Source organism: Streptomyces sp. ACA25 (assembly GCF_028200735.1).
Taxonomy (GTDB): domain Bacteria; phylum Actinomycetota; class Actinomycetes; order Streptomycetales; family Streptomycetaceae; genus Streptomyces.
In genome coordinates this window covers 113531-341010 of sequence record NZ_JAQKPV010000003.1, presented here as the reverse complement: position 1 = coordinate 341010, position 227480 = coordinate 113531, and the positions used below count along the sequence as shown (strand labels likewise).

Annotated in this window: 207 protein-coding genes, 2 tRNA genes, 4 pseudogenes and 1 riboswitch (2 of these 214 running past the window's edge); of the genes and pseudogenes, 135 read left to right on the top strand and 78 right to left on the bottom strand. The window is 71.5% G+C overall.

Features of this window, described 5'->3' with window-relative positions; genetic code table 11:
* From rplO to truA, 12 genes are all read left to right on the top strand, one after another.
* Nucleotides 1–379, top strand: partial view of a 50S ribosomal protein L15 gene (gene rplO, locus PJ985_RS07720; protein WP_271682827.1) — the 3' portion only. The gene continues 77 nt to the left of window position 1, outside the view; only the last 379 of its 456 coding nucleotides appear in the window; its start codon lies off the left edge, out of view; the stop codon is at nt 377–379.
* 213 nt (nt 380–592) lie between these two features.
* Nucleotides 593–1903, top strand: coding sequence for a preprotein translocase subunit SecY (secY, locus tag PJ985_RS07715; RefSeq protein WP_271682826.1), 1311 nt, complete (start codon nt 593–595; stop codon nt 1901–1903).
* Nucleotides 1903–2559: an adenylate kinase gene (locus PJ985_RS07710; protein ID WP_271682825.1), complete on the top strand. Its 657-nt coding sequence runs from the start codon at nt 1903–1905 to the stop codon at nt 2557–2559. Before secY ends, PJ985_RS07710 begins: the two co-directional genes overlap by 1 nt.
* Before the next feature lie 97 nt (nt 2560–2656).
* Nucleotides 2657–3502 (top strand): type I methionyl aminopeptidase, encoded by an 846-nt coding sequence (map, locus tag PJ985_RS07705; RefSeq protein ID WP_271682824.1) that lies wholly within the window; start codon nt 2657–2659, stop codon nt 3500–3502.
* A 207-nt stretch (nt 3503–3709) separates the two neighbouring features.
* Nucleotides 3710–3931, top strand: a complete 222-nt coding sequence (gene infA, locus PJ985_RS07700; protein ID WP_003948620.1) for a translation initiation factor IF-1 — start codon at nt 3710–3712, stop codon at nt 3929–3931.
* 26 nt (nt 3932–3957) lie between these two features.
* Nucleotides 3958–4071, top strand: a complete 114-nt coding sequence (gene rpmJ / locus PJ985_RS07695; protein WP_003956441.1) for a 50S ribosomal protein L36 — start codon at nt 3958–3960, stop codon at nt 4069–4071.
* A 189-nt stretch (nt 4072–4260) separates the two neighbouring features.
* Nucleotides 4261–4641, top strand: coding sequence for a 30S ribosomal protein S13 (rpsM, locus tag PJ985_RS07690; protein WP_271682823.1), 381 nt, complete (start codon nt 4261–4263; stop codon nt 4639–4641).
* A 65-nt stretch (nt 4642–4706) separates the two neighbouring features.
* Complete coding sequence (gene rpsK / locus PJ985_RS07685) at nt 4707–5111, top strand: 30S ribosomal protein S11 (RefSeq protein WP_271682822.1); 405 nt, start codon at nt 4707–4709, stop codon at nt 5109–5111.
* 27 nt (nt 5112–5138) lie between these two features.
* Nucleotides 5139–5765, top strand: coding sequence for a 30S ribosomal protein S4 (rpsD, locus tag PJ985_RS07680; RefSeq protein WP_271682821.1), 627 nt, complete (start codon nt 5139–5141; stop codon nt 5763–5765).
* A 116-nt stretch (nt 5766–5881) separates the two neighbouring features.
* Nucleotides 5882–6904 carry a DNA-directed RNA polymerase subunit alpha gene (locus PJ985_RS07675; protein ID WP_271682820.1) on the top strand — a complete coding sequence of 341 codons (1023 nt, stop codon included), beginning with the start codon at nt 5882–5884 and terminating at the stop codon, nt 6902–6904.
* Nucleotides 6905–7041: 137 nt separating this feature from the next.
* Nucleotides 7042–7611 (top strand): 50S ribosomal protein L17, encoded by a 570-nt coding sequence (rplQ, locus tag PJ985_RS07670; protein ID WP_271682819.1) that lies wholly within the window; start codon nt 7042–7044, stop codon nt 7609–7611.
* A 94-nt stretch (nt 7612–7705) separates the two neighbouring features.
* On the top strand, nt 7706–8599 hold the full coding sequence (gene truA, locus PJ985_RS07665) for a tRNA pseudouridine(38-40) synthase TruA (RefSeq protein ID WP_443033435.1): 894 nt from the start codon (nt 7706–7708) through the stop codon (nt 8597–8599).
* A 69-nt stretch (nt 8600–8668) separates the two neighbouring features.
* On the opposite strand, the gene PJ985_RS07660 is transcribed toward truA, so the two are convergent.
* Together PJ985_RS07660 and PJ985_RS07655 are read right to left on the bottom strand one after the other, a co-directional pair.
* Entirely contained in the window at nt 8669–9553 is an 885-nt protein-coding gene (locus PJ985_RS07660; RefSeq protein WP_271682818.1) for a hypothetical protein, read from the bottom strand.
* 145 nt (nt 9554–9698) lie between these two features.
* Nucleotides 9699–10433 (bottom strand): response regulator, encoded by a 735-nt coding sequence (locus tag PJ985_RS07655; protein WP_271682817.1) that lies wholly within the window; start codon nt 10431–10433, stop codon nt 9699–9701.
* 271 nt (nt 10434–10704) lie between these two features.
* Here PJ985_RS07655 and PJ985_RS07650 point away from each other — a divergent pair, with 271 nt between their 5' ends.
* The 8 genes from PJ985_RS07650 to PJ985_RS07615 all read left to right on the top strand — a co-directional run bounded on the left by PJ985_RS07650 (nt 10705) and on the right by PJ985_RS07615 (nt 20469).
* The gene (locus PJ985_RS07650; protein ID WP_271682816.1) at nt 10705–12141 is read left to right on the top strand and encodes an aspartate aminotransferase family protein; all 1437 of its coding nucleotides are present in this window, start codon (nt 10705–10707) and stop codon (nt 12139–12141) included.
* A complete protein-coding gene (locus PJ985_RS07645; RefSeq protein WP_271682815.1) occupies nt 12135–13187 on the top strand; it encodes an NAD-dependent epimerase/dehydratase family protein in 1053 nt (350 codons plus the stop codon). Before PJ985_RS07650 ends, PJ985_RS07645 begins: the two co-directional genes overlap by 7 nt.
* A 49-nt stretch (nt 13188–13236) precedes the next feature.
* The gene (locus PJ985_RS07640) at nt 13237–14217 is read left to right on the top strand and encodes a UbiA prenyltransferase family protein (protein WP_271682814.1); all 981 of its coding nucleotides are present in this window, start codon (nt 13237–13239) and stop codon (nt 14215–14217) included.
* Nucleotides 14214–15311, top strand: coding sequence for an endonuclease/exonuclease/phosphatase family protein (locus PJ985_RS07635; RefSeq protein ID WP_271682813.1), 1098 nt, complete (start codon nt 14214–14216; stop codon nt 15309–15311). Before PJ985_RS07640 ends, PJ985_RS07635 begins: the two co-directional genes overlap by 4 nt.
* Before the next feature lie 26 nt (nt 15312–15337).
* Nucleotides 15338–16489, top strand: a complete 1152-nt coding sequence (locus PJ985_RS07630) for a glycosyltransferase family 4 protein (protein ID WP_271682812.1) — start codon at nt 15338–15340, stop codon at nt 16487–16489.
* On the top strand, nt 16486–17799 hold the full coding sequence (locus PJ985_RS07625; protein WP_271682811.1) for a glycosyltransferase family 4 protein: 1314 nt from the start codon (nt 16486–16488) through the stop codon (nt 17797–17799). Before PJ985_RS07630 ends, PJ985_RS07625 begins: the two co-directional genes overlap by 4 nt.
* Nucleotides 17796–18785, top strand: a complete 990-nt coding sequence (locus tag PJ985_RS07620; RefSeq protein ID WP_271682810.1) for a lysylphosphatidylglycerol synthase domain-containing protein — start codon at nt 17796–17798, stop codon at nt 18783–18785. Before PJ985_RS07625 ends, PJ985_RS07620 begins: the two co-directional genes overlap by 4 nt.
* Before the next feature lie 64 nt (nt 18786–18849).
* Nucleotides 18850–20469, top strand: coding sequence for an ABC-F family ATP-binding cassette domain-containing protein (locus PJ985_RS07615; protein ID WP_271682809.1), 1620 nt, complete (start codon nt 18850–18852; stop codon nt 20467–20469).
* Nucleotides 20470–20499: 30 nt separating this feature from the next.
* On the opposite strand, the gene PJ985_RS07610 is transcribed toward PJ985_RS07615, so the two are convergent.
* Entirely contained in the window at nt 20500–21468 is a 969-nt protein-coding gene (locus tag PJ985_RS07610) for an Acg family FMN-binding oxidoreductase (protein ID WP_271682808.1), read from the bottom strand.
* 296 nt (nt 21469–21764) lie between these two features.
* Here PJ985_RS07610 and rplM point away from each other — a divergent pair, with 296 nt between their 5' ends.
* The 3 genes from rplM to glmM all read left to right on the top strand — a co-directional run bounded on the left by rplM (nt 21765) and on the right by glmM (nt 24327).
* Nucleotides 21765–22208: a 50S ribosomal protein L13 gene (rplM, locus tag PJ985_RS07605; protein ID WP_271682807.1), complete on the top strand. Its 444-nt coding sequence runs from the start codon at nt 21765–21767 to the stop codon at nt 22206–22208.
* A gap of 39 nt (nt 22209–22247) precedes the next feature.
* Nucleotides 22248–22760: a 30S ribosomal protein S9 gene (rpsI, locus tag PJ985_RS07600; RefSeq protein WP_443033437.1), complete on the top strand. Its 513-nt coding sequence runs from the start codon at nt 22248–22250 to the stop codon at nt 22758–22760.
* 163 nt (nt 22761–22923) lie between these two features.
* Nucleotides 22924–24327 (top strand): phosphoglucosamine mutase, encoded by a 1404-nt coding sequence (glmM, locus tag PJ985_RS07595; RefSeq protein WP_271682805.1) that lies wholly within the window; start codon nt 22924–22926, stop codon nt 24325–24327.
* A gap of 51 nt (nt 24328–24378) precedes the next feature.
* Here glmM and coaA read toward each other — a convergent pair whose 3' ends face one another.
* A complete protein-coding gene (gene coaA, locus PJ985_RS07590) occupies nt 24379–25380 on the bottom strand; it encodes a type I pantothenate kinase (protein WP_443033434.1) in 1002 nt (333 codons plus the stop codon).
* 84 nt (nt 25381–25464) lie between these two features.
* Here coaA and PJ985_RS07585 point away from each other — a divergent pair.
* The 5 genes and pseudogenes from PJ985_RS07585 to tsaE form a co-directional block, all read left to right on the top strand.
* A pseudogene (locus PJ985_RS07585) lies at nt 25465–26124 on the top strand (glucosamine--fructose-6-phosphate aminotransferase); the annotation flags it as partial.
* A gap of 59 nt (nt 26125–26183) precedes the next feature.
* Nucleotides 26184–26552: a holo-ACP synthase gene (locus PJ985_RS07580; RefSeq protein ID WP_271682803.1), complete on the top strand. Its 369-nt coding sequence runs from the start codon at nt 26184–26186 to the stop codon at nt 26550–26552.
* 60 nt (nt 26553–26612) lie between these two features.
* Complete coding sequence (locus PJ985_RS07575; RefSeq protein ID WP_271682802.1) at nt 26613–28022, top strand: NAD(P)H-hydrate epimerase; 1410 nt, start codon at nt 26613–26615, stop codon at nt 28020–28022.
* 60 nt (nt 28023–28082) lie between these two features.
* Complete coding sequence (gene alr, locus PJ985_RS07570; RefSeq protein ID WP_271682801.1) at nt 28083–29411, top strand: alanine racemase; 1329 nt, start codon at nt 28083–28085, stop codon at nt 29409–29411.
* A gap of 47 nt (nt 29412–29458) precedes the next feature.
* The gene (gene tsaE, locus PJ985_RS07565; protein ID WP_271682800.1) at nt 29459–30004 is read left to right on the top strand and encodes a tRNA (adenosine(37)-N6)-threonylcarbamoyltransferase complex ATPase subunit type 1 TsaE; all 546 of its coding nucleotides are present in this window, start codon (nt 29459–29461) and stop codon (nt 30002–30004) included.
* 51 nt (nt 30005–30055) lie between these two features.
* Here the strand turns inward: tsaE and PJ985_RS07560 are convergent, their stop codons facing one another.
* Nucleotides 30056–30673 carry a hypothetical protein gene (locus PJ985_RS07560; RefSeq protein WP_271682799.1) on the bottom strand — a complete coding sequence of 206 codons (618 nt, stop codon included), beginning with the start codon at nt 30671–30673 and terminating at the stop codon, nt 30056–30058.
* Between the two features lie 131 nt (nt 30674–30804).
* Between PJ985_RS07560 and tsaB the strand changes: the two genes are divergently transcribed.
* Genes tsaB through PJ985_RS07540 form a run of 4 tightly spaced genes read left to right on the top strand, consistent with a single transcriptional unit; the run spans nt 30805 to nt 33431 of the window.
* Complete coding sequence (gene tsaB / locus PJ985_RS07555) at nt 30805–31464, top strand: tRNA (adenosine(37)-N6)-threonylcarbamoyltransferase complex dimerization subunit type 1 TsaB (protein WP_271682798.1); 660 nt, start codon at nt 30805–30807, stop codon at nt 31462–31464.
* A gap of 20 nt (nt 31465–31484) precedes the next feature.
* The gene (gene rimI / locus PJ985_RS07550) at nt 31485–32036 is read left to right on the top strand and encodes a ribosomal protein S18-alanine N-acetyltransferase (RefSeq protein WP_271682896.1); all 552 of its coding nucleotides are present in this window, start codon (nt 31485–31487) and stop codon (nt 32034–32036) included.
* Nucleotides 32029–33186: a tRNA (adenosine(37)-N6)-threonylcarbamoyltransferase complex transferase subunit TsaD gene (gene tsaD / locus PJ985_RS07545; protein WP_271682797.1), complete on the top strand. Its 1158-nt coding sequence runs from the start codon at nt 32029–32031 to the stop codon at nt 33184–33186. Before rimI ends, tsaD begins: the two co-directional genes overlap by 8 nt.
* Entirely contained in the window at nt 33183–33431 is a 249-nt protein-coding gene (locus tag PJ985_RS07540; protein WP_271682796.1) for a hypothetical protein, read from the top strand. The genes tsaD and PJ985_RS07540 overlap by 4 nt, the downstream gene beginning before the upstream one ends.
* On the opposite strand, the gene PJ985_RS07535 is transcribed toward PJ985_RS07540, so the two are convergent.
* Entirely contained in the window at nt 33432–34634 is a 1203-nt protein-coding gene (locus PJ985_RS07535) for a class I SAM-dependent methyltransferase (RefSeq protein WP_271682795.1), read from the bottom strand.
* A 187-nt stretch (nt 34635–34821) separates the two neighbouring features.
* Between PJ985_RS07535 and PJ985_RS07530 the strand changes: the two genes are divergently transcribed.
* The 3 genes from PJ985_RS07530 (at nt 34822) to groL (ending at nt 38025) form a co-directional block, all read left to right on the top strand.
* Complete coding sequence (locus PJ985_RS07530; protein ID WP_271682794.1) at nt 34822–35787, top strand: polysaccharide deacetylase family protein; 966 nt, start codon at nt 34822–34824, stop codon at nt 35785–35787.
* 205 nt (nt 35788–35992) lie between these two features.
* Complete coding sequence (groES, locus tag PJ985_RS07525) at nt 35993–36301, top strand: co-chaperone GroES (protein WP_271682895.1); 309 nt, start codon at nt 35993–35995, stop codon at nt 36299–36301.
* Nucleotides 36302–36402: 101 nt separating this feature from the next.
* Nucleotides 36403–38025, top strand: a complete 1623-nt coding sequence (gene groL / locus PJ985_RS07520; RefSeq protein ID WP_271682793.1) for a chaperonin GroEL — start codon at nt 36403–36405, stop codon at nt 38023–38025.
* Between the two features lie 81 nt (nt 38026–38106).
* Here groL and PJ985_RS07515 read toward each other — a convergent pair whose 3' ends face one another.
* From PJ985_RS07515 to PJ985_RS07505, 3 genes are all read right to left on the bottom strand, one after another.
* Nucleotides 38107–38811, bottom strand: a complete 705-nt coding sequence (locus PJ985_RS07515; RefSeq protein ID WP_271682792.1) for an ester cyclase — start codon at nt 38809–38811, stop codon at nt 38107–38109.
* A gap of 84 nt (nt 38812–38895) precedes the next feature.
* Nucleotides 38896–39681 carry an SDR family NAD(P)-dependent oxidoreductase gene (locus tag PJ985_RS07510; RefSeq protein WP_271682791.1) on the bottom strand — a complete coding sequence of 262 codons (786 nt, stop codon included), beginning with the start codon at nt 39679–39681 and terminating at the stop codon, nt 38896–38898.
* 90 nt (nt 39682–39771) lie between these two features.
* A complete protein-coding gene (locus tag PJ985_RS07505) occupies nt 39772–40125 on the bottom strand; it encodes a WhiB family transcriptional regulator (RefSeq protein WP_271682790.1) in 354 nt (117 codons plus the stop codon).
* Between the two features lie 440 nt (nt 40126–40565).
* Between PJ985_RS07505 and PJ985_RS07500 the strand changes: the two genes are divergently transcribed.
* The 4 genes from PJ985_RS07500 (at nt 40566) to PJ985_RS07485 (ending at nt 45013) form a co-directional block, all read left to right on the top strand.
* Nucleotides 40566–41177: a response regulator transcription factor gene (locus PJ985_RS07500; RefSeq protein ID WP_019431595.1), complete on the top strand. Its 612-nt coding sequence runs from the start codon at nt 40566–40568 to the stop codon at nt 41175–41177.
* A gap of 310 nt (nt 41178–41487) precedes the next feature.
* A complete protein-coding gene (shbA, locus tag PJ985_RS07495; RefSeq protein WP_271682789.1) occupies nt 41488–42063 on the top strand; it encodes an RNA polymerase sigma factor ShbA in 576 nt (191 codons plus the stop codon).
* Between the two features lie 154 nt (nt 42064–42217).
* A complete protein-coding gene (gene guaB / locus PJ985_RS07490; RefSeq protein ID WP_271682788.1) occupies nt 42218–43720 on the top strand; it encodes an IMP dehydrogenase in 1503 nt (500 codons plus the stop codon).
* Nucleotides 43721–43903: 183 nt separating this feature from the next.
* Nucleotides 43904–45013, top strand: coding sequence for a GuaB3 family IMP dehydrogenase-related protein (locus PJ985_RS07485; RefSeq protein ID WP_271682787.1), 1110 nt, complete (start codon nt 43904–43906; stop codon nt 45011–45013).
* Between the two features lie 127 nt (nt 45014–45140).
* Here the strand turns inward: PJ985_RS07485 and PJ985_RS07480 are convergent, their stop codons facing one another.
* Nucleotides 45141–45569 (bottom strand): Asp23/Gls24 family envelope stress response protein, encoded by a 429-nt coding sequence (locus PJ985_RS07480; protein WP_271682786.1) that lies wholly within the window; start codon nt 45567–45569, stop codon nt 45141–45143.
* Between the two features lie 179 nt (nt 45570–45748).
* Nucleotides 45749–47011, bottom strand: a complete 1263-nt coding sequence (locus tag PJ985_RS07475; protein WP_271682785.1) for a nucleotide sugar dehydrogenase — start codon at nt 47009–47011, stop codon at nt 45749–45751.
* 170 nt (nt 47012–47181) lie between these two features.
* On the opposite strand from PJ985_RS07475, the gene PJ985_RS07470 reads away from it, so the two are divergent.
* The 6 genes from PJ985_RS07470 to PJ985_RS07445 all read left to right on the top strand — a co-directional run bounded on the left by PJ985_RS07470 (nt 47182) and on the right by PJ985_RS07445 (nt 59187).
* A complete protein-coding gene (locus PJ985_RS07470) occupies nt 47182–48906 on the top strand; it encodes a glycerol-3-phosphate dehydrogenase/oxidase (RefSeq protein WP_271682784.1) in 1725 nt (574 codons plus the stop codon).
* A 133-nt stretch (nt 48907–49039) separates the two neighbouring features.
* On the top strand, nt 49040–51010 hold the full coding sequence (locus PJ985_RS07465; RefSeq protein WP_271682783.1) for a protein kinase domain-containing protein: 1971 nt from the start codon (nt 49040–49042) through the stop codon (nt 51008–51010).
* 124 nt (nt 51011–51134) lie between these two features.
* Nucleotides 51135–53771: a protein kinase gene (locus tag PJ985_RS07460; protein ID WP_271682782.1), complete on the top strand. Its 2637-nt coding sequence runs from the start codon at nt 51135–51137 to the stop codon at nt 53769–53771.
* Between the two features lie 74 nt (nt 53772–53845).
* Nucleotides 53846–55567, top strand: a complete 1722-nt coding sequence (locus PJ985_RS07455; RefSeq protein ID WP_271682781.1) for a serine/threonine-protein kinase — start codon at nt 53846–53848, stop codon at nt 55565–55567.
* 136 nt (nt 55568–55703) lie between these two features.
* A complete protein-coding gene (locus PJ985_RS07450; protein WP_271682780.1) occupies nt 55704–57278 on the top strand; it encodes a succinic semialdehyde dehydrogenase in 1575 nt (524 codons plus the stop codon).
* Between the two features lie 37 nt (nt 57279–57315).
* A complete protein-coding gene (locus PJ985_RS07445) occupies nt 57316–59187 on the top strand; it encodes a GMC oxidoreductase (RefSeq protein WP_271682779.1) in 1872 nt (623 codons plus the stop codon).
* A gap of 136 nt (nt 59188–59323) precedes the next feature.
* Here the strand turns inward: PJ985_RS07445 and PJ985_RS07440 are convergent, their stop codons facing one another.
* Nucleotides 59324–60358, bottom strand: a complete 1035-nt coding sequence (locus PJ985_RS07440) for an LPXTG cell wall anchor domain-containing protein (RefSeq protein WP_271682778.1) — start codon at nt 60356–60358, stop codon at nt 59324–59326.
* A 614-nt stretch (nt 60359–60972) separates the two neighbouring features.
* Nucleotides 60973–61287 carry a chorismate mutase gene (locus PJ985_RS07435; protein WP_271682777.1) on the bottom strand — a complete coding sequence of 105 codons (315 nt, stop codon included), beginning with the start codon at nt 61285–61287 and terminating at the stop codon, nt 60973–60975.
* A 289-nt stretch (nt 61288–61576) separates the two neighbouring features.
* Between PJ985_RS07435 and guaA the strand changes: the two genes are divergently transcribed.
* Entirely contained in the window at nt 61577–63172 is a 1596-nt protein-coding gene (gene guaA / locus PJ985_RS07430) for a glutamine-hydrolyzing GMP synthase (protein ID WP_271682776.1), read from the top strand.
* 104 nt (nt 63173–63276) lie between these two features.
* Here the strand turns inward: guaA and PJ985_RS07425 are convergent, their stop codons facing one another.
* The 3 genes from PJ985_RS07425 to PJ985_RS07415 all read right to left on the bottom strand — a co-directional run bounded on the left by PJ985_RS07425 (nt 63277) and on the right by PJ985_RS07415 (nt 65761).
* Nucleotides 63277–63660: a potassium channel family protein gene (locus PJ985_RS07425; RefSeq protein WP_271682775.1), complete on the bottom strand. Its 384-nt coding sequence runs from the start codon at nt 63658–63660 to the stop codon at nt 63277–63279.
* Nucleotides 63661–63776: 116 nt separating this feature from the next.
* Entirely contained in the window at nt 63777–64487 is a 711-nt protein-coding gene (locus tag PJ985_RS07420) for a LuxR C-terminal-related transcriptional regulator (protein WP_271682774.1), read from the bottom strand.
* On the bottom strand, nt 64484–65761 hold the full coding sequence (locus PJ985_RS07415; RefSeq protein WP_271682773.1) for an ATP-binding protein: 1278 nt from the start codon (nt 65759–65761) through the stop codon (nt 64484–64486). Before PJ985_RS07415 ends, PJ985_RS07420 begins: the two co-directional genes overlap by 4 nt.
* A 123-nt stretch (nt 65762–65884) precedes the next feature.
* Here PJ985_RS07415 and PJ985_RS07410 point away from each other — a divergent pair, with 123 nt between their 5' ends.
* Together PJ985_RS07410 and PJ985_RS07405 are read left to right on the top strand one after the other, a co-directional pair.
* On the top strand, nt 65885–67426 hold the full coding sequence (locus PJ985_RS07410) for a PspC domain-containing protein (RefSeq protein ID WP_271682772.1): 1542 nt from the start codon (nt 65885–65887) through the stop codon (nt 67424–67426).
* The gene (locus PJ985_RS07405; RefSeq protein ID WP_271682771.1) at nt 67423–67680 is read left to right on the top strand and encodes a hypothetical protein; all 258 of its coding nucleotides are present in this window, start codon (nt 67423–67425) and stop codon (nt 67678–67680) included. Before PJ985_RS07410 ends, PJ985_RS07405 begins: the two co-directional genes overlap by 4 nt.
* Before the next feature lie 4 nt (nt 67681–67684).
* Here PJ985_RS07405 and PJ985_RS07400 read toward each other — a convergent pair whose 3' ends face one another.
* The 3 genes from PJ985_RS07400 to PJ985_RS07390 form a co-directional block, all read right to left on the bottom strand.
* On the bottom strand, nt 67685–68242 hold the full coding sequence (locus tag PJ985_RS07400; protein ID WP_271682770.1) for a DoxX family protein: 558 nt from the start codon (nt 68240–68242) through the stop codon (nt 67685–67687).
* 104 nt (nt 68243–68346) lie between these two features.
* Nucleotides 68347–69624: a hypothetical protein gene (locus PJ985_RS07395; protein WP_271682769.1), complete on the bottom strand. Its 1278-nt coding sequence runs from the start codon at nt 69622–69624 to the stop codon at nt 68347–68349.
* Nucleotides 69625–69733: 109 nt separating this feature from the next.
* Entirely contained in the window at nt 69734–70477 is a 744-nt protein-coding gene (locus PJ985_RS07390) for a DsbA family protein (protein ID WP_271682768.1), read from the bottom strand.
* Between the two features lie 185 nt (nt 70478–70662).
* Between PJ985_RS07390 and PJ985_RS07385 the strand changes: the two genes are divergently transcribed.
* Complete coding sequence (locus PJ985_RS07385) at nt 70663–71013, top strand: hypothetical protein (RefSeq protein WP_271682767.1); 351 nt, start codon at nt 70663–70665, stop codon at nt 71011–71013.
* Nucleotides 71014–71109: 96 nt separating this feature from the next.
* On the opposite strand, the gene PJ985_RS07380 is transcribed toward PJ985_RS07385, so the two are convergent.
* The 3 genes from PJ985_RS07380 to PJ985_RS07370 form a co-directional block, all read right to left on the bottom strand.
* On the bottom strand, nt 71110–72384 hold the full coding sequence (locus tag PJ985_RS07380) for a C40 family peptidase (RefSeq protein WP_271682766.1): 1275 nt from the start codon (nt 72382–72384) through the stop codon (nt 71110–71112).
* A gap of 7 nt (nt 72385–72391) precedes the next feature.
* Nucleotides 72392–72545, bottom strand: a riboswitch (cyclic di-AMP (ydaO/yuaA leader).
* 110 nt (nt 72546–72655) lie between these two features.
* Nucleotides 72656–73318 (bottom strand): DUF1707 SHOCT-like domain-containing protein, encoded by a 663-nt coding sequence (locus tag PJ985_RS07375; RefSeq protein ID WP_271682765.1) that lies wholly within the window; start codon nt 73316–73318, stop codon nt 72656–72658.
* 117 nt (nt 73319–73435) lie between these two features.
* A complete protein-coding gene (locus tag PJ985_RS07370) occupies nt 73436–74062 on the bottom strand; it encodes a TetR/AcrR family transcriptional regulator (RefSeq protein WP_271682764.1) in 627 nt (208 codons plus the stop codon).
* A 144-nt stretch (nt 74063–74206) separates the two neighbouring features.
* On the opposite strand from PJ985_RS07370, the gene PJ985_RS07365 reads away from it, so the two are divergent.
* The 3 genes from PJ985_RS07365 (at nt 74207) to PJ985_RS07355 (ending at nt 78722) form a co-directional block, all read left to right on the top strand.
* Nucleotides 74207–75040, top strand: coding sequence for an alpha/beta fold hydrolase (locus PJ985_RS07365; RefSeq protein WP_271682763.1), 834 nt, complete (start codon nt 74207–74209; stop codon nt 75038–75040).
* Between the two features lie 91 nt (nt 75041–75131).
* Nucleotides 75132–77699, top strand: coding sequence for a DNA helicase PcrA (gene pcrA / locus PJ985_RS07360; RefSeq protein WP_271682762.1), 2568 nt, complete (start codon nt 75132–75134; stop codon nt 77697–77699).
* Between the two features lie 186 nt (nt 77700–77885).
* Entirely contained in the window at nt 77886–78722 is an 837-nt protein-coding gene (locus tag PJ985_RS07355) for a hypothetical protein (protein ID WP_271682761.1), read from the top strand.
* A gap of 88 nt (nt 78723–78810) precedes the next feature.
* On the opposite strand, the gene PJ985_RS07350 is transcribed toward PJ985_RS07355, so the two are convergent.
* Complete coding sequence (locus tag PJ985_RS07350; RefSeq protein WP_271682760.1) at nt 78811–80343, bottom strand: M23 family metallopeptidase; 1533 nt, start codon at nt 80341–80343, stop codon at nt 78811–78813.
* A gap of 351 nt (nt 80344–80694) precedes the next feature.
* Between PJ985_RS07350 and PJ985_RS07345 the strand changes: the two genes are divergently transcribed.
* The 3 genes from PJ985_RS07345 (at nt 80695) to sucD (ending at nt 83515) form a co-directional block, all read left to right on the top strand.
* Nucleotides 80695–81099 carry a cobalamin B12-binding domain-containing protein gene (locus PJ985_RS07345; RefSeq protein WP_271682759.1) on the top strand — a complete coding sequence of 135 codons (405 nt, stop codon included), beginning with the start codon at nt 80695–80697 and terminating at the stop codon, nt 81097–81099.
* A gap of 301 nt (nt 81100–81400) precedes the next feature.
* The gene (gene sucC / locus PJ985_RS07340; RefSeq protein ID WP_271682758.1) at nt 81401–82579 is read left to right on the top strand and encodes an ADP-forming succinate--CoA ligase subunit beta; all 1179 of its coding nucleotides are present in this window, start codon (nt 81401–81403) and stop codon (nt 82577–82579) included.
* 51 nt (nt 82580–82630) lie between these two features.
* The gene (gene sucD, locus PJ985_RS07335; RefSeq protein ID WP_271682757.1) at nt 82631–83515 is read left to right on the top strand and encodes a succinate--CoA ligase subunit alpha; all 885 of its coding nucleotides are present in this window, start codon (nt 82631–82633) and stop codon (nt 83513–83515) included.
* A 75-nt stretch (nt 83516–83590) separates the two neighbouring features.
* Here sucD and PJ985_RS07330 read toward each other — a convergent pair whose 3' ends face one another.
* Complete coding sequence (locus PJ985_RS07330) at nt 83591–84463, bottom strand: RNA polymerase subunit sigma-24 (RefSeq protein ID WP_271682756.1); 873 nt, start codon at nt 84461–84463, stop codon at nt 83591–83593.
* A 360-nt stretch (nt 84464–84823) separates the two neighbouring features.
* Between PJ985_RS07330 and PJ985_RS07325 the strand changes: the two genes are divergently transcribed.
* Nucleotides 84824–86596, top strand: a complete 1773-nt coding sequence (locus PJ985_RS07325) for a cell division protein PerM (RefSeq protein WP_271682755.1) — start codon at nt 84824–84826, stop codon at nt 86594–86596.
* On the opposite strand, the gene PJ985_RS07320 is transcribed toward PJ985_RS07325, so the two are convergent.
* The gene (locus PJ985_RS07320; RefSeq protein WP_271682754.1) at nt 86566–87282 is read right to left on the bottom strand and encodes a hypothetical protein; all 717 of its coding nucleotides are present in this window, start codon (nt 87280–87282) and stop codon (nt 86566–86568) included. The genes PJ985_RS07325 and PJ985_RS07320 overlap by 31 nt on opposite strands.
* A gap of 194 nt (nt 87283–87476) precedes the next feature.
* Here PJ985_RS07320 and purN point away from each other — a divergent pair, with 194 nt between their 5' ends.
* The 3 genes from purN (at nt 87477) to PJ985_RS07305 (ending at nt 91264) form a co-directional block, all read left to right on the top strand.
* Complete coding sequence (gene purN, locus PJ985_RS07315; protein WP_271682753.1) at nt 87477–88115, top strand: phosphoribosylglycinamide formyltransferase; 639 nt, start codon at nt 87477–87479, stop codon at nt 88113–88115.
* Nucleotides 88112–89674, top strand: coding sequence for a bifunctional phosphoribosylaminoimidazolecarboxamide formyltransferase/IMP cyclohydrolase (gene purH / locus PJ985_RS07310; protein ID WP_271682752.1), 1563 nt, complete (start codon nt 88112–88114; stop codon nt 89672–89674). Before purN ends, purH begins: the two co-directional genes overlap by 4 nt.
* Nucleotides 89675–89845: 171 nt before the next feature.
* Complete coding sequence (locus PJ985_RS07305) at nt 89846–91264, top strand: ATP-binding protein (protein ID WP_271682751.1); 1419 nt, start codon at nt 89846–89848, stop codon at nt 91262–91264.
* 26 nt (nt 91265–91290) lie between these two features.
* On the opposite strand, the gene PJ985_RS07300 is transcribed toward PJ985_RS07305, so the two are convergent.
* Together PJ985_RS07300 and PJ985_RS07295 are read right to left on the bottom strand one after the other, a co-directional pair.
* Entirely contained in the window at nt 91291–91776 is a 486-nt protein-coding gene (locus tag PJ985_RS07300; protein WP_271682750.1) for a hypothetical protein, read from the bottom strand.
* A gap of 193 nt (nt 91777–91969) precedes the next feature.
* Nucleotides 91970–92515 carry a GIY-YIG nuclease family protein gene (locus tag PJ985_RS07295; RefSeq protein ID WP_443033433.1) on the bottom strand — a complete coding sequence of 182 codons (546 nt, stop codon included), beginning with the start codon at nt 92513–92515 and terminating at the stop codon, nt 91970–91972.
* Nucleotides 92516–92610: 95 nt separating this feature from the next.
* Here PJ985_RS07295 and PJ985_RS07290 point away from each other — a divergent pair, with 95 nt between their 5' ends.
* Nucleotides 92611–93093 carry an SAM-dependent methyltransferase gene (locus PJ985_RS07290; protein WP_271682748.1) on the top strand — a complete coding sequence of 161 codons (483 nt, stop codon included), beginning with the start codon at nt 92611–92613 and terminating at the stop codon, nt 93091–93093.
* A gap of 220 nt (nt 93094–93313) precedes the next feature.
* Here PJ985_RS07290 and PJ985_RS07285 read toward each other — a convergent pair whose 3' ends face one another.
* Nucleotides 93314–93736, bottom strand: coding sequence for a VOC family protein (locus tag PJ985_RS07285; RefSeq protein ID WP_271682747.1), 423 nt, complete (start codon nt 93734–93736; stop codon nt 93314–93316).
* Nucleotides 93737–93894: 158 nt separating this feature from the next.
* Here PJ985_RS07285 and PJ985_RS07280 point away from each other — a divergent pair, with 158 nt between their 5' ends.
* The 3 genes from PJ985_RS07280 to PJ985_RS07270 all read left to right on the top strand — a co-directional run bounded on the left by PJ985_RS07280 (nt 93895) and on the right by PJ985_RS07270 (nt 95772).
* Nucleotides 93895–94887 (top strand): helix-turn-helix transcriptional regulator, encoded by a 993-nt coding sequence (locus PJ985_RS07280; protein WP_271682746.1) that lies wholly within the window; start codon nt 93895–93897, stop codon nt 94885–94887.
* A 158-nt stretch (nt 94888–95045) separates the two neighbouring features.
* The gene (locus tag PJ985_RS07275) at nt 95046–95315 is read left to right on the top strand and encodes a type II toxin-antitoxin system Phd/YefM family antitoxin (RefSeq protein ID WP_271682745.1); all 270 of its coding nucleotides are present in this window, start codon (nt 95046–95048) and stop codon (nt 95313–95315) included.
* A 58-nt stretch (nt 95316–95373) separates the two neighbouring features.
* Nucleotides 95374–95772, top strand: a complete 399-nt coding sequence (locus PJ985_RS07270) for a type II toxin-antitoxin system VapC family toxin (protein ID WP_271682744.1) — start codon at nt 95374–95376, stop codon at nt 95770–95772.
* 665 nt (nt 95773–96437) lie between these two features.
* Here PJ985_RS07270 and PJ985_RS07265 read toward each other — a convergent pair.
* From PJ985_RS07265 to PJ985_RS07250, 4 genes are all read right to left on the bottom strand, one after another.
* Nucleotides 96438–97634, bottom strand: a complete 1197-nt coding sequence (locus tag PJ985_RS07265; RefSeq protein WP_271682743.1) for a PP_RS20740 family protein — start codon at nt 97632–97634, stop codon at nt 96438–96440.
* Nucleotides 97627–99588: an ATP-binding protein gene (locus tag PJ985_RS07260; RefSeq protein ID WP_271682742.1), complete on the bottom strand. Its 1962-nt coding sequence runs from the start codon at nt 99586–99588 to the stop codon at nt 97627–97629. The genes PJ985_RS07265 and PJ985_RS07260 overlap by 8 nt, the downstream gene beginning before the upstream one ends.
* Before the next feature lie 219 nt (nt 99589–99807).
* On the bottom strand, nt 99808–100872 hold the full coding sequence (locus tag PJ985_RS07255) for an HNH endonuclease (RefSeq protein WP_271682741.1): 1065 nt from the start codon (nt 100870–100872) through the stop codon (nt 99808–99810).
* 288 nt (nt 100873–101160) lie between these two features.
* Complete coding sequence (locus PJ985_RS07250) at nt 101161–101700, bottom strand: hypothetical protein (RefSeq protein ID WP_271682740.1); 540 nt, start codon at nt 101698–101700, stop codon at nt 101161–101163.
* A gap of 139 nt (nt 101701–101839) precedes the next feature.
* On the opposite strand from PJ985_RS07250, the gene PJ985_RS07245 reads away from it, so the two are divergent.
* The gene (locus tag PJ985_RS07245) at nt 101840–102841 is read left to right on the top strand and encodes an IS481 family transposase (protein WP_271682739.1); all 1002 of its coding nucleotides are present in this window, start codon (nt 101840–101842) and stop codon (nt 102839–102841) included.
* A gap of 655 nt (nt 102842–103496) precedes the next feature.
* Here the strand turns inward: PJ985_RS07245 and PJ985_RS07240 are convergent.
* Genes PJ985_RS07240 through PJ985_RS07230 form a run of 3 tightly spaced genes read right to left on the bottom strand, consistent with a single transcriptional unit; the run spans nt 103497 to nt 104716 of the window.
* A complete protein-coding gene (locus PJ985_RS07240) occupies nt 103497–103832 on the bottom strand; it encodes a hypothetical protein (protein WP_271682738.1) in 336 nt (111 codons plus the stop codon).
* Between the two features lie 20 nt (nt 103833–103852).
* A complete protein-coding gene (locus PJ985_RS07235) occupies nt 103853–104263 on the bottom strand; it encodes an ATP-binding protein (protein WP_271682737.1) in 411 nt (136 codons plus the stop codon).
* A 45-nt stretch (nt 104264–104308) separates the two neighbouring features.
* Nucleotides 104309–104716 carry an NUDIX hydrolase gene (locus PJ985_RS07230; RefSeq protein ID WP_271682894.1) on the bottom strand — a complete coding sequence of 136 codons (408 nt, stop codon included), beginning with the start codon at nt 104714–104716 and terminating at the stop codon, nt 104309–104311.
* Between the two features lie 112 nt (nt 104717–104828).
* Here PJ985_RS07230 and PJ985_RS07225 point away from each other — a divergent pair, with 112 nt between their 5' ends.
* The 9 genes from PJ985_RS07225 to PJ985_RS07185 all read left to right on the top strand — a co-directional run bounded on the left by PJ985_RS07225 (nt 104829) and on the right by PJ985_RS07185 (nt 111477).
* On the top strand, nt 104829–105617 hold the full coding sequence (locus PJ985_RS07225) for a GntR family transcriptional regulator (RefSeq protein WP_271682736.1): 789 nt from the start codon (nt 104829–104831) through the stop codon (nt 105615–105617).
* A 181-nt stretch (nt 105618–105798) separates the two neighbouring features.
* Entirely contained in the window at nt 105799–106149 is a 351-nt protein-coding gene (locus PJ985_RS07220) for an SCO3933 family regulatory protein (RefSeq protein WP_271682735.1), read from the top strand.
* 3 nt (nt 106150–106152) lie between these two features.
* Nucleotides 106153–107511, top strand: coding sequence for an FtsK/SpoIIIE domain-containing protein (locus PJ985_RS07215; protein WP_271682734.1), 1359 nt, complete (start codon nt 106153–106155; stop codon nt 107509–107511).
* A 46-nt stretch (nt 107512–107557) separates the two neighbouring features.
* The gene (locus PJ985_RS07210; protein ID WP_271682733.1) at nt 107558–108205 is read left to right on the top strand and encodes a DUF2637 domain-containing protein; all 648 of its coding nucleotides are present in this window, start codon (nt 107558–107560) and stop codon (nt 108203–108205) included.
* Between the two features lie 17 nt (nt 108206–108222).
* Nucleotides 108223–108414 carry a mobile element transfer protein gene (locus tag PJ985_RS07205; protein ID WP_271682732.1) on the top strand — a complete coding sequence of 64 codons (192 nt, stop codon included), beginning with the start codon at nt 108223–108225 and terminating at the stop codon, nt 108412–108414.
* Nucleotides 108415–108435: 21 nt separating this feature from the next.
* Complete coding sequence (locus PJ985_RS07200; RefSeq protein ID WP_271682731.1) at nt 108436–108630, top strand: hypothetical protein; 195 nt, start codon at nt 108436–108438, stop codon at nt 108628–108630.
* Between the two features lie 134 nt (nt 108631–108764).
* Nucleotides 108765–110111, top strand: coding sequence for a replication initiator (locus PJ985_RS07195; protein ID WP_333909840.1), 1347 nt, complete (start codon nt 108765–108767; stop codon nt 110109–110111).
* Nucleotides 110108–110320 carry a helix-turn-helix domain-containing protein gene (locus PJ985_RS07190; protein WP_271682729.1) on the top strand — a complete coding sequence of 71 codons (213 nt, stop codon included), beginning with the start codon at nt 110108–110110 and terminating at the stop codon, nt 110318–110320. The genes PJ985_RS07195 and PJ985_RS07190 overlap by 4 nt, the downstream gene beginning before the upstream one ends.
* Nucleotides 110320–111477 carry a tyrosine-type recombinase/integrase gene (locus PJ985_RS07185; RefSeq protein ID WP_271682728.1) on the top strand — a complete coding sequence of 386 codons (1158 nt, stop codon included), beginning with the start codon at nt 110320–110322 and terminating at the stop codon, nt 111475–111477. Before PJ985_RS07190 ends, PJ985_RS07185 begins: the two co-directional genes overlap by 1 nt.
* Before the next feature lie 81 nt (nt 111478–111558).
* On the opposite strand, the gene PJ985_RS07180 is transcribed toward PJ985_RS07185, so the two are convergent.
* Nucleotides 111559–111631 (bottom strand) — tRNA-Arg (locus tag PJ985_RS07180).
* Between the two features lie 370 nt (nt 111632–112001).
* Here PJ985_RS07180 and PJ985_RS07175 point away from each other — a divergent pair.
* The 3 genes from PJ985_RS07175 (at nt 112002) to PJ985_RS07165 (ending at nt 114548) form a co-directional block, all read left to right on the top strand.
* Nucleotides 112002–112313 carry a DUF427 domain-containing protein gene (locus PJ985_RS07175; RefSeq protein WP_271682893.1) on the top strand — a complete coding sequence of 104 codons (312 nt, stop codon included), beginning with the start codon at nt 112002–112004 and terminating at the stop codon, nt 112311–112313.
* Between the two features lie 187 nt (nt 112314–112500).
* Nucleotides 112501–113385, top strand: a complete 885-nt coding sequence (locus tag PJ985_RS07170; RefSeq protein ID WP_271682727.1) for a universal stress protein — start codon at nt 112501–112503, stop codon at nt 113383–113385.
* An 83-nt stretch (nt 113386–113468) separates the two neighbouring features.
* Nucleotides 113469–114548 (top strand): zinc-dependent alcohol dehydrogenase family protein, encoded by a 1080-nt coding sequence (locus PJ985_RS07165; RefSeq protein WP_271682726.1) that lies wholly within the window; start codon nt 113469–113471, stop codon nt 114546–114548.
* Nucleotides 114549–114612: 64 nt separating this feature from the next.
* On the opposite strand, the gene PJ985_RS23320 is transcribed toward PJ985_RS07165, so the two are convergent.
* Nucleotides 114613–115785 carry a CBS domain-containing protein gene (locus PJ985_RS23320; RefSeq protein WP_333909839.1) on the bottom strand — a complete coding sequence of 391 codons (1173 nt, stop codon included), beginning with the start codon at nt 115783–115785 and terminating at the stop codon, nt 114613–114615.
* A gap of 352 nt (nt 115786–116137) precedes the next feature.
* On the opposite strand from PJ985_RS23320, the gene PJ985_RS07150 reads away from it, so the two are divergent.
* A complete protein-coding gene (locus tag PJ985_RS07150; RefSeq protein ID WP_271682725.1) occupies nt 116138–117232 on the top strand; it encodes a nitroreductase family protein in 1095 nt (364 codons plus the stop codon).
* On the opposite strand, the gene PJ985_RS07145 is transcribed toward PJ985_RS07150, so the two are convergent.
* The 4 genes from PJ985_RS07145 to PJ985_RS07130 all read right to left on the bottom strand — a co-directional run bounded on the left by PJ985_RS07145 (nt 117229) and on the right by PJ985_RS07130 (nt 124322).
* Complete coding sequence (locus PJ985_RS07145; RefSeq protein WP_271682724.1) at nt 117229–120099, bottom strand: cation-translocating P-type ATPase; 2871 nt, start codon at nt 120097–120099, stop codon at nt 117229–117231. The genes PJ985_RS07150 and PJ985_RS07145 overlap by 4 nt on opposite strands.
* Nucleotides 120100–120269: 170 nt before the next feature.
* Nucleotides 120270–121469, bottom strand: coding sequence for a M20 metallopeptidase family protein (locus tag PJ985_RS07140; RefSeq protein WP_271682723.1), 1200 nt, complete (start codon nt 121467–121469; stop codon nt 120270–120272).
* Nucleotides 121470–121506: 37 nt separating this feature from the next.
* The gene (locus PJ985_RS07135) at nt 121507–122946 is read right to left on the bottom strand and encodes an FtsW/RodA/SpoVE family cell cycle protein (protein ID WP_271682722.1); all 1440 of its coding nucleotides are present in this window, start codon (nt 122944–122946) and stop codon (nt 121507–121509) included.
* A gap of 113 nt (nt 122947–123059) precedes the next feature.
* Nucleotides 123060–124322, bottom strand: coding sequence for a M6 family metalloprotease domain-containing protein (locus PJ985_RS07130; protein WP_271682721.1), 1263 nt, complete (start codon nt 124320–124322; stop codon nt 123060–123062).
* Nucleotides 124323–124987: 665 nt separating this feature from the next.
* Between PJ985_RS07130 and PJ985_RS07125 the strand changes: the two genes are divergently transcribed.
* On the top strand, nt 124988–126013 hold the full coding sequence (locus PJ985_RS07125; RefSeq protein WP_271682720.1) for a sigma-70 family RNA polymerase sigma factor: 1026 nt from the start codon (nt 124988–124990) through the stop codon (nt 126011–126013).
* A gap of 81 nt (nt 126014–126094) precedes the next feature.
* On the opposite strand, the gene PJ985_RS07120 is transcribed toward PJ985_RS07125, so the two are convergent.
* Nucleotides 126095–127141 (bottom strand): P1 family peptidase, encoded by a 1047-nt coding sequence (locus PJ985_RS07120; protein ID WP_271682719.1) that lies wholly within the window; start codon nt 127139–127141, stop codon nt 126095–126097.
* A gap of 66 nt (nt 127142–127207) precedes the next feature.
* Here PJ985_RS07120 and PJ985_RS07115 point away from each other — a divergent pair.
* Together PJ985_RS07115 and PJ985_RS07110 are read left to right on the top strand one after the other, a co-directional pair.
* Nucleotides 127208–127636 (top strand): annotated as a pseudogene (locus PJ985_RS07115) (AMP-binding protein); the annotation flags it as partial.
* Nucleotides 127637–127699: 63 nt separating this feature from the next.
* Nucleotides 127700–127885: a hypothetical protein gene (locus PJ985_RS07110; RefSeq protein WP_271682891.1), complete on the top strand. Its 186-nt coding sequence runs from the start codon at nt 127700–127702 to the stop codon at nt 127883–127885.
* Nucleotides 127886–127954: 69 nt separating this feature from the next.
* Here the strand turns inward: PJ985_RS07110 and PJ985_RS07105 are convergent, their stop codons facing one another.
* From PJ985_RS07105 to PJ985_RS07085, 5 genes are all read right to left on the bottom strand, one after another.
* On the bottom strand, nt 127955–128488 hold the full coding sequence (locus PJ985_RS07105; protein ID WP_271682718.1) for an MscL family protein: 534 nt from the start codon (nt 128486–128488) through the stop codon (nt 127955–127957).
* A 57-nt stretch (nt 128489–128545) separates the two neighbouring features.
* The gene (locus PJ985_RS07100) at nt 128546–129127 is read right to left on the bottom strand and encodes an RcpC/CpaB family pilus assembly protein (protein ID WP_271682717.1); all 582 of its coding nucleotides are present in this window, start codon (nt 129125–129127) and stop codon (nt 128546–128548) included.
* Nucleotides 129128–129322: 195 nt separating this feature from the next.
* Complete coding sequence (locus PJ985_RS07095) at nt 129323–130177, bottom strand: S-methyl-5'-thioadenosine phosphorylase (protein ID WP_271682716.1); 855 nt, start codon at nt 130175–130177, stop codon at nt 129323–129325.
* Nucleotides 130174–130500 carry an FmdB family zinc ribbon protein gene (locus PJ985_RS07090; RefSeq protein WP_271682715.1) on the bottom strand — a complete coding sequence of 109 codons (327 nt, stop codon included), beginning with the start codon at nt 130498–130500 and terminating at the stop codon, nt 130174–130176. Before PJ985_RS07090 ends, PJ985_RS07095 begins: the two co-directional genes overlap by 4 nt.
* 139 nt (nt 130501–130639) lie before the next feature.
* Complete coding sequence (locus PJ985_RS07085) at nt 130640–132175, bottom strand: potassium/proton antiporter (RefSeq protein ID WP_271682890.1); 1536 nt, start codon at nt 132173–132175, stop codon at nt 130640–130642.
* Between the two features lie 217 nt (nt 132176–132392).
* Here PJ985_RS07085 and PJ985_RS07080 point away from each other — a divergent pair, with 217 nt between their 5' ends.
* Nucleotides 132393–135203, top strand: coding sequence for a penicillin acylase family protein (locus tag PJ985_RS07080; protein WP_271682714.1), 2811 nt, complete (start codon nt 132393–132395; stop codon nt 135201–135203).
* A gap of 110 nt (nt 135204–135313) precedes the next feature.
* On the opposite strand, the gene PJ985_RS07075 is transcribed toward PJ985_RS07080, so the two are convergent.
* On the bottom strand, nt 135314–135916 hold the full coding sequence (locus tag PJ985_RS07075) for a 5-formyltetrahydrofolate cyclo-ligase (RefSeq protein WP_443033432.1): 603 nt from the start codon (nt 135914–135916) through the stop codon (nt 135314–135316).
* A gap of 98 nt (nt 135917–136014) precedes the next feature.
* Here PJ985_RS07075 and galU point away from each other — a divergent pair, with 98 nt between their 5' ends.
* From galU to PJ985_RS07035, 8 genes are all read left to right on the top strand, one after another.
* Nucleotides 136015–136929 carry a UTP--glucose-1-phosphate uridylyltransferase GalU gene (gene galU / locus PJ985_RS07070; RefSeq protein WP_271682713.1) on the top strand — a complete coding sequence of 305 codons (915 nt, stop codon included), beginning with the start codon at nt 136015–136017 and terminating at the stop codon, nt 136927–136929.
* Entirely contained in the window at nt 136922–138208 is a 1287-nt protein-coding gene (gene glp / locus PJ985_RS07065; protein ID WP_271682712.1) for a molybdotransferase-like divisome protein Glp, read from the top strand. Before galU ends, glp begins: the two co-directional genes overlap by 8 nt.
* Before the next feature lie 113 nt (nt 138209–138321).
* Nucleotides 138322–138801 carry a cyclic pyranopterin monophosphate synthase MoaC gene (gene moaC, locus PJ985_RS07060; RefSeq protein WP_271682711.1) on the top strand — a complete coding sequence of 160 codons (480 nt, stop codon included), beginning with the start codon at nt 138322–138324 and terminating at the stop codon, nt 138799–138801.
* A complete protein-coding gene (locus PJ985_RS07055) occupies nt 138798–139409 on the top strand; it encodes a MogA/MoaB family molybdenum cofactor biosynthesis protein (protein ID WP_271682710.1) in 612 nt (203 codons plus the stop codon). Before moaC ends, PJ985_RS07055 begins: the two co-directional genes overlap by 4 nt.
* On the top strand, nt 139409–140047 hold the full coding sequence (locus tag PJ985_RS07050) for a GNAT family N-acetyltransferase (RefSeq protein ID WP_271682709.1): 639 nt from the start codon (nt 139409–139411) through the stop codon (nt 140045–140047). The genes PJ985_RS07055 and PJ985_RS07050 overlap by 1 nt, the downstream gene beginning before the upstream one ends.
* 124 nt (nt 140048–140171) lie before the next feature.
* Nucleotides 140172–141272: a divisome protein SepX/GlpR gene (gene sepX, locus PJ985_RS07045; RefSeq protein ID WP_271682708.1), complete on the top strand. Its 1101-nt coding sequence runs from the start codon at nt 140172–140174 to the stop codon at nt 141270–141272.
* A 74-nt stretch (nt 141273–141346) separates the two neighbouring features.
* Nucleotides 141347–141419: transfer RNA gene (locus tag PJ985_RS07040), tRNA-Ala, on the top strand.
* 295 nt (nt 141420–141714) lie between these two features.
* Nucleotides 141715–141852, top strand: coding sequence for a hypothetical protein (locus PJ985_RS07035; protein WP_271682707.1), 138 nt, complete (start codon nt 141715–141717; stop codon nt 141850–141852).
* Here the strand turns inward: PJ985_RS07035 and PJ985_RS07030 are convergent.
* Nucleotides 141827–142029: pseudogene (locus PJ985_RS07030) on the bottom strand (CopG family transcriptional regulator). The gene PJ985_RS07035 and the pseudogene PJ985_RS07030 overlap by 26 nt on opposite strands.
* A 176-nt stretch (nt 142030–142205) precedes the next feature.
* Between PJ985_RS07030 and PJ985_RS07025 the strand changes: the two are divergent.
* Nucleotides 142206–143342 (top strand): endo-1,4-beta-xylanase, encoded by a 1137-nt coding sequence (locus tag PJ985_RS07025; protein WP_271682706.1) that lies wholly within the window; start codon nt 142206–142208, stop codon nt 143340–143342.
* Nucleotides 143343–143597: 255 nt separating this feature from the next.
* Nucleotides 143598–144665, top strand: a complete 1068-nt coding sequence (locus tag PJ985_RS07020) for a protein kinase family protein (protein WP_271682705.1) — start codon at nt 143598–143600, stop codon at nt 144663–144665.
* 60 nt (nt 144666–144725) lie between these two features.
* Here the strand turns inward: PJ985_RS07020 and PJ985_RS07015 are convergent, their stop codons facing one another.
* Complete coding sequence (locus PJ985_RS07015; protein WP_271682704.1) at nt 144726–146165, bottom strand: aldehyde dehydrogenase family protein; 1440 nt, start codon at nt 146163–146165, stop codon at nt 144726–144728.
* A gap of 165 nt (nt 146166–146330) precedes the next feature.
* Here PJ985_RS07015 and betA point away from each other — a divergent pair, with 165 nt between their 5' ends.
* Nucleotides 146331–148010 carry a choline dehydrogenase gene (gene betA, locus PJ985_RS07010; protein ID WP_271682703.1) on the top strand — a complete coding sequence of 560 codons (1680 nt, stop codon included), beginning with the start codon at nt 146331–146333 and terminating at the stop codon, nt 148008–148010.
* On the top strand, nt 147994–150123 hold the full coding sequence (gene betT, locus PJ985_RS07005) for a choline BCCT transporter BetT (protein ID WP_271682702.1): 2130 nt from the start codon (nt 147994–147996) through the stop codon (nt 150121–150123). The genes betA and betT overlap by 17 nt, the downstream gene beginning before the upstream one ends.
* A gap of 97 nt (nt 150124–150220) precedes the next feature.
* Here betT and PJ985_RS07000 read toward each other — a convergent pair.
* From PJ985_RS07000 to PJ985_RS06990, 3 genes and pseudogenes are all read right to left on the bottom strand, one after another.
* Nucleotides 150221–150337, bottom strand: a pseudogene (locus PJ985_RS07000) (DUF433 domain-containing protein); the annotation flags it as partial.
* Nucleotides 150338–150439: 102 nt separating this feature from the next.
* On the bottom strand, nt 150440–150940 hold the full coding sequence (locus PJ985_RS06995; RefSeq protein ID WP_271682701.1) for a winged helix-turn-helix domain-containing protein: 501 nt from the start codon (nt 150938–150940) through the stop codon (nt 150440–150442).
* A 181-nt stretch (nt 150941–151121) separates the two neighbouring features.
* Nucleotides 151122–151595 carry a peptidoglycan-binding domain-containing protein gene (locus PJ985_RS06990; RefSeq protein ID WP_271682700.1) on the bottom strand — a complete coding sequence of 158 codons (474 nt, stop codon included), beginning with the start codon at nt 151593–151595 and terminating at the stop codon, nt 151122–151124.
* A gap of 581 nt (nt 151596–152176) precedes the next feature.
* On the opposite strand from PJ985_RS06990, the gene PJ985_RS06985 reads away from it, so the two are divergent.
* Both PJ985_RS06985 and PJ985_RS06980 read left to right on the top strand, forming a co-directional pair.
* Nucleotides 152177–153148, top strand: a complete 972-nt coding sequence (locus PJ985_RS06985) for an SDR family NAD(P)-dependent oxidoreductase (RefSeq protein ID WP_271682699.1) — start codon at nt 152177–152179, stop codon at nt 153146–153148.
* Between the two features lie 247 nt (nt 153149–153395).
* Nucleotides 153396–155105, top strand: a complete 1710-nt coding sequence (locus PJ985_RS06980) for a sensor histidine kinase (RefSeq protein WP_271682698.1) — start codon at nt 153396–153398, stop codon at nt 155103–155105.
* On the opposite strand, the gene PJ985_RS06975 is transcribed toward PJ985_RS06980, so the two are convergent.
* The 10 genes from PJ985_RS06975 to PJ985_RS06930 all read right to left on the bottom strand — a co-directional run bounded on the left by PJ985_RS06975 (nt 155106) and on the right by PJ985_RS06930 (nt 167315).
* The gene (locus PJ985_RS06975; RefSeq protein ID WP_271682697.1) at nt 155106–156146 is read right to left on the bottom strand and encodes an Acg family FMN-binding oxidoreductase; all 1041 of its coding nucleotides are present in this window, start codon (nt 156144–156146) and stop codon (nt 155106–155108) included. It abuts the gene before it with no gap.
* A 129-nt stretch (nt 156147–156275) separates the two neighbouring features.
* Nucleotides 156276–156980, bottom strand: a complete 705-nt coding sequence (locus PJ985_RS06970) for a response regulator (RefSeq protein WP_271682696.1) — start codon at nt 156978–156980, stop codon at nt 156276–156278.
* Nucleotides 156981–157147: 167 nt separating this feature from the next.
* Nucleotides 157148–157612 (bottom strand): Crp/Fnr family transcriptional regulator, encoded by a 465-nt coding sequence (locus PJ985_RS06965; protein ID WP_271682695.1) that lies wholly within the window; start codon nt 157610–157612, stop codon nt 157148–157150.
* A 168-nt stretch (nt 157613–157780) separates the two neighbouring features.
* Nucleotides 157781–158512, bottom strand: coding sequence for a CBS domain-containing protein (locus tag PJ985_RS06960; RefSeq protein WP_271682694.1), 732 nt, complete (start codon nt 158510–158512; stop codon nt 157781–157783).
* 49 nt (nt 158513–158561) lie between these two features.
* Nucleotides 158562–161258, bottom strand: a complete 2697-nt coding sequence (locus PJ985_RS06955) for a bifunctional acetate--CoA ligase family protein/GNAT family N-acetyltransferase (RefSeq protein ID WP_271682693.1) — start codon at nt 161256–161258, stop codon at nt 158562–158564.
* A gap of 355 nt (nt 161259–161613) precedes the next feature.
* Nucleotides 161614–162597: an ArsA family ATPase gene (locus tag PJ985_RS06950; protein ID WP_271682692.1), complete on the bottom strand. Its 984-nt coding sequence runs from the start codon at nt 162595–162597 to the stop codon at nt 161614–161616.
* Nucleotides 162588–162845 carry a cory-CC-star protein gene (locus tag PJ985_RS06945; protein ID WP_271682691.1) on the bottom strand — a complete coding sequence of 86 codons (258 nt, stop codon included), beginning with the start codon at nt 162843–162845 and terminating at the stop codon, nt 162588–162590. Before PJ985_RS06945 ends, PJ985_RS06950 begins: the two co-directional genes overlap by 10 nt.
* On the bottom strand, nt 162842–164545 hold the full coding sequence (locus PJ985_RS06940) for a carbon starvation CstA family protein (protein WP_271682690.1): 1704 nt from the start codon (nt 164543–164545) through the stop codon (nt 162842–162844). Before PJ985_RS06940 ends, PJ985_RS06945 begins: the two co-directional genes overlap by 4 nt.
* Before the next feature lie 533 nt (nt 164546–165078).
* Nucleotides 165079–165756 (bottom strand): RNA polymerase sigma factor, encoded by a 678-nt coding sequence (locus tag PJ985_RS06935; RefSeq protein WP_333909838.1) that lies wholly within the window; start codon nt 165754–165756, stop codon nt 165079–165081.
* The gene (locus PJ985_RS06930; protein WP_271682689.1) at nt 165753–167315 is read right to left on the bottom strand and encodes a sodium:solute symporter family protein; all 1563 of its coding nucleotides are present in this window, start codon (nt 167313–167315) and stop codon (nt 165753–165755) included. Before PJ985_RS06930 ends, PJ985_RS06935 begins: the two co-directional genes overlap by 4 nt.
* A gap of 119 nt (nt 167316–167434) precedes the next feature.
* Between PJ985_RS06930 and PJ985_RS06925 the strand changes: the two genes are divergently transcribed.
* A complete protein-coding gene (locus PJ985_RS06925) occupies nt 167435–167776 on the top strand; it encodes a DUF3311 domain-containing protein (RefSeq protein WP_333909837.1) in 342 nt (113 codons plus the stop codon).
* Between the two features lie 115 nt (nt 167777–167891).
* On the opposite strand, the gene PJ985_RS06920 is transcribed toward PJ985_RS06925, so the two are convergent.
* Nucleotides 167892–168179: a hypothetical protein gene (locus PJ985_RS06920; RefSeq protein WP_271682688.1), complete on the bottom strand. Its 288-nt coding sequence runs from the start codon at nt 168177–168179 to the stop codon at nt 167892–167894.
* A 558-nt stretch (nt 168180–168737) separates the two neighbouring features.
* Between PJ985_RS06920 and PJ985_RS06910 the strand changes: the two genes are divergently transcribed.
* The 4 genes from PJ985_RS06910 to ppdK all read left to right on the top strand — a co-directional run bounded on the left by PJ985_RS06910 (nt 168738) and on the right by ppdK (nt 174142).
* Nucleotides 168738–169358, top strand: a complete 621-nt coding sequence (locus PJ985_RS06910) for a hypothetical protein (RefSeq protein ID WP_271682687.1) — start codon at nt 168738–168740, stop codon at nt 169356–169358.
* 146 nt (nt 169359–169504) lie between these two features.
* Nucleotides 169505–170407 (top strand): universal stress protein, encoded by a 903-nt coding sequence (locus PJ985_RS06905; protein WP_271682686.1) that lies wholly within the window; start codon nt 169505–169507, stop codon nt 170405–170407.
* Between the two features lie 47 nt (nt 170408–170454).
* Nucleotides 170455–171465 carry an alcohol dehydrogenase AdhP gene (adhP, locus tag PJ985_RS06900; RefSeq protein WP_271682685.1) on the top strand — a complete coding sequence of 337 codons (1011 nt, stop codon included), beginning with the start codon at nt 170455–170457 and terminating at the stop codon, nt 171463–171465.
* 13 nt (nt 171466–171478) lie between these two features.
* On the top strand, nt 171479–174142 hold the full coding sequence (gene ppdK / locus PJ985_RS06895) for a pyruvate, phosphate dikinase (RefSeq protein WP_271682684.1): 2664 nt from the start codon (nt 171479–171481) through the stop codon (nt 174140–174142).
* A gap of 110 nt (nt 174143–174252) precedes the next feature.
* Here the strand turns inward: ppdK and PJ985_RS06890 are convergent, their stop codons facing one another.
* Complete coding sequence (locus PJ985_RS06890; RefSeq protein ID WP_271682683.1) at nt 174253–174486, bottom strand: hypothetical protein; 234 nt, start codon at nt 174484–174486, stop codon at nt 174253–174255.
* Nucleotides 174487–174796: 310 nt separating this feature from the next.
* Here PJ985_RS06890 and PJ985_RS06885 point away from each other — a divergent pair, with 310 nt between their 5' ends.
* From PJ985_RS06885 to PJ985_RS06870, 4 genes are all read left to right on the top strand, one after another.
* Nucleotides 174797–175066 carry a hypothetical protein gene (locus PJ985_RS06885; RefSeq protein ID WP_271682682.1) on the top strand — a complete coding sequence of 90 codons (270 nt, stop codon included), beginning with the start codon at nt 174797–174799 and terminating at the stop codon, nt 175064–175066.
* Nucleotides 175063–175734 (top strand): class I SAM-dependent methyltransferase, encoded by a 672-nt coding sequence (locus tag PJ985_RS06880; RefSeq protein ID WP_271682681.1) that lies wholly within the window; start codon nt 175063–175065, stop codon nt 175732–175734. The genes PJ985_RS06885 and PJ985_RS06880 overlap by 4 nt, the downstream gene beginning before the upstream one ends.
* A gap of 419 nt (nt 175735–176153) precedes the next feature.
* Nucleotides 176154–176573 carry a hypothetical protein gene (locus PJ985_RS06875; RefSeq protein WP_271682680.1) on the top strand — a complete coding sequence of 140 codons (420 nt, stop codon included), beginning with the start codon at nt 176154–176156 and terminating at the stop codon, nt 176571–176573.
* Nucleotides 176574–177028: 455 nt separating this feature from the next.
* Entirely contained in the window at nt 177029–178105 is a 1077-nt protein-coding gene (locus tag PJ985_RS06870; protein WP_271682679.1) for an LLM class flavin-dependent oxidoreductase, read from the top strand.
* 46 nt (nt 178106–178151) lie between these two features.
* Here PJ985_RS06870 and PJ985_RS06865 read toward each other — a convergent pair whose 3' ends face one another.
* Nucleotides 178152–178952, bottom strand: coding sequence for an exodeoxyribonuclease III (locus PJ985_RS06865; RefSeq protein ID WP_271682678.1), 801 nt, complete (start codon nt 178950–178952; stop codon nt 178152–178154).
* A gap of 110 nt (nt 178953–179062) precedes the next feature.
* On the opposite strand from PJ985_RS06865, the gene PJ985_RS06860 reads away from it, so the two are divergent.
* The gene (locus PJ985_RS06860) at nt 179063–179542 is read left to right on the top strand and encodes a GNAT family N-acetyltransferase (protein ID WP_271682677.1); all 480 of its coding nucleotides are present in this window, start codon (nt 179063–179065) and stop codon (nt 179540–179542) included.
* A 133-nt stretch (nt 179543–179675) separates the two neighbouring features.
* Here the strand turns inward: PJ985_RS06860 and PJ985_RS06855 are convergent, their stop codons facing one another.
* On the bottom strand, nt 179676–180440 hold the full coding sequence (locus PJ985_RS06855) for a MerR family transcriptional regulator (RefSeq protein ID WP_271682676.1): 765 nt from the start codon (nt 180438–180440) through the stop codon (nt 179676–179678).
* 99 nt (nt 180441–180539) lie between these two features.
* The gene (locus PJ985_RS06850; protein WP_271682675.1) at nt 180540–180926 is read right to left on the bottom strand and encodes a DUF302 domain-containing protein; all 387 of its coding nucleotides are present in this window, start codon (nt 180924–180926) and stop codon (nt 180540–180542) included.
* 177 nt (nt 180927–181103) lie between these two features.
* Between PJ985_RS06850 and PJ985_RS06845 the strand changes: the two genes are divergently transcribed.
* On the top strand, nt 181104–182480 hold the full coding sequence (locus PJ985_RS06845; protein WP_271682674.1) for an MBL fold metallo-hydrolase: 1377 nt from the start codon (nt 181104–181106) through the stop codon (nt 182478–182480).
* A gap of 77 nt (nt 182481–182557) precedes the next feature.
* Here PJ985_RS06845 and PJ985_RS06840 read toward each other — a convergent pair whose 3' ends face one another.
* Nucleotides 182558–182836 (bottom strand): metal-sensitive transcriptional regulator, encoded by a 279-nt coding sequence (locus PJ985_RS06840; RefSeq protein WP_271682673.1) that lies wholly within the window; start codon nt 182834–182836, stop codon nt 182558–182560.
* Nucleotides 182837–182968: 132 nt separating this feature from the next.
* On the opposite strand from PJ985_RS06840, the gene PJ985_RS06835 reads away from it, so the two are divergent.
* From PJ985_RS06835 to PJ985_RS06820, 4 genes are all read left to right on the top strand, one after another.
* On the top strand, nt 182969–183490 hold the full coding sequence (locus PJ985_RS06835; protein ID WP_271682886.1) for a rhodanese-like domain-containing protein: 522 nt from the start codon (nt 182969–182971) through the stop codon (nt 183488–183490).
* Nucleotides 183491–183732: 242 nt separating this feature from the next.
* A complete protein-coding gene (locus tag PJ985_RS06830) occupies nt 183733–185220 on the top strand; it encodes a flavin-containing monooxygenase (protein ID WP_271682672.1) in 1488 nt (495 codons plus the stop codon).
* A gap of 62 nt (nt 185221–185282) precedes the next feature.
* On the top strand, nt 185283–186254 hold the full coding sequence (locus tag PJ985_RS06825) for an alpha/beta fold hydrolase (protein ID WP_271682671.1): 972 nt from the start codon (nt 185283–185285) through the stop codon (nt 186252–186254).
* Nucleotides 186251–187153, top strand: a complete 903-nt coding sequence (locus PJ985_RS06820; RefSeq protein WP_271682670.1) for an SDR family oxidoreductase — start codon at nt 186251–186253, stop codon at nt 187151–187153. Before PJ985_RS06825 ends, PJ985_RS06820 begins: the two co-directional genes overlap by 4 nt.
* Before the next feature lie 60 nt (nt 187154–187213).
* Here PJ985_RS06820 and PJ985_RS06815 read toward each other — a convergent pair whose 3' ends face one another.
* Complete coding sequence (locus PJ985_RS06815; RefSeq protein ID WP_271682669.1) at nt 187214–190561, bottom strand: S41 family peptidase; 3348 nt, start codon at nt 190559–190561, stop codon at nt 187214–187216.
* Nucleotides 190562–190922: 361 nt separating this feature from the next.
* Between PJ985_RS06815 and PJ985_RS06810 the strand changes: the two genes are divergently transcribed.
* Entirely contained in the window at nt 190923–193172 is a 2250-nt protein-coding gene (locus tag PJ985_RS06810; protein WP_271682668.1) for an MMPL family transporter, read from the top strand.
* 85 nt (nt 193173–193257) lie between these two features.
* On the opposite strand, the gene PJ985_RS06805 is transcribed toward PJ985_RS06810, so the two are convergent.
* Entirely contained in the window at nt 193258–193662 is a 405-nt protein-coding gene (locus PJ985_RS06805) for a hypothetical protein (RefSeq protein WP_271682667.1), read from the bottom strand.
* Between the two features lie 254 nt (nt 193663–193916).
* On the opposite strand from PJ985_RS06805, the gene PJ985_RS06800 reads away from it, so the two are divergent.
* The 3 genes from PJ985_RS06800 (at nt 193917) to PJ985_RS06790 (ending at nt 196533) form a co-directional block, all read left to right on the top strand.
* Nucleotides 193917–194927 (top strand): energy-coupling factor ABC transporter permease, encoded by a 1011-nt coding sequence (locus tag PJ985_RS06800; RefSeq protein ID WP_271682666.1) that lies wholly within the window; start codon nt 193917–193919, stop codon nt 194925–194927.
* A gap of 1 nt (nt 194928) precedes the next feature.
* Nucleotides 194929–195699 carry a cobalt ECF transporter T component CbiQ gene (gene cbiQ, locus PJ985_RS06795; RefSeq protein WP_271682665.1) on the top strand — a complete coding sequence of 257 codons (771 nt, stop codon included), beginning with the start codon at nt 194929–194931 and terminating at the stop codon, nt 195697–195699.
* Nucleotides 195700–195783: 84 nt separating this feature from the next.
* Complete coding sequence (locus tag PJ985_RS06790; RefSeq protein ID WP_271682664.1) at nt 195784–196533, top strand: energy-coupling factor ABC transporter ATP-binding protein; 750 nt, start codon at nt 195784–195786, stop codon at nt 196531–196533.
* 54 nt (nt 196534–196587) lie between these two features.
* Here the strand turns inward: PJ985_RS06790 and PJ985_RS06785 are convergent, their stop codons facing one another.
* Both PJ985_RS06785 and PJ985_RS06780 read right to left on the bottom strand, forming a co-directional pair.
* Nucleotides 196588–198276 (bottom strand): penicillin-binding transpeptidase domain-containing protein, encoded by a 1689-nt coding sequence (locus PJ985_RS06785; protein WP_333909836.1) that lies wholly within the window; start codon nt 198274–198276, stop codon nt 196588–196590.
* A 164-nt stretch (nt 198277–198440) separates the two neighbouring features.
* Complete coding sequence (locus PJ985_RS06780; RefSeq protein WP_271682663.1) at nt 198441–199673, bottom strand: VanZ family protein; 1233 nt, start codon at nt 199671–199673, stop codon at nt 198441–198443.
* 428 nt (nt 199674–200101) lie between these two features.
* On the opposite strand from PJ985_RS06780, the gene PJ985_RS06775 reads away from it, so the two are divergent.
* Both PJ985_RS06775 and PJ985_RS06770 read left to right on the top strand, forming a co-directional pair.
* The gene (locus PJ985_RS06775) at nt 200102–200500 is read left to right on the top strand and encodes a peptidase inhibitor family I36 protein (RefSeq protein WP_271682662.1); all 399 of its coding nucleotides are present in this window, start codon (nt 200102–200104) and stop codon (nt 200498–200500) included.
* Nucleotides 200491–201393 (top strand): hypothetical protein, encoded by a 903-nt coding sequence (locus tag PJ985_RS06770; protein WP_271682661.1) that lies wholly within the window; start codon nt 200491–200493, stop codon nt 201391–201393. Before PJ985_RS06775 ends, PJ985_RS06770 begins: the two co-directional genes overlap by 10 nt.
* Nucleotides 201394–201581: 188 nt before the next feature.
* Here PJ985_RS06770 and PJ985_RS06765 read toward each other — a convergent pair whose 3' ends face one another.
* On the bottom strand, nt 201582–203303 hold the full coding sequence (locus PJ985_RS06765; protein ID WP_271682660.1) for a dolichyl-phosphate-mannose--protein mannosyltransferase: 1722 nt from the start codon (nt 203301–203303) through the stop codon (nt 201582–201584).
* Between the two features lie 40 nt (nt 203304–203343).
* Between PJ985_RS06765 and rsmI the strand changes: the two genes are divergently transcribed.
* The 12 genes from rsmI to PJ985_RS06705 all read left to right on the top strand — a co-directional run bounded on the left by rsmI (nt 203344) and on the right by PJ985_RS06705 (nt 216837).
* Complete coding sequence (gene rsmI, locus PJ985_RS06760) at nt 203344–204231, top strand: 16S rRNA (cytidine(1402)-2'-O)-methyltransferase (protein WP_271682659.1); 888 nt, start codon at nt 203344–203346, stop codon at nt 204229–204231.
* A gap of 113 nt (nt 204232–204344) precedes the next feature.
* On the top strand, nt 204345–204623 hold the full coding sequence (locus tag PJ985_RS06755; RefSeq protein ID WP_271682658.1) for a hypothetical protein: 279 nt from the start codon (nt 204345–204347) through the stop codon (nt 204621–204623).
* Nucleotides 204624–204665: 42 nt separating this feature from the next.
* Nucleotides 204666–205508, top strand: coding sequence for a TatD family hydrolase (locus PJ985_RS06750; RefSeq protein WP_271682657.1), 843 nt, complete (start codon nt 204666–204668; stop codon nt 205506–205508).
* 21 nt (nt 205509–205529) lie between these two features.
* Nucleotides 205530–206387, top strand: a complete 858-nt coding sequence (gene rsmA, locus PJ985_RS06745; RefSeq protein WP_271682656.1) for a 16S rRNA (adenine(1518)-N(6)/adenine(1519)-N(6))-dimethyltransferase RsmA — start codon at nt 205530–205532, stop codon at nt 206385–206387.
* Nucleotides 206388–206470: 83 nt separating this feature from the next.
* Entirely contained in the window at nt 206471–207412 is a 942-nt protein-coding gene (locus PJ985_RS06740) for a 4-(cytidine 5'-diphospho)-2-C-methyl-D-erythritol kinase (protein ID WP_271682655.1), read from the top strand.
* 213 nt (nt 207413–207625) lie between these two features.
* A complete protein-coding gene (locus tag PJ985_RS06735) occupies nt 207626–209476 on the top strand; it encodes an ABC-F family ATP-binding cassette domain-containing protein (protein ID WP_271682654.1) in 1851 nt (616 codons plus the stop codon).
* Between the two features lie 541 nt (nt 209477–210017).
* The gene (locus tag PJ985_RS06730) at nt 210018–211739 is read left to right on the top strand and encodes an outer membrane protein assembly factor BamB family protein (protein ID WP_271682653.1); all 1722 of its coding nucleotides are present in this window, start codon (nt 210018–210020) and stop codon (nt 211737–211739) included.
* Nucleotides 211740–211774: 35 nt separating this feature from the next.
* Nucleotides 211775–212461: a response regulator transcription factor gene (locus PJ985_RS06725; RefSeq protein ID WP_271682652.1), complete on the top strand. Its 687-nt coding sequence runs from the start codon at nt 211775–211777 to the stop codon at nt 212459–212461.
* 135 nt (nt 212462–212596) lie between these two features.
* Nucleotides 212597–213646 (top strand): galactose-1-phosphate uridylyltransferase, encoded by a 1050-nt coding sequence (gene galT, locus PJ985_RS06720; protein WP_271682651.1) that lies wholly within the window; start codon nt 212597–212599, stop codon nt 213644–213646.
* Complete coding sequence (gene galE, locus PJ985_RS06715; RefSeq protein ID WP_271682650.1) at nt 213643–214635, top strand: UDP-glucose 4-epimerase GalE; 993 nt, start codon at nt 213643–213645, stop codon at nt 214633–214635. The genes galT and galE overlap by 4 nt, the downstream gene beginning before the upstream one ends.
* The gene (gene galK, locus PJ985_RS06710) at nt 214632–215804 is read left to right on the top strand and encodes a galactokinase (RefSeq protein WP_271682649.1); all 1173 of its coding nucleotides are present in this window, start codon (nt 214632–214634) and stop codon (nt 215802–215804) included. Before galE ends, galK begins: the two co-directional genes overlap by 4 nt.
* 274 nt (nt 215805–216078) lie before the next feature.
* Nucleotides 216079–216837 (top strand): LuxR C-terminal-related transcriptional regulator, encoded by a 759-nt coding sequence (locus tag PJ985_RS06705; protein WP_271682648.1) that lies wholly within the window; start codon nt 216079–216081, stop codon nt 216835–216837.
* 161 nt (nt 216838–216998) lie between these two features.
* On the opposite strand, the gene PJ985_RS06700 is transcribed toward PJ985_RS06705, so the two are convergent.
* Nucleotides 216999–217499, bottom strand: a complete 501-nt coding sequence (locus PJ985_RS06700) for a MarR family winged helix-turn-helix transcriptional regulator (RefSeq protein ID WP_271682647.1) — start codon at nt 217497–217499, stop codon at nt 216999–217001.
* Nucleotides 217500–217586: 87 nt separating this feature from the next.
* Here PJ985_RS06700 and PJ985_RS06695 point away from each other — a divergent pair, with 87 nt between their 5' ends.
* The gene (locus PJ985_RS06695; RefSeq protein WP_271682646.1) at nt 217587–218429 is read left to right on the top strand and encodes a trans-aconitate 2-methyltransferase; all 843 of its coding nucleotides are present in this window, start codon (nt 217587–217589) and stop codon (nt 218427–218429) included.
* A gap of 51 nt (nt 218430–218480) precedes the next feature.
* On the opposite strand, the gene PJ985_RS06690 is transcribed toward PJ985_RS06695, so the two are convergent.
* A complete protein-coding gene (locus PJ985_RS06690) occupies nt 218481–219158 on the bottom strand; it encodes a TetR/AcrR family transcriptional regulator (RefSeq protein WP_271682884.1) in 678 nt (225 codons plus the stop codon).
* On the bottom strand, nt 219155–220168 hold the full coding sequence (locus PJ985_RS06685) for an acyl-CoA desaturase (protein WP_271682645.1): 1014 nt from the start codon (nt 220166–220168) through the stop codon (nt 219155–219157). Before PJ985_RS06685 ends, PJ985_RS06690 begins: the two co-directional genes overlap by 4 nt.
* A 309-nt stretch (nt 220169–220477) precedes the next feature.
* Here PJ985_RS06685 and ppc point away from each other — a divergent pair, with 309 nt between their 5' ends.
* The 3 genes from ppc (at nt 220478) to PJ985_RS06670 (ending at nt 225561) form a co-directional block, all read left to right on the top strand.
* Nucleotides 220478–223174, top strand: coding sequence for a phosphoenolpyruvate carboxylase (gene ppc, locus PJ985_RS06680; protein WP_271682883.1), 2697 nt, complete (start codon nt 220478–220480; stop codon nt 223172–223174).
* A 703-nt stretch (nt 223175–223877) separates the two neighbouring features.
* A complete protein-coding gene (locus tag PJ985_RS06675; RefSeq protein ID WP_271682644.1) occupies nt 223878–224525 on the top strand; it encodes a DUF4360 domain-containing protein in 648 nt (215 codons plus the stop codon).
* 352 nt (nt 224526–224877) lie between these two features.
* Complete coding sequence (locus PJ985_RS06670; RefSeq protein ID WP_271682643.1) at nt 224878–225561, top strand: DUF4360 domain-containing protein; 684 nt, start codon at nt 224878–224880, stop codon at nt 225559–225561.
* 295 nt (nt 225562–225856) lie between these two features.
* Here the strand turns inward: PJ985_RS06670 and PJ985_RS06665 are convergent, their stop codons facing one another.
* Entirely contained in the window at nt 225857–226174 is a 318-nt protein-coding gene (locus tag PJ985_RS06665; protein WP_271682642.1) for a hypothetical protein, read from the bottom strand.
* A 135-nt stretch (nt 226175–226309) separates the two neighbouring features.
* Between PJ985_RS06665 and PJ985_RS06660 the strand changes: the two genes are divergently transcribed.
* The 3 genes from PJ985_RS06660 to PJ985_RS06650 all read left to right on the top strand — a co-directional run.
* On the top strand, nt 226310–227161 hold the full coding sequence (locus tag PJ985_RS06660; protein ID WP_271682641.1) for a helix-turn-helix domain-containing protein: 852 nt from the start codon (nt 226310–226312) through the stop codon (nt 227159–227161).
* A 10-nt stretch (nt 227162–227171) separates the two neighbouring features.
* A complete protein-coding gene (locus PJ985_RS06655) occupies nt 227172–227360 on the top strand; it encodes a DUF397 domain-containing protein (protein WP_271682640.1) in 189 nt (62 codons plus the stop codon).
* Between the two features lie 67 nt (nt 227361–227427).
* Nucleotides 227428–227480, top strand: the 5' end (the start) of a protein-coding gene (locus tag PJ985_RS06650) for a DUF962 domain-containing protein (protein WP_271682639.1). The gene runs 313 nt beyond the window's last position; 53 of the gene's 366 nt are visible here — the first part of the coding sequence; it begins with the start codon at nt 227428–227430; the stop codon falls past the right edge of the window.

Genomic DNA, 227480 nt, shown 5'->3' with positions numbered 1-227480 from the left:
CCGAGGTGAGGGTTCCAAGGGTAAGACCGCGGGTCGCGGCACCAAGGGCACCAAGGCCCGGTACCAGGTTCCCGCAGGCTTCGAGGGTGGTCAGCTGCCGCTGCACATGCGGCTGCCCAAGCTCAAGGGCTTCAAGAACCCCGCCCACAAGCAGTTCCAGGTGGTGAACCTGGAGAAGCTGGCCGCGCTGTACCCGTCCGGGGGCGAGGTCACGGTGGCCGATCTGGTCGCCAAGGGCGCCGTGCGCAAGAACGAGCTCGTGAAGGTGCTCGGTTCCGGTGAGATCACCGTGGCGCTGCAGGTGACGGTCGACGCCGTCTCCGGCTCCGCCAAGGAGAAGATCACCGCGGCCGGCGGCACCGTCACCGAGCTCCTCTGAGCCGGAAAATGCGTTACTGACCGGGGATGTCTGTTTACAGGCGTCCCCGGTCAGTCGTTCCGGTGGAGCACTGTCGCCGGTAAGGTGGCGTGCGTTGTTGACTTCCGCGGCTGCTCGGCCGACCGATCCGGCCGCGGTTCTTGACTTGCTCCATATCCGTTGACCTCAAGACCGTCACCTCTCGCGTGCGACGCGGGGGGCGCAGGAGGAATCGTGCTCACCGCGTTCGCCCGAGCGTTCCAGACGCCCGACCTGCGCAAGAAGCTGCTGTTCACGCTCGGCATCGTGGTGCTGTTCCGGTTCGGGGCGCACGTCCCGACTCCGGGTGTGAGCTATCAGAACGTCCAGTACTGCATGGAACAGATCCAGGACCGCGACGCCGGTCTCTTCGGTCTGGTCGACATGTTCAGTGGCGGCGCCCTGATGCAGTTGACCATCTTCGCGCTCGGGATCATGCCGTACATCACGGCGAGCATCATTCTGCAGCTGCTGGTCGTGGTGATCCCACGGCTCGAGGCCCTCAAGAAGGAGGGGCAGTCGGGGCAGGCGAAGATCACCCAGTACACCCGCTACCTGACGGTCGCTCTGGCCGTGCTGCAGGCCACCGGTCTGGTCGCCACCGCTCGCAGTGGCACCCTCTTCCCCGGGTGCACCGAGCCGATCATCCCCGATGACTCGATCTTCCCCACCCTGGTCATGATCATCACGCTGACCTCGGCCACCGCGCTGATCATGTGGCTGGGTGAGCTGATCACCGACCGCGGTATCGGCAACGGTATGTCCATGCTGATGTTCGTCTCCATCGCCGCCGGCTTCCCGACCGCTCTGATGCGGATCCAGGAGCAGGGCGACATGGCCGGCGGCTGGATCGAGTTCGGCGTGGTCGTCGTCTGCGGTCTCGCCATGGTCGGTCTGGTCGTCTTCGTGGAGCTCGCCCAGCGCCGTATCCCCGTGCAGTACGCGAAGCGGATGATCGGACGCCGCTCGTACGGCGGGACCTCGACCTACATCCCGCTGAAGGTCAACCAGGCGGGTGTGATCCCGGTCATCTTCGCGTCCTCGCTGCTGTACATCCCCGCCCTGCTGGTGACGTTCAGCAACTCCGACAGCGCCTGGTCGGACTGGGTCCAGCGGAACTTCACGCAGATGGACAGCCCGACCTACATCGTCAGCTACTTCCTGCTGATCGTTTTCTTCGCCTTCTTCTATGTGGCCATCACGTTCAACCCCGAGGACGTGGCCGAAAACATGAAGAAGTATGGTGGCTTCATTCCGGGCATCCGGGCAGGTCGGCCCACGGTCGAGTACCTGAGCTACGTGCTGAACCGCATCACGTGGCCGGGATCGATCTATCTGGGTCTGATCGCCCTGGTTCCCACTGTCGCTCTGATCCTCTTCAACGCGCAGGGGGAGTTCCCCTTCGGCGGTACCTCGATCCTCATCATCGTGGGCGTCGGTCTGGAGACAGTTCGGCAGATTGAGAGCCAGCTCCACCAGCGAAACTACGAAGGGTTCCTCCGCTGATGCGTATCGTCCTCGTCGGACCGCCAGGTGCGGGCAAGGGAACACAAGCCGCACTGCTCGCCGAGAATCTGGGTATTCCGCACATCTCCACCGGAGATCTGTTCCGGGCCAACATCGGCCAGGGCACCGAGCTGGGCCGCAAAGCGCAGGAGTACATGCGCGACGGCCGCCTGGTACCGGACGAGATCACCATCGGGATGGCCGCGGACCGGATGGCGCAGCCGGACGCCGAGGACGGGTTTCTGCTGGACGGCTTCCCGCGCAACATCGGCCAGGCGGAGGCCCTGGACGTCATGCTGCGGGAGACGGCCCGGCAGCTGGACGTGGTGCTCGACCTGGAGGCCCCCGAGGACGAGGTGGTGAAGCGCATCGCCGGACGGCGGATGTGCCGGGCGGACAGCAGCCACATCTTCCACACGGAGTACAGCAAGCCGAAGAACCCCGGTCGGTGCGACCACTGCGGCGCGGAGCTGTACCAGCGGGAGGACGACCGCGAGGAGACGGTGCGCAAGCGCCTGGAGGTCTACCACCAGGAGACCGAGCCGATCATCGACTACTACCGCAAGCAGGACCTGGTGGCGTCGGTCCCGGCTCTCGGTGCGGTCCCCGAGGTCACCCAGCGCGCGCTGGCGGCGCTGCCGCGGCGTGGCGCCTGACGGAGGTCCGGCAGCGGAACAACGTACGGCCGTGGTGTCCGCCCGGGCACCACGGCCGTACGCTTGTCTGCGTCCCCGGTACAGAGAAGGAATCCTCATGGTCGAGATCAAGACCCCCGAGCAGATTGCCACCATGCGCGCGGCAGGTCTTGTCGTCGCGGAGATGCACCGTGCCTGCGCCGCCGCCGCGGTGCCCGGAGCCACGACCAAGGACCTCGACGAGGTTGCCGCGAAGGTGCTTTCCGACCACGGGGCGACGCCGAATTTCCTCGGGTACGGCGGCTTTCCCGGCAACATCTGCACCTCGGTGAACGACGTCGTGGTGCACGGCATCCCCGACCGGGAGACCGTGCTCCGCGAGGGCGATCTGCTCTCGGTGGACGCGGGGGCCATCATCGACGGCTGGCACGGGGACGCGGCGCTCACCATCCTGGTGGGGGAGCAGCACGCCCCGGAGTCCGTGGAGCTCAGCAAGGTGACGGAGGCCTCCCTCTGGGCCGGTATCGCCGCGATGCGCAAGGGCAACCGGCTGCTGGACATCTCCCGGGCGATCGAGGGGTACCTACGGCGGCAGCGCCGGCTCGACGGGGGAAAGTACGGCATCGTCGAGGACTACGGTGGTCACGGCATCGGCAGCGAGATGCACATGGACCCGCACCTGCTGAACTACGTGGACCGCCGGCGGCTGGTCGGCCGGCACAATCCGAAGCTGGTGCCGGGGATGTGCCTGGCGATCGAGCCGATGGTGTCCCTGGGCACCGCGAAGACCCACGTGCTGGACGACGAGTGGACCGTCAAGACCGATGACGGGTCCCTGGCGGCGCACTGGGAGCACTCGGTCGCGCTCACCGAGGACGGCCCGCTGGTGCTGACCGCGCCGGACGGTGGCCGGGCCAGGCTTGCCGAGCTGGGTGTCTCCGCGGCCCCCGACCCGTTGGCCTGAGGGCCCTGGGGGCCGCAGGGCCGGGTACCGGGGGCCGGGGGCGGGGAAGCGCTCGTGGGCCCCGGGGCGATTAGGGATCTCCACCGCGGGGCATGTATAGCGGATTCGTCTTTCCGGAGAGGGTGCCGTAGACTGGTGCGTCGGTCCTGGTGCACTCCTGTGTCAGGGCTGTCCAGGTAGCCGATTCGGAAGGTGAAGCGCTCAAGCATGGCCAAAAAACAAGGGGCCATCGAGATCGAGGGCACCGTCGTCGAGTCTCTCCCGAACGCGATGTTCAAGGTGGAGCTCCAGAACGGGCACCAGGTCCTCGCGCACATCAGTGGCAAGATGCGGATGCACTACATCCGTATCCTCCCCGACGACCGGGTCGTGGTGGAGCTCTCTCCCTACGACCTGACCCGTGGGCGGATCGTCTACCGGTACAAGTAGATCGAGACCCGGAGAACCTCAGTCTGATGAAGGTCAAGCCGAGCGTCAAGAAGATCTGCGACAAGTGCAAGGTGATCCGGCGTCACGGCCGGGTCATGGTCATTTGCGACAACCTGCGCCACAAGCAGCGCCAGGGCTGACCGCAGACCGCCACGCACTACCGCAGCCACTTCGCGCGACGTACACAAAGAAATATGCAGACACCCGACCCCTCGCCCTGCGCGGGGACGACACCCTCGGCCGGAGGCCGGGGACCCGGCTCGTAACACTGCGGAGTCTTACGGGAACGGTGCTGCAGAAGACCTCCGAATACCCACCAGGAGCCGTACATGGCACGCGTCGTAGGCGTTGATCTCCCGCGCGAAAAGCGCATCGAGATCGCCCTCACCTACGTCTTCGGCATCGGGCGTACCCTTGCCAAGGAGACCCTCAGTTCCACTGGGGTCCACCCCGACACCCGCGTCCGCGATCTCGCCGAGGAAGACCTCGTCAAGATCCGTGAGTACGTGGAGAACCACATCAAGACCGAGGGTGACCTCCGTCGCGAGGTGCAGGCCGACATCCGCCGCAAGGTGGAGATCGGCAGCTACGCCGGCATCCGCCACCGCCGGGGTCTCCCGGTCCGCGGCCAGCGCACCAAGACCAACGCCCGCACCCGCAAGGGACCGCGTCGCGCGATCGCCGGCAAGAAGAAGCCGGGCAAGAAGTAGTCCGCACCGGACGCTGACAAGCGGTCCGCGTTGCAGGACCGACCACCTCCACGGGAGTAACCCATATGCCTCCGAAGGGCCGTACGGCGGGCGCCAAGAAGGTGCGCCGCAAGGAAAAGAAGAACATTGCGCACGGGCATGCTCACATCAAGAGCACGTTCAACAACACCATCGTCTCGATCACTGACCCGACCGGCAATGTGATCTCTTGGGCCTCGGCCGGCCATGTCGGCTTCAAGGGGTCCCGCAAGTCCACCCCCTACGCCGCCCAGATGGCCGCCGAGAGTGCCGGCCGTCGTGCGCAGGAGCACGGCATGCGCAAGGTGGACGTCTTCGTGAAGGGTCCCGGCTCCGGCCGCGAGACCGCGATCCGCTCGCTCCAGGCCACCGGCCTGGAGGTCGGCTCGATCCAGGACGTCACGCCGACCCCGCACAACGGCTGCCGCCCGCCCAAGCGCCGCCGCGTCTGATTCAGCTGAAGTAGGAGACAAGAAATAATGGCGCGTTACACCGGGGCCGACTGCAAGCGATGCCGTCGGGAGAAGCAGAAGCTCTTCCTCAAGGGGAGCAAGTGCGAGAGCGCGAAGTGCCCGATCGAGATCCGTCCTTACCCCCCGGGTGAGCACGGTCGCGGGCGCACCAAGGACAGCGAGTACCTGCTGCAGAAGCGTGAGAAGCAGAAGTGTGCCCGCATCTACGGTGTCCTTGAGAAGCAGTTCCGTGGGTACTACAACGAGGCGAACCGGCAGCAGGGCAAGACCGGCGAGAACCTGCTGCGGATCCTCGAGTCCCGCCTGGACAACGTGGTCTACCGGGCCGGCTTCGCCAAGTCCCGCGACCACGCCCGTCAGCTCGTGCGGCACGGTCACATCACGGTGAACGGACGCAAGACCGACATCCCGTCGGCCCGCGTCTCACCCAGTGACATCATCGAGGTCCGCGAGTCCTCCCGTAACCTGACCCCCTTCCAGGTGGCTCAGGCGGAGGCCGGCGACAAGACGGTTCCGGCCTGGCTGGAGTCCGTGCCCACCAAGCTGCGGGTCCTTGTCCACTCGCTGCCCGAGCGCCAGGTGATCGACACCCAGGTGCAGGAGCAGCTGATCGTCGAGCTCTACTCGAAGTAGGCAGAGACCGACAGTACGGGCGGAATCTCGCGTTGCCGGGGATTCCGCCCGTATCCTTGAAACACGTTGTCTGGTTTGGCATCAAATAGCGGGTGCCGAAGACTGGAGTCACTCACATGCTGATCGCTCAGCGTCCCTCCCTGACCGAAGAGGTCGTCGACGAGTTCCGCTCCCGGTTCGTGATCGAGCCGCTGGAGCCGGGTTTCGGCTACACCCTCGGAAACTCCCTGCGGCGCACGCTGCTCTCCTCGATCCCCGGTGCGGCCGTGACCAGCATCCGGGTCGACGGAGTGCTGCACGAGTTCACCACCGTGCCGGGCGTCAAGGAGGACGTCACCGACCTCATCCTCAACATCAAGCAGCTGGTCGTCTCCTCGGAGCACGACGAGCCCGTCGTGATGTACCTGCGCAAGCAGGGCCCGGGCCTGGTCACCGCCGCTGACATCGCCCCGCCGGCCGGTGTCGAGGTGCACAACCCCGACCTGGTCCTGGCGTCCCTCAACGCCAAGGGCAAGCTGGAGATGGAGCTGACCGTCGAGCGCGGTCGCGGCTACGTCTCCGCCGTCCAGAACAAGGCCGCGGGCCAGGAGATCGGCCGGATCCCGGTCGACTCCATCTACAGCCCGGTACTGAAGGTCACCTACAAGGTCGAGGCGACCCGAGTCGAGCAGCGGACCGACTTCGACAAGCTGATCGTCGATGTCGAGACCAAGGAGTCGATGCGGCCGCGCGACTCCATGGCGTCCGCCGGCAAGACCCTGGTCGAGCTGTTCGGCCTGGCCCGTGAGCTCAACATCGACGCCGAGGGCATCGACATGGGCCCCTCGCCCACCGACGCCGCGCTCGCCGCCGACCTCGCGCTGCCGATCGAGGAGCTGGAGCTCACGGTCCGCTCCTACAACTGCCTCAAGCGTGAGGGCATCCACTCGGTGGGTGAACTCGTCGCCCGTTCCGAGGCCGATCTGCTCGACATCCGCAACTTCGGTGCGAAGTCGATCGACGAGGTCAAGGCCAAGCTGGCCGGCATGGGCCTGGCCCTGAAGGACAGCCCTCCCGGATTCGACCCGACCACCGCGGCGGACGCCTTCGGCGCGGACGACGAGGGCGACACCGGGTTCGTGGAGACCGAGCAGTACTGAGCACGGTCCCGCACACCGCACCGCACGTGTCCGGGGGCCCGCACACCGGGCCCCCGGATCTCCGGCGGGCAGCAGCCCGCCGGCATGCTGACATCGGTACCTGACACGGCCGGTGCAGAGAAGAGGAGAGACCCCCGATGCCCCAGCCCACGAAGGGCCGCCGTCTCGGCGGAGGCCCGGCGCACCAGCGACTCATGCTGGCGAACCTGGCCACCGCGCTGTTCGAGCACGGCCGCATCACCACCACCGAGGCCAAGGCCCGGCGCCTGCGCCCGGTGGCCGAGCGTCTGATCACCAAGGCCAAGAAGGGCGACCTGCACAACCGTCGCCAGGTCATGCAGACCATCCGCGACAAGAGTGTCGTGCACACCCTGTTCACGGAGATCGGTCCGCAGTTCGCGAACCGTCCCGGCGGGTACCTCCGCATCACCAAGATCGGCCCGCGTCGTGGCGACAACGCCCCGATGGCGGTCATCGAGCTGGTGGAGGCCCTCACCGTGCAGCAGGAGGCGGTCGGCGAGGCCGAGGCCGCCACGAAGCGCTCCGTCAAGGAGAGCGCCGCGCCGGCTCCGTCCGACGCGGTCGCCAACGCTGACGTGAGCAAGGACACCGCTCCCGCGGAGAAGGCCGAGAGCAAGGCCGATTCCGAGGGCAAGGCCGACGAGGCCGAGGGCACGACCGAGGACGAGGGCAAGAAGGACGCCTGACACGTGTCCCCGTGACGCGTGCCCCGAGTCCGCAACGCCGGGCCTGTTCCCCTGTGCGGGGAGCAGGCCCGGCGGCGTTCGAAAGGATCATCCGGTGACCACCGAGCCTCTCCAGGACACCACCCTGCCCGGGACCGCCCCCGCGGCGCCCCCTCCCGTCCGGGTGCGGCTGGACCTCTCCTACGACGGGTCCGGGTTCTCCGGCTGGGCAAAGCAGCGCGGCGGGCAGCGGACCGTCCAGCAGGAGCTGGAGGAGGCGCTGCGCATCGTGACCCGGTCCGGACAGCACGCCGAGCTGACCGTCGCGGGCCGCACCGACGCGGGAGTGCATGCCCGGGGACAGGTCGCGCACGTGGACCTGCCGGCCGAGGTGTGGGCGCAACAGCACGACAAGCTGCTGCGCCGGCTCGCCGGACGGCTGCCGCAGGACATCCGGGTGTGGCGGGCGGCCGAGGCGCCGCCGCATTTCGACGCCCGGTTCTCCGCGATCTGGCGCCGCTACGCGTACCGGGTCAGTGATCACCCCGGCGGTGTCGACCCGCTGCAGCGCGGGCACGTGCTGTGGCACAACTGGCCGCTGGACGTGGACGCGATGAACGCGGCAGCCGAGCGCCTGCTCGGCGAGCACGACTTCGCCGCCTTCTGCAAGAAGCGGGACGGCGCGACGACCATCCGCACCCTGCAGACCCTGCGCTGGGTGCGCCGCCGGGACGGTGTGCTGGAGGCCGAGGTGCAGGCCGACGCCTTCTGCCACAACATGGTGCGGGCGCTGGTCGGCGCACTGCTCTTCGTGGGGGACGGGCACCGCCCGCCCGCGTGGGCCGGCCAGGTGCTGGCCGCCCGGGTCCGGGACTCCGCGGTGCACGTGGTGCGCCCGCACGGCCTGACCCTGGAAGAGGTCGGCTACCCGGCGGACGAGCAGCTGGCCTCCAGGAACGCGGCGTCCCGCAACCGGCGCACACTGCCCGCCCCGGCCGGCTGCTGCTGAGCCGCGCCCGGCGGCCCCGGACACCGGGCACGGGGAGCCGTGCCCGGCCGGGAGATCCCCTGGCAGCGCTCAGTCGGTGCCGCGGCGTTCCTCCACCAGCGCGCTCGCCGAGGCGGATGCCTGGGCCTCGCCACGCTGCACGATGCGGGCGTAGGCGTGGTCGTTGCCGTCCCGGGCCGCCTGCTGGGCCGGAGTGCCGTCCCCGCTGTCCGGTGTGTTGTCGCTGTTCCCGGCGAGGGTGAAGTAGGCGTAGCGGCCGGCCTGGTTCGAGGTGGTCCGGCAGCCGCCGCGGTCGCAGAAGGCCGGAACACCCTCGCCGGTCAGGGGGCGGACGTGCGGGGTGGCGGCTGCCTTGGCCGCCGCCGCGTCCTCCACGGTGCCGAACTGGCCCACGCCGACGGTGACGGCCACCCCGTCCGCCACGTAGGTGGCGCGCAGGAAAGCGGCGCAGCCGTGCTCACCGAGAACCGCGGCCAGGTTCTCGGTCACCGCGAGAGAGCAGTCCTCGGCGGCATGCGTGGTGACTCTGGTGTACTCCCGGCCGTCCACGGTCATCGTGTCACCGGCGAAGAACTCCTCCGGGGTGAACGGGGCGGTGTCCTTGTCGGCGTCCGACACGAATTCGTGCGGCTTGGGCAGCGGCGGCAGGCTGGTCTCCGCGAACGTGGGCTCCGCCCCGGCGGCGTCCGTGGGCACGTCCGTCTCCGCGGGCGCCGAGACGGACGGCCCGCCGGCGGCGCCGTCGTCCCCGCCACCGCTCTGATGAACGATGGCGAGCGCGACCAGGGTCCCCACCGCGAGCGCGGCCACGGCCCCACCACCGATCACCAGGCGGCGCCGGCGGGCCCGCGTGCGGTCCGCCTCGGCGGCCAGCGCGCTCCAGTCCGGTGTCTGCGGCGAATCCCACTGCGAACCCCCGGAACCCCCCGGGAGTCCCCCCTGCCCGTAGCTCATGCGTCGCATCCTAATGCCGTGTCAGCCAGGGCCTGCCTCGGTGCGGGTACCCCCGACCGGCACGGCAGCGGTGCCGGCCCGCAGGAGCACGCCGTGGCAGCAGCTCAACCCTGCCTCCGCGATGAGCCCGGGGTCTCCTTCCGGGTCACTCCACGGCGGCGGGGTAATGCACCTCGTGAACGCGCTCCGGGATGCTGCGCGGTATGACGAGCCCGGTCTCGTAGGCGAAGACCACGGCTTGGGCACGGCTCTTCAGGGCGAGTTTGGTCATGGCGCGGTTGAGGTGGGATTTCACGGTGGTCTCGCTGATGACCAAGTGCTCGGCCATGTCCGCGTTGGAGAGCCCGCGGGCGGTGAGCTGGAGTATTTCGCGTTCGCGCGTGGTGAGGGCCTCGAGTTTGCCGGGGAGGCACGAGGTGAGGTCCGCCTGCGCGACGTAGTGGTCGACCAGGCGCTGGGAGACGCTCGGGGTGAAGTACATGTCTCCGTGAGCCACCGCCTGGATCGCCGCCGTGAGGCGTTCCGGGTCGCCGTTCTTGAGCAGGAAGCCGGAGGCACCGGCCCGCAGGGAGGCATGGACGTACCGGTCGAGGTCGAACCCGGTGAGGATCAGCACGCGAGGTAAGGGGGAGGTGTGGTGGGCCAGAATCCGTTCGGTGGCGGTGATGCCGTCCATGCCCGGCATGCGGATGTCCATCAGCACCACATCGGGGCGGAGGCGGGCTGCCCGGGCCACTCCCTCCTCGCCGAAGGACGCTTCACCGATGACGTGCATACCGGGGGTGGATTCGATCAGTGCTCTGACGCCGGCACGCACCAGGTGCTGATCGTCGACGACGAGCACCTTGATCGAACCGGGATCCGATGCGGCTGATGACACAACTGACGTGCTGGGGTGCATGAAGAGGCCCTTCCTCGGTGACAGTGCGCACACCAGGCCTCACGCCCCAAGGCCCGTCTCCCCTGCGCAGAGTAGCGCACCGGTGACCCCCTGAAATCGAACATTCGTAGGAGGTGGTGCCACTGCGGAAGTTGGAGTCACCGCCTCGGCGTCCACCGCACGCGGAGAAGAAGTGCCCACGCCCGCAGGATGCCGGGGGCATGTGCCGTACGTAGTGTCCTCGCCACGAGCAGTTGCATCGGAGGTGGCGATGGACGAGCACAGCCTGATCACCCTGGACCAGGCCGAGAAGCTGGAGGTCGGCGAGGTCCATGACCTGTACCGCCGGTACGTGAGCAGAAGTCAAGTACGGCTCATGACCTCGTTCGGGTTCGGCCACGAGCTCGCCGACCGGGCAGAGGGCGCGTACATCCACACCCGGGACGGCCGGAAGATCCTGGACTTCACCGGCGGCGTCGGGGTCCTCAATCACGGGCACAACCATCCGCGGATCCTGGCCGCCCGGCAGCGGTTCCAGGAGGCCGGCCGGATGGAGGTGCACAAGACCTTCTTCTCCCCCTACCTGGCGGCGCTCGGACACAACCTGGCACAGGTGCTTCCAGGGGACCTGCGCATGTCCTTCCTGCCCAACTCCGGGGCGGAGGCGGTGGAAGGGGCGGTGAAGCTCGCGCACAAGTACCACAGGGGCAGACGTACGCGGATTCTGCGTTCGGACATCGGGTTCCACGGCAAGCTGCTGGGCTCGGGAGGGCTCACCGGCGGCGCCCAGAGCCACTTCCCCTTCCCCACGATCCCGGGCATCTCCACGTTCACGTACGGGGATCTCGATTCCGTACGTGAGGCGGTCGACGCGGCCCGCCGCCCCGACGGGCGCTGCGACGTGTATGCCCTCCTCATCGAACCGTTCAGCGCCTCCACGATGAACCGGTGCTCCGAGGAGTTCCTGCGCGGGCTGAGAGAGCTGTGCTCCGCCGAGGACATCGTGCTGGTCTTCGACGAGATCTACACCGGGTGGGGCAAGACAGGCTCGATGTTCTCCTTCATGAGCCTCCCCGGCCTGATACCGGACATCGTGACCACCTCAAAGTCGTTCGGCGGGGGAAAGTCATCGATCTCCGCGTTCGTCGCCCGTGAGCGCGTGTTCGACAAGGCGTACGGCAACATGACCGACGCGCTGCTGCAGAGCACCAGCACCACCTACTACGGGTTCGGCGAGGAGACGGCCACCGCTCTCGAGGCGGTCGCGATAGCCGTGGAGGACGACTATCCGGGGCGGGCCCGGGCCATCGAGCGCGTCCTGCGCCCCGGCCTCGACCGGATCCGCAAGACCTACCCGGATCAGGTGGCCGAGGTGCGCGGGGCCGGAGCGCTCTTCGGCGTCTTCCTGACAGGTGGCCCAGCGGCCCTCGACGTCCTCGCCAAACTGCCCGGATCCGGCCCTGCCAAGGACCCCTTGCTACGGACGAAGGTGGTCACGGCGGCGGTCATCGACCGGCTGTACCGCAAGCACGGCATCTATGCCTACTACACACTCAACGGGCGCAGCCCTCTGGTCGTCAGCCCGCCGCTGGTCACCGAACTCGCCGACGTGGAACGGTTCCTCGAAGCCCTGGACGCCACCCTTGCCGAGGGGATGACACGGCTGCTGACCAGATTCGTCCGCGAGAGGGTGAGCTCGCTGTGGTGAACCACCCCCTTCCCCGCCGGGTGGCCGTGACCGGCGCGGCCGGCGTGCTGGGTTCCCATGTGGCCGGCCGGCTGCGGGCCGCCGGCTGCGAGGTGCAGGCGATGGACCTCCGCCCGGTGCAGGCCGGCCCCGGGCTGACTCCGTTCACGGGAGACATCCGGGACCTCCACGCCGTCACCGAGGCAGTGACCGGTGCGGAGGCACTGGTCCACTGCGCCTCCGCGCTCCCCAGCTACCCGGAGCAGCAGATCCGCTCGGTGGTGGTGGACGGCACCGCCACCGTACTGCGCGCCGCCCGGGCTGCCGGGGTATCCCGGGTCGTGCACATCTCGTCCACGGCCGTCTACGGGCTGCCGCGCGAGGTACCCACGCCTGAGGACCACCCCCATGAACCGGTCGACACCTACAGCGCGGCCAAGGCGGAAGCGGAGACAGTCGTCGCCTCCTGGCGGGACAGCGGCCTCTGCCTGCCCGTACTCCGGCCCAAGACCTTCCTCGGCCCCGGACGCCTGGGCCTGTTCGACATGCTGTTCCAGTGGGCTGAGGAAGGCCGCCACTTTCCCGTCATCGGCCGTGGCGACGTGCGCATCCAGATGCTCGCTCTGGACGACCTCGTCGACGCCGTGGCCACCGTGCTGCGGGCACCGGCTGAAGTGGCGAACGACACCTACAACATCGGCGCCGCCGAGTTCGGAACGTTGCGTGAGGATTTCCAGAGCGTGCTGGACGCCGCCGGGCACGGCAGGCGCATCGTCTCCGTCCCGGCCGGTCCTGCCGTAGCCGTGCTGCACGCCCTGCAACGGACGCGGCTGTCCCCGGTCTACGGGCGGCTCGTGTCCAAGCTGCGCAACCACTCGTACGTCTCCCTCGACAAGGCCCGCGAGCGGCTGGGATTCACCCCGAAGCTGTCCAACCAGGACGCGATTCTCCGGACGTACGCCTGGTGGCGTGCCCACCGCGGGGAGAGCACCGCCCGGGGCGCCGAGCGCACCAGCAACGAGCCCTGGAAGCAGGGCGCGCTCGGCATGGCCAAGGTCTTCTTCTGATGCGTGGGCATCCGAGATGCTGCCGCCCAGCCGAACGGAGCCGAACCGCATGACCGCGCTGGACCTCACGACGCCGACCACGTCCCCTTCCCGGGCACCCGCGCCCCCACTGCTGCGCCACACCCGCCCCCGTGACCTGATCGCCCTTTCCCGCCCCTACCAGTGGGCCAAGAACCTGCTGGTCGTCCCCGCTCCCCTGCTGCACTCAGCGGCCTGGACCGGCACCGGACTGACGAGTCTGGCGCACGCGCTGCTGGTCTTCACCGTCGCGTCCGTCCTGGTCTACGTCGGGAACGACATCGCCGACCGGCATCGTGACACGCACCATCCGGTGAAGCGGCACCGGCCCCTGGCCGCGGGACGGCTGCCGGTCGCCGCGGCCGTGGTGTACGGCGTCCTCCTGGCCGTCGTCCTGACCGTCTGTCTCGTACTCCTCGCCCCCGCTCTGGCCTGGCCCGTCGGCGCCTACCTCGCCCTCAACGCTGCCTACAGCTGCGGGGTGAAGAACGTGCCCGTGCTGGAAGTCTTCGTCGTCGCGGCCGGCTTCAACCTGCGGGTGCTGGCCGGCTACCTCGCGGTGGGGCTGGCCCCGCCGGGATGGCTCCTGGCGTGCGTGTTCCCGCTGTGCCTCCTCCTTGTTCTCGGGAAGAGACGCCGAGAGCTGGACCAGGCCGGCCCGCGGCACCGGTCGGCCCTGCGCGGATACACCGTCACCTTCCTGGACCAGGCGATCGTGCTGAGCGCCGGACTCGCGGCCGTCACCTTTCTCATCTTCCTCAGCCAGGACCTGGGACGTGACTTCCATCTGGCCGCCGTCTTCCTCATCCCCCTGGTCCTCCTGGGACTCTTCCGGTACCTGTGGGCCGTCACGGTCAAGGGAGGTGGAGCGGACCCCGTCAGGATGCTGCTCCGCGACCGGTTCCTGGCCATCGACGCTCTGCTCTGCGCGGTGGTACTGGCCTGGACGAAGATCGCGGCGGCCTCGTCCCTCCCGGGTTTGCTCCACTTCCTCCCCGGAGCCCGGTCATGACGGACCCGGGTTCCGGACCCCGCACGGAAGCAGCGCCATCCGCCGTTCCTCCTCCCACCGGGCGGTGGTGTCTCGGCACCCGGCTGCTGGTGGGCGCGACAGTGGGCTGGATCGCCTTCCTGACCGCCCACGTGCTGCTGAGCGGGAGATGGTGGCCATGGCTGGTCCCCGAGGCTCTGCCGCCGCTCACCCTGCTCCTCGTCCCGCTTCTTCTTCTGGCGCTGGTGCCGCTCGCCCGCCCGGTGCGCCGCCGGCTGGCTCCGGTCCTGGTCCTCGCCCTGCTGGCCGGCATCCCCCTGGCCGGCCTGACAGGCGGGGCGCTGCCGACCGGACAGGTGTCACCGGGGGACCTGAAGGTGTTCGTCTGGAACACCTACTACTGGGGCACGGACGACGACCCCGACGACTTCTACGCCTACCTGCGGTCGCAGCGGGCGGACGTGTACCTGCTCCAGGAGTACCTCCACTGGCAGGCCGACGGACCGGTCCGCATCGACGACACGGAGCGGCTGCGCCGCGAGTTCCCCGGCTACCGCCTCGTCGTCGAAGGGGAGCTGATCACCCTGACCCGGATGCCGGTCGTCGCCACCCACGCACGCCCCACCGGCGGGTCGGGCACGGACTGGTACACCCGGGGCAAGAAGGCGCAGCGTACCGACATCGCGTACGGCGGGCAGACCCTGTCGCTCTACAACGTGCACATGCAGGTGCCCTACCGGGCCGACCGCACCCCGTTCTCCGCGGACTTCCACCGCTTCATGCGTGACCAGCACGCCCTGCGGCGGGCCGAACTGGAAGCCCTGCGCGCGGACCTGGCGGCCAACCCCCATCCGGCACTCGTCGCAGGCGACTTCAACACACCGTGGGTGCACGGCGTGGTGCGGCTGGGCCCCGGCCTGCACCGCCAGGACCCGGACACCGGACTCGCGCCGCCGCTGACCTGGCCGGTGGCCAAGTACGGGCTGCCCCGCGTGTGGCGGCTGGACTGGGTGTTCACGACCGCCGACGTGTCGGTGACCTCCCACCGCCTGGTCGGCGCCGAGGGACTCTCCGACCACCTCGCCATGGAACTGCGTATCTCCGTCGAGCCCTAGCCCATCAGCCGAGAGGAACAGCAGCCTTGCGCACCACCGACACCGACACCTTTGACGTCACCGTTGTGCTGGACTACTACGCCCCCTACGTCAGCGGCCTCACCGAGGCCGCCCGCCTCACCGCTGAAGGCCTCGCCGCACGCGGCTGGAGAGTGGCCGTGGCATGCGCCAGGCATGACCCGGCACTGCCCGCCCGGGAGGAGATGAACGGCGTCCACGTCTTCCGCGCACCGGTGCTCGCCCGTGTCAGCCGCGGATTCCTCGCCCCGGCCCTGCCCTGGTTGGTCTCCCGGCTCGCCGCCAGATCCGCACTGCTGCACCTGCACCAGCCGATGCCGGAGGCGGCGTTCGTCGCCGCCCTGCGCTCCCGGGCGAAACTGGTGACGACCTATCACATCGACGCGTTCCTGCCCGACGGCGCGGTCAACCGGCTCGGCATGCGGCTGGCCGACCGGATCGCCCGCGCGGCTGTCCGCCGAGCCGACCTGGTCATCGTCAACAGCGAGGACCAGGCTCGCGGCTCCCGGATCTGGCCCAGCATCAGCCGGCGTCCCCTGCGGGCGATCTCCTCACCCTGCGTGGACCGCAACGGCGGCACCCCCGCCCTCAGGGAGGACCGAGGACTGCACGTGGGCTTCATGGGGCGGATCACGGAGGACAAGGGGATCGAGTACCTGATCCGGGCCTTCCGGCAGATCGAGGACCCCGCGGCCCGCTTGCTCATCGCCGGGGACCACCTTCAGGTCGCGGGCGGCAGCAACATGGCACAGCTCCGCACCGAGGCGGGCGACGACCGGCGCATCCGGTTCCTGGGACTGCTGCGCGGGGACGCCATCCGCGACTTCTACGCTTCCCTCGACGTGTTCGCGCTGCCCTCGATCTCCGAGTCGTTCGGCATCGTCCAGGTCGAGGCAATGATGACCGGTGTCCCCTCGGTGACCACCGATCTGCCCGGGTCCCGGATACCCGTCCAGATGACGGGTTTCGGCAGGCGCGTCCCCGCGAGGGACCCGCAGGCGCTGCGGAACGCCCTTCTCGAAGTGTCCCGGATGACGGACGAGGAACGCCGCGCAGGGCAGCGCAGGACGGTCGAGCTCTTCGGCGGTGACGCCTTCCTGAACGACCACGAGGAGGCATTCCGGGCCCTGATCGACCGCCGGGACGAGCTCGTCGCATGAGCAAAGCCCACCGCGGCGCGCCCCCGCCCCGCCACGTCGTCGTCATCTGCCACCAGTACCCGCCGTGGTCCCTCGGAGGGCTCGCCGAGTACGCCGAACGCTTCCTGCACCGCACCCGCCGCGAGCACCCGGACGTCCGCCTGACCCTGCACACCATGAACTGTCCCGGCGGGCTCCCGTCCCGGGAGCAGGCGGACGGACTGACCATCAGGCGGCCACGCATGCCGCGTTGGCTCACGTCGCGGATCGTGTCCCCCAGAAACCACCTCGCGCCCGCAGGGCGTGCCGCCTTTGCCCTTGCCCTGCTGCACTTCAATCTGGCCACTCTGTTCGCGCTGCTGCGCGTGCGCCGCCGGGGCCTCGTGGTCGCGGTCCACGACTGGCAGAGCGCCCCCGCGGGCATTGCCGCCGCCCTCCTGCGACTTCCGGTGATATACCACGTGCACAACACCGAGGCGACCATGACTCCCGAGCCGGACATGACGGATCCGTTCGGACTCATCAAGTTCAACCAGCGGCTGCTGAGCCGGCTGGCGACCCGCGTCGTCGTCCCCACCCCCGAAATGAAACAGCTGGTCGGCGCACACGGGTGGCAGACCCACCGGGTCAGCGTCATACCCCATGGGTGCGAGTCCCTCGCTCCCACCGACCGCACGGGCCCGGACGGCACCACGCAGGCGGCCCGCGCGGCGGCGAGAAAGGAACTCCTCGCCGGGTCCGGCCTCGGTCCCGACGCCCGGATCCTGGTCTTCGCCGGCCGGCTGAGCCCGGTGAAGGGCATCCACACGCTCCTGCGCGCCCTGCCGGAGATCGCCCGCCGGCACCCGCGGGTCCACCTGTTCGTCCTCGGTGTGGGACTGGCCGGAACGGACCAGGGCGCCGCCGTGGACCGGCTCGTCGCCGAACTCGGCCTTCAGCGCCGGACGCACCTCTACCACCGCTATCTGCCGCAGGAGGAACTCCACCAGCACTACCTGGCCGCCGACGTGGGTGTCTTCCCCTCGCTCTACGAGCCGTTCGGCCTTGTCTCGGTGGAGGCGATGTCCCTGGGCACACCCGTCGTGCTCGGCCCCGGCTTCTCCGGACTGATCGCCATGGACGGGACGGAGCAGGCCGCCCTGCGCACCGCCACCGACAGCCCGCGCGAACTCGCCGACGCGGTCTGCCGGCTCCTCGACGACCCGGCCGGTGCGGAGCTGCTGGCCGCCCGGGGGCGGGAGCACGCACGGCAGAACTTTCCCTGGTCGGCCGCCGTCAACGCCACCCTCTCCCTCTACGCGGACGTGCGGGCGCCGGGGGGGAGCGGATGAGCACCGGAGCGGCACGCAGCCGCTGGCGCACTCTGACGGGCTGGGTGCTGGCGGGTGTGATCCTCGCCGCGCTCATCTGGACCATGCGCGGGCAGGACTGGTCCGAGGCCCGCCCCATGGTGACCTCGCAGGCCCTGCCCTACGTGCTCGCCTCCTGCGCGGTCAACGTGCTGGCACTGTTCTTCGCCATGCTGTCGTGGCGCAGCATCATGGCAGACCTCGGTCACCTGCTGCCCCGCCGCACCGCGGCCCAGATCTATTTCGTCGGAATGAGCGCCAAGTACGTGCCCGGCGCCCTGTGGGTCGCGCTCACGCACGCGAAACTGGCCCGCGGCGCGGGCGTCAGCGGGCTGGTGACGGTCGCGGTGTCGCTGCTCAACATCCCGGTCGTGCTCCTGACGGGACTGGTCGTGGGAAGCCTCGCCGCGCCGATGCTCCTCGGCAACTGGAGCTGGCTCCTCCTCCTTCCCGCCGGGCTGCTCGCCCTGGTCCTCGCGAAACCTGACCTGACCGGCCGGGCGGCCTCCGCCGCCGCCCGCCTGCTGCGGCGGGAACTCACGTCGACCGGCTCCGGAACGCACACGCGGGCGGCCCTCGGATGGCAGCTTGCCTGCCGGCTCGTCTCGGGGCTTCATCTGTGGCTGCTCACCCTGGCGCTGGGAGCGCCCGCGGGGCCGGCCCTGCTGATCAGCGTGGGGGCCTTCGCCCTGGTCACCGCTGTCAGCGCGCTGATCGTGGTGCTGCCGGACGGCGTGCTGGTGCGGGAGCTGTTCCTGATCGGCGCGCTGTCCCAGGTGATGCCGCTGACCGCCGCGGGAGCGGTCGCCGTCGCGAGCCGGGCGGTCTGCCTCCTGACCGACCTGTCGCTCAGCGGGATCTTTGCGGTTGCCATGGCGCGCGGCCGGCTGCGCTCGGCAGGCGGGCCTGCGAACCGGCGCGGGCAGCCCGGGCTCCGGTCCGTCCGCCCGGCAGCGCGAGCGGACTGACGTTCCTTCCGGCCAGCTGGAAAACGGGGTTGGACCGAGGACCGGGAGCCGTCAGACTCCTGGCATGGGACATGTGGAGACCGCGCATCTGGAGTACTGCCTGCCGGACGGGCGGGTGCTGCTCGACGATGTCTCGTTCCGGGCGGGAGAGGGCTCCGTGGTGGCGCTGGTCGGCGCCAACGGAGCGGGCAAGAGCACCCTGCTGCGGATCATCGCCGGGGAGTTGCAGCCGGACGCCGGCAGCGTCACCGTGAGCGGTGGCCTGGGCGTGATGCCGCAGTTCGTGGGGAGTGTGCGGGACGAGAGCACCGTCCGTGACCTGTTGGTCTCGGTGGCGCCGCCGCGCCTGCGGGAGGCCGCCCGGGCGGTGGACGAGGCCGAGCACGCAGTGATGACGCGGGACGACGAGGCGGCTCAGCTGAGCTATGCGCAGGCGCTGGCGGACTGGGCGGAGGTCCGGGGGTACGAGGCCGAGACCGGGTGGGACATCTGCACGATGGCGGCGCTCGGCGTCCCGTACGAGCAGGCGCAGTGGCGTCAGGTGCGCACCCTGTCCGGCGGGGAGCAGAAAAGGGTGGTGCTGGAGGCGCTGCTGCGCGGCGGTGACGAGGTCCTGCTGCTGGACGAGCCCGACAACTATCTGGACGTGCCCGGGAAGCGGTGGCTGGAGGACCGGCTGCGGGAGACCGGTAAGACGGTGCTGTTCGTCTCCCACGACCGGGAGCTCCTGGCCCGCTCGGCAGAGCGGATCATCAGCGTCGAGCCGGGCCCGGCCGGCTCGGACGTCTGGGTGCACGGCGGCGGTTTCGGCACCTACCACGCGGCACGGCGTGAGCGGTTCGCCCGCTTCGAGGAGCTGCGGCGGCGCTGGGACGAGAAGCACGCCCAGCTGAAGCAGCTGGTGAACACGCTCAAGAACAAGGCCGCCTTCAACGACGGGCTGGCATCCCGCTACCAGGCGGCGCAGACCCGGCTGCGCAAGTTCGAGGAGGCCGGGCCGCCGCAGGAACCGCCGCGTGAGCAGAACATCACGATGCGGCTGCGCGGCGGCCGGACGGGAGTCCGGGCGGTGACCTGCGCAGGGCTGGAGCTGACCGGTCTGATGCGCCCGTTCGACCTGGAGGTCTACTTCGGCGAACGGGTGGCCGTGCTGGGCTCCAACGGTTCGGGGAAATCGCATTTTCTGCGGCTGCTGGCCGGCGGGGACGTCGCGCACGCGGGCACCTGGAAGCTGGGTGCCCGCGTGGTACCGGGACACTTCGCCCAGACACACGCCCATCCGGAGCTGGAGGACCGGACGCTGCTCGACATCCTGTGGACCGAACATGCCAGGAAGCGGGGTCCGGCGATCTCGGCGCTGCGCCGGTACGAGCTGGACCGCCAGGCCGAACAGTGCTTCGGCCGGCTGTCGGGCGGCCAGCAGGCCCGCTTCCAGATCCTGCTGCTGGAGCTGGCCGGCAGCACGGCGCTGCTCCTGGACGAGCCGACGGACAACCTCGACCTGGAGAGCGCCGAGGCGCTCCAGGCAGGTCTGGAGGCGTACGAGGGGACGGTGCTGGCCGTCACGCACGACCGCTGGTTCGCCCGTTCCTTCGACCGGTTCCTGGTATTCGGTGCGGACGGCCGGCTCCGGGAGACCCCGGACCCGGTCTGGGACGAGGCCCGGGTGGTGCGGGCCCGCTGAGGAGCCGGGCACTCCCTCCGGGCCGTGCGCTCACGGGTCCAGCACGTCGGCGAGCGGGCGGCGGGGCGAGCCGCTGACCTTGCCCCGGGGGTAGCCCGCGGACAGGAGGAGCTGGGGATGGCCGCCGTCCGGACCGGACACGGCGTCGCGCAGCCGGGCGCGCAGCGGGTCCCCCACCTGGCAGGGCTGGTTGGCGTACCCGGCGAGCACGCCCTCGGCGGCCAGCACCAGGAGCGCCCGCTGCAGTGCCTGGCCGGTGGCCAGCCACGCGGGGCGGGTGTCCGTGTCCGTGGTGATCACGAGCAGGGCGGGTGCCGCCCGCACCAGGGCGGCGTCGCACGCCCCGGTGCGGGCACCGAGGTCGAGGGAGCGGAACGCCGTGCGCAGAAGGGGCGCGAGTGCGGTCGGTACGGCAAGGCCGTCCCCGCTGCGGCGGGGACGCATCCAGAACGCCAGCTCCCGTCGCCAGGCCCGGGTGGCGAACTGGCGGCGGTCGCCCTCCTCCACCAGGGCGGCCACCCGCGCACGCTGCCCGTGGGGCACCGGCATCATCAGGGCCCCCTCCCGCTCCGCCGCCTCCCGGGCGGCCCGGAGCACGGCCTCGGGTACCGGGCGGGCGGCGAACGGGCGGCGGCAGGTGTGCCGGCGGGCGATGGCCTCGTACAGGTCCGGGTCCCCGGGAGCCGGCTCCCGGCGCTCGGTGAGTGTCACCCGGGCGAGGAGGGAGTCGTCGGCCGGATCGGGGAACGCCTCGACGAGGGCGTCGAGGCCGTGGCGGAGCGCCGCCACCCGGAGGTTCAGCAGGGCGGCTCCGGCGCTGATCACGCGCTCGCGTCCGGCCGGATCATTCACCGGCAGAGCCCGCGAGCGGTCGGTGTGCAGGGTGACGCCGCTGTCGGTCCGGCGGAAGATCCAGGGCTGGGTGTTGTGCGAGGACGGCGCGCGCACCGCCTGCCCGACGAGGACCGGTACCGGGTCGGGCCGTGAGTACAGGTTCATGGTGACCTCCGGGTGCCTGCCAACAGCCTCGCAGCCCCGGGCACGGCAGGCCACCGGACGGCCGCCGGGCCGGTGGTGCCGGGCCGTTTTGACCCGTCCGGGCAAGGGACGGTATTCTGCCTGGTCGGTATGCGTAATGGCTTGCTCGATCTCACGAGAGTGGCCTTACGCCGGTTCACCAGGATGATCGTCAGCGGCCTGCACCCGGTTGCGTCACCGGCGTGTGGCCATGTCTGACGTGATCGTCCGGGCGACCTTGTAAGGATCCACTCATCGAAGAAGCGAAGGCTACGACCGTGCGTACGTACAGCCCCAAGCCCGGCGACGTCCAGCGCCAGTGGCATGTCATCGACGCCCAGGACGTGGTCCTGGGCCGTCTGGCATCCCAGGCAGCCACCCTCCTCCGGGGCAAGCACAAGCCGGTGTACGCGCCGCACGTTGACATGGGTGACTTCGTCATCATCGTCAACGCCGCGAAGGTGCACCTCTCCGGCAACAAGCGGACCCAGAAGCTGGCCTACCGGCACTCCGGTTACCCCGGCGGCCTCCGGTCCGTCCGCTACGAAGAGCTCCTGGAGAAGAACCCCGAGAAGGCCGTCGAGAAGGCCGTCAAGGGCATGATCCCCAAGAACACCCTGGGCCGCCAGATGCTCTCGAAGCTCAAGGTCTACGCGGGTGCCGAGCACCCGCACGCGGCACAGCAGCCTGTGCCGTTCGAGATCACCCAGGTCGCGCAGTAGTCCCGGCCACCCCCCAAGACGAGAGAGAATCTGAGGAGAATCGTGGCCGAGAACAGCACTGAGATCCCCGACACCGAGATCCCCGAGGTCGAGGAATACACCACCGAGAGCGCTCCGGTGGAGGAGTACACCAGCGAGTCGCTGGCTTCCCAGTTCGGTGAGCCGCAGCCGGCCGCCGGCACCGGCCGCCGGAAGAACGCGATCGCCCGTGTCCGCATCGTGCCGGGCAGCGGCAAGTGGAAGGTCAACGGCCGCACCCTGGAGGGATACTTCCCCAACAAGGTGCACCAGCAGGAAGTCAACGAGCCCTTCAAGGTGCTCGAGCTCGACAACCGCTACGACGTCCTCGCCCGCATCACGGGCGGCGGCGTCTCCGGCCAGGCCGGAGCGCTGCGCCTCGGCGTGGCGCGGGCGCTGAACGACGCGGACGTGGACAACAACCGCGGCCCGCTGAAGAAGGCCGGCTTCCTCACCCGTGACTCCCGTGCGGTGGAGCGGAAGAAGGCCGGTCTGAAGAAGGCCCGTAAGGGCACGCAGTACAGCAAGCGCTGATCCGGCGCGGCGCGGTCACGGCCGCCGCTGTCTGCGCAACGCCCCGTCGGCACCTGTGTGCCGGCGGGGCGTTGCCCTTCAGCAGGACCTGAACAAGGCATGGTGGAACAGAGCGGGCAGGGTCAGGGAGCCGGGTGGCCCGCGGATATCTCGGAGGACATCAGTGGGACGACTCTTCGGTACGGACGGGGTACGCGGCGTCGCCAACGTGGATCTCACGGCGGAGCTCGCGCTCGGGCTGTCCTCCGCGGCGGCACGGGTGCTCGTCGATGCGGGGACCGGGGGCGGTGACGGACACCGCCCGGTTGCGGTGGTCGGGCGCGACCCGCGGGCTTCGGGCGAATTCCTGGAGGCGGCCGTGGTCGCCGGGCTCGCCGGCACGGGGGTCGACGTGCTGCGGGTGGGGGTGCTGCCCACCCCGGCCGTGGCGTACCTGACCGGTCACCTCGGCGCCGACTTCGGCGTGATGCTGTCGGCCAGCCACAATCCCATGCCGGACAACGGCATCAAGTTCTTCGCCCGGGGCGGCCACAAGCTCGCCGACGAGCTGGAGGACCGGATCGAGGCGGCGTACGAGGAGGCCGTCGAGGGCAAGCCGTGGAGCCGGCCGGTGGGCGGGGCTGTCGGCCGGGTCACCGAGTACGGCGAGGGTTTCGACAACTACGTCGCCCACCTCATCGGGGTGCTGCCCAACCGGCTCGACGGGCTGAAGGTCGTCGTCGACGGGGCGCACGGCGCCGCCGCCCGGGTCGCGCCGGAGGCGTTCGCCCGGGCCGGAGCCGAGGTCATCACCATCGGGGCGGAGCCCGACGGGCTGAACATCAACGACGGCTGCGGCTCCACCCACCTGGAGCCGCTGCGGGCCGCGGTGGCCCGGCACGGTGCCCACCTCGGCATCGCGGTGGACGGGGACGCGGACCGCTGCCTGGCCGCCGACGCGGACGGTGCGGAGGTGGATGGTGATCAGATCCTCGCCGTCCTCGCCGTGGCGATGCGGGAGGCCGGCACGCTCCGGCAGGACACCGTCGTCGCCACCGTGATGTCGAACCTCGGCTTCGCGCAGGCGATGGAGCGCGAAGGGCTGCGGCTGCGGCAGACCGCCGTGGGCGACCGTTACGTGCTCGAGGAGATGAAGCGCGGCGGATTCTCGCTGGGCGGGGAGCAGTCCGGCCACGTCATCGTGCTCGACCACGCCACCACCGGGGACGGCACCCTCACGGGCCTGATGCTGGCGGCCCGGGTCGCCGCCACCGGCCGCCCGCTCACCGAGCTGACCGGCGTGATGCGGCGCCTGCCGCAGGTCCTGATCAACGTGCGCGGGGTGGACCGCAGCCGGGTGGGGAGCTGCCCGGAACTGGCCGAGGCGGTGGCCGCGGCCGAGCGGACGCTGGGTGACACCGGCCGGGTGCTGCTGCGTCCTTCCGGGACCGAGCCGCTGGTCCGGGTGATGGTCGAGGCGGCCGACGCCGGCCAGGCGCAGGCGGTGGCCGCCGGACTGGCCGAGGTGGTGCGCACGGAGCTCGCCGTGGCTGCTGCGGCCGCTCCGCTGTCCGACGCTACCTGGTGAGGGCCGGCCGGACCCGCCGGCCGGCACCCGCGGCGGGCGGGGACCCACGGGTCACAGCTTGCGCAACGACAGCCGTTCCACGGCGTGGTCCGGGCCCTTCCGCAGCACGAGCGTCGCCCGGCCACGGGTCGGGGCGACGTTCTGCACCAGGTTGGGGCCGTTGATGGTCCGCCAGGTGTTCCGCGCATAGCGCATCGCTTCCTCCTCCGAGACCTCGGTGTACTTCCGGAAGTACGACCGGGAATTGAGGAACGCCGTGTCCCGCAGCTTCCGGAACCGCTCGAGGTACCAGGCCTCGATGTCGGAGGTCCGGGCGTCGACGTACACCGAGAAGTCGAAGTAGTCCGCGAGCGCGACCCGGGTACGGCCGTCGGTGCCCGGCAGCGCGGGCTGCAGCACGTTCAGCCCTTCGACGATCAGCACATCCGGGCGGCGCACCACCAGCCGCCGGTCCGGCACGATGTCGTAGCTGAGGTGCGAGTAGACGGGCGCGGTCACCTCCTCCTTCCCGGCCTTCACGTCGGCGACGAAGCGGGTCAGCGCCCTGCGGTCGTAGGACTCGGGGAAGCCCTTGCGGCCCATCAGACCGCGCCGCTCCAGCTCGGCGTTGGGCAGCAGGAAGCCGTCCGTGGTGACCAGCTCCACCCGCGGGTGTTCCGGCCACCGCGCCAGCAGAGCCTGGAGCAGCCGGGAGACGGTGGACTTGCCGACCGCCACGCTCCCCGCCACCCCGATGACGAACGGGGTGCCGTGCTGCGCGCCATGGCCGTTCCCCGCGGAGCCGAGGAAGGCGTTCAGCGCGTCGCGGAGCCCGTGCACCGCGCCGACGTACAGGTTCAGCAGCCGGGACAGCGGGAGGTAGACCTCCCGCACCTCGTCCAGGTCGATGACATCGCCGAGGCCCCGCAGCCGTTCCACCTCCTCGGCGGTCAGCGGCAGCGGAGTGCGCTCGCGCAGCGCGCTCCACTCCGCCCGGCTGAGGTCGACGTACGGGCCGGCGACGGTACGGGCAGGGCGGGGAGGGTGCTGCGTGGAGGCGGACACGGAGCTCATTCTCCGCCGGGCCGCCGCACCACGCGCTTCCGGCCCCCCGGGGGAACCTCCCGGAGGTCCCGGAGATGCCGCTAGTCTGCCCTCATGTGCGGCATCGTCGGTTACGTGGGGGCACAGTCGGCTCTCGATGTGGTCCTCGGCGGATTGCGGAAACTCGAACCTCCCTCCTACGACGCGGCCGGCGTCGCCGTCCTCGTGGACGGGGGCCTGGCATCCGCCCGGACGGCGGGCAGGCTCCCGGACCTGACCCGGCTGCTGGAGCGCAGCCCGCTGCCCAGCGGAAGCACCGGCATCGGTCACCTCCGGCGGGGCACCCGCGGCCCGGCCACCGAGAGCAGTGCCCACCCGCAGCTCGACAACGCCGGGCGGATCGCGGTGGTCCACAACGGCACCCTCGGCAACGGGGACCTGCTGCGCGCGGAGCTGGCGGACCGGGGCCACGAGCTGACCTCGGGCACCGACACCGAGGCCGTGGCCCACCTGCTCGCCGAAGCCGTGTCGGCCTGCGGCGACCCGGCGGAGGCGATGCGCCAGGTGTGCGGCCGGCTGGACGGGGCGTACGCGGTGGCGGCGGTGCACGCGGACGCCCCGGACACGCTGGTGGGGGCCAGGAACGGACTCCCGCTGCTGGCCGGGCTGGGCGACGGCGAGTGCCTGCTGGCCTCCGACCGTGCGGTCCTGGCCGACGGCCCCTGGGAGGTCGTCGAGCCCGCGGACACCGAGGTCCTCGTCCTGCGCCGGGAGAACGACGAGCTGAGCTGCGAGCTGCTCCCCGCCGACGCCGGCCTCCCGGGGGGCCGGCGGTGATCATCGGGGTGGGTATCGACGTGGCGGAGATCGACCGCTTCGCCCAGTCACTGGAGCGCACACCCCGGCTGGCGGACCGGCTCTTCGTGGCCGCCGAGCTGACGCTGCCGAGCGGGGAGCGGCGCGGCGTGGCCTCGCTCGCCGCCCGCTTCGCCGCGAAGGAGGCCCTGGCCAAGGCGCTGGGCGCGCCGACCGGGCTGCGCTGGACGGATGCCGAGGTGGTGTCGGCGGGCAACGGCCGCCCCTCGCTGCGGGTCCGGGGCACGGTCCTGGAACGGGCGCAGGAGCTGGGCGTCCGCACCTGGCATGTCTCGCTGAGCCACGACGCCGGCATCGCCTCGGCGGTCGTCATCGCCGAGAGCTGACCCCGGCCGGTTCCGCGGGTTGCGACGCGTCGCCCCCGGCTTTCCGGGGAGACTTGCCGCATGCGTACCGCCTATTCCGTGGAAAGCGTACGGCGCGCCGAGCAGGCGCTGATGGCACGGCTGCCGGAAGGGGCGCTGATGCAGCGGGCCGCGGCCGGGCTGGCCGCCGTCTGCGGGGAGATGCTGGGCCGGGTCTACGGGGCCCGGGTGGCGCTGCTGGTCGGCAGCGGGGACAACGGCGGGGACGCCCTGTACGCCGGGGCACGGCTGGCCCGGCGCGGGGCGGGCGTCACCGCCGTGCTGCTGTCTCCCGAGCGGGCGCACCCCGGCGGTCTGGCCGCCCTGCGGGCAGCCGGCGGACGGGTGGGCGGCCTGCCCGCCCGCGCCGACCTCGTGGTCGACGGGATCATCGGCATCGGCGGTACCGGCGCGCTGCGCCCGGCAGCCGCCGAGCTGGTGCGGGCGGTGGAGGAGAGCGGTGCACCGGTGGTCGCCGTGGACCTGCCCAGCGGCGTGGACGCCGACACCGGCGAGGTTCCCGGGCCGGCCGTGACCGCCGACGTGACAGTGACTTTCGGCGCCCACAAACCCGGGCTGCTCATCGATCCGGGCCGCAGCCGGGCCGGGGTGCTGCGCCTGATGGACATCGGCCTGGACCTCGGACCGGCGGGCACCCCGGCGGCGCTGGCGTATCAGCACGCCGATGTGGCCGCGCTGCTCCCGCGGCCCGGGGCGGTCAGTGACAAGTACCGCCGCGGCGTGGTGGGCATCGCCGCCGGCTCCCACCGTTACCCGGGGGCCGCCGTCCTGGTGGTGGCCGGGGCGCTGCGCGGCGGGGCCGGTGCCGTCCGGTACCTGGGGCCGAACGGGGACGCGGTGATCGGGCGGTTTCCGGAGACCCTGCTCGGCGCGGGCCGGGTGCAGGCGTGGGCGGTCGGTCCGGGCCTCGATGACGACGCCGGGGCCCGGGAGCGGATGGCCCGGGCGTTCGAGGCCGAGGTCCCGATGCTGGTCGATGCCGACGGGCTGCGGCTGCTCGCCGAGCTGCGGCCGGGCGGCCGTACCGCCCCGCTGCTGCTGACCCCGCACGCGGGCGAGGCGGCGGCCCTGCTGGGGACGGAGCGGGGCGTCGTCGAGGGCGCCCGGCTCGCGTCGGCGCGCGAACTCGCCCGGCGCTACGGCGCCACCGTGCTCCTGAAGGGGTCCACCACGGTGGTCGTCGACGCCGAGGGCCCGGCGCTGGTCAATCCGACCGGGACCGGCTGGCTGGCCACCGCGGGCAGCGGAGACGTGCTGTCCGGGCTGGCCGGCTCCCTGCTGGCGGCAGGGCTGCCGTCCCGGGAGGCGGCAGCCTGCGGGGCGTATCTGCACGGCCTCGCCGCCCGGCTGGCCCCGGTCCCGCCGAGCGCCTCGGAGGTGGCGGCGGCGCTGCCCGAGGCGTGGCACGAGGTGCTGCGCACCGGCGGGTGACCGCCCGGCCGGGCGGTCACCCGGTGCCGGTCGCCGCGCCGTCCTGAGACACTGGAGGTGATGAGCGCACCGCCCCCCCTCCCGCTTCCGCGCGTGCGCGCCGAGATCGACCTCGGCGCGGTACGGGCGAATGTCCGTGCGCTCCGGGAGCGGCTCACCGGTGGTGCGGCGCTGATGGCGGTGGTGAAGGCGGACGCCTACGGGCACGGTCTGCTGCCGTGCGCCCGGGCGGCCAGGCAGGGGGGCGCGAGCTGGCTGGGCACGGCCACCCCCCAGGAGGCCCTGGCGCTGCGGGCCGCCGGCGACACCGGGCGGCTGCTGTGCTGGCTGTGGACCCCGGGCGGCCCCTGGCGGGAGGCCGTCGAGGCGGACATCGACGTGACAGTGAGCGGGAGCTGGGCGCTGCGCGAGGTGACCGCCGCCGCCCGGGCCGCCGGACGCACCGCCCGGGTGCACCTCAAGGTCGACACCGGCCTGGGCCGCAACGGCTGCCAGCCCGCCGACTGGCCCGCTCTGGTCGCCGCCGCCCGGGCCGCCGAGGCCGAGGGGACGGTGCTGGTCACCGGCCTGTGGTCGCACTTCGCCTGTGCCGACGAACCCGGGCACCCCTCCATCGCCCTGCAGCTCAGCGCGTTCCAGGACGCCCTGACCGCGGCGGCCCGTGCCGGTCTGGCCCCGGAAGTGCGGCACCTGGCCAACTCGCCGGCCACCCTGACGCTCCCGGCCTCGCACTACGACCTGGTGCGCACCGGGGTGGCTGTCTACGGGCTGTCCCCCTCGCCCGAGGTCGGGACACCGGAGGACTTCGGGCTGCGGCCGGCGATGACCCTGCGCGCCGCTCTGGCGAACGTGCGGCAGGTGCCCGGTGGCCACGGGGTCTCCTACGGTCATCACTATCTGACGCCGGGCGTCACGACCCTGGCGCTGGTACCCGCCGGTTACGCCGACGGCATCCCCCGGCACGCCTCCGGCAGCGGGCCGGTGCTGGTCGGCGGCAAGCTGCGGACGATCGTCGGACGGGTCGCGATGGATCAGTTCGTGGTCGACCTGGGCGGGGACACCGCCGAACCCGGCGACGAGGTGCTGCTGTTCGGTCCCGGCGACCGTGGGGAGCCGACCGCCGAGGACTGGGCCCGCGCGGCGGGGACCATCGGGTACGAGATCGTCACCCGGATCGGCCCCCGGGTGGAGCGGGTCCACACCGATGTGGTGGGGCCCGGACAGGTCACGCCGGCCGGTCCGCCCGGCCCGGCCGGGGTGCCGGCGGCCCCCGAGTTCCTGGAGAGCGCCGAGTGCGGCGACCGCTGGACGGACGGGGCCGGTACGGGGCGGTACGGGGCGGACGAGCAGCCGGTCGACGAGCACTGGACGGACGAACGCTGGACGTAGGCGCCGTCCGCGCCCGCCGTCCGCCGGACGCAGTAGCATCCGGAACCATGAGTCAGCTGATTCCTGCCGAAACGGACACCGGCCCTGCGGCCGGCACCCGGATCACCGTCGCCACCCCCGAGGAGATGCGGGAGTTCGGCCGCCGACTGGCCGCGCTGCTGCTCCCCGGCGACCTGCTGCTGCTCACCGGTGAGCTGGGCGCGGGCAAGACCACGCTCACCCGCGGCATCGGGGAGGGCCTCGGAGTCCGAGGGGCGGTCACGTCCCCGACCTTCGTCATCGCCCGTGTCCATCCGCCGCTCGCTGCCGGGCGGCCGGCCCTGGTGCACGTGGACGCCTACCGGCTCGGCGGCGGGCTGGAGGAGATGGAGGACCTGGACCTCGACGTGTCGCTGCCGGACTCGGTGGTGGTCGTCGAGTGGGGCGACGACAAGGTCGAGCGGCTCTCGGAGGACCGGCTGCACCTGGTGCTGGAGCGGGCCCCGGGCGGCCCGCCGGACCCGGAGGCGGTGGCGGACGAGGATGTGCGGATCGTGACCGTGCGGGGGGTGGGCCGCCGCTGGGACGGCCTGCGGCTGCCGGTGCCGGAGTGAAGCCGCTCGCCGGCCGGGTCCGCCCCGGCGCCCGGCGGCGGGCGCCGGGCGTCAGGGGATGACGACGACCTTCACACCGATCGTGGCGAACGGCCACATGGTCTCCCCGTCCTCCGGGGCCTGGCGGATGCCGCCGGTGCCCTCGGTGTCCGGGTCGGGCAGCGAGCCGTCCAGCGCGCTGCTGAAGCCGACCACCGTCTCGCCCACGGTGGCGAACCGGACGACATGCTGGACCGGCACGCCGTCGGAGCCGGTGATCTCCGCGGAACGGGAGTCCACCAGGTACTCACCGGGCAGCGGATGTACCGAGCTGGGGTGCACGACGTGGGTGTGGACGACCTCGTCACCGGCCCCGTCCTCCGCGGTCTCCACCAGCCACACCCGCTGGGCCTCCAGCGAGTAGACGACGCGCTTGCCCTGCCCGGAGTCCGGGGGCAGAGCCTCGGGGTCCTCCGGTTCGTCCGGCTCTGCGCCGAGATCCGCCGCCTGCTCGTCTTCCGCGTCCGGCTGCGCCGTCGCGTCGTCCTCGGCGCCGGCGGAGGCGCCGGCGGCAGGGCGGTCGGGGGCGGCCGCGGCCTGGTAGGTGAAGAAGCCCACGACGGCCAGGGCCAGCGCGGTGAGCACGGCGACGAAGGCGCCGGAGGAGGAGCCTGAACTGCCACGTGCCACGGTGTGCTGCCGCCTTCCCGGGGTGCCGGATCCTCTGCCGCCGGCGATCTTCGCATCCGACGTTAGCAGGGCAGCGGTGCCCGGCGGACGTACGGCACCGGACGGTTCCCCCACGCCGTAGGCTTGGCGCCGTGCTACTGCTCGCTCTGGACACCGCCACTCCCGCCGTCACTGTGGCACTGCACGACGGGACGCGGGTTCTCGCCGTCTTCGACCAGGTGGACGCCCGCCGGCACGGAGAGCTTCTGCTGCCCGGCGTGGACCGGGTGCTCGCCGAGGCCGGACACACTCCGGCCGACCTGACGGCCGTGGCCGTGGGCACCGGCCCCGGCCCCTACACCGGGCTGCGGGTCGGGCTCGCGACCGCGGAGGCGTTCGGGGCGGCGCTGGACATCCCGGTGCACGGGGTGTGCACCCTGGACGCGATCGCCCGTGCCACCGGCCGCACCGAGCCGTTCGTGGTGGCGACCGACGCCCGCCGCAAGGAGGTCTACTGGGCCCGCTACGAGGACTGCCGGACCCGGGCCGGTGACCCCGCGGTCGACCGTCCCGACGAGATCGCGGCCCGGGTCGCCGGGGTGCCCGCAGTCGGTGCGGGTGCCCGGCTCTACGCCGAGACCTTCGACGGGCTGCTGCCCGACGCCCCGGAGCACGTCCAAGCGGCCTCGCTGGCCTCGCTCGCCGTCGAACAGCTCGCGGCCGGCCTGGTCCCCGGCCCGCCCCGGCCGCTGTACCTGCGCCGTCCGGATGCCCGGGTGCCGGCGAACTACAAGGTGGTCACCCCGCGGTGACCACGGTGGTGCTGCGCGGGATGCGCTGGTGGGACATCGAGCCGGTCCTGGCCCTGGAACGGCTGCTGTTCCCGGAGGACGCCTGGTCGGCCGGGATGTTCTGGTCCGAGCTGGCGCACGCCCGGGGGCCCGGCCGTACCCGGCACTTCGTGGTCGCCGAGCGGGCAGGCGCGGAGGCCGGGCGGGCAGACCCCACCGGTACCGACGGGCCGGCGGAGCCCGGCGGGAGCCCGCTCGCCGGATACGCCGGGCTGGCCGTCGCGGGGGACGCCGCCGATGTGCAGACCCTCGCGGTCGCCCCGGAGCACGAGGGCACCGGGCTCGGGACCCGGCTGCTCACCGAGCTGCTCTCCGCAGCCACCGGCTTCGGGAGCCGCGAGGTCTTCCTGGAGGTGCGGGTGGACAACGCGCGGGCGCAGCGGCTCTACACCCGCTTCGGTTTCGAGCCGGTGGGCGTCCGCCGCGGCTACTACCAGCCGGGCAACCACGACGCCCTGGTGATGCGCCGTGACCACACCCGCCCGGCGTCCGCCGGCCCGGCATCCGCACAGGAGACGGAGAATCATGGCTGACGAACCCCTCGTGCTGGGCATCGAGACGTCCTGCGACGAGACCGGCGTGGGCATTGTCCGCGGCCGCACGCTGCTCGCCGACGCCATCGCGTCCAGCGTGGACACCCATGCCCGGTACGGCGGTGTGGTTCCGGAGATCGCCAGCCGGGCGCACCTGGAGGCGATGGTCCCCACTCTCACCAGGGCGCTCCGGGAAGCCCGGGTGGCCCCCGGTGACCTCGACGGCATCGCGGTCACGGCCGGCCCCGGCCTGTCCGGGGCGCTGCTCGTCGGTGTCGCCGCCGCCAAGGCGTACGCCTACGCCCTGGGCAAGCCGCTGTACGGCGTCAACCACCTGGCCTCGCACATCTGCGTGGACCAGCTGGAGCACGGCCGGCTGCCGGAGCCGACGATGGCGCTGCTGGTCTCCGGCGGGCACTCCTCGTTGCTGCTCACCACGGACATCACCTCCGATGTGCGCCCGCTGGGGGCGACCATCGACGACGCGGCGGGGGAGGCGTTCGACAAGATCGCCCGCGTGCTGCAGCTGGGCTTTCCCGGCGGACCGGTCATCGACGCGTACGCGCGCGAGGGTGACCCGAACGCCATCCGTTTCCCGCGCGGCCTCACCGGGCCGCGGGACGCCCCCTACGACTTCTCCTTCTCCGGGCTGAAGACGGCGGTCGCCCGCTGGATCGAGGCCCGTCGGGCCGCGGGCGAGGAGGTCCCGGTCGCCGATGTGGCCGCTTCCTTCCAGGAGGCGGTCACCGATGTGCTGACCCGCAAGGCCGTCCGGGCCTGCCGGGACGAGGGCGTGGACCACCTGATGATCGGGGGCGGCGTGGCCGCCAACACCCGGCTCCGGGCGATGGCCCAGGAGCGCTGCGAGGCGGCCGGCATCACCCTGCGGGTGCCCCGGCCGAAGCTGTGCACCGACAACGGGGCGATGGTCGCGGCCCTGGGCGCGGAGATGGTGGCCCGGGGCCGGCCCGCCTCCGGGCTGGATCTGCCGGCCGACTCCTCGCTCCCGGTGACCCGGCCGCATGTGCCGGCCGGCCCGGAGCACGGGGGCCGGGAGCAGCCGGCGGGGTTCCGGACCGGCACCGCGCACGATCATGTGCATGAGCTGAGCCGCCGGAACCTGTACGGAGAGAAGGGCGGCACGCCGTGACGGTCGCACTGATGTGGGAGGCCCGCGCGGTGCCGGGGCAGGGTGCGCGGCTGCTGGACTGGGCCCGGAGCCTGCCGCTGGACCCCGAGCCGCCGCGCCGCGAGGCGTACACCGCGCCCGGTGACCGGGTGCTGGTCATCACCTGGTGGGACGCGGACTTCGGCGCGGAGCTGCCCGAGCTGCCCGATCCGGACCCCGCTCTGGTCGCCCGTCCGGTGCACCGCTGGCGGTTCACGCAGGTGTGATCAGCCGTCCGCCGGCGCCGGGTGCCCCAGCAGCATGGCCGGGCTGCCGGCGATGCGGGTGAGGAAGACCGTGGCCGAATTCGGCCCGCTGGGCCGGAGTTTGCGGCGCAGTTCCTCGGGGGTCATGGCGAAGCCGCGCTTCTTGATGGTGACGGTGCCGGTCTCCCGCTCCCTCAGGAGGGCGCGGAGCCGCTTCAGCCCGAAGGGCAGCGCGTCGGTGATCTCGTAGGCGGTGGCGTAGGGGGTGGACCGCAGCTCGTCCGCCGTCAGGTAGGCGATCGTCGGGTCGAGCAGCCGGGCGTCCAGCTGCTGCGCCACGTCGGCGACCAGGTGGGCCCGGATGACGGCGCCGTCCGGCTCGTACAGCCAGCGGCCGACGGGTCCGGCGGGCGGGTCGGGAAGTCCGGCTCCGGCGAGCGAGTGGCCGCCGGGCAGGAGGGTGGCGCGGCGCAGCCCGGCGGCGCCGGTGCCGAACCACAGGACCGCCTCCTTGACGTCCCCGGCGTCGGAGATCCATTCGGCCTCGGCCTCCTCCGGGATCGCCTCGTGGGGTATCCCGGGAGCGATCTTGACGGCGCCGTGCGACATTCGGTCGGCGACGTCGACGGCCCAGGACAGCGGCGGTGAGTAGGCCTCCGGGTCGAAGACGCGGCCCCGGCCGCCCCGGCGGGCGGGGTCGATGAACACCGCGTCGTGGCCGGAGAGGTCGGTGTCGCCGACCTCCGCACAGCGCACCTCGATGAGGTCGGCCAGGCCGAAGGCTGCGGCGTTGGCCTCGGCGACCGCACAGGTCAGCGGGGAGCGGTCGACCGCGAGGACGGCGATACCGGCTTCGGCGAGGGCGAGGGCGTCCCCGCCGATGCCGCAGCACAGGTCCGCGATCCGCCCGACGCCCAGCTTGGCGAAGCGGCGGGCGCGCCGGTCGGCCACCGAGCGGCGGGTGGCCTGCTCGACCCCGTCCGGCGTGAAGTACATCCGGGCGGCGCGGGAGCCGAACTTCGCCGCGGCCCGCTGCCGGAGCCGGGCCTGGCCGAGGGCGGCGGACACCAGCTCGGCCGGGTGGTCCCGGCGCAGCCGGGTGGCCAGCGTCAGCTCCTGGGCGGGATCGTGCTCCCGCAGTTCGGAGAGCAGCTGCCGGCCGGGCTCGGTCAGCAGGGTGCGGAAGGTCTCGACGGAGGAGTGCGATGCGGCCACCCGGGTCATTCTCCCAGCTTCCGCGGAACGGCGTGCCGGGCGGGCCGGGGGGAGGGTGGCACCATCCCACACCATGAAGATCATCAGACAAGTACGACAAGTAAGACAAGCGAGGTGTGAACGGCAGGGACGGCAGGGTTGGCGCAGGCCTGCCCGCCAGGAGGCGGGGGGAGGGCGCACCTCTCGGCGCCCCGTCGTGCTGACCGGCGTGGCCGCCCTGGCGCTGGCCGGCGCGACCGTGGTGGCCGGTCCTTCGGTGCTGACGGGGCAGGGCGGTTCCGAGGGTCCGGCCGGGACCGCGGACCGTCCCGGCTCCGGACGGGTGCCCGCCGCCGGCGCGGCTCCCCCGGGAGGGCCGGAGCCCGGCCCGGCTCCCGGCAGCCCGCCCCGCGCGCGGACCCTGTCGGCCGCGGCGGCGGTCGAGGCGTACGCCGACCGGCTGGAGCGGGCCGAGCTGCGCCGGGCCGCCGCGCTCTCGCGCTGGGGCGTGCGCCGGATGCCCCCGCCCCCGCCCCCACCCCCGAGGGAGAAGCCGGTGCTGACGACCGAGCCGGGCCACCTCCGGGGCGAAGGGCTGCCGCCGGTCATCAGCCGCGTCCCCACCGAGGACCGGGTGGTCTTCCTCACCATCGACGACGGGGCCGAGAAGGACCCCGACCTGCTGGCCATGACGCGGGAGCTGGGGATCCCCTACAGCAGCTTTCTCGCGGACTACGTCGTGCGCGACGACTACGACTACTTCCGGCGGATGCGCGACGACGGAGTGGCCCTGCACAACCACACCGTGCACCACCGCGAGATGACCAGGCTCGGCCACGCCGCACAGCGCGACGAGATCTGCGGCCAGCAGGACATCATGGAGCGGGAGTTCGGTGCGCGGCCCGAACTGTTCCGGCCGCCGTACGGGGCGTACGACCAGCACACGCTGCGCGCGGCAGCCGAGTGCGGGGTGCGGGCGGTGCCGCTCTGGGCGGCGGAGGCGTTCGCGGACCGCATGGAGTGGAGCCGCGCCGACCGGGTCCTGCATCCGGGGGACATCATCCTCACGCACTTCCGCGGCGAGGACCGGTGGGACGGAACGATGCCCGACATGGTGCGACTGGTGCTGGAGACCGCGGCGGCCCAGGGGTTCGCCCTCGCCCGGCTGGAGGACTACATCTGAGACACCGTGGTCCCGGGGCGCGTCGCCGGCACGGCTTTGCTGGCACTCTGGTTGACTGAGTGCTAACAGCGGCATAGTCTCTGTGTTGGCACTCTCCCTATGAGAGTGCCAACAGCGACAGGCGGATCCGGCTCCCGCGACGACGGATCCACCATGCCGCGCCCAGACAGTGAAACCCCGTGAGATCTCCGAAGGGGGAGGTCGCATCGTGACGACCGCCAGCAAGGTTGCCATCAAGCCGCTCGAGGACCGCATTGTGGTCCAGCCGCTCGACGCCGAGCAGACCACGGCCTCGGGCCTGGTCATTCCGGACACGGCCAAGGAGAAGCCCCAGGAGGGGACTGTCCTGGCTGTGGGCCCGGGCCGCTTCGAGGACGGCAAGCGTCTTCCGCTCGACGTCAAGGTCGGCGACGTCGTGCTCTACAGCAAGTACGGCGGCACCGAGGTGAAGTACAACAGCGAGGAGTACCTCGTTCTCTCGGCCCGCGACGTGCTCGCGATCATCGAGAAGTAAGTCACCACAGCTTTCTGATCCGCGCCCCGAACCCGTCTGCATCAGCTGGGGGCGGGGCGCGGTTCCATTGCGGTTAAGGAATACGAGGGACACGCAAAGCCATGGCGAAGATCCTGAAGTTCGACGAGGACGCCCGTCGCGCCCTTGAGCGCGGCGTCAACCAGCTTGCCGACGCCGTCAAGGTGACCATCGGCCCCAAGGGCCGCAACGTGGTCATCGACAAGAAGTTCGGTGCCCCGACCATCACCAACGACGGTGTCACCATCGCCCGTGAGGTCGAGGCCGAGGACCCGTACGAGAACCTGGGCACCCAGCTGGTGAAGGAGGTGGCCACCAAGACCAACGACATCGCCGGTGACGGCACCACCACGGCCACCGTCCTGGCCCAGGCCCTGGTCCGCGAAGGACTGCGCAACGTGGCCGCCGGCGCGTCCCCGTCCGCGCTGAAGAAGGGCATCGACGCAGCCGTCCAGGCCATCTCCGAGGACCTGCTCGCCAGCGCGCGGCCGATCGACTCCAAGGAGGACATCGCCGCTGTCGCCGGGCTGTCCGCCCAGGACAAGCAGGTCGGTGAGCTCATCGCGCAGGCGATGGACAAGGTCGGCAAGGACGGTGTGATCACCGTCGAGGAGTCCCAGACCTTCGGCCTGGAGCTGGACTTCACCGAGGGCATGGCCTTCGACAAGGGCTACCTGTCGCCTTACATGGTCACCGACCAGGAGCGCATGGAGGCCGTCCTCGACGACCCCTACATCCTGATCAACCAGGGCAAGATCTCCTCCATCTCGGACCTGCTGCCGCTGCTGGAGAAGATCATGCAGAGCGGTGGCTCCCGGCCGCTGCTGATCATCGCCGAGGACGTGGAGGGCGACGCCCTGTCCACCCTCGTCGTCAACAAGATCCGCGGCACCTTCCAGGCCGTGGCCGTCAAGGCCCCCGGATTCGGCGACCGCCGCAAGGCGATGCTGGGTGACATGGCCACCCTCACCGGTGCCACCGTCATCTCCGAGGAGGTCGGGCTCAAGCTGGAGCAGGCCGGTACGGACGTGCTCGGCAGCGCCCGCCGCGTCACCGTCACCAAGGACGACACCACGATCGTGGACGGCGCGGGCAACTCCGCGGACGTCACCGGCCGCGTCGCGCAGATCCGGGCCGAGATCGAGAACACCGACTCGGACTGGGACCGCGAGAAGCTGCAGGAGCGGCTCGCCAAGCTGGCCGGCGGCGTGTGCGTCATCCGCGTCGGTGCCGCCACCGAGGTGGAGCTGAAGGAGAAGAAGCACCGCCTGGAGGACGCCATCTCCGCGACCCGCGCCGCGGTCGAGGAGGGCATCGTGCCCGGTGGCGGTGCCTCGCTGGTGCACGCCGCGAAGGTGCTCGAGGGCGGCCTCGGCCGCGAGGGCGACGAGGCCACCGGCGTCGCCGTCGTGCGCCGCGCTGTCGTCGAGCCGCTGCGCTGGATCGCCGAGAACGCCGGCCAGGAGGGGTACGTCATCACCTCCAAGGTCGCCGAGCTGGCCAAGGGTGAGGGCTACAACGCCGCCACCGGCGAGTACGGCGACCTGATCGCGGCCGGCGTCATCGACCCGGTCAAGGTCACCCGCTCCGCCCTGGAGAACGCCGCCTCCATCGCCTCCCTGCTGCTCACCACCGAGACTCTGGTGGTCGAGAAGAAGGAAGAGGAGCCCGAGGGCGCCGGCCACGGGCACGGCCACAGCCACTGAGGCCGCCCGGACCCGCACGCGTCGCGCGACGGGCCCCCCGAGACTGCTCCGGCGGTCCCGGGGGGCCCGTCGCGTTCCGGGTCAGCGCCCCGGCAGCTCCACCACGCCGAGTTGCCGCAGCATGCCCAGCAGGTCCCAGTTCCACCAGCTCTCCGCGATCCTGCCCTCCTCGAAGCGGAAGGTGGTGTGCCCGGTCACTGTCAGTTCCCGGTCGGTGGGCTCGAGATCCTCGAAGGTGCCGGTGTGGCGGCCGTGGGAGGTCCACCGGGTCGTCACCAGGTCCCCCTCGGCGATCTGGCTCTCCACCGTGAACTCGGGCCGGAAGGCGTCCAGGTACCGTGCCGCGTCGGCGATGGCCTCCTGCAGTCCGAGGGTCTCCACCCCGTTCGCGGGGTCGTGCTCCTGGTAGCCGGCCGTGCACAGCTCTTCGGCGGCCTCGTACTCCCGTCTGTTCATCACGCGCGTGATGAAACGTTCCGCCATCGCCTTGTGCAGCTGTTCGTCCCGGACGACGTCCAGGTCCGTGAACGTCGGCGGCTCCTCGCACAGCTCGACCATCTCCTGGAAGATCCGGTCGGTCTCCGGGAGGGCGGAGTTCCGCATCGCCTCCTCGTAGGAGGGGAACTCCACGATCTCGACCACGTGCTGCGCGTCGGCGCGATCCTGGGCGACGATCGAGTGGGTGGCGGTGCGTTTCCCGTGGGTCCGCTCCACCCAGCGGTCCATTAGCCTGCTCATGTCATCGACCCGGTCTGTTCTGAGGTCGATGACTTGCATGAAGGTCATGACATCCTCCTCACGGAGGTATGGGGTCATTTGTCCCAATTCTAGACCCGCAGGTGCTCCGTGGGTACGGCCGGAACCCTGCCGCTAGCCGTTCTCGCGGCGGGGGCCGTACTTGCGGCCGGCCCGGGTGGACAGGCCGCCCAGTGCTCCCCGCGGGACCAGCTTGGTCGCCCCGAGCAGGGCCTTGTACCGCGGGTCCGGGACCGAGAGGTTCTTGCCGCGCCCGAAATCCTTGAGTGCGGCGTCCACCACGCGGTCCGCGTCCAGCCACATCCAGTCCGGGATGCTGCCGGTACCCATGCCGGCCCGCTCGTGGAACTCGGTGCGCACGAAGCCGGGGCACAGCGCCATCAGGCGGACTCCGGTGCCTGCCAGGTCACGCGCCGCCCCCTGGCTGAACTGCACCACCCAGGACTTCGAGGCGCCGTACGTCCCCCGTGGGACGAAGGCCGCGACCGAGGCCACATTGATCACGCCGCCCCGGCCGCGTTCGCGCATCGGGCCCGCCGCCGCCGAGGTCAGCCGCAGCACGGCCTCGCAGTGCACCTTCAGCATGCGCAGTTCATCGGCCATGGGGACGTCGAGGTAGCTCCCCTTGAGCCCGAAGCCCGCGTTGTTGATCAGCAGGTCGATGGGGTGGGTGGGGTCGGTCAGCCGTTCCTCGACCGAGGCGATGCCCTCGTCCGTCGACAGGTCGGCGGCCAGCAGGGCGGCCTCGATTCCGTGCTGGTCGTGCAGTTCGGCAGCCTGCCGTTCGAGTCGCGCCCGGTCCCGGGCGACCAGCACCACGTTGTGACCGTCCCGCGCCAGCCGGCGCGCGAATGCCGCGCCGATGCCCGCCGTCGCGCCGGTGATCAATGCAGTCGTCATGCGATGAAGGTAGCGGGCCGCTGCCCCCGGCCGACAGGGAGGGAGGCGTGGCGTGACCGCAGGAGCGGAACGGAGGGCTGTCCGGTCAGCTCACCGGGTGCCCTGCCGCGTCTGCGGCGCGGGCTCCCGGGAGGAGGAGTGTCCGGTCGAGGTGCGTACCAGGCCGCGCCGGGCCCGGCCCATGAGTTCTTCGCGTTCGTCCTCCGTGAGGCCGCCCCAGACCCCGTAGGGTTCGCGGACCGCCAGAGCGTGGGCCGCGCACTCGGCGCGGACCGGGCAGCGCATGCACACCTCCTTTGCCGAGGCCTCGCGGGTGGTGCGGGCGGCGCCGCGCTCCCCTTCCGGGTGGAAGAACAGGGAGCTGTCCACTCCGCGGCAGGCGGCCAGCAGCTGCCAGTCCCAGAGGTCGGCGTTGGGGCCCGGGAGCCGGGAGAAATCTGCCATGAGTGTCCCCTCGAGTTACGTGCTGTGCCGCCGTCACGGAGCGGCCTCGGCGCATCCACGGCTGAAGTAGATGTAAATATGACTACCAGCCGAATATAGTCAAAGATGCCCCGAAATGAGAAAGAGGGTCCGAATTGCGTAAATTGCGGGACCGGCGTGTCGGGTGGTGACTGGCCGTCGTGTGATCGGGTCCTCACGTAGAGTGTCGAAGGCGTCGGGTGGGGGTCGTGGGGTACCCCGGATCCGCCCGTCTGCACGTCGGAGGCCAGTCGAAGGTCAACGGAGAAGCCGTAACTCTTTCGGGTGACCGTCGTTGAGATGACGAGGCGGTTGACGGAGACCATCGCGCGGACGGATGTCCGGGTGCGTCGGCCGTACCGGTGACGACTCAGAACAGCCTGGAGGCTCAAGGTGATGCTCATCAGCTGCGGAGGGCGGCCATGACTTCCGTTCTCGTCTGCGACGACTCCCCGCTCGCCCGGGAAGCGCTCCGCCGCGCGGTTGCGACCGTGCCCGGCGTCGAGCGAGTGACGACGGCGGCCAACGGTGAGGAGGTGCTCCGCCGCTGGGGGGCCGACCGTTCGGACCTCATCCTGATGGACGTCCGGATGCCCGGCCTCGGAGGCGTGGAGACCGTCCGCCGCCTGCTGTCGGCCGACCCCGGGGCGCGGATCATCATGCTCACGGTGGCCGAGGACCTGGACGGCGTGGCCCTCGCGGTGGCAGCCGGGGCCCGGGGATATCTGCACAAGGACGCCTCACGCGCCGAGCTGCGGGCCACCGTGACCCAGGCGCTGGCCGACCCGACGTGGCGGCTCGCCCCCCGGAGGCTGCGGTCCTCCGACATGGGTGCCGCCCCCACGCTCACCGCCCGGGAGATCCAGGTACTGGAGGGCATGAGCCACGGCCGGTCCAACGCCGAGATCGGGAGGGAGCTCTTCCTCTCCGAGGACACGGTCAAGACACACGCCCGCCGGCTGTTCAAGAAGCTCGGCGCATCGGACCGGGCACATGCCGTGGCGCTGGGCTTCCGCTGGGGCCTGGTGCGCTGAACTCCCTTACCGGGCCGGGCCGGACGGGGTGGCGCAGAACTCCTGAGCCACCCCGGCCGGTGAGCGTGAGCCGGAATACTCCCCGGTGCCGCATCCTTGAAGCATGACGCTGCTCCGGCACGAGCCGGCCACATGTGAGGGGAGGGCGCGGGACATGGCACCCAGCACGCCGGTGGAGGCTGAATCCAGGCGGTGGTCAACACCAGGTGATCCGTCCGCCAGGAAGGCGGCGGAGCCGCCCGGTAACAAGTCGGTGCACAACTCCACCCGCGGTGGACCGGACCGATCCGCGGGAGTGCACCATGGAGCGATGCGCGACGAAGAGGCAGTGGCGATCCGCGCCCTCGTCCAGCGTGCGGCCCAAGGGGATGCCCAGGCCACTCACGACCTGCTCGCTCACGTGCACCCGCTCGCCCTGCGCTACTGCCGCACCCGGCTCAGCCGGCTGCCCGGCGACGCGCGGCACTTCGTCGACGACCTGGCTCAGGAAGTCTGCCTCGCCGTGCTCTGCGGGCTGCCCCGGTACCGCGACACCGGCAAGCCGTTCGACGCGTTCGTCGTCGCCATCGCCCAGCACAAGATCGCGGACCTCCAGCGGGCAGCCATGCGGCACCCGGGAAGCACCGCGGTGCCCTCGGACGAGATGCCGGAGCGGCCGGACAACTCCCTCGGGCCCGAGGAACAGGCGCTGCTGAGCAGTGACGCCGAGTGGGCCCGGACGTTGCTGGACAACCTCCCGGACAATCTGCGCCGGCTGGTCCTGCTGCGGGTCGCCGTCGGCCTGACGGCGGAGGAGACCGGGCGGAAGCTCGGCATGTCCCCGGGGGCCGTCCGGGTGGCGCAGCACCGGGCGCTGAGCCGGCTGCGGGACCTGGCGAGCCGCTGACCGCCGCGGGCCCGGTCCGCCGTGCCGCTGCGGTGGACCGGCTGTTCCCGGGCCGCCCGGCAGTGGATTGCCGGCCGGTCCGCCGCGGACCGGAAGACCGGTTCGCTCATCTAGCATGGAGGCCAGGGCCGGGCAAGAGTGCAGGAAGGGTGTCATGACGCTTTACGCCGATGGAGTACCGGAGAAGTTCGCCACGCTCGGGCTCACCTACGACGATGTGCTGCTGCTTCCCGGCGCCGCGGACCTGGCTCCCGGGGATATCGACACCGGCTCCGCGATCTCCCGGAATGTGCGGGTGAACGTCCCCCTGCTGTCCGCCGCGATGGACAAGGTCACCGAGGCGCGGATGGCCATCGCCATGGCCCGGCAGGGCGGCGCCGGTGTGCTGCACCGCAACCTGTCCATCGAGGACCAGGCCGCGCAGGTGGACCGGGTCAAGCGCTCCGAGTCCGGCATGGTCACGGACCCGATCACGGTCCGCCCCGACGCCGAGCTCCGGGAGGCGGACGAGATCTGCGGCCGGTTCCGGATCAGCGGCGTCCCGGTCACCGACGCCGGGGGCAAGCTCCTGGGCATCGTGACCAACCGGGACATGGCCTTCGAGACGGACCGCGGCCGCCAGGTCCGCGAGATCATGACACCGATGCCGCTGGTGACCGGCCAGGTCGGCATCTCCCCCGAGGAGGCCGTCGGGCTGCTGCGCCGGCACAAGATCGAGAAGCTGCCGCTCGTCGACCGGCAGGGCAAGCTCAAGGGCCTGATCACCGTCAAGGACTTCGTCAAGGCGGAGCAGTACCCGAGGGCTGCCAAGGATGCCGACGGCCGGCTGATCGTGGGCGCGGCGGTCGGAGTGGCGGGGGACGCCTACGAGCGTGCCGAGGCCCTCATCGAGGCGGGCGTGGACTTCGTCGTGGTGGACACCGCGCACGGCCACTCCAAACTGGTGCCCGAAATGGCTGCCAAGATCAAGTCCAACTACTCGGTGGACGTGGTGGCGGGGAACGTCGCCACCAGGGACGGTGCCCAGTCACTGGTCGACGCCGGGGTGGACGGCATCAAGGTGGGCGTGGGGCCCGGCTCCATCTGCACCACGCGGGTGGTCGCCGGCATCGGGGTGCCGCAGATCACCGCGATCTACGAGGCCGCCCTGGCGGCCCGGGCCGCCGGCGTCCCGGTCATCGGTGACGGGGGTCTGCAGTACAGCGGTGACATCGCCAAGGCCCTGGTGGCCGGAGCGGACACGGTCATGCTGGGCAGCCTGCTCGCCGGCTGCGAGGAGTCCCCGGGCGAGTTGATGTTCATCAACGGCAAGCAGTTCAAGTCCTACCGGGGGATGGGCTCGATCGGGGCGATGCAGACCCGGGGAGAGTCCCGGTCGTACTCCAAGGACCGCTACTTCCAGGACACCGTCAGCGACGACGAGAAGCTGGTCCCCGAGGGCATCGAGGGCCAGGTCCCCTACCGTGGCCCCCTGGCCTCGGTGGTGCACCAGCTCGTGGGCGGGCTCCACCAGTCGATGTACTACCTCGGCGGCCGGACCATTCCGGAGATCAAGGAGCGCGGCAGGTTCGTGCGGATCACCGCGGCCGGTCTCAAGGAGAGCCACCCGCACGACATCCAGATGACGACCGAGGCCCCCAACTACTCGCGGCGGTGACACACGGGGCGGGGCGAGCGGGGGACGGTGCCGCGGCACTGAGATGATGTGCGCTGACCTGAGTACCGACAGTCTCCGGCGTCCCGCTTCCCGGTGTCCCGCTCCCCGGCAGTTCTGCCCGCGCGGTCGTCGGCCCGGCGTCCCGCGCCGACTGTCCCGCACCGTTACCGGAAGGTTCCCCACGTGACTGAGATCGAGATCGGACGCGGCAAGCGCGGACGGCGGGCCTACGCCTTCGACGACATCGCCGTGGTGCCCAGCCGTCGCACCCGTGATCCGAAAGAGGTCTCGATCGCCTGGCAGATCGATGCCTACCGCTTCGACCTGCCGTTCCTCGCCGCGCCCATGGATTCCGTGGTCTCCCCGAAGACCGCGATCCGGATCGGTGAGCTGGGCGGCCTCGGGGTGCTGAACCTCGAAGGGCTGTGGACCCGTTACGAGGACCCGGAGCCGCTGCTCCAGGAGATTTCCGAGCTGGAGGTGTCCTCGGCGAACCGCCGGCTTCAGGAGATCTACTCCGCACCCATCCAGGAGGAGCTGATCGGACGGCGCCTCAAGGAGGTGCGGGACTCCGGGGTGGTGACCGCGGCCGCGCTGTCCCCGCAGCGCACCGCGCAGTTCTCGAAGGCCGTCGTGGACGCGGGCGTGGACATCTTCGTGATTCGCGGGACCACCGTCTCGGCCGAGCATGTCTCCAGCGCTGCCGAGCCGCTGAACCTCAAGCAGTTCATCTATGAGCTGGACGTGCCGGTGATCGTCGGGGGCTGCGCCACGTACACCGCGGCCCTGCACCTGATGCGCACCGGCGCGGCGGGTGTGCTGGTGGGCTTCGGCGGCGGCGCCGCCCACACCACCCGCAATGTGCTGGGCATTCACGTGCCGATGGCCACGGCGGTGGCCGATGTCGCGGCGGCCCGCCGGGACTACCTGGACGAGTCCGGCGGTCGCTACGTGCACGTGATCGCGGACGGCGGGGTCGGCTGGTCCGGTGACCTGCCCAAGGCCATCGCCTGCGGATCCGACGCGGTGATGATCGGCTCTCCGCTGGCCCGCGCGAGTGACGCGCCCGGCCGGGGCCATCACTGGGGCATGGAGGCCGTGCACGAGGACGTGCCGCGCGGCAAGAAGGTCAACCTGGGCACGGTCGGCACCACGGAGGAGGTCCTCGCCGGCCCCTCGCACACTCCTGACGGGTCGATGAATTTTTTCGGCGCGCTGCGCCGCGCCATGGCCACCACCGGCTACTCGGAGCTCAAGGAGTTCCAGCGGGTCGAGGTCACGGTTTCCCGCTGACCTCGACGCTCTCCCCGGGCGGGCAGACGTTCCCGCCCGGGCCTGCCCGGGTCCGGGCACGGGCCCGGCAGCGTGCCGGCCACCCCCGCCGGGCCGCTGACGCGCGGATCGCGGCCCGACGGCGGGGTCAGTCCAGGGAGCGGCCGGACGGCGAGGTCGGCCGGTTGTCGCTGTCCTCGTCGTCGTCGCCTTCGATGTAGATGTCGTTGACGCTGATGTTCACTTCGACGACGTCCATGCCGGTGGTGCGCTCCACCGCTGTGATGACGTGTTCCCGCACCTTCTGCGCAACTTTGTGGATGCGCTCGCCGTAGTCGACCACGATGACGAGGTCGACTGCGGTCTCAGTGGTGCCCACTTCGACCGACACGCCGCTGGTGGCCGCGGTGCCGCCGCCCATCGCCTGGCGCATCGCGCCGATCCGCTGCGCGGTTCCGCTGCCCATGGCGTGCACGCCGGGCACCTCACGGGCGGCCATTCCGGCCGTCTTCGCGACGACGGAGTCGGCGATCGTGGTGGTGCCGCGCTGCTCCGGAGAGCCTTCGATCTCTGCCATTACTTGTACCTCCTGCGCGACCGCGGGGGGTCCGCTCAGCAGACGGACGGCACTCACCGGCGGCGCGGAGCGTCACCGGCGAGTGCGATGACCCTTCCATCGTGCAACGGATCGGCGCGTCACGCGCGCCGGACGGTCCACGGATGTGGCGCCGGAGGGCGTTCGGAGCGGCGCCGCGGTCACAGGCGGTGCGCGGCCCCGGCCGGGGTCGCACCGCGGCTGTCGAGAAACAGCGGAGCCTTGGCGGCCAGTCCCTGCAGGTCGTAGGTCCGGTGATTCTGCAGCAGCACGGTCAGGTCCGCGGCGGCCGCTGCCTCGTAGAGCGAGTCGGCGCGCGGCACCGGCCGGCCGGCGATCCGCCACTGCGCGACATACGGATCGTGGAAGCTGAGCCGGGCGCCGAGCTCGAGCAGCCGGGTGGCGATCTCCCGGGCGGGGGCGCCTTCCTGGTCGGGCAGGTCGGGCTTGTAGGTGACGCCGAGGAGCAGCACGCGCGCGTTGCGGGCGGACTTGCCGTGCTCGTTGAGCAGCGCCGCCGCGCGCCGGGTCACGTAGCGCGGCATGCGTGCGTTGACGTCCTGGGCCAGCTCCACCATGCGCAGCGGGTGTCCGGGACCGCGGCCGGAGTGCGGCAGGCAGCCGGGGTCGACGGGTACCCCGTGGCCGCCGACCCCGGGGCCGGGCCGGAAGGACTGGAAGCCGTACGGTTTGGTCTCCGCGCAGCGCAGCACGTCCCACAGGTCGACACCCAGGTCGTGGCAGAGCACCGCCATTTCGTTCACCAGCGCGATGTTGACGTGCCGGAAGTTGGTTTCCAGCACCTTCGCCGTCTCCGCTTCCTTCGGGCCCCGGGCCCGTACCACCTTGTCCGTGAGCCGTCCGTAGAAGGCGGCCGCCGCTTCCGTGCAGGCGGGGGTGAGCCCGCCGATGACGCGCGGGGTGTTCGCGTAACCGTGGACCCGGCTGCCGGGGTCGAGGCGGCCCGGGGAACAGGCGAGTGGGAAGTCCCGCCCGGCGCGAAGTCCCGAGCCGTCCTCCAACAGCTCCCGCAGCATGCCTTCGGTCGTGCCGGGGTACACGGCGGATTCCAGCACCACGAGGGTGCGGGGCCGCAGCCGGGGGCCGAGGTCGCGGGCAGCCTCCCGGACTCCGGTGAGGTCGAGCGCCCGGTCCGGGCCGAGCGGAGTGGGAGCACAGATCAGCGCGGTGCGTACGCGGTTCAGCTCGGCGGGGTCGCTGGTGGCGGTGAAGCCGGCGGCCAGCATCCGGCGGAGCTCGGCCGCGGTCAGGGAGCCGTCGGCGGGCGGGCGGCCGGCGTTGAGGCCGGCGGCGACGGCCGGGTCCCGGGTGTAGCCGACGGTGTCCATGCCGATGGCGGCGGCTGCCTGGGCACCGGGAAGGCCGAGGTGCCCCAGGCCGAGGACGGCGAGATCTGCGGGCATGAGCGGCGAGCCCCTTCCCCGGACGGGTGGAGAAAACGTAAGAGTCAGCTTAAGCGGATATATGACAGATATGGTGGATTGTCCCCGGGGGTGCTTCCAGCGGCGGCAAAAAGAGCGTGCAATGGGGGAGCATCGCTTGCAGGCTTCAACGACGAGTGCGGGAGGCAACGGTGAGAACAGCGACACTGGGACCGGCGGAGCGAACCGAAGCTCTGGCCCGAATGGCTGACCGGGAGCTGGACGTGCTGGTCGTCGGGGGTGGGGTGGTGGGCGCCGGCACGGCCCTGGATGCCGCGACCCGCGGGCTGAGCACCGGCCTGCTCGAAGGACGGGACTGGGCGGCGGGTACCTCGAGCCGGTCCAGCAAACTGATCCACGGCGGGCTGAGGTACCTGGAAATGCTCGACTTCGGTCTCGTCCGGGAGGCCCTCAAGGAACGCGGTCTGATGCTGGATCGGATCGCCCCGCACCTGGTGAAGCCGGTGCCGTTCCTGTATCCCCTGCGCCACCGCGGCTGGGAACGGTTCTACGCGGGGTCCGGTGTGGCGCTCTACGACGCCATGGCGCTGTCCTCCGGGCGGGGCCGCGGCCTGCCCGTCCACCGTCATCTGTCCCGTCGGCGGGCGCTGCGGATCGCCCCGGCCCTGAAGAAGGACGCCCTGGTCGGCGCACTCCAGTACTACGACGCCCGGGTGGACGACGCCCGGCATGTCGCCACCCTGGTGCGCACCGCCGCGGCGTACGGCGCGTACTGCGCCAACCGGGCCAGGGTCACCGGCTTCCTCCGGGAGGGCGAGCGGGTGGTGGGCGTCACCGTGACCGACCTGGAGGAGAGCGGCGGCCCCGACCGCTTCCGCACCTACGAGATCCGGGCCAAGCAGGTCGTGAACGCCACCGGCGTCTGGACGGACGACACCCAGCGCATGATCGCCGAGCGGGGGCAGTTCCACGTCAACGCCTCGAAGGGCATCCATCTGGTGGTGCCCAAGGACCGTATCCACTCCGCCACCGGGCTGATCCTGCGCACGGAGAAGAGCGTGCTGTTCGTCATCCCCTGGGGCCGCCACTGGGTGGTGGGCACCACGGACACCGCCTGGGACCTGGACAAGGCCCATCCGGCGGCCTCGAGTGCGGACATCGACTATCTGCTGGAACGCGTCAACTCGGTGCTGGCCGTGCCGCTGAGCCGGGACGACGTCCAGGGGGTGTACGCCGGTCTGCGCCCGCTGCTCGCAGGGGAATCGGAGGCCACCAGCCAGCTGTCCCGCGAGCACACCGTGGCCCATCCGGTACCGGGCCTGGTGGTGGTCGCCGGCGGCAAGTACACGACGTACCGGGTGATGGCCAAGGACGCAGTGGACGCCGCGGTGCACGGGCTGGACCACCGCGTGGCGGAATGCTGCACCGAGGACGTTCCACTGGCCGGAGCCGAGGGCTACCACGCGCTGTGGAACGCCCGGGCCCGGATCGCCGCCCGGACGGGGCTGCACGTCGCCCGGATCGAGCATCTCCTCAACCGTTACGGCTCGCTGATGGACGAGGTCCTGGAGCTGGTCGAGGCCGACCCGAAGCTCGGCGAGCCGCTGCCCGCAGCCGACGACTACCTCAAGGCCGAGATCGCCTACGCGGCTTCGCACGAGGGCGCCCGCCACCTGGAGGACGTGCTCACCCGCCGCACCCGGATCTCGTTCGAGACCTTCGACCGCGGCACCCGCAGCGCCCGGGAATGCGCCGAGCTCATGGCCGCGGTCCTGGGCTGGGACGAGGAGCAGATCGCACGCGAGGTGCAGCACTACCTGAAGCGGGTGGAGGCCGAGCGCGAGTCGCAGCTCCAGCCGGACGACCAGACGGCAGACGCAGCCAGGCTGGGGGCTCCGGACACCGTGCCGCTCTGAGCCGTTCCGCCCCGTTCCGTCGTGATGCGCGTCTGTCGGGCCGTCAACCCGCCGCCGGACGCGCCGTGCCCCTGCGGTTCGATGGCCACGCCCATGGGTGACAATGTGCGGGAAGCCGGAGGGGACACCACGCATGGGCCAGGACAACGGGGACAACGAGGCGCACGTCGGCGACCCGCGGGAGGACGGGCCGCAGGACCGGGTGCCTCCGGACAGCACGCCGCACGACGCCGCACCACCGCAGGACACACCGCAGGAGGGCCAGGACCGGCCGTCCGCACCGGGCCGCGACGAGGCGCCGACCGCGGCTGCCCGGCTGCTGGCCGGCCGGTACCGCCTCGGCACCGTGGTGGGCCGCGGCGGCATGGGCACCGTATGGCGGGCCAGGGACGAAGTGCTGGGCCGATGGGTGGCGGTGAAGGAGCTTCGGCTGCCGGTGGGCATCGACGACTCCGAACGGAAGCGGCTGGTCACCCGCACCATGCGGGAGGCCAAGGCCATCGCCACCATCCGCAGCCGGGGCGTCGTCACCATCTACGACGTGGTCGACGAGGGCGCGCGGCCGTGGATCGTGATGGAGCTCATCGAGGGCCGTTCCCTGGCCGAGGTCGTCCGGGAGGACGGCCCGATGCGCCCCCGGGAGGCGGCCGAGACCGGTCTGGCCATCCTCGAGGTGCTGCACGCGGCCCACAAGGCGGGCATCCTGCACCGGGACGTGAAGCCGTCCAACGTGATCATCGCGGACGAGGACGGCCGGGTCGTGCTCACCGACTTCGGTATCGCCAAGGTCGAGGGTGACCCCTCCATCACGTCCACCGGCATGCTGGTCGGTGCCCCCTCGTACATCTCGCCGGAGCGGGCCCGCGGTGACTCGCTGGGCCCGGCCGCCGACCTGTGGTCGCTCGGCGCCCTGCTGTACTGCGCGGTCGAGGGCCGCCCGCCGTACGACAAGGGGGGAGCCATCGCGACCCTCACCGCGGTGATGAACGAGCCGGTGCAGACCCCGCGGTCGGCCGGGATCCTGACGGAGGTCATCACCGGACTGCTGGCCAAGGAGCCGGACGAGCGGCTCGATCTGGTCCGCACCCGGGTGCTGTTGAGAGAGGCCCTGCGCACCGGTGCCGCGCCGCAGGAGACGGCGACGACGGCGCTCTCCGGCTCCGCCGCGCGCCGGAAGCAGACCGGCACCCCGGACGCGGCCGGCACCGCGGCCACCGGCCCGGAGCAGCATGGCGGCTCGGAGTCCACCCCGCCCGCCACCCCGCAAGCGGCAGGAGGCACCTCCGGGCCGGGATGGTTCCGGCGGCAGCGCTCGCTGCTGATCGCCGCGGTTGCCATCGTGCTGCTCGGTCTCCTCAGCGCCGCGGTGGCCAACACGCTGACCGGCGGCGGGAGCAGCACGGACAGCTCCACGGGGGGCGCGGCCGGCGGCGCGGACGACGGGGGTGACGAGGACGGCAAGGGGGACGCAGCGGACCGCGAGGAGGACGGCGAGGAGGACGGCGGCGCGGACCCGGAGGACGGGGCGGACCCGGAGGCCGAGGACGGCTCCGCCGACTCGGGCGACTCCGACGAGGACACCACCGGACCACCCGTCACCGCTCCGGAGAACGACCCCGACGGGACGTTCCCGCCGGAGAGCCCGGAGGGCTTCGACCGGGTCGTCAACCAGCAGTTCCAGTTCAGCATCGAGCTCCCCGAAGGCTGGGAGCTGATCCGCATCGCCGGGCGCAACTCCGGGGCTGTGTACGGCGCCCCGGGCGGCGGACCACCCAAGGTGCAGGTGGACTTCAACAACGCTCCGACGGACAGCGCCGAGTCCGCCTGGCGCAGTCTCGAGCCGGCGGTCCGGGACGGAAGCTCGGAGTACCGCGTCATCGGCATCGCCCCCGTGGTCGACTGGCGGGAGTACCCCACGGTGGCCGACTGGGAGTTCGAGCGGACCGAGGGCGGCGAGCGGGTGCGGGTGCTCAACCGCGGGTTCCGGGTGGACTCGGGCCGCGGCTACGCCATCATGATCACGTGTGTGGCGGCGGAGTGGGACGGGCAGGAGTGCCGAACGCTGCGTGACACGGCGTTCGCCACCTTTCAGCCGTTGGAATGAGCCGTCAGGACACCGGGCACGGAAGGCAGTATGAACCCGGGGCGCCGGACTGTGGGCGCGGTGTGCCCGCGGCACGTATCGTGAGAGACCGGTTGCCCACCGGCACGCGATGAGGGGAGGCGTCGTGGACACGTACGCGGGGCGTCTGCTCGCCGACCGGTACCGCCTTCCGCGGCCGCCGTCCGAGGAGTACGAGCTGGTCGAGACGCGGGCTTTCGACACCGCGAGCGGCCAGGAGGTCCGGGTCCGGCAAGTTCCGCTGCCGGAGGTCGTGGACGCCGAGCTGCTGGACGGGGATCGGCCGGGCGGGCCGCACGGGAGCCGGGGGCCGGGGTCCGCGGCCACCCGCACACCTGACGATCCCGTGGTGCGACGGGCCGTCGAGGCGGCTGCCGCCGCGGCGAGCATCCCCGATCACCCCCGTCTGGACCAGGTGTTCGACGTCTTCGTGCAGGGCGACGGCCTGTGGATCGTCAGCGAGCTGGTGAGTGCCCGTCCGTTGGCGTCCCTGCTCACCGAGCAGCGGCTCAATCCTTACCGGGCGGCCGAGGTGGCGGCGGATCTGCTCGCGGCCCTCCGGGTCGTGCACGCGCACGGCTGGACACACCGCAACCTCACCTCGCGCACGGTCCTGGTGTGTGACGACGGCCGGGCACTGCTGACCGGGCTGGCCGCCGGTGCGGCCGAGGAAGTGCTCTGCGGGTACGACCCGTTCCCGGCGGACTCCGCCCGGCCCTCCGACGGCCTGCCGCCGGGTGGTGACGGCGGGCCGGCTGCCGGGGAAGCGGACCCCCAGGACCGGGCCGGGCACCAGGACTACCACGTCCACCGCGAGCCCGCCGGCCCCCGTGGCCACCACCAGCCCGCCGGCCACCACGAGCCCGGCGGCCACCAAAGCCGGGCCCTCGACGCGTCCCCCGGGCCGGCCGAGGCCGTCGGTCCCGGCGGGCAGCATGAGCGCGAGGCACTGCCTCCCGCCGAACGGCACCGCCCCACGGAGCATCCGGCGGCGGAGGAGTACCGGCTGCCGGGCCCTCCCCACGGGGACGCACCGTCCGGGGAACGGCCCTCGGGCGGAGCGGCGGAGCTCGTCGCGCGGGTCCGGCAGCAGGGCGGTCTGCCGGACCGGGAGACCCCGGAGGAGCCCAGGAGCGGCGGCTTCCCCGCCGCCTGGGATTTCGAGGGCGACCGGGGAGCCGGCCACCGGCCCTCCCCGGCGGCCATCGAGCGCGCCGCGCGGAGCGGGGCCATAGCCGCCTACCGGGCGGGCACCCGGGCCGGCGCGGATGCCGCCGGGAACAGCACCTCAGGCAGCACGGCCGCGGCCCGTCATCTGCGGCCCGCCGATCAGAGCGGGCCGCCCGCCTCGCCTGCCCCGCAGGACCGGGCCCGGCCGCTGCCCGGCCCGGCCGGCCGCGGCTCCGGTCCCACCGAGCTGCCCGGCGCGCGGCGTCCCAGCAGCCCGGTGCGCACGGGCTGGGAGAACATCCCGGTCCCCGCCAGGAACGCCGCACCGGAAGCCGCGCCCACCCCGGCCGGCCGGCGGCCCCCGTCCGCGTCCCCGCGGTACCGGGGCCCGGACACCGCGCTCGCCGCGGAGCGGGCCAGGCAGGCCCGCATGACGACAGTCGGCGCGGTCACCGAGCGGTGGGCGCCCGAGCAGGCCGGGCCGGTCCACAACCACTGGCAGCTGGCACCCCCGGTCGGCCCGGCCGCCGACCTCTGGGCGCTGGGCGCGCTGCTCTTCCGCGCGGTGCAGGGGCACCCTCCGTACCCGGAGGACAGCACGGCCGAGCTGGTGCAGGCGGTCTGCGGAGAGCAGCCGGCCTTCGCCGAGGAGTGCGGCGCGCTGCGTCCGGTGGTCGAGTCGCTGCTGCGCCGGGACCCCACCGAGCGCCCCGACCCCGAAGAGCTGCGCGGCTGGCTGCGCTCGATCATCCGTACTGCCCCGGAGCCGGAGGTGGGGCGCCGCACGGTGACCGCTCCGGCGATGCTGGAAGCGGGCCGGCCCGCTGACCCCCACCGGCTTCCCGTGGTGCGCCGGCGGGGCGAGATGGTGTCCAAGCGCAGGAACCGGCGCCGGGACCGCGACCCGCGGTGGCTCGGCCGGACGCTGCTGATCCTGCTGCTGCTCGGGGTCGGGGCCGCGATGGCCTACGCGCTGCTGTTCCTGCCGGAGTCCGGCTCGGAAGGGAGCGGCGAGCCGGGCGGACAGCCCGCGGGGGAGGGTCCGGTACCCGACCCGACCGCCACCGAGGGGGTTTCCGGCACGGCGGACCCGGAGCCCACCGAGACCTCGGAGGAGACGCTGCCGGAGGGCTTCACGCCGGTGGACGACCCGGCCGGCTTCCGGCTGGCGCTGCCGGACGGCTGGGAGCGCCAGGGTGAGCCGGCGGACGGACAGGTCCGTTACACGGCCGGGGAGCTGGAGCTGCTGGTCGTCCCGGGACGGGACAGTGCCGAGGAGTTCGGCGACGATCCCATGCAGTATCAGCTGGGGGAGCTGGCCGAGCTCCGGCCCTACTACGAGGACACCTACTCCTCGGCCGGGAACCTGCGGCGGACCGAGGTCGGTCAGGCGTCGATCGCGGAGGGGGTGTTCACCTGGCGGGACGGCGGGGAGCAGGTCGCCTACAACCGCGCCACGCTGATGGGCGGTCACTACCACGTGGTGCTGATGCGGGGCCCGGAGAGCAGCCGGGATGCCCTGGACGAGGTCTTCGAGGTGGTGGCGGAGAGCTACCGGGTCACAGCCGGGTGACAGTCCCGCACCACCGTGCATCAGGCCCGGGGACTCTGTGGTGGTGCGGTCGGCCGACGCGATAGGCAGGGACCATGGCAGACGAGCGGGGACAGGCGGACGATCCCACCAGCTACGGTCTCCAGCCCGCCGCGGGGCCGGCCGGACCGGCCGCGGGTCCGGCGCGGTCGGCGGCCGCCTCTCCGCGGGCGGACCCGGCTGCCACCGCGCCGGCGGGGTATCCGGCGGCGGGCGGTCCGGCGGACGGTCCGGACCGTCCGGACGGGGACGGGGCGCCGCAGCGGGTCGTCGGCGGCCGGTACCGGCTGACCGGTCGTCTCGGGCACGGGGGGATGGGCACCGTGTGGCGGGCCCGGGACGCGGTGGTGGGCCGCGAGGTCGCGGTGAAGGAGCCGCGGGTCCCCGGCAGCATCACCGACAGCGAGCGGGAGAACGTCCACCGCCGGATGCGGCGCGAGGCGCGGGCCGCGGCCCGGATCGGTCATCCGTCGGTCGTCACGGTGTACGACGTGGTGATCGAGGACGGCCGGCCGTGGCTGGTCATGGAGCTGGTCCACGGAGAGTCGCTGGCCGAGGTGCTGGAGTCGGGGACCCTCGGCGTGCGCGAGACGGCCCGGGTCGGGCTCGCCGTCCTCGGGGCGCTGGCCGCTGCCCACGAGGCGGGAGTCCTGCACCGGGACGTCAAGCCGGCCAACGTGCTGCTGGGGCGGAACGACCGGGTGGTGCTCACCGACTTCGGCATCGCCCAGGTGGAGGGCGAGCAAGGGCTGACCGACACCGGAGCGTTCGTCGGCTCGCCGGAGTTCACCGCTCCGGAGCGGGTGCTGGGCCGCAGGCCCGGACCCGAGTCGGACCTCTGGTCCTTGGGCGTCCTGATGTACGCGGCCCTCGAGGGGTTCTCGCCGTTCCGGCGCTACACCGTTCCGGCGACCGTCCAGGCCGTGCTGACCGCGGATGCCCAGCCGCCGGCCCGGGAGTCCGGGGAGCTGGGCGCACTCGTGCTGCGGCTGCTCAGCAAGGAGCCTTCAGCCCGGCCGGCCGTCGCCGAGGTCCGGGAGACGCTCCTCCGGATCCTGGCCCCGCCGCCCGCCGAGCCGGTTGCCACCCGGGGCTACCCGGCCCAGGGGGGTGAGAGCGGTGACGGCGGTGACGGCGTCCCGGGCAAGGGGGGCCGTGGCCGGCGCCCGGGGCGCGGAGCGCGGCTGACTCTGGCCGGCGGGCCGGCCGGAGCCCTGGTGCTGGTCCTCCTGTTGCTGGTGGCCGACCCGTTCGGCCGGGGCGGGCTGCCGGAGGGCTGGGAGCTGCGAGAGGAGGAGGAGCCGGGGGTCACCTGGGCGGTCCCCGAGGGATTCGTCCGGGACTCCGCGGAGGACAGCTCCTGGATCCGGTACACCTCACCGGACACGCTCTACGAGATCCAGCTCTGGTACCGCGAGGAGGAGGAACGCGACGCACTCGCCGCGGCCGCCGGGCAGCTGAGCCATCTGCGGGAGAGCAACGCCCGCGACACCGGCATGGAGGACGTGACGGGCCGCTTCTACGAGCGTGACTTCCACGACTACGACGCCGCCGAGATGGAGCTGACCTCCGTACCGCACCGGTCGGAGGAGGGAGCGCCGCGCGTGCAGCGCCGGGCGCTGTTCCTCACCCGCGAGGAGACGGACCGGATGTGGCGGGTGCAGGTGGTGATGCCCGGCGAGGAGGGCGCGGCCAAGGCTTACGGCGAGGAGCTGTACGAGGAGGTGCTCACCCACCTCGCCCTCGATGACGCCCAGGAGCCCGGGGAGGGGGACTGAGGGGCACGGCGGCGCTCCGCGCACCCGGCCGTCCGGACACCGGGAACCGGATTTCTGCCAGTGATCACTGGCGAGATTCCGGAAAAGTGGTTACCGGCGGGTAGGCAGCGGGCGTCGTCGGCCGTACTCTCCGCCTATGACGACTGCGCAGGACGACCCCCGGACCCTGGCCGCCGGACCCGTCACCCCGGAGCTGGTGGCCCGGCTCACCCGCGGGGTGACGGGGAGCGGCCGTACGGTGAACCACACTCCGTTCACCGGGCTGGAGCTCGCCGAGCTGCCCGAGGCCACCGTCGAGGAGGTCGCCGACGCCTACCGGCGGGCCCGGCCCGCCCAGCGGGCCTGGGCGGCCCGGCCGGTGCGTGAGCGGGCGGCAGTCCTGCTGCGTTTCCACGACCGGCTGCTGAGCCGCCAGAGCGAGATCCTGGACCTCATCCAGCTGGAGACCGGCAAGGCCCGGCTGCACGCCCACGAGGAACTCCAGGCGGTGTGCGTCTCGGCCCGGCACTACGGCCGCAAGGCACCGGCCTATCTGCGCCCCAAGCGGCACACCGGGGCCATCCCGCTGCTCACCCAGGTCCGCGAGCTGCGCCGACCGCGCGGCGTCATCGGGCAGATCGCACCGTGGAACTACCCCCTGGAACTGTCCGTCGGGGACGCCCTGCCCGCCTTCGTCGCCGGCAACGCCGTGGTCATGAAGCCGGACACCGAGACCGCGCTGACCGCGCTGTGGGCCCGCCGGGAGCTGATCGCCGCCGGCCTTCCGGAGGACGTCTGGCAGGTGGTCCTGGGCGAGGGGCCCGTCGTCGGCCCGGCCGTGGTCGCCCACGCCGACTACGTCTCCTTCACCGGGTCCACCACCACCGGCCGTCAGGTCGCCCAGGGTGCCGCCGCCCGACTGGTGGGTGCCAGCCTGGAGCTCGGCGGCAAGAACGCGATGCTGGTGCTGGAGGACGCCGACCTGGACAAGGCCGCGGACGGTGCGGTGCGGGCCTGCTTCTCGTCCGCCGGACAGCTGTGCATCTCCGTCGAGCGGCTCTACGTCCACGAGGCGGTGGCAGGGCCGTTCCTGCGGCGCTTCACCGAGCGGACCGAGGCCCTGCGGCTCGGAACCGCCCTCGACTACGGCACCGACCTGGGCTCGCTGGTGTCCCAGCGGCAGCTCGACACGGTGATCCGGCACGTCCGGGAAGCGGTGGACCGGGGGGCGACGGTCCTCGCCGGCGGCCGGCCCCGCCCCGACGTCGGCCCTTACTTCCACGAGCCGACCATCCTCGAAGGAGTCAACTCCTCGATGGCGGTGTGCGAGGAGGAGACCTTCGGCCCGGTGGTCTCCGTCTACCGCTTCACCGATGACCAGGACGCCGTCACCCGGGCCAACGACACCCCCTACGGTCTCAACGCCTCGGTCTGGTCGCGGAACGGCCGCCGGGCCCGGCGGATCGCCCAGCAGCTGAACAGCGGCACCGTCAACATCAACGAGGGCTACGCCGCCGCCTACGGCAGCGCCCAGGCCCCGATGGGCGGCATGGGCGACTCCGGCCTCGGCCGGCGCCACGGTTCCGAGGGCATCCACAAGTACACCGAGGCGCAGACCATCGCCCAGCAGCACCTGCTGCCGATGGCCCCCTCGCTCGGGATGGACGACCGCCGGTACGCGGCCTTCATGTCCCGCTCGCTGAAGGCACTCAAGACCCTGCGTTTCCGGTAGGCGCGCACCCGCTCCCTTCCCCCGTACAGGAGACCGCATGTCCTCTTCGGATGCCTCCCGCGCACCCGGCACACCGGGCACCCCCGGCCCGGCCGGTGCCCCCGCCGCCGGTGCCGACGACTACGACGTCCTCGTGATCGGCTCCGGTTTCGGGGGGTCGGTGAGCGCGCTGCGCCTGACCGAGAAGGGGTACCGGGTCGGCGTTCTGGAGGCGGGCCGCCGCTTCTCCCGCTCCGAGCTGCCGAAGTCCTCCTGGGACCTGCGCAACTACCTCTGGGCACCGCGGCTGCGCCTGTACGGCATCCAGCGCATCCATCTGCTGAACAAGGTCATGATCCTGGCCGGGGCCGGGGTCGGCGGCGGATCGCTGAACTACGCCAACACCCTGTACGTGCCCCCGCCGGCCTTCTTCCAGGACCGGCAGTGGGCGGACATCACGGACTGGCAGGCGGAGCTGTCCCCGTACTACGAGCAGGCCCAACGCATGCTGGGGGTCAGGCTCAACCCGACCACGACCCCCTCCGATGTGCACCTGAAGGCGGCCGCCGCCCGCATGGGCGTCGCCGACACCTACCACCTCGCCCCGGTGGGTGTCTTCTTCGGGGACGGGCAGGACGCCGGCCGCGGACCCGCCACGGAACCGGGCGGAGAGGTCCCCGACCCCTACTTCGGTGGTGCCGGACCCTCCCGCCGGGCCTGCACCGAGTGCGGGCAGTGCATGACGGGCTGCCGGCTCGGCGCGAAGAACACCCTGAACGAGAACTACCTGTACCTGGCCGAGAAGGCGGGCGCCGAGGTGCACCCGCTCACCACGGTCACCGCCGTCCGGGAACAGCCGCACGGCGAGGGGTACGAGGTCACCGTCGCCCCGACCGGAGCCGGGATACGCCGCCGCAGCCGGCAGCGCGTCCTGCGCGCCCGGCACGTCGTCGTCGCGGCGGGCACCTACGGCACCCAGACCCTCCTGCACCGGATGCGGGACGCCGGCGAACTGCCCCGGATCTCCGAGCGGCTCGGGACCCTCACCCGCACCAACTCGGAAGCCCTGGTGGGCGCCAGCACCGTTCCGCGGCGCTACCGGGAGAAGCACGGCAGGGACGCGGAGCTCGACTTCACCCGGGGGGTGGCGATCACCTCCTCGATCCACCCCAACGGGCACACCCACATTGAGCCGGTCCGCTACGGCAAGGGGTCCAACGCGATGGGCGCGCTGTCCATCAAGCAGTTCCCCCGGGGCGGCCTGCCGCGGGTGCTCTCCTACTTGCTGGACTCGGTCCGGCACCCGGTCAAGTTCGCCCGCTCGCTGTCCAATTACAAGTGGTCCGAACGCACCATCATCGGGCTGGTGATGCAGACGCACGACAACTCGCTGACCACCTTCCGCAAGCGCAAGGGCATCGGCCGGGGTCTGCTCACCGCACGGCAGGGCCACGGCGCGCCGAACCCCGAGCACATACCCGAGGGCGCGGAGGCGGCCCGCCGGCTGGCCGAGGAGATCAACGGCTTCGCCGGTACGAACGTCGGTGAGCTGCTCGGCACCCCGCTGACCGCCCACTTTCTCGGGGGCTGCCCGATCGGTGCCGACGAGCGGGCGGGGGTCATCGACCCCTACCACCGGCTGTACGGGCACCCGGGGATCTCCGTGGTGGACGGCGCCGCGGTCTCGGCGAACCTCGGGGTGAACCCCTCGCTGACCATCACCGCACAGGCCGAACGGGCGATGGCACTGTGGCCCAACAAGGGAGAGCCGGACCTCCGTCCGGCACCGGGCACCGGCTACCAGCGGCTGCCCGCGGTGCCGCCCGTGCAGCCCGCGGTGCCGGATCACGCGTTCGCCGTTCTCCGGCTGCCCGTGCTGCCGGTGCCCCGGGTCCCCGAGGCCGCCCCCACTCCGCACCGGACGGACTGAGCCGGTACCACTCTCCCCGGCCCGGCCCGGCCCGGCGGCGGACGGCAACGGGACCCGGCCCCGAAGGGCCGGGTCCCTTGAGCGTGAGGCCGGTGCCGCGTCACTGACGCGGCACCGGCCTCACGCGGGTAGTGCCTCAGGCGGTGGCGCCGCCGTCAGCGCCGTGGGTCCGGCGGCGGACGGCGAACATGCCGCCCGCCCCGAGGGCCACGGCAGCCGCGCCCGCGAGTGCGAACATCGGCAGTGCGGAGCCGGCGCCGGTCTCGGCCAGGGCGCCCTCCGCGCCGCTCGGCTTCACGTCGACCGGCTTGCGCTCACCCTGGGGAGCGGCGGCACCGGGCTCCACCTCGCTCTCGGCGGCGAGCACCTGAATCCAGTAGGCGTCCCAGCCCCCGGCACAGCTGACGCCCTCCTCGGTCCAGTACTCGCCCAGGCCGAGCGTCCAGGCCCAGCCGTCGGGGGAGCCGGCGTCGATCTGCATGCGCAGCTCGACGGTGGCGTCCGCCCCGTCCGCGAGAGACAGGTAGCCGAAGTAGCCGCTCAGGTTCTCCTCGGTGTGCGGTATCGACTTCCAGTCGCCCCTGTCCTTGTACTGGATCTCGATCAGGCCCAGGTAGGACTCGTCCCAGTCGGCCTCGACGTCGTCGATGTCCAGGCTGAACGCCTCGGTGATGACGTACGGGTAGACCCGGTCCAGGTCCTGGCCCGAGCGGTTGGTCAGCGTCAGTGAGAACTGGTGCCAGCCGCTCCCGGCGACCAGGGCCTCCGGCAGGCCGTTCAGGACGGTCTCCAGCGAGTTGTCGTCCTCGCAGGGGGTCTCGACGGGCGGGTTGCCGCCCTCGGTCAGCCCCTCCTCGACGTCCTTGCCGTCCTCCTCGACGTCCTTGCCGTCCTCGTCCCCGGCGGCGTCCTCGTCCCCGGTGCCGTCCTCGTCCTCCTCCGCCTCCTCCTCTGCCTCGTCGTCGATGTCCTCGTTCGCGCCGGTCTCGGTCTCGTCTCCGGCGCCGTCCTCGTTCTTGTCGTTCTCGATCTGGTCGCGCTCTTCCTGCGTGCTCAGCGGCGTGTCCGTCTCGGAGCCGTCCGCCGCCCAGGCGGTTCCGGCGGAGAGGAGAGCGGCGGGTGCGATGACCGCGGTGGCGGCGGCAGCCGCGAGAGCTCGACGGAGCTTCATGAAGCCTCTTCTGTTGTCCGAGCGACCGCACACGTGCGAGTCGCAGCAATGGTGACGAGGAAGTGACCCGCAGTTGCGTCGAATGGTTGTACCCGGTTGGGTCAAGCAAAGGTCAAGACCTCGCGGGCGAGGCCCGGTCAGGGGCAGCCGAAAGGCCCCGGCCGCCGTCCCGGGAGGACGGAGGCCGGGGCCTTCGGAGTCGGCACCGGTGACAGGGCGGCACCGGTGCCGACCGGCGGCACCCGGGGGCGGGGGCCGCTGTCATGGGCGGCCGGACCACGGCTGAGCTGCAGCGGGGCCCGATCAGTTACCTGGTGCTCTCCCCAGGCACTCCGGGAGATATGCGTCCCCGGGGAGGACGGCCGCGAACATCCCAAGTCCCTCCACATATCCGGCACATACGGCGAAGCGGTCGGCCCCCGGCGTCCCGGGGAGCCGACCGCCGGAATCGTGACCGGCCTGCTGTCCCCTGCCGTCCGGCCACCCGCACCGGAGCGAGGTCCCACGACGCCGGATCGCGCCACACCGGAACGGGCCGACGTCTCACCGCTCCGGAGACAACCGGTTCAACGAAGGCCTGCCCGGAAGGTCACGCGCCGTACGGGTGACGCTGCTCAGGCCCGTCCACGGCACAGCTCGAGCAGCGTCATCGCCAGCTGGGTGCCCGGCCGCCCCAGGGCGTCCCGGTAGTGGCCGAGGATCTCCAGTTCACGTGCCAGGTTCACCCGGCGGCCCCCGGAGCCGACCCGGGCCCGCTGGATCTCTCCGGAAACGGCCATCCGCTCCCGGACGAGCGCGAGGATCCGGCTGTCGAGTGCGTCGATCCGCTCGCGGGCACCGGTGATCACCTCGGCCGCCTCCTCGGTGCGGGCTCCGGTGCGCTCCGCTGTGGTGGTCTCCGTCGCAAGGCCGGTGTGCGGGGTGTTCATCAGGGGTCTCCCGGTGGGTGAGAGCCCGGACCTCTGTGCCCCGGCACGCGGAAACGCCCCGGGCCATCGGCCCGGGGCGCCATACAAGTCGCTGGTCAGTGCGTGACGCAGCGCTTCTCCTGGCAGCCGGCCGGGCCGGTGCCATAGGTAAAGAAACGCGCGTCGCGGAACATGGCGCCCAGTATGCCAGGGACGGTCCGCGCCCGCCGGTGAGCGGCCGGATGGTGAGACGCCACGGCTCGGTAGAATCGAGGCCACCGCCCGCTCCACCGCCGGAAGGCCAAGCTTCGTGGCATCTGCGCCCACCTCCGCACCCACCTCCGCACCGGACACCGTCCTCGTTGTCGACTTCGGCGCCCAGTACGCACAGCTCATCGCCCGCCGGGTCCGGGAGGCCCGGATCTACAGCGAGGTCGTGCCGTCCACCATGCCGGTGGCCGACATCCTCGCCAGGAAGCCCGCGGCGATCATCCTCTCCGGCGGCCCCTCCTCGGTGTACGCCGAGGACGCGCCCGGCATCGACCCGGCCCTGTTCCGGGCGGGGGTGCCGGTCCTCGGACTGTGCTACGGCTTCCAGCTGATGGCCCAGTCACTCGGCGGGACGGTCGCCCACACCGGGGCCCGGGAGTACGGGCGCACCGGCCTGACCGTTCTCCGGCAGGGCTCGACGCTCTTCGAGGGCACCCCGGCGGAGCAGCAGGTCTGGATGTCGCACGGCGACGCCTGCTCCGACGCGCCCGCCGGCTTCCAGGTCACCGCCGCCACCGGACTCGTGCCCGTGGCCGCCTTCGAGGACGACGAGCGCAGGCTCTACGGCGTCCAGTACCACCCCGAGGTCATGCACTCCACCCACGGGCAGCAGGTCCTGGAGCATTTCCTCTACCGCGGTGCGCGCCTGACCCCCAGCTGGACCGCCGGCAGCATCGTGGAGGAACAGGTCGCGGCGATCCGGCAGCAGGTCGGCGGCAAGCGGGCCATCTGCGGACTTTCCGGAGGCGTCGACTCGGCGGTGGCCGCCGCCCTGGTCAACGAGGCCATCGGTTCCCGGCTCACCTGCGTCTACGTGGACCACGGACTGATGCGCAAGGGCGAGACCGAGCAGGTCGAGAAGGACTTCGTGGCCGCGACCGGCGTGCAGCTCAAGGTGGTGGACGCCGCCGACCGCTTCCTGAACGCGCTGGCCGGGGTCAGCGACCCCGAACAGAAGCGGAAGATCATCGGGCGGGAGTTCATCCGGGTCTTCGAGCAGGCGCAGGCCGAGCTCGTCGCCGAGGCCGGCGAGGCCGGTGAGGACGTCGCCTTCCTCGTCCAGGGCACCCTGTACCCGGACGTGGTGGAGTCCGGCGGCGGCACCGGCACCGCGAACATCAAGTCCCACCACAACGTGGGCGGCCTCCCCGAGGACCTGGAGTTCGAACTCATCGAGCCGCTCCGCCAGCTCTTCAAGGACGAGGTCCGGATGGTCGGCCAGGAACTCGGCCTGCCCGAGGAGATCGTGCAGCGCCAGCCGTTCCCCGGCCCGGGCCTCGGGATCCGCATCGTCGGGGACATCACCCGCGAACGCCTCGACCTGCTGCGCGAGGCCGATGCCATCGCCCGTGAGGAGCTGTCCGCGGCCGGGCACGACCGGGAGATCTGGCAGTGCCCGGTGGTTCTGCTGGCCGGCGTCCGCAGCGTCGGGGTCCAGGGCGACGGCCGCACCTACGGCCACCCCGTCGTGCTGCGCCCGGTGTCCTCCGAGGACGCCATGACCGCCGACTGGTCCCGGCTGCCCTACGACACGCTGGCGAAGATCTCCACCCGCATCACCAACGAGGTCCCCGACGTCAACCGGGTCGTCCTCGACATCACCAGCAAGCCGCCGGGCACCATCGAGTGGGAGTGACCGGCTGAGTCACCCGCCCGGCCCCGCCGCCACGCCTCCGAGCGGCGGCGGGGCCGGGCGGCCTCTCCCGAGGAACCACCGCCCGCGGCGGCCGGGGCCCGGGCTCACCCGGCTCCCGGTGGCCCGGTCCGCCGCTGCCGGCGCAGCGCCCGCCGGCTCGCCCGCTTGTCGTGGCCCGCCATCGTCGCCCTGGCGAGCAGGCTGCCCAGGGCGACGAACAGCCCCACGGCGCTCACCGCGTAGAGCATGGTGAAGATCTTGGACGCGGTGGTGGTCGGCACCAGGTCGCCGTACCCGATGGTCAGACCGGTGGTCACCGAGAAGTACAGGCTGTCGATCACCGACCAGCCCTCGTGCAGCGCGTAGAAGGCGGTCGCGGTGATCACGAGCGTCAGCAGCGTCACCACGGCGCCGCGGAACGCCGGGTCGGCCCAGGCCCGGCGGACGGAGACCGCCATGCGGGCGGCCACGACAATGAGTCCCACCATCCGGCCAGTCTCAGCCACCCGGCGTCAGCTCACCATCACCGACACCGGCGCCGCGCGGCGAGCACGCACGTGGCCCACCCGGCGCGCTGGACAGGACCTGCGCCGGGCCGACGGGGTCAGATCAGCCGGCGGGCGGTGGCCCAGCGGGTCAGCTCGTGGCGGTTGGAGAGCTGGAGTTTGCGGAGCACGGCCGAGACGTGGCTCTCCACGGTCTTCACCGAGATGAAGAGCTCCTTGCCGACCTCCTTGTACGCGTAGCCGCGCGCGATCAGGCGCAGCACCTCGCGCTCCCGCTGGGTGAGGCGGTCCAGATCCTCGTCGACCGGGGCGGCGTCGGAGGACGCGAAGGCGTCCAGCACGAAGCCGGCCAGCCGGGGTGAGAAGACGGCGTCGCCGTCCGCGACCTGGAAGACGGCGTCCACCAGGTCGACGCCGGTGATGGTCTTGGTGACGTAGCCGCGGGCGCCGCCACGGATCACACCGATGACGTCCTCCGCGGCGTCCGAGACCGACAACGCCAGGAAGCGCACGGGGTGGGTGGCGTCGCTCATCAGCTGCGCGCTGCGGCGCAGCACCTCCACGCCGCCGCCGCCCGGGAGGTGCACGTCGAGTAGCACCACATCGGGGCGGGCCGCCTTGATGACGGCGACCGCCTCGTCCACGTCCCCGGCCTCGCCGACGACTTCGACGCCGGTGGCCTCGGTCCGGCCGATCTCCGCCCGCACCCCGGCCCGGAACATCCGGTGGTCGTCCACCAGCACGACCCGTGCCCGGGGTCCTGCCTGCTCGCTCGTGGCACTGTTCTCGGTGCCGCTGTGCTCCGTCATGCCGACCGCTCCATCGTCAGTTCCACCTCTGTGCCCTCGCCCGGCGCGGACCGGACGCGGGCCGTGCCGCCGTGGCGCTGCATCCGGCCGATGACGGACTCGCGCACGCCCATCCGGTCCGCCGGTACCGCGTCCAGGTCGAAACCGGGACCGCGGTCACGCACCGACACGAAGACCGTACGCCCTTCGACTTCGGCGAAGACCCGCACGGGGCCGCCCTCGCCACCGTACTTGGCGGCATTGACCATCGCCTCGCGAGCGGCCTGCAGCAGTGCGGAAAGTTGTTCGTCCATCGGGCAGTTGCCCACGCACACCACCTCGATGGGCACCCCGTGGTAGTCCTCCACCTCGGCGACGGTGGCCCGCACCGACTCGGCGAAGGCCCGCTGGGTCTCCTCCTCCTCGGCCCGGCCCTCGTCCTGTCCGGCACCGCGCTCGGACGACTTGTACAGCCAGGCCCGCAGGTCCCGCTCCTGGGCGCGGGCCAGCCGGGCGACCTCGCGCGGGTTCTCGGCGTTCCGCTGGATCAGCGTCAGGGTGTGCAGCACCGAGTCGTGGACGTGTGCGGCGACCTCGGCCCGTTCCTGGGCCCGGATGCGCAGCGTCCGTTCGTCGGAGAGATCCTGCACCATACGGACCAGGAACGGTCCGGCCAGCAGGGCGATGCCGACCAGTACGGCCAGGGATGCCTGGAGCACCCGGCTCAGGTCGTTGCTCGCACCCTGCGCCACCACGAAGCCGACGACCCCGACACAGACCAGCAGTCCGCCGGCCGCGCTGCGGGCCAGCGGCAGCCACCGGCTGCTCCGGGTCACCTCCGCCCAGTGGGCGCGCCGCGAGTTGTCGGCCTGCCGCCACACGACGGCCGCGCCGATGCCGATCAGGACCAGGGGCCACAGGTAGCCGCCCGCCACCTGGAACTGGAGGTTCTGCCAGAACGCCACCAGCCCGATGGCCAGCATGACCAGGGCGAACAGCTGCCCCTTCTTGGCGCTGAGCCGTCGCGCTCCCGGGGCGCTCGCGGAGACCTTCTGCACCTGGGGGGAGGTGCCGAGCGGCACCACGAACCAGAAGATGCCGTACAGCAGTGCCCCGAGGCCGCTGGAGAGGAACATCGCGAAGAACGCGACCCGCACCCAGGACACCGGCACCCCGAGGTGGCCCGCGAGTCCCTGGGCGACGCCGCCCAGCCAGCGGCCCTCGGCGCTGCGGTAGAGCCTGCGCAGCGGCACCTCGTCGAGGTCGGGGCCCGGAGCGGCGGTCGCGGTCGTCATCGTCCGATCGTCACATGGGCGGGGACCCGGTGGCATCAGGGTTGCCCCCTGAGCCGTACCTCAGGGACACGTCCGGGACGCCCCCGGATGTGCGGCGCGGTACGGGCCGGGCACGATGGGCCCATGACCGACGAGCCGCAGGGCGCCACCTCGCGTCCCTACCCGCCCGGCCCTCCGCCCGGCCCTCCGCCGGGGGGCGGTGGAGACGGGCGCCGGATGGCCCGCAGCCGCCGCTACCGGGTGGTCGGCGGGGTGTGCGGGGGACTGGGCAGGTACTTCGACCTGGACCCGGTGATCTTCCGGGTGGCGCTGACCGTGCTGTCGATCGTCGGAGGCCTCGGCCTGATCGCCTACGGGGTCGCCTGGCTGGTGCTGCCGTACGACGGCGAGGAGGAGAACGAGGCCCGCCGGATGCTCTCGGGGCGGGTCGAGGGCGCCGGGCTGACCGCGCTGCTGTTCACGGTCGTGGGCTTCGGCCTGCTGCTGGCCTCGCTGGGGTCCCGGTCGCAGCTGTTCTCCGTCATGCTGCTCGGTACCCTGATCGGTGCCGCCTACTGGTCGCAGCACCGCCGCAGGACGCAGGCCGCCGAAGCGGAAGGGGCACCGGTCGACGCCGCCACGGCTGAGGCCGTGGCCACCGCGCCGCCCGAGGCGCAGCCGCCGCCCGCCCAGCCGGGGCCGTCCTGGTGGCGGGGGACCAGCGACCGCGCCGGCGGCTACCTCTGGGGCCCGGCGGACGCCGATCCGGCCGCCTACCAGCCGCGGCCCGCTTCGGGGGTACGGATGGACAAGGGGGAGAATCCCTGGGCCCCGCCGCCGGGGTCCTGGCCGGCTCCTGCTCCCGGGCCCGCTCGGCCCCGGGGCTTCTGGCTCGGCGGTCCGGTGCTGCTGACCGCGATCGCCGCCGCCGTCGTCGTCACCGGACTCACCTGGAACACCCAGCCGCTGGGCCCCGCGCTGGTCTTCGGACTCGCTGCCGCGCTGGCCGTTTTCGCGCTGGGCCTGGTGGTAGGTGCCTTCGCCGGACGGCTGGGCGGCGGCACCATCGCGGCGGTGATCGTCACCTCGCTCGCGCTGGCGGCGGCGGCGGCGCTGCCGGACAACATCAGCACCGACTGGTCGGACGAGCTGTGGCGCCCCACCACGGTTGCCGCGGTGGAGGAGAGGTACGAGGTGGGCACCGGCCGCGGGAAGCTGGATCTGAGCGGACTGGAACTGCCGGCGGACGAGACGGTGCGGACCACGGTGGACATGGGGGCCGGCCAGTTGAGGATCATCGTGCCGCACGACGTGACGGTCCGGGTGACGGCGACGATCGGCGTGGGCGGCATCGCCTACTCGGAGGACCGGTACGGCGAGGGCCACCGGCCGGTGGACGTCGCCGGGGGCTACAACTGGGAATGGTCCCACACCTACACGCCCGTGGAAGGCACCGAGCCGGGGGGCACCATTGAGATCACGGCCGGAGTGAGCATCGGGCAGCTGTCCCTGGAGCGGACCACGCCTCCCGACGTGGGGGGCCCGCCGGCGCAGGCACCGGACGGGACGCCGGACAGCGAGGCGGACGAGGCGGAGGACGGTGCCGAGGACGCCGGCGGGTCCCGTCCCCCGGGCGGCACCGGGCAGGACGGCGGCACCGAACAGGACGGGGAGGAGGACCGGTGAGCGAGCCCCGACCCGCCGCGGCACGTCCCCGGCACCGTTTCGACCCCGCCCGGCTGCTGCTCGGCCTCTGCCTGCTGCTGCTGGCGGCAGGCTACGCGGCCAGGTCCGCCGGGGCCCTGGACGTGTCCTGGTACGTGCTGACGGCCGCCCTGCCGGTGGTTCTCCTGCTGACCGCCCTGGTCGCCGTCGTCACCCACGCGGTGCGTCGTGGCAGGGAGGACCGCCCACGGGGCGGGCCCTCCCGGACCCCCTGACACGTCACGGGCCGAAGAGGAGGCGGCCGGTGCGGTGACGGCGGGTGGCCAGGCGCCGGTCCAGGGACAGGGGGCCGCCGCCCGCGAGCAGGAGGGTCACGAAGCCGGCCAGGTAGGGAAGGTCCTGACCGAAGTAGTAGGGCTCGGAGGTCCAGGTGACGGTGAGCCAGAACGACAGGGACAGCAGCGCCCCGACCGCCGCGCCGAGCCGGGTCAGCAGTCCGGCGAGCACCAGCAGCCCGGCCGTGATCTCGGCGGCTGCCACCCCGTTCAGGAACAGGCCCGGGTGGTCGAGCGCCAGGTCCACGAGCCAGGGGGCGGCGGCGGTGGAGCGGCTGAACTCGAGCATGACCTCCATGGACTGATGGCTCATCGCGTCGCTGAAAGGCCCCCAGGAGGTGAATGTGTCGACGCCCGCGTAAAGAAAGGTGACGCCCAGGAACAGCCGCAGCGGCAGCAGCGCGAAGTGCGCCGCGCCCTGGCGCAGCCCGCCGAACCGGACGCCCGTCCCGGGCAGCGGGCCCGGCGCGGCCGGACCGCCGATCTGATCGGATACCGACATGTCAGCGCCCTTTCCGTGCGGACCGTCCCGAACGCGTTGCCGACCCGCGGGTGTCCGCCGCCCCTGCGGGTGGGACTTCCGGCCACCCTGGCGCGGGAGTGCGTTCAGTCTGCCACCGTGATCGGGTAGCGGCCGGACTCGGTACCGGCTGCCGTGATCACCCGGACCTCGACCCGGCCGCTGTCGATCTCTGCGGGGACCGGCACCGTCAGCAGGTGGTCGCGGGGGTTGCTGAAGCCGCCGGGTACCGGCACCAGGGGAGCCGGGACATGCACCGCCCCGATCACGACCACCGTCTCGGCCAGCCGGTCGGCCGCCTCCGCACCGGCCGGAACGAAGCCGGATCCACGGATCTCGATGTCGTCGCCGGGCCGGATCGGCCCCGGCAGGTCTCCTGGCTCCCGGACCCGCACCACGGACTGGATGACCGGCCGCCCGCCCTCGGTGTACTTGCCCGCCAGGTAAGCGAGGGCCGAAACCGCCGCGAGGGCCGCCGGGGCCCACGGCACCTGCGGCAGCCCGGCGGGCTCCCGGCCGAGCTGGACAGCGGCGAGGACCAGGACGGCGCCGTGGATCAGCACGTACTGGAGATCGAGAAACCCGGCCCGGCCCGCGTCGTCGGTCAGGACGTCCGCGGCCCTCGGCCGGGTGGCGCGCACCTTCTGCATCGCGAAGCCGCGCACCCGCCGGGCCACGGTGTGCCGCACCCAGCCCGCTGCCACCAGGCTCACCGCCAGCACGGTGAGCAGACCGCCGCCGGCCGCCAGGCTCAGCCCGGACAGCAGCTCCGCGCGTTCCGCCCCGCCACTCGTGCCGGCCAGGGTCAGGGCGGCGACGAGCGTGGCGTAGCAGGTGAACAGCAGCCAGGCGGCGGCCACCGTGCGGGAGGTGGACAGCCGGTTGTCCGCGCCGATCAGGGGAGCCAGGACCCCGCCGCGGGCCCGGTGCAGCCAGGCCGTCAGGGTCAGGAGCCCGGCGAGGGCGGCGGCGGCGAGCAGCCCGGCGGTGCGTGCCGTGGACCAGCCGGCGCCCAGCGCGGTGATCAGCTGGCCGAGGAGCAGCAGTGCGACGGCACTCCAGATCGCGGCGGCCGAACGCCGGGCCTGGCGCGACAGCCAGGCCGCGCTCACCTCCCGGCCGCGCTCGGCGACCTCCAGAGCGGAATGGGTCAGCTCGTCCGAGACCCACTGCCGGGAGGCCTCGGGGGAGTAGGCGACCGCTTCCGGCACACCGGCCCCGGTGGCGAAGGCCTCTCGCTGCCGGATGAACGCCTCGACGGCCCGACGGTGTCCCTCCCGGGCACCGTGCGGGCAGCCTCCGCAGTCGCAGCCGCTCGTGTGCGTCCGGCCGCCACCGCTGTCCCGGGCCGTGTCCACAGCCACCCCGATCACCCTCCCGTACCCGTCGTTGCGGGCTGTTGGGTGCGCATTCTGCCCTACTCGGAGGGCCCGGCACGCCGGGAGAGGAGCGCGGTGCTCCCGCTGCCCCGGGTCAGCTCCGCTGCTCGGCTGCGAGGAGCTGGTCGATGGCCTCGCGGAAGGTGTCGGCGGGCTGGGCCCCGATCAGCGGGTGACCGTTGATGAGGAACGAGGGGGTGCTGGTGACGCCCAGCTGGTACGCCTCCTCGGCGTCCCGGCCGACGGCCTCCCCGGCCTCCTCGGAGTTCATGTCCTCGGTGAACTGCTCCAGGTCCGGCACGCCGGCCTCCTCGGCCAGCCCCCGCACGGCGTCCTCGGTGAACCGGCCGCTGTCGCGGTGGACCTCCTCGGCGTAGGCCACCTCGTAGAACTCCCAGAACAGGCCCTGCCGGCCGGCGGCCCAGGAACCGCGGGCGGCGTTGTCCGACTCGGGACCGAAGATCGGGAAGTTCCGGTACTCGATGCGCAGCTGCCCGGTGTTGACGTACTCCTCGACGAGCTGGGGGGCGGTGGTGCGGGCGTACCGGGAGCACAGCGGGCACTGGAAGTCGGAGTACTCGATCATGACGATGGGGGCGTCGACGTCCCCCTTGGCGAGCGGGTCGTCCGCGTCGCGGCGCACCAGGGTGTGCACGGGGTGGTCCGCGGGGAGCGGCTCCAGGGCACCCTCCTCCGGGGCCGGTGCGCCGTCGTCGTTGCTGCTGGATCCGCCCCCGCCGCTGCCGCCGATCATGGAGAGCCCGCTGAGCAGCATCGCGCCCACGACGAGGACCACCAGCACGATCACGGTGGCCGACTGCTTCTTGCGGGTGAACATCGAACAACTCCTGAGCGTGCACCGGACGGGTGATCCGCCGGTGGCCGGACTGGTGACGTCCGACGCGCTCCCCCGGCCCGGCGGCGGTCCGTCACCGCGACGGCGGTCGGCCGTGCGCGGGGTGGCCCCCGCGAACAGCATACGTGCCTGCGGGGGCCGGGAACCGGCCCAGTACTCTCCGCCTCATGGACTTCCTCATCAACCTCTTCCTCGCCTTCCACATCATCGGCATCGCCGCCCTGCTCGGCGGGTTCCTCGCGCAGACGAAGCTCCTGAAGGCCGGACAGGCACGGATATCGCCCGGCATGCTGCACGGGGCGCTGACCATGCTGGTCACCGGCCTCGCGCTGGTCGGGCTCAACGAGGCCGGGGACGGTGAGGTCAACCACGTCAAGGTGACGGTGAAGCTGGGGATCCTCGCCACCCTGACCACCTTCGCCTACCTCAGGCGGAACGACGAGCGGGTCCCGGCGGGGATCTTCGGCGCCATCGGTCTGCTGACCACCGTCAACATCTTCCTCGCCACCCTCTGGTGAGACCGGTCGCCTGCGGGTGAGATGTCACCTTCCGGTGAGACGGTCACCCGCTGCCGGGCCGGGTGCTGAGCCCGGTCCGGTGCTCGGCGGGCCTGCTCAGGCGGGCCGGTTGGCGCTGTGCCAGGGCATGTAGTCGATGGACTCGACCCGCACGTTCTCACCCGGCTTCGGCGCGTGGATCATCTGGCCGTCGCCGATGTAGATGCCCACGTGGCTGATGTCGGAGTAGAAGAACACCAGATCGCCCGGGCGCAGCTCGGACCTGCTCACCTTGGTGCCGAAGTTCACCTGGTCGTAGGTCACCCGCGGGATTTCCACCCCGGCGGCGCGCCACGCTCCCTGGGTGAGCCCCGAGCAGTCGAAGGAGTTCGGTCCGGCGGCTCCCCACACGTACGGCTTGCCCAGCTGCGCCTCCGCGTAGGCGAGAACCTGCGCGGCCTTGCCGGCGTCCGGCTCCGCGGGCTGCTCGGACCCGCCGCCCGAGCTGCCGGAATCCTCTCCGGCCCCGGCTCCCGTGCCCTCCCCGGAGCCGCTCTCCTGCCCGGACCCGGCCTCCGCGGCGGCCTGCCGCTCCTCCTCGCGCTGGGCCTCCGCCGCGGCCTCCGCTGCCGCAGCCTCCTCCGCTGCGCGCTGCCGCTCGGCCTCGCGCCGCTCCTCCGCCTTGCGCTCGGCCTCCTCCCGCTCCAGCTGCTCCAGCTTCTCGAGGTGCTGCTGCTCCTCCTCGGTGAGCTCTTCGAGCAGGGTGCGCGCGGTGCTCAGCTTGCCCTGGACGGTTTCCTTCTTCTGCTGGAGCTCCTCCTGGCTGTCGTCCAGGCCCTCCAGCGCCTCGGTGGCTTCTGCCCGCTTCTCGGCGGCGGCCTCCCGCTGCCGGGTGAACTCGTCGACCGCCCGCTGCTGCTCCTCCGTGGCACGGCCCAGGGTGTAGCTGGTGTCGAAGAAGGATCGCGGGTCGTCCGCCAGCAGCAGGACGGCGGTGTCGGAGAACGTGCCGTTCCGGTACTGGGCGGCGGCGAAGGAACCCAGGGTGCGGCGCGCCTCGTTGACCCCCTCGGCCGCCACGGCGGCCTGCTCCAGCAACTCGTCGACCGCTTCCTGCTGGGCGTCGGCCGCTTCCTTGGCCGCGTTGTAGTGCTGGGTGGCGGTCCCTGCCTGCCGGTGCAGGAGGTCCACCTGCTTCTTGACCGCCGCGGCGCGCTCGGCGGCCCCTTCGGCCTTCTCCTGTGTGCGCTCGATCTCGGTGGCGTCGTCATCGGCGTGGGCGGTCTGCGAGAGCAGGGTCGCCGAGAGAGCGGCGGCCCCGAACCCGACGACGCCGCGGCGGGCGGCAGGGGAGTCGATCAATCTGGTGCGCGGCTTCCGGTGTGAACCCAAGACCGGGATCTCCTTCCGTGACCGCTTACCAGGTGAGCTGACGGGCTCGGGCTCCGGAAGACTGCCCTACGGCCGGCACCGTCTGGGGTGCGGGCCGATTCGCCCCAAATCTTCGGTGGTTCCCCGGCTCCGGCGCGGGCCGGACTCAGCGGCGGCGGCCCGTGCCGCCGGGTTCGACGACAGTGGAGCGAGCCACCTGGCGGGCACGGTAATCACCCCGGGGGAGGTTTGGGAAGGCCGGTGTGCCAAATGACCGAAATCATTTTGTGACCTACGGTTGTTTGTGCCGCAGCTTCCGTTTTTCCCACCTGTTCCGGTAGCGCACCACCAGCCCGCCGATGCCGGCCGAGCCGGTCACCCGCAGGAGGGGCGCCCCGGGGTCGGGTGCCAGCGTCACCTTGTTCTTGACGCCGCCCAGTCCGGGGTCCACCGCGGCCACATCGACCGCCCAGCCCTCGGGAACGATGATCTTGATTCCGCCCACGTCGCCGTGCACCAGCACGTCGGTCTCCCGCCACCTGAGGTCGGCCGCGGTGAAGTCCAGCGTCACGCTGCCCACGCCGCCGTGCGCAATGATCTGCCCCGGAGCCGTCCAGTGCCCGACCTGCTCCATCCCGCCCCAGCCGCCCCGGACGACCAGGGGCTGCTCCGGCTGCTGCTGCACCGGCCGCGAGGGTGGCCCGGCGGGCCGGGCGCCGTCCTCCCCCGGCAGATCGGAGAGGACCGGCTCGAGCTCCCCGTAGGTTTTCGCGGCGAAGGTGCGGTCGAGCCGCTCCGCGAGCTCGTCCAGGTCGATCCGGCCGTCCCCGGCCGCCTCCCGCAGTCGTTCCGCCACCGCCTCGCGGTCCGCGTCGGAGGCACGCAGTTCGGTCCGGGGCCGGGGCTCCGGGCTGTTCTCGGGTGGCTGTTCCGGGAACGGAGAGGCAGGTGTCATGGTCCTGATTCTAGGAGCCTGTCCAGCCGGCCCCGGAGTGACCTTGATCCGCTCCCGGCGCCCCACGGCCGGTGTGCCGCTGACGCGCGGCCGGCCGTCCCATCTGCCACGGCAGGGTCAGCGGCCGTTCCGCAGCGCGGCGTCGATCAGTGTCTCCGCCGCGTCCCGCGCATGGCCGGCGGCGTCCTTCGTGCCGGCGATGGCCGCCGTCGTGGTGGCACCCTCCGCCAGGATCGACAGCTGGTGGGCCAGCGTCTCGGGGCCGCCGGCGTCGACGACCAGCTCGGCGACGAACTTCTGGAAGTCGGCCTTGTGCGCACGGACGATCTCGGCGACGCGCGGCCAGGTACCGGCCAGCTCACCGAAGGAGTTGATGAACACGCAGCCGCGGAAGCCGTCGTCGGAGAACCAGCTGTCGAGGAAGTCGTAGAGGGCGAGCAGTCGCGCGCGCGGAGTCGACGCGGCGGCCGTGGCTGACGTCAGACCCTCCACCCACCTCTCGTGCTGCTGCTGGAGCACCCGCTCCACGATCGCCTCCTTGGAGGGGAACAGCTGGTAGAGGCGTTTGAGGGAGAGCCCGGACTCCGCGCGCAGCGCGTCCATGCCCACAGCCTGGACGCCGCGGAGGTAGTAGAGCCGGGTGGCGGCCTCCAGGGCCTGAGCGCGCGCTGTTTCGTCGTCGGGCCGGACGCCCGCCGCCACTGTCCCGCCTCCTGCGGTGGATCCACGCTTACCGCCCGCCATCGGTCTGCCTCCCCATCTTCCCAGGTCAGCAACAGTATCGTGCCGACGACGCCACACAGACTTGACGTGAGAACGCTGGTTCTCTAGGGTACTGCACAATCTGGGAGAACGATCGTTCTCCTGCTGAGTGATCGGAGTGCGCACATGCCGTACGTCACCGTCGGAACCGAGAACAGCACCAGCATCGACCTCTACTACGAGGACCACGGCCAGGGCCGGCCCGTCGTCCTGATCCACGGATACCCCCTCGACGGGAACTCCTGGGAGAAGCAGTCGGCGGCACTGCTGAAGGCCGGCTACCGCGTCATCACCTACGACCGCCGCGGATTCGGCCGGTCCAGCCGGCCCACCACCGGCTACGACTACGACACCTTCGCGGCGGACCTGAACACCGTCCTGGACACCCTTGACCTCACCGACGTCACCCTGGTCGGGTTCTCGATGGGGTCCGGCGAGGTCGGCCGCTACCTGGGCACCTACGGATCGCGCCGCATCGCCAAGGCAGCCTTCCTCGCCTCGCTGGAGCCCTTCCTGCTCCAGACCGACGACAACCCCACCGGCGTCCCGCAGGACGTCTTCGACGGCATCATCGAGGCCGTCACCGCCGACCGCTACGCCTGGTTCACCGACTTCTACCGCAACTTCTACAACACCGACGACACCCTCGGCAGCCGGCTGTCGGAGGAAGCGCTGCGCCACAGCTGGAACGTCGCCTCCGGCGCCTCGTGGTTCGCCTCCAGCGCCGCCGTCCCCACCTGGATCACCGACTTCCGGGAGGACATCCCGAAGATCGACGTGCCCAGCCTGATCCTGCACGGAACGGCCGACAACATCCTCCCCATCGACGCCACCGCCCGCGAGTTCCGCAAGCGGCTCCCCAGCGCCACCTACGTGGAGATCGAGGGCGCGCCGCACGGCCTGCTGTGGACCCACGCCGACGAGGTCAACGACGCCCTGCTGAGCTTCCTCGCCGACTGACCGCCCCCGGACCGGCCCCGGACCGGCCCCGAGCGGCGACAAGCCGCCGGCCGCCGACGCGCCAGGACCCGCGGCTTAGACTCGGTGAACGATGAGCAGCCTCTTCGATGACAGCATTGACCGGGTCCTGGCGGACCTCGAGCCCCCGCAGGCCGAGGAGCCGCCGCCTCCGCCCGAGCACGAACGGGAGGCGCTGCCGGACGACCTGTTCGCCGGAACCTTCACGGGCGGCGCGCCGGCAGCCCCCTCCTACTACCGCAACGGTGCCCCGATGCCGTCCACCGACCCCGCCGCGCTGCTCGAAGGGCTCAACGAGAACCAGCGCGCCGCCGTGACGCACAGCGGCGCCCCGCTGCTCATCGTGGCCGGGGCCGGGTCCGGCAAGACCCGGGTGCTGACCCACCGGATCGCCCACCTGCTGGCCGCCCGGGGCGCGCACCCCGGACAGATCCTCGCGATCACCTTCACCAACAAGGCCGCAGGCGAGATGAAGGAACGCGTGGCGGACCTCGTCGGCCCGCGGGCCAACGCCATGTGGGTGATGACCTTCCACAGCGCCTGCGTGCGGATCCTGCGCCGGGAGTCCAAGCGGCTCGGCTTCACCTCCAGCTTCTCGATCTACGACGCCGCGGACTCCAAGCGGCTGATGGCGCTGGTCTGCCGGGATCTCGACCTGGACCCCAAGCGCTTCCCGCCGAAGTCCTTCCAGGCCCAGGTGTCGAACCTGAAGAACGAGCTGATCGACCCGGAGGACTTCGCGGCCCGCGCGCAGGACGGCTTCCAGAAGACCCTCGCCGAGGCCTACACGCTGTACCAGGGGCGGCTCCGGGAGGCCAACGCCCTCGACTTCGACGACATCATCATGACCACCGTGCACCTGCTCCAGGCGTTCCCCGACGTCGCGGAACACTACCGGCGGCGGTTCCGGCACGTACTCGTCGACGAGTACCAGGACACCAACCACGCCCAGTACACGCTGATCCGGGAACTCGTCGGAGCGCCCGGCGGCCGGCCCGTCGCCGGCGCGGGCGGGGAGGAGGAGCCCCAAGCGCCGGTGGAGCCGGCCGAGCTCTGCGTGGTGGGCGACGCCGACCAGTCGATCTACGCCTTCCGCGGAGCCACCATCCGGAACATCCTGCAGTTCGAGCAGGACTACCCGCAGGCCACCACGCTGCTGCTGGAGCAGAACTACCGCTCGACGCAGACCATCCTCAGCGCGGCCAACGCCGTCATCGAGCGCAACGAGAGCCGCCGCCCGAAGAACCTGTGGACCGAGGAGGGCAGCGGCGCCCGGATCGTCGGCTATGTCGCCGACACCGAGCACGGCGAGGCGCAGTTCGTGGCCGACGAGATCGACCGGCTGGCCGACGCCGGGGAGACCCGCCACGGCGACGTCGCCATCTTCTACCGCACCAACGCCCAGTCCCGGGTCTTCGAAGAGGTCTTCATCCGGGTCGGGCTGCCCTACAAGGTGGTCGGCGGGGTCCGCTTCTACGAACGCCGCGAGGTCCGGGACATCCTCGCCTACCTGCGCGTGCTCGCCAACCCCGAGGACACCGTGCCGCTGCGGCGCATCCTCAACGTCCCCAAGCGCGGGATCGGTGACCGGGCCGAAGCCATGATCGAGGCCCTCGCGCTGCGCGAGAAGACCACCTTCGCCCAGGCGCTGCGCCGCGTGGACGAGGCCTACGGCATGGCCTCCCGCTCGGTGAACGCCGTCAAGCGCTTCAACTCCCTGCTGGAGGAGCTGCGCACGGTCGCCGAGTCCGGGGCCGGGCCCGCCACGGTCCTGGAGGCGGTACTGGAACGGACCGGCTACCTGGCGGAACTCCAGGCGTCCACCGACCCGCAGGACGAGACCCGCGTCGAGAACCTTCAGGAACTCGCCGCTGTCGCGCTGGAGTTCGAGCAGGACCGGGCGGCTGCCGCCGCGGAGTCCGAGGACGGCGCCGGGGCCGGGGCCGGGGCCGGGGCGGGCACCCTCTCCGAGTTCCTCGAAACCGTGGCGCTGGTCGCCGACGCCGACCAGATCCCCGACGGCCCCGGCACCGACGGTGCCGACGACGGGGAGAGCGCCGAGGACACCGGCGTCATCACGCTGATGACGCTGCACACCGCGAAGGGCCTGGAGTTCCCCACGGTCTTCCTCACCGGTATGGAGGACGGCGTCTTCCCGCACATGCGCTCGCTGGGCAAGACCAAGGAGCTCGAAGAGGAACGGCGCCTGGCCTACGTCGGCATCACCCGCGCCCGGCAGCGGCTGTACGTCACCCGCTCCACTCTGCGCAGCGCCTGGGGGCAGCCGCAGTACAACCCGCCCTCCCGGTTCCTCGAGGAGGTTCCGGAGCAGCACCTGGAGTGGCGGCGTACCGCGGGCACGGCCACGGCGGGCGCACCGTCCTCCTCGTCCGGGCCCTCCTCGTCCGGGGCGCTGCCGGGCTCCCGTTCCCGCGGTCCGTCCGGCTTCGCCACCCGCCGGGTGAAGGACCGCCCGCTGGTCTCACTGGAGCCGGGCGACCGGGTCACGCACGACAGCTTCGGCCTCGGCCGTGTGCTCGAGGTGCAGGGCAGCGGGGAGGGGGCGCAGGCGACGATCGACTTCGGGGACGAGAAGCCGAAGCGGCTGCTGCTGCGCTACGCCCCGGTGGAGAAGCTCTGAGACCGGCCGGCCGCCGCCCGGGCGGGCCGGCCGTCCCCGGGAGTGTCCCCGTCGTGTCACAGGGCGGGCGAAAACCTTGTCGTGCCCGGCCGTCCGGGATTGGCTGACCGTACACACACGTGCGTACTCCTGCCGGTCTTCCGCCGTTCCCGAGTACGGCACGGTCTCTTGACGCAGGGGGAACCGATGACCCAGCCATGGCAGCCGCACCCGGAAGGTGGCTACGGCCGGCAGCCCAAGGCACCGCCGCAGCAGCCCCCGGCACCGCCGCGGCAACCGCCGCAGCAGCAGCCTCCGCCTCCGCAGCAGCCCCCGGCCGCTCAGCAGGCTCCCGCTCAGCAGGCTCCGCCGCCTCAGCCCGGGTACGGCTTCCCGCCGGCCCCGGCGCAGGGTGGCTTCGGTCCGCCGCCCCAGCAGCCACCGGGCGGCTTCGGGCCGCCTCCGTCGCAGGGCGGCCCCGGTCCGCACCCGCCCGGCCCGATGATGCCCCCGCCGCCGTACGGCGCGGCGCCCCCCGGCCCGTACGGGCAGCCGCAGTCGCCCGGTGGTTTCCCGCCGCCCGCACCGGGCTCCGGCCCGCCGCAGAACGTCTTTCTGGCGATCGGCGTGGCCCTGCTGTGCGCGGTGCTCGCGGCATTTCTCTACGGCGTCCTGCTGCATGCGCTCTTCGACGAGAGCAAGGAAGAGTTCCGGGTGGTCGGATACGCCGGGGCGCTGGTCGGCGTCCTGGTGGGGCTCGGACCGGCCTTCTTCGCCAAGCGCAACTGGGCGGTCTACATCCTGGGCGCGGTCCTGAGCCTGGCGGCGGTGTGGCTCGGTGAGCTGTACGGCATGGCGATGGTCTACAGCGACCACTACACCGCCGGGGTGCTCACCACGCACGAGATTTTCTTCCAGGACTTCGCCGAACTGGTCGATATCTGGCGGGAGATCTCCGGGCCCGAGAACTACGTGTGGCTGTTCCTCGCTCCGGCGGTCGCGCTGGGATTCTGCCGGTCCGTTGCCCGGAAGGCGCAGGTCTGACGCACGGCGAAGGCCCTGGGGGCGGGCCCGGAACTCGGGCCGGCCCCCAGGGCCTTCGTGCCGGGCGGCGTCCGCGGCCCGGGTGGGATCAGGTGGGCTCCAGGCCCTTGGAGCGGAACCAGGCCAGCGGGTCGATCGCCGAGCCGCCGCCCGGCCGGACCTCGAAGTGCAGGTGCGGGCCGGTGGAGTTGCCGGAGTTGCCGGAGTAGGCGATGACCGTGCCCGCCTTGACCCAGCCCGACTGGTACGCCGTGCTGCTGAGGTGCGAGTACCAGGTCTCGGTGCCGTCGGCGGCGGTCACGATGGCCATGTTGCCGTAGGAGGAGTGCCACTGGGTGCGCACATTGCCGTCGGTTGCGGCCATGACCGGGGTGCCGTAACGGACCGGGAAGTCGATACCGGTGTGCTGCGACATCCAGTTGATCCCGGACTGTCCGTAATAGGCGCTCAGTCCGCGTCGCTCCACGGGAAGAACGAACTTGGGTCGCAGCTCCTCGGCCCGGGCGGCCTCCGCTTCCCGCTCTGCCGCTTCCTTGGCGGCCTTCTCCTCGGCCTTCCGCTTCTCCTCGGCCTTCTTCTCCTCGAGGTCGATGCGGCCCTGGGTACGGCTGGCCCGGTCGGCATAGTCGTCGGCGGCGGCCGTGAGGCTCGCCAGCTGGGTGTCGAACTCCTTGTTCGCGGCGACCGGTTCCGGCGGGCTGTCCGGATCCGGGGCGGCCAGCGGCACATCGTCCCCGGCCGTGTCGGTGCCGTTGCCGGACACGGTTGCGGCTGCGGCGACGGCGGTGACGCCGAGGACGCACAGCGAGGGGGCCGCGACGGTGAGCAGGGCGGAGCGCCGGGGCTTCGGGGAGCGGCGGCGTCCGCGTCCCTGCGGGGGCCTGGGTGGCAGCACATCTCCGCCGGAGGGCACGAACTCGCGCAGCCGCTCGGTGGTGGGCTCCGTGGTGAACCCGTCTTCCGGCGTGCTGCCGTGCTCCGGCGCGAACTCGGCGGCGTACTCCGGGCCGGGCTCCGACTGCTGTGCGGCGTTGGGCGTGTCGGACTCCGGCGAGGGCTGCCCGGTGGGGTCGAACTGCCCTTCCGCGTACTGCCCGTTGTCGTAGGTGCCCGGGCTGTACTGCCCGGTTCCGTACTGTGTCGCGTCGCTGTACAGAGCGGTGTCGTAGGCAGCGGTGTCGTATGCGGTGTCGCCGTACGAAGGGGTGGTGTCGTAGGCGGTGTCGGCGTATTGAGTGGTGTCGTAGGAGGTCCCGCCGTGCGGGCCGGTGCTGTAGCCGCCGGTGTCCCAGCCTTCGGAGGCGGTCTGCTCGGGAATGCCGCCGACGGACCGGTCACCGGATTCCCAGGTGCCGCTGTCCCAGCCGTGAGGCTGCTGCCCGGCGTTCTGGGAAGGGTCGTACCGGGGAATGCCGTGGGCCGGAGTGCTGTCCCAACTCGTGGTTTCGTAACGGCCGCTGTCATAAGCGGCGGCCTGGCCGTACGGGTCGTACCCGTATCCGCCGTGGTCGGCGTGCGAGGGGACGTCCGCTGCGTACGAGGGCGTTCCGTACGACGAATACTGGACGCCGTCAGCGGGGCCTGTCGGGTAAGTGAGCCCCGACGGGTGACGATCGTTCACCGACAGTGCCTTTCGGCTAGACAACAGGAGCGGGGCGGGAGCCCGGCGGCTGCAGTGCGGCGACTGTACCCGTCACTGTGCAGTGGCCACAATCTTTCGCGGGTTTCGCTGGCGCAGGAAACGGGCATCGGGCCGCCTTTCGGCGAGGACCCCATGAGGACTCCACGACACATTCGATTTACGTTCGAATGCGGAGGGGGTGCGAGGTCGACCGGGGGTGAGCGGAGGGAGCGGCTCGTGTGATTTCGCCCTCTGGTCGTGGCTTGTCATCGCTTGAATGGCCCGAATGCGGGATGCTGTGGCTAACGTTCGTTCACTCCGGTCCGTCGGCCGGGGCAATGGGAGGCAGAAATGGGTGTGTCGGGTCCGATCCGTGTCGTGGTCGCCAAGCCGGGACTCGACGGTCATGACCGCGGGGCCAAGGTGATCGCCAGGGCGTTGCGCGACGCGGGCATGGAGGTCATCTACACCGGGCTGCACCAGACGCCCGAGCAGATCGTGGACACCGCGATCCAGGAGGACGCCGACGCGATCGGCCTGTCCATCCTCTCCGGCGCCCACAACACCCTGTTCGTCAAGGTCATCGAGCTGCTGAAGGACCGTGACGCGGCGGACATCAAGGTGTTCGGCGGCGGCATCATTCCCGAGGGCGACATCGCTCCGCTGAAGGACCAGGGGGTGGCGGAAATCTTCACGCCCGGCGCGGCGACCGGTCAGGTCGTGGAGTGGGTGCGCGCGCACGTCCGCGCGGCCTGACCCGGCTGCCGCCGTGCCGCCGCGCTCCGTGCCGGCTCCGGAACCGGATGTGCCGCGGCATTCCGGAGTGCGGACGAAGGTGGCGGCGGATGCGCCGGGGCGATCCGCCCGGGTCGTCCCACGGAGCCGCGCGGGACGCGGTGTGACCGTTGTCACCACTCAGGTGTGACGTGGGCTTTATGTGGGTTACGGGGCATCCCGCTACGCTGCGCAGCGGACCTGCCGCGTGCTTCGGAGCGCGGCCACGCGGCACGCCCACGCTGACCAACGACCGCGACATACAGACTGAGGACGGACACGCGTGGACCTGTTCGAGTACCAGGCGAGGGACCTCTTCGCCAAGCATGACGTACCGGTGCTTGCCGGTGAAGTCATCGACACCCCGGAGGCGGCGCGCGAGGTGGCCGAGCGACTCGGCGGTCGCGTGGTCGTCAAGGCGCAGGTCAAGACCGGCGGCCGGGGCAAGGCGGGCGGCGTCAAGCTGGCCGCCGACCCCGCGGACGCGGTGGAGAAGGCCACCGCCATTCTGGGCATGGACATCAAGGGCCACACGGTTCACAAGGTGATGCTGGCCCAGACCGCGGAGATCGTGGAGGAGTACTACGTCTCCTTCCTGCTGGACCGCACCAACCGGACCTTCCTGGCCATGGCCTCGGTCGAGGGCGGCGTGGAGATCGAGGAGGTCGCCGCCAACAACCCGGAGGCGCTCGCCAAGATCCCGGTCGACTCCATCGCGGGTGTCGACGAGGCCAAGGCCCGCGAGATCGCCGAGGCTGCGAAGTTCCCGGCCGACGTGATCGACCAGGTGGTCGTGGCGCTGGTGAAGCTGTGGGACGTCTTCATCAAGGAAGACGCCCTGCTCGTCGAGGTCAACCCGCTGGTCAAGACGGCCGACGGCACGATCATCGCACTGGACGGCAAGGTGTCCCTGGACGCCAACGCGGAATTCCGCCAGCCGGACCACGCGGCCCTGGAGGACGTCGCCTCCACCAACCTGCTGGAGGCCGCGGCCAAGGCCAAGGGCCTCAACTACGTCAAGCTGGAGAACGGCAACGTCGGCATCATCGGCAACGGCGCGGGGCTCGTCATGAGCACGCTCGACGTCGTCGCCTACGCGGGCGAGGCGCACAACGGTGCCAAGCCGGCGAACTTCCTCGACATCGGCGGCGGCGCGTCCGCCGAGGTGATGGCGAACGGCCTGGAGATCATCCTGGGCGACCCCGACGTCCGGTCGGTGTTCGTCAACGTCTTCGGCGGGATCACCGCCTGCGACGCGGTGGCCAACGGCATCGTGCAGGCCCTGGAACTCCTCAAGAGCAAGGGCGAGGACGTCAGCAAGCCGCTGGTCGTGCGCCTCGACGGCAACAACGCGGAGCTGGGTCGCAAGATCCTCAACGACGCCGACCACCCGCTCGTGCAGCAGGTGGACACCATGGACGGTGCGGCCGACCGCGCCGCCGAGCTGGCAGCCGCGCTGTAATCGTCGGCGCGTCTTCGACACGACAGAGGGACAAGAGGACACCGACACACCATGGCTATTTTCCTCACCAAGGAAAGCAAGGTCATCGTCCAGGGGATGACCGGCTCCGAGGGCCAGAAGCACACCCGGCGCATGCTGGCCTCCGGCACCAACATCGTCGGCGGGGTGAACCCGCGCAAGGCGGGCACCACCGTTGACTTCGACGGGACCGAGATCCCGGTATTCGGCAGCGTCAAGGAGGCCATGGAGGCCACCGGCGCGGACGTGACCGTCATCTTCGTGCCGGAGAAGTTCACCAAGAGCGCGGTCATCGAGGCGATCGACGCCGAGATCGGCCTCGCCGTGGTGATCACCGAGGGCATCGCGGTGCACGACTCCGCCGCCTTCTGGGCGCACGCCGGCAACAAGGGCAACAAGACCCGCATCATCGGCCCGAACTGCCCCGGGCTCATCACCCCCGGCCAGTCGAACGCCGGCATCATCCCGGCCGACATCACCAAGCCGGGCCGTATCGGGCTGGTCTCGAAGTCCGGCACGCTGACGTACCAGATGATGTACGAGCTGAGGGACCTCGGCTTCTCGACCTGCGTCGGCATCGGCGGTGACCCGATCATCGGCACCACCCACATCGATGCGCTGCGGGCCTTCGAGGCAGACCCCGACACCGACCTGATCGTCATGATCGGGGAGATCGGCGGCGACGCCGAGGAGCGGGCGGCCGACTTCATCAAGGCCAACGTCAGCAAGCCCGTCGTCGGCTACGTGGCCGGTTTCACCGCGCCCGAGGGCAAGACGATGGGCCACGCGGGCGCGATCGTGTCGGGCTCCTCCGGCACCGCGCAGGCCAAGCAGGAGGCACTGGAGGCCGCGGGCGTGAAGGTGGGCAAGACCCCCTCCGAGACCGCGCGGCTCGCCCGGGAGATCCTGGGCGGCTGATCGCCGCGACCACCACCGCGACGACCACTCACGGGGGAGCTTCGCCGGCACGCCGGCGAAGCTCCCCCGCGTCCGTCACGCGAGGCCGCTCCCGGTAACGGCCGTCACCGTGACCATCGACAGCAGCACCAGCATCAGCGTCGTCACCGACCACACCCAGCGGCGGGTCGCGCGCTCACTGCCCATCCGTACCGTCTTCACCGGTGCGAGGCGCACCGGCTGGGCCGCGGCGAGGTCCCGCAGCAGCACGCCCAGCGCGCGGTCCCGCTGTTCCACCGGAAGCCTGCCCAGCCGCGGCACCCGCTCGGCCAGTTCATGCCGGGCCCCGGTGATCCGGTGCGCGGTGGCCCGGGTGCTCGCCTCCATCTCGGCGGCGGTCTCCGGAAGCCCCAGCCCCAGCCCGTCGTACAGCAGCACGCTGCGGCGGTAACACGGGTGCAGCGCGGTCAGGGCCTCCAGCAGCTCCCGGTCCTCGGGAGGTCCGGGGTGCACCTGCGCCCGGCCCAGTCCCGGCCGCATCCGATGCCAGGGGGAGAGCGCGACGTCGTGCGCGGCGGCCCGCACCCAGCCCGCGGGGTCCCGGTCGACCGCGACCTCGGGCCAGCGCTGCCAGGCCAGCTCGAAGGCCCGTGTCACCGCGCGCTCCGCGAGCCCGCGGTGGCCGCAGAGCAGCGCGCACTGCCGGATGAGCGTTGCCGCGTGCCGCTGGTAGAGCCGGTCGAACGCCTCCTCGGGGGTCACCCCGCCCGCCCGTGGCTTCCCGGCCCGGACGGCCTCCGTGGCCTTGGTGGCGGCGGCGGTCCGCCCGGCGGGGCGCCCGCCGGACGCCGCCGCGCCGGCGGATGCGGACTCCCCCGCACCGCCGGACCGCTCCGGCGATGGTGCGGGGGGCGTCTCCCGGATGTCTGGCTCGGCACGCTCCGGTGCCGTCGTCGTAAGGGTTTCCATGCCCGTCCGGTTCCTCGTGCGGGGTATGTCCCCGTCGGCTGTTGTGAGGTTCTCCACTGACACCGCTGCGGGCCCGGATATGCGTTCCGCCGACGGCTTGCCGGAGCGCCGGGTCCGAGAGCCGTCAGGCGCGGAAGCACCGGAGTCCGCCCGCCCGCCGCGCCGGTCCGGCGGCCGGTCCTTCGGTGCCCGCTTCCGCCGTAGTTCCAGGTGTGGTTGAGGGTTCATCGGCGCCTTCCCACGCGGCCTGGCCAGCCTCGCGTAGCTTGTGTGAAAAGGTGCATAACCCCATCATGATCGACACAACGGGAAAATGCTCGTTACCACGCCATGCCGGGCGTCACTGGCACCATGGCCGACGTGAGCCCCGTCCGTTCCGAGGCCTCGGCACATCCGCACCCCACCGGCCGCCGTCCCCCCTGGTCAGCAGCTCTCCACCTGTGCCAGGGACTGCTCGCCGCAGCCCTGGGGCTCAGCGTGCTCGCCATGACGGTGCTTCTGTTGTGGACCATCTCCCCTCACCCGGACAGCGGTCCGGGCGGAGCCGTACGGACCGCCGCCGATCTGTGGCTGCTCGCCCACGGAGTGCACCTGCTGCGCACCGAGACGCTCAGCGGAGTACCCGCTCCGATCGGCCTGACACCCCTGCTGCTCGTCCTGCTGCCCGGCTGGCTGCTCGTCCGCGCGGTCCGCGTCTCCCTCACCCACGGCCGTGAGCCGGGCGTGCACACCGCCGACCCGCGCGAAGGTCCCGGCGCCGCACTGGGGATCAGCCTGGGATACCTCCTCGCCGCCGCCGTGGTCGTGCACACCGCGGACGCCCCCCTGCGGCCCGAACCACTGAGTGCGGCCCTCCAGTTGCCGCTCTTCACCCTCGCCGCCACCGCGATCGGAGTGTGGCGGGTCTGCGGCCCCCCGGCCATGGACCGGTTCCGGCGGCTGCGGGAGAGCGCCCTGTGGCTCCAGGAAACCGGGGCGCTGCGCGCGGCGGCAGCAGGCACCGCCGCACTGTGCGGGGCCGGCGCGCTGCTCGCAGCCGGGGCGCTCGCCCTCCACGCCGACGCCGCACAGCTCACCCTCGGCAGGCTCACCGGCGACTGGTCGGGGCGGATCTCGGTGCTGCTCCTCGCCGGCGCGCTGGTCCCCAACGCCGCGGTCTGGGCGGCCTCCTACGGCCTCGGCCCCGGCTTCATACTCGGCGCCGGCACCCCGATCGCCCCGCCGGCCCTCGGCGGGGAACCCCCGCTGTCCGCCCTCCCGCTGCTCGCCCCGGCCGCGGGCGGCGGACCGCAGGCCCCCGAGCTCTGGGCGGTGGCCGCCATGGCGCCCCTCGCCGGGGTGCTCGCCGCGGCCTGGTGCGTCGCCCACACCGCCGTACCCGTGCGCGCCGACCGGGTCACCGCCACCGGATGGGCCGCCACCGCACAGGCGGCGCTGCTCACCGCGGGCGGCATGGGGATCGCCATGGCGCTGCTGACCGTGCCGGCCGGCGGGCCGCTGGGAACCGGCGAGCTCGCCGAGTTCGGGCCGAGCGCGTGGCGGACCGGCCTGGCCACCGCGGTCTGGGCCGCCGTCCTCGGTACCCCGGCCGCCCTGCTGCTGCGCCTGTGGCGGCTGCGCGGGGTGCCTCCCGCAGCCGGGGCGCAGGACCGCAGGGCGTCCCGGCCGCGTCCCGGCCGCCGGACCGCCGCTCCGGACGACCTGTGGCACACCACCGGTGCCCGCCGGGTGCGCTGGGCGGCGCTGCGGCAATCGTCCGGCCGGCTGGTTCCCACGCTGCCCCCGCACGGGGGGCGCGACGACCGTCCCGCGCCTGCCGCGGAGGCGCGCGGGTCCGCTCCGGCCGGCACCGGCGCAGGTGAGGCGGACCCGCACGACGACTGGCAGTCCGGCCTGCTCCACCAGGACTGGCCCACCGGCAGCGCCCCCGCGGACGCCGGAGCCGGGGACCCCGAACCCGGCTGCCCCGAACCCGGGAGCCCTGACTCAGTGGGCCCTGACTCAGTGGGCCCTGAATCCGGGAGCCCCGATTCAGGGGACCCCGACTCAGGGGACCCCGATTCAGGGGACCCCGGCCGTCCGCCCGTCAGCCGGTCAGGCGGTCAGCCGTTCCGCCGCTCTTCCTCGCCGTAGATCGGCTCCAGCCACTCCGGCAGCAACTCCTCGCAGGCCTGCCGGGACGGCACCGTCAGGGCGTCCTCCACGCAGTCGAAGTAGTCCTTGTAGACGATCTGCGCCGTGTAGGAGGCCGCGACCAGCGACAGTGCCACCGAGCCCAGCACGATGCCGGCGATGGCCGACGCCGTCTGCGGGCGCCCGCCGCCCGGCTTGCCGCCGGGCTTTTCGGGAGCCGGCTTCTCCTCCGCTGCCCCGGTGGTGTCCTCCGCGGGCTTCCCGGCCCCGGACCTCCTGCCGCGCAGTCCGTCGATGCCCCAGTACAGGGCGAAGGCGCCGAGGAACAGCCCGAGCCACTCCCAGGTCAGCAGCACGGCGAAGATGCCCCACATACCGGCGAGCATGGCGTAGCGGGCGTGCCTCTGGTGGGGGTTGGACGGGTCCCAGCGGCGCTTGCCCAAACCCTTCCCGTCACCGGGCCCGTCCCCGAAGCCGCCCTTCTCCTTGCCGGGCTGCCGCTTGCTCCACTGGCTGCCCCAGCGCGGCCGCTTCTCCTCCGACTCCTCGTCACTGTCGGAGTCGGGCTTCTCCTGCTGACGCGGCTGCCAGGGCCGCTCGGGGGAACCCTCGGGCGGCGGGGCGAAAGGGTTGGGCTCCTCGCTGGGCCGTTCCTGCGATTCGGAGGCGCGGCGTCGGTCGGTCATCTGGTCGTCGTATCCCTCTCGTGTCGCCGCTGATCCAAGGAGGCCAACGGTGCCGGTGACCCCGACCGTACCGGGCGCGGACGGCCCCGTGGCACCGGGGGACGAGGGTGTGCCGGTATCGTTGCCGGTGGCCGACGCCCGCGCGGACCTCCCGGGGCCCGGCCCCGCGCCCGCCCCCTTGAGAAAGCACCCCCGTGGCATCTGCCCCCCAGGAATCCCTTCCGGCCCGCCTGGTCGTGCTCGTCTCGGGCTCCGGCACCAATCTGCAGGCCCTGCTCGACGCCCAGGCGGCGCAGGGCCCGGCGGCCTACGGCGCCGAGGTGGTCGCCGTGGGCGCGGACCGCGACGGCATCACCGGGCTGGAGCGCGCCGAGCGCGCCGGACTGCCCACCTTCGTCCGCCGTCTGCGCGACCACCCCGACCGGGCCTCCTGGGACCGTGCCCTGACCCGGGACGTGGCCGCGCACCGGCCGGACCTGGTGGTGTCGGCAGGCTTCATGAAGGTCGTCGGGGCGGAGTTCCTCGCCGCGTTCGGCGGGCGCATCATCAACACCCACCCCGCTCTGCTGCCCAGCTTTCCCGGTGCCCACGGGGTGCGCGACGCGTTCGCGCACGGCGTGAAAGTCACCGGATGCACCGTGCACTTCATCGACGAAGGCGTCGACACCGGTCCGATCATCGCCCAGGGCGTGGTCCCGGTCCGGGAGAAGGACGACGAATCCGCACTGCACGAGCGGATCAAGGAAGTCGAGCGAGAACTGCTCGTGGACGCCGTGGGGCGCCTGGCCCGCAACGGCTACCGCATCGAGGGACGAAAGGTGTACATCCCGTGACCGCCGAAAGCACCAAGCGGCCCATCCGGCGCGCGCTGGTCAGCGTGTACGACAAGACCGGCCTGGAGGACCTGGCCCGCGGACTGGACGCGGCAGGCGTGGAGCTCGTCTCCACCGGCTCCACCGCCGCCCGGATCCACGCGGCCGGTGTCCCGGTCACCGGGGTCGAGGAGCTCACCGGCTTCCCCGAGTGCCTGGACGGCCGCGTCAAGACCCTGCACCCCCGCGTGCACGCCGGCATCCTCGCCGACCAGCGGCTCGAGGACCACCGGCGGCAGCTCGCCGACCTGGACGTGCGCCCCTTCGACCTGGTCGTCGTCAACCTCTACCCCTTCCGGGAGACCGTCGCCTCGGGCGCCACGCCCGACGAGTGCGTCGAACAGATCGACATCGGCGGCCCGTCGATGGTCCGGGCAGCGGCGAAGAACCACCCCTCCGTCGCCGTGGTCGTCAACCCCGGGCACTACACCGAGGTGCTCACCGCCGTCGCGGACGGCGGCTTCCCCCTGGCCCAGCGCAAGCGCCTCGCGGCCGAGGCGTTCCGGCACACCGCCGCCTACGACGTGGCGGTGGCCTCCTGGTTCGCCGACGAGTACGCGGCGGCCGACGACAGCGGCTTCCCCGACTTCCTCGGCGCCACGTACCAGCGCGCGAACGTCCTGCGCTACGGCGAGAACCCGCACCAGCCCGCCGCCCTCTACACCGACGGCAGCGGCGGCCTCGCGGAAGCCGAACAGCTGCACGGCAAGGAGATGTCCTACAACAACTACGCGGACACCGACGCCGCCCGGCGCGCCGCACACGACCACGACGCCCCGTGCGTGGCCATCATCAAGCACGCCAACCCCTGCGGCATCGCCACCGGCACGGACATCGCCGAAGCCCACCGCAAGGCGCACGCCTGCGACCCGCTGTCCGCGTTCGGCGGAGTGATCGCCGTCAACCGGCCGGTGTCGGTCACCATGGCCGAGCAGGTCGCGGAAATCTTCACCGAGGTCATCGTCGCCCCCGCCTACGAGGACGGCGCCGTGGAGGTGCTCACCCGGAAGAAGAACATCCGCGTGCTGCGCTGCGCCGAAGCCCCGGAACAGCGCCGGGAGATCCGCCCCGTCGAGGGCGGCATGCTCGTCCAGGACCGGGACGCGTTCCAGGCCGCGGGCGACGACCCGTCCGCCTGGACCCTGGCCACCGGCGAGGCCCTCGGCGAAGCGGACCTCGCCGACCTGGCCTTCGCCTGGCGGGCCTGCCGCGCGGTGAAGTCCAACGCCATCCTGCTGGCCCGCGACGGCGCCACCGTCGGCGTCGGCATGGGCCAGGTCAACCGCGTCGACTCGGCGAAGCTGGCCGTCCAGCGCGCGGGCGCGGAGCGTACCGCCGGCGCGTACGCCGCGTCCGACGCCTTCTTCCCGTTCCCGGACGGCCTCCAGGTCCTCCTCGACGCGGGCATCAAGGCCGTCGTCCAGCCCGGCGGCTCGGTGCGCGACAACGAGGTCATCGAGGCCGCCAAGGCGGCCGGCGTCACCATGTACCTCACCGGCGCCCGGCACTTCTTCCACTGACCCCCTGCCCCTGACCCGCTCGGAGCATCCCCAGGGCCCGGCCCCCCGCGCACCCCGCGCGGGGCCGGGCCCTGGGGCATTTCGTACACACTCTCTTGTTACTAACATCGATGTTACTAACATTGATGTTAGTCTTGCGACCTGGTGGGCAACACTTCGGAGGGCGGCCACATGGCGAATTTCGTGGGCAGGCGGCATGAGCTCGAGACGTTGGATCGCGAGCTGGGCAAGGTGGCGACCGGGGTCAGCGGGGAGCGGCCAGGACGGTGCGTGATGCTTCGGGGGCGCCGCCGGGTGGGTAAGTCGCGGTTGGTGGAGCGGTTCGCCGAGAGGTCCGGCGCGCCCTTCCTCTTCTACGCCGCCACCGGGGCGTCGCCGAGCGCGGACCTGGAACGGCTCAGCCAGGACGCGCAGTCCTCAAGCCTTCCGTTGGCGAATCTGCTGTCCGCAGCACGCCCGGCGAGCTGGGATGCCGCTTTCGATGTACTGGCGGCGGCACTGCCGCACGACCGGCCGAGCGTGGTGGTCATGGACGAAGTGCCTTATCTCATGGATGCGGAGGGCGCTTTCGAGGGCATGCTGCAGCGAGCCTGGGACCGCGTACTGGAGACGAAGCCTGTTCTGCTGATCCTCATCGGCTCCGACCTGTCGATGATGGAGGCGCTGAACAGCTATGGGCGCCCGTTCCATCAGCGCGGACGGGAAATGATGCTGGGTCCGCTCAACCCGGCGGAGGTGGGCGAGATGCTCGACCTGGAACCGGCCTCGGCCTTCGACGCAGCCTTGATCACCGGGGGACTGCCCTTGATCTGTGCGGAGTGGACGCCCGGTGCCGGGATGCTGCGGTTCCTGCAGACGGCGCTCAACGATCCGCTCTCGGCCTTGCTCGTGTCGGCGGAACGCTCGCTCGCGGCGGAGTTCCCCCAGCAGGTACAGGCCCGCGCCGTCCTCTCCGCGATCGGGAGCGGCGAGCGGACGTTCTCCAACATTGCCCGCGCCGCCGGGGGGATCGGAGCGACCCCGCTCCAGCGGTCGCTGGGGATCCTCGCCGACAAGCGGGTGATCGCGGCTGAGCTTCCCGTGTCCACACGGCCCTCGAAGGACCGCCGCTACCGGGTCGCGGATCCCTACCTCCGCTTCTGGCTGAAGTTCCTGGGACCGGCGATGCAGGAGATCGAGCGGGGCCGGGGCGACCTCACGCTGCGACGCATCCAGGAGAGCTGGACCAGATGGCGGGGCAGGGCCGTTGAACCTCTGGTACGCGAGGCGCTGGCACGGTTGCTGCCCGAGGCGAAGCTCCCCGCCGCCCCCGCCATCGGCGGCTACTGGACCCGTTCCAACGATGTGGAGGTCGACATTGTGGGAGCGGACCGCGCGCCGATCGCCAAGAAGCTGTTGTTCGTCGGCTCAGTGAAGTGGCTGGAGAACTCCCCGTTCGACCGGCACGACCTCGCGGCGCTGCACCGGCACCGCGCCGCGCTCACACCCGACCCCGTGCCCGTGATCGCTGCCTCGCGCGGCGGGACCGACTGCACAGGCCTTGACGCCGCGTACGGCCCGGCGGACCTTCTCGCGGCCTGGTCCTCCTGACCGCGTCGGCGCACGGGCCGGCGCCGTCAGCCCTCGCGGCTCGCGCCCTCGGGCCAGACCACATCGACCGGTAGGCCCGCGGCGCGAGCGTGGCTGACGAAGTCCGCGGTCCCGCCCTTGCCCGTTGGGGCGTTGCCGTCCCAGACGGCAATCAAGCGGTCGGCCCGCTGCAACAATTCGGCGTTGGCCGCCTCGTAAGCTTCCCGGGTGGCCGCCTCGTGCGGCATGACCAGGACTTCGCCGGCCGCCGTGGTGAGCCGGTCGAAAAGGTCCGCGTGTTCCGGCTTGACCTTCTTGGCCCGGTAGTCCCGCGAGGGGACAACGACGATGAGGCGGCCCCCGGCGTCGAGAACGGCCTGCGCGAAAAGACTGTCCGAGCCCTTGGCGATACAGGAGATACCGATCAGGTCCGCCGGAGAGTATGTGCCGAGCAACCGCGCCAGCTCCGCACGCACCAGCGGAACGGATTCCGAGGTCAAGTCCATGTGCCCGGTCACCGCGATCGTCGTCACCCGCTGCTCCCTACCTGTGTGCCAGTACTGTTCGCATACGCTCCCGCACCTCCCGCACCGCAGGTGACGCGGCGCTGCCCACCGTGTGGCACTCGGCAAGGCCGATGCGGTCGAGGGCCTGGCTCCGTCCGAGCTCTGCCCGTGGCGGCTGAGGGCTGTGCCGAGCGTCAAACTGTCTACGTGACCGGATGTCCTACTCGGTGACAGGCAATTCTCGTGCTCGGTCGCGCGCTTGGGCTCGCAATTGCTTCAGGCGGTCGCAAAAGGTGTTGTGGTCGTTCTGGTCGAGGTTCAGCGGCAGGTCGCATTGTGGGATGAAACTCGATTTCAGGATCCACGGCTCCTCGTGCTCGATCCAGCACACCCCGGCGTTGTCCGCCATCCACTCACTCAGTGTGGCTTCCCCAGCCTTGCCGAAGGTCAGTCGCTCTCCGCTGCCCACCCGGCGGAGCTCAAGCCCGAGTAGGCAACCGAGGCTGAACCGAAGCGTCGAGCCGGCTGCGTTGCCCCGGTAGTGGTACCGCACCCGCGTCCGCAGGTTCTGGGTGCTGGTTCGGTTGGTCATGTGACGCGGGGCTATACCGACGTAGAGGAGACGCCCGGCTTGCAACTCCGGATGGGGCGCGCTCCGGAAGTGCCATCCGCAGATGCCCGCGACCGGTGGGACAGGGCTCGGACGCGCCAGGACCTCCTGCGCCGACCACAGCCGGTCAGGGGTGAGGAGAGCAGTAGCGTCCACGAGACCTCCAGGCAAGCCAGAACTGACCCTTGCAGCGTACTGATTGGCAGCCCATCAGTTGGGGGAATGCCGTAGTGGCACGAGCAGACCAGCCCATGGCAGAAGAGTTCACGGTCGTGCCAGTCGCCCACGTCGTCGGCGGGCGCGAGGACCCGACCGACGATTACTGGGGCGGCGCCCGCGCCATCATCCGCATCGACCACGAGCGATTCGGAGAGGGCTCCGTGGTCGGCCTGGAGGACTTCTCCCACCTCGAAGTCGTCTTCCGGTTCCACCTCACCGACCCCACCGACCTGCACGCCGAACCCCGCCACCCCAGAAACAACCCTGCCTGGCCGGCAGGCGGCATCTTCGCCCACCGCAACATGCGCCGCGTGAACTGGCTCGGAGTCTCCCGCTGCCGCCTCGTCAAGGTGGACGGCCTGGACCTCCACGTCGAAGAACTCGACGCCGTGGACGGCACTCCCGTCCTCGACATCAAGCCCTGGTTCGCCGAAATGGGACCACGCGGCGAAGTCCGGCAACCGGCCTGGCCCACCGAAATGCTGACCCACTACTACGCCAAGCCGCCGGAATAGGAGGCGCACGCGGACGCCGTGATCAGGAGTGTCCATTTCTGCCGAACATCGTCGTGCCCACGCAGGGCACGGACTTGATGCCGGTCCGTCCCAGCTTCCGCATCCTCGCGGTGCCCCGTTTCCTTCCGCTGCCGTACGTGTTCGGTGCCTGCGCCGTCCGGGCGGCCCGTACTGCTGCGGCGGCCCGGACAGCGCAGGCATGTCAGGTCGGTCGGTTGGTTCAGCCGTTGTACGGAGCGGTGACGTCCAGGACCCAGGTGATGCCGAAGCGGTCGGTGAGCATGCCGTACAGCGGTGCCCATTGCGCGGGCTCCAGCGGACGCACGAGGGTCGAGCCCTCGGTGAGCTTGCCCCACAGGGCGCTGATCTCCTCGGCGTCGTCGCCACGCACGGAGACGAAGAACGGGTTCTCGCCCTGGTTCCAGGGCAGCTGCGAGGGCACGTCGTAGGCCATGACGTGGAAGCCGTTGTCGCCGGCCACCTCGCCCCACATCACCCAGTCCGCCTCGCTCTCATCCTGCACGGCGCCCGCGTCCTTGTAGGTGACCGCGACAGTACGTCCGCCGAAGACGGACTGGTAGAAGTCCAGCGCCTCACGTGCGGTGCCCCGGAAGTTCAGGTGAGTGGTGGTCGTGACGGACATGATCTGCTCCTTGCTCGATGTGATGCATACACCGCCGACCGTCCCAGCTCCAGCGGCGGCTGCCGTGACCAGGAGCGATGCCCCCTGGGCGGCTCGTATGACACGATGGCAAAGGTAGAGGACAGGGAGTGTCCGCTACTCCGGAGAGCATGGGTGCCATGCATAAGACATCTGCCCGGCTGCTCGCGCTGCTCTCGCTCCTGCAGACGCCCCGTGACTGGACCGGCAACGATCTCGCCGAGCGTCTCGGCATCACGTCGCGCACGGTGCGCCGTGACATCGACCGCCTGCGCGAACTCGACTACCCGATCAAGACCCTCAAAGGACCGGCCGGCGGCTACCGCCTGCAGGCCGGCACTCACCTGCCGCCCATGCTGTTCGACGACAACCAGGCCGTCGCTCTGGCCGTCGCGCTGCAGACCGCGGCCGCCGGCACCACCGTCGCCGAAGACGCTACCCGCGCGCTGGCCACCCTCCGCCAGGTCATGCCACCCCGCCTGCGCCACCGCATCGACCTGTTGCACATCACCGCCGTTCAACCGCCCGCGGCGGTCGGCGACACCCCTCAAATCGACGCTCAGGTTCTGACGGACCTGAGCCGCGCCATCCACGCCCGCGAGGAACTGCGCTTCGACTATGCCCCGGGTCCAAGCACCTCGGCCGATGACGTTCGCCGCGTACAACCGCACCACCTGGTCACCTGGCGTCATCGCTGGTACCTCGTGGCCTTGGACCTCCACCGCGAGGACTGGCGTACCTTCCGCGTCGACCGCATCCGCCCCCGCACACCCACCGGCCCCCGCTTCACCCCTCGTGACCTCCCCAGCGGCACCGTCTCCACCTTCCTCACCAGCCGATTCCGCGGCAACGACGGCACCACCACCGACTGGCCCTGCCAAGGCGAAGTCATCCTCCACCTCCCGGCTGCCGAGGTCGCGCCCTTCGCCCAGGACGGAATCGTTGAGGAACTCGGCTCCCGGCACTGCCGGCTCATGCTCGGCTCCTGGTCCTGGACCGGGCTCGCCGCCGCCATCGGCCGCTTCGACACCGACATCGAAGTTATCGGCCCACCCCAACTGACCACCGCGTTCGGGGACCTCGCCGCCCGCTACGCCCGCGCCGCAAGACAAGAGACCGGCCCGGCGCGGTGAGACACAGAACTCACCACGCTGCTCAAGCCCTCCGAACTCCGGGGCCGCCGGCCCAACGCTCAGTTGCACGCGATCCGCGGCTTTCGGACGGCGACGGCTCGACTGCGCAAGATTTCGGCGTGTGCTACCTGGTAGCACCAGGTGCCACCGTGGTTGCTATGAGCGTGCAGCCGGAAATCACCCAGCGGGATCTGCGTAACCGCTCCCGCGAGATCATGGACGCTGTACAGGGCGGCCAGTCGTTCACCGTCACCCGTGACGGGCACCCGATCGGCCAGCTTGTCCCACTGCGCCGTCGCCGCAGGTTCGTCTCCCGCCAGGAGTTTGCCGCGATGTCCAGAACTGCCCCCGACATCGACCCTGACATGTTCCGCGCCGACCAGGACGCCACGGCCGACACCTACCTGGACGATCTCTGTGCCCGCTGACCGCTCGACCTACGAGCAGGGACTTCTCGACACCAACATCATGATTTAGAGGCGGTGGGTGGCCTCCGAGGAACTGCCGGAGGAGATGGCGATCACCGCCGTCACCCTGGCTGAGTTGTCCGCCGGCCCGCACGAGGTCCGTCGCAACGACGAACAGAGCGGCTACGACGAACACGCCGAGCGCGCCCGCAGGCTCGATGTCCTGCAACGCGCCGAGAATGAGTTCGACCCCATCCCCTTCGACGCCGAGGTGGCCCGCATCTACGGCCGCATATGTGCTGCGGTGATCAGCGCGGGCCGGAAGCCGCGCCGCCGGGTGGCCGACCTGATGATCGCTGCCATCGCCGTGGCTGCGGACCTTCCTCTCTTCACCACCAATCCCGATGACTTCAAAGGGCTGGACGATCTCCTCACCGTCGTACCGGTCAACTGTCCAAAGGTGTGTCACGACGGCTGACGCCAGCGGTGCGGGGAGGTGCGGTGGCGCCGGTCATGGTGGTGCTTCGCGACGAAGGGCCAGCCTGGGAGGAAACTCCTCCTGAGCTGGCCCTTCGGTCTGTGCCCCCGGCAGGATTCGAACCTGCGACACCCGCTTTAGGAGAGAGGCGGGGGGATCTCCGGGGTGAGCTGCGGCTTCATCGGTAGAGGTAACGGGCGGTACTCGCCCACGAGGCACCGATGTTGACCGTTGCTGACCCCTGCATCTGGCACGGTTATGGCATGAACCTCAGCCGACGACAGTCAGCCACGACGGCGGGTGCGCCGACCGGTCAGGTGCGCGTATGCCTCGCTGCACCCCCACCAGCCTCAGCCACGCTGCCGAGCGTTGCCGGCCAGTCCTTCCGCAGCGAGCGGAGTGGCACACGGCTCCGGAGGCCGCTTGGTCTGGTCGCGTTCTTACTGGTCAGCAGTGCGCAGCCGCCTCGCCGTAAGCGACCCGTCCACAGCCGGTCCACAGCCTTGAGACTCTGTGGTCTTAGCCGCTGTGCAGTAGGGACGTTCGATGGGCCGAGCTGCCAAGGCAAGGGCTGTTGTCAGTGCACCTGGTGTACGAGAGCTGATAGCCGATTAGGGATAGCCCGACGAGTGACGTCGCTCGTCGGGCTACCTTCCAGGAATCGCTTACTGAGCAGCTTTGCTCTCGTCGTACTCCTGCATGACCCAATCCCGATAGCGGCTTGCATCATACCCAGCAGCACTAAGAAGTTTGGACGACGCTTGGATGCATTTTTCAAAATTTTCGGCTTGATAGCGAAGCAACTCGTCCACTCTGACACGATTGTTTACCCGCCGGGGTACCGTACTCGATTGAGCGCAGATTTTGTCAGCGGGAGCTGGAGGCGGATTAACTACTCTAACTAGGCCGTGCGGATCTGGCTGAATTACCGGGTCGGGCTTGAAGCGAATCGCAAGGGAGACGATGTCGTCATCGCCGGCACCGTGCCCTGTGCGATATGTCACGAAGCTACGCACGGAAGCTTTGAGCCCAAGCTGCACACCACGCGAGATAATCCATTGAGTCAAGCCCAGCATGAAGGCTTCGCTAGTGTCTACGAGGTCGGCTACACGTATGGGTGACGAACTGTCCTGCAGGCCCCAGGCCGCAGCGAAATCTGACGCGTATGCCTTACAGGTGTCGTGGATCTGCTGGGCTAGCTGGATCAGAGACTTTTTCGCTGTGTCGTCTATGCTGTCGTCATCCATGCGGGTCGTGATGAAGAGAAGAAAATCTTCATCGGAATGCATCTGATGCTGAAGTATCGCTTGCAAGGCCGCGAAGTAATTGGGCACACTGCTGGACTTCTCTACCCCTGCGAATCCACCGCAGAGGTCAATGTTGATGGCATGGAAGGGTGCGTCTCGCTTGACGCGGTGCCACTCAGGTGAACGACTCTGGCCGACTGCGCGGAAATCGGCTGAGAACACTTCAGAATCCGAATGGATGCAGTCCATTCTGATGACGGAGAATTCAGCGGACTTCAGCTCGGGTTGCTGAGCATCTTGCGAGGTGACAGCAGAATTAAACCCTAGGTATCGCAGCTTAACTTTGCGCGGCGAGCAGACGGTCTCGGCTATATGGCGAATGTCGAGTAGATCGTTTCCCGGCAAAGTCAGATACCGAAACTCATTGCCGCTAAGCTTGAGATCGCGTGCCAGAATACCGATCTCCCGGGACCATTGGGCGTCGCGTACGTACTGCTTGCGGGGGCGGTGCCACGGCTTGAAACCGCGCTCCACCTTCGCGGGAAAGGGGACCGGGCCTTCGCCAAGTAGAGCGCGGAGGTCATCTTCTTCGGAGCTTGTCACTTCTTCAGCCAAGGTTCTCAGCTTCCATGATGCCAAGGATGGATCCAAGCAGGTTGTCTTGCTCCTTCGGGGTTAGCTGCTCGAGAACCCCGTATACGGACAGCACCTTGGTAATAGCTTCCAGCTTGCGGAGGCTCTTGGGTCCCACGTCAGTAAGGGGCTTGTCCGGGATTTCGCTAACGATGCGGTCGAGGTCAAATGTTTGAGTGACACTTCCGCTGCTTGTTACCGCGTGCTGCGCGTGCCGCTTGGGGCGCTGGAAGTGAATCTCCGGAACCACTCCCTCGCCGTCGGTCCGCACAGAGTTTGCAGAGCTTACGATACGGTCGATGCGGTCTTCTGCGTCACGCGTTGCTGACCCCCGGGCCTCCCGACGTAGTTGTTGGGCTTTGCGTTTCTGTGCTGTTGCGAGTTGCCGCAAAGCATTGTGCAGCCAGCGTGTAAGGATCACTGTGTGCGGGTGAGCTGTATTGAAGCTCTCACGGTCGATGTTCAGTGCAGCTTCTAGTCCCTGCTTTACGAAAATTTCGCACGTGATCTGCCGCAGGCGAGTCAGCTCTGCGACTTGGTAGTTGAAAAAGGTCGAGTCAAATAGGGTTCCGCTTGCTCCGTGGATGCGAACGAGAACCCCTTGATGCTCGGTGGGGGCAACTCTAGGTGTCCAAACGAGATACCCTTCGAACTCGAGAGGACCAGCACTAATATCTCGGTCGAGGCCCTTGAATTCTTGTCGAAGCGATCCGACGAAGACCATAGGTTTCTTCAACACGTGCTGTGTTGTTGGTAGACCACGGAACTTGATCGGCCGGCTGAGTTGGACGCCGTCGATGGTGACCTTGAAGTCGCTGTGAGAGTTCTCAGGGAGGGGAAGTTCCGCGAGCTCTCGGACAGTGACTTCGGGGTCGTTGCTGACGAGTTCCTGCGCTGAACCTCTAGAATCGTTGGCGAGCTTGTAAAAATAAGCCCATTTATCCGAAACGCTTTCGTCTAGAGCGCTCCTTTCCACGTATGGGAGGGGGAGCGCGAGAGCAAGGTTCCAAAGCATCTGGAGATAGGTATCAAACATCTCCACGAGCTTCACAGTTGTGCGTCCTTGCGCGGATTCCCAGACGCTTTTCACCATTTTAGGGAACGCCGTAGCAGCGCTATCTCTCTCATTCCACGGAAGGCTACGCTCTTGATTCTTCGGGTCCTTGATGTGGAGCCCGTGCGCATCAAGGTGACCAATATGGTATGTCGGCATGGAAGAACGAGCCTTCGCCTCGGATTCGTCACTTAGAGAATGCGTAATTGCACCCCATAGCTGCTCGCTGCGAAGACTGTCCCGTGTTTGAGGTCGAATAGCGGTGAGCACAATCGTTGTGCCGTGTGCGTCGACGTCGTTAGTCGGTTCTCGCCATGCCTGGTAACTGCCTGCTTTGAATGTACTTCCTTCGTTCCCAGTCGGGCCGTCAGCGAATTGCCGCAAATTCACTAGAACAATCGTCCGGCGTGGGTCACCCGCCGTCTTGGTGATGATCTGGAAGCTATGAGTAAGCTGGGATACGGAAAAGATTCCGATGCCCAACTTGCCAATCAGCTTGCGACCTTTAGGGCTGATATTGGAGTCCCCTGACGAGGTAATTCCGAGTTTTTGCCCTTGTTGCGTTCGTTTGGCGCTACCGCCAATGTTGTGAAGCAAGTGAATGACTGCTTCGGGAGTCATGCCAGTGCCGTTATCTTCAACCGTCATGCGACTGAATTTCGGTGCGTCAGTTTTAACTGAGACCCAGGTCGCATCCGCGTCGTACGCGTTTGCGATCAGTTCCCTGACTGCGGATCCAGGTTGGCGATAGATTCCATCCGTTACGCGGGCAATGACACGGTCGTTCGTGGTCAGTGCATTCTCGACTGGATCTGACTGTCCAATCGCATCGCGGAGTTCATTAGCGAAGTGTTGATCTGTGCTACTGCTTGGAGGATTCATCGCTAATTCTTAGTTCCCTCTCTGCAGACTCGACCTTCGTTTCGGCCCATGCTGACCCAATATCTTCCCTGCGTCGGATTCTCAGTCAGGCTGTGAGCTGAACGAACTTAGTGTAGGCGCCTTGTGACGTCGTGTGGTGGAAAATGACAGAAGCTGAACCGACTATCTGGAGCCCGTGTTGGGCGCTTCAAGGGCCCGTTGCTGTACACGGCTAAGCGTTCATCCCCCGTCCGTGGCAGGGTGGGTGGCCTCCGGGCTCTGCTGGTCGGGGATGCGCGGCACTGTGCTCCGGCGAGTCTGGATGAGACGCCGCAGTTCCTTCGGAGTCGGCCAGGGCGCAGAGCGGTGGATCATACGGTGGCAGTTCGCGCAGATGAGTGCGAGGTCGCTGAGCTTGGTCCGGCCTTCGCCTGCCTCGTGCAGGGGTACGACGTGGTGGCACTCGATGTAGCCGCTGCCGCGGTCGCCGTAGACCGCTTCGAAGTCGAAGCCGCACGCCTCGCAGGCCATCGCTCGGCCTTGCTTGAGGACCGTGGCGATCTTCTTCCTCCGCAGGCCCTTGTTCCGCTCCCGGCGCTTGTGCCGGCTCATCAGCAACCGGCCTTCGGGTGCGCTGTAGTCGCTGTAGTCGTCCAGGTCCTCGTCATCGTCCAGCGGCGGCGTCTGGAGGCCCCCCGCGGTGATGCCCTGCCGGATGAGCTGGGCCACCTTGGTCATCTGGGCTGACCGGGCCAGGAACTCGTTCAGTACCTCGATGTCGAGAGCACCGCCGTTGGTGGGCTTGCCCCGGTAGTCCGGGTGGCGCGTGGCGATGTCGAACGTCTTGCGGGCCACGCCGTTGGGGTTTCGGAACTTTTCGTTGCGGTCGGCCTCAGCATGGATCGGCATGAGCTGCAGGAGGCCGGACAGCTCGATGACGCGAGGGTCGTTGGCGTCCAGGCCCTTCCACCCGTTGGTCATCACAAGGTGACAGGCCAGGATGATCTCATCGCGCGCCCAGTCGGGGTTCTTCACTGACTTGACCTTGAAGCCGATTCGCTTGAGCCAGGCCGCAGCGTGGTCCTTTCCGCCGCTGAACTCCTCCGGCAGCAGCGCATGGCCGTGGTCCCACTTGTGCGCCACCCCGGCGATGGCCTTCGAGTCGTACTCCCGCCCCTCGTGCAGGAGGAGATATGAGCGGGATTCGTTGAAGCGATACTTGGCCAGGAACTCGATCCGGCCTAGCTCGTCGTACTCGGCTATGGCCTTGAGCACGGCATCTCGTGTGATCGCACCTTTGCGCATGGCGGAAGGGTACGGGGCGGGGGCCAGTGACAGTCAGGAGCGGGCGGTAGGTGCCAAGGCTGGTGTCCCCGTCGGCCAACGACCTCAGCAACGTCAGCTGACAGGATTTGAACCCGTGGCCTCGTCCTTATCAGGTCGATCACGGGGACTCGGCGACTCCGGTCAGCCCGTGGGCGTCCTCGGCTGATCGTCTGGCGAGGTTCGGCGTTGGCCGCCAGCGTCCGCGCCTGTTGATGTCGGCCGTCGATGTCAACCGCCACATGTCGCCTTGACAGGCTGGCTCCATGCTCACTCCGGTGCTTCTTCTTGCGGCGCTGACGGTCGGCTGCGCCGCCTCGGGTGGCCTTCAAGATGGTGTCGGTACCATTCAGTCACTTGCGAGCTCAGCCGGGCGAAGTCCGCCCCTAGTGCCATAAGCCTGTCTGCCTCCAGCGGTTGCTGATCTACCCCTCCGTTCTTGCGATTGTTCGTCCACAGCTCGCTGCTCTCCGTTCCTGTCACCCGGAGGCCATGGACGTACTTGTTCCGCTCCCTGAACGCAGTGCGGCACTTGCCAGAGATGTCGCCTATCTCCTGGGCCGCTTCGTCCGAGACAGCCCCTGCGTCGATGATGCGCTTGACGGCATCAAGCACGGCAGACGCCTGCATGCCGACCGTAACGAGGATCGCGTACCGCCCGCCTACCAGGCGGCGAATCGTCTGGTGCAGGAAGAACTCCAACATCGCTGCTTGCCGGACCATGAATCCTAGCGCCAGATCAAGATCCTTCTGATCTGGCCTTATCTCCCAGTCCCGACGGTACAACTCAACGTCCCTGCGTTCTGCCATAGCGGCATCCTACGTACCAGCACCGGTGTTGCGGGTCATGACGTTGTAGGCGCTTGGGCCGGTGCGTAGAGGGCGGGCCCTTCAGCGGCAGGATGAGAACCGCCAAGTCACTCGTCCGCCGTCGTAAAGGACCCGCCCGGTGTCCCACCGTAATGCCCCGCTGTCCGTCGAAGGGCGCCGTCGCCTGGTCCAGCGGTGCCAGGACCGCCCCATCGCCCACGTAGCCGCCCAGATGGGCATCTCACGAGCCTGCGCAACCAAGTGGGTCAACCGGCACCGCCTCCACGGTGAGCTCGGACTGCTCGACCGGCCCAGCACCCCGCACCACCAGCCCACCCGCACACCGGGCCAGACCGTGGCCCGCATCGAGTGGATGCGCCGGGAGCGCAAGTGGCCGGCCGCACGCATCGCCTTCGAGCTCCGTGCCGACGGCATCACCATCAGCCGCCGCACGGTCACACGCCACCTGCACCAGCTCGGGCTCAACCGCCGCCGTTTCATCGACCCCGACGGTGGCACCAACCGCACCGGCCGGACCATCACCGCCCGCTGGCCAGGACACATGATCCACCTCGATGTGAAGAAGACCGGACGGATACCCGACGGCGGCGGATGGCGCGTCGACGGGCGCGGCAGCGACCAGGCCAAGCGCGTCGCCCGCACCAAGACCCGCGGCAACCGGCCCGGCTACGTCTACCTCCACTCAGCCGTCGACGGCTTCTCCCGCCTCGCCTATACCGAAGCACTGCCCGACGAGAAGGCCGCCACAGCGATCGCCTTCCTCCACCGCGCCCGAGCCTTCTACGCCGCCCACGGAATCACCCACATCCAGCGGATCGTCACCGACAACGGAGCCTGTTACCGCGCCAACGACTTCACCCGCGCCCTTCTCGGCTCCCGCCACCAGCGGATCACGCCCTACACACCACGCCACAACGGCAAAGTCGAGCGCTACCAGCGCATCCTGGCCGAAGAGTTCCTCTACGCCCGCACCTGGACCTCCGAAAGCCACCGAACACACGCCCTGGCCATCTGGAACATCCACTACAACTACCATCGACCCCACACTGCCGCCGGGAACCAGCCACCAGCGTCCCGACTCCACACAGGCGTCACCAACCTCATGGCCTCATACACCTAGGAGGGGCATCGATTAACAGAAAGTCCCACATGGTGCAGCCTGGCAGCGCGGTCGGCGGAACGGCTGCGGGCGGGAGCTGCCATGGGGCGAGTGATCATGGCCCCGTAAGCTGATGGCGAGTCGGGTAGTCTGTGGACCTGCCCGTTTAAGCACGACGTTGGGGCCATGATCTTAGAGGCTCGCCCCATGGTGGCTGCCTAAAGCCGTGGAGCCGGCCGCCCCAGCCATAGAGGGGTTCTCCCCACTTCATGCCCGCAGCCGCCGAGCGCGCCGCCGGGCGCGGCCAGCCGGGGCGAAGACAGGAGGCAGGCCGCGCCGCAGAGGCGGCGCGCGCCCGCGCCGTGCGCGGGCCTTGATGACGTGGAGAAAGTTGTTACGCGTCGTCTCGTTGCTGGGCTTCGACGGCTCGGATGGTGGCTTGGGCTGCTGCGATGGCTCGGGTGAGTGGGTTGAGGAGGTCTCGACGGGCGGCTGTGATCAGTTCGGTGTTGTTGGGATAGGCGGCCGGACTGGTGTGGGTCCAGACACCGTGCGGTCCGTGAGTGGCCACTTCTCGACAAACGCGCGCGAGGTGGTTGATGGTTGCGGTGATCTCGTGCCGTCGCAGTTCGGTCTCCGCCGCTCGATCGTTCGCGGCCTCGTCTTCGTCGGTGGCTCATGGGGTGGTTCGGGTGTGGTGGATGAAGAGACGTGCGGTGGGGAGTGCTGTGAGCTGGTAGCGGGTGGTGCCGTCGCGGATGGTGTGGGTGTAGGTGCCTCCGGCGGCCAGGGTGGTCAAGGCGTACTCGTGTTCACTGGTGTCGTTGAGCCAGGCGCGGACCGGGGCTTTGGGGCCGGGGTCGAGTTGGGCGGCGATGTGTCCGGCGCGGCCGTGCAGCCACTTCATCGCCAGGCGGGGTGTGGGTGCGTGGTAGGTGCCCAAGTGGTGTTCGCGGTGGTCTTCGGTGGTGTGGGCGGATACCTCGCACCAGTAGTGACCTGTCCTTGGCACCTCCGGTGATGGTCGGTGGTTCAGCATGGGGTGTTCTCGGTGGTGAGTTCGGCGGTGATGGTGTGGCCGGGCCGGCCCCGGTGAATGTGCAGGCGGTGGGCGCAGCCTTGGACCAGGGCCAAGCCCCGACCGCCAGTGTCCTCGTCGGCGACCTCACGCGGCATGGGTACCCGGTCCGTTCCGCCGGCGTCGGTGACCGCGATCGTCAACAGTTCCCGGGTGCGGCTGATGGCCAGTCGGAAGCCGAGATGGGCGCTGTCGGTGTGGCGGACGGCATTGGCGGCCAGTTCCGTGACGATCAACGCTGCGTCGTCGCGTCGGGGGTCCTCGGTGAGCACATCGCGGGTGAAGCGGCGGGCGCGGCTGACCTCTTCGAGAAGTCCGGGGCAGAGGAGTTCCCAGACGCGAACTCTGCTCGTATACTCGTGCATACAAGTTCCTTTACGCTGGTGGGCGGTGTGTGCCGAAACGAAGTGCTAGACGAGTCGCACGCCGTCGTGGGCGCGCACGGCGGGTGGGGTGCGGTGGTCCATGGCGTCGAGTACGCGGATTGCGTACGCCTCGTCGGCGATCCCGCTCACTTCCTCGCGGGTGACCCAGCGCAAGGCTCGGGTCTCCTCGCCGGTGGTCGGAACGCCGTCCATCGCCTCGCACCGGAAGACCATCGAGACGATCAGTCCGGTCATGTTCTTGTAGATGCCGGTGAGTGCGGAGCCGGGGGAGATTTTGATCCCGGTCTCCTCCAGCACTTCGCGCGCCAGGGCGTCGGTGATCGTCTCGCCGGGCTCGACCACGCCGCCGGGCGGCTCCCAGTGCCCGTTGTCGCGCCGCTTGATCAGCAGGGCGCGTCCGGCGTCATCGATGATGACTCCGGCGACGCTCACGGAATGGGGGCGCTCGATGGTGCTCACGGTGCGTGGAATCCCTTCCGGTGGCTAGGCTGCCCACCGTAGCAACACCACACGGCTTCTCGTCTAGATATCTAAAGGAGTACTCATGGCGGCTCTATCATCCGGCCTGCTCGGCGCACTGGACCCGACAAGTGATCGAGCGGTGTTCCGGCAGATCGCCGACCATCTGAGGGAGGCCATTGACAAGGGCCGGTTCACCGAGGGGGCAAAGCTGCCCTCGGAATCGGAGCTGGTGGAGCACTTCGGGGTGTCTCGGATGACGGTGCGCAACGCTCTCTCCATCCTTCAGGGTGAAGGGCTGGTGCACTCCGAGCACGGGAAAGGCGTCTACGTCCGCCCCCGGCCGCCGGTGCGGCGCCTGGCCTCCGACCGTTTCGCCCGCCGCCACCGCGAGCAGGGGAAGTCCGCGTTCACCGTGGAGGCCGAAGCCGCGGGGAGTCGCCCGGAGGTCGATCAACTGGAGGTGCGCGAGGAGCGGCCGAGTCAGGACATCGCCGCGCGGCTGGGCGGTGCCCGCAAGGTCCTGGTCCGCCGTCGCCGCTACCTGCTGGACGGCCGGCCGGTGGAGTTCGCCTCCTCCTACCTGCCGTTGGACCTGGCGCGCAACACCCCCATCGCGCAGCCCAACCCCGGGCCCGGCGGCATCTACGCCCGCCTGGAGGAGCTGGGGCACCGCCTGGAGCGCTTCGAGGAAGAGGTGCGCGCCCGGATGCCCGCCCCCGCCGAGGTGAAGACGTTGCGCCTGGCGGCCGGTGTGCCGGTGATCCACCTGATCCGCACCGCCTACGACACCGAGGGGCGCGCGGTGGAGGTCTGCGACACCGTGATGGCGGCCGACGCCTACGTGCTGGCCTACCAACTCCCCGCCACCTGAACGGAGTCCCCGACGGTCCGCCCCTGCGGACTCGTACACCACTACACAGCCACTCGTATAGACGAGTGGGGGAGTGGTGTGGCACAGTAGACGCGCCAACAGTTCGAAGGCATCACCTCGCCGCATCTTGTCTAGACGACTAGGCGGAGAGGTGGTGTCGCTTCCTTCGAGGAGACGTTCCGTGCGTTCCATCCGTGTCGAGACCTCGTCCGCGACGATCCTGCTCACCGAGGCGCCCACCCCCAAGGTTCGCGACCGCCAGACGGGCGAGATCGCCAAGGACGCCACCAGCGGTGAAGCGCTGATGAAGATCGGCGTCGTCTACATCGAGGAGGGGGAATCCTCCCTCTTCCACGTCACCGTGCCGGAGAGCGGTGTCTCAGAGGGCCTGGTGCCCGGCTCTCCGGTCGCCCTTCCCGGCCTGGTCGCCCGTCCGTGGGAGTCGGTCTTCAACGGCCGGGAGCGGCACGGCATCGCCTTCCGGGCCGCCGCCGTCACCCCCGCCGCCTTCCCTGCCGGGATAGGGGCCTGAGCGATGACTGATCCCCTGTCCCTGCTGTTGCTCCTCCTGGTCGCGGTGCCCGTGCTGCTGGTTGGGCCGGTACGCCGCCGGCATCCCTCGGTCTTCTGGGCCCTGGTCGGTCTGCCGTTCTCCACCTTCCGCCTGCTGGCTTCCTACGGCTCGGTGATGGAGGCGTGCGGGCTGACCGTTCCGCCCTCCCGTTGGCGGGCCGGTCTCATCCTGGCCACCACCCGGCGGGAGGTGAGGCCGGTCCCGCCCCGCCGGGGGATGCTGCGGCCCACCCCCACCGGTCTGCGGGTCCGGCTGCGGCTGGCACCGGGGCAGGAATCAGCGGATGTAGCGGCTGCCGGTGAAAGACTCCGCCATGCCTGGGGCGTGCACGCCGTCCACGTCGCCGAGCTGCGCCCCGGTCGCGTGGAACTGCGTCTGGTCGGCTTCGATGTGCTGCGCGATGTGCGGATGCCGCGTCGCTGCTACGGGTCCTTCCTGCGGGTCCCCGTGGCGCTGCGGGAGGACAGCACCGTTCTCCTGCGGGACTACCGGGCCGTTCCTCATCAACTGACGCTCGGCGCGACTCTGTCGGGGAAGTCGATGTACCTGCGGCATCTGGTCGCCGGCCTGTCCGGGCGACCCGTCGCGCTGGTGGGCATCGACTGCAAGCAGTGCGTGGAGTTGGCGCCGTTCGCGTCCCGGCTCTCCGCGCTGGCCACCGACCCGGAACAGGCGGCCCGACTGCTGCCGGTCCTGGTGCGGATCATGGAGGAGCGCTACGACCTGATCCGCGCCCGACAGGGCCTCCCGCCCGACACCCCCGAGCACACCCTCACCTCGGATGTGTGGGGCCTGCCCGCCGCCGAACGCCCGGTGCCCATCGTGCTGTTCGTGGACGAGGTGGCCGAACTCTTCCTCACCGCTACCCGCAAGGACGAGGAACGCCGGGATGAGATGGTCACCCACCTCATCCGCCTGGCCCAACTCGGCCGCGCCGCAGGCATCTTCCTGGAGGTCTGCGGGCAGAGGTTCGGCGCTGAACTCGGCAAGGGTGCCACCATGCTCCGCGCGCAGTTGACCGGCCGGGTCTGCCACCGGGTCAACGATGAGGCGTCCGCGAAGATGGCGCTGGGCGATATCGCCCCGGAAGCGGTCGCCGCCGCCTGCTCGATCCCACCCGAGCGGCCCGGGCTGGCCGTGGTCGGCGACACCTCCGGCGGCTGGTCCCGCATCCGCACGCCGTACCTCTCCCTCGACGACGCCGCCGCCCGGTGCCGGGAGAACACCGGCCTCGTGCCGCAGCTCCCGGCCCTCGCCTCCTTCCGGCCCCTCGTCGGCCCTTCCCCCGCCCCGGTGTCCCTCGCCAAGGCGACGGACTGACCCGCACCCGCCCTTCCCCCGACTCCCCGGAAAGGAGCGTTCTCCCGTGCGCGCTCGCAGGCTCCGGATCGACGCGGTCTTGATCCAAGCGGTGATCGCCGCCGCGCTGTCCTTCGCCCACATCCACGACCTCGCGGTAGCCGCCGGACAGGACGGCTGGAAGGCGTGGGCCTACCCGGTCAGTGTCGACCTGCTGTTGGTCGCCGCCTGGCACCGACTGCGCTCGGACACCGCCAGGGCGGCCGGATGGTGCTGGTTCCTCATCGCCCTCACGGCCTCCCTGGGCGCCAACGTCGCCACCGCCGGGCTCCTGGACCTGGACGACGTTCCCGTCTGGCTGCGCATCCTCGTCGCCGGCTGGCCCGCCGTCGCCTTCCTCGGCGGCACGCTCCTGGCCCACGCACCCCGGACCCCCGCCGCCGAACCCGCTCCCGCACCCGCCGACCGCGAACCGGCGGCGGACGCTCCTCCCGTCGTCCAGCCCGAACCGGCCCCCGAACCTCCGCCCCAGGCCCTTCCCGCCCCAACCGCTCCGGCCCCGGTGCCCGTGCCGGCCGCCCTGGTCGAGCACGCCCGGAAGGTCGCCGGTGACCACCTGAACCGCACCGGCCATCCCATCGACGCGTCCACCCTGCGGGCCCGGCTCGGCGTTCCCGTGCCGATCGCCGATGCCCTCCTCGCCCGACTCCACTGATCGAGAGGACAACCGCCGTGACCCTCTGCCGCCGCTTCCGCCAGGTGGGCCGCTACGGCCCGGTCCGCGTCGGCACCGCCACCGACAACCGGGGCCGCGAGAAGCACACCGCCGCGTGCACTGCGCCGCGCTGCGGCTTCTCCGCCGAGTACGACACCCGGTCCGCCGCCGAACTCGCGGCCCGCACGCACCGCTGTTCCGCCTTCTGACCCGACAGGAGAGATCCCGCCGTGACCCTCACTCTGCCCCTCGTCCTGGTCCTGGGCGTCATCGCCTGGGGCGTGATCAAGTTCCTCGGCGTCCGCCTGTGGGTCGCCCTCGCCCTGGCCCTGTTCGGCTTCTATCTCGCCGACACCTTCCTTGCCCCCGCAATCGACTCCGGCACCCGCTCCGGTGTCGAAATCTTCTCGCCCTCGCATGACTAGACGAGTAGGTCACTGAGCTGGCATCCCGGGGCGGCCTCGATACCGCCAAGCATCCGCCGCCCCGGGAGCACACCCCCTCACGACACACGCCGCGAAGGAGCACGACCATCTTCCCCCGCACCGCACCCCCGCCGCTGCCCGCACTGCGATTCCTCGCCTCCCTGGGCGACCTGCCCGCCCTCGCCCGACAGCTCACCTCCCTCGGCGGCTGCCGCCAACCCATACGCCTGGAAGGCCACCGCACCGACCACACCCTCAACACCACCACCGGTGAAATCGGCCCCGCCCTGCGACGGCTCGACTCCACCGACCTGCCCGCCGGACACCTCCTGATGCGCTGCAACAACCGCCGCGCCACCCGCTGCCCCTCCTGCGCGGAGACCTACCGCCGCGACACCTACCAACTCATCACCGCCGGACTGCGCGGTGGGAAGGGCACCCCCGAAACCGTCGCCTCGCACCCTCGCGTCTTCGCCACCCTCACCGCCCCCGGCTTCGGCGCCGTCCACAACCGACCCGGCCGACTCGTCCGCCCGTGCCGCTGCGGCCTCCGCCACGCCCCCGACGACCCGGCCCTCGGCACACCCATCAACCCCGACCGCTACGACTACCAAGCAGCCGTGCTGTGGAACGCACACGCCGGAGCACTGTGGCGACGCTTCACCATCCACCTGCGCCGCGAGATCGCCCACCGCGCCGGACTGCCCCAACGCGCCCTCGCCGACCACGCCCGGATCTCCTTCGCCAAGGTCGCCGAATATCAACGACGCGGCGCGGTCCACTTCCACGCCGTCATCCGCCTCGACGGACCCCGAGGCGGCCAGACCCCGCCCCCGCCCTGGGCCACGGTCGAGCTGCTGACCGACGCCATCGAAGCCGCCGTCACCCGGGCGAGCATCCCCGGCCCCGTCCTCGACGGCCGCGCACACACCTTCGCCTTCGGCCGACAACTCGACATCCGCCCCATCCACGGCCCCGACCTCGATGCTGGCACCGAACTGAACGAACAGGCCGTGGCGGGCTACATCGCCAAGTACGCCACCAAGGGCGCCGAAGCGGCCACCGGCACTCTCGACCGCCCCTTGCGTTTCCTCGCCGAACTGGTGGGCCTCGACCTCCCCGACCACGCCCGACGCCTGATCCGGACCACCTGGACCCTCGGCGCCCGCAAGGAACTGGAAGACCTCCGCCTACGGGCCTGGGCCCACATGCTCGGCTTCCGGGGCCACTTCTCCACCAAGTCCCGCGCCTACTCCACCACCCTCGGCGCCCTGCGCACCGCCCGTGCCGAATGGCGCCGACTCCAAGCCGCCCTCGCACACGGCGACGCCCCCACCGACACCGAACCCGCCCCCGAACCGACCGAGGAAACCAACCTGGTCCTCGGCCACTGGATCTACGCCGGAACCGGCCTCACCCCCGGTGAGGAATGGCTCGCCGACTCCCTAACACCGGCTCCGAAAGGAGAGTCCTCCCGATGAGCGACCGCTATCTCACCGTTGACCAAGTGGCCGAACTGCTGGGCACAACGGCCCGCTTTCCCCGGCGCCTGATCGCCGAGCGGCGGATCGTGTTCGTCAAGGTCGGCCGACACGTCCGTATCCCTCAGAGCGCGCTGAACGCTTTCATCGACGCCAACACGGTGCGGCCGATCGGCCACCGGCGCGACTCTCTGCGGAGGGCTGCCTGATGGCCAACGGGAAGGGGAAGCGGCGGAGCTTCGGTTCGGTCCGGCGGCTTCCGTCCGGTCGCTGGCAGGTCCGTTACCGGGACCCGGAAACAGGACAACTGCGTCCGGCCGAGAAGACGTACGCCACCAAGACCGATGCCCAGCTCGCCTTGACACACATCGAGTCGGATATCACGCGCGGACAGTGGTCCGACCCGGACGCCGGGGCGGTGAACTTCGGTGAGTACGCCGCCGCGTGGCTGCGGGATCGCAAGCTCGCCGACCGCACCCGGGAGCGCAACGAGTCGGTCATGCGGTTGCACATCCTGCCCACCTTCGGGGCCGGGAGCGTGGCGGACGTGACGACGGCCCGGGTGCGCGGCTGGCGTGGCAAACTCCTGGCGGCCGATGTCGGGGAACCGACGGTGGTCAAGGCGTACCAACTGCTGCGCGCCCTGATGAACACGGCCGTGGATGACGAACTGATCCGGCGCAACCCGTGCCGCGTCAAGGGTGCGGACCGCTACGACGTGCCGGAACGGCCGGTTCTCACGGTGGCTGAGGTCTTCGCCGTCGCCGACTCCATCGCGCCGCGCTATCGGCTGCTCGTGCTCCTGGCGGCTTTCACCACCCTGCGTTTCGGCGAGCTGGCCGCCCTGCGACGCCGGGACATCGACCTCGACGGGCCGACTCTCACGGTTCGCCGTGCCCAGGCAGAGTTGCAGGACGGCCGACTCTTCGACAAGGCACCGAAGTCCGCGGCCGGGGTGCGCTCTGTCTCCTTCCCTGCCGAACTGCTCGAAGCGCTCAAGCACCACCTGGAGCACTTCGCAGCTCCCGGCCGTGACGGGCACGTCTTCGTCGGACCGCAGGGTGGACAGCTGCGGCGGAGCAACTTCCGGGACGACTGGATCGAGGCCCGGAAGGCTGCGGGGGTCACGGCCGAGCTGCACTTCCACGATCTGCGGCACACCGGCAACACGCTGGCCTCGACGGCCGGGGCCAGTACGCGGGAGCTGATGACGCGGATGGGGCACAGCAGCTCCCGGGCCGCGCTGATCTACCAGCACATGACCAGCGACCGGGACCGGGCCATCGCCGACCGGCTTGGGGCCATGATCCGGAGCGGCGGGGGAGTGGCTTCCGGCTCCACCGGAGAGGACGCCGAGCGGACGTAGTGGCACGCGTGTGGCACGACCCCCGACACGACGAAGGGCCAGTCTGGGAGGAAATGCCTCCTGAGCTGGCCCTTCGGTCTGTGCCCCCGGCAGGATTCGAACCTGCGACACCCGCTTTAGGAGAGCGGTGCTCTATCCCCTGAGCTACGGAGGCCGGGCCTTGCGTGCGGTGTGGACGGTCGTGTTGGGCATGTGGCCCTGACGTACACGCCTGCTCGGACAAGGCCTGGCGCCGTTCCGGAGAACGGTCCCGGACAGGGTAGCGGATGTAGCAGGGGCGGGGTGCACGCCGGGTGCTGAGGTGCGCGCGGGGAGTCCGGTGCGTCGGGCGGCGGCAGGGCGTCGTCGGGCGCAGGAGCCGGGTCGGGGGCGCTGCTCAGCGGGTTGTGCCGTCGTGGAATGTCCGGGCAGGGTTGCCGGGTTCCCTGGTTGCAGGCCGGTGGGGTCCTCGTGGCCCGGACCGGACTGACCGGTCGGTGTCCGGCCGGCACTGCCGTCGAGTGAGGGAAGGTGGGTCCGCCGTGATGCGAGCGGTCTTCAATGGTGCAGTGATTGCCGAAACGCCGCGCACTGAGCGGGTGGAGGGCAATGACTACTTCCCGCCCGAATCCTTGAAGCGCGAATACTTCACCGAGAGCACGACGAAGTCCCTGTGCTTCTGGAAGGGCGTCGCCCGCTACCGCACGGTGACCGTTGACGGGGTCACAGTCCCGGACGCGGCCTGGTACTACCCGCGTCCCAGCCCGCTCGCTCGCCGCATCAAGGATCATGTGGCCTTCTGGAACGGTGTCACCGTCGAGGGCACCCGCGAACAGAAGCCAGCGCGGGACCGCTGACCGCGTGCACCGCCCGGCGGGGCGTCCCACCCTCGCGCGCCGGCTCGGCACGGCCCACGCGCGGGCAGCGTCCCCGGGCAGGGCAGGGTCGACCACAGTGGCCGTACACGATGTCCTCCGCACCCCGGCGGCACCGCGGTACCCCGCGCGGTTTCCGGGTACGCCGGAGGTGACGAGGGAGGTACCGGTGGACGGAAGTGTCACGGTCGGCGTGGAGGGCCAGGAAGAGGGCCGCGCCGCTGTCGAGTGGGCCGCACAGGAGGCGTTGAGCAGTGGACGGCTGCTGCGCCTGGTGCACGCCTGGGGGCGGATGTCCCCGCGTGATCCGATGCTGGCCGACTCCACCGCGCAGCAGCGGCAGGCCGATCAGGTGCTGGAGGAGGCGGCGGCGGATCTGGCGGTCCGGTACCCCGGTCTGACCGTCTCCACGGAGGCGGTCGCCGAGGGGCCCGTGCAGGCGTTGCTGGCGGCGTCGGAGACGGCCGGGCTGCTGGTTCTGGGCACGCGTGGCTTGGGTGCGTTTACCGGGTTCCTGCTCGGCTCGGTCAGCCTGCCCGTGCTGGCGCGGGCGCGGTGCCCGGTGACCATGGTGCGGGCCGGGGACACCGACCGGCCCCGGGGCCGGGAAGTGGTGCTCGGCCTGAAGCGGACGGAGCACCCGGACGAGGAGGTGCTGGGGTATGCCTTCGCGGCGGCCCGGACACGCGGGAAGCCGCTGCGGGTGGTGTACGCGTGGACGCCTCCGGTGCCTTCCTACGCGTCGATCCCCACGGCCTATGTGGTGCTGCCGGACAACGCTCCGGAGGCCACGGACCAGATGGCCCGGCTGCTGGCCGACGCGCTCACCGACACGCTCCGGCCGTGGCGGGAGCGCTATCCGGAGGTGGAGGTGATCGAGGAGCCGGTGCCGGGCAGCGCCGCGCAGGTGCTGGTCGAGGCGGCGGTGGACGCGGACCTGGTCGTTGTCGGGCGCGGGGGCCGGGCGGCCGGGGTGGGTCCGCTGGTGGGGCCGGTTGTGCATGCCTTGCTGCACCATTCCCCCTGCCCGGTGGTGGCCGTCCCGCACCCCTGAGCAGGTGGCGGCAGCCCAGGCGCGCGATGGTCTGATTTCTCCCATAAGGTGGATTTCGGGTATGCCGAGGAGAGGGGCTGTCAGTGAAAGCGCTCGTCTATCACGGGGCCGGGCGGTCAGCTTGGGAAGACCGCCCGGACCCCGCGCTCCAGGAGCCGACCGACGCGATCGTCCGGGTCGGGACGACCACGATCTGCGGCACCGACCTGCACATCCTGGGCGGTGATGTGCCCGAGGTGCAGCCGGGCACGGTGCTGGGGCACGAGGCGGTCGGCGAGGTCATGGAGACCGGCTCCGCCGTACGCTCGGTCCGGCCCGGTGACCGGGTTCTGATGTCCTGCGTGTCGGCCTGCGGGCGGTGCCGGTTCTGCCGGGAGTCGGCCTACGGGCAGTGCCTCGGGGGCGGCGGCTGGATCCTGGGGCACCTGATCGACGGCACCCAGGCCGAGTACGTGCGGGTGCCGTTCGCCGACATGTCCACCCACCTGCTGCCCGGCACCGTCTCCAGCGAGGAGGCGGTGCTGCTCTCGGACATCTTCCCCACGTCCTACGAGGTCGGAGCGCTGAACGGCGCTGTGCGGCCGGGGGACACCGTGGTGGTGGTCGGGGCCGGGCCGATCGGTCTCACCGCTGTCGCCTCGGCCATGCTGTTCTCGCCGGGCCGCGTGATCGTCCTGGACCCGGCCGCCCCGCGTCTGGAGGCGGCGAAGCGGTTCGGGGCCGACGTGATCGGTGACCCGGCGGAGGATCCGGAGGCGCTGGTCGGCGACCTCACCGGAGGGCTGGGCGCCGACACCGTCATCGAGGCGGTGGGGCTGCCGGAGACCTTCGAGCTGTGCACCCGGCTGGTCCGCCCGGGCGGCCGGGTGGCCAACATCGGCGTGCACGGCAAGCCGGCGACGCTGAATCTCCAAGACCTGTGGGGCAAGAACGTGACGATCACGACCGGTCTGGTCGACTCGTACTCCACGCCCCGGCTGCTGCAACTCCTGGCGGCCGGCCGGCTGCCGGCCGGGGACCTGCTGACCCACCGCTTCGGGCTCGACCAGGTGGAGGAGGCCTACCGGGTCTTCTCCAGCCCGGCCACCACCGCGGCGCTCAAGGTGATCCTCAACGCCGAACCGGAGGGGAGCCGGGAGGTCGTCGGTCCGACCGACGTCTGACAGCAGGACAGCGGGACGGCGGGACGGCAGGACGCCCCGGCGGCCGGCCGGCCCTCGCCGGTGTTCAGTCCGCCGGGGGCGGGGCGGCCGGCGCCCGCCGGCCGGTCAGCTCCGGAACCACGTCGACCACGCCCTCCACCGAACGCGCCACCTGCACCACCAGGCCGATGCGCGAGGTGTCGGTGAGCACCCCCCGCACCGTCACCACGCCGTCCGCCACCCGCACGTCCGGCACCTCGGCGAAGCACTGCAGGTCCGCGAGGCGCGTGCGCACCTCCGCCGTGACCTCCTCGTCGCCCCGGGTGAACACCACCAGCAGGTCACCGCGGCTGACGATGCCGTTGAGCCGTCCCGCCTCATCCGTGACGGGCAGCCGCTTGACCCGGTGGCGCGCCATGAGCCGGGCCGCTTCCGCGACGGTGGCGCCGGTACGGATCGTCACCACGGGCGAGGACATGAGCTGTTCCGCGGTCAGGCCACGGGCCTTGTTCAGATCTCCCGGGCCCCGAAGTTCGTCCATCAGGAGCGGGCGGCGGTCGCGGAACTCCTGCTTGCGCATCAGGTCGGCCTCGGACACCATCCCGACCACCTGGCCGCTCCGTTCGATCACCGGCAGGGCGCTGACCTTCCAGCGGCGGAGGGCCTCCGCGATGACGAGGAACGGCGCGGTCCCGTCCACCGCGACGACTTCCGAGGTCATGACGTCGCCCACGGTGAACGGGCCGGAGTGCCGGGGGACGGAGCCGTCGGCCGCGCCCGGTTCGCCGCCCCCGGGCCGGGAGGTCGGCCGTACCAGCCGTGGCCCGGTCCCGTACAGCGACAGGACCCGTTCGCGGGCCCCCGCCAGCCGGTGGGCCAGCGCCTCGGTGACCTGCCGCAGCAGCGCGGCAGCGAAGGCCGGGTCCTGCTCGGTCAGGTCCCGTACCGCGGCGGCGTCGAACTCGTGTGCCTCCACGGCCCCCTTGGCCTGTGCCCCGAACCGCCACTGGTGCGGCGGTACCAGCCAGGACCAGCCCAGCAGTTCGCCCGCACCCACCGTTTCCAGCACCGGCGCCCGGACCCCGGGGACGTGCAGGTCCAGCGCCACGGCACCCGAGCGGATGATCCAGAAGCGGTCCGCCGCGTCACCCTCCTCGAACAGACGGGTGCCGGAAGGGAACACGGTCTCGTGGGCCAGCTCCAGCAACCGGGCCCGAGCGTCGGCCGGCAGGGCCTCGAGGACGCGGCTCGCGGTCATTCAGCACCTCCTGGGTGGGGAGTGCGCCGCGTGCCGGGTCTGCGCCGCACGTGCAAGTGGCCAAGAAGGACTGCCCGCTGCCTGCGGACCCTGATCCGGGCGGATGCGGCATCACCGCTGCTCCACGCGTTCCCGGCGTCCCTCGGACTCACCTTAGACCACCCCGGCGGGAGCCGGGGAAGCCCTGCCGGGGTGGCGCCGGGGCGTGCGGTGGGCCACGTGCGGGCGGCGTACCTGATCCATGGCGGCACCGGGAGCGTGGGTGCTGGCAGCCTCCGGTGGATCGCGCGATGCTGGGAGGTAGATTTCCGTCCCCGACGCGTTGTTCTGACATCCGGAAGAGGTCTCTCCCATGCCGGTACCAACCCTGGATACCGAAGCGCAGGAGACGCTGCTCGCCGCCGCGGCCGCCGCGCCCTCGGTGCACAACACCCAGCCCTGGCGTTTCCGCTTCAACTCCCGGGAACGCAGCGTCGACATCTTCGCCGTGTGGGAACGGGCGCTCCCCGAGACCGACCCGCAGGGCCGGGCCCTGCACATCTCGATCGGCGCCGCCGTCTTCAACCTGCGGGTCGCCGCCGCCCGGCTGGGCTTCACCCCGTCCGCCCGGCTGGTGCCGGGCGGCGAGGACCCCGACCTGCTGGCGACCGTGCTGCTGGCCGGCCCGGAATCCGCTGCCCCGGTGGCCGGAAGTGCCGACCCGGCCGGGAACGGTGCGGCAGCCGGGAATGGCGTGACGGCGGCGAACGGGGCGGCGGGGGAGCAGGCCCCGGACGGCCCGGAGGCCGCCGCCGCGGCGGGAACACCGGCCGCGCTGCCGGACCTCTACGAGCCCCTCTGGCAGCGGCACAGCAGCCGCAAGCCGTTCACCGGCCGCCCGGTGCCGCAGGAGGTCCTCGACGAGCTCGTCGAGGCGGCACACCGGGAGGACGTGGGGATCCTCCTCCCGGACGAGGCGGAGACCGCCCGGCTCCTCGAGCTCACCGCCGACGCCGAGCGGTACAACCTGCAGGAGCCCGGCCGCCGGAAGGAGGCCGACGCCTGGGTCGTCGACCCCGGCAAGAGCCGCTACGGCATCCCCGCCACCGCGCTGGGGCCGCTGGACGCCTCCGCCCGGCTGCCGGTGCGGGAGTTCACCGGCGCGCAGCGGGAGAAGCCCGCCACCCCCTTCGAGCCGAACCCCCGGCTGCTCCTGCTGTCCACTCGCGGTGACGGCTCGATCGACTGGCTGAAGACGGGTCAAGGGCTGGAGTACGTCCTGCTCCTCCTCACCGCGCACGGCCTGCGGGCCTCTCTCCTGCATCAGGCGACGGAGTGGACGGACCTGCGGTGGCTGCTCCGCGATCCGCTGCACGGCCGGGGGACCCCGCAGACGCTGGTGCGGATCGGCTACGGACCGGAAGGGGCGGCCACGCCGCGGGACCGGCCGGAGGCCGTGACGCGCTAGCGGTGCCCGCCGTCGCGGTCCGCCGGGTTCGGCTGCGGCGCCACCGGAGCCGCGACCGCCACCGAACCCGGTGCGTCCGCCGGGCCGGAAGGGCTGCCGGGGCGCCGGCCGGCGGTGTGCTCCGGCAGCAGCCATCGCTGCAGACGCATGGCGGCGTAGCCGACCACGGACAGCGCGCAGGCGATCAGCAGTTCGGTGAGGGCGAGTGGCTCGGTGCCCAGCAGAGCCCGCAGGGGCGGGAAGTACACCCCGGCGATCTGCAGCGCCAGCGCCGTGGCGACGGCCACCAGCAGGAACGGGTTGGACCAGGTTCCGGGACGGGCCCGGGACCCCAGTGCGACGCCCAGCTGAGTGGCTCCCAGGACCAGGAACACCATGGTCTGCCAGGGCCGGTCCGTCTGGTGCGCCCAGACACCGGCGGCCAGGGTGACGGCGGCGATCACCGTCCCCATGAGCAGGACGCGGGGCCACAGTCCGGCGCCCAGCACGCTCTCCCCGGGCGGCCGGGGCGGGTCCCGCATTACGTCCCGGCCGCCGGGCTCCGCGCCCAGCGCCACCCCCGGCAGCCCGTGGGTGAGGAGGTTGATCCAGAGGATCTGCGCGGGCAGCAGCGGCAGCGGCATGCCCAGGAACGGGCCGATGAGCATGACCGCGACCTCCGCCGCGCCCCCGGAGATCCCGTACAGCAGGAACCGCCGCACGTTCGAGTAGACCCGGCGTCCCTCCTCCACGGCCGCCACCACGGTGCCCAGGTCGTCGTCGGCGAGGACCAGGTCGGCGGACTGGCGCGCCACCTCGGTACCGCGCCGGCCCATGGCGACCCCGATGTCGGCCCTGCGCAGCGCCGGGCCGTCGTTGACGCCGTCGCCGGTCATGGCCACCACATGGCCGGCCGCCCGCCAGGCCTGCACGATGTCCAGTTTCTGCTCCGGGCTGGTGCGGGCGAAGATCCGGGCCTCGGTCAGGTCGCCGGCTTCTCCGCTGCGGATCTGCTCCCCGGTGACGACCCGGTCGCCGTCCGCGATGCCCAGCCGCCGGACCACCGCCCGGGCGGTCAAGGGGTGGTCCCCGGTGATGAGGACGGGGATGATGCCTGCGCGGGTGCAGGCTTCCAGGGTGGCCGCCGCGGCGGCCCGGGGCGGGTCCAGGATCCCGACGAGCCCGAGCAGCCCGAGGCGGCCGGACTCCCAGCCGTCCACCGGACCGGGTTCCGTCCCGGCCGTGGGGGGTCCCGGCGTGTCCGCTCCCGCCGGCCCGGTGACCGCCGCGCCGGTTCCGGCGACGTCGCCCGGCAGGGTGTCCGCGGCGACGGCGAGTACGCGGTATCCGTCGGCCGCCAGCCGGTCGGCATGGGTGACGGCCCGCGCGAGCTCCTCCGGGGAGCCGGTCAGCACGTGCGCGGTGAGCATGACCTCCGGTGCCCCCTTGCTGATCACCCGTGCACTGCCGTCGGGACCGCGGTGCACGGTGGTCATGCGCTTGCGGGAGCTGTCGAACGGGACCTCGTCCACCCGGGGCCACGCTCGCTCCAGCACGGTTCGGTGCAGTCCCAGCCGGGCACCGGCGGTGAGCAGGGCCGCCTCGGTGGGGTCACCGAGCGCCAGCCACGACGGACGGTCGTCATCCCCTGGAGGCTGCAGGCCCGCGTCGTTGCACAGCACCGCCGCTTCGAGGAGCGCGGCGAGGTCCGGCGCCTCCTCCGCCGTGACGGTCCGGCCGTCGCGCAGCACGCGGCCCTCCGGGGCGTACCCGGTGCCCGTGACCACGGCCGTGGTCTCCGGTGTCCACAGCGCTTCGGCGGCCATCCGGCCTTCGGTCAGGGTGCCGGTCTTGTCGGTGGCGAGCACGGTCACCGAGCCGAGCGTCTCCACCGCGGGCAGGCGCCGGACGATGGCCCGGCGGGCCACCATCCGGCGGGCGCCCAGGGCCAGGGACAGGGTGACGACGGCAGGGAGTGACTCGGGTACCGCGGCGACGGCCAGGCTCAGGGCGGTCACCACCATCACGTCCCAGGGTTGCCCCCGCAGCAGGCCGAGGAGCAGGACCAGGGCGCACAGCACCACGACCGCGGCGGCGAGAACCCTGCCGAACGCGGCCAGTCTGCGCTGCAGCGGCGTCAGGCCCGGTCCGGTTCGCAGGAGTGCGGCGATGCGTCCGGTGGCGCTGTCCGCCCCGGTCGCGGTCACCGAGACGCGCCCGCGGCCCCGGACCACGACGGTGCCCGCCGACACGGTGCCCGCCGACACGGTGCCCGCGGGGGACGGTTCCGCCGGCCGCGGGCCGTCCGGGGCGCTCGCCGGGGGCCCGTCACCCTCCGGGACGGGCACCGGCGTCGTCCGCGTCGGCGCCTGCCCCGCCACCGCCGTCTTCTCCACCGGCTCCGACTCGCCCGTCACCGAGGACTCGTCGATCAGCAGCCGGGCCGCTTCCAGGACGACGCCGTCGGCGGGCACGATGTCCCCCTCGGCCAGGAGCAGCAGGTCGCCGGGCACCACCTCGGCCGAGGGCACATACCGCTCCTGGGAGTCCCGGACCACCCGGGCGACGGGTGCGCTGAGCGCCCGCAGGGCGGCGACGGCCCGCTCGGCCTTGATCTCCTGTGCCACTCCCACCACGGTGTTGACGATGACGACGAGCATGATGATCGAGGTGTCGGCAAGATCGTTGGTGGCGATCGTCAGGGTGGCGGCCGCCAGCAGCACGAGGATCAGGGGGTCGCGCAGCTGCTGGAGCACCCGGTGCCACAACGGGACGCGGCGCTCGGCGGCGATCGTGTTGGGTCCGTGCGAGACGAGCAGCCGGGCGGCCTCCCGCGTGGACAGCCCTGCCGGGCCGCCGGAGCCATGATCCGCCAGATCCGCCGTCACCCCGGTGCCTCCGCCCGTGCCGACGCGGGTGCCCGGCCGCATCCGGGCGCCTGCTCAGGCTTCAGGGTATGCAGGGCCCGGGCGGGCGGGCAGGGCCGGATGGGCCGGCCGGACGATCCGCCCGGCCCTTCCCCGTCCGAGTCGCGCGGCCGGGACGCCGCCGCGGCGGGTCAGCTCCCGGCGGCCACGGCCAGCCGGCGGGCGGCCAGCTCGGCGTAGAGCGCCGTGCCGTCCGCCAGCACCGCGTCGTCGAAGGCGGCGAGCGGTGAGTGGTTGCTCGGCGCGGTTTCCGGGTCGCGGTCCGGCAGGGTGGCCCCGAGGAACACCATGGCCCCGGGTACCTCGGCGATGACCCGGGAGAAGTCCTCGGCGCCCAGGATCGGGTGGTCCATCGGCGCGAAGTGCTCCTCGCCGTGCACCTCACGCACGGTGTCGGCGGCGAACGCGGACTCCGCCCGGTCGTTGACGGTGACCGGGTACTGGTCGATGAAGTGCGCGTCGGCCCGCAGCCCGTGGGCAGCCGCGAGGCCCTCGCAGACGGCGACGGTGCCCTCGCGCAGCTTCTCCAGGTTCTCCGGGGAGAAGCTGCGAAGTGTCGCGGTGAACTCCGCGGTGTCCGGGATGATGTTGGCCTGGGTGCCCGCGTGGAAGGCGCCGACGGTCACCACGACCGGGTCGAAGACATCGATGTTGCGGGTGACCCAGGTCTGCAGGGCCGTCACCATCTCGCAGGCCACCGGCACCGGGTCCTTCGCCTGGTGCGGGGCCGAGCCGTGCCCTCCCGCGCCGTGCACGGTCACCTTCAGTACGTTCGAGGACGCCATGATCGGCCCGGTCCTGGTCGCGAAGGTGCCGGCGGGCCAGTTGCCGGACGTGACGTGGAGGGCGTAGGCGGCCACCGGCCGGTCGCCGGTGGCGTCCAGGACGCCCTCGTCGAGCATGTGCCCGGCACCGTTGAAGCCTTCCTCCCCGGGCTGGAACATGAACAGCACGTTCCCGGCGAGCCGGTCGCGGTGTGCGGACAGCAGCCGCGCCGCACCGGCCAGCATCGTGGTGTGCAGGTCGTGCCCGCAGGCATGCATCCGGTCACCCTCGGCGGCGATGTCCAGGCCGGTGCGCTCGGTGACCGGCAGCGCGTCCATGTCCCCGCGCAGCAGCACGGTCGGGCCGGGCCGGGCTCCGCGCAGCACCGCGGTGACGGAGCTGAGGCCGGCGCCGGTGGACACCTCCAGCGGCAGCCCGTCCAGCGCCGTGAGGACCGCTTCCTGGGTGCGGGGCAGGTCGAGGCCCACTTCGGGGATGCGGTGCAGGGTGTGGCGCAGGCGGGTGAGGTCGGGGGACAGGGCACGCGCGTCGTCACGCAGATTCATGGCGCTCCTTGTGGGAGTCCGGCTGGTGGTGCGGCGGTCAGCCGCCCGGTGGTCGGGTGCCGGGATCCTGGACCACTGGAGTCAGGATCGTAGCGTTGCCCTCCGGTTCGGTGGAGGCTCTCCCGGCGCTGTCGCTGACTTTGATGAGCAGGGCGATGAGCAGCCAGTTGGCGACGGTCGAGGAACCGCCCTGGGCGAGGAAGGGCAGCGCCTTGCCGGTCAGCGGGATGAGGCCGGTCACGCCGCCGGCGACGACGAAGACCTGCAGGGCCAGCACGGACGACAGCCCGGCGGCCAGCAGCTTGCCGAACGGGTCGGTGGCCTTCATCGCGGTGCTCAGGCCACGCTGGATGAGCAGCACGTACAGGAAGATCACCAGGGTGACACCGACCAGCCCGAGCTCTTCGCCGACGGTGGCGAGGATGAAGTCGCTGCGCCCGGCGAAGCCGATGAGGTAGGAGTGCCCTTCGCCCAGCCCGGTGCCGGTGAGATCACCGGCCCCGAAGGCGAACAACGCTTGCGCGGACTGGTCGGAGATCAGGCCCGCCGGCCGCTCGGCCTCGGGAAGGAAGATCGCCATCGGGTCCAGCCACGCCTGCACGCGGCCCTTGACGTGGTGCTGGGTGGCGGAGACGACGGCAGCCCCGCCGATGGCCATGATCCCGCCGAGGACCACCCAGCTGGTGCGCTCGGTGGCAATGTACAGCATGACGATGAAGGCGCCGAAGAAGATCAGTGAGGTGCCGAGGTCGCGCTGGTAGAAGAGGACGACGAGGCTGACCGCCCACACCAGCAGCACCGGTCCGGCGTTGCGCCCGCGGGGCAGGGCCAGTCCCAGGAAGCGGCGCCCGACGAGGGCCAGGGCGTCCCGGTTGGCCATGAGGTAGCTGGCGAAGAACACCACGATCATGACCTTGACGAATTCGCCGGGCTGGACCGACAGCGGTCCGATGCTGATCCAGCGTTTGGCGCCGAACTGGTCGGCGCCGAAGAAGGCGGGCAGCACCAGCAGGATCATCGCCGCGGCCATGCCGAGGTAGGTGTAGCGCTGGAGCAGCCGGTGGTGCTTGAGGAGGATGACGACCGCGATCATCAGTGCCGCGCCTATGACCGTCCAGATCGCCTGGCCGGGGGCCACCGGGGCGGCCTGGTAGGTGCCGGCTGCGCGGTCCGCGTAGGCGTGGTCGAGCCGGTCCATGAGAATGAGGCCGAGCCCGCACAGCAGCACGGTGACGGGCAGGATCAGCGGGTCGGCGTACCGGGCGAACCGGCGCACCGCGAGGTGGGCGGCCAGGGCGACGGCTCCCAGCCCCAGCCCGTAGACGGGGAGACCGGAGGGCATCGCGTCGTGGAGCGCGAAGCCGACGGCGGCGTGCCCGAAGATCACGATGATGACCGCGAACACCACCAGCAGCAGTTCGGTGTTGCGACGGTGCGCGATCCAGCTCTGGATCTCCGTCTTCGTGCTCGTTTTCACACGCGTCCCTGCCCCGTTTCGCCCCCGGTCCGATCGGCGCCCCCGGCTCCTGGCGCCGTAGCGAAATCTAACAAGCTCACGGGCACTCGGACGCCCGGAGCCGGGGAGCGGGGTCAGTCGTGGGTGATCCGGACCCGGTGGCTGCCGTCGTCCTTCGCTTCCAGGACATCGACCCGGACGCCGGCCTCGCGGTCCCGGAAGGTTTCTCCCGGAAGGAACGGGGCGTCGGTCAGCTCGGCGGTCACCTGGGGGTCGGGGAGCGACTGGCAGCCGCCGCTGTCCGGGGTGGAGTCGATCACCCGGGCCGGGCCCTCCCCGGTGGACACGGCGGTGTTCACGCGGGTCAGGAGCACTCCGGGACGGCACACCATGCGGTCCAGTTCGCTGCGGGCACGGACTTCCGCGGTGAGCACCTCGTGCCGGCCGGTGCGGATGGCCACCAGTTTGGTGCCGCCCGGTTCCCCGCCGGGGGAGAGCAGGTGCTCGGTGACGCCGGGGCCGGCGACGCAGTCGACCTGATCGGGGGTGAGCCATTCCATCTTCCATTTGTGCCAGGCCAGGAAGTCGTTGCTGGGTCCCCAGTCCTGTTCCATGACATCCCAGTGGCCGGCGAGCAGGGGTGCTTCGCCGGGGGCGGTCCAGTACAGGTCGGGCAGCCCGAAGGCGTGGCCGTTCTCGTGGACGAGGACCCGGTGCGGGCTGTCGCCGGGCTGCCGGCTCCAGATGAAGCTGATGTTCTGCACCGGACCGGTGGGGGTGTGCAGGAGAGGGCGTCCCGGAAAGGACACCGACAGCACCTTTTCGACCGCGGAGGGGCCGGCGTGCGGGGCGGCCAGCACGTTCACCAGGTCGTGGGCGGAGAAGTCCACCTCGTCGCGCACGGCCTCGGCTATCTCGCGCACCAGCCGGTTGTAGCCGTCGGGGTCGGCGGGGTGCCAGCCGACCCCGCGGTCTATGCCGTAACTCTCGAAGGGCTGGGACATCCGCAGCCACCGGTGCACGGGCTCGGGCCGGTAGTCCAGGCGGCCGTGACTGCTGGTGGCGAAGTACTGCCGGGTGGCGGGGAAGAACTCGGCGAACCGTTCTTCCGTGCTGACCCGGGCCTCTGAGCCGGGAAAGTCGATGAACAGGGTGAGCGCGGTGACCGTTCCGTGGGACCGGGCGAAGCGGGAGGCCGTCGGTATGCCCGCGTTCAGCCCGCCTCCGCCGGGCGGCGCGCAGGCCGTCACCTGCGCGGGACCCGGAGCCGCTGCCGCCGGCCAGCCGCCCGGGGAGAGGTCCGGCAGGGCGTCGACGGTGCCGGGGGTGGTGCTGAACAGGAGGGCCAGGGACCCGGCGGCGGCGAGTACGGCACGTCGGCTGGGTATCTCCGGCATCGGCTGCGGCCCCTTCGAAGGCGGTCTCCCTCGGTCTTCCTCGGTCTCCCGCGACCTCCCGCGACCTCCCGCAGTCACCGGGGGTGACTGCGGGAGGCCCCGTGCGGGGATGGGATCCACTCTGTTCCGGGCCGCCCGGGGGCGCCTGCCGGGCGCGGCAGCCGGGTGAGGGGCGGTGGGGCGGTGGGGTGGTGGGGCGGTGGGTGAGGGCGGCGGGTGCCGGGAAGAGGGTTTGCGGTCCCGGGATCGGGAACCCGCCCATGACAGCGGCTATCACCCATGTGGTGGAGCGGGGCGTTCGCGCACCGTCTGTGCCAGATGGTCGCGGTCCGGGGAACCGGACCGCCGCCGGACCGGCCGCTCGGCACTGCCGGAAGGGTCCGTCCCGGAAGGCAGTGCGCTTCCCGGGGACAGGCGGGGGCGCTCGGCAACCATCGGGCGGCGCCGTTCGTCCTCAGGAGGAGGGGGTGGGGCCAGAGGCCCCGAACCCGGGCAGGTCGGGTGTGCGAGCCGTGCAGGGTACTGCATCACAGAAAAAAAGATGCGCTGCTTGGGAATTCTGTCCGGATTCCCCTCGTTGATTTGTTATGGATGCGGGATGCAAGGGGGCGTTCCGGTCATCCACAGACCAGTGCATCATTCTGATCACTCGCAAGGGAGCACGTATGGCAACCCGTGCCGTCGCCCGCCGCCAGGACGCCGCCACCGGCACCGTGAAGGACGCCGAACCGGCGAGCCGTGCCCGGCCAAGCGCAAGTGGGGATGCCACGGAGCGCGACCTGGTGGGCATGTACCTCGACGAGATCGCCCGTACTCCGCTGCTGGACGCGGCGAAGGAAGTGGATCTGTCCCTCGCCATAGAGGCGGGGCTCTACGCCCAGCGCATTCTCGACGGTGAGGAGGAGCCGGCTTCCGGCTCGCCCGCCGCCCGCGCCCGCCGTAAGGAGCTGGAGGCTCTGGCGGTCGAAGGCGAACGGGCCAAGGACACCTTCATCCGTTCCAACCTCCGGCTGGTGGTTGCCGTCGCACGGCGGTACCCGCGCAGCGGGCTCCCCCTGCTCGACCTGATCCAGGAGGGCAACGCAGGTCTGGTCCGCGCGGTGGAGAAGTTCGACTACACCAAGGGATTCAAGTTCTCCACCTACGCCACCTGGTGGATCCGGCAGGCCATCACCCGCTCGATAGCGGACCAGTCGCGCACCATCCGGCTGCCCGTCCACCTCGTGGAGGAGCTGGGCAGAATCCGGCGGGTGCAGCGGGAGTTCAACCGCGAGCACGGCCGGGACCCGGAGCCCGGCGAGGTCGCCGCCGAGCTGGGATCCACCCCCGAGCGGGTGCAGGATGTCCTGGACTGGGCGCGCGACCCGGTCAGCCTGAACATGTCGGTCGACGACGAGGGGGAGACCCAGTTCGGGGACCTCCTGGAGGACACCTCCGCCGATTCCCCCGAGCAGTCGGTGCTGGTGATGCTGCGTCGGGAGGGTCTGGAAGACCTCATCGGACGGCTCGACGAGCGCACCGCCGCCATCATCCGCGCGCGGTACGGCATCGAGGACGGCCGGGAACGGACGCTGACCGAGGTCGGCAGGCAGCACGGCCTGACCAGGGAGCGGATCCGGCAGATCGAGAAGCACGCCCTGATGGAGCTGAAGCGGATGGCTGACGCCAGCGGCTTCGATGCGGCGGCCTGACCGGCCCGTCGCCCACCTGCTGAGCCCCGGTGCCTCCCCCGACGCCGGGGCTCACCCCTGCCCGGCTCGCCCCCGTCCGCCTCACTCACGCCCGGCGGGAGCCTCCGCCGGCGGATAGAGGTCCCGGTACGAGGGGAAGAGCCCGCCGGGGGTGTCCGTGGTCTCCGCGGCCAGCACTGCCCGGACGACGGCCCGCCGCAGCACGTCCGCCCCCGCCGCCAGGATCTCGTTCAGGGCGGCGCCCGGGAACTCGGACTCCGGCAGCGGCCGTTCCGCGGTGGACAACGCGAAGACGGTATCGCCGTCCGTCATCAGGTGCACCGGCCGGACCGCCCGGGCCAGCCCGTCGTGCGCGGTGCCCGCCAGCTTCTGCGCCTGCGCCGGGGTGAGCGTGGCATCGGTGGCCACCACGGCCAGCGTGGTGTTCAGCGGCGGGCCCAGGGACGTCGCCATCCGGCGGCCGGACTCCTGCTGTGCGGCGGCCAGCCGCCGGCGCGCCTCCGCGTGCTGAGCGGGCGGCGGGATGTGACGCGGGTCGCCGTGGAGGGCTCCGGTGTCGGGGTCGAGGGGGGACCCGGCCGCGTTCACCGCGGTGAGGGCCGCGACGACGGCCCCCGACGGAAGCCGGGTGCTCGCCGTGCCGATCCCGCCCTTCATCCCTCCGGCCAACGCCCCGGTGCCCGCCCCGGCGTTGCCCTCGGTGACCACTTGGCCGGCGGCCTCCGCCGCCGCCCGGCCGAGCGCGGCATCCGGGCGGGCGCGCCAGTCGCCGCCCCGGCCGAGGTCGAACAGCACGGCCGCGGGTACCACGGGCACCACCTGGGCCGGGTCCGGGCCGACCCGGAAACCGCGGCCGTTCTCCTCCAGCCAGTCCATCACCCCGGTGGCCGCGGCCAGCCCGAAGGCACTGCCACCGGCCAGCACCACCGCGTCGATCCGCTCCACGAGGTTCCGCGGGTCGAGCACGTCCGTCTCCCGGGTGCCGGGCCCGCCGCCCCGGACGTCCACGCCGGCCACCGCCCCGCCCTCGGGTGGCAGTACCACCGTCACACCGGTCAGCCAGCCGTCCCCGGCGCGCTGGGCGTGGCCCACCCGCAGCCCCGAAACATCCGTCAGTGAGTCACGCATGGCTCCTGCGTATCACGTGCAGTGGACGTTCATCAGCTGTTGATCGGCGCTCGCGACACTGCCTGCATGACCGCAGAACTGACCGGGGTACCGGGCGTCGGGGGCATCCGTCCGGCCGAGATACTGGACCATGCCCAACTGCTGGACCAGGGCCGGCGGGCGGCAGGGGCGCTCGCCCGGAGGGGGATCGGGGAGGGGGACGCGGTGGCGGTGCTGTTGCCGATCGGCCTCGAGTCGGTTGTCGCCACGCTGGCCTGCGGCTCCCTGGACGCGCGGCGGCTCACGCTGGCGGCGGGGGATCCGGTGCACGTCCTCCGGGAGCGTCTTCAGTCCTCCGGCGTCCGGCTGGTGATCACCGCGGACAACTGCCGGGAGGAGGACGGCGTCGTGCCCGTCAAGGCCCGCCTGGACCGGGCGCTGCGGGACTGCCCCGGGGTGCGCGGAGTTCTGGTCGTCCCTCAGGTGGCCGGGCCGGTGCCCTGGTCACCCGGCCGTGACCACTGGTGGCACGAGGCGCTGGCGACCGAGCCGCCGGTCGGCCGGCCGTACGCTGAGGGGATGAGCAGCACCACGCCGCCTCCCCGGCGACAGCAGAAGCCGCCGTCCCTGATCTTCGACGATCCGCTCACGGGCCCCTCGGCCGACGACAGCGACGAGGGCTGGGGCGAGCAGCCGGCTGAGCTCGGCGGGAGCGCCGCCGACCTTCGCCGCTTCCTGGACGACAAGCCGCCCCACCACCTCTGACCCCTGGGGCTTCCGGTGCCCGGTGGGGCCGCGCCCGGGGTTCGTGGCCCGGCGGTCCGGCCGCCGGGGTCAGCGGGGCTCCTCGCCTCGCTCGGTGACCTCGGTGGCGGCACGCTGGGCGGCCAGGCTCACGGGTTCGCCGGCCGGGCGCCGGGCGGCGATCAGCTCGTCGCGGATCTCGGTGAGCAGGTCCAGCTCCGTTTTGGCGAGGGGGGCGTCCTCCTTCGGCTTCCGCGCCTCCAGCCGGGCCTTGTACCGGTTGATGGGCACAACCATCACGAAGTACACGACGGCCGCGGTGAGGACGAAGGTGAGTGCGGCGCTCAGCACGGTGCCCCAGCCGATCGGGATCCCGGACACGATTTCCCCGGCCGCGTCGGTCTGGCACGGGCCTTTGAGGCAGGACTGATAGGCCTCCAGGTCCTGGGTGCCGAAGGCCCCCACCAGCGGATTGATCACCCCTTCCACCACCGCGTTCACGACCTTGGTGAAGGCGGCCCCGATCACCACCGCGACGGCCAGCTCGACCACGTTCCCGCGCATCAGGAATGCTTTGAATCCCGCCAGCACGCCCTGCTTGCCCTCGCTCAACGAACTGCTCATTTCTCTCGGTCCGATGCGGTGTCCGCCGCCGTACTGCCTGCAGCAACGCCCAGAGCCTCACCAGCGGGTCACCGTGAGGTGCGACCCCCAGGCCGCTCCGGCGAGCTCGGCCGCGGCAGGCCGCGGGACCAGAAGTACCACGAGCGCGCCGTCGTCCCCGCCCCCGGCAGCATGGTCCACGGCCGGGGGCACGTCGATCACCTGGACCCGGTGTGCCACCACTCGGGCCTCCGGCGGGGGATCCCCGGGCGCCACCGGCCCGGCGGCCAGCACGTCCACCAGGTCGCCGGGCTCCAGCAGCCCGGCTGCAGCGGCGTCCGCGATCCGCACCGGAGCAGAGACGAGCGCCTCCGGCGAGGGCTTCGTTTCCGGCGGCCCACCGGTCCGCTGCTGCGGCTCCCCGGTCGCGGTGCCCCCGGGCGGGTGGGCGGGGGCCGCCTCCCGGTCCACGGCCACCGCCAGGGTGGCGGCGAGGACCGCGAGCGTCACGGCGATCACCCGCCTGCGCCGGCGCACCGCACGGCGCAGCCGGTGCCGGGCGCCCCGGGGGCGTACGGGGTCGAACTCCGGAACCGGGCAGGGCGCGGGACGGGACAGCGGGGGCGGGGGAGGTGGCAGGCGATGGTCCGGGGGGCTCATGCCCTCACCGTGACAGCCCCGACGGGATTCCGCCGGGGCCTGTGGAGAACCCGGGGCCTGGGGACAACACCGTCCCCTGCCGGAGCTGCCGGAGCTGCCGGAGCTGCCGGAGGAGACAGTTGGGACGGAGCTGCGGGAGGAGACGGCAGGCGGAGAAACCGGTGGCCCGGCCGGAGACCGGCCGGGCCGACTGACTCAGGGCAGCGGGAGGCCGGTGTCCTGGCCCTGCAGCGCCGCGGTGCACAGGCAGTCGCGGTCGGTGCCTCCGGGCAGCGCGGCCACCACGTCGAACAGCACTCCGCGCAGTCGGTCGACGTTGGCCGCGAACACCTTGAGCACCTCGGTGTGCGAGACGCCGTCCCCGGTTTCCGCGCCCGCGTCCAGGTCGGTGACCAGCGCCAGGGAGGTGTAGCAGAGTGCCAGTTCACGGGCGAGGATCGCCTCGGGGTGACCGGTCATGCCGACCACCGACCAGCCCTGCGCGGCATGCCAGCGGGACTCGGCGCGGGTGGAGAAGCGCGGCCCTTCGATGACGCACATGGTGCCGCCGTCCACCGCGTCCCACCCCTGCTCGCGGGCGGTGGTCAGGGCCGCGGCCCGGCCGGCCGGGCAGTACGGGTCGGCGAAGGTGGCGTGCGCGACGTTCGGCACCACACCGTCGGGCAGCCGCTGCCCGTCGTAGTAGGTCTGCACCCGGCTCTTGGTGCGGTCCACCAGTTGGTCGGGAATCAGCAGGGTGCCGGGGCCGTACTCGGGCTGCAGACCGCCGACCGCGCACGGGCCGAGCACCTGGCGCACGCCGAGCGAGCGCAGCGCCCACAGGTTGGCGCGGTAGTTGATGCGGTGCGGCGGTACGGAGTGGGTGCGGCCGTGGCGGGGGAGAAAGGCGACCCGCCGTCCCGCGATGTCACCGAGGAACAGCGAGTCGCTCGGTGGGCCGTAGGGAGTCTCGACGGTGATCTCGGTCACATCGTCCAGGAAGGAGTAGAACCCGGAGCCGCCGATCACGCCGATCTCGGCCCGGGGGGCCGCCGACTGGGCCGCGGTCATGCCGCGGGTGAGGCGGTGGCGCTCTTGCCGGCCGAGGACGAGGAGGACGAGGCGGTGGAGGCGTCGGCGCTCTTGGTCTCGGTCTTCTTGGTGCTGTCCTTCTCCGCCGGCTTCGCCGCGGGGGAGGTGCTGGTGCTGGTGCTGGTGCTGCGGCTGTCGTTGCGGTAGAAGCCGGAGCCCTTGAAGACGATGCCGACCGCCGAGAACACCTTCTTCAGCCGGCCCTGGCAGCTCGGGCAGTCGGTGAGCGCGTCGTCGGTGAACTTCTGCACCACTTCGAGGCCCTCCTCGCAAGCGGTGCACTGGTACTGGTAAGTCGGCACGTGATCCTCCTGGCACTCTTCTCCGGTGAGTGCTAACGACGGTCCATCGTGCAACATTCCCGGCGCATAGTCCACTGCCGGTGACGCACGCCTCCCTCCCCCGGGCTTTCCCGAGTGCCCGGGGGAGGGGGCGTTCCGTTCACTCGCCGGGCCGCCGGTTCCGGCGGATGCCGGTGGCGCCCGTCTCCCGCAGCCAGCGGGCCAGCTTGCCGCCTTCGGCGACCGCGTGCAGGCGCTGTTCCACCTCGTCCCGGACCGGGTCGGTCGCGACCACCAGCAGCTCGTCACCGCGCATCAGCACGGTGGTCGGGTCGGGCACGAAGCTGGTGCCGTCACGGACAACGAGCGTGACGGCGGCCGCCCGTGGCAGCCGCAGCTCGGCGACCTCCACGCCGTGCATCCGGGAGTCCCTCGGGATCGTCACCGAGAGCAGATGCCCGCGCAGCCGTTCCAGCGGCGCGGACTCGATGTCCACGTCCACCGTGCGTTCGTCCTGCCCGAGGTGCAGCCGCCGGGCCACCCAGGGCAGGGTGGGTCCCTGGAGCAGGGTGAAGACCACCACCAGCAGAAACACGATGTTGAAGACCCGGTCGCTCTCCGCGACGCCGTTCACCACGGGGATGGTGGCCAGCACGATGGGCACCGCTCCCCGCAGCCCGGCCCAGGACATCAGCACGTGTTCCTGCCAGGGTCTGCGGAAAGGCAGCAGGGACAGGGCGACCGACAGGGGGCGGGCCACCAGCGTCAGCCCCAGACCGATGGCGATCGCCGGCCAGAAGTCGTCGAGCAGTTCGCTGGGGTTCACCAGCAGTCCGAGCAGGATGAACAGCCCCATCTGGGCGACCCAGGCCATGGCGTCGGCGAAGCCGCGGGTGGCGGGCCGGTGCGGCAGCCGGGCATTGCCCAGCACCAGGGCGGCGACGTAGACGGCGAGGAAGCCGCTGCCGTTCACCATCGCGGCCGCGGCGTAGGCCAGCACGGTCAGGGCGAGCACGGCGATGGGGTAGAGGCCGGAGGCGGGCAGCGCCACGTGGCGCAGCCCGAAGGCACCGAGCCTGCCGACGGCGAGCCCGATCGCCAGCCCGATGGCCAGTTGGAGCAGCATCGCGCCCGGCAGCAGGAGCCAGTGCTGGGCGGGCTGGTCCAGGGCGTCCAGGGTGGAGAACGCGACGACCAGGATGACCACCGGGGCGTCATTGAAGCCGGACTCCGCCTCCAGCGCGCCGCTCAGCCGGCTGGGCAGCGGCACCTTGCGGAGTACGGAGAAGACCGCTGCGGCGTCGGTGGAGGACACCACCGCGCCCATGACCAGAGCGGTCTGCCATTCGAGCCCGACCAGGTAATGTGCCGCCGCAGCGGTGACGCCGACGCTGACGCCGACGCCGACGGTGGCGAGCACTGCGGCGGCCGGGAGGGCGGGTTTGATCAGTCTCCAGCGCGTACTGAGACCGCCCTCTGCGAGGATGACGACCAGAGCGGCGTAGCCGAACACCTGGGTCAGCTCTGCGTCCTGGAAGTCCACCCCCAGTCCGTCCTGGCCGATGATCATGCCGATGCCCAGGTAGAGCAGCAGGGTGGGCAGTCCGATCCGGGATGTCAGCCGCACGGCGGCGACGGCGACCAGAAGGACGAGGGTGCAGGCGAGCAGGAGTTCATTGAGGCGGTCGACAGTCAGGGGCTGGTCTCCTCACGGTGATGTGTGGTGGCCTCCTGGCGGCGCTGCCGAATCAAGACACCTGCACAATACAGTTATATTCGGGACGGCTTCTTTGCAGGAAATTTACCATCCCGTTGATCACGCCGCCGGGGGACAGCGCTCCCCGTGGCATCACCCGGGTGGAGGTGTGTCTATGGTTGCTCAAGTCCGCCCACCTGGCCTGTGAAGGACAGCGATGCCCGCCAAGAAGTCCTTGCGACGCCTCCGTCTGCTCGCGATCGCTGTCGCCGTGCTGCTTGTGGCCGGGCTCGGCTACAGCACGTTCTGGAGCGTCAGCACCGTGCGCGCCTCGTTCCCGCAGACCACCGGGGAGATCACTCTCGACGGTCTGTCCGGTGAGGTCACCGTCCGCCGGGACGGCAACGGGATCCCGCAGCTGTACGCCGACAGTGCGGAGGACCTCTTCCGGGCCCAGGGCTTCGTGCACGCCCAGGACCGCTTCTGGGAGATGGACGTGCGGCGGCACCTGACCGCCGGCCGGCTCTCCGAGATGTTCGGCGAGGACCAGGTGGAGACCGACGCCTTCCTCCGCACCCTCGGCTGGCGCCAGACGGCGCAGCAGGAGTACGACGAGGAGCTCGCCGAGGACACGAAGACCTACCTGCAGGCCTACGCCGACGGGGTCAACGCCTACCTGGCCGACCGGGACGGGGCCGGCCTCTCGGTGGAGTACGCCGCGCTCGGCTTCGTCTCCGACTACGAGCCGGACGAGTGGGGCCCGGTCGATTCCGTGGCCTGGCTCAAGGCCATGGCCTGGGACCTGCGCGGCAACATGCAGCAGGAGATCGACCGGTCGCTGCTCGCCGGCCGGCTCAGCCAGGAACAGATCGACGAGCTCTACCCGGCCTACCCGTACGACCGGAACCGGCCCATCGTCACCGAGGAGGGGGCCGGTGACGGCACCTTCGCCGAGGGCGTCCCCGGTGACGGCGGTACCGGCCGAGCCGGCGAGGAGGACCCCGTCGGCGAGGAGGACACCGCCGACGAGGACACCGCCGGCGAGGACCCGGACGGTGCTGCGGGGGCGGACGGCGCGGTCCAGGACGGCGACGAGATCGACGAGGCGATCGAGGGTGCCTCCACCCAGCTCGCCGCCCTCACCCGGACCCTCGACGACATCCCCGCGCTGCTGGGCCCCAGCGGCAGCGGCATCGGCTCGAACTCCTGGGTGATCTCCGGCGAGTACACCACCACCGGGAAACCGCTGCTGGCCAACGACCCGCACCTCGCGCCGATGCTGCCGTCCATCTGGTACCAGATGGGCCTGCACTGCAACGAGGTCACCGAGGCCTGCCCGTTCGCCGTCTCCGGCTTCTCCTTCTCCGGCATGCCCGGCATTGTCATCGGCCACAACGAGGACATCGCCTGGGGCTTCACCAACCTGGGCGCCGACGTCAGCGACCTGTACCTGGAGCGCCTCAACGAGGGCAACTACCTCCGCGACGGCGAGCAGGTGCCGTACGAGACCCGCAAGGAGACCATCGAGGTGGCCGGCGGGGAGGCCCGCGAGATCACCGTCCGCTCCACCGCGAACGGCCCCATCGTCTCCGACCGCAGTGACGAGCTCGGCGATGTCGGCGGGCTGGCGCCGGTGGAGGACGGCGCCCCCGACCGTGGTTCCGGTTACGCCGTCTCCCTGCGCTGGACCGCGCTCGACCCGTCCCGCACGATGGACGCCGTCTTCGGCATCAACACGGCCTCGGACTTCGAGGAGTTCCGCACCGCTGCCCAGGACTTCGCGGTGCCCTCGCAGAACCTCATCTACGCCGACACCCAGGGCAACATCGGCTACCAGGCCCCCGGCCGGATCCCGGTCCGCGGGGCGGGCGACGGCCGGTACCCGGCCCCCGGCTGGGACTCCGCGTACGACTGGACGGGCTGGATCCCGCAGGAGGAGCTGCCCTGGGAGTACAACCCGGAGCGCGGCTACATCGTCACCGCCAACCAGTCCGTGATCGACCCGGAGGCCTACCCGTACCTGCTGACCGACGACTGGAGCTACGGCGCCCGCAGCCAGCGGATAGACGACCTGATCCAGGGGCTGCTGAAGGAGGGCGGCAAGATCTCCATGGGGGACATGCGCTCCATACAGCTGGACAACAGCAACGAGATGGCCAAGATCCTGGTGCCCTACCTCCGGGACATCGACATCGCGGACCCCTACATCCGCGAGGCGCAGGAGCTCCTGGAGGGCTGGGACTACACCCAGGACGCCGACTCCGCCGCAGCCGCCTACTACAACGCCGTCTGGCGGCATGTCCTGAAGCTCTCCTTCGGCCACAAGCTGCCCAAGGAGGTCCGCGTGGAGGGGCAGTGCCTGCGGGTCCGCCCCGCCGACGACGCCGGCCCGCTGGAGGACGCCCACGGCCGGGCCCGCCTGGTCCGTGAGTGCGGCCAGCGTTCCGCGGGTTCCGCCCAGCCCGACGGCGGTGACCGCTGGTTCGAGGTGGTCCGCGGCCTGCTGGAGGAGCCGGAGAGCGACTGGTGGAAGAGCTCCGGCAACCGCACCAGCCCCAGCTCGGACAACCGCGACGAGCTGCTCGCCAAGGCCATGAAGGACGCCCGCTGGGAGCTCACCGCTTTGCTGGGCAAGGACATCGGCACCTGGAGCTGGGGCCGGATGCACCAGCTCACCCTGGAGAACCAGACACTCGGCACCGAGGGGCCCGGCGCCGTGCGGTGGCTCCTCAACCGCGGCCCGTGGAACCTCGCCGGCGGCAAGGACGCCGTCGACGCCTCCGGGTGGAACGCCGCGGGCGGCTACGAGGTCACCTGGGTCCCGTCCATGCGGATGATCGTCAGCCTGGACGACTTCGACGAGTCGCAGTGGATCAACCTGGCCGGCGCCTCCGGACACGCCCACCACCGCAACTACACCGACCAGACGGAGCTGTGGGCCAAGGGCGAGTTCCTGCCCTGGGCCTACAGCCCGGAGGCCGTCGAGGAGAACACCGCCGACACCCTGGTCCTGAACCCCGGGGACTGACCCGGCCCGCGCCGGAGCGTCCGCACCCGGGCACCGGCATCACGGCCCGGCACCGGCAGCAGGGCCCCGGCACCGGTACCGGGCCCTGGCCCGATGCCGGTGCCCGGGGTTCACTGCGGGAAGCGGTGGGTGCCCTGCGGGGTGACCGCGGCGTGCACCGGGCAGTCGTGCGGCTCCTCCGGGAGCTCCCCGACCACCTCGTGCGCGTACAGCAGGGCGATCAGGGCGGGGTTCGCGCCCGAGGCGGCCAGCCGGGCCAGCGCCCGGTCGTAGGACCCGCCGCCGCGGCCCATCCGGACCCCGCGCCGGTCCACCGCGAGCCCCGGCAGCACCACCGCCTGCGCCTGCGTCACCGCCTCCACGCCCAGCCGCTCCCCGGCCGGCTGGAACAGCCGGATCCGCCCGTGGTCGGCCTCCACCAGCCGGTCCGCCCCCTCGTACGCGGCCCAGTCGAGGTCGTCGTCCGGCAGCAGCACCGGCAGCAGCACCCGGACACCCCGCTCGCGCAGCGCCGCCAGCAGCGGCTCGGTACCGGGCTCGCGCCCCACCGAGACGTAGGCCGCGACCGTGGCCGCCCCTGCCAGCTCCGGCAGCTCCAGCACGTGCCGGGACAGCTCCTCCGCCGCCTGCGTCACCTCGTCGTCGGCCATCGCAGCCCGCACCGCCAGAAGATCCCGGCGGACCTCCTGTTTCCGTGTTCCGATCTCGTCCACAGCTGCCGCCGGCTCCCTTCGCCTCAACCTCGCCCATACCCTGCTGTACGTGCGGAAAGTACATCGCCCCGGGATACCAGGCGGATAAGGTGACCGCCATGACGTCACCACGCTCCCGGATCAGCAAGGCTGTCATTCCCGCTGCCGGGCTCGGCACGCGCTTTCTGCCCGCGACGAAGGCCACGCCCAAGGAGATGCTGCCGGTCGTCGACCAGCCTGCGATCCAGTATGTGGTGGAAGAGGCGACCAGCGCCGGGCTCACCGATGTGCTGATGATCACCGGACGTAACAAGCGGCCGCTGGAAGACCACTTCGACCGGAACTACGAGCTCGAGGAGACGCTGCGGCGCAAGGGCGACGAGAGCCGCCTCTCCCGCGTCCAGCAGTCCAGTGAGCTCGCCACCATGCACTACGTCCGGCAGGGCGACCCCAAGGGCCTGGGCCACGCCGTGCTGTGCGCGGCCCCGCACGTCGGCGAGCAGCCCTTCGCCGTGCTCCTCGGTGACGACCTCATCGACCCCCGGGACCCGCTGCTCACCCGCATGACCGCCGTGCAGGAGCAGCACGGCGGCAGCGTCGTCGCCCTGCTCGAGGTCGACCCGGAGCAGGTGCACCTCTACGGCTGCGCCGCCGTGGAGCCCACCGGGGAGGACGGTGTGGTGCGGGTGACCGGCCTGGTGGAGAAGCCCGAGCCGGGCGAGGCCCCCAGTAACTTCGCCGTCATCGGCCGGTACGTCCTGGACCCGGCCGTCTTCGGCGTGCTGCGCCGCACCGGTCCCGGCCGCGGTGGCGAGATCCAGCTGACCGACGCCCTGCAGAGCATGGCCGAGGACCCCGGCATCGGCGGCCCGGTGCACGGCGTGATCTTCCGCGGTCGCCGGTACGACACGGGCGACCGGGGCGACTACCTGCGCACGATCGTCCGGCTGGCGTGCGAGCGTGAAGACCTCGGCCCCGACTTCCGGGCCTGGCTCAGCACATACGTGAACGAGGAGATGCGGACCCTTGACTGACATCTGGTCCGTCGACGAACACCTGGACGACATCCTGCGGGCCGTCCGCCCGCTCGACCACCTGGAACTCCAGCTCTTCGACGCCCAGGGCTGCGTCCTCGCCGAGGACGTCAGCGTCCCCGTCGCGATGCCGCCCTTCGACAACAGCTCGATGGACGGCTACGCCGTCCGCACCGCCGACGTGGAGGGCTCCTCCGAGGAGTTTCCCGCCGCGCTGACGGTCGTCGGAGACATCGCGGCCGGCAGCGGCAGCCTGCCGGCCGTCGGCCCCGGGGAGGCGGCCCGCATCATGACGGGAGCCCCGCTGCCGCCCGGGGCCGAGGCGGTCGTTCCCGTCGAGTGGACCGACGGCGGCACCGGCGGCGGTCCCGCCGAGTCGATGACCGCGCACAGCACCGCCCCCGGCGGCACCGAGGTCCGGGTGCACCGCCCGGCCGTGGCCGGAGCCCACATCCGGACCCGCGGCAGCGACATCCCGGCCGGCACCGTCGCGCTCACCGCCGGCACCCTCCTCGGCGCGCCGCAGATCGGGCTGCTCGCCGCGGTCGGCAGGGCCACCGTGCTGGTCCGGCCCCGGCCGCGCGTCGTGGTCGTCTCCACCGGCAGCGAGCTCGCCGAGCCCGGCACGAAGCTCGGCCCCGGACAGATTTACGACTCCAACGGCTACACCCTCACCGCCGCCGCCCGCGAGGCCGGAGCCGTCGCTTTCCGGGTCTCCGCGGTCGCCGACGACGCCGCCACCCTGCGGGCCATCCTCGAGGACCAGCTGATCCGGGCGGACCTCCTCATCACCAGCGGAGGCGTCAGCGTCGGCGCCTACGACGTCGTCAAGGAAGCCCTCAGCGACATCGACGACCTTCCCGGAGGGGTGGAGTTCCGCCGGCTCGCCATGCAGCCCGGCAAGCCACAGGGCTTCGGGCTGATCGGCCCCGACCGGATTCCGCTGCTCGCGCTCCCCGGCAACCCCGTCAGCTCCTACGTCTCCTTCGAGATGTTCGCGCGGCCCGCGCTGCGCGCCATGGCCGGGCACGCCGAGCTGCACCGCCCCCGCGTCCGGGCCCGCCTGGTCGCGGACACCCCGCTGACCTCACCGCCGGGGAAGCGGCAGTTCCTGCGCGGCAGCCACCGCAACGGCACGGTGCGCCCGGTCGGCGGCGCCTCCTCCCACCTGATCGCGGCACTCGCCCAGGCCGACTCCCTGATCGTCGTCCCGGAAGAGGTCACGGAGGTCGAGCCCGGCACCGAACTGGAGGTCGTCCTGCTCCACCACGCACGCTGACCGCCCACGCGGCCGGTACAGCCCGCCCCGTCCGCCCCCTTCGCCCCGCCGCACCGTCCGCTCGTCCGCGGGGCGGCGCGTTCCGGGGACGGCTCCCGGTACCGTAGTCCCCCATGAGCAGCCCGCATCTGACCCATCTCGACGATTCCGGGGCCGCCCGGATGGTCGACGTGTCCGCCAAAGCCGTCACCGCACGCACCGCTCGCGCCACCGGACGGGTGCTGGTGGCCCCCCGCGTGGTCGAACTGCTGCGCGGCGACGGGATGCCGAAGGGAGACGCGCTGGCTGTGGCCCGGATCGCGGGCATCATGGGTGCCAAGCGGACCCCTGACCTGATCCCGCTGTGCCACCCTCTCGCGCTCTCCGGCGTGCAGCTGGACCTGTCGGTCACCGACGAGGCGGTGGAGATCGCCGCCGCCGTCCGCACCACCGACCGGACCGGCGTCGAGATGGAAGCCCTCACCGCCGTCACGGTCGCGGCCCTCACCGTCGTCGACATGATCAAAGCGGTCGACAAAGGCGCCGTCATCAGCGACATCCGCGTGACCGAGAAGACCGGCGGCAAGTCCGGCGACTGGAGCCGTGAGCCATGACCGAGCCGCCCCACCCGCAGGCGTCCTCCTCCCCTCACCCTGGCTCCGGCCGTGCCCCGGCCGGCGGATACCGCGCACTGGCCGTCACCGCCTCCAACCGGGCCTCCGCCGGTGTCTACCAGGACACCGGCGGCCCGCTGCTCGTGGCGGCCCTGCGGAAGCTCGGGTTCACGGCGGAGGGCCCCGAAGTGGTGCCCGACGGTGAGCCCGTGGAGGCGGCGCTGCGCGCGGCGGTCGCGGCCGGCTACGACGTCGTGCTCACCACCGGCGGGACCGGGCTCTCCCCGACCGACCTGACCCCGGAGATGACCCGCCGGGTCCTCGACCGGGAGGTGCCCGGCATCCCCGAGGCGATCAGGGCGGCGGGGATGGCGAAGGTCCCCACCGCCGCGCTTTCCCGAGGGCTTGCCGGCGTCGCGAGCGGTACGCTGATCGTGAACCTTCCCGGCTCCGCGGGTGGGGTGCGCGACGGCCTCGCTGTGCTGGAGCCCCTGTTGCGGCACGCCGTCGACCAGATCCGGGGCGGCGACCACCCGCGCGAGGACTCCCCGGGGAGCGCCCCGACCGGCAGCGGTACCGCAGCGGACCGCACATCCCGAAAACCCTGATGAACCAGCACTGGCCAGTGGAGCTGGCGGACGGCGACATCGCCCTCCGCCCCATAAGGCAGCGCGACCACCGCACCTGGCGCGAGGTCAACCAGCGCAACCGTGAGTGGCTGCGCCCCTGGGAGGCGACGGTTCCGCCCCCGCCGCCAGGTCACGTCCTGGGGCGGCGGCCCACCTACCGGCAGATGGTCCGGCACCTGCGGCACGAGGCCGAGGCCGGCCGGGCGCTGCCGTTCGTCGTCACCTACCGGGGCCGGCTCGCCGGCCAGCTGACCGTCGCGGGCATCAGCTGGGGTTCCTTGCGCTCGGCCCACATCGGGTACTGGGTGGACCGCGCCGTCGCCGGCCGCGGGGTCATCCCCACCGCCGTCGCCCTGGTCACCGACCACTGCTTCCGCACCGTCGGCCTGCACCGGCTGGAAATCTGCATCCGGCCGGAGAACGGTCCGAGCCGCCGGGTGGTGGAGAAGCTGGGGTACCGCGAGGAAGGTCTGCGCCCCCGGTATCTGCATATCGACGGGGACTGGCGCGACCACCTGGTGTTCGCGCTGACCGCGGAGGAAGTGCCGCACGGACTGCTGGGCCGCTGGCACGAGCGCCGAGCCGCCGGGCAGCGGTACAGCCCAGAAATAAAATGAATGTTCGAATATTCGGAGTCGGCACCATAACAATCCGAAGAAATATCCGGACAGCTGGCCCGAACGCGCGACACACCGAGCAATTTGGCAGATGCAGCCGCGCAAACCCCTCTACCGTGTGAGCGTGAGCAGCAGTGGCCTCATTTTCGCAATGATCGTCGGGGCCTGGGCGGCGTACCTCGTGCCGATGTGGCTCCGCAGGCAGGACGAGCTGAACGACGCCCGTCCGACCGAACGCTTCAGCACCGCCATCCGGCTGTTGTCCGGACGCGCGGCGATGGAACGCCGGTATGCCAAGGACGCGGAGCGCCGGGCGAAGCGCGCCGAGGAGGCCGCGGGCGACAGGGAAACCCTGGACACCGCGACCGTCCTGACGGTCGATGACGGCGAGCCGGACGTCGCGGACGTCCGGTCCTTTGCCGAGCCCGTGACCGAGGCCACCCCCCGCCGTCCACCCATGGAGTCCAGCACCGCGGCAGGGCGGAACAAGCGGGCCAAGGTGCTGGCCCGCCGGCGCCGTACCACCATGGTGCTGTTCCTCGCCTTCGCGTCCGGCGGGATCTTCACCGCCGCCGCCGGCCCGTCCTTCCTGTGGGTCCCGGCCGTCCCCGCGGTCCTGCTGAGCGCCTACATCATGCATCTGCGCAAGCAGGAGCGCCGCCGGTACGCCGTCACCATGGACCGGCGGCGGGCCGAGGAGGCCGCCCGCCGGCTGCGGGAACGTACCCAGCACACCCCGGTGGGCGAGTGGGCCGAAGGCACCGGGCGCGAGGAGTGGGCGGGGAGCGGCGACCGGGACGCCTGGGCCGGGCCGGACCGGGACACCGGGCCGGACCGGGGGGCTGTCGTCGTCGCGGCGGAGCCGGTCCCGACCCCGACCGAGGACCGGAAGGCTCTGGTGGAGCAGACCGACCACGCCGAATGGGTCGACCAGCAGCGCCGCCGGACCGCCCCGCCCGGCGAGGGCCCGGAGGGCTGGGACCCCGCCCCCGTCCCGCTGCCCACCTACGTCACCGCCCCGGTGGCACCGCGCAGCAGCCGCGGCGTCGACCTGGACGGCCCGGACGCCTGGAGCGCCGCCCGTTCCACCCCGGCGGGCACCCCGCAGTCCCCGGTCCCCGCGCAGCAGCAGTCCTCGCAGGACCCGTCCGCCCGCGGTCCGCAGCGCACTCCGCTGTTCGACCAGTTCGCCGAGGACGACCGCCCCCGCGCGGCGGGGGAGTAGCTGCCACGCCCGATGACCGGCGGATAGGGATTTCGGTCCGCCGGTCCCCGGGTGCTAGAGTTTCCTCGGTGCAAGGGCCTGTAGCGCAGTTGGTAGCGCACCTCGTTCGCAACGAGGGGGTCAGGGGTTCGAATCCCCTCAGGTCCACCGCACGGCTCTCCTGAGTCAGTTCAGGACAGTTCATGAGATCCCGCCCGGTCATGACGACCGGGCGGGATCTCGTCGTTTCCGGGCTCGACGGGAGGCCTGGGCGCGGGTGGTGGGGGTGAGTCAGTGATCGGCGGGGAGCATGCGGAATGCGGTGAGTCCGGGGGCAGCCGGGTGATCGCGCGGTAGTCGCGTTGATCAAGTGTGAGGATGCGGTCCGTCTTGTACCGGTCCGCGAGTACGACGCCGCGCCCCCAGGTCGAGCCGCAGGTGCACGAGGTGGTCGAGTTCGGTGATGGCCGGGGGAGAGGACAAGAACTTCCCGGTCAACGATGTCCAGGGCGTCACGATGCTCACGCTGCGCGGCGTCGAAAGCGGCGAAAGGGCGGACGTGTCGGCAACGATGATCAACGGCGCGCCGACCGTTCCTTGATGTGCTCGTGGAGCGCTCATCCATCGCTTCGGCGGTCAGTGCTCGGCCGCCGTCGAAGACGGGCAGTGCGCGGCCACGCCGAGGACGCGTCGAGTGCTCAAGCGGCATGGTGATGCCCCGCCGGATGAGCTCCGCCTTGCTGACGCCGGTAGTCGCGGCCTCGGCGTCCAGCCGCACTTCCAGCTCCTCGGGAAGGTGGACGCTCGTCTCCGGGCGACCGGAGGGGGGCGCTCCACTTATCTCCGCGCGACCCGTTGACGACCTGCCTCCCAGCCCTTAACGTCCGTTCCTAACGTTTCGGGAGTCGCCCGAAAGTTTCGGGACAGTCGATCGATCAACATGAGGGACCTCCGATGAGATCCGTCCGTACCATCACCGTCGCAATTGCCGCCGCCGCGCTGGCCGTTCCGCTGGCAATGTCCACGGCCACGGCCGAGCCGCCGGCCGACCACCAGGCCGCGCCGCACTCCAACGCCAAGTTCGACCGCCTGCGCTGGGCCGCCCCCGAGGGGTTCTACGTGGGCACCGCGGTGGCCGGCGGCGGTCACCACCTCTCCCAGGACTACCCGGACCCGTTCACCTCCGACAAGAAGTACCGGAAGATCCTGGGGCGTCAGTTCAACTCGGTCTCCGCCGAGAACCAGATGAAGTGGGACTTCATCCACCCCGAGCAGGGCGAGTACCGCTTCGAGGAAGCCGACGCCATCGCCGACTTCGCCGAACGCCACGGCCAGGTCGTGCGCGGGCACACGCTCCTGTGGCACAGCCAGAACCCCGAATGGGTGGAGGAGGGTGACTTCACCGAGGAGGAGCTGCGCGCCATCCTGAAGGACCACATCGACACCGTGGTCGGCCGCTACGCCGGCCGGATCCAGCAGTGGGACGTGGCGAACGAGATCTTCAACGAGCAGGGGGAGCTGCGCACCGAGGAGAACATCTGGATCCGTGAGCTCGGCCCGGAGATCGTCGCCGACGCTTTCCGCTGGGCGCACGAGGCCGACCCGGAGGCGAAGCTCTTCCTCAACGACTACAACGTGGAGGGCATCAACGCCAAGAGTGACGCGTACTACGAGCTCGCACAGGACCTCCTCGCGCAGGACGTGCCGGTGCACGGCTTCGCCGCACAGGGTCATCTGAGCATTCGCTACGGCTTCCCGGGCGACCTGGAACAGAACCTGACCCGCTTCGACGAGCTCGGGCTGGAGACAGCCATCACCGAGATCGACGTGCGCATGGACCTGCCGGAGAGCGGCAAGCCCACCAAGGCGCAGCTGAAGCAGCAAGCCGAGTACTACCAGCGCGCGCTGTCGGCCTGTCTGGCCGTGTCGGAGTGCAACTCCTTCACGATCTGGGGCTTCACCGACAAGTACTCCTGGGTCCCGGTGACCTTCGAGGGAGAGGGGGCCGCCACGGTCATGACGGACGACTTCGTCCGCAAGCCCGCCTTCTTCGCCCTGCAGTCCACCCTGAAGGAAGCCCGTAAGGGCTGACAACCCGCCCGTGGGCGCGTCCCGCCCGCCCGCAGCCGTCTGCGGCGGGCGGGACGTCCGGGGCTCGGGCGTCGAGGGCTCGGGGTCGCGCAGCTGAGGCGGGCTGACGGCAATCCGGTTCCCCGGCCCCGTACTTCATTCCCCCCATACAGTGCGGTGAGCGGGGAGCGCGGTGAACGGGCGGGTCGCTTCTCTCCCCAAACCTTTTCGTGGAGGCCCGCCCCCGTTCCGGAGGCAGCAGTGAAGCTCCCTGACATGTCGCGCCGTGCGCGCCTCACCGCCCATGGTGCCGTCTCCACGTCCCTGGCCTTGCGCAGTGATCGCGCCCTGCACGCACTCGTGGAGACGGCGACCCCGACCGGGGCCGGCATCGGTGGGAAGTCGGCCCTGATGGAGGTCGCCGGAACCCCGGTCTTCGTGAAACGGGTGCCCCTCACCGATCTGGAGAGGCAACCCGAGCACCTCCGGTCCACGGCGAACCTCTTCGAGCTGCCCGTCTTCTGCCAGTACGGCATCGGCGGGCCGGGCTTCGGGGCCTGGAGAGAGCTCGCCGTGCACACCATGACGACGAACTGGGTGCTCGCGGGGGACCACCAGGGTTTCCCCCTGATGTATCACTGGCGGGTGCTGCCGGACTCGACGCCCCTGCCCGAGGAACTGTCCGACATCGAACGGGCCGTCGCCTACTGGGGCGGCGGAGCGCAGGTGCGCCGCCGGATCCAGGGGCTCCAGCAGTCCTCGGCGAGCGTGGCGCTGTTCATGGAGTACATCCCGCAGAACCTGCACCAGTGGCTGGGCACCCAGGTCGAGGCAGGCGAGGAGACCACCAACCGGGCCTGCGCCATGGTGGAGAAGGACCTGGAAGCCGGAACCTTGTTCATGAACGCCCGCGGGCTTCTGCACTTCGACGCGCACTTCGAGAACATCCTCACCGACGGCCGGCGCCTCTACTTCGCGGATTACGGCCTCGCCACCTCCTCCCGCTTCGAGCTGTCGCAGGAGCACGCCGACTTCTTCGACCGGCATCAGACCTACGACCGCTGTTACACCGTCACCTGTCTGGTCAACTGGCTGGTCACCGCTCTGTACGGATACCGGAGGGAGGACCGGGAGGGCCGCTGCGCGCTGGTGCGCGCCTACGCTCAGGGCAAACGACCCACGGGCATTCCGGAGCAGGCCGCGGCGATCCTTACCCGTCACGCCCCGATCGCCGCCGTGATGTCGGAGTTCAACCGTGCTCTCCAGCAACGGAGCCGGCAGACCCCGTACCCGCTGGAGGAGATCCGCCGGATCGGCGGTACGTACAGTTCATGCGTCGGCTGACCGGGCTGCCGAGGCAGCTGACATCTGCCGCACGGCAGGTCGCGCCGGACCGGGGGTGGTTCAGCGGGCGAACCAGCGCTGGGGAACGGGGGCGGTGTTCTCGTAGATGTGCTTGGTCTGCCGGTACTCGGCCAGGCCGTCGTGGCCGAGTTCCCGGCCGATTCCGGAACGTTTGAAGCCGCCCCATTCGGCCTGCGGCAGATAGGTGCCGAAGTCGTTGATCCACACCGTGCCGTGCCGCAGCCGTCGCGCCACCCGCTCGGCGCGGGCGGTGTCCCTGGTCCACACGGCACCGGCGAGTCCGTACTCGGTGTCGTTGCCGATCTCGACCGCGCGGTCCTCGTCGGAGAAGCGCTCCACGGTCAGGATCGGCCCGAACGTCTCCTCCTGGACGAGGCGCATGTCCCCCGTGCAGTCGTCGAACACGGTCGGCCGGTAGAAGAAGCCGTCGCGCAGTGCCGGGTCGTCCGGGCGTCTGCCGCCGGCGACGAGTGTCGCGCCCTCCTCGCTCCCGAGCCGCACGTAGGACTCGACCTTGGCCAGGTGCTCGGCGGAGACGAGTGGGCCGCTCTCGGTGTCCGGGTCCAGCCCGTTGCCGAGCCTGATCCGTTCGGTGCGCGCGACCAGCTCGCCGACGAACTCGTCGTGCACCGTGTCCTCCACGATCAGGCGGGTGCCCGCTGAGCACACCTGTCCGGCGTGCAGGAAAGCGGCCATCAGGGCGTAGTCGACCGCGGCATCGAGGTCGGCGTCGGCGAACACGATGTTGGGGTTCTTGCCGCCCAGCTCCAGGGCGATGTTCTTCACCGTGCCGGCCGCCGTGCGCATGAGGGACCTGCCCGTTTCCAGCCCGCCGGTGAAGGACACCAGGTCCACGTCCGGGCTGTCCACCAGTGGCGCTCCCGCTGTCGCCCCCGCGCCGAGCACCAGGTTGACCACCCCCTCGGGCACGCCGGCCTCCTCGATCAGCTCGACCATCCGGAGGGCGCTCAGCGGGGTGAGCTCGCTGGGTTTGAGCACCATGGTGTTGCCCGCGGCCAGCGCCGGCGCCACCTTCCAGGAGGCCTGGAGCAGCGGATAGTTCCACGGAGTGATCATCGTGCAGACGCCGACCGGTTCGTGGACCACCCGGCTGCGGACCCGGGGGTCCCCGGTCTCGACCGTCCGGCCCGACTCCGTCCCCGCCAGGTCTGCGTAGTAGTGGAACACCGCGGTCACGTCGTCGACGTCGATCCCGCCCTCGACGAGCGTCTTGCCGGTGTCCAGGGTTTCCAGCCGGGCGATCATGTCCCGGTCCCGCTGCAGGTGTTCCGCCACCCGGTGCAGCAGTTCGGAGCGTTCCCGGGGGGTCCAGGCGGACCACTCGCCCTCGTCGAAGGCGGTGCGTGCCGCGGCGACGGCCGCCCGGGCATCGGCCTCGTTGCCCTCGTCGACGGTCCGGACCACGGACTGGTCGTAGGGATTGACGATGTCGCGGGTGTCGCCGCTCGACGAGGCCACCCACTGCCCGTCGATGAACAGACTGGACGTGACAGGTCCTCTCCCGTGTGCGCTGCCGTCCCCTGTGAGCCGGACGCGACCGCACCGTGCTGCGATCCAGACATTTGCCTCTTAAGGGTAGATACTGCGCAGTGTCGAATGCACGCGCAAGCCGAGGAGAACGGCATGGGCCAAGCGGAGTACGACTACATCATCGTCGGGGGAGGCTCGGCAGGCTGCGTGCTGGCCAACCGGCTGAGCGCGGACCCGGGCAACCGCGTGCTCATGCTGGAGGCGGGCCGGCCGGACTACCGCTGGGACATCCTCACGCACATGCCGGCCGCGCTGACCATGGTCATCGGCAACCCCCTGTACGACTGGCGCTACGCCTCCGAGCCGGAGCCGTTCATGGGCGGCAGACGCATCAGCCACGGCCGCGGCAGGCTGCTGGGCGGATCGAGCTCCATCAACGGAATGATCTTCCAGCGCGGCAACCCGCTCGATCTGGAGCGCTGGGCCGCTGAGCCCGGCATGGAGACCTGGGACTACGCGCACTGCCTGCCGTACTTCAAGCGGATGGAGCACTGCGTCGCCGGTGCCGACGAGTGGCGCGGTCAGGGCGGCCCGCTGTGGCTGGAACGCGGGCCGGCGACCAACCCGCTGTTCCCCGCCTTCCTGGAAGCGGCACAGCAGGCCGGACACACGCTGACCCCCGACGTCAACGGATACCGGCAGGAAGGCTTCGCGCCCTTCGACCGCAACATCCGGAAGGGCCGGCGGTGGTCGGCCTCCCGCGGCTACCTGGACCCGGTCCGCGACCGCCCCAACCTCACCGTGCGGTGCTTCTCCCCGGTGGACCGGGTGATCTTCGAAGGGAAGCGGGCCACCGGGGTGATCTACCGGCGCTTCGGCAAGGCCTACCGGCGGGCCTTCGGCGGCGAGGTGATCCTCTGCGGAGGGGCGATCAACACGCCGCAGCTGCTCCAGCTGTCCGGTATCGGCAACCCTGACGAGCTCAGGCCGCTGGGCATCCGCACGGTGCAGGCTCTGCCCGGGGTCGGGGAAAACCTCCAGGACCACCTCGAGGTATACGTGCAGCACGCCTGCAAGCAGCCGGTCACCCACACCCCGGCGGTCAAGGCGCGCAAACGGATCCCCATCGGCCTGGAGTGGATGCTGTTCCGCACCGGAACCGCGGCGACCAACCACTTCGAGGCCGGCGGATTTGTGCGCGGCAACGACGAGGTCGACCACCCGAACCTGATGTTCCACTTCCTGCCCATCGCGGTGCGCTACGACGGCACCCCGGTGGACGCCGAGCACGGCTACCAGGTGCACGTCGGGCCCATGTACTCCGACGTCCGCGGGACCGTCAAGATCACGTCCAAGGACCCCCGGGTCCACCCGGAGCTGCGCTTCAACTACCTGTCGACGCCCAACGACCGCAAGGAGTGGGTGGAGGCGGTCCGCACCGCGCGGGACATCCTCTCCCGGCCCGCCCTCGACGAGTACGACGCGGGCGAACTGTCGCCCGGCGCCGAGGTCACCACGGACGACGAGATCCTCGACTGGGTCGCCCGCGACGCCGAGACCGCGTACCACCCGTCCTGCACCGCCCGGATGGGCGTCGACGACATGTCCGTGCTGGACCCCACGTCCCTGCGCGTGCACGGCGTGGACGGGCTGCGGGTGGTCGACGCCTCCGCGATGCCCCGCATCACCAACGCCAACATCTACGCGCCCGTGATGATGCTCGCCGAGAAGGCCGCCGACCTCATCCTCGGCAACACCCCGCCGGCGCCGTCCACCGCCGCCTTCTACCGACACCGCACACAGGAGACGCAGGACCGTGTCCAGCGACCGTGAACGTGACGCAGTGACAGCGGAGACCGCACCGGCAGCGGAGGGCGCACCGTCCGGGGACAGCCGGCTCAAGCCCGTCGTCTTCGCCGGCTCGTCAGCGCTGATCCTCGCCCTCTCGATCTGGGCGATCATCACGCCGGGAGGCGCCGAGAACACCATCGGTGTGGTCGTCGGATGGATCTCCGAGGGCTTCGGCTGGTACTACTTCCTGGCCGCCACCCTGTATCTGCTGTTCGTGCTCTTCGTGGCGGTGTCCCGGTACGGAACCATCAAGCTGGGCCCGCAGCACTCCACCCCCGACTACGGGCTGTTCGCCTGGGGAGCCATGCTGTTCGCGGCGGGCATCGGCATCGACCTGATGTTCTTCTCCGTCGCCGGGCCCGTCAGCCACTACTTCATGCCGCCCGAGGGCGAGGCGCAGACCGTGGAGGCAGCCCGGCAGGGCGTGGTCTGGACACTCTTTCACTACGGCATCACCGGCTGGGCGATGTACGCGCTGATGGGGATGGTGCTGGGCTTCTTCGCCTTCCGCTACCGTCTCCCGCTGGCCATCCGCTCAGCGCTCTACCCGATCATCGGCCGCCGCATCCACGGCCGGATCGGCGACGCCGTCGACCTCGCGGCCATCATCGGCACGGTGTTCGGCATTTCCGTATCCCTCGGCATCGGCGTCGTGCAGCTGAACTACGGCCTCAACTTCCTCTTCGGTATCGAGGAAGGACTCGCCGCCCAGATCGGCCTCATCCTGGTCGCCGTCACCCTGGCCACGGTGTCCGCCGTGGCCGGGATCGACCGGGGCATCCGGCGGATGTCCGAGCTCAACATCGTGCTCGCAATCATCCTCATGCTGTACGTCATGCTCGCCGAGGGGCCGGTCCGGCTGCTCAACAGCCTCGTCCTCAACATCGGCGACTACGCCAGCCGGTTCCCCGGCATGACGCTGAACACCTTCGCCTACGACCAGCAGCCCGAATGGCTCAACGCCTGGACCCTGTTCTTCTGGGCCTGGTGGATCGCCTGGGCGCCGTTCGTCGGGCTCTTCCTGGCCAGGATCTCCCGCGGCCGCACCATCCGGCAGTTCGTGTCGGCGACCCTGATCATCCCGTTCCTCTTCACCCTCACCTTCCTCTCCGTACTGGGCAACAGCGCCCTGGCAGTCGTGCGGGACGGCGACACCGCGTTCGGCGAGACCGCCATGGACAACCCCGAACAGGGCTTCTACGGGCTGCTCGCCCAGTATCCCGGAGTCACCTTCAGCGCCGGGCTGGCCACCGTCGTCGGACTCCTGCTGTATGTCACCTCCGCCGACTCCGGTGCGCTGGTGATGGGCAACCTGTCCTCGCACCTGCGCACCCCGCTCACCGACGCCGCCCCCTGGCTGCGCATCTTCTGGGTGTCCGTGACCGGGCTGCTCACCCTCGCCATGCTCATCGTCGGCGGTGTGGACGCGCTGACCAACGCGACCATCATCATGGGCCTGCCGTTCTCGTTCGTCATGTTCCTCATCATCGGCGGCCTCTACAAGGCGTTGCGAAGCGAGCAGATCCGGGTGGCCGCCTCGACGGCCACCCTGCCGCTGTCACTGTCCGGGCGTACGCACCGCGGCCCGGCGGGGGAGCGGCACTGGCGGCAGCGGCTCGCCCGGGCCATGAGCTTCCCCAGCCAGGACGCGGCCGTCCCGTTCGTCGACGACGTGTGCCGCCCGGCCCTCCAGGAGGTCGCCGAGGAACTGCGGGCACACGGCGGGGAGGCGTCCGTCACCGAAGGCCACGACGAGGAAGCCGGACTCCCCTACCTGGGCCTGCGGGTGCCGATGGGGGAGAAGGAAGAATTCCTCTACCGGGTCTGGCCGGTGGTGCGCCCCGCCCCCACATTCACCAGACGGCCGGTCACCCGCAGGGACACGTACGTGCGGTACGAGGTCCACCTCGCCGAGGGCAGCCAGAGTTACGACGTGATGGGCTACACGAAGGAGCAGCTCATCGGCGACATCCTCGACCAGTACGAACGCCACCTGGAGTTCCTGCGCATGCACCGCGAGGCCAGCGCCCGCTCAGCGCTGCCCGACTACCGCCCCGACATGGCCGGCCCGGAACCCTCGGACGAGGACCGCTGACTGCGCGGCGCCCAGGTGCCCCCGGAACGAGGCCCGGGCGGGGCAACCGGCATGCTTTCCGTGCGGCGACAGGAGAACGACGGTGCCTGTTGATGTCGTACTCGTAGACGATGTCCTCGATGCTCTCGCCGGCTTCCCAGTGATCGGCCACCGGTCTTACCGGAACCCGGTTGGCCGCGATGACAGGCAGCCCGTGTCCGAATCCCGGATCGATGACGACCGGAACCCTGTCCGGGTACTGCCGCAGCTGGGGGCTCGAAGGGAAGTCGTCACCCGCCTCCCAGCTGACAGAGTCGCTCAGTGCTGATCCGATCCCTCAGCCCGTACCGGCGGCGAGTGCCTCGCCGAGCGGGGTGCGGCGGTAGAGCACGGACCGTCCCGACCGGGCGCGGACGAGCAGTCCCGCGTCTCGCAGGATGGCGAGGTGGTCTCCTACCGCGCCGGGTGTCATGGCGAGGCTTCGGGCGAGGTGGCTGGTACTGGCCGGGGCGTCCAGCGCCAACAGCAGCCGGGCTCGGGACCGGCCGATCAGAGCGGTCAGCGTGTCCGGTCGGGGGACGGTCTCCTGGTCGCCCCACAGGGCGGCGGTGCCGCGGGCACGATAGACCAAGGTCCTGGGCCAGGGCCAGGGGTCTGCCAGGTGGGCGGCGATGTTCGCGACGAAGACCGAAGGGATCAGCAGGAGTCCGTCGCCGGCGAGGCGGACTGGTTCGACGTGGGAGAAGTGGCCGATCTCGATACCGCCGGCTTGCCAGGTGATGCTCGGGTGCAGGCTCTCGATGGCCGTGACCCATCCGTGTTCGCCGGTCGTACCCACCCGGTGCACGCTGACCCCGGGTCAGAGGGAGCCCGGGGATGCACGGGGAGGATCCGCAAGCCGAGATCCCGCAGGGGTCTCAGGACGTAGGCCTCGCCACAGCCACCAACGGTACCGAGGGCTGCCCGGGACGCACCGGCTCCCCGCGGTGCACAGGTGGCGCGCCTGCTGCTCCAGTTCCTCAGCACCAAGGGCTGCACCCGCTGGAGAATCGCTTGAAGGCGGCCTGGGTACCCGGTCCGGCGATTCCGTCGATGGCGCCGGTGTAACCCCAGCTCTTCTTGAGCAGGCGTTGCAGCGCCTTCACCGTTCCGCTCCCCACGATGCCGTCGATCGCTCCGGTGTAGCCCCAGTGCTCTTTGAGGTTTCGTTGGAAGGCCTTCCAGCTGTTGGTGCCCAGCTGCCCGTCGAGCGCGCCGGTGTAGCGCCAGTTCGCCTTCAGCCAGCACTGAACGTGCCTGGCCTGCGTAGTGCTCAGGCCCAGGTTGACCACCGCGAGCGGGACGACCTTCTCAGCGCTCGCCGCAGGCTTCGAGGCCGCGGGCGCCGCGAAGCTGACGCTCGCCGTCGTGAGGCTTCCGGCCACGATCGCAGTGAGGGCGGTGAAACTGACGAGTGTCCTGGACAAAGCCTTCGGTCGCACGTGTTTCCCCATTCAGTCGCAGAGCGGTGCCTGACCGCACTGATCCTCGATGTGCGTCGATGTGCGTCGATGTGCGTCGAGGCGGCTTCGGCACGATGTGCGGGCGTGATGACGGTGTCGGTGGACCTGATCGCCTCAACGCAGTGCGCGGAGAAGCTACCCCTTCTGAGGGGGTCGGCTGAGCTTGCGGAGAGTTTTGACCGATAAGAGCTGCCGGTCACCGAACCACCCGCCCGCCGCCTGCACCCACGAACCTTCTGCGTTCCTGGCAGTGGCCTTGGCCACGGTTTCCCGGCCCGCGCCCGCACGGCACGGATTCCGCCACTTCCTGCCCAAGAAGAGGGAGACAACGCGGTGGCCGGTGCCTGGGGAAGGCCCCGCGACGGGGGCCCGGGCGGTCGTGGCCCTTCATGCCCGGGGGCGGCGTCCAGCTACCGGGCTGCGTCCTCGGGCAGGACGAGGTCCAGTGCCCCGACGTTCTCGGTGCGCTGCCAGGCACGCTCACCCCCAGGTTGGGCAAGGACCGCCGCGGATCCGTGGAAGACGGATCAGGGCTTGCCTTGAAGTGCGCTCCAATTCGTAGCCTCCGGGGCATGACGACCACTCAGCAGAAAATCGGATCAGGATTCGGGGCGCGGACCACCGCGGAGGAGGTACTGCGCGGGATCGATCTCTCGGGGAAGCTGGCCCTGGTCACCGGCGGGTACTCGGGTCTGGGCCTGGAGACGACGCGTGCGCTGGCCGGTGCCGGTGCCCGGGTCGTCGTTCCCGCCCGGCGGCCGGACGTCGCCCGAAAGGCCCTGGCAGGCATCGGGGGCGTGGAGGTGGACGAGCTGGACCTCGCCGATCTGGAGAGCGTGCGCGGCTTCGCCGAGCGCTTCCTGGCCACCGGCCGTGACCTGGACCTGGTCATCAACAACGCCGGCATCATGGCCTGCCCGGAGACGCGGGTCGGACCGGGGTGGGAGGCGCAGTTCGCGGTCAATCACCTGGGCCACTTCGCCCTGGTGAACCGGCTCTGGCCGGCGATCGCGCGGGGCGGGGCGCGCGTCGTGGCGGTGTCCTCCACCGGGCATCACCACTCGGCGATCCGCTGGGACGACGTGCACTTCGAGGAGAACTACGACAAGTGGCTGGCCTACGGGCAGGCCAAGACGGCCAACATCCTGTTCGCCGTCCAGCTCGACGCTCTCGGGCGGGAGGCCGGAGTGCGCGCGTTCTCCGTGCATCCCGGAGGCATCAAGACGCCCCTCGTGCGCCACCTGACGACCGAGGAGATGGTCGACGCGGGCTGGATCGATGAGGCGGGCAACGTGGTGAACCCGGACTTCAAGAGCCCGCAGGAGGGCGCGTCGACCCAGGTGTGGGCGGCGACCTCCCCGCAGCTGGCGGGCGGGGGCGGCGTTTACTGCGAGGACTGCGAGATAGCCGAGTTCGCCACGGACGAGGACCAGTGGGTCCGGGTGCGGAAGTACGCCACCGACCCCGGGGAGGCGGCACGGCTGTGGACGCTCTCCGCCGAGCTCACCGGCGTCGACGCGTTCGCCGAGCCCGCCGGGCAATGACGCGGCAGGACGCCCGGCAGTGACGCGGCGGGCCGCCCGGAAGGGGGCGCCGGGCGGCCCGGGAAGCGGGCTCCGGTGCTCGCCGGAAGAAGACGCCACTTCACAGAGGGTGGCCGGGGCCCGCCGGTGAGGCGGCCCCGCCGGGCGAGCCGGGGCTTCCCGGGGACGGGGCGGGTGCGGCCGGAAGGGTGAGGGCTACGATCGGGGGGACCGAGCGGGTCGGCGGGCGACGGAGGGACCGGTGGGTATGGCGGCTGGCAACGGCGGGGACCACAGGCCGAGACTTGAACTGGACCAGTTGCTGGACGAGTTGCAGGTACGGATCGACGCCGCCCGCGGCACCCGGGACCGGGTGCACAGCCTGCTGGAAGCGGTGCTGTCGGTCGGCCAGGAGCTGGACCTGTCGCAGGTGCTGAAGCGGATCGTGGAAGCCGCGGTGGCGCTCGTGGACGCCGAGTACGGCGCCCTGGGCGTGATCGGCGACGACAACGGCCTCTCCCAGTTCATCACGGTGGGTATCTCCGACGAGCAGAGCGCCACCATCGGGTCGCTGCCGACCGGCCACGGCCTGCTGGGTGAGCTGATCCGGCGCCCGCAGGCGCTGCGCCTGGCCAAGATTTCGGAGCATCCGGCGTCCTCGGGCGTGCCGGTGAACCACCCGCCGATGGAGTCGTTCCTGGGTGTGCCCATCCGGGTGCGCGACGAGGTGTTCGGCAACATCTACCTGACCGAGAAGCGTGGCGGTCAGGAGTTCGACGGCGAGGACGAGAGCGTGCTGTCCACCCTCGCGGTGGCGGCCGGCGTGGCGATCGAGAACGCCCGGCTCTACGAGGAGACCCGCCTGCGGCAGCACTGGCTGGAGGCGAACGCGGAGATCACCAGCAGCCTGCTGTCCGGGGCCGACGAGCTACGGGTTCTGGAGCAGATCGTCGAGCACCCCCAGCGCATCCTGGCCGCGGACCTGGCGGTCCTGGCGCTGCCCGCAGAGGGGTCGGACAACCTGCAGGTGGTGCTCGCCACCGGCACGGACGCGGAGCTGCACCGAGGGCTGGTGCTGACCCGGGAGGGCTCGTTCGCCGGCGCCGCCGCCGCCGCCGGTGAACCCCTGACCAGCACGAACATCGCGAACGACCCGCGGGTCGCCGACGGACCGCCGCGCTGGGCGGGCATGGGGCCGGCGGTCGCGGTGCCGATGGGAACCAGCGACGGGGTCCGCGGCGTGCTGCTCCTGGCCCGCGCGGAAGGCGCGCCCTTCACCGAGCTGGAGACGGCAGCCCTGTTGGCCTTCGCCGGTCAGGCCGCGCTCGCCCTGGAGGTCGCCGAGCGGCGGCGCGCCGCTGAGCAGATGGCGTTGCTGGAGGACCGGGACCGCATTGCCCGTGACCTGCACGACCTGGCCATCCAGCGGCTGTTCGCCACGGGCATGACGCTGCAGAGCACAGTGCGCTTCGTCCAGCATCCGCAGGCGAGCGAGCGCCTGGTGCGGGCCGTGGACGACCTCGACGAGACCATCAAGATCATCCGGTCGACGATCTTCGGGCTGCGCGCCCATGACGCCGGTCCGGCCACCCAGGGACTGCGGGTCCGTACCTTCAAGGCCATCGAGCAGGCCATGCGCTCGCTCGGTTTCACCCCCGTCCTGCGGATGGAAGGGCTCATCGACACGGATGTGCCGGCCACGGTCGCGGACCACGTCGTCGCGGTTCTGGGCGAGGCCCTGTCGAACACCGCCCGGCACGCCCAGGCACGTACGGCCGAGGTCGCACTCGTGGTCGCGTCGGGCACCCTCACCCTGACCGTCACCGACGACGGGGTGGGCATCCCGGAGGGCGGCCGGCGCAGCGGGCTGCGCAACCTGGAGGAACGGGCGGAGAAGCTCGGCGGCAGTCTGACGATCGAGCGGCCGTCGGCGGGCGGCACCAGGCTGGTGTGGAAGGTGCAGCTGAGCGCCGCCTGATCAGCCGCGGTTCCGGGCCGCCCGCAGCTCCCGCACCTCTTGCTTCGCGGCGAACTCGGTGTGCGCGGTGCCGTCCGTCAGCACGTCCCCGGCCGAGCGGCGCGGGGTGGCGGGCCCCACCGGTCCGTACCCGAGCCGGATCAGGGTGTGCACGTGCCGCGAGGTCTCGCCGGAGCCCGCCAGAGCGGGCCGGAGGTCGGTCCACTCGGTGGCCTGGAAGAGCAATGAGGCCCGCACCGAGTGTGCGGTGGCCGCCAGCAGGACGTGTTCCAGTGCCTGCCCGGCCCGCAGCCAGTCGGCGCGGGTGTCGTGGCCGGTGGCGAGCACGGCGATGACCGGGTCGCTCTCGAACACGGCCAGCTGGTCCCGGCCCGCGGCCCGCAGGCCGGTGAAGTCGCGGGTGGGAAGACGGCCACTGGCGTCCCGGGGGCCGAGAGCCGCCCGGGGGATGCCGTCGGTTCCGTTGTCCCGGACCCAGGCCTGGTGCTCCGCGCGCTTACCCGGGTCGTGCGAGTTGCGCTGCTCCGCCGCGGCGGTCAGTTGCAGCAGCCTGGTGCGTTCGGCGTGGCCGGGCAGGGTCAGCCGGGCGCCCTCCGCGTGCGCCGCCTCGGTCAGCTCGGCCCGCACCTGGGGCGGCAGGGGCTGCGGGGAGAACGGGAACCGGCTGCTGTGACGCTGCCACAGCACGTCATAGAGGTCCTGGTACTTCCGGACGCCTCCTCCCGAGGTGCCCCCCAGCCGGACCGAGGCCAGGACCTGCGGGTCGTCCGGGCGGGGCAGCAGCCGGACGACCGGCTCCCAGCCGAAGTGAGCGACGGCCACGCGCAGGTTGAACACGGCGGCTCCCACGGAGATGTGCAGCGCCCGCGCCATCGGGTCGGTGTGCCGCAGGCCGCGGTCGGTGGCCGCGTGGATCTCCAGGGTGGCGGTCTCCGGGTCCAGCCGGCAGCGCCACGGCTGGGTGTTGTGGATGGAGGGTGCTGCCAGCGCTGCGGACAGGAGCTTCTCCAGTACAGCCGCGTCGATGAGTGTGCGTCGCATGTGGTGCTCCTCCCGGCCGCGGACCTGTACCCACAGCCTGCGGCTCGGGCGGGGACGCGGGGAGGGGCCGTTGGTCCCGGCGGCCTGGCCCGGGTGGGCCAGAGCCTGCCGGGTGGCTCCCGTCCGGGGTCAGCGGCTGCGGCTCTCCGGGGCGGCGGCGGGCGGGGTCGCCTGGGTGGCCAGAACAGCGGCCTGGATCCGGCGCTCCACCCCGAGCTTGGCGAGCAGCCGGGAGATGTTGTTCTTCACCGTCTTCTCGGAGAGGAAGAGCTGCTTGCCGATCTGGCGGTTGGTCATTCCCTCGCCGATGAGCACGAGGATCTCGCGCTCCCGCGGTGACAGGCCGGCCAGCGCTTCGTCCTGCGGCTCGGCCGGGGCGTCCTCACCCCGCAGGCTGCTCATCAGCCGGGCGGTGGTGGACGGGTCGAGCATCGACTGCCCGGAGGCGACGGTGCGCACGGCGGCAACCAGGTCGGAGCCCTTGATCTGCTTCAGCACGTACCCGGACGCCCCGGCCATGATCGCGTCCAGCAGCGCGTCGTCGTCGTCGAAGGAGGTGAGCATCAGGCAGGCCAGCTCGGGCATCCGGGACCGGAGCTCACGGCAGACGGTGATCCCGTCCCCGTCCGGCAGCCGCACGTCCAGGACGGCGACGTCCGGGCGCAGCGCGGGGCCGCGGACGAGCGCCTGTTCGATGGTCCCCGCCTCGCCGACAACGTCGATGTCGGGCTCCGCGTCCAGCAGATCGTGCACTCCGCGCCGGACCACCTCGTGGTCGTCGAGCAGGAACACCCGGATCGGTGCCTGCGGTGCGCTGTCCCGTGCCTCGGTCATGTTCGTCCTTCGCCTGTGGTCGCCCGGCCGTCCTTGTGATCCTGAATCGTAGGCGGGCGCGGCGCCAGGGCCGAACGGTACCGGGTTCGGCGACTCGGTGGCGGGAGACCGTCGGCGTACCGGGGTTCCGGCAGCCGTGTGCGGAGGCGGCCGGTGGGCTGTGGGGGCTACCGGGCGGAGGCCCCGCTGCCGTAGGGCCCGTACAGGTCCAGCAGCCGGGTGCGTGCCGACTGGAGCCGGTGCGCGACGATCTCGGCGACGCGGCGGGCGACGGCCCGCCCGAGGACCGGGTCGGTGTCGCAGAGCTCGCGTACCACCCGGGCGTCGAACTCCACGGCCCGGACGGGGCTCAGCGCCTCGGCTCCCAGGTGCCAGGAGAACGGCGGGAAGAGCCAGGACCATCCCAGGAGGTCACCGGGGCCCAGGGTCTCCACGGCGGCGGCACGGCGGCCGGGCACGTGCAGGTCCAGGGTGACCGAGCCGGTCCGGATGATCCAGAAGCGGTCGGCGCGGTGCCCCTCCTCGAAGATGCGGGTGCCCGCGGGGAAGGAAACGTCGCGGGCGGTCGCCATCAGCCGCTCGCGCCCCTCCGGCGGCAGCTCGCCCAGCAGACTGGTCGTGGTCGTGATCATGACGGTCCTCCGTTCCCGGGCGGCGCTCCCGCGGTCAGCGGCCGGCGCCCCGGTGGATGGATGGATGCAACTGGTCCGTGACCGGCTGTCCTGTACAGGGTGCGGTGCCGGCCGGTGGCCCGCGAGGGGCCGAGCGGCCCGCGAGGGCCGCCGGCCGTCCCGCGTGGTTCAGAGATGACGCAGCCAGCCCTGGGAGCCACCGATGGGCATCGGGGGCATCTCCGGGCGCAGGTGCGAGTCGTCGAGGCGGTGGGTGAGCTGGTTCACCACCGACACCACACCGTCCACCTGGGACGTCATCCGGGCGGCGATGGGGACCTCGCTGCTGCGCTCCAGTACGCCGGCCAGGGTGACGACGCCGTCGTCCACGGTCACCTTGACCGTGTTCGGGGCCAGCCACAGGGAGCGGATCAGCACCTCGTCGACCACCTCGTCGTGGATGTCCTCGTCCGGCCTGAGGAAGACCTGGAGCAGGTCGCGGCGGGTGACGATGCCGACCAGGCGGTCCTCCTCGTCCACCACGGGCAGCCGCTCGACGCCCTCCTTCGCCATCGTGCGGGCGCCGAAGGCGATGGACTCCTCGGCGCGCACGGTGATCGCCGGACTGGTCATGAGCTCCCCGGCGGTGGTGGCGGAGGCCCGGGCGGCCGACTTGCGGGCCCCGGGGAGCATCGGGGGGAGCCGGGAGGCGCCGAGCGCCGCCAGCTCCGCGCGGTCGGCCTGGCGCAGCACCAGGTCGGTCTGGGAGATGACGCCGAGGACCTTCTCGTCGTCGTCGATGACCGGAAGTCCGCTGATGCGGTGGGTGGTGAGCAGCTTGGCGATCTCTTTGAACGGGGTTTCCTGGGTGACGCTGACGACCTCGCTGGTCATGGCGTGCCCGATCTTCTGGTGCTTCATGGTGTGCTCCTCGCGGGTGCGGTGGTGGTCGGGGGGCGGGCCGGCGGGGTCAGCGCAGTCGGCGCAGGTAGGGGTCGTGGGCGGTGCGTGGCAGGATCCGGATCCGGACGTCGAGCGCGGTGACGCCGTCGGCCCGGGCGACCACCGGGTTGAGGTCGGCTTCGGCGAGTTGCGGCAGGTCGCAGGCCATCGCGGACAGCCGCAGCAGCAGCTGTTCCAGTCCGGGCAGGTCGACGGGCGGTCCGCCGCGGTGGCCGAAGAGCAGTGGTGCGCAGCGCGGTGCTCCGATCAGGTCGTCGACGTCCCGGTCGGTGAGCGGGGCGAGGCGGGCCGCGTGGTCGGCCAGCAGTTCGGTGGCGGTGCCGCCGAGGCCGAACAGGACCAGTGGGCCGAACACCTCGTCCTGGACGACGCCGGCGACCAGCTCGGTGCCCCGGCGTGCCATCGGCTGGACGAGTACGCCGGTCATCTCCGCGCCGAGCCGGGTGGTGAGGTCACGGTGGGCGGCACGTACCCGGTCCTCGCCGTCCAGGTCCAGCAGGACGGCGCCCCGGTCGGTCTTGTGCAGCAGCCTGGGGCCGTGGGCCTTGAGGGCGACCCGGCCGTCCGGGCCGGCGAGACGTGCGGCCGCGTCGACGGCGGCCTGCTCGCTGCGCGCCCAGGCGGCGGGCTGTTGCCGGATGCCGTAGTGGCCGAGCAGGTCCGTGCAGGCCATCGGGTCCAGCCAGCCTCCTTCCGGGTGGTCGGTGAGGAAGGTGTCGACCAGGGCGCGGGCGCCCTCGGGGTCGGTTCCGGTCAGTCGGGGCACGGTGCCGGCCGGCCGGGCCAGCCACGTGGTCCGGGCCGCCGCGTGGGCCAGGGCCCGGGCTGCGGACTGCGGGTCGGCGTAGGCGGGCAGCGGCCCGCCGGAGGTGGTGGGCAGCAGGCGGACCTGCTCGGCCTGGTCGAGGAGGACCGCGGCGACCGGGTGCGGGCGTCCGTCCGGGCCGGCGTGGGTGAGTGCGCGGAGCGGGTCGTCGCCGGTCGCCGCGGCGAGCGCGGTGGGTGCCAGGGCCACCAGGACGGCGTCCACAGAGCGGTGTCCGGCCAGCCGGTCCAGGCAGGCGCGAAGGGCTGGTCCGGAGACCGCGGCGGTGGTGTCGATGGGGTTGCCGGCGCTGGCGCCGGCCGGGAGCAGGCCGAGGAGTTCGGTGATCAGCTCGCCGGGAAGTTCGGGGACGGCCAGGCCGGCCTCGGCGCACGCGTCGGCGGCGAGGACGCCCGCGCCGCCCGCGTTCGACAGCACAGCCACCCTGGATCCGGCGGGCAGCGGCTGGCTGTGCAGCAGCGCGGCGGTGTCCAGCAGTTCACCGATCGTGCGGGTGGCGATGATGCCGGCCTGCGTGAACAGCGCCTGCCGGGTCATCGTCGGTGTCGCGGCGGCCGCGGTGTGCGAGGCGGCGGCACGGCGGCCGGCGTCGGAGCGTCCGGCGTCGACGGTGAGGACCGGCATTTTGCGGGCCACCCGGCGGGCGGTGCGGGAGAAGGCGCGTGGGTTGCCGAAGGACTCCAGGTGCAGCAGCGCCAGGTCGGTCCGGTCGTCGCTCTCCCACCACTGGAGCAGGTCGTTGCCGCTGACGTCGTACTTGTCGCCGAGCGAGACGAAGCTCGACACTCCGATGCCGAGCCGGGAGAGGCCGCCCAGCAGGGCGATGCCGACTCCGCCGGACTGCACGGCCACCCCGGCGGTACCCGCCAGCGGCCGGTGCGCGGCGAATGTGGCGTCCAGTTGCACGGTGTCCTCGGTGTTCGCGATGCCCAGGCAGTTCGGGCCGACCAGCCGCATGCCGTACCGGCGGCACAGGGCCAGCAGGGCCGCGGCCTGGACGGCGTCGAGCCCGGAGCTGAGAACGACCAGGGCGCGGACGCCGCTGCGCCCGCACTGCTCCGCGGTCTCCGGCACGGCCCGGGCGGGGATGGCCAGGACGGCCAGCTCGGGCGGGTGCGGGAGGTCGAGCACGGAGGGGTGGCAGGGGGTGCCCTCGACGGTGCGCGCGTGCGGGTTGACGGCGAGCAGGCTGCCGGGGAAGCCGGCGCGGCGCAGGTTCTTCAGCACGGCCCGGCCCACCGAGCCGGGGGAGCGGCCGGCACCGACGACGACCAGCGAACGGGGGCGCAGCAGTGGCTGGAGACTGGCGGCGTCGGCGGTCCGGCCCCGCTCGTCGACCGCGGAGCGGTACTGCTCGTCGGGCTCCAGCACTATCCGGCAGCGGACTTCTCCGCCGTCGTAGCGGGGGGAGGACTCCAGGCCGAGGTCGGCGAAGACGTTGAGCATGGCGTGGTTGTCGGCGAGAGCGTCGGCCGTGAAGACCTTGATGCCCTCGTTTCGGGCGGCGTGCACCAGGTGCTCCAGCAACAGGGTGCCCGCGCCGCAGTGGTGGAGGTCGTCGGCGACGGCCAGGGCGACCTCGGCCGAGGCGGGCGCGGGGCCGTGCTCGTATTCGGCGAGGCCGATGATCCGGCCCTCGTGACAGGCGAGCAGGGCCAGGTGCCCGGGGCGGGCGCTGTCGCAGGCCCGGTCGGCGGCCCGGCGGCCCAGGCTGCTGCCCACGCCGAAGAACCGCCGGCGCAGGTTCTCCGCCGACATTTCCTCGTAGAAGCGGAGGACGTTCTCCCGGTCCTCGGGGCGGGCGGGCCGGATTTCCACGGTCCTGCCGTCGGTCAGCAGCGCGTGTGCGGCCGGCGCTCGCTGTGCGGTGTCCGTCATCGCGGTCCCTTTTCCTTCGTGCCTGTCCTGCGGCTTCGGTTCCAGAGTCCGACGAAGCGGGGCCGGATCCCAAGGGCTGGCCGGGACCGAGGGGAGGGCCGACCGGCCCGACCCCGGGGGCCGTATTGAACGGGCCCGGGAACGGGGTCCGTTCGGCCCCCTGCCTGGCCTACCGCCCTCCGGCGCACCGGGCCGGACCAGCGGGACATTGACGACGCAAGAACGAGGGCGGCGCCGGCGCAGCCGCAGCGACACGCGAAGGCCCCCCACGCGAGCACGCGGGACAAGACGGCGAACCGGCGGCCGGGCCGGACAGTCACGGCCGCTGACGCATCGAGGTCAGGGGTCCGGTGGATCAGAGCCGGTCGGCGAGCGCGGCAAGCGCCTCCGTGCCCACCAGATCCCCCGGCAGCAGCGGCACGTCGAGCAACGGTACGTCCGGGACCTGCCTGCGCAGCCGGACGAGGTGCGCGTCCTCCTGACCACGGCGCCGGGCAAGCAGCTCACCGGCGTCCGACGGGGAACGGCGGTTGGCGACGAGGGCGGTCACGTCGACGCCGAGGCCGGTGAGCTTCTCGTACACCTCCATGGTCTCCGCGATCGGCAGCAGCTCGGCGGTCAGCACGATGACGAACCCCGTCCGGGCCGGGTCCGTCACCACTTCGCGCAACCGGGAGAAGCGGTCGCGCCGACGCAGCAGGATCCGGCGCAGCTCGGCGTCGCGGTCGGTCTCTCCGCCGCCGCCGAGGCCGCGCATCGCTGCGCCGAACCGCTCGGACCGGTCACGGTTGGTGAGCAGGGTGTCCGTCCAGGAGGTGAGCTGCCCGGGCAGCGCGAGCAGCCGCAGCGTGTGGCCGGACGGGGCGGTGTCGAAGACGACCAGGTCGTACGCTTCCGTCCCGAGCTCCACTGCTTCGGCGATCCGCTCCAGCACCGCCGACTCGTGGGTGCCGGGCGCCTGCCGGGCCAGCTGCAGGTGCTGGTCGGCCGGTGCGTGCATCCGCTCGGGGAGCAGCCGACGCATCGTCGCGGCGACCGCGGACAGGTGCTGCTCGACCGTGCGCTCCGGGTCGATCTCCAGCCCGTCGACGTAACCCGCCGTCCCGGCCCCTGCCCGGGGGGTCATGTCCCCGGGGGCGGCGAGGCGCACGGGCTCGTCGCCCACCGGGCGGTCCCAGAGGTGGCCGAGGTTGTGGGCGGGATCGGTGGAAACCAGCAGCACGCGGGCGCCCGCCGCGGCGCGGCCGAGGGCGAGCGCCGCGGCGATGGACGTCTTGCCGACCCCGCCTTTGCCACCGACGAAGACGACCCTGCGCGTGGCGATGAGGTCTAGCAGCATCCGACATGCTCCAGTGGCGAGCGGTCCATACCCATCCGGCGGTGCCAGGCGTGGAAGTCCTCGTAGAGGGCGGGCATCAGCTCGGCGGTGTAGTACGCCGCCGGGTCGGGCACACCCAGTGCCTCCGCGAGGACGACCATCCGGAAGAGGTCGTCCTCTTCGCGCCGGGCGCGGGCGAAGGTACGCCGGTAGGGACCAGCGTAGAACTCCTCCAGCCCGGCCCGGAACGCGTGCCAGCGGGATGTCACTCCTTCAGCTCGGCTTTCTCCTCCGTCACGTCGGCGTCGGAGACCTCCGGCGGCTCCTGGGCCGCCCGCCGCATCGCGATGACCGCCTCGACGGCGACCCAGACCGCGGCGACGATGATGACCACGTCGATGACCAGCAGCAGCCAGTCCCGGGCGTCGTAGAGGTTGCCGAGCTGCACGATCGCGGCCCAGAACGCCATCGTGAACACGATCACGAGCGGCACCAGTGCAGGCGCCGGGTTGCGCCGCTTGCGGATCAGTATGACCGCGACGATGGACAGGGTCAGGGAGGCCAGCAGTTGGTTGCTGGTGCCGAACAGCGGCCAGATACGGAGGCCGCCGGCGCCATCGGCGCCCTGGCTGAAGGTGAGTGCCATACCGGCGGCGACCGCGATGAGGGTGCCGACGCCGGTGTTGATCCGCACTCGTGCGACGTCCCCGGCCTCCTGGACGACGAAGCGCAGGAGGCGTACGCCGGTGTCCATGGTGGTGGCGGCGAACAGAATCGCCATGGTGGCCAGGACCGTCGAGCTCAGCGAGGCCGACAGGCCCAGGCCGCCGTTGATGAGCGCACCGCCGCCTTCGACGAACGCCCCGACGCCGCCCTCGCCGAAGGCACTGTAGACGGCTTCCCAGTCGGCCAGGGTGCGGTAGCCCGCGGTGACGGCGATGATCGCGCCGAGCGCGAGCATGCCCTCGCCGATCGCGCCGAAGTAGCCGACGAAGCGGGCGTCGGTCTCCTTGTCCAGCTGCTTCGAGGTGGTGCCCGAGGAGACCATGCCGTGGAAGCCGGAGATCGCGCCGCACGCGATGGTGACGAAGAGCAGCGGCACGAGGTCCGGGGTGCCCGCGGGCACGGCGTTGTTGATGGCCGGGGCGACGATCGTCGGGGCGCTCAGCAGCACCGACAGGAACAGGATGCCGAGTCCGACGAAGAGCTGGACGCCGTTGATGTAGTCACGCGGCTGGAGCAGTACCCACACGGGCAGCATGGAGGCTATGCCGGCGTAGGCGAAGAGGGCGACGATCCAGAAGGTCGCCGGGGACATGCCGAGGATCGGGTCGGGCAGCTCCACCGGGACGGCGTTCCCGAGGAGAATCAGGCCGTAGAGCGCCGCGACGCCGAGCACGGTGACCAGGCCGAGCCCGATCCGGTAGCGGTAGACCGCCTGGCCGACCAGGAGCGCCACCAGGACGGCGCCCCAGGCGGGGATCACCGCTGAGGGGGTGGAGATCAGCAGGTTCTTGATGACCACCGCGAAGGCCGCGATCACCATCAGGAGCAGCAGGAAGATCACGACGAGGAACAGGTTCGCGCCCCGGCGGCCGATGTAGCGGTCGGAGAGCGAGCCCATCGAGCGGCCCTTGTTGCGTGCCGAGGCCCACAGGGCACCGAGGTCGTGCATGCCTGCGAAGAAGACCGTGCCGATGGTGACCCACAGGAACGCGGGCAGCCAGCCCCAGATCACCGCGACGGCGGGGCCGACGATCGGTGCTGCGCCCGCGACCGAGGTGAAGTGGTGACCCCACAGCACGAACTTGTTGGTCGGGACGTAGTCCACGCCGTCCCGCAGCTCGTGCGCGGGCGTCTTGAAGGCCGCGTCAAGTTTGTATACCCGGTTGCCCAGGAACTTCGAGTAGAGAACGTATCCGCCCGCGAACGTCGCAAGGCCGATCAAGAGCAGCGGAAGCGCATTCATACGACATGCTTTCTGGGTTCAGGGTGCTGGGTTGTGAGAGGTGGAGCCGCCGTCCGGCAGGGGGGAGGGAACTGGCAGGCGGACAGGCAACGGGGACGGTGGGTGGGCCTCCTTGACGGGGTGTGGCCCTCCTCGGCAGAGGGAGGCCGACGGCCGGTGCGGAGAATCGGGCGAAAATGCCTCTTTGTCCGCTGTCCGCCCGGTCGTCTGCTGAAGAGTTGTCGAGGGGCCCGCTTTGGTTGACAGAAGACTTGGTTAAGTTTTGGCCACCGGTCTCTGCCGTGCGTCATGGACCGGTGGGATGGCCGACCCGTGCGGGACTGCTCCCGGATACGGTCGCGCGCGGACGGTGACGACTGTGGTGGTCGGCGCGGTGAGGACGGGGCGGCGGCGTCGTTTCCCGTGTCGGCCCCGCCGGCCGCCGTGTGCCGCCCGACGGGAGGCGCCGGGTGCGGGCCGTACGCCCTCGGCGCAGGTTTTCGAGTGAGCCCTGGAGTCGGCTCAGTGACAGGCGGGGGACGGGCGGGGGGTGCTCACCGCCGGGCCTCCAGTGCCTGGGTGAGCGCAGCCGTGCCGCGGGCGGTGTGCGTCTTGACCGAACCGGGTGAGATGCCCATGGTCTGCGCTATCTCCCCGATCTTGAGGCCGAGCCAGTGGCGCAGCACCAGCGCCTCGCGCTGCCGTGCGGGAAGCTGCTGCAACGCGGAGACCAGCGCCTGCTGGTCGTCATGGAGGAGCGCCGACGTCTCCGCGGACGCCACCGAGCCGACCGGCTCCTCGACGTGTCTGCGCGCCACCTGCAGATGCCGGATCCGCATGCGGGTCAGATTGCAGACGACCGAGCGCAAGTAGGCCTCGGCGGAGTCGGCGGCGCGCACTTTGCGCCATTTGCGGTATATCTGGTAGTAGGCCTCGGCCACGATGTTCTCCGGGTCGTCGGCGCCGAGCAGTGTGGCCAGACGGAGCATCGAGGCATAGTGCAGATCGAACAGCTGTGCGACAGCGACTTCCCGGTCCAGGTCCGCGGGGGCGGTCAAGGGCTGAGCCCCACCCGCGAGGCCCCCGTCCGCGAGGCCCCCGTCCGCGACGTCCCGGTCCGTGACGTCCCGGTCCGTGAGGTCCGTGGGAGCGCCCGCCCCGGCGTGCGCGGTCGGTGCGGACGGCCACGACGGCGCTGGAGTGGGGCGGGCGTTGGGTCTGGTCCGTTTCATGAGCTGCTCGCTCCCCCTTTGGGCCGGTTTCTGAGGGTCAGGCGGGACGGCAGCGCCGTGGTGTCCGCACCACGGGGGGCGCCGATGCGGTCCAGGACCGCGGTGACGGTCACGGCGACCGCGAGGTTGAGCAGGAGAGCGGCCAGACCGGCGTAGACCGCCAGTGCGTGTCCACCCACGCTGAACGGGACGACGGGGGAGAAGCCTTCGTGCACGACCAGGTAGGTACCGGCGGCCATCCCTGCGGCCCAGCCTGCCAGGAGGGCACGGTGGTGCAGCCGGCGGGTGTACAGCCCGATGGCGACGGCGGGGAAGATCTGCAGGATCCAGACCCCGCCCAGGAGTTGGAGATTGATCGCGTCCTGGTCGCGCAGCCCGAACACGAAGGCGACTGCGCCCACCTTGGCGGTCAGCGACACCACTCGGGCGATGCGCACCTGGCGCTTGGGAGTGGCGGTCGGATGGAAGTACTCGACGTAGACGTTCCGGACGAAGGAGGTCGCCGCCGCGATCGACATCACCGCCGCCGGCACCAGCGCTCCCACGGTGATCGCCCCGAAGACCAGTCCGGCCAGCGCGGCGGGCATGAGGTCGTTCACCAGCATGCCGACAGCGCTCTCGGCGGCGCCCCGGGGAGTGTCGACACCCGCGGCGAGCGCCGCGATGCCGAGCATCCCGAACAGGCCGAGCACGCCGGTCCAGGCGGGCAGCGCAATGGTCACCCGGCGCAGGGTGTCCGGTCCGGAGGCGGCGAAGCTCGCAGTGAGTACATGCGGGTACATCAGCAGCGCCAGCGCCGACCCCAAGGCCAGGGTGGCGTACGCGACCTGCTGATCGGCGGCGAGGGCCAGGGAGGCGTCGGCAGCCCCGCGTGCGGCCAGCTCCCGTGCCGCGGTCTCGAACAGGGCGCTGGGCCCACCCTGCCGTGACAGCACCAGCGCCACGGCGGCGAAGACCGAACCGAAGATCGCCACGCCTTTCATCGCCGAGATCACGGTCGGAGCCCGCAGCCCGTGGCGGTAGGTCGCCACGGCCAGCCCGGCGAACAGCGCGACCATCAGCAGGTCCCCGGCTGCTCCGCGTGGATACATTCCGCCGGCTGCCAGCAGGGCACGGATGCCCAGTAGCTGGAGCGCCAGGTAGGGCATGGTCGCCAGGATCCCCGTGAGGGCGACGACGAGTGCCAGCGGCGGAGAGCCGTAGCGTCCCCGGACGAAGTCGGCCACCGTCACATAGCCGTGGAGCCGGGCCACCGACCACAGCTTGGGAAGCAGCAGGAAGGCCAGCGGCCAGACGATCACCGTGTAGGGCAGCGCGAAGAAACCGTAGGCGCCCTGGCTGTACACCAGGCCCGGTACCGCGGCGAAGGTATAGGCGGTGAAAACCGTGCCCCCCAGCAGCAACCAGGTCCACACCGTCCCCAGGCTGCGGTCGGCCAGGGCCCACCCCTCCAGCGAGGGCAGCGTGTCGCGCTGCCGGAACCGTCGCGCAGTCAGCGCCAGGAGCGACGCGGAGCCGATGACCAGCGCGAAGGTGACGAGCATGGGACCTTCGGTCATCGATCACCGTCCCGGCGGGTGTGGGTAGGTCTTGTCACTCACGAGTCGCACAACCATGCCGATCGTAGGACAGGAAATCCAGTGGAGAACGGCGGGAAATCTTCTGGGAACCGCATAGCGTGGACGAGGAACCACTGCGCGGGCCGGCGGGCGACCGGCCCACCACCGGCAGACGCAGCGATCGGCAGGAGGGCGCCGTGCCACAGGACGGACCCCAGCGCGCTCGCGGGCGCGGGAGCAGCGGGCTCCGGCGGACCGTGGCCGGCGTATGCCTGCTGGCGCCGGCTGTCGCCCTGCTCTGGGTCCCCTCGTACGCGCGTGAGGGGCCGGAGCTGCTGGGGTTCCCGTTCTTCTACTGGTACCAGTTCGCCTGGGTACCGGCCACCAGCGCTCTGCTGTTCCTCGCCCATCTGCTGCTGCGCCGCGAGGACCCACGGCGCTCGCGGCCACCCGGCTGTTGACCTGCCACGGCGCTGCCACGCCGCTCATGCTCGGCTCCCTCGGCTGCCGCCGCTGCCCGCAGGAGGTGTCGCCGCGTCCGGAAAGGACGGGCCCCGCCGAGGCCGGGCGGGCCGGTCATGGATGGGGCTGGGCGGATGACACTGCCGTCGGCGACCCGGTGCTGGAGAAGATCACTCCGGAATGCGCCGGGGCCTGGTTGAGGACCCACAGCCCGATCAGGGTGGCCAGGGCGAACACGACCGTGATGAGGACGGCGAGGATGAGCCGGCGGCGGCGTTCCCGGCGCAGCCACTCGCCGCGCGCCGTGCGATAGGCGTCGGGCGCCACCTGCACACCGTCGGCGAGCGTGGACAAGGCCTCGCGCAATTCCCGCTCCGTGCGGTCCAGACTGGTGTTGTTCATCGCCGGGCCTCCATCGCCTGGCTCGGGGCGGCGAGTCCCCGCGCGCTCCGAAGCGGTCGCCACTTGGAGCAGAACTGGTCATGTGCCTCGGCCACCACGTTCTCCGGATCATCGGCGCCGAGTAGCACGGCGAGGGGCAGCACCGGCGGACAGTGTAGCTCGAAGAGCCGCGCGATGGCGGCCTCACGCCTCGGATCGGCCGGATCGCTCATCGCGGGCGTGAGGTCTCGCCCGGGCGGCACGGGCGCGGTCCCGGCCGCCCCGGACCAGGCCGTGGCTGCTGTCGGCCGACGCCCAGCCCTCCGGCGAGGTCAGCCGGTGGCCGAGGAGAGGGAGGGCCCCGCCCGGAGAGCCGTACTGAACGGGCCCGGGAAATGGGCCCGTTCGGCCCCCGGCCTGGCCCACCCGCCCCCCGGCGCACCGTGCCGTGCCGCGAGACATTGAAGACGCAACAACAGAGGGCGGCGCTCAGCACCCACAAGGCACTCGCCGGCGCACCCGTTCCACCCGCAGCACTCGCGCAACACACACGCAACACTCACGGAAGAGGAGGCCGTCATGGCCGTACAGGAGAACCCGACCGTCCGCCCGGCCACCGGTGACATGCAGACCGACACCCGGCGCGCCTCGGAAACCGCACCCGAGCACGGGGCTGTCATGACCCCGACGTCCGCCAAGGTGTTCGCGGTCGCCCGCATCGCCGCCGGCTTCCTCTTCCTCTGGGCCTTCCTCGACAAGGCGTTCGGCTGGGGCTACGCCACCCAGGCCGGCAACGGCTGGATCGACGGCGGCTCGCCCACCTACGGCTTCCTCAGCAACGTGTCCGCCGGGCCCTTCCAGTCCATGTTCCACAGCATGGCCGGGGACGGCTGGGTCAACCTGCTGTTCATGCTGGGCCTGCTGGGCGTCGGCATCGGGCTGCTCAGCGGGGTGGCGCTGAGGCTCACCGCCGCCGCGGGCACCCTGATGATGGCGATGATGTGGGCCGCCGAGTGGCCGCCCGCGCAGCACATGGCCGACGGATCGCTGACCATGTCGACCAACCCGCTGGTGAACTACCACGTCCTCTACGCGCTGCTGATCATCGCCCTGGCAGTGGCGTACGCCGGCAACACCTGGGGCCTCGGCCGGACCTGGGCCCGGCTCGAGTTCGTCCGCCGCAACCGGTGGCTCCTCTGAACGGACGGCACCCCTTGGCCCCGGGCAGGAGGGCCGACAGGTCCCCGCACGGGACCTGCGGCCCCTCCGCTCCCGGGCCGCGGGGCAGCACGCTGAAGATATCGACCGGCGCGTCCGGCCCCGAGACCGAGCTGGAGGACAGGACCATGACTCGCACCATCACCGCCGGCCTGGACGGATCGGCCGAGAGCCTGGCCGCCGCCGGCTGGGCCGCCCGGGAGGCGCTGCTCCGCAACCTGCCGCTGAAGCTCGTGCACGTCTGGGAGTGGCAGCCCTACACCCGTCCGCCCCTGGGCGTACCGGCCTTCCGTCCGCCACGGGAGGAATACCTGTCGGCCGAGGCGGTGGCAGATCTGCGGCGCCGTCACCCGGCCCTGGAGACCGTCACCGAACGGATCGCCGGACAGCCCGTCGACATACTGCCGCGCGCGGCGAAGGACGCCGAGCTGCTGGTGCTGGGCTCCCGCGGGCTCGGCAGCGTCGCCGGTTTCCTCCTCGGATCCGTCGCCCTGGCCACCGTGGCCCGCGCCGAGCGGCCCGTCGTGCTGGTACGGGCCGGTGCCGACGCCGCGGACGACCACCTGCCGGACGAGGACGGGCTCCCGTCCACCACCACCCCGGCCCGTGATGTGGTGCTCGGGCTGGACCTGAGCCGCCCGTGCGAGGAGCTGCTCGAGTTCGCCTTCGACGCCGCCTCCCGGCGTGCGGCCACTCTGCGGGTCATCCACGGCTGGAGCCTGCCGGTCTTCTACGGCTACAACCTCCAGGCCGCCGATCCCGCCCAGCAGGCCGAGCTCGAGGCCCAGGAGGCCAGGGCGCTGACCGATGTGCTGCGTCCCTGGCGCAGCAAGTTCCCCGATGTCCCCGTCACCGAGCAGGCCGTGATCGGCCGGCCCGCCCAGCACCTGGTCGAGGCCGCGACCGAGGCCGGACTGGTGGTGGTCGGCCGCCGGATCCGCCGGGCGCCGTTCGGTACCCACATCGGTCCCGTCACCCACGCCGTGCTGCACCACGCCTACGCCCCCGTCGCAGTCGTCCCGCACGACTGAGCCCCCGCCTCCTCACCCACCGCCCCACCCCGTGCAAGGAGAACGTCATGAGAGCAGCAGTCGTCCGAACCCTGGGTGAGCCGCTCGTGATCGAGGACCGCCCCGACCCCGAGCCCGGCCCCGGCCAGGTCCTGATCCGCGTCGAGGCTTCGGGCCTGTGCCACACCGACATCCACGCCGCGCACGGCGACTGGCCCGTCAAGCCAAGCCCGCCCTTCGTCCCCGGCCACGAGGGCGTCGGCATCGTCGAGGCCCTCGGCGACGGCGTGACCCACCTGACGGTCGGGCAGCGGGTCGCCGCGCCCTGGCTCGGCAGCGCCTGCGGACGCTGCGAGCACTGCCTCACCGGCTGGGAGACGCTGTGCGTCAAGCAGCAGAACACCGGCTACGGCTGCGACGGCGGCTACGCCGAGAAGATGCTGGCGGAGGCGGACTTCGCGCAGCCCGTGCCGGACGGCATCGACCCGCTCGACGCCGCGCCGCTGACCTGCGCCGGCGTCACCACCTACAAGGCGCTGAAGGTCGCCGGCGTGCGGACCGGCCAGCTGGTCGCCATCTCCGGTATCGGAGGGCTCGGCCACCTCGCCGTGCAGTACGCCAAGATCGCCGGGGCCACCGTCGCCGCCATCGACGTCACCGACGACAAGCTCGAGCTCGCCGCCGAACTCGGCGCCGACATCCTCATCGACGCCCGCAAGGAGGACCCGGCCGCGGTCCTCCAGGAGCACGGCGGCGCCCACGCGGCGATCGCCCTCGCGGTGCACGACGAGGCGTTCGCCGCCGCCTACGGCGGTCTGCGACGAGGCGGGAAGCTGGTGCTCGTGGGCCTCCCGGCACACGGCACGATGCAGCTCCCGATCTTCAACACCGTGCTGAACGGCACGTCCGTCATCGGCTCCATCGTCGGCACCCGGCAGGACCTGGACGAGGTGTACCGGCTGCACGCGGCCGGCCGCACCCGCGTCATCCGCCAGGTCCGCGCGCTCGACTCGGTCAACGAGTCGATGGACGAGGTACTGCGCGGGCAGATCACCGCCCGCATCGTTTTCGAGATGTGAGGGAGGGACCGTCATGCCGAAGTTCGTGTACGACTTCACCGAAGGCGGCCGCGACATGGCCGACCTGCTCGGCGGCAAGGGCGCCAACCTGGCCGAGATGACCAGGATGGGCCTGCCCGTGCCGCCCGGCTTCACCGTCACCACGCAGGCGTGCCGGTCCTTTTTCCGCAACGGCGGCCCGCCGGAGGGACTCGAGCAGGAGATCACCGACCGGCTGGCCGCCCTGGAGGCGATGGCCGGCCGCCGGCTGGGCGACCGCGACGACCCGCTGCTGCTCTCGGTCCGCTCGGGCGCGCGCTTCTCCATGCCCGGCATGATGGAGACCATCCTCGACATCGGGCTGAACGACGAGTCGGTGCAGGGCCTCGCCAAGGTGTCGGGCCGGGAGCACTTCGCCTGGGACTCCTACCGGCGCCTGATCCAGATGTACGGCGCGACGGTCCTGGGCATCGACGGCGAGCTCTTCGCCGCCGCGCTGGCCCGCCTCCCCGGCCCGGACAACCTGCCGCAGGTCGTCGAGGAGTTCCAGCGCATCGTCCGCGCCGAGACCGGCGAGGACTTCCCCCAGGACCCGCGGGAGCAGCTGCACCGCTCGGTGCTGGCCGTCTTCGAGTCCTGGAACGGCGAGCGCGCCCGGATCTACCGCCGCCGGGAGCACATCTCCGACGACCTCGGCACCGCGGTCAACGTCCAGGTGATGGTGTTCGGCAACCTGGGCGCCGACTCCGGGAGCGGCGTCGCCTTCACCCGCGACCCGGCGACCGGCCGGGTCGGCGTCTACGGCGACTACCTGCCGGACGCCCAGGGTGAGGACGTGGTGGCCGGTATCCGCAACGCACTGCCGCTGCAGGAGCTGGAACACCTCGACCCCGACTCCTACGAACGGCTCACCGGCTACCTTCGGACCCTGGAGAGCCACTACCGGGACCTGTGCGACATCGAGTTCACCATCGAGCGCGGCCGGCTGTGGATGCTGCAGACCCGGGTCGGCAAGCGAACCGCCGAGGCCGCGTTCCGGATCGCCGTCCAACTGGTGGACGACGGCGTCCTGACCCCGGCGGAGGCCCTGGGCCGGGTCACGGGCGAGCAGCTCGCCCGGCTGATGTTCCCCCGGTTCGACGCGGGCGGGGCCGGCGCGGCGCTCGCCCACGGCATCGCGGCCTCTCCCGGCGCGGCCGTCGGCGCGGTGGTGTTCGACTCCGCCGCTGCGGTCCGCCGCGCGGCTGCCGGGGAACAGGTCGTCCTCGTGCGCCGCGAGACCACCCCGGACGACCTGCCCGGCATGGTCGCCGCACAGGCCGTCCTGACCAGCCGCGGCGGCAAGACCAGCCATGCTGCCGTGGTGGCCCGCGGCATGGGGAAGGTCTGCGTGTGCGGGGCGGAGTCCCTCACGGTCGACCCGGAGGCCCGGCAGTTCACCACCGCCGCGGGCACGGTGGTCACCGAGGGCACCGTCGTCTCCGTCGACGGCTCCACCGGCACCGTCCACCTCGGCTCGCTCCCGACGGTGGAGTCCGCGGTGATGCGCTACTTCGAGACCGGTGAGCGCGAGGGCTCGCTGGTCGACGCGGTCGCCCGGCTGCTGACCGAAGCGGACCGGGCACGCCGCCTGGGCGTCCGGGCCAACGCCGACACCGCCGAGGACGCGGAACGGGCCCGCCGCTTCGGTGCCCACGGCATCGGGCTGTGCCGCACCGAGCACATGTTCCTCGGGGAGCGCCGCCGGCTCGTCGAGAAAATGATCCTGGCCCGGACCGACACGGACCGGGAACAGGCCCTGGCCGCCCTGCTGCCTTTGCAGCGCGCCGACTTCACCGAGCTCCTGGCGGCCATGGACGGCCGGCCCGTCACCATCCGCCTCCTCGACCCGCCGCTGCACGAGTTCCTGCCCGACCGCACCGAACTCGCGGTGAGCCTCGCCTCCGTGCGGGCCGTCGGCGGCGCCCCGGACCCCCACGACATCGAGCTGCTGGAGGCCGTGGAGCGCATGCACGAGCAGAACCCGATGCTGGGGCTGCGCGGCGTACGCCTCGGGCTGCTGGTGCCGGGACTGGTCGCCATGCAGGTGCGGGCCATCGGCGAAGCGGTGGGGGAGCGGCTCCGTGCGGGCGGCGACCCGCAGGCCGAGATCATGGTTCCGCTGGTCGACACGGCCAAGGAGCTGCGCCTGGTGCGGGCGGAGGCCGAGCGGGTCCTGGACGAGGTGTCCGCGGCCACCGGCGTACGGGTGAGCTGCCCGGTGGGCACCATGATCGAGCTGCCGCGGGCGGCCCTCACCGCCGGCCGGATCGCCCGGGAGGCCGACTTCTTCTCCTTCGGCACCAACGACCTCACCCAGACGACCTGGGGGTTCTCCCGGGACGACGTGGAGGCGTCGTTCTTCTCCGCCTACCTGGAGCAGGGCATCTTCGAGAACTCGCCGTTCGAGACCATCGACCGCGAGGGGGTGGGACGGCTGGTGGAGCTGGCCGTCACCGAGGGCCGGGCCGCCCGGCCCGGGCTCTCCACCGGGGTCTGCGGCGAACACGGCGGCGACCCGGAGTCCGTCCACTTCTTCCACGAGGCGGGCCTGGACTACGTGTCCTGCTCCCCCTTCCGGGTGCCGGTCGCCCGCCTGGAGGCCGCCCGCGCGGCCGTGCTCGGCGGCGCCGACCCCGCCACCCTCGACGGGAGGTGAGCCCGACGCGAGGTGAACGTGGCCGGCCCCGGGCGTGCGGCCCGGGGCCGGTCGCGTGAGGGTCCGCCGGAGGGCACCGGTGGGACCCATTCGCGCGTGTGCGCCGGGCTTCAGGCGTGGTCGACGAGCTGGCTCTGACCCTTGACCCGGGCGCAGTGGGCGCAGCAGAAGAAGTGACCGTCCGCCTGCAGCCCGTGCCCCAGGATGCGGCACCCGCAGTTCTCACAGACCGGTGCCATCTTCTGCGCCGCGCACTCGAAGCTGTCGAACACGTGCGTGGCCCCGGCGGCCCGTACCTCGAAGGCCATCTCGTAGTCGTTGCCGCATACCTCGCACTCGGCCATGAAGAATCACTCCTCGTCGTTTCGCGGTCGGTCCGGGTACCCGGGCACCCGCCCGATATGCGCCGCCCACGATCCCGCAGTCCGGCCGCTCCGCACCCCGGGCGCGCCCGGGCCCGCCCCACCCGGCGCAACGCGACCACCGCACTGGCCGACGCGGCCGACCCCTCCCGGCGAGCCCGGGCCCGTACAGTCGCTGCGCTCGCCCTGGCAAGCTTGCTGCAGGCCTGCCCGCTTCGCGGAGCCCGCACCGGGACCGGGCAGCGACTACTTCCATCTGAAGAACTGGCTCATCGCCACCGTCCCCGACGGCTTGCTCGAAGCGAGCCTCGACCACGGGACCGGTACCGGCATCGGGCACCTCTCGTCGGACGGCACTGCCCACGCCGCCCTCGTGACCGACGGCCGCCTCCTCGCCGATCACCCGGAATCCCCGGCACTCGAAGACCTCCGCGGGCGCATCGCGAGCTGGCAGCGGGCGGGCGCCCCCAGGACGCATGAGTTGCCGGCCGGCCTCGTCCGCGAGGGTGACGCCTGGCAGGCCCGCATCAGCGCGGCACAGCCCGAAAGCAGCAGCCGATGAAGATGACGGAGCAGGAACACTGGGACGCCTTCGCGGAGAAGACCGCTGCGCGTGGTGACGTGGCGGAGCCCGTTTTCCGGTGGACACAGTACGAAGGTCACGGGCCGGAGGAGGAAGTCCTTGGCCGGCCCCGGTCAGTTCTGGAGCTCGGGTGCGGCAGCGGGGAGAACGTGGTTGCCCTGGTACGCAAGGGATTCGATGCGTCGGGGGTGGACCTGTCGCCGGTGCAGTGCAGGCTGGCCGCCGAGCGGTGGCCTGACGTGTCCCGTTCCCGGTTCATCGGCGCCGAGGCGGTCAGCTACCTCACCGGGACGTCCACGTCGTACGACGCCATGTACTCGGTGTTCGGAGCTGTGTGGTTCACCAGCCCTCGCGAACTCCTCCCGGTGGTGCGGCAGCGGTTGGTGCCGGGCGGCTTGCTGGCCTTCTCCCATCCTCCGGCGATCGACGGCTGCTACGGCCCGCAGGGCATGTACAGGGGAGGGTTCACGGGCAAGGCCACGTTCCTCCGGCGGCACTGCTACACACCCGAACTGTGGACCGGCATTCTCCTGAGTCACGGCTTCGTGGACGTGCGGGCCGAGGTGATCCCAGCGCCGCAGCCGGGTCACATCGGCACACTGCTCGTCCAGGCGACCGCCGCTCCTGGAGCCACCAAAGCACTGTGACGTGGACTTCTGACATTTCACAACACGGCTGTGCAATCGGGTTGGATGGGCTCGCATCGCGAAGAACTCACCATTGCGCCTTATTGTGAGGCTCTTTTGCGTTAGCCTCCAGGCGTCCAAGGTAGTGCTCAGGAGAAGGTTGTGTGCATGCGTCACGCTGGCGCGTTCAAGTGGAGCTTTCGAGCCGGATCGATTCTCGTTGCGGGCCTCTTGGTCTTATCGTTCACGGCACGTGAGGCGGCGGTGAACCTGTCCTCGGGAGAGGTCGGCGAGCATGAAAGACAATCAGGTGGTTCGAGTGTTGTACCTGCTATTACGGCATCGGGAGGCCTGGCGGGGTTTGAGCAGGGTCCGGACGGGGGGGGGAGTTTCTGACAGATGAGGCCAGGAATCAGTCGCCGCTCATCGAGGCACGATCAGTGCTCGAAGAGGCAGCCCTTGCGACGGGGAGGGACGGACTCGCAGCCATCAATCCAAACTTCAATGAAGGGCGGATAGACGTCTACTGGAAGGGCGAGATTCCGGGCGCGCTACGAGAGGCTGTGAAGCAGGTGCGCGAGGGCTTTGGCGTGAGAGTCCATGATGCTCCTCATAGCTGGCTGGAAATGGATGAAGAAGCCCACAGGATCCTCGCCTTGGTCAACGGTAATGAAGAGTTGGAATTCATTGCAACTGTTGCCATGAAGCATGATCTCAGTGGACTCAGGTTGCTTGTCTCGGATCCTGAGTACCAGTCTTCCCGTACTGACGGAGGCATTCAAGCTGAGCTGCAGTCTGACATGCCGATTACGGTTGAGTATGCAGAATGGGTGGCCGGCCTCACGCCTGCTGGGTCCTGACGTGAGCGTCGCGGGTTCTCGCTGGGGCGATCAGCCTCCTTGTATCGGAGGTTCAGTTGTCCAGTACCATCAACTTGGGGATGTTTTGGGAAGGTGTAGTACGGCATTCAGTTTTCGCAATACTGCGAATACAGTCCAGGGCATTCACGGCCGAGCACTGCGGCAGCTGTGAGCATTGGTACACCTATGATTGACGTCACTAGTGCGAAGCCGTGTGCAGGCGTCCCCACGGGGGCAATCGCATCTGCAGTGACATTGTCTTGCACGTTGAACTACCGCCTGCGCTCAACGCATTGGGGGTACAGGTTCTCACTGGTTCCTGGCCAACCCGGAGGGGTCCGGCGGACCGGCTGGAATGAAACGGGTGCCGGTCCGGTTGCCGGGTTGTCGTACCGGTGTGCGGTGCCGGCAGAAGGCGCACGACGAGTGCGCGCGAACCAGAAAGAGGTCCGGACGTGGTGGAAGAGTCCCCCGATCCCATCCGGGGCAGCCGCTCCGGCACCGCCCCGGTACCGCTGTCGGTGCTCGACCTGGCCACCGTGGGCAGCGGGCTGACCGCGACCGAGGCGCTGCGCACCTCCACCGACGTGGCCCGGCTCGCCGAAGCCCGCGGCTACCACCGGCTCTGGGTGGCCGAGCACCATTCCCTGACCGGGGTGGCCAGCTCCTCGCCCGCCGTGCTGCTCGCCCACCTCGCCGCCCGCACCGCACGCATCCGGCTGGGCTCCGGTGGAGTGATGCTGCCCAACCACGCGCCGCTGGTGATCGCCGAGCAGTTCGGGACCCTGGAGGCGCTGGCGCCGGGCCGCATCGACCTGGGGCTGGGCCGGGCCCCGGGAACGGACGGTGCGACCGCCGCCGCCCTGCGCCGCGGACGCACCGACGGCGCCGAGGAGTTCCCCCAGCAACTGGCCGAACTGGTCCGGTTCCTGGACGACGACTTCCCCGACGGGCACCCGTACGCGCGGATCCACGCCGTGCCGGGCCCGGCACAGGGCAACCCCGGACGGCCCCCGGTGTGGCTGCTCGGCTCCTCCGGCTTCAGCGCGGAGCTGGCCGGCCGGCTGGGGCTGCCGTTCGCCTTCGCCCATCACTTCTCGGCGGCCCACACCGTGCCCGCCCTTCAGCTGTACCGGGAGAGCTTCCGGCCCTCGGATGTGCTGGACCGGCCCTACGCGCTGATCGCGGTCTCCGCACTGGCCGCGGACAGGGAGCAGGAGGCGCACCGGCAGGTGCTGACCGGGGCGCTTGCCATGCTGCGGCTGCGCAGCGGCCGGCCCGGGCCGGTGCCCTCGCCCGAGGCGGCGGCGGCGTATCCGTTCACCGCCCGGGAGCGGGAGTTCACCGACGCCTGGCTGGCCCAGGTGGTGCACGGCACCCCGGACGCCGTCCGGGAGGGTCTGGACGCGCTGGTCGCCAGGACCGGCGCCGATGAGCTGATGGTCACCACCAACGTCCACGGCCCCCGGGCCCGGCTGCGCAGCTACGAGCTGCTGGCCGATGCCTACCGGATGCCGGACGCCGTCCGGTGAGCGCAGCCTGCCCGGCCGCGGCGGGGCAGGCTCCGGCAGCCGTGCCTCAGGAGTCGTAGACGGCGGTGACCGGGGCGTGGTCGGACCACCGTTCGGCGTGGGTGGCGGCGCGTTCCACCGAGGCCCGCAGGCAGCGCCGGGCCAGGCCGGCGGTGGCGATCTGGTAGTCGATGCGCCAGCCGGCGTCGTTGTCGAAGGCCCGGCCCCGGTACGACCACCAGGAGTAGGGGCCGTCCTGGTCCGGATGCAGGGCGCGCACCACGTCGGTGTAGCCGCCCTCCGGCCCGAGGACCCTGCTCAGCCAGTCACGTTCCTCGGGCAGGAAGCCTGCCTTCGTGCGGTTGGCCCGCCAGTTCTTGAGGTCGGCCTCCCGGTGGGCGATGTTCCAGTCGCCGCAGACCAGGACCTCGCGCCCGTTGGCCGCGGCCTTCTCCCGCAGCTCCCGCAGGTACGGCAGAAAAGCCGCCATGAAGCGTTCCTTCTCCTCCTGGCGCTCGGTGCCGACCTCACCGGAGGGGAGATACAGGCTGGCGACCGTGAGACCGGGGAGGTCGGCCTCGAGATAGCGTCCCGAGTCGGCGAACTCCGGCACCCCGAAACCGACCCGCACGCTCTCCGGCTTCTGCCGGAGCAGCAGGGCGACACCGGCCCGGCCCTTCGCCGCCGCCGGGGCGTAATACGGGTGCCACCCGGCGGGCTCCCGGATCTCCTCGGGCAGCTGGCTCTCCTCGGCCCGCACCTCCTGCAGGCAGACCACCTGCGCTTCGGTGGCCGCCAGCCACTCCGGGTAGCCCTTGCGGGCCGCGGCCCGCAGGCCGTTCACGTTCACGGTCGTCACGGTGAGCATTGCGGCAGAATACCCGCCCCCCCCGGAGGCGTCCCTGCCCCGTCGGTGGTCCTCGGGGCGGCGAACGGCGCAGGTCCCGGGCACGGGAGGGCTCTCGTACGATGTGAGGCATGCAGATCGTGACCGCGCGCTTCGACCACCCTGATGCCCGCAAGCTCAATGATCAGGTTCAGGCGCTGTACGCGGAGCGGTACGGCAGCGAGGGTGACCTGACGCCGCTGGACCCGGAGATGTTCGAACCGCCGCGCGGGCTGTTCCTGATGATCTACAACGGCGCCGGCCGGCCGATGGGGACCGGTGGCTGGCGGTCCCAGGAGGCGGGCGAGGAGGGCTACGCCGACGGGGACGCCGAGATCAAGCGGATGTTCGTGGTCGACGAGGCGCGCGGTCAGGGCCTGGCCAGGGCGATGCTCGCCCGGCTGGAGGAGAGTGCCCGGGCGGCCGGCCGGACCCGGATGGTGCTGGAGACCGGCACCAAGCAGCCCGAGGCGATCGCCCTGTACGTCTCCAGTGGCTACGCGCCCGCCGACCGGAAGTTCGGCGTCTACCGCTGCGAGCCGGAGAGCCGCTGCTACGCCAAGGCGCTCTGAGGGCCGGCACACCTCTGACGTACGCGGCATCAACCGGGGCGGACCGGGGGGAAACCACACTTTTCGATGCGGGGGCCCGCGGCTTGTGAGGGGTGGTGCCGGTGGCCGAAGGTGCGGTCAGGGAATGCGAGCCTCACCGTGAGCCGGGGTCGGCCGTCCGCTGCTCCAGTTCCTCGCGCAGCCGCCGGTCCACCGCCAGGGACACCTCGGCGTGCACCACCTGTTTCGCGAGCGGCCGCAGATGCTCCAGCGCCTCCGTCAGGCGGGTGACCTCCTCCTCGGACAGCGGGCCGTGCGCGGCCCGGCTGAGGATCTCGGGCAGCACGTGGGTGCGGACCAGCGCGGTGAAGAGGCGCGCGAGGTCGTCCGCGTGCTCGCGGACCTGGCGGCCCGCGTCCAGCACGGCCCCCAGGGGGATGCCGCCGCGGACCAGCTGGGAGGAGGCCTCCAGCAGGGCGCGGCTGTCGTGCACCAGCTCCGCGCCGTCCACCGCGAGGTAGCCGATCTCCAGGGCGGCGGCCAGGTCGTCCGCGGAGAACCTGCCGTCGTAGTACTCGGCCAGTGCCTCCGGGGACAGCCGCACCCTGTCCTCCTCCGCCCACGGGTAGCGTTCGGTCAGGCCGAGGAGCTCCGCGGTGCCGTCGGCGTCCCGGCCGCTGTTGAAGGCGCTGATCAGCTCGGCGATGCCGCCCAGCGTGTGGCCGCGTTCCAGCAGGGCGGTGATGGTGCGCAGCCGGGCCAGGTGCTCCTCGTCGTACCAGGCGACCCGGCCCTCCTTGCGCGGGGGAGGGAGCAGCCGGCGCTCGCGGTAGAAACGCAGCGTCCGCACGGTGATCCCGGCGGCCTCGGCCAGCTCGGCCGTGCGGTACTCGCGCGGTCCGCGTTCCTGCTGCTCCATGCCCAGCAGCCTAGTGCCGCACCAGCCGGGGGTTCCGGGCCGGTGACGGGACGGCCCCCGCGGGGGCCCGTCAAGGCGGGGGCCGGAGCGCCGGGCGGTTCAGGCCAGGGAGGCGAGGGCCGCGTCGAGCCGTCCCCTGGCCTCGGCGGCCACCGGTTCGATGGCGGGGCTCTCGGTGAGCGTGACCATGGTGGCCGGGTCCAGGGCCTGGACGAGGGTGGTGTCGCCCTCCCGTCGGACGACGACATTGCAGGGGAGGAGCAGTCCGATGGAGCGGTCCTCCTCCAGCGCCCGGTGCGCCAGGGCGGGGTTGCAGGCGCCGAGGATCAGGTAGTCCTCCAGGTCCAGGTCGAGTTTGGCCTTGAGGGTGGCGGAGACGTCGATCTCCGTGAGGACACCGAAGCCCTGCGCGGCCAGGGCTTCCCGGACGGCGGTCACGGTGGTGGCGAAATCCGTCCGTACGCGGACGCTGCGGTCGTAGCGCATGGGTTCCTCCTGGTGAGTGCGGGCGGCACGGGTACCCGTCCTCCGATGATGCTCCACCTGTCCCGGTTTGCGGGGGATCCAGGCTTCCGGCAGGGGCGGCTGGAATACCCCCACCCGTATGCGTGTTACGGTGGCACCAAATACCCCAGGGGGTAAACCCCGAGAAGGGAGCGCGACGTGTTCTTCATCGACACCGTGGAGACCGAGGGTCTGGGCAACCGCAGTTACCTGGCGGGAGGGGGAGCCACCGCCTTCGTGGTGGACCCGCCGCGTGACATCGACCGGCTCATCACCGTGGCGGCCCGGCGCGGCGTGCGCATCACGCACGTGCTGGAGACGCACGTGCACAACGACTACGTCAGCGGAGGCCTGGAGCTCGCCCGGGTCACCGGTGCGCGGTACCTGGTGCCCGCCGACGCACGGGTGCGTTTCACGCGCACCCCGGTCGCCGACGGGGACACGGTGGAGATCGAGGAGGGACTCACCCTGCGGGCCGTGGCCACCCCCGGACACACCCCCCACCACACCTCCTACGTGCTCCAGGAGGACGGCCACGGGGTGGCGGCGTTCACCGGCGGCTCACTGCTGATCGGCAGCGTGGGACGGCCCGACCTGGTCGAGCCGCGCCTCACCGAGTGGCTTGCGCGTGCGCAGCACGCCTCGGCGCACCGGCTGGCGGACGAGCTCGACGACACGGTGCCGGTGCTCCCGACCCACGGCTTCGGCAGCTTCTGCTCCTCCGCACAAGCCGAAGGGGACAGCACCACGATCGGACACGAGCGCAAGAGCAACAGCGCCCTGACCATGGACGTGGACAGCTTCGTCGCGGACATGCTCGCCGGCCTGGACGACATCCCCGCCTACTACGCGCACATGGGGCCGAGGAACGCGGCCGGGCCCGACCCGGTGGACCTGACCCCGCCGCAGCCGGCCGACGCCGGGGAGATCGCGGAGCGGCTGGCGGGCGGCGAGTGGGTGGTGGACCTGCGCAGCCGCATGGCATTCGCCGAAGGGCATGTCGCGGGGTCCTTCAACTTCGAGGCGGACGGGAAGCCGGGGACCTACCTGGCCTGGCTGATCCCGTGGGGCAAGCCGGTCACACTGCTCGCGGAGAGCCCTGAGCAGCTCGCGGAGGCCCAGCGGGAACTGGTACAGGTCGGCATCGACCGTCCGGCCGCCGCTGCCGTCGGGAACCCGGTGGAGTGGGTGCGCGAAGGCGACGAGCTGCAGTCCTTCCCGCGGTCGACGTTCGCCGGGCTGGCCGATGCCCGCAGGACCGGAGGGGAGCCGGTGGTTCTGGACGTGCGGCGGGACTCCGAGCGGGCGGACGGCCATGTCGAGGGTTCGCTGCACATTCCGATCCACCGCCTGCACTCCCGAATCGGCGAGGTGCCCGCCGGCCGGACCGTCTGGGTCCACTGCGCGGGCGGCATGCGGGCGGCGATCGCCGCCTCCATGCTGGCCGCGACCGGCCGTGAGGTGGTGGCCGTCGACGACGCCTTCGACGCCGCGGGCGAGGCCGGGCTGGCTCTCGCCGGCGCCGACCGCACGTGACGCGCCCGCTCCCGGGCCGGAGGGGGCCGGCCCGGGAGGGCGGGTGGCCGGCCGCCCCCTCGGCCGGGCTCCGGCGGTCAGGCCAGTGAAAGAAAAAGCTTCTCCAGCTTGGCCCGCATCTGGTCGCGGTCCGCCACCTCCGAGGTGCCGTCCGCCATGCAGTGCTGGAGCCCGGTCGCGATGATGGCGAACCCCGCTCGGTCCAGCGCCCGGGAGACGGCGGCCAGTTGCGTGACGACGTCCTCGCAGTCCCGCCCCTCCTCGATCATCTTGATGATGCCGGCGATCTGCCCCTGCGCCCGCCGCAGCCGATTGAGAACCGACTTCAGCTCGTCGGCAGCCATCTGCAGTTCCATTGCCTTCTCCTCTTCGATACCCCAAGGGGTATCATAACAGTGGGATCCGTCCCTCCATCGAAAGGAAGACCACGCGTGAGCACCACACCCAGAGCCCTCGTCCCCGCCCAGGCCGCCCCGCGGCTGGAGGACATGACCGTCATCGATGTTCGCACCCCCGGTGAGTTCGCGAGCGGCCACGTCCCCGGAGCCCGGAACGTCCCGCTGGACCGCCTCGAGGAGGCCATGCCCGCCCTGGAGGCCGCCGCCGCCCGTGGCCCGCTGCTCGTGGTCTGCGCCTCCGGGGCGCGCTCCGGGCGCGCCTGCGAGGCACTGACCGCTGCCGGGATCACCGCCGTCGCCACGATGACCGGCGGCACCACCGCCTGGGCCGCGGAGGGGCACGACCTGAAGCGCCCCGAGGGCGGCCGGGCGGTCTGGCCGATGGAGCGCCAGGTCCGCCTCGCCGCCGGTGGGCTCGTCCTGCTGGGAGTGGGAGTGGCCCAGGTATGGGCCCCCGCCCAGTGGCTGGCCGCCGGCGTCGGTGCCGGGCTCGCCTTCTCCGCCGTCTCCGGCACCTGCGGGATGGCCGCGCTCCTGGCCCGGCTGCCCCACAATCGCCGGGCGGGGAACGGGGAGGACTTCGACCGGACCCTGAACGACCTCCACCGCTGAGTCCGGCACCCTGCACCGCTGAGTCCGCGAGACCGCGGCGCGGCCCGGAAGGGAAGCGCCGCGGTGCGGTGTGTTCCGCCCGGGGCCGGCACCGGGCGGCGGCGGTCCAGCGGTGAGCGCGGGATCCCTGCCCGGATCCGCGGCGGAGCACCCGATGCCCCGCACCCCCTACCGGTCGGTAAGTTCCTGCTCTACCCTCCGACCATGCCAGCGATTACTGGCGTAAAGGTCGAGGAGGTGGCATGGACGAACGCGATCATGTGCGAGTGGCGGTGATCGGATCCGGATTCGGTGGTCTCGGTGCCGCGGTGCGGCTGCGCCGCGAGGGGATCACGGACTTCACGATCCTGGAGCGGGCCGGTGCCGTCGGCGGCACCTGGCGGGACAACACCTACCCCGGCTGCGCCTGTGACGTCCCCTCCCACCTGTACTCCTTCTCCTTCGCGCCCAACCCCGAGTGGCCGCGCAACTTCTCCGGACAGGAACACATCCGGGCCTACCTGGAATGGGTCACCGACACCTTCGGGCTCCGTTCCCATCTCCGTCTCCACACCGAGGTGGAGCACCTGCGCTGGGACCACGACCAGCTGCACTGGGTCATCGACACCTCCCGCGGCACGCTCACCGCGGACATGGTGGTGTCCGCCACCGGACCGCTCTCCGACCCGAAACTTCCGGACGTGCCCGGGCTCGACGGCTTCCCCGGCAAGGTCTTCCACTCCGCTCGCTGGGACCACGGCCACTCGCTGCGCGGCAAGCGGGTCGCCATGATCGGCACCGGGGCCTCGGCGGTCCAGATCGTGCCGGCGATCGAGCGGCAGGTGCGGCGGCTCACCGTCTTCCAGCGCACCGCCCCCTGGGTGCTGCCCCGGGCGGACCGGCGGATCAGCGGCCTGGAACGCGCCCTGCACGCCAGGCTTCCCGTCACCCGGGCGCTCCGCCGGAAGCTGCTCTGGGGCATTCGGGAACTCCAGGTCGGTGCCTTCGCCAAGCACCCGGACCAATTGCGGACGGTGGAGCGGGTGGCCCTGCTGCACCTGCGGAAGGCGGTCCGGGACCCGGAGCTGCGGCGCCGGCTCACCCCCGGCTACCGGATCGGCTGCAAGCGCATCCTGCTGTCCAACACCTGGTACCCGGCGCTCACCAAACCTCACGTGGAGGTGGTGTCCTCCGCCCTGCGGGAGGTCCGCGGCAGCACACTGATCGCCGCCGACGGCACCGAGGCGGAGGCGGACGTCATTGTCTTCGGCACCGGTTTCCAGGTCACCGACATGCCGATCGCCCAGCGCATCACGGGCGCCAACGGCACCACCCTGGCGGAGGAGTGGAAGGACGGGATGGCCGCCCTGCGCGGCAGCACCGCGGCGGCGTTCCCCAACTTCATGACCGTCATCGGGCCCAACACCGGCCTGGGAAACAGCTCGATGATCCTCATGATCGAGTCCCAGCTGAACTACCTGGCCGACTTCCTGGCCAAGCTCTCCGCACTCGGCGGCAGGGCGGCGCTCACCCCCAGGCCGGAGGCGGTGCGCGCCTACAACGACCGGCTGCAGGAACGGATGCGGCGCACGGTGTGGACCACCGGCGGCTGCGACAGCTGGTATCTGGACGCCAACGGCCGCAACACTACGGTCTGGCCCGGCACCACCGGCGAGTTCCGCCGGATCACCAGGACGGTCGACCTGGAGGAGTACGAGGTGCTGCGGAACCGGAAAGAGGCGACGGTATGAGCGGGGAACCGGAAGACATGACGGACAGCAGGGACAGGACAACCGGAAAGCGAGGGGACCCAGTGGGAGCTGCGAGGACGGCCGAGGACGGGCAGGGTGACGTGCGGGAGCTGACGGTCGAGTCGACCGGCGGCGCCCGGTTGCACACCGAGATACACGGCCGCGTGGACGGCCCCACCGTGCTGCTGGCGCACGGGTGGACCTGCAACACCACCTTCTGGGAGCCGGTGATTCGGCAGCTGGCCGGCACCCACCGGGTGGTGCTCTACGACCAGCGCGGCCACGGCCGTTCCCCGGCCACCCCCGGGAGCTGTGACACCGAGGCGCTGGCCGACGACCTCTGCGCGGTGCTGGAAGCCACCACCGAGCCCGGCGAAAAGGTGGTGGCCGGAGGGCACTCGATGGGGGCCATGACCCTGGTGGCCGCCGCCCGGCGGCAGGTGTTCCGGGAACGGGTCTCCGCGGCGATGCTGTGCAGCACCGGCATGGAGCGGCTGCTGCACGAGGCACGGGTGGCACCCATCCGTTCGGTGAAGCTGCGGTACCGGGTTCAGAAGCTGGTCTTCACCGCCGCCCTCCCGCTGGGCCCGGTCACACCGCTGGGCAAGCGGGTGCTCGCCCACAGCACGCTGGGAGCGGGAGCCTCGGCCGCACTGCGCACCCAGGTGGCCGAGATGGTGCACGCCTGCCCCCGCAAGGTGCGCGCGGAATGGGCCGGGGTGCTCAGCACGCTCGCGCTCGCCGACCGTCTGGCGGATCTGACCGTCCCCACGGCGGTGGTGCACGGGGACGCCGACCGGCTGACCCCGCCCGTGCTCGCCCACCGCATGGTGCAGGGGTTGCCGGCCCTCACCGAGCTGCACATGCTGCCCGGCCTCGGCCATATGACCCCGCTGGAGGACCCCGCCGTGGTCGCGCAGGTGCTGCGGGAGCTGGGCCCGGCAGGCCGGGCCGCTGCCCCGGAGGCAGCCCCGGAGACCGACCAGGCGCCCGCGCAGGGGACCGACCCGCAACCCGCACAGGAGACCGCATGAGCATTCTCGGGTCGCGCCGCGACCTCACCGGCCAGGTGGCTGTGGTCACCGGTGCGGCCCGCGGCGTGGGTGAGCTGCTGGCCAGGAAACTCTCCGCCCGCGGCGCCAGGGTCGCGCTGCTCGGCCTGGAGCCGGAGCAACTGCGGGAGGTCGCCGACTCGCTCCCCGGGGAGTCGGCCTGCTGGCACGCCGACGTGACCGACACGGCGGTGATGGAGCGGACCGCGCGCGAGGTCGTGGAGTGCTTCGGCGCGGTGGACGTCGTGGTGGCCAACGCCGGCGTCGCCGCGGGCGGCCCCTTCGCGGAGTCCGACGACGCGACCTGGCGCCGGGTCATCGAGGTCAACCTCATCGGCTCCACCGTCACCTGCCGGGCGTTCCTGCCCGCGCTGCTGGCGAGCAAGGGCTACTTCCTGCAGATCGCTTCCCTCGCCGCGCTCACTCCGGCCCCGCTGATGACGGCCTACTGCGCGTCGAAGTCCGGCGTCGAGGCCTTCGCCCACAGCCTGCGCGCCGAGCTCGGGTACCGCGGGGTGCGGGTCGGGGTCGGCTACCTCAGCTGGACCGACACCGACATGGTGCGCGGCGCGGACGAGGACGACGTCATGCGGGAGATGCGCCGGACCCTGCCGTGGCCGACGAACCGCACCTACCCGCTGGAGCCCGCCGTCGACCGCCTCGTCGCCGGGATCGAGCGGCGCTCCGCCCACGTCTACGGACAGTGGTGGCTGCGCGGGATGCAGCCGGTCCGCGGTCATCTGCCCTCGATCATCGGGACGTTCGGCGCCCGCGAGATGCGGCGGTTCGCGCCCCGCCTCGCCGACGGCACCCGGCGGGGCCTGGTCGGAGCGGGCGGCGCGGCCGACGAGCGGACCCGCACCCCGGCGGCCGACGGCTGAGCCGGCGGGACTCCGGAGCCGGCGGGCGCGGGCCGTGACCGGCCCGGCAGGCCACTCGGGTCAGGCCGGCGGGCGCGGCGGCAACGGGGGCCGCCGCCGGTCCGGCACTCCCGAGTAGTCGGGCGGGGCGGCCGCCGGGTGGCGTTCCAGCAGCTCCAGCGCGGTGCGCACGGCGGTGGCCAGGACCCGGTAGCGGCCCTCCGCCCAGTCCAGTGGGGTGCGGAGGGCCTCGATGTCGGGCTCCACTCCGTGGTTCTCCACGTCCCAGCCGTAGGCGTCGAACCAGGCGGCGTTCATCGGCACCGTGATGACGGTGCCGTCGCCCAGGCGGTGCCGGCCCGTCATCCCGACCACCCCGCCCCAGGTGCGGCAGCCGACCACCGGCCCGAGGCGCAGCAGCCGGAACGCCGCGGTGATCATGTCGCCGTCGGAGGAGGTGGCCTCGTCGGCCAGGGCCACCACCGGGCCGCGCGGCGCGTCCGAGGCGTAGCTCACCGGCTGGGCGTTCCGGGTGAGGTCCCAGCCGAGGATCCGGCGGGTCAGCTTCTCCACCACCAGCTCGCTGATGTGGCCGCCCGCGTTGCCCCGGACGTCCACGATCAGTGCGGGCCGGGAGAACTCCCGCCGCAGGTCCCGGTTGAACTGCGCCCAGCCCGAGCCGCCCATGTCGGGGATGTGCACGTAGCCGCAGACACCGTCGCTGAGCTTGCGGACCGCCTCGCGGCGCCGGGCCACCCAGTCCTGGTAGCGCAGCGGCCGTTCGTCCGTCAGCGTGGTGATCGCCACCCGCCGGGGCCGCTCGCCGTCCTCCAGGAAGCGCAGTTCCACGGAGGTGCCGCCGGTCGCGGCCAGCAGTGGCCACGGACCGCTGTGCGCGTCCACCGGGCGCCCGTCGATATGGGTGAGGATCGCGCCCTCCCGGACGCCGGAACCGGCCAGTGGGGAACGGGCCCGGGAGTCGGAGGAGTCGCCCGGCAGAATCCGGGCCAGCCGCCAGCCGGCGTCGCGGTCGTGCAGGAAGTCGGCGCCCAGCAGGCCCTGGGCCCGCTGGTAGTGCGGCGGTCCTTCGTTACGGCGGGACGCCTGGACGTAGGCGTGCGAGGTGCCCAGCTCGCCGAGGGTTTCCCGGAGCAGGTCGGCGAACTCGTCCGGGGTGGCGACCCGGGCGAGCAGCGGACGGTACTGGGCGAGCACCTCCGGCCAGTCGATGCCGCCCATGCCCGGCTCCCAGAAGTAGTCCCGGATGAGTCGGCCCGCCTCCTCGAAGGACTGCCGCCACTCGGCGCCGGGGTCCACGTGATGCACGATCCGCCGCAGGTCCACGTGGACCGTGGACTCCACGTCGGGCAGCTCCGTGGCCGGGACGGCGCGCAGCTCGTCGTCCTCGGAGACCACCAGCCGGGTGCCGTCCCCGCTGGCAGCGAACCAGTCGACCTCGCGGGTGAGGTCGGTGCTCTTGCCCTTCGCGGGGTCGAAGTGCACCAGGGTCGGGCCGCCCGAGGTGTCCGCGGGGTTGGCGAAGGTCTCCCCGAGCGCACCGGAGATCGGCCAGCGCAGCCAGACCAGCCCGCCGCCGCTCACCGGATGCAGCGCGGAGTACTTCGAGGCGGGCACCGGGAACGGGGTGACCCGGCTGTCCAGGCCTTCGGCCTCCACCATCACCGGGCTGTCCTCGCCGCCGGTGTCGGCCGGGTCGAGGCCGCCTGCCGCCGGGCGCCCCTCGGGTGTGAGGGCGAAGGGGGAGGGGGTCGCGGAGGACAGGGGCACCAGGTACGGCCGGCAGCCCAGCGGGAACGACAGGTCGCCGGTGTGCACGTCGTAGACCGGGTCGAAGCCGCGCCAGGAGAGGAACGCCAGGTACCGTCCGTCCCGGGTGAAGACCGGCTCCTCGTCCTCGAAGCGGCCGTCCGTGACATCGAGCAGGGTGCGGTGCTGCGCGCCGAGCCGGGCGATCCTGATCTGGCTCAGGGACCGGCCGATGCCCGGATGGGCCCAGGCCAGCCAGCCGGAGTCGGGAGAGAACGCCAGGTCCCGCACGGGGCCGTTGACGGAGCGGACCAGCTCCGTCACCTCGCAGGCCTCCCCGGCCGCCGGTTCGCCCTCCCCGGGTTCCGCGGTACCGGGCTCCTCGGCCGCGGGCTCCTCGGGCACGGACACCAGGAGCAGCCGGCCGTCGTGCGCCGCGACGGCGACCGACCGGCCGTCCGGGGCGGCCACCAGCTCCCGCACCCGGCCAAGATCCCCGGCGGGCAGTGGCCGGGGGGCGTGGCCGCCGGTGGCCCGGGGGAGGTGGGCGATCTCGATCGCGTCCTCGCCGCCGGCGTCGGTGATGTAGGCGACGCGCCCGGTGTCCCCGAGCATCTCCGGCAGCCGCACCCGGACGCCCGGGGCGTGTGCGACGACCCGGGAGGGGCCGTCCCGGTGGGTGAGCCAGTACAGGCTGCCGCGCACGGCCACGGCGCTGGCCCGGCCGGTGGTGTCCACCGCCAGCGCGCGCACATTGCGCGTGGTCGGCACCGGATGGCGGCGGCGGCCGGGCCGCGGCCCGCCGAGCCGGACGTCGAGCCGCCGCGGCCGGCTGCCGGCGCCGAGCTCGTCCACCAGCCAGAGCTCGCCGCCGCACTGGTAGACCACCCGGCTGCCGTCGGTGGCGGCGTGCCGGGCGTAGAAGGCGTCGTGGTCGGTGTGCCGGAGCAGCTGCGAGCCGTCGGGGCGGCAGGAGTAGAGGTTGCCGACCCCTTCGTGGTCGGACAGGAAGGCGATCCGGTCGCCGACGAACATCGGGCAGTCCAGGTGCCCGGCCAGCTCCGGGAGGATCCGGCGCCCGTGCAGCCAGAGCCGTCCGGTGGCGCCGCCCCGGTACCGCTTCCAGGAGGCCGGCTCGTGCGGGGCCTTGCCGGTGAGCAGGAGAGTGCGGCGCTCGCCGCCCCGGCCGCTGACCGCGAGGTCGCTCACCGGCCCCCAGGGCAGCTGTTCGGCCGGTCCTCCGTCGGTGGGTACGTGGTGGGACCAGGTGAAGTGGGGGAACGGCTGGCCGTGCGAGCCGACGGCCAGCACCCGGTCGCCCGCCCATCCGCAGACCTCGGTGTCGGTGGCTCCCCAGTGGGTGAGCTGCCGGGCCGGCCCGCCGGACACCGGCACGAGATGGACCTCGGGGGCCAGGGTGCGCCAGCTGGTGAACGCGAGGGAGCGACCGTCGGGGGAGAAGCGGGGCTTGCCCAGCCGGGTGCGGTCCACGGTCAGCCGCCAGGCCCGCCCGGGCTCCCCGCCCCCGGCCGCCAGCGGGGCCAGCCAGAGATCGTCCTCGGTCACGAAGCAGAGCAGCTCCCCGTGCAGGTGGGGGAACCGCAGATAGCCGTGGGCCGCGTCGCTGCTGCTGCTGCCGGAGACTTCCCGTTCCTCGCTCATCCTTCTCATGCTTGGCCCCCGTCGCGCTTCCGGCAACTGTTCCCCCGCGGTACCCCCGCACGAGTGAGGAGGTGAGCGGTCGTTCGAGTCGTGCGGGTGGAGCGAAGCAGCGGACCGGGTACGGGGGTGAGGTCGGGGGCAGTCCGCGCACGTGCGGGCCCGGGTGCGATGATTCCGGGACGAGCGGGCGGCCTCCGTGTCGCTCACACCATCGGGTGTTCCGCAAAGAGGCGCGCTCTGTGAGGCGCATCACACATCAGTGCGACGGGCACCCTCGGGGAAGTGGCCCGGCGTCCTGACTCATGAGCGGTCCCGCTCCGACGCCCTGACAGCCCACACTTCGCCCAGGAGAGACCACCCCGTGGCTACGTTCTTGTACAAACTCGGCCGGCTGAGCTTCCGCGGCCGGCGCTGGGTTGCCCTGATATGGGTGGCCGTACTCCTGGCCGTCGGCACTGCGGCGGCTCTCACCAACGGAGACGTCGAGGAGGACTTCGCCCTGCCCGGGACGGAGTCCCAGCAGGCGTTCGACCTGATGGAGGAGCAGTTCCCCGGGTCCAACGCCGATGCGATCAGCTCCCGCATCGTCTTCCAGGCTCCCGAGGGGGAGGTCGTCACCTCCCCGGAGAACACGGCGGTGATCGAGGGGGTGCTCGCCCGCCTGGAGGGCGGTGAGCAGATCGTCGGCATCGCCGACCCGTTCGAGAGCAACGCGGTGAGCCAGGACGAGACCACCGCGTACGCCACGGTGGACTACTCCGCCTCCTGGGCCGACATCACCGAGACCATGCGCTCCGAGCTCTTCGACGCCTTGGACGAGGGCCGGGACGTCGGTCTCGTCGTCGAGGCCAGCGGTGAGGTCGCTTACGGAGAGGCCGACTTCGGCCACGGCGAGATCATCGGCATCGGCGTCGCCGCCATGGTCCTGATCATCACCTTCGGCTCGCTCATCGCGGCCGGACTGCCGCTGATCACCGCGCTGATCGGGGTCGGCATCGGCATGTCCGGCATCGGCGCGCTGAGCGTCCTGCTCGGCCTCACCGAGATGACCGGCATTCTGGCGATGATGATCGGTCTCGCCGTCGGCATCGACTACGCGCTGTTCATCGCCGCGCGGTACCGCTCCGAGCTGGTGGCCGGCCACAGCCGGGAGGAAGCTGTCGGACGGGCCGTGGGCACGGCGGGCTCGGCCGTCGTCTTCGCCGGTCTGACGGTGATCATCGCGCTGGCCGGCCTGTGGGTCGTCAACATCCCGCCGCTCACCAAGATGGGTCTGGCGGCAGCCGCCACCGTGGCCATCGCCGTGCTGGTCGCCCTCACCCTGGTGCCGGCCATGCTCGGCTTCGTCGGCAAGCGGATCTTCGGCCGCAAGATCCGGGCGGCGAACCCCGTCACCGGGGTCCCCAGCACACTCCCACCCACCTTCAGCAAGAGCGGCGGCGACAACTTCGGTACCCGCTGGGCCAAGGGCGTGCTGCGCCGCCCGGTCGTCGTCCTGGTCGCTTCCGTCGCCGCCCTCGGTGCCCTGGCGCTGCCGGTCGCCGATCTGGAACTCGGCCTGCCGGACGACAGCACCCAGCCGGAGGAGACGACTCAGCGGCAGGCGTACGACATGCTGTCCGAGGGCTTCGGCGCCGGGTTCAACGGCCCGCTGGTGCTGGTCCTGGACGGCCGGGACGCCGCCGACCCGCAGGGTGCCGCCGACCTCATCGGTACTCAGGTCGAGGAGCTCGACGGCATCGTCGCCACGGCGCCGCCGTTCTTCAACGAGTCCGGTGACGTGGCCACCATGGTCGCCTTCCCCACTTCGGGGCCGGCGAGCACCGAGACCACCGAACTCGTCGCTCAGCTGCGGGAGGACGTGGCACCCGCGGTCGACTCCGACACCGGGGTCTCGCTGCTGGTCTCCGGCCAGACCGCCGCGAACAGCGACTTCTCCGAGGTGCTGTCCGACGCCCTGGTCCCCTACCTGGCACTCGTCGTCGGGCTGGCGTTCGTGCTGCTGATGCTGGTCTTCCGCTCGATCCTGGTGCCGCTGAAGGCCGCGCTGGGATTCCTGCTCTCGGTGCTGGCCGCGCTCGGAGCCGTGGTCGCGGTGTTCCAGTGGGGCTGGATGGCCGGACTCTTCAGCGCCGAGGCCGGGCCGATCATGAGCATGATGCCGATCTTCATGATCGGTGTGATCTTCGGCCTCGCGATGGACTACGAGGTGTTCCTCGTCACCCGCATGCGCGAGGCGCACGTCCACGGCGAGGACTCGCACCAGGCAGTGGTCACCGGCTTCCAGCTGAACGCCCGCGTGGTCACCGCCGCCGCCATCATCATGATCAGCGTCTTCTCCGGCTTCATCACCGCAGGTGAGTCGATGGTCAAGATGATGGGCTTCGGCCTGGCCATGGCGATCCTCATCGACGCGTTCGTCGTCCGGATGACGATCGTCCCGGCGGTGCTCGGCCTCCTCGGCGAGCGCGCCTGGTGGCTGCCGGCATGGCTGGACCGCATCCTGCCCAACGTCGATGTCGAGGGCGAGACGCTGGAGCGGTACCTGCGGGCCAACGGCCAGGGCAGGGAGGCCGTCAAGGCCGCACGCGAGCCCGCCCCCGTCGGCTAGGCCACCGGCGGATCGACCTCCGCCACCCGGTGACGTGCTGGTCGCAGTCCGCAACGAGCGGCTGCGACCAGCACGTCTTCCCCGGTCAGTCCCACACCACCGACCACACGGCGGCGCCGGGCGGCACCTCCGGAACGTCCCGGTACTCCTCCACCAGTTCGGGGATCACCCCGCTTGCCTCGAACCCCTCGATCCACCCCGCACAGACCTCCTCGTCCGCCGTGGTGCAGAGGGCGACGGCTTCGCCGACGAGTTCCTCCGACTCCAGCGTCTCCGGGTGCAGCTGCACCCGGACCCAGAAAACGTTGTCGTGCCGCTCGAGGGCGCGCAGACGCCCGGCCAGCACGGCGAGAGCGGGCCGTCCGTAGCCCCACTGGTTCGGGGCGAGGCACTCCTCCTCGCCGTTGCCGTCGAAGAACTCGTCCAGCGTGAGCAACGGCATCACGCCTTCCTCACCAGCGCGGTCGATCACTTGCTCGACGGAAATCATGGTCCGGATCCTTGCACGACGGAGTGACCGCGTCGGCCCGTCCGGCGCAGGAGCCGTGATCACGGCCGGCTCCCTCGCCACACGCGGTCATCGCGGCCGCGGCCACCCAGGCGCTCTTGCACATTGTTCGCAGGAGCGCTTTATTATCAGTGCGAAGCCTTCCTGTCGACCGCCGTGCCGCACCGCCGCCCGAGCTGCCCGGCCCGAGCCGTTCCGCACGCTCCCAGCTCCCTGCCCGAGAGACGAGTCCCGCTATGCATGTTCCCGACGGGTTCTTCGACGCACCCGTGTCCGTGGCGGCCGGCGCCGTGGCCGTCACGGCCGTCGCGGTCTCCCTGCGCGGCGCGCGCCGCGAGCTCGACGAGCGCACCGCCCCGCTCGCCGGACTGGTCGCCGCCTTCGTCTTCGCCGTGCAGATGCTGACCTTCCCGGTGGGGGCCGGCACCAGCGGGCACCTCATGGGAGGCGCACTGGCGGCGATACTCGTCGGCCCCTTCACCGGCGTGCTGGTCCTGGCCGTCGTCCTCCTGATCCAGGCCCTGCTCTTCGCAGACGGCGGCCTCACCGCCCTCGGCATCAACATCACCCTGCTCGGCGTCGTGGCCGTGCTGGTCGCCTGGATCGTCTTCCGCGGCCTGCTGCGGGTACTCCCGGACAGCAGGCGCAGCGTCACCGCCGCCGCCTTCACCGCCGCCTTCCTCTCGGTGCCCGCCGCCGCCGCCGTCTTCACCGGCCTCTACGCGCTCGGCGGCACCGCCGACATAGCGATCGGCCGGGTGTTCGCCGCCATGGTCGGCGTGCACACCGCCATCGGAGTCGGCGAGGGCGTCATCACCGCGATGACCGTCGGCGCCGTGCTCGCCGTCCGGCCCGACCTGGTGCACGGCATGCGCACCGCCCGGCCCGGGCAACGGTCCGTCCGCCCGGTGTGGATCGCCGGGCTCGCCGCCACCGCCGTGTGTGCGGGCCTGGTCAGCGCCTACGCCTCCGACCAGCCGGACGGTCTGGAGCGGGTGGCCGAGGACCACGGCATCGACGAACGCGAACGGGAACACGACCTGGCGGGCTCCCCGCTGGAGGACTACGGAGTCAGCGGCCTGGACAACGAGACGCTGTCCGTCGGCCTCGCCGGGCTCATCGGCGTCTCCGCCACCCTGGCCGCGGGCACCGCCGCGTTCGTCGTCCTGCGCCGCCGCCGCACCGACACCCCGCAGGACTCCGAGGCGCAGCCCGCCGAGCAGCAGCGCTCGCCCGAGAGCGTCTGACATGGGAGCGGCGCACACCGCCGGTCTGCACCTGCCCGGCCGGTCCCCCGTCCACCTGCTGCCCGCGCACACCAAGATCGTCGCCGTGTTCGGCTTCGTCCTCGTCGTGGTGGCCACCCCGCGCGAGGTGATGTGGGCCTTCGGCCTCTACGCCCTGCTGCTCGCCGCCGTCGCCGTCACCGCCCGGGTGCCGGCCGGGTTCCTGCTGACCCGGATGCTCGTGGAGGTGCCGTTCGTCGCCTTCGCCCTGCTGCTCCCCTTCGTCGCCGAGGGCCCGCACCTCACCTGGCTCGGGCTCTCCCTCAGCGAGTCCGGCCTGTGGGGGGCCTGGAACATTCTCGCCAAGGGCACCCTCGGCGTCGCCGCCTCCGTGCTGCTGGCCGCCACCACCGAGATCCGCCAGCTGCTCCTGGGCCTGGAGCGGCTGCGGCTGCCGCCGATGCTGGTGCAGATCGCAGCCTTCATGATCCGTTACCTCGAGGTCATCGCCGGGGAGCTGCGCCGGATGCGGATCGCCCGGGAGTCCCGCGGCTTCCAGGCGAGCGGCATCCGGCACTGGGGGGTGCTCGCCACGACCGCGGGTGCGCTCTTCATCCGGGCGTACGAGCGCGGTGAGCGGGTCCACCTGGCGATGCTCAGCCGCGGCTACCGGGGCAGCATGCCGGTGATCGACCGGGTGACCGCCCGCCCCGTCCAGTGGGTGCACGCGGCGGCCCTCCCCGCTCCGGCTCTGCTGGTCTGCCTGGGAGCATGGACCACGGGCAGCGGATGAGCGGCGCACCCGGCGACCTCGGCGAACCCCCTCCGGGCGGGAGCCCCATGACCGAACACGACAGCCGCACGAGAGCCGGGAACCATGACTGAGCCCCCCTCCCTGGAGGTCTCCGGCCTCGCCTACGCGTACCCCGACGGCCACCGGGCCCTGCACGGCGTCGATCTGACGGTGCCGCGCGGTGAGCGGGTGGCCCTGCTCGGCCCCAACGGGGCCGGCAAGACCACCCTGGTGCTGCACCTCAACGGCATCCTCCCGCCGGTCACCGGTCAGGTGCGGGTGGCCGGGCTGCCGGTGGTCAAGGAGCACTTCGCCGAAATCCGCCGCCGCGTCGGCATCGTCTTCCAGGACCCCGACGACCAGCTGTTCATGCCCACGGTCCGGGAGGACGTCGCCTTCGGCCCGGCCACGGCGGGGCTGCGCGGCGGCGAGCTGGAGGCCCGGGTCGGCCGGGCGCTCGCCCGGGTCGGCATGGAGGAGTACGCCGACCGGCCGCCGCACCACCTCTCGTTCGGCCAGCGCCGCCGGGTCGCGGTGGCCACCGTGCTGGCCATGGACCCCGAAATCCTGGTCCTCGACGAGCCCTCGGCCAACCTCGACCCGGCCGCCCGCCGCGAACTGGCCGCGATCCTCCGCTCGCTGGACCTGACCGTCCTGATGGTGACCCACGACCTGCCCTACGCCCTGGAGCTGTGCCCCCGCTCGGTCATCCTCAGCGAGGGCACCGTCGTCGCCGACGGCCCCACCCGGGATCTCCTCGCCGACACGGCGCTGCTGCACCGGCACCGCCTGGAGCTCCCCTACGGCTTCGACCCTGCCGCCCTGCCCCGCTGAAGGCCGCTGAACGGGCCGGACCGTACGGCCGGAGCCGGCTGCCGGGCCGCCCGGTCAGGACCCCACGCGCAGGACCTGGGCCACGATCGGGCCGGCGTAGGTGCCGCCGTGCCCGATCTCGGACACCATCGCCGCCACCGCGAGGTCGTTGCGGTAGGCGGTGAACCACGCGTTCGGCTTGTCCTGGTCCATCACCTCGGCCGAGCCGGTCTTGCCGCCGATCTCACCGTCCAGCCCGGCCATCGCCTCCGCGGCGGTACCACTGGTGGCCGTGAAGTTCAGCAGCCCGCGCAACTGCTGCGCCGTCTCCGCGGAAGGGCCGGGCGCCCGGGCCAGGTCCCGGCCGTCGAAGGACGGTGGCACCAGGTACGGCTGCCGGAACACCCCGGACTTGACGGTGGCCGACACCGAGGCCATCACCATCGGATTGGCCCGCACCCCGGCCTGGCCGATCAGCTGCGCCGCCATCTGGGCCTGGGACTCCACGGGCACTGTGCCGTTGTGCGAGGGCACACCCACCTGCCAGTCCAGCCCTATCCCGAAGGCGTCCCGGGCGTAGGTGCCGAGCTGCTCGTCCGACAGCTCCGGCGCCCGGCTGATGAAGGCGGTGTTGCAGGACCGGGCGAAGCTCGTCGCGAAGGTCCCGTTCTCGATCTCGAACTCGTCGAGGTTCTGGAACTCCCAGCCCCCGTGCTCGAAGAACTGCGGGCAGGGGTGCGGCGCGTCCGGTGCGGCGAGCCCTGCGCCGAGCAGCAGCCCGCCGGACACCACCTTCCAGGTGGAGCCGGGGGCGTAGCTGCCGTTGAGCGCGATCCCGGCGCTGCCCGAAGGGACGTCGGCGACCGCGAGTATCGCGCCCGTGCTGGGCTGGACGGCCACCACCGCCGCGTGCTTCTGGTCCTGCACCGCGGCCTCGGCGGCCCGCTGGACCGCCGGGTCGATGGTGGTGGGCACTTCACCCGGTACGGGGTCGGTCAGCTCCATGAGCTGCGCGGTGCGTTCCCCTTCGGCGTCCACGATCCGGATCTCGGCCCCGCGGCTGCCGCCCGCCTGGTCGGCGTACCGTTCCGCGAGCTCGGCCAGCACCGGGGACAGCGAGGGGAAGTCCTCCGCCGACAGCTCGTCGCCGTGCAGGTCCAGCGCCCGCAGCGGAGGGAAGTCGCCGACCGGCCCGGTCTCGATGCGGTGGTCCTCGCCGAGCTGCGGGTGCAGCACCTCCGGGCGCCAGTCCACGACCGCGTCCCCTGTTGCCGCGTCCCGCACGACCGTCAGCTCGGACGCGTAGCTCCAGTCGGCCGGCTCTTCCTCGAAGACCACCCGGGCGTCCACCGTGAACGGGACGGAGGCCCCCGTAGGGCTGTCCCCGGTGAGCGTGAGTTCGGAGACCAGGGTGTCCTCGGCGAAGCGGGTGAGGGCGGTTTCCGCGGCCCGGCTGTCGTCGGTGAGGGCGGCGGCGGCGGTGGCGTCCTCACCGGCCCAGGCGGCCAGGAACGCGGCCGACACCTCCGCGACCTCGGCGTCGGTGGGCGCCTCGGTCTGCTCCGCGCCGGCGGACGAACCGGTGAGGGCGGAGGCATCGTCCTCGCCACCGAGCAGGGCGTAGGCCCCGACTCCGGCGACGGCCACCACCACCGCGCACGCCCCCGAGATGACCGCGACCCGCTGCCCGTCCCGCATCGTCTTTTCCTGCCCCTCGCCCGTGCCGTCCGGGCAGCCTACCGGCCGTCCGGCGGCGTCCCGCACCGCCAGTTCCTTCCCCCGAGTGGCCCGGGGCGCCGCAGCCCAACCGGGTCCGGGCCGCACCGCACCCGAACGCCCGCGTTCTCCTGCCGTGGGGAAGCACCCCTGTCCCCCCGCCGGTACGGTTCGCCCCGCACCCTCGACTCCCGCACCGTCCCGGCTGGGAGCTACGGGCCGGGGGCAGGGCGGCTCCCGGAAGCGGTGTCCTCGTGGGAGAGCTGCTTGGGAACTCCGTCGGCCGACGGCTCCTCCGAGGTGGCAGTGCCCCGCTCCCGGCGGCTGAGGACGGCCCGGTTGACGGTGCCGGAGGCGCGTTCGTAGGGGGCGCGCCCGTCCCCGCGGAGCAGGGCGGCCAACGGGGACCACACCCACACCAGGACGAAGGCGGGCAGCAGCGCGGCCAGGAGCAGCCACTCGGCCCGGTCCGGGAGGGCCACCATGCCGGTCCTCTCGGCGAGCAGCAGCCAGCCCAGCGCGAGCGGGGCGTGCAGCAGCGCGCAGCGGACGGTGGTCCGGAACGGGCCGGGCCGGCTGCCGTCGGGCCGCATGATCCGCAGCCGCACCACGCGTTTCCCCGGGGTGGTCCCGAAGGCCGCCGGCACCAGCCAGAACCAGGCCAGGCCGAGTACCGTCCCGGCCTGCATTCCGAATTCCCGGCCCGTGGTCGTGTCCGTGGCCGCGACCACCAGGCCGGTGACCAGCGTCCAGCCGACCAGCCAGCCCAGCAGGTCGGTGAGGTAGGCCAGGAACCGCCGGGGAAGGGTCACCCGGCTGCCGTACCGCGCGCGTTCGCGGTCCGGTGCGATGGCGGGGAGCCGGTGCCCGAGCCGGCCCGCGACCAGCCACCCCAGCACCGCGCCCAGGGTGTTCAGCAGCAGGTCGTCCACGTTGAACTGCCGGTAGGGACAGGTGTAGACGAACCACAGGCCGGTGAGCTGGGTGGTCTCGAAGAACAGTGAGGTGCCCAGGGCGACGGCCGTGGTGCCGAGCAGCCCCTGCCGCATGTAGTAGCGGAGGTACACGCCGAGCGGCAGCAGCAGGAGCAGGTTGAACAAGCTGGTCCAAGTGGAGGTGAGCGAGACCAGGTTCTGCGGGGACCAGTCACCGGCGGTGCCCTGCGAGACGGTGCGGGCGAAGTGCAGCGGCTCCAGTTGCGGCCCGCCGGAGGAGTAGTTCGCGACCGTGCAGTGCGCGTCGATGTCCGTCGGCAGCGGCATCATCGTCTGCAGCAGTGCCGCCAGCAGGTAGAACACGAAACTGTAGAAGAGCAGGGCGGACCAGCCACCGGCCCGGCCGCGTCGGCGGTAACCCATGATGGCGGCGGGGAGAACGAACAGCAGGGCGACGAAGGGGAACACCCAGAGCGCCGTCTGGACGGGCAGCAGATATCCGGTCAGCACAAGCGGGCGCTTTCTGCGGCGTGCTCCGCCACCGGCGGCAGTGCCGCCGGGCAGCGGGTTCGGGCGGGTTCGGTCGTGGAGCCGTCCGCCCCGCACGGGCCCCGGGGAGCCGGCAGCGCGGATGACCACCGCGCCAGACCCTATCCCGGCCGGCGACGGCACACCCGTGGACGGGAACAGCGGCCGGCGCGGCCCGGCCGGAGGACGACGGGCTCGGCGTGACGCCCCCGCCGGCGCACCGGCCGTCCCACCCCTCTCGCACCAGCCGTCCCACAGCGGTGGGAACGCGCAGGTCACGCGCAGGCCGAGATCCTGTCGTCCCTGGGACACCGCTGTGCGTTGAGCACCCTCCTGCCGCCTGTGAGCCTTCTTCCGTCCTGCGGCAGCGGCTGCAGGTGACGGATAAGAGTCGGCGAAAAGAGAACACGATGAGCCGTGTCAAAGCACTGCGCGCGAAGATCGGCATCACCATGGGGGCCACACTGCTGGCCGGTCTCGGGCTGGGAGCGACCGCCACCCCGGCCCACGCGGCCTGGTCGGACTGCCCCCCGGGTGCGCTGTGCGCCTACCTGTACACCAGCGGTGGTGGCACGCCGGGCAAGGTGTACGGGAACAACAGCAACCTGCGTATCTACGACAAGTTCGCCCGCGCCAAGTCCGTCTTCAACAATGGGACCCAGTGCCATGTGACGATCTGGCCGGGCACCAATCAGGGGGGCAACGGCAGCTACCGGCTCCAGCGGGGCAGCAGGCTCATCGACACGCGGGCCCCGGAAGCCGTGGGTGGCCTCTTCCGCAACGGGATCGGTTCCAATAGGTGGTGCTGACACCTGTGCGCGCCACGTTGCTGTCCACGGTCGTGGCGGTATTCCTCGTGGCCGGATGCCAGACATCCGGCCACGAGGCCGGCCCGCCTCCGCCGGACCCCCGACCGCTGGACGCTGTCCTCGACTTCTCCGCGGAGGACGATGCGGCGTTGTGGAAGGCGGAGGAAGCGGAAGTCCGGGCATGTATGCGCGAACGCGGGCACGTGTACACGGTGGTCGAGAAGCCCGACCACCGACGCGAAGCGGCTGCAAGCCCCTTCGCGCTGCTGCGGCCCGACTGGGCGAGGAGCGACGGCTACGGCCTGACGGTCGAGCAGCTGGCCGGGAGGCCGCCCGACCCCAACGCGGACCGTCTGGCCGGCCTCCCCGCGAAGGAGGAGGAGCGCTGGCGGCTGGCGCTGCTCGGCAAGGAGGACAACCACCGGGAGATCGAGCTGTCCGAGGGGCTGGTGATCAGTTACGACCCCGACTCCTGTGTCAGCCGTGCACAGGCCGAGCTCTACGGTGAAGACTGGCCCGACTTGTACTACACGGTGGAGCAGCTGAGCAATGAGATCATCCTGGCCACCCAGACGTCCGCCGCATTCACACGGGCAGAGGACGCGTGGGCTCGGTGCATGCAGGGGTACGGCCTCTCCTACCGTGCGCTGGACGACCCCCGGCAGGAGATCCGCGAGGCACTCGAGGACGAGTCCTCCGTGCAGTCGAGCGGCGAGCGGGAGCTGGAACTGGCTGGGCTGGATCTGGACTGCCAGCTGGAGACCGGTCTGCACGAAAAGGTACAGACAGCACAGTCCGAAGCGAGCCGGGAACTTGTCAAGAGGTCAAGGGCGGAGCTGAAGCAGTACGAACAGGCCAAGCAGGCGGCATTGAACCGAGTCGGCCGCGGCTAGCGTCACGCGCGTGACGTCTGTTCGCTATTGATCTTCGTGAGGATCTGGTCGGCACCGCGAGCAGCGAGGTGGTGCCGACTCCCGCGAGCCCGCCGGCATCCGCCATTCCGTCATCCGTGCAGGAGGAGGCTCCGCCCCGCACCCCACGGTCACCGGCGCCAAGGTTCCTGAACGGATGCCCGAGCCCTTCAGATCCAGGTGCGGAGCCACATGCGGGTGCGCCAGCTGTCCAGCGGGAGCTCCATGCCGGTGTACAGGGGGTAGAAGTAGACGAAGTTCCAGGCGACGGCCAGCACCAGCAGTCCGCTGACGACGATCCCGGCGGCGCGGCGGCGTTCCCGGCAGCCCGGTGGGCCGAGGAGCGCGCCGGCCATCATCGCCACCGCCAGGCACAGGAACGGCACCAGCACCACGGCGTAGAACGAGAAGATCGTGCGCTCCTGGTACAGGAACCACGGCAGGTAGCCGGCGGCCACGCCGCACAGCACCGCCCCGGCCCGCCAGTCCCGGCGGAACAGCCAGCGGTACAGCGCGTACCCGAGGGCGAAACAGGCGGCCCACCACAGCACCGGGGTGCCCAGCGCGAGGACCTCGGTGGCGCAGCCGCTCGCGTGCGCGCAGCCGTCCTCGCCCTGCTCGGAGGACTCGTAGAAGTAGGAGACGGGGCGGCCGACGACCAGCCAGCTCCACGGATGCGACTCGTAGGTGTGCTCCGAGGTCAGGCCGACGTGGAAGCGGTAGACCTCGCTGCTGTAGTGCCACAGGCTCCGCAGCGCTTCCGGGATCCAGGTGTGGCCGCTGTCCGCCCCGCTGGTGGCGGCCCAGTCGCGGTAGTAGCCGCCCGAGGTGGTGAGCCAGCCCACCCAGGAGGCGACGTAGACCACCAGCGCCACCGGGACCAGCGAGGTGAAGGCCGGCAGGGCGTCCCGTCGCAGCACGGACCGTACGGGGCGGGGGGCGCCCGCGGTGCGCCGGGCGGCGACGTCCCAGAGCACGAGGAGCAGGCCGAACGCGGCCAGTACGTACAGCGCGTTCCACTTGGTCGCGAAGGCCAGGCCCAGGCTGATTCCGGCGAGGACCCGCCAGGGCCGCAGCCCCAGGCGCAGCCGGGCACCGGTCCGCGCGTCGGGGCGCAGGAGCCCGTCCGGAGAGGTGGGCAGCGCGGCGGCCAGCCGCGCCCGGGTCCGGTCGCGGTCCACCAGCAGGCAGCCGAAGGCGGCGAGGATCCAGAACATCACCACGAGGTCGAGCAGCGCCGTGCGGCTCATCACGAGGTGCAGCCCGTCGACGGCCATCAGCAGCCCGGCCAGGCAGCCCAGCGCGGTGGACCGGAACAGCCGGCGGCCGATGCGGCACAGCATCAGGACGGAAAGCGTGCCGAGCACCGCCATCATGAACCGCCAGCCGAACGGGGTCATCCCGAACGCCCATTCACCCAGCGCGATGGTCCACTTGCCGACCGGCGGGTGCACCACGTACGCGGCGGTGTCGGTCAGCGGGACGGTGCCGGCGAGGATCTTCTCGTTGGCGTCCTCCGGCCAGGAGGTCTCGTAGCCGTGCTGGAGCAGGGACCAGGCGTCCTTGGCGTAGTACGTCTCGTCGAATATCACCGCGTGCGGCTGGTCGAGCCGCAGGAACCGCAGCACCCCCGCGACCAGGGCGACCAGCAGCGGCCCTCCCCAGCCGACCCAGCGGGCGAGCCGGTGGGCCGCTGGCCGGGCGACGCCGAAGAACTGCCAGAGCTGGGTGCCGGGCTCGGGAAACGGCGGCACCAGCCGGTCCCGCACACCTGCCCGGGGCCGGGGCGCCCACCCGAACCCGCGCAGTCTCTGCTCCCAGCTCTGCGGCTGCGGGACATCGTCGTGCGCCGGGGCTTCCGGCGCGGTATGGCTGCTCCTCACGCGGGCCATCTTGGCATCCGTGCGGCCGGCGCCTGCGAGGATGGCCGGTGTGACAGGTTCGACGACAGCTGCTGCGGCCGGCGTTCTGGTGCTCGCCGGCACCCCCATCGGTGACCCCGCCGACGCCCCGCCCCGCCTGGCCGAGGAGCTGGCGGGCGCCGACATCGTGGCCGCGGAGGACACCCGGCGGCTGCGACGGCTCACCCAGGCGCTGGGGGTGCGCACAACCGGCCGGGTGGTGTCCTACTTCGAGGGCAACGAGGCCGCCCGCACCGAGGAGCTGGCCGGGGAGCTGGCGGGGGGCGCCCGGGTGCTGCTCGTCACCGACGCCGGGATGCCGTCCGTCTCCGACCCCGGCTACCGGCTGGTGGCCGCCGCGGTGGAACGGGACGTGCGGGTCACCGCGGTGCCGGGGCCGTCCGCCGTGCTGACCGCGCTCGCGCTGTCCGGGCTGCCGGTGGACCGCTTCTGCTTCGAGGGCTTCCTGCCGCGCAAGGCGGGGGAGCGCTCCGCCCGGCTGGCGGAGGTGGCGGACGAGCGGCGCACGCTCGTCTACTTCGAGGCGCCGCACCGGCTGGCCGCGACACTGACGGCGATGGCGGAGCGCTTCGGCGGCGACCGTCCGGCCGCGGTGTGCCGGGAGCTCACCAAGACGTACGAGGAGGTCCGGCGGGGTCCGCTGCGGGAGCTGGCGGACTGGGCCGGGCAGGGGGTGCGCGGGGAGATCACGGTGGTGGTCCAGGGCGCGCAGCCGGCCGGCCCTGGAGTGCTCGGCGCCCCGGAGCTCGTGCGGCGGGTGCGGGAGCGGGAAGCGGCCGGACAGCGCCGGAAGGAGGCGATCGTGGAGGTCGCCAAGGAAGCCGGAGTGCCCCGGCGTGAGGTGTTCGACGCAGTGGTCTCGGAGAAGAAATCCGGGCATACTAGTACGAACGAGTAGAGGTAGCGGGAGTGGCGGAGGCCCGGGCAGCCGGTGCATCTCCTGGAGGTTCCGGCGTACTCCGACGGCCGTCCGGCCGCTGCTGCCGTCTCACGGCGACCCGGGGAGCAGCGATGAAGGACCCGATCCGGAAGACCGCCGAGGAAGCCTACGCCTTCGTCTGCCTGAGCTGCGGGTACGGCTGGGAGCAGTCCTACCTGGTGGAGCACCACCTCGATGAGCGGGGCCGCCCCTTCGTGCAGCACTACACGGACGGCCGTCCGGTGCACTCCCCGTTGGCCGAGCCGGTCTGCGACAGCTGCGAGGGGCACCGGGTCCGCGTGATGCGGGCCGGGCTGGTCGACGCCGTCGCCCGGGCGCAGCCGGTACGCACCGACCGCCCGGTGACCTGAGGCGCGGCAGCCGCGCCCGCCGCCGGTCGTAGGATCAACGGTATGTCCACGTCCGCGAAGACCTCCTCCGCCCTGCCCCCGCCGCCCCAGCCGCTCGCGGTGGCAGTGACCGACTCGCACACCCACCTGGACATGCAGGACGGCACTGTGGCCGAGACGCTCGCCAAGGCCGCCGCGGTCGGTGTCACCCGGGTGGTGCAGATCGGCTGCGACGTGGAGCGCGCCCGGTGGGCGGTGCGCGTGGCCGCGGAGCACGACAGTGTGTGGGCGGCCGTCGCCCTGCACCCCAACGAGGCCCCCCGGCTGGAGCGCGAGGGCGGCCCCGGCGTGCTGGACGCGGCCCTGGCGGAGATCGCCGAGCTTGCCGCCCGGCCCGAGGTGAAAGCGGTGGGGGAGACCGGCCTGGACTACTTCCGCACCGGCGAGGACGGCATCGCCGCTCAGCAGCGCTCGTTCCGCCGTCACATCGCGCTCGCCAAGGAACTGGACCGCACCCTGGTCATCCACGACCGGGACGCCCACGAGGACGTGCTGCGCCTCCTTGAGGAGGAGGGCGCCCCGGAGCGCACCGTCTTCCACTGCTTCTCCGGCGGCCCCGGCATGGCGCGGGTCTGCGCGGAGCGCGGCTACTTCATGTCCTTCGCGGGCAACGTCACCTTCAAGAATGCCCAGCCGCTCCGGGACGCCCTGGCCGCCGCCCCGCCGGAGCTGGTGCTGGTCGAGACGGACGCCCCGTTCCTGACTCCCGTGCCCTACCGCGGACGCCCGCACGCGCCCTACCTCCTCCCGGTCACCCTGCGGGCCATGGCCGAGGTGCTGGGACTGCCCGAGGACGAGCTGTCCGCGCACGTCGCGGCGAACACCCTGCGGGCATTCGGTGCCTGAGCGCGACCGTAGACTGCACCGGTGACCTCCGAAACGGATGGGCTGCTGGGCCCCGCCGACATCCGTGAGCTGGCCGCCGCGCTCGGCGTACGCCCCACCAAGCAGCGGGGCCAGAATTTCGTGATCGACGCCAATACGGTGCGCCGCATCGTGCGCACCGCCGATCTCCACCCCGGCGACACCGTGGTGGAGATCGGCCCCGGCCTCGGCTCCCTGACTCTGGCGCTGCTGCGCGCCGCCGGGCATGTCACCGCCGTCGAGATCGACGACGTGCTGGCCGCCGCGCTGCCCGCCACCATCGCCGCCCGCGCGCCGGAGCGGGCCGGCTCTTTCTCCCTGGTCCACGCGGACGCCATGCGGGTCACCGGCCTGCCCGGCCCGCCGCCCACCGCGCTGGTCGCCAACCTGCCGTACAACGTCGCCGTTCCGGTGCTGCTGCACATGCTCGCGACCTTTCCCGGCATCGAGCGGTCCCTCGTCATGGTGCAGTCCGAGGTCGCCGACCGGCTGGCGGCGCCGCCCGGCTCCCGCGTGTACGGCGTGCCCTCGGTGAAGGCCGCCTGGTACGCCACCACGAAGCGTGCCGGGGCGATCGGCCGGACCGTCTTCTGGCCCGCGCCGAACGTCGACTCCGGCCTGGTGTCCCTGGTGCGCCGCGACCCGCCCGTCACCACCGCGAGCCGCGAGGAGGTCTTCGCCGTGGTCGACGCCGCCTTCGCGCAGCGCCGCAAGACGCTGCGTTCCGCGCTGTCCGGCTGGGCCGGTTCCGCCGCCGCGGCCGAGGCCGCGCTCACCGCCGCCGGCGTCTCCCCGCAGGCCCGTGGCGAAGCGCTCACCGTCGAGGACTTCGCGGCCATCGCCGAACACCGGCCGCAGTGACCACCACCCCGCAGCCTCCCGGCCCGGCCGTCCGCCCCGGCGGAGCCGGCGCCGGCCCGAACAGAGCACCGGAGTCCCCCCTCATGCCCCGCACCGCAGCCGTCACCGTCCGCGTCCCCGCGAAGGTCAACGTTCAGCTCGCCGTCGGTGCCGTGCGCCCGGACGGGTACCACGATCTGGCGAACGTCTTTCTCGCGGTGGGGCTGTACGACGAGGTCACCGTCACACCCGCCGACGCCCTCCGCGTCACCTGCACCGGTCCCGGTTCCGACCAGGTGCCGCTGGACGGCGGCAACCTCGCCGCCCGCGCGGCCGAGCTGCTGGCGGCCCACCACGGCCGTACCCCGGACGTGCACGTGCACATCGCCAAGGACATCCCGGTCGCGGGCGGGATGGCCGGCGGCAGCGCCGACGCAGCCGGTGCCCTGCTCGCCTGCGACACCCTGTGGGACACCCGCACCCCGCGCGAGGAGCTGCTCGAGCTGTGCGCCGAACTCGGCTCCGATGTCCCCTTCAGCCTGGTCGGCGGAGCGGCCCTCGGCCGCGGCCGGGGTGAGCAGCTGACGCCGCTGGAGGTCAAGGGCACCTTCCACTGGGTGTTCGCCCTCGCCGACGGCGGCCTGTCCACCCCCGAGGTCTACCGCGAGTGCGACCGGCTCCGCGACCTCGCCGCCGGTACCGACCCCGCGTTCGACCTCGCCGATCCCGCAGCCCCGGAGGCGGACGCCGCCCTTCTCGCCGCGCTGCGCACCGGCGACGCCCACGACCTGGCCGCGGCGCTCTTCAACGACCTCCAGCCGGCCGCCGTGTCGTTGCGGCCCTCCCTGGCACAGACCCTCACTGCCGGGGCCGACGCCGGGGCGCTGGCCGGCCTGGTCTCCGGCTCCGGGCCCAGCTGCGCCTTTCTGGCATCCGACGCCGACGCCGCGGCCCGGATCGCCGGGACTCTGGCCGCGTCCGGTACCTGCCGCACCGCCCGTCCCACCACGTCCCCCGCTCCCGGCGCCACGGTCACCACCCCGTAGCGGCCCGGCACCGGCGGCCCTTCGGCAGCGGGCCCGTTCCCACGTCAACACCGGCCCGCACGACGGGGAAACGGGCCCGGGGCTGGGGTGGGCCCGGATCCCGGGCGGGCGTCGGGGGAGTCCCGGTGGTGCATTACGGTGGACGTGAGGGCCTTCTGTCACGGACAGCACCACCAGGCTCAACGGCTGAACTTCCCCGAACGCAGGAGCCCCATGGCCACGCCGCCGAAGAACCTCACCAATCTGGAGACCGTCCGCAAGACGTACGGCACCCGCACACTCCTGGACTCCGTGTCCCTCGGAGTGTCCGAGGGGGACCGGATCGGTGTCGTCGGACGGAACGGCGACGGCAAGACGACGCTCATCCGCATCCTGTCCAAACGGGAGGAGCCGGACGACGGCCGGGTCACGCACGCCGGGCATCTGCGGTTGGGCGTGCTCAGCCAGCACGACGCGCTCGACCCGGCGGCCACCGTGCGCCAGGAGGTCATCGGGAACCGTGCCGACCACGAGTGGGCCGGGGACGCGAAGATCCGGGACGTGCTCACCGGGCTGTTCGGCGGCCTGGACCTGCCCGGCTTCTCCGACGGTCTGGACACCGTCATCGGCCCGCTGTCCGGCGGCGAGCGGCGGCGCATCGCGCTGGCCCAGTTGCTGATCGCCGAGCAGGACCTCATCGTGCTCGACGAGCCGACCAACCACCTCGACGTGGAGGGCATCGCCTGGCTCGCCGCTCACCTGCGGGCCCGCCGGTCCGCACTCGTCTGCGTGACGCACGACCGCTGGTTCCTCGATCAGGTCTGCACCCGGATGTGGGACGTGCAGGGCGGTGCGGTGCACGCCTACGAGGGCGGCTACAGCGACTACGTCTTCGCCCGCGCGGAGCGGGAGCGGATCGCCGCCACCGAGGAGGTCAAGCGGCAGAACCTGATGCGCAAGGAACTCGCCTGGCTGCGGCGCGGCGCCCCGGCCCGTACCAGCAAGCCGAAGTTCCGGATCGAGGCGGCCAACGCGCTGATCTCCGACGTCCCGCCGCCCCGGGACACCGCCGAGCTGACCCGGTTCGCCAACGCCCGGCTCGGCAGGACCGTCTTCGACCTGGAGAACGTCACCCTGCGGGTCGGCGGTGAGGACGGCGAGGGGGGCAAGCTGCTGCTGCGCGGCCTGACCTGGCAGCTGGGGCCGGGCGACCGGGTGGGTCTGCTCGGCGTCAACGGCGCGGGCAAGACTTCGCTGCTGCGCGCCCTCGCCGAGACCGCCCAGCACCCCGACCGGAAGCCTTCGGACCTGGTGACCACGGGAAAGATCAAGGTCGGGCGGACCGTCCGGCTGGCCTACCTCTCCCAGGAGGTCGCCGAACTCGACCCCGCCTGGCGGGTGCTGCAGGCGGTCGAGGAGGTGCGTTCGCGTGTCGACCTCGGTGGCGGACGGGAGCTGACCGCCGGTCAGCTGTGCGAGAAGTTCGGCTTCGGCAAGGACAAGCAGTGGACGCCCGTCGGTGATCTTTCCGGCGGTGAGCGGCGGCGGCTGCAGATCCTGCGGCTGCTGATGGACGAACCCAACGTGCTGTTCCTGGACGAGCCGACCAACGACCTGGACATCGAGACCCTCACCCAGCTCGAGGACCTGCTGGACGGCTGGCCCGGCTCGCTGGTGGTCATCAGTCACGACCGGTACTTCATCGAGCGCACCACCGACCGGGCGTTCGGACTCCTGGGGGACGGCACCCTGCGGATGCTGCCGCGGGGCGTGGACGAGTACCTGGAGCGGCGCGCGGTGGTGCGGGACGCGGAGCTCCGGCAGCCGGCCGGCCCGGCCGCGCCGGCGGTGCCGGTCGCCGCCGGCAGGTCCGCCCAGCTCTCCCGGGTGGCACAGAAGGAGATCCAGAAGATCGAAAGGCAACTGGACCGGATCGCGTCGCAGGAGTCGGCGCTGCACGCCGAGATGGCCGAGCACGCCACCGACTTCGGCCGGGTTGCCGGGCTGGACCAACGGCTTCGTGAACTCGCGGATCAGCGGGACGACTTGGAGACCCGCTGGCTGGAGCTGTCCGAGGGCGAGTAGGTCCGGGGCCGGACGGGCCGGCAACGGAGGGTGACGGTCCGCTTGTTGCGAGCGGGTCACGGCCTGGCGGGGCGGGGAACCGGACCTTGCCGTGTGCGGGTCCGGTGGTAGAAAGAGCTCTGCCGAACGGCCCCGCTCCCGTGCCGAGCCCGTTCAGCGCCGAGCGCCTCACCACCGACCAGAGGCCGGACGCCCCGCGGCGCACCGGCCAGGGGGACACATGTCTCAGCCACCGCCACCGCCCGGCCCGCCTCCGGGTTCACCCTCCGAAGAGCCGGAATCCGGGCAGCCCGAGCCGGAGCCCCAGGACACCCCGCCGAAGCCCGCGCAGGCCGGGCCGGAGGGGAAGGACACCGCGCACGACGACGGCCGGAACCCCCCGTCCGGGCAGCCGGAGCAGGCCGCTCCGCCGGCGTCCGGGACCGGCGGAGGGGAGACCCCGCCGGCCGGGCCGGACGGCGGGACGGCCCCGCCCCAGCAGCCCGCGCCGGGCGCTCCGGCGGCCCCGCCGGCCCCGGGCGGTTACGGTGCACCGTCTCCCGTGCCTCCGCCGGCCGGCGGCTTCGGTCCGCCGCAGAGCCCGCCCCCGGGCGGGTTCGGTCCGCCGCCCGCCACTCCTCCCGGCGGTCAGCCGCAACCGGGTTACGGGTACCCGCAGCCCGGTTACGGCTACCCCCAGCAGCCTCCCGGCCCGCCCGGTTACGGCTACCCGGAGCAGCCCGGTTACGGCGCCCCCGGCCCGTACGCCGGAGCTCCCACCGCTCCCATGCCGCACCAGGGGTGGACCCCGCCGCCGGGCGGGGTGGACATGGCCAAGCCGCCCTCGTCCGGGGGCGGCAAGGGCCTGCAGATCGTCCTGGTGGTCGCGGTCGTGCTCGCGCTCGTCGCGGGCGGCGCCGGGGCGGCCTGGTACTTCCTCGGCCTCGGTGACGACAGCTCCTCGTCCGCCAAGGGCGGCGACGACGACGGTGACGGCGACGGTGATGAGGGCGACGGGGGCGACGAGGGCGGCGAGGATGCCGAAGGCGCCGGGGAGGGCCTCCCCGACACCCCCATCGATGCCGAGCTCAGCTGGCAGGTGATGGGCCCGGAGATGACCGAGGACGACAACATCTTCTACTCCTCCGGTCACTGGATCGTCGGGGACACCCTGGTCCGGCTGATGATCGACGAGGTGGTGGCCTACCGGCTGGACGACGGTGAGGTCGAGTGGACGCTGCCGGTCAGCACCAACGAGGGCAACTGCTCCGCCTCCCGGACGGTTTCGGAGGGGCGCATCGCGCTGCTCCAGGGACGGGACTGCGAGCACCTCACCGTCGTCGACGTCACGACCGGCGAGGAGGTGTGGACCCTGGCGATCGACCCGCCCAACTCCGTGGGCCCGGACCGGAACGACGTCCCGGCCATCCTGGGTGATGTGGTGGCGGTCGGCTCGTTCGGCGGGGGCTACGGCTTCCGGATCGGCGCCGAGGAGAAGGTCTGGGAGCCGCGCGGGAATGAGTCGTGCCAGGTGCGGGCCTACGCGGTTGTCGACGACAACTTCATCGAGGAGGTGAGCTGCGGCCCCTACGGTGATGCGACCACCACGCTGCGCGCCACCACCGAGGACGGTGACGAGCTGTGGGCGTGGGAGGCCCCGCGGGAGTACGACGACGAGAAGTTCGAATTCCGGGCCCTGATCTCCGCGGAACCGCTGGTCGTGCTGGCGTCGCTCGGGGATTCCATCCTGGAGCAGGAATGGCGGATCTTCACCGTCGACGAGTCCTACGAGAAGATCGAGAACGAGCTGGAGTTCGACGAGGAGCGGCACGTGCGGCCGTGCGACTTCCGTCCGCTGGCCGACTGCTTCCGCTCGGTGGTGCACGACGGCATGCTGTACCTGTCGAGCCGCGGCAGCTACACCGAGGACAACGCGGTGGTCGCCTTCGAGCTGTCGTCCGGCAACGCCCTGTGGGAGGCCGCTCCGGTCAACGGCGGCCAGATCATGCCGGTGTCCGTGGTGGACGGCAAGATCCTGGCCTACCAGCCGGCCGGGTACGAGAAGGCCGGCCTGGTGGTCGCCATCGATCCGGAGACCGAGCAGGCCACCCCGGTGATGGCGCTGGATCACGATGCCCTGGAGCTGGAGCGGTCCCTCATGTCGCGGGTCGACGATCTCTACCAGCACCCGGTCTGGCACGAGGACCGGTTCCTTCTGGTGCAGTGGTCCTTCTACCAGCACCGTGCCGAGGACGGTGATCCCGCGATCCTGGTCTACGAGTGACGCCGTGACCCGGTGACGGCCACGAGGGGGGAGACGTGCGGAACGTGACGGTCGTGGTCGCCGATGACAGACGGCTGGTGGCGGAGGCGCTGGCCTCGGCACTGCGGGTGCGTGGGCACCGGGTGCTGGGCGCCGGCGCACCCGCCGCCCGCGCCGCGGACCTGGTGCTGAACAAGCAGCCCGAGGTGTGTCTGCTGGGCTCTGCGGCCCCGGAGGCGGAGGGGGTGCTGGAGCCGCTGGTGCGGATCGCCCGGGAGTGCCCCCGGGTCGCGGTGGTGGTGCTGGGGCCGGTGCCCCGGCCGCACGGGGTGGCCGCGGCCTTCGCCGCCGGCGCCCGGGGGTACGTGCGCAACGACGAACGCATCGAGGGTGTCGAGCGGGCCATGGCGAAGGCCAGGGCCGGGGACGCCGCCGTGGCCCCGGCCCTGCTGCGCGAAGCCTTCGCCGAGCTGTTGCATCCGCGGGCCGCGCCCGGTGCCGAGGGTGCCCGGCTGGCCGCCCTGCTCACGGAGCGCGAGGCGGCGGTGCTGCTGCGGATCGTGGAGGGCCAGGACACCCGGCTGATGGCCGCCGGGCTCGGTGTCGCTCCCAGCACTGCCCGCACCCACATCCAGCGGCTGCTGCGGAAGCTCGGCACCGCCTCACGGCTGGAGGCGTCGGCGCTCGCCGTCCGCACCGGCCTGCTCGATCACCTTCCCCGGCCTCCGGCCTCCCCGCTCTGACGGCTGCGCCCCCGGCCCGGGCGCGCCCCCGGCCCGCCCTCGCCCGGCCGGAGGCTGCTCCCCTCTTGACGCTGCTGTCGCAGTATGCTTCATTGTGTTTGATTCTGTTGGAATACTGGGTCGGCTGTGAGGGCGATGAAGAAGACCACGACGCGGCTGGCCGACGGCCGGGAGCTCATGTACTACGACTCCCGGGACGACGTGGTGCGCGGGAGGCCTGACCGGCGCCCGCTCACCCCTGCCACCTCCGTCACCGAGATACGTACCGACCCGCTGCTCGGGGAGCCCGTCGGGTACGCCGCGCACCGCCAGGGCCGCACCTACCACCCACCCGCGGACCAGTGCCCGCTGTGCCCGACCCGCGGGGACCGGCTGACCGAGATCCCCGAGGACGCCTACGAGGTCGCCGTCTTCGAGAACCGCTTCCCCTCCTTCGACGGGGAGACCGGCCGCTGCGAGGTGGTCTGCTTCACCTCCGACCACGAGGCGTCCTTCGCCTCCCTCACCGAGGAGCAGGCCGCCCTCGTCCTCGAGGCGTGGACCGACCGCACCCGTGAGCTGTCCCGGCTCCCGGGCGTCCGGCAGGTCTACTGCTTCGAGAACCGCGGCCGGGAGATCGGTGTCACCCTCGCCCACCCGCACGGCCAGATCTACGGCTACCCGTACCTGACCCCGCACACCGCACGGGTCCTGGACGCGCTGGCGCGTCACCGCGAGCGGGCCGGAGGCAACCTCTTCGACGAGGTGCTGACGGCCGAACGCGCCGACGGCCGCAGGGTGGTGCTCGAGACGGAGCACTGGACCGCCTTCGTCCCGCACGCCGCCCGCTGGCCCTACGAGATCCACCTGTACCCCCGGGCGCGGGTTCCCGACCTGCTCGCCCTGGACGGCCCGGCGCGTGGCGAACTCCCGGGCGTGCACTTGGAGTTGCTGCGCCGCTTCGACCGGATCTTCGGCCCCGACACGCCGCCCGTCCCCTACATCTCCGGCTGGCATCAGGCCCCCTTCGGCACCGGACTCGCCGTCCCGCGCGAGGAGTTCGCCCTGCACCTGGAGCTGTTCACGATCCGGCGGGGGCCGGACAAGCTCAAACACCTGGCGGGTTCGGAATCCGGCATGCGAGCGTTCGTCAGCGACGTGCTGCCGGAAGCGGCGGCCGAGCGACTCCGAGAGGTGGCGACATGAGCAACAGCACGGGCACCTACCTGGTGACGGGCGGCGCGGGCTACGTCGGCGGGGTGGTGGCGGCCCGCCTGCTGGCCGCCGGGCACGCGGTGACGGTCCTCGACGACCTGTCCACCGGATTCCGCGAAGGCGTGCCCGCCGGTGCCGAGTTCATCGAAGGGCGGGTGCAGGACGCCGCGAAGTGGCTGGACCGGTCCTTCGACGCGGTACTGCACTTCGCCGCCTTCTCCCAGGTCGGGGAGTCGGTGGCCGACCCCGAGAAGTACTGGCGCAACAACGTCGGGGGCAGCGTCGAGCTGCTGCGGGCGATGCGGCAGGCGGGGGTGCGCACCCTGGTGTTCTCCTCCACCGCGGCCGTCTACGGCGAGCCGGCCGTCACCCCGATCACCGAGGACGCGCCCACCGCCCCCACCAACCCCTACGGGGCCTCCAAGCTTGCCGTCGACCACATGATCGCCGGGGAGTGCGCCGCCCACGGCCTGGCCGCGGTGTCCCTGCGGTACTTCAACGTGGCGGGCGCGCACGGGGCTCAGGGCGAACGGCACGACCCCGAGACCCACCTCATTCCGCTGGTACTGCGCACCGCGCTCGGCGAGCGTGCGCACCTCTCGGTCTTCGGCGAGGACTACCCCACCCCGGACGGGACCTGTGTGCGGGACTACATCCACGTCGACGACCTGGCCGACGCGCACTTGCTAGCCCTCGGCGCCGCCGCCGCGGGCGAGCACCTGGTCTGCAACCTCGGCAACGGCAACGGCTTCTCGGTCCGCGAGGTCATCGGGACAGCCCGTGAGGTGACCGGCCGCCCCATCCCCGAGGTGGTGGCGGAGCGCCGGGCAGGGGACCCGGCCGTCCTGGTCGCCTCCGCCGAGCGGGCCCGGCAGCGGCTCGGCTGGCAGCCCACCCGGCCGGCACTGGCCGACATCATCGCCGATGCCTGGACCTTCGCCCGCCGGCAGCACCGGAGCGAGGGGAGCACCACCCCATGAACCCGGACAGCAGCAGTGCGGCAGGCACCTTCGAGCAGGTCTTCGGCGCACCCCCGCAGGGGGTCTGGGCCGCGCCCGGCCGGGTCAATCTGATCGGCGAGCACACCGACTACAACGCCGGCTTCGTCATGCCCCTGGCGTTGCCGCACGCCACCGTCGCGGCCGTCTCCCGGCGCGACGACGGGGTGCTGGCCCTGGCCTCCGACGGGATGCCGGGCGGCCCGGCCGAGCTGCGCACCGACACGCTCGCCCCCGGCGTCCGCCCGGACTGGACGGCGTACCCGGCCGGTGTTGTCTGGGCGCTGCGGGAGGCCGGGCACACGGTCGGCGGGGCGTGCGTGTCCGTCACCTCCACGGTCCCGGCCGGGGCCGGCCTGTCCTCCTCGGCGGCCCTGGAGGTCGCCACCGCACTGGCTCTGAACGACCTGTACGCGCTCGGTCTGACCCGCGAGGAGCTGGCCACACTGTGCCGCCGGGCGGAGAACGCCTACGTCGGTGTGCCCTCCGGGATCATGGATCAGATGGCCTCGGCCTGCTGCACCGCCGGGCATGTACTGCACCTGGACACCCGTGACCTGATCAGGCGTCAGGTCCCGTTCGACCTGGCGGCAGCCGGGCTGCGGCTGCTGGTGATCGACACCCGGGTCACCCACGACCTGGCCGACGGCGGGTACGCCGAGCGCCGGGCCGCCTGCACCGAGGCCGCCGCGGCCCTGGGCGCCGGGTCACTGCGCGAGATCCCGCACGAGGGTTTGGCGGACGCCCTGGGCCGGCTCCCGGACGCCCGGCTGCGGCGTGCGGCACGGCACGTGGTGACCGAGAACCGGCGGGTGGAGCGCGTCGTCGAGCTGCTTGACGCGGGCCGCCCCCGGGACATCGGACCGGTGCTCGATGCCGGGCACGTCTCGCTGCGCGACGACTTCCGGGTGTCCTGCCCGGAGCTGGACCTGGCCACCGGCGCCGCCAGGGCGGCCGGCGCGCTAGGGGCCCGGATGACCGGGGGCGGATTCGGTGGCTCGGCACTCGCCCTGGTGGAGGCCGCCTCCGCGGAGACGGTCGGCCGGGCGGTGACGGGGGCCTTCGCCGCGGCCGGATACCGGACTCCCCGGGTCTTCGAGGCCGTGGCCTCGGCCGGAGCCCGGAGGCTCGATGCCGGTGTCCCCGGCTGACCGGACCGGACCGCCGCGGCCGGCCCCGGCGGTCCGCCGAGCGGTCCGGTGCCGGGCGCAGTTCCGGCAAACCGCTTCCCGGGCCGGGCCGCCGCCGTAGTCTTGAGGGCAGCACCGCGGGGGCCGGTGACGGCAGAAGACCCCGTGGCCCGGTTCTGTCCCGGGGGTGGCCGGCGGTGGCCGTGCGGGGATGTCACGTGCTCCGGCCCCTCCGACGCCGACGTCCGATCCGCTGCCGACCAACTGCACACCAGGGGGCCAACAGGGGGCCGTTGTGGACCGTATCCGGGTACTGGTGGTGGATGAGCACCGGGTCTTCGCCGAGTCGCTGGCCACCGCTCTGACCGCCGAACCGGACGTGGAAGCGATGGCGGCGGGCAGCGTCTCCGCGACCCTGCAGCTGCTGGACCGGGGGCAGTCCCAGGGCGAGCCCTGCCATGTGCTGCTGGTGGACGCCGACCTCGGAGCCCTGGCCGACGGGAGCGCGGCCGGGCAGCCGGCCGTGCCCCCCACCGCCACGCTGGTGGCGGACGCACGGGAACGGTTTCCGGGGCTGCGGCCGGTGATACTGGCGACGCGGGACGATCCGCGGACCGCCGCCCGGATGCTGTCCGCCGGTGCCTGCGGATGGGTGGCCAAGGACAGCTCACTGGCCCGGCTGGTGCAGGTGCTCCGCGGAGTGCTGCGGAACGAGACGCACGTGGCTCCCGGGCTGCTGACCGGGGTGCTGCGGGAGCTTCACCGGGCCGGCCGGCACCGCTCGGAGCAGCAGCGCCTGGTGGAGGTGCTCACGCCGCGCGAACTGGAGGTGCTGCGCTGCATGCTGGCCGGCCTGGGCCGCAAAGAGGTGGCCGAGCGGCTCTACCTGTCCCCGCACACCGTCCGCACCCACATCCAGAATCTGCTGGGCAAGCTCGGGGTGCACTCCACCCTGGCCGCGGTCGCCCTCGCCCGCCGGGCCGGGCTCCAGCCCGCCGAGCCGGTCCGGGCAGCGTCCGGACGCGAGTCCCAGGGCTGCTCCCAGCCACCGTGACCACGGCGGGTGGGCGCTTTCCTGACGGGCTGACCATGGGATCAGGCGCTTCCGGCGGACGCCGGTGCTGTGCGCGGGTGGGACGCCCCGGCCCGCGAGGGGCGACGGACGGGCGGGGCGGCGGGCCGTCACCGTTCCGGGAAGCCGGTGTGGCGGCCCGGTCAGTGTGCCGGGACGTTGTCGAAGGGGGCCGTGAGCTCCCGCAGCAGGGAGGCCAGGACGCGCCGCTGGGCGGCGGTCAGCTCGCTGAGGATCGCACGCTCCTGCCGGAGCAGCCCGGCGAGCGCCCGGTCGGCGTGGTCCTGGCCGTCCCGGGTGAGCCGCACCAGCACCCCCCGCCGGTCGCTGGGATCGGGCAGCCGCTCGACCAGGCCCTTCTTCGCCAGTCGGTCGATGCGATTGGTCATGGTGCCGGACGTCACCAGGGTCTGGGTGAGTAGCTGCCCGGGTGACAGTTGATAAGGATCGCCGGCCCGGCGCAGCGCCGTGAGCACGTCGAACTCCCAGGGCTCCAGGTTGAGCTCGGCGAAGGCCAGCCTCCGCGCCCGGTCCAGGTGCCGTGCCAGCCGGCTCACCCGGCTGAGCACCTCGAGCGGCTCGACGTCGAGATCGGGGCGTTCGCGACGCCACGCTGCCACCAGTCGATCGACCTCGTCCTCCATGGGGTCCAGTGTAGTAGTTCTGTCGATGTGAAGTCTCTTGATAGCAACCTTCTTGACGTCAAGGTAAAATTCGGAGAGTCTGCGGTCATGGACGCCCCCGACCCTCCCGCGCCGCGCGCCACCTCCTGGGACCCCGGCCAGTACCTGCGCCACGCCGGCCCACGGGCCCGCCCGCTGCACGATCTGCTCGCCCGGGTGCCCGCCCTGCCGCACGCACACCCGCGGATCGCCGACCTCGGCTGCGGGCCGGGCGGCCCCACCACCGTGCCCGCCGCCCGCTGGCCCACCGCCCGCATCACCGGATACGACAACTCCCCGGCCATGCTCGAGGCTGCCCGCGACCACGCCGGACCGACCCCGGGAGGCGGGACGCTGGACTTCGCCCACGCGGACCTCACCGACTGGCGCCCGGACGGCCCGTACGACCTGATCCTCTCCAACGCCGCCCTCCAGTGGGTGCCCGGACACACCGCGTCCTTCCCGGCCTGGACCGAAAGCCTGCACCCCGGCGGGGTGTTCGCCTTCCAGGTGCCGGGAAACTTCACCGCCCCCAGCCACCTGCTGCTGCGCGAACAGGTCCACAGCCCGCGCTGGCGTGCCCGGCTGGGCGACGTGCTCCGCAACGAGGAGCCCGTCCAGGCACCCGCCGACTACCTCGGCCTGCTCACCTCGCTCGGCTGCGCCGCCGATGTGTGGGAGACCACCTACCTCCACCTGCTCGCCGGCCCCGACCCGGTCCTGGACTGGACGAAAGGCACCGCGCTGCGCCCGGTGCTCACCCGGCTGGCGGACGACCCCGAGGCCCGGGACGCCTTCCTCGCCGAGTACCGGGGCCGGCTCCGCGCCGCCTACCCGCCGGGACCGCACGGCACCGTCTTCCCGTTCCGCCGCATCTTCGCCGTGGCGCAGAAGCTCCCCGCCCCCTCCTGAACCGCGGGAGGAGAGGCGGGGACCGGGCGGCGGCGTGCCGGGGGACAGCCGTCAGCTGCGGCGGTTGCCCACCAGGCGGGGGTGATGCTCCATGCCCTCCAGGCCGCGCCACGCCAGATTCACCAGGTGGGCGGCGACCTCCGCCTTCTTCGGCTTGCGGACGTTCAGCCACCACTGGCCCGTCAGCGCCACCATGCCCACCAGGGCATGGGCGTACATCGGCGCCAGCTTGGGATCGAACCCGCGGGCCTTGAACTTGTGCCCGAGGATGTCCTCGACCTGCGTCGCGATGTCACCGATCAACGACGCGAACGTTCCCGTCGACTGGGACACCGGGGAGTCCCGGACCAGGATGTGAAAACCGTCGGTGTGCTTCTCGATGTAGTCCAGCAGCGCGAACGCCGCCTGTTCCAGCAGCTCCCGCGGATGCCCGGCGGTCAGCGCGCTCGTCACCATGTTCAGCAGCCGGCTCATCTCCCGGTCGACCACGACCGCGTAGAGCCCTTCCTTGCCGCCGAAGTGCTCATAGACCACCGGCTTGGACACCCCGGCCTTCGAGGCGATCTCCTCCACCGACGTGCCCTCGAAGCCGCGCTCGGCGAAGAGCGTGCGGCCGATTTCCAGCAGTTGCTCCCGGCGCTCGGTGCCGGTCATCCGGCGGCGGCCCCGGCGCGCGGGGCGGGCCGCCTTCTGTGTGCTGCTGTCCTCGGTTGCCACGGTTTCCACTATGACGCCTCGACAGCGGCAGCGTCACTCCGGTTCTGATCCGGGGCGCTGCGACGGGCGTCGAGCCGCGACTGCTTGGGCCAGCGCACGTCGTACGCCCAGCCGGCCTTCTCGAACCAGCGGATCAGCCGGGCACTGGAGTCCACCTGCCCGCGGTCCACCCCGTGCCGGGCACAGGTCGGATCCGCGTGATGCAGGTTGTGCCACGACTCACCGCACGACAGCACCGCCAGCCACCACACATTGCCGGAGCGGTCCCGGGACTTGAACGGCCGCTTGCCCGTCGCGTGACAGATCGAGTTGATCGACCAGGTCACGTGGTGCAGCAGCGCCACCCGTACCAGCGAACCCCAGAAGAAGGCGGTCAGCGCACCCTGCCAGGACATGGTGACGAGCCCGCCGATCAGCGGCGGCAGCGCCAGCGAGACGAGGGCCCACAGCAGGAAGTGGCGGGAGATCCGCCGGACGTCCCGGTCCTGGATCAGGTCGGGCGCGTACTTCTCCTGCGAGGTCTGCTCGCGGTCGAACATCCAGCCCAGGTGAGCCCACCACAGGCCCTTCATGAGGGCCGGCACGGTCTCCCCGTACCGCCACGGCGAATGCGGGTCACCCTCCGCGTCGGAGTGCCGGTGGTGCTTGCGGTGATCGGCCACCCACCGCACCACCGGCCCCTCGACCGCCATCGACCCCATGATCGCCAGGGCGATCCGGAGCGGCCGCTTGGCCTTGAACGCGCCGTGCGTGAAGTACCGGTGGAAGCCGACCGTGATGCCGTGGCAGCCGAGGAAGTAGAAGCCGGCCAGCAGCCCCAGGTCCAGCCAGCTCACCCACCCTCCCCAGGCCAGCGGCACGGCCGCCAGCACCGCGAGGAAGGGCACGACGATGAAGAGGAGCAGGGTGATCTGCTCCAGGGAACGCTTTTCCTCGCCGCCGAGAGTGGCGCGGGAACTGTCGTCCGACGGCGGAGAAGTCGCGGCCGTCTGCGGGGGAACGAGATCAGGACTGATGGTCATGGGATACCTCAATGGGGCCGGAGTGGGGCGAAAGCACCACCCGTGCAACCGTAACCTACGGCGCCGTAAGTATGGGCAGGGCCGGAATGCGGCACAAGACCTCGGGCGCCCCGGCAGCCAGGACGTGACCGCCTCGTTGTCCGAGTGCATATCCTGGTGCCGCCGGACAGCGCGGTCCGTGACCTGCCGTATCAAGAGCTGCGAGGAGCCGCACCCGTGAGCAGTGCCGACAAGCCACCTGTCCAGGCAGACCCGGGGAGCCCACCCGTACCGGAGAGCTCGGGGGACACCCCGGAGAGCACGACCGCCCTGCGTGCCGACATCCGGCGCCTCGGCGACCTGCTCGGCGAGACCCTGGTCCGCCAGGACGGCCCCGAACTGCTGGACCTCGTCGAGCGGGTCCGCAGGCTGACCCGCACCGACGGCGAGGCCGCCGCAGAGCTGCTGGGCGACACCGACCTGGAGACCGCGGCCAAGCTGGTGCGCGCCTTCTCGACCTACTTCCACCTGGCCAACGTCACCGAACAGGTCCACCGGGGCCGGGAGCTGCGCGCCCGGCGCGCGGCCGAAGGCGGGCTGCTCACCCGCACCGCCGATCTGCTCAAGGACGCCGACCCCGCGCACCTGCGGCAGACCGCAGCCAACCTCGGGGTGCGGCCGGTGTTCACCGCACACCCCACCGAGGCCGCCCGCCGCTCCGTCCTCACCAAGATCCGCAAGATCGCCGAGCTGCTCGACCGCACCGAGGCCGAGCCCGGCGGCGACCGCCGGCGCACCGACCTCCGGCTCGCCGAGAACATCGATCTCATCTGGCAGACCGACGAGCTCCGCGTCGTCCGTCCCGAGCCCGCCGACGAGGCCCGCAACGCCGTCTACTACCTGGACGAGCTGCACCGCGGTGCCGTCGGGGACGTGCTGGAGGACCTGGCCGCCGAGCTCGAACGGGCCGGTGCCCCGCTGCCGGCCGGCAGCCGCCCGCTGACCTTCGGCACCTGGATCGGCGGGGACCGGGACGGCAACCCCAACGTCACCCCGGCCGTCACCTGGGAGGTGCTGCTGCTCCAGCACGAGCACGGCATCAACGACGCCCTGGAACACATCGACGAGCTGCGCGGCGCGCTCTCCAGCTCCATCAGGAACAGCGGCGCCACCCAGGAGCTCCTCGACTCCCTCCAGCGGGACCTGGAGCTGCTGCCCGAGATCAGCCCGCGCTACAAGCGTCTCAACGCCGAAGAGCCCTACCGGCTGAAGGTCACCTGCATCCGGCAGAAGCTGCTCAACACCCGTGACCGGCTGGGCAGTGACAACCCGCACCAGCCCGGCCGGGACTACCTCGGCACCGGCCAGCTCCTCGACGACTTGATGCTGGTGCAGTCCTCCTTGCGCGAGCACCGCGGCGAACTGATCGCCGACGGGCACCTGGAGCGCCTGATCCGGACCCTGGCCGCCTTCGGCCTGCAGCTCGCCACCATGGACGTCCGGGAGCACGCCGACGCGCACCACTACGCGCTCGGGCAGCTCTTCGACCGGCTCGGTGAGGAGTCCTGGCGGTATGCGGACATGCCGCGGGACTACCGCACCCGGCTGCTGGCGAAGGAGCTCCGCTCCCGCCGTCCGCTCGCCCCGGCCCCCGCGCCGCTGGACGAGGCGGGGGCCAAGACCCTCGGCGTCTTCGAGACCGTCCGCAGGGCCCTGGACACCTTCGGCCCCTCCGTCATCGAGTCGTACATCATCTCCATGTGCCAGGGCGCCGACGACGTTCTCGCCGTCGCCGTGCTCGCCCGGGAGGCAGGCCTCGTCGACCTGCACGCCGGCTGGGCCCGCATCGGCATCGTCCCGCTGCTGGAGACCACCGACGAGCTGAAGATCGCCGACGAACTGCTCGACGCGATGCTCTCCGACCCCTCCTACCGGCGGCTGGTCTCGCTGCGCGGTGATCTCCAGGAGGTCATGCTCGGCTACAGCGACTCGTCCAAGTTCGGCGGCATCACCACCTCCCAGTGGGAGATCCACCGGGCGCAGCGGCGCCTGCGTGACGTCGCCCACCGCCACGGTGTGCGGCTGCGCCTCTTCCACGGCCGCGGCGGCACCGTCGGCCGCGGCGGCGGCCCCACCCACACCGCGATCCTCGCCCAGCCCTGGGGCACGCTGGAGGGTGAGATCAAGGTGACCGAGCAGGGCGAGGTGATCTCGGACAAGTACCTGGTGCCGTCGCTGGCCCGCGAGAACCTCGAGCTGACCGTGGCCGCCACCCTGCAGGCCTCCGCGCTGCACACCGCGCCCCGGCAGTCGGGCGAGGCCCTGGCCCGCTGGGACTCCGCGATGGACACGGTCTCGGATGCCGCTCACGACGCGTACCGGCGGCTGGTCGAGGACCCGGACCTGCCGGCCTACTTCTTCGCCTCCACGCCCGTGGACCAGCTTGCGGAACTCCACCTGGGTTCCCGTCCCTCCCGCCGTCCGGACACCGGCGCCGGCCTGGACGGGCTGCGTGCCATCCCCTGGGTCTTCGGCTGGACCCAGTCCCGGCAGATCGTCCCCGGCTGGTTCGGGGTCGGCTCCGGGCTGAAGGCGGCGCGCGACGCCGGTCTCGACGGCGTCCTCGAAGAAGCCTTCGAACACTGGCACTTCTTCCGGAACTTCCTCTCCAACGTGGAGATGACCCTCGCCAAGACGGACCTGCGGATCGCCCAGCACTACGTGGACACCCTCGTTCCGCTGGAGCTGCGGCACGTCTTCGAGACCATCCGCGCCGAGCACGAGCTGACGGTCGCCGAAGTACTGCGCATCACCGGCGAGGAGAAGCTGCTGGACGCCAACCCGGCACTCCGGCAGACCCTGCAGATCCGGGACGCCTACCTGGACCCGATCTCCTACCTCCAGGTCGCCCTCCTGGACCGCCAGCGTCAGGCCAGGGACCGCGGTGAGGACCCCGGCCAGCTCCTGTCCCGCGCCCTGCTGCTGACGGTCAACGGTGTGGCCGCCGGCCTGCGCAACACCGGCTGACACCGCCGTCCGCCCGACGCGCCCGGCCCGGCCCGGCCCCCGGCCCTCGGGGCCGGGCCGGGCGCGTCCCTTACGGAACCCCGGGGGAAACCGCTTACTGTCCGGTCGTCCGGATCCCGTCGCCGAGTTGACCCGCCCCGCCCGCCCCGGCCGGACTTCCGTGCACGTCAGCGGCGCAGGGAGATTCCGCAGTCCTCGGTCCGGCGGACGTATTCCCCCTCCGGTCCGGACCTGGGGACCGTTTTTCGGCCACCCTTTTCCTACCGGGCAGTCACTCTTTACCCGTCCGGCGCGCGGCCTTTACGCTGGGAGCGCTCCCACTCCACCCCCACAGGACATCAGGAAACCGGTTCTCTCAGTGCACAACCTGTACTGTGCCGGTTGCTTCGCACCTGATCGGGCGCATTTCCAGCTCCCTCGCACCCCCTGTGCGGATAACGCGGTCCTTTCCGGATGAAGCCGGTTTCGGCTGCGCAGCCACGGGCGGGAAGGTGCGGGCACAGTATCCCTCGCCGGCTGAGCCGTTGATCCGAGCGATCCTGCAAGAGCCCCTTCCCGCGGGCAGTGTGCCGCGAGTCGGGTCAGTTCTGCGCACACACCATTTCTCTGAGGCCTGTTCCAGCAGGTCACCCCACCCCTCGACAGGGGGAGCAGCACCGGGGTTTCTCCGTGCTGCCGCCCTCCGGTCACCGATTGGAGAAACATGTACGGAGCTCTCGCCGCGGGCGGAGCGGTCGCGGTGTTATTCGCCTCGGCTCTCGCGCCCACTCAGAATGCCCAGCCGGTCTCTGATGTGCCCACCGAGAAAATCCGGGTCGGCATCGAGACGATCAACGGTTCGGGATGCCCGGACGGGACGGCCGCGGTGGCGGTCTCGCCCGACAACACCGCCTTCACCGTCACCTACAGCGACTACCTCGCCCAGGTCGGCGTGGGTGCCGTACCGACGGACTCCCGCAAGAACTGCCAGCTCAGCCTGCGTGTGCAGATTCCCGGTGGCTTCACCTACGCGATCGCCAGCGTCGACTACCGCGGGTACGCCCACCTCCAGGACGGGGCGACCGCTCTGCAGAGAGCGAGCTACTACCACCAGGGTGAGTCCGACACGGTGGCCTCGACCACCGAGTTCGCCGGCCCGCTGAGCGACAACTGGCAGGCCACCGATTCCACGGAGGTCGCGGAGCTCAACTGGGCGCCCTGCGGTGTCGAGCGGAACTTCAACGTCAACACCGAACTGCGGGTCAGCGTCGGCAGTTCCGACCGCAATTCCACCAGCTTCATGACCATGGACTCCACGGACGGCGCGGTCAGCACCGTGTACCACGTCGCCTGGAAGGAATGCGACTCCTGAGCGGAGTCACCTTCACCGCGGGTGGTTTCCGGTGCTCCTGCCGGACCGGAATGCGCCCGTGACACGGCGATGGCCGTGCCCACAGGTGTCCGGACCGGCGTCCTTTGATCCCCGGCCCCGGCTGCACAGCTGAGCCGGGGATCCACCTTTCCCACCCGGACCCCGGCGCCATGCCTCCCGGACAATTCTCCCGGTCCATGGCGTTCCCGACGCTTGCGATCCGACCGGCCGAAGGGAAAGTCCGGCCTGCCCGAATTCGCTCAGTGCGGGCCACGCCCGGGTTGTGCCAGTGGAACAGCATCCAGTCGTGCCCCCGGACGGCCCGCGTACAAAGACCATCGATTGGAGAACAATGTACGGTGCTCTTGCCGTGGGAGGTGCACTGGCGGCGTTATTCGCGTCGACGATGCCCAACCAACTCGCCAATCCTCCCTACTTCCTGGACGCCCCGGAAGACCAGATGGTGATCGAGCTGATCACCGTCAACGGTTCGGGATGCCCGGACGGGACGGCCGCGGTGGCCGTCTCCGCCGACAACACCGCCTTCACCGTGACCTACAGCGAGTACCTCGCGCAGGTGGGCGTGGGAGCCCGGCCCACCGACTTCCGGAAGAACTGCCAGCTCAACCTCGCCGTGCGGGTGCCGCAGGGCTTCACCTACGCCGTGGTCGGCGTCGACTACCGCGGATACGCCTACCTGGAGGACGGTGCCACTGCCACTCAGCAGGCCAACTACTACTTCCAGGGCTCCCCGCAGACCGCGGCGTCCGTCCACGCCTTCGAGGGCCCCTACGACGACAACTGGCAAGCCACCGACTCGGTGGAGGCCGGCTCCGTGGCCTGGGCGCCCTGTGGTGAACTGCGCAACTTCAACATCAACACCGAGCTGCGGGTGAACGCCGGCACCTCCGACCCGACGGAGACCACCAGCTTCATGGCGATGGACTCCACGGACGGTGACGTCAAGACCACCTACCAGCTCGCCTGGAAGGAGTGCCCGGACCAGGACGAGCCGCCGGAGGTGACGGTGCGCTGACGCTTCCTCCCTGACCCCGGGCGGCAGCGGCCACGGCCGTTCCACGGCCTCCCGAGAACAGCGTCCGCCGGTCAGCCGGAAGGCGCATGCCCGATGCGGCGATGACTGACGGGCGCCGGTACCGGCCACCGGGTCGCAGACCGCGGCTCAGCTCGGTGGCCGGTCACCTCGCCCGCCGTCCTCGCCGCTTCGTTCCGGCCGGCCGGCTGGCCCTCGCGCCCTCGCCGGACGCCGCGCGCTCGCCGGACGCTGCGCGCTCGCCGTGCGTCCACCGCACGCCGCCGGAGCGGAGCCGCTACGCGACGTTCTCCCGGCGGGCCACCCACACCAGCCTGACGGCACCGCCGGTGAGGCGGGCCATCCACCACGTCGCCCGGTCCGCCGACCGGAGGCTCATCCGCCGGCGCCCGTCCACGCAGGTCAGCTGAGCCGTTCCGTCCTCGTGCTCCCACCCCCACGCGACCACCCGCGCATCCCACTCACCCTCCTCGGTGGTGAACTCCTCCACGACGGCGAACGTCTTGGGCGCCGTGTCGTTGACCAGTCCGTGCACCTCCTCCTCGAATCCCTCGGGGGTGGGGGGAGGTGAGCCTTGTGAAGATACGGCGGTCATGAGACCTCCTGATGACGCGGGGTGCGGAATGTTGCCGGGAGAAGCTTGGCATGAAGTTTCATGTGGATGTGCAAATAGTTCATGTGCTTCACTCGTGTGGGGGAGCCTGGCTCGCGACTTCGAAGGAGTGTGCTGATGGCAGTAAGAGGTGCCCCTTCGGCACGCCGCGTCCGGCTCGGAACAGAGCTGCGCAAACTCCGCGAGCGGGCGGGGATGAGCGTCACGGAGGCTGCTCGAATGCTCGGCACTGTCCAGGCTCAGATCAGCAATATGGAGTCGAGCAGGTACGGGGTGAGCGCCGAGCGGGTGCGCACCCTCGCCCGCAACTACTCCTGCACCGACCAGCGACTCATTGAGGCACTGGTGGAGATGGCCACTGAAGGAAAGACCGGCTGGTGGGATCAGTACCGCGAGATCCTCCCCTCGGGTCTGCTCGACCTGGCAGAACTCGAGTATCACGCGGTTCACTTGCGATCGGCCTACACAGCGCATGTGCCGGGACTTCTGCAAACCGCCGAACACGCCCGCGAAGTGTTTCGCCAGGTGGTGCCCCCGCTGAGTCCTCCGGAGGTGGAACACCGGGTGTCCCACCGGGTCAAGAGGCAGGAAGTGTTGTACCGGAGTCCACCCACGCCCTACGACTCGATCGTCCACGAAGCTGCTCTGCGGGTGCAATGGGGCGGCGCCCAGGGCATGCGCAGGCAACTGCAGCATCTACTGGAGATGAGCGGTCACGAGCACGTGACCGTGCGGGTGATCCCCTTCAGCGCGGGAGCGTACCCGGGTTCCGGTCAGTCGGTCTGCTACGCGCGCGGACCTGTCCCCGAGCTCGACACGGTCCAGCTCGATCAGTCACACGGTCCGGTGTTCCTGCACGCCAGGGCTCAACTTGATAAGTACCGTATGCTTTTTGAGCACATGGAAGCGGCAGCTCTCGCGCCTGAAAAGTCTCGGGACTTCATCCGCCGCCTCCTCCGTGAAGAGTGAAAGGGCGTCCATGTTCACTCACGTGTGGCAGCAATCCTCCTACTGCGGTGAGGGAAACGCCTGCCTCCAGGCTGCCGCCACGGCGGCCGAGGGGGGAGTGCGGTTGCGGGAGAGTGCGGAGCCGGAGGTGGTGCTCCTCAGCACGTCGGCCCGGCTCCGGGCGTTGCTCGCCGCCGTGAAGGACGGCTGTTGCCCGTGAGGGCCGGGCAGCGGATCAGCTCCACGGGCCGGTGACAGGGGCCGCAACGGTGGTTAGCGTGGCAGGTATGACAGCGCACGCGTTCTCGTCCTACGAGGAGTTCTGGCCGTACTACGTGGC

Excerpts from the sequence above, each read along its gene's own strand:
- PJ985_RS07710 (WP_271682825.1), top strand. The coding sequence starts at position 1,903 with ATGCGTATCGTCCTCGTCGGACCGCCAGGTGCGGGCAAGGGAACACAA.
- map (WP_271682824.1), top strand. The coding sequence starts at position 2,657 with ATGGTCGAGATCAAGACCCCCGAGCAGATTGCCACCATGCGCGCGGCA.
- infA (WP_003948620.1), top strand. The coding sequence starts at position 3,710 with ATGGCCAAAAAACAAGGGGCCATCGAGATCGAGGGCACCGTCGTCGAG.
- rpmJ (WP_003956441.1), top strand. The coding sequence starts at position 3,958 with ATGAAGGTCAAGCCGAGCGTCAAGAAGATCTGCGACAAGTGCAAGGTG.
- rpsM (WP_271682823.1), top strand. The coding sequence starts at position 4,261 with ATGGCACGCGTCGTAGGCGTTGATCTCCCGCGCGAAAAGCGCATCGAG.
- rpsK (WP_271682822.1), top strand. The coding sequence starts at position 4,707 with ATGCCTCCGAAGGGCCGTACGGCGGGCGCCAAGAAGGTGCGCCGCAAG.
- rpsD (WP_271682821.1), top strand. The coding sequence starts at position 5,139 with ATGGCGCGTTACACCGGGGCCGACTGCAAGCGATGCCGTCGGGAGAAG.
- PJ985_RS07675 (WP_271682820.1), top strand. The coding sequence starts at position 5,882 with ATGCTGATCGCTCAGCGTCCCTCCCTGACCGAAGAGGTCGTCGACGAG.
- rplQ (WP_271682819.1), top strand. The coding sequence starts at position 7,042 with ATGCCCCAGCCCACGAAGGGCCGCCGTCTCGGCGGAGGCCCGGCGCAC.
- PJ985_RS07660 (WP_271682818.1), bottom strand. The coding sequence starts at position 9,553 with ATGAGCTACGGGCAGGGGGGACTCCCGGGGGGTTCCGGGGGTTCGCAG.
- PJ985_RS07650 (WP_271682816.1), top strand. The coding sequence starts at position 10,705 with ATGGACGAGCACAGCCTGATCACCCTGGACCAGGCCGAGAAGCTGGAG.
- PJ985_RS07640 (WP_271682814.1), top strand. The coding sequence starts at position 13,237 with ATGACCGCGCTGGACCTCACGACGCCGACCACGTCCCCTTCCCGGGCA.
- PJ985_RS07635 (WP_271682813.1), top strand. The coding sequence starts at position 14,214 with ATGACGGACCCGGGTTCCGGACCCCGCACGGAAGCAGCGCCATCCGCC.
- PJ985_RS07625 (WP_271682811.1), top strand. The coding sequence starts at position 16,486 with ATGAGCAAAGCCCACCGCGGCGCGCCCCCGCCCCGCCACGTCGTCGTC.
- PJ985_RS07620 (WP_271682810.1), top strand. The coding sequence starts at position 17,796 with ATGAGCACCGGAGCGGCACGCAGCCGCTGGCGCACTCTGACGGGCTGG.
- PJ985_RS07615 (WP_271682809.1), top strand. The coding sequence starts at position 18,850 with ATGGGACATGTGGAGACCGCGCATCTGGAGTACTGCCTGCCGGACGGG.
- PJ985_RS07610 (WP_271682808.1), bottom strand. The coding sequence starts at position 21,468 with ATGAACCTGTACTCACGGCCCGACCCGGTACCGGTCCTCGTCGGGCAG.
- coaA (WP_443033434.1), bottom strand. The coding sequence starts at position 25,380 with ATGAGCTCCGTGTCCGCCTCCACGCAGCACCCTCCCCGCCCTGCCCGT.
- PJ985_RS07575 (WP_271682802.1), top strand. The coding sequence starts at position 26,613 with ATGCGTACCGCCTATTCCGTGGAAAGCGTACGGCGCGCCGAGCAGGCG.
- alr (WP_271682801.1), top strand. The coding sequence starts at position 28,083 with ATGAGCGCACCGCCCCCCCTCCCGCTTCCGCGCGTGCGCGCCGAGATC.
- tsaE (WP_271682800.1), top strand. The coding sequence starts at position 29,459 with ATGAGTCAGCTGATTCCTGCCGAAACGGACACCGGCCCTGCGGCCGGC.
- rimI (WP_271682896.1), top strand. The coding sequence starts at position 31,485 with ATGCGCTGGTGGGACATCGAGCCGGTCCTGGCCCTGGAACGGCTGCTG.
- tsaD (WP_271682797.1), top strand. The coding sequence starts at position 32,029 with ATGGCTGACGAACCCCTCGTGCTGGGCATCGAGACGTCCTGCGACGAG.
- PJ985_RS07535 (WP_271682795.1), bottom strand. The coding sequence starts at position 34,634 with ATGACCCGGGTGGCCGCATCGCACTCCTCCGTCGAGACCTTCCGCACC.
- groL (WP_271682793.1), top strand. The coding sequence starts at position 36,403 with ATGGCGAAGATCCTGAAGTTCGACGAGGACGCCCGTCGCGCCCTTGAG.
- PJ985_RS07515 (WP_271682792.1), bottom strand. The coding sequence starts at position 38,811 with ATGACCTTCATGCAAGTCATCGACCTCAGAACAGACCGGGTCGATGAC.
- PJ985_RS07510 (WP_271682791.1), bottom strand. The coding sequence starts at position 39,681 with ATGACGACTGCATTGATCACCGGCGCGACGGCGGGCATCGGCGCGGCA.
- PJ985_RS07505 (WP_271682790.1), bottom strand. The coding sequence starts at position 40,125 with ATGGCAGATTTCTCCCGGCTCCCGGGCCCCAACGCCGACCTCTGGGAC.
- PJ985_RS07500 (WP_019431595.1), top strand. The coding sequence starts at position 40,566 with ATGACTTCCGTTCTCGTCTGCGACGACTCCCCGCTCGCCCGGGAAGCG.
- shbA (WP_271682789.1), top strand. The coding sequence starts at position 41,488 with ATGCGCGACGAAGAGGCAGTGGCGATCCGCGCCCTCGTCCAGCGTGCG.
- guaB (WP_271682788.1), top strand. The coding sequence starts at position 42,218 with ATGACGCTTTACGCCGATGGAGTACCGGAGAAGTTCGCCACGCTCGGG.
- PJ985_RS07480 (WP_271682786.1), bottom strand. The coding sequence starts at position 45,569 with ATGGCAGAGATCGAAGGCTCTCCGGAGCAGCGCGGCACCACCACGATC.
- PJ985_RS07475 (WP_271682785.1), bottom strand. The coding sequence starts at position 47,011 with ATGCCCGCAGATCTCGCCGTCCTCGGCCTGGGGCACCTCGGCCTTCCC.
- PJ985_RS07465 (WP_271682783.1), top strand. The coding sequence starts at position 49,040 with ATGGGCCAGGACAACGGGGACAACGAGGCGCACGTCGGCGACCCGCGG.
- PJ985_RS07455 (WP_271682781.1), top strand. The coding sequence starts at position 53,846 with ATGGCAGACGAGCGGGGACAGGCGGACGATCCCACCAGCTACGGTCTC.
- PJ985_RS07450 (WP_271682780.1), top strand. The coding sequence starts at position 55,704 with ATGACGACTGCGCAGGACGACCCCCGGACCCTGGCCGCCGGACCCGTC.
- PJ985_RS07445 (WP_271682779.1), top strand. The coding sequence starts at position 57,316 with ATGTCCTCTTCGGATGCCTCCCGCGCACCCGGCACACCGGGCACCCCC.
- PJ985_RS07440 (WP_271682778.1), bottom strand. The coding sequence starts at position 60,358 with ATGAAGCTCCGTCGAGCTCTCGCGGCTGCCGCCGCCACCGCGGTCATC.
- PJ985_RS07435 (WP_271682777.1), bottom strand. The coding sequence starts at position 61,287 with ATGAACACCCCGCACACCGGCCTTGCGACGGAGACCACCACAGCGGAG.
- PJ985_RS07425 (WP_271682775.1), bottom strand. The coding sequence starts at position 63,660 with ATGGTGGGACTCATTGTCGTGGCCGCCCGCATGGCGGTCTCCGTCCGC.
- PJ985_RS07420 (WP_271682774.1), bottom strand. The coding sequence starts at position 64,487 with ATGACGGAGCACAGCGGCACCGAGAACAGTGCCACGAGCGAGCAGGCA.
- PJ985_RS07415 (WP_271682773.1), bottom strand. The coding sequence starts at position 65,761 with ATGACGACCGCGACCGCCGCTCCGGGCCCCGACCTCGACGAGGTGCCG.
- PJ985_RS07410 (WP_271682772.1), top strand. The coding sequence starts at position 65,885 with ATGACCGACGAGCCGCAGGGCGCCACCTCGCGTCCCTACCCGCCCGGC.
- PJ985_RS07400 (WP_271682770.1), bottom strand. The coding sequence starts at position 68,242 with ATGTCGGTATCCGATCAGATCGGCGGTCCGGCCGCGCCGGGCCCGCTG.
- PJ985_RS07390 (WP_271682768.1), bottom strand. The coding sequence starts at position 70,477 with ATGTTCACCCGCAAGAAGCAGTCGGCCACCGTGATCGTGCTGGTGGTC.
- PJ985_RS07385 (WP_271682767.1), top strand. The coding sequence starts at position 70,663 with ATGGACTTCCTCATCAACCTCTTCCTCGCCTTCCACATCATCGGCATC.
- PJ985_RS07375 (WP_271682765.1), bottom strand. The coding sequence starts at position 73,318 with ATGACACCTGCCTCTCCGTTCCCGGAACAGCCACCCGAGAACAGCCCG.
- PJ985_RS07370 (WP_271682764.1), bottom strand. The coding sequence starts at position 74,062 with ATGGCGGGCGGTAAGCGTGGATCCACCGCAGGAGGCGGGACAGTGGCG.
- PJ985_RS07365 (WP_271682763.1), top strand. The coding sequence starts at position 74,207 with ATGCCGTACGTCACCGTCGGAACCGAGAACAGCACCAGCATCGACCTC.
- pcrA (WP_271682762.1), top strand. The coding sequence starts at position 75,132 with ATGAGCAGCCTCTTCGATGACAGCATTGACCGGGTCCTGGCGGACCTC.
- PJ985_RS07355 (WP_271682761.1), top strand. The coding sequence starts at position 77,886 with ATGACCCAGCCATGGCAGCCGCACCCGGAAGGTGGCTACGGCCGGCAG.
- PJ985_RS07345 (WP_271682759.1), top strand. The coding sequence starts at position 80,695 with ATGGGTGTGTCGGGTCCGATCCGTGTCGTGGTCGCCAAGCCGGGACTC.
- sucD (WP_271682757.1), top strand. The coding sequence starts at position 82,631 with ATGGCTATTTTCCTCACCAAGGAAAGCAAGGTCATCGTCCAGGGGATG.
- PJ985_RS07330 (WP_271682756.1), bottom strand. The coding sequence starts at position 84,463 with ATGGAAACCCTTACGACGACGGCACCGGAGCGTGCCGAGCCAGACATC.
- PJ985_RS07320 (WP_271682754.1), bottom strand. The coding sequence starts at position 87,282 with ATGACCGACCGACGCCGCGCCTCCGAATCGCAGGAACGGCCCAGCGAG.
- PJ985_RS07305 (WP_271682751.1), top strand. The coding sequence starts at position 89,846 with ATGGCGAATTTCGTGGGCAGGCGGCATGAGCTCGAGACGTTGGATCGC.
- PJ985_RS07290 (WP_271682748.1), top strand. The coding sequence starts at position 92,611 with ATGGCAGAAGAGTTCACGGTCGTGCCAGTCGCCCACGTCGTCGGCGGG.
- PJ985_RS07285 (WP_271682747.1), bottom strand. The coding sequence starts at position 93,736 with ATGTCCGTCACGACCACCACTCACCTGAACTTCCGGGGCACCGCACGT.
- PJ985_RS07280 (WP_271682746.1), top strand. The coding sequence starts at position 93,895 with ATGCATAAGACATCTGCCCGGCTGCTCGCGCTGCTCTCGCTCCTGCAG.
- PJ985_RS07275 (WP_271682745.1), top strand. The coding sequence starts at position 95,046 with ATGAGCGTGCAGCCGGAAATCACCCAGCGGGATCTGCGTAACCGCTCC.
- PJ985_RS07260 (WP_271682742.1), bottom strand. The coding sequence starts at position 99,588 with ATGAATCCTCCAAGCAGTAGCACAGATCAACACTTCGCTAATGAACTC.
- PJ985_RS07255 (WP_271682741.1), bottom strand. The coding sequence starts at position 100,872 with ATGCGCAAAGGTGCGATCACACGAGATGCCGTGCTCAAGGCCATAGCC.
- PJ985_RS07250 (WP_271682740.1), bottom strand. The coding sequence starts at position 101,700 with ATGGCAGAACGCAGGGACGTTGAGTTGTACCGTCGGGACTGGGAGATA.
- PJ985_RS07235 (WP_271682737.1), bottom strand. The coding sequence starts at position 104,263 with ATGCACGAGTATACGAGCAGAGTTCGCGTCTGGGAACTCCTCTGCCCC.
- PJ985_RS07225 (WP_271682736.1), top strand. The coding sequence starts at position 104,829 with ATGGCGGCTCTATCATCCGGCCTGCTCGGCGCACTGGACCCGACAAGT.
- PJ985_RS07215 (WP_271682734.1), top strand. The coding sequence starts at position 106,153 with ATGACTGATCCCCTGTCCCTGCTGTTGCTCCTCCTGGTCGCGGTGCCC.
- PJ985_RS07190 (WP_271682729.1), top strand. The coding sequence starts at position 110,108 with ATGAGCGACCGCTATCTCACCGTTGACCAAGTGGCCGAACTGCTGGGC.
- PJ985_RS07185 (WP_271682728.1), top strand. The coding sequence starts at position 110,320 with ATGGCCAACGGGAAGGGGAAGCGGCGGAGCTTCGGTTCGGTCCGGCGG.
- PJ985_RS07175 (WP_271682893.1), top strand. The coding sequence starts at position 112,002 with ATGCGAGCGGTCTTCAATGGTGCAGTGATTGCCGAAACGCCGCGCACT.
- PJ985_RS23320 (WP_333909839.1), bottom strand. The coding sequence starts at position 115,785 with ATGACCGCGAGCCGCGTCCTCGAGGCCCTGCCGGCCGACGCTCGGGCC.
- PJ985_RS07150 (WP_271682725.1), top strand. The coding sequence starts at position 116,138 with ATGCCGGTACCAACCCTGGATACCGAAGCGCAGGAGACGCTGCTCGCC.
- PJ985_RS07140 (WP_271682723.1), bottom strand. The coding sequence starts at position 121,469 with ATGAATCTGCGTGACGACGCGCGTGCCCTGTCCCCCGACCTCACCCGC.
- PJ985_RS07130 (WP_271682721.1), bottom strand. The coding sequence starts at position 124,322 with ATGCCGGAGATACCCAGCCGACGTGCCGTACTCGCCGCCGCCGGGTCC.
- PJ985_RS07125 (WP_271682720.1), top strand. The coding sequence starts at position 124,988 with ATGGCAACCCGTGCCGTCGCCCGCCGCCAGGACGCCGCCACCGGCACC.
- PJ985_RS07120 (WP_271682719.1), bottom strand. The coding sequence starts at position 127,141 with ATGCGTGACTCACTGACGGATGTTTCGGGGCTGCGGGTGGGCCACGCC.
- PJ985_RS07110 (WP_271682891.1), top strand. The coding sequence starts at position 127,700 with ATGAGCAGCACCACGCCGCCTCCCCGGCGACAGCAGAAGCCGCCGTCC.
- PJ985_RS07105 (WP_271682718.1), bottom strand. The coding sequence starts at position 128,488 with ATGAGCAGTTCGTTGAGCGAGGGCAAGCAGGGCGTGCTGGCGGGATTC.
- PJ985_RS07100 (WP_271682717.1), bottom strand. The coding sequence starts at position 129,127 with ATGAGCCCCCCGGACCATCGCCTGCCACCTCCCCCGCCCCCGCTGTCC.
- PJ985_RS07095 (WP_271682716.1), bottom strand. The coding sequence starts at position 130,177 with ATGACCGCGGCCCAGTCGGCGGCCCCCCGGGCCGAGATCGGCGTGATC.
- PJ985_RS07080 (WP_271682714.1), top strand. The coding sequence starts at position 132,393 with ATGCCCGCCAAGAAGTCCTTGCGACGCCTCCGTCTGCTCGCGATCGCT.
- galU (WP_271682713.1), top strand. The coding sequence starts at position 136,015 with ATGACGTCACCACGCTCCCGGATCAGCAAGGCTGTCATTCCCGCTGCC.
- moaC (WP_271682711.1), top strand. The coding sequence starts at position 138,322 with ATGAGCAGCCCGCATCTGACCCATCTCGACGATTCCGGGGCCGCCCGG.
- PJ985_RS07055 (WP_271682710.1), top strand. The coding sequence starts at position 138,798 with ATGACCGAGCCGCCCCACCCGCAGGCGTCCTCCTCCCCTCACCCTGGC.
- PJ985_RS07050 (WP_271682709.1), top strand. The coding sequence starts at position 139,409 with ATGAACCAGCACTGGCCAGTGGAGCTGGCGGACGGCGACATCGCCCTC.
- PJ985_RS07035 (WP_271682707.1), top strand. The coding sequence starts at position 141,715 with ATGGCCGGGGGAGAGGACAAGAACTTCCCGGTCAACGATGTCCAGGGC.
- PJ985_RS07025 (WP_271682706.1), top strand. The coding sequence starts at position 142,206 with ATGAGATCCGTCCGTACCATCACCGTCGCAATTGCCGCCGCCGCGCTG.
- PJ985_RS07020 (WP_271682705.1), top strand. The coding sequence starts at position 143,598 with ATGTCGCGCCGTGCGCGCCTCACCGCCCATGGTGCCGTCTCCACGTCC.
- betA (WP_271682703.1), top strand. The coding sequence starts at position 146,331 with ATGGGCCAAGCGGAGTACGACTACATCATCGTCGGGGGAGGCTCGGCA.
- PJ985_RS06990 (WP_271682700.1), bottom strand. The coding sequence starts at position 151,595 with ATGGGGAAACACGTGCGACCGAAGGCTTTGTCCAGGACACTCGTCAGT.
- PJ985_RS06985 (WP_271682699.1), top strand. The coding sequence starts at position 152,177 with ATGACGACCACTCAGCAGAAAATCGGATCAGGATTCGGGGCGCGGACC.
- PJ985_RS06980 (WP_271682698.1), top strand. The coding sequence starts at position 153,396 with ATGGCGGCTGGCAACGGCGGGGACCACAGGCCGAGACTTGAACTGGAC.
- PJ985_RS06975 (WP_271682697.1), bottom strand. The coding sequence starts at position 156,146 with ATGCGACGCACACTCATCGACGCGGCTGTACTGGAGAAGCTCCTGTCC.
- PJ985_RS06970 (WP_271682696.1), bottom strand. The coding sequence starts at position 156,980 with ATGACCGAGGCACGGGACAGCGCACCGCAGGCACCGATCCGGGTGTTC.
- PJ985_RS06965 (WP_271682695.1), bottom strand. The coding sequence starts at position 157,612 with ATGATCACGACCACGACCAGTCTGCTGGGCGAGCTGCCGCCGGAGGGG.
- PJ985_RS06960 (WP_271682694.1), bottom strand. The coding sequence starts at position 158,512 with ATGAAGCACCAGAAGATCGGGCACGCCATGACCAGCGAGGTCGTCAGC.
- PJ985_RS06955 (WP_271682693.1), bottom strand. The coding sequence starts at position 161,258 with ATGACGGACACCGCACAGCGAGCGCCGGCCGCACACGCGCTGCTGACC.
- PJ985_RS06950 (WP_271682692.1), bottom strand. The coding sequence starts at position 162,597 with ATGCTGCTAGACCTCATCGCCACGCGCAGGGTCGTCTTCGTCGGTGGC.
- PJ985_RS06940 (WP_271682690.1), bottom strand. The coding sequence starts at position 164,545 with ATGAATGCGCTTCCGCTGCTCTTGATCGGCCTTGCGACGTTCGCGGGC.
- PJ985_RS06935 (WP_333909838.1), bottom strand. The coding sequence starts at position 165,756 with ATGAAACGGACCAGACCCAACGCCCGCCCCACTCCAGCGCCGTCGTGG.
- PJ985_RS06930 (WP_271682689.1), bottom strand. The coding sequence starts at position 167,315 with ATGACCGAAGGTCCCATGCTCGTCACCTTCGCGCTGGTCATCGGCTCC.
- PJ985_RS06920 (WP_271682688.1), bottom strand. The coding sequence starts at position 168,179 with ATGAACAACACCAGTCTGGACCGCACGGAGCGGGAATTGCGCGAGGCC.
- PJ985_RS06910 (WP_271682687.1), top strand. The coding sequence starts at position 168,738 with ATGGCCGTACAGGAGAACCCGACCGTCCGCCCGGCCACCGGTGACATG.
- PJ985_RS06905 (WP_271682686.1), top strand. The coding sequence starts at position 169,505 with ATGACTCGCACCATCACCGCCGGCCTGGACGGATCGGCCGAGAGCCTG.
- adhP (WP_271682685.1), top strand. The coding sequence starts at position 170,455 with ATGAGAGCAGCAGTCGTCCGAACCCTGGGTGAGCCGCTCGTGATCGAG.
- ppdK (WP_271682684.1), top strand. The coding sequence starts at position 171,479 with ATGCCGAAGTTCGTGTACGACTTCACCGAAGGCGGCCGCGACATGGCC.
- PJ985_RS06890 (WP_271682683.1), bottom strand. The coding sequence starts at position 174,486 with ATGGCCGAGTGCGAGGTATGCGGCAACGACTACGAGATGGCCTTCGAG.
- PJ985_RS06880 (WP_271682681.1), top strand. The coding sequence starts at position 175,063 with ATGAAGATGACGGAGCAGGAACACTGGGACGCCTTCGCGGAGAAGACC.
- PJ985_RS06865 (WP_271682678.1), bottom strand. The coding sequence starts at position 178,952 with ATGCTCACCGTGACGACCGTGAACGTGAACGGCCTGCGGGCCGCGGCC.
- PJ985_RS06860 (WP_271682677.1), top strand. The coding sequence starts at position 179,063 with ATGCAGATCGTGACCGCGCGCTTCGACCACCCTGATGCCCGCAAGCTC.
- PJ985_RS06855 (WP_271682676.1), bottom strand. The coding sequence starts at position 180,440 with ATGGAGCAGCAGGAACGCGGACCGCGCGAGTACCGCACGGCCGAGCTG.
- PJ985_RS06850 (WP_271682675.1), bottom strand. The coding sequence starts at position 180,926 with ATGCGCTACGACCGCAGCGTCCGCGTACGGACGGATTTCGCCACCACC.
- PJ985_RS06840 (WP_271682673.1), bottom strand. The coding sequence starts at position 182,836 with ATGGAACTGCAGATGGCTGCCGACGAGCTGAAGTCGGTTCTCAATCGG.
- PJ985_RS06835 (WP_271682886.1), top strand. The coding sequence starts at position 182,969 with ATGACCGTCATCGATGTTCGCACCCCCGGTGAGTTCGCGAGCGGCCAC.
- PJ985_RS06830 (WP_271682672.1), top strand. The coding sequence starts at position 183,733 with ATGGACGAACGCGATCATGTGCGAGTGGCGGTGATCGGATCCGGATTC.
- PJ985_RS06820 (WP_271682670.1), top strand. The coding sequence starts at position 186,251 with ATGAGCATTCTCGGGTCGCGCCGCGACCTCACCGGCCAGGTGGCTGTG.
- PJ985_RS06815 (WP_271682669.1), bottom strand. The coding sequence starts at position 190,561 with ATGAGCGAGGAACGGGAAGTCTCCGGCAGCAGCAGCAGCGACGCGGCC.
- PJ985_RS06805 (WP_271682667.1), bottom strand. The coding sequence starts at position 193,662 with ATGATTTCCGTCGAGCAAGTGATCGACCGCGCTGGTGAGGAAGGCGTG.
- PJ985_RS06800 (WP_271682666.1), top strand. The coding sequence starts at position 193,917 with ATGCATGTTCCCGACGGGTTCTTCGACGCACCCGTGTCCGTGGCGGCC.
- cbiQ (WP_271682665.1), top strand. The coding sequence starts at position 194,929 with ATGGGAGCGGCGCACACCGCCGGTCTGCACCTGCCCGGCCGGTCCCCC.
- PJ985_RS06790 (WP_271682664.1), top strand. The coding sequence starts at position 195,784 with ATGACTGAGCCCCCCTCCCTGGAGGTCTCCGGCCTCGCCTACGCGTAC.
- PJ985_RS06775 (WP_271682662.1), top strand. The coding sequence starts at position 200,102 with ATGAGCCGTGTCAAAGCACTGCGCGCGAAGATCGGCATCACCATGGGG.
- PJ985_RS06765 (WP_271682660.1), bottom strand. The coding sequence starts at position 203,303 with ATGGCCCGCGTGAGGAGCAGCCATACCGCGCCGGAAGCCCCGGCGCAC.
- PJ985_RS06755 (WP_271682658.1), top strand. The coding sequence starts at position 204,345 with ATGAAGGACCCGATCCGGAAGACCGCCGAGGAAGCCTACGCCTTCGTC.
- PJ985_RS06750 (WP_271682657.1), top strand. The coding sequence starts at position 204,666 with ATGTCCACGTCCGCGAAGACCTCCTCCGCCCTGCCCCCGCCGCCCCAG.
- PJ985_RS06740 (WP_271682655.1), top strand. The coding sequence starts at position 206,471 with ATGCCCCGCACCGCAGCCGTCACCGTCCGCGTCCCCGCGAAGGTCAAC.
- PJ985_RS06735 (WP_271682654.1), top strand. The coding sequence starts at position 207,626 with ATGGCCACGCCGCCGAAGAACCTCACCAATCTGGAGACCGTCCGCAAG.
- galT (WP_271682651.1), top strand. The coding sequence starts at position 212,597 with ATGAAGAAGACCACGACGCGGCTGGCCGACGGCCGGGAGCTCATGTAC.
- galE (WP_271682650.1), top strand. The coding sequence starts at position 213,643 with ATGAGCAACAGCACGGGCACCTACCTGGTGACGGGCGGCGCGGGCTAC.
- galK (WP_271682649.1), top strand. The coding sequence starts at position 214,632 with ATGAACCCGGACAGCAGCAGTGCGGCAGGCACCTTCGAGCAGGTCTTC.
- PJ985_RS06700 (WP_271682647.1), bottom strand. The coding sequence starts at position 217,499 with ATGGAGGACGAGGTCGATCGACTGGTGGCAGCGTGGCGTCGCGAACGC.
- PJ985_RS06695 (WP_271682646.1), top strand. The coding sequence starts at position 217,587 with ATGGACGCCCCCGACCCTCCCGCGCCGCGCGCCACCTCCTGGGACCCC.
- PJ985_RS06685 (WP_271682645.1), bottom strand. The coding sequence starts at position 220,168 with ATGACCATCAGTCCTGATCTCGTTCCCCCGCAGACGGCCGCGACTTCT.
- PJ985_RS06675 (WP_271682644.1), top strand. The coding sequence starts at position 223,878 with ATGTACGGAGCTCTCGCCGCGGGCGGAGCGGTCGCGGTGTTATTCGCC.
- PJ985_RS06670 (WP_271682643.1), top strand. The coding sequence starts at position 224,878 with ATGTACGGTGCTCTTGCCGTGGGAGGTGCACTGGCGGCGTTATTCGCG.
- PJ985_RS06665 (WP_271682642.1), bottom strand. The coding sequence starts at position 226,174 with ATGACCGCCGTATCTTCACAAGGCTCACCTCCCCCCACCCCCGAGGGA.
- PJ985_RS06660 (WP_271682641.1), top strand. The coding sequence starts at position 226,310 with ATGGCAGTAAGAGGTGCCCCTTCGGCACGCCGCGTCCGGCTCGGAACA.
- PJ985_RS06655 (WP_271682640.1), top strand. The coding sequence starts at position 227,172 with ATGTTCACTCACGTGTGGCAGCAATCCTCCTACTGCGGTGAGGGAAAC.